Origin of the sequence: Streptomyces sp. TSRI0107, from assembly GCF_001905845.1 — a bacterium.
Classification (GTDB): domain Bacteria; phylum Actinomycetota; class Actinomycetes; order Streptomycetales; family Streptomycetaceae; genus Streptomyces.
In genome coordinates this window covers 56,882-286,081 of record NZ_LIVZ01000005.1, presented here as the reverse complement: position 1 = coordinate 286,081, position 229,200 = coordinate 56,882, and the positions used below count along the sequence as shown (strand labels likewise).

Here is a 229,200-nt window from a genome sequence, read left to right as displayed (position 1 = left end):
CGGCGCCAATTACCAGTTGGGCACCGGCGCCATCACCGTCAGGGACGGAGTGGTCTCCCACTCCGACCCGTGCGCGGGCACCGGGCCGGTCGAGGGCGACAAGGCCACGGTGTACTACTCCACCCAGGCGCTCGGCTGGTCCACCGCCAACATCCACTACCAGCCCGCCGGCGGCTCCTGGACCGCCGTCCCCGGCGTAGGCATGCAGACCGCCTGCGCCGGGTGGTGGAAGCAGACCGTCGACCTGGGCACGGCCGGCTCCATGAAGGCCGCGTTCAACAACGGCAACGGCGTCTGGGACAACAACAACGGCGCCGACTACACCGTCCCGGCCGGCACCAGCACGGTGAAGAACAACGTCGTCACCCAGAACGCGAAGGACCCCTGCGCGGCGACGGAGCCCGACACCCAGGCGCCCACCGCCCCGACCGGGGTGACGGCGCAGGCCACCGGCGTCTCCGTGGTGCTGACCTGGCAGCCGGCCACCGACGACACGGGCGTGGTCAAGTACCAGGTGACCCGCACCGGCGGCACCGGCGGCACGGTCGTCACCGACGTCGGCTCGACGGTGTTCACGGACGGCGGCCTGGCGGAGAGGACCGCCTACACGTACACGGTGAAGGCCGTCGACGCGGCCGGGAACGTCTCCCCCGCCTCGGCCGCGGCCACGGCCACCACCGGCGAGAAGCCCGCCACCCCGGCCACCGGCAAACCGCTGGGCACCGACCCGCGCAAGGACCCCATCTACTTCGTCCTCACCGCCCGCTTCAACGACGGCGACAGCTCCGACAACCGGGGCGGCAGCCAGCATGTGAAGTCCGGCAACGCGGCGAACGGCGATCCGATGTTCCGCGGCGACTTCCGCGGCCTGGTCGACAAGCTGGACTACATCAAGGGCCTCGGCTTCTCCGCCGTGTGGATCACCCCGGTGGTCCTCAACCGGTCGGACTACGACTACCACGGCTACCACGGCTGGGACTTCTACAAGGTCGACCCGCGCCTGGAGTCCGCCGGCGCCTCCTACCAGGACCTGATCGACGCCGCCCACGCCAAGGGCATGAAGATCTACCAGGACGTGGTCTACAACCACTCCTCCCGCTGGGGCGCCAAGGGCCTGTTCACGCCCACCGTGTACGGGGTGCGCGACTCCCAGTGGAGCTGGTACTACGACGAGAAGCAGCCCGGCTTCGAGTACGACGGCCTGACCGTCGACCCGAAGAGCGGCAAGTCGTACTACAACGGCGACCTGTGGTCCACGGCGGAGCCGACCGGCAACACCTGCGTCAACTGGGGCACGCCCACCGGCCGGACCTCCCCGGAGGGCTACCGCATCTACAACTGCCAGTGGCCGAGCCCGACCTCCGGCATGTTCCCGAAGGCGTACTACCACCAGTGCTGGATCGGCAACTGGGAGGGCGAGGACTCCCGGTCCTGCTGGCTGCACGAGGACCTCGCGGACTTCGACACCGAGAGCCCGGCGGTGCAGAACTACCTGATCGGCGCCTACAACAAGTACATCGACATGGGCGTCGACGGCTTCCGCGTGGACACCGCCGTGCACATCCCGCGGACCACCTGGAACCGCCGCTTCCTGCCCGCCATCACCGAGCGCGTCACCCAGCGGCACGGCGCCGAGGCGGCGCGGAACTTCTTCGTCTTCGGCGAGGTCGCGGCCTTCGTGAACGACAAGTGGAACCGCGGCTCGGTCAACCACTCCGCCCAGTTCTACACGTGGAAGGAGCGCAAGGAGTACTCGGCGGACGACGCCGAGGCGGCCCTGGAGATGTACGAGTACGAGCAGCAACAGGGCACCGGCAACCAGCCCACCAGCACCAACGCGTTCCTGAACGGGAACGGCTACCACACCCCGGACCACTCGAAGTTCTCCGGCATGAACATCATCGACATGCGGATGCACATGAACTTCGGGGACGCGCAGAACGCCTTCTCCAACGGCAAGGACTCCGACGACAGCGTCAACGACGCCACCTACAACGTCGTCTACGTCGACAGCCACGACTACGGCCCCAACAAGAGCAGCGAGCGGTACGCGGGCGGCACCGACGCCTGGGCCGAGAACATGTCGCTGATGTGGACCTTCCGCGGCATCCCGACCCTGTACTACGGCTCGGAGATCGAGTTCCAGGCCGGCAAGAAGATCGACTGCGGCCCGTCGTGTCCGCTGGCGACCACCGGCCGCGCCTACTACGGCGACCACGTGGCCGGCACGGTGACCGCGTCCGACTTCTCCAAGGTGGACTCGGCCACCGGGGCGGTCGCCACGACCCTGCAGAAGCCCCTGGTCAAGCACGTCCAGCGGCTCAACCAGATCCGGCGGGCGATCCCCGCCCTGCAGATGGGCCAGTACTCCACGGAGGGCATCAGCGGCGGCATGGCGTTCAAGCGCCGCTACACCGAGGGCGGCACGGACAGCTTCGCGCTGGTCACCGTCTCCGGGGGCGCCTCCTACACGGGCATCCCGAACGGCACCTACGTGGACGCCGTCACCGGTGACCGCAGGACCGTCACGAACGGCACCCTCAGCGTCGCCGCGCCCGGCAAGGGCAACCTGCGGGTGTACGTGCTGAACGGCACCGGCAAGATCGGCGCCGACGGTCCGTACCTGAAGTAGAGCGCATCGTTTCGGCCACCGTCGCCCGTCGCGCCGGACCCGCCGCTGGGTAACGTCCGGACCGGCACGCGGATCGGGAACGGGGGACGGTGGCCGATGATCGACGTGTACGAGGATCCGGGCCGGCCGGACGACCGGAGCGCGGGCCGGTATCTGTGGTGGCTGGTGCGCAGCCAGCCCGGCCGGTCCGCGGCGGGCGCGCTGCTGGGCTGTGTGTCGCTGGCGGTCCCCGCGCTGGTGCCGTACCTGCTCGCCCGGGCCATCGACGACGGGCTGGAGCCCGGCGACGGTGCCGCGCTGGCCGGCTGGTGCGGCGCGGTGCTGGCGGCCGGGGCGCTGCAGGCCTGGCTGAACATCATGCGGCACCGCACGATGACGCGGGTGCGGATGGACGCCAACTTCCGCACGGTGAAGGTGGTCGTCGGGCAGGCGGTCCGGCTCGGCGCCTCGCTGCCCCGGCAGGTCACGGCCGGGGAGGTGGTGACGATCGGCGTGGGCGACGTGCAGACGATCAGCCAGTCGCTGACGGTCGTCGGGCCGGGCGTCGGCGCGGTCGCGGCGTACGGGCTGGTGGCCGCGCTGCTGCTGGCCGTGTCGCCGCTGCTCGCGGCGGTGGTGCTGCTCGGGGTGCCGCTGACCGGGGTGCTCGTCGGGCCGCTGCTGGGGCGGCTGCAGGGCGTGGAGACCGCCTACCGGGAACGGCAGCAGGTGCTGACCGCGCGGATCGGCGATCTGGCGGGCGGGTTGCGGGTGCTGGGCGGGCTGGGCGGCAAGGAGCTGGTGGCGGAGGCCTTCCGGCGGGACTCGCGGCGGCTGCGCGCCGAGGGGTACCGGGTGGGCGCGGTGACCAGCTGGGTCCAGGCGCTGGGGCTGGGCCTGCCGACGGTGTTCCTGGCGGTGGTCACCTGGCTGGCGGCGCGGCTGGTCGCGCAGGGGGAGATCACCGTCGGCGAGCTGGTGTCCGTGTACGGCTATGTGGCGGTGCTGGTGGTGCCGGTGGCGTACCTGCTGGAATTCGGCCATCAGGTCAGCCGGGGACTGGTGGCGGCCCGCCGGGTGGTGCGGTTCCTGCGGCTGGAACCGCCGGCCGACGGGGGCGCGTACGACGCCCCGGCCGAGCCGTCCGCGCTGCACGACCCGGACTCCGGGGTGCGGGTGCCGCCGGGGCGGCTGACGGCGCTGGTCGCGGCCCGGCCCGCCGACGCGGCGGCCGTCGTGGACCGGCTCGGCAGGTACGAGCCGTCGGCGGCGACCTGGGGCGGGGTGCCGCTCGACGGCATCCCGGCGGACCAGGTGCGGGAGCGGATCCTGGTCGCCGACCACGAGGCCGACCTGTTCGCGGGCACCCTGCGCGAGGTGGTGTGCGGGCGCCGGGAGCGGGACGAGGCGGCGATCGGGCGGGCGGTGCGCGCGGCGGTGGCCGACGACATCGTGCGGGGCCTGCCGGACGGGCTGGACTCCCGTGTCGACGCGCAGGGCCGCAACCTGTCCGGCGGGCAGCGGCAGCGCGTCCGGCTGGCGCGGGCGCTGCTCGCCGATCCGGAGGTGCTGCTCGCGGTGGAACCGACGTCCGCGCTGGACGCGCACACCGAGGCGGTGGTCGCGCGGCGGCTGCGGGACGCGCGGGCGGGCCGTACGACCGTCGTGACGACCTCGTCGCCGCTGGTGCTGGACCGGGCGGACCTCGTGTACTTCCTGACCGACGGCAAGGTCGCCGCGAACGGCACCCACGCGGGACTGCTGGCCGAGGAGCCGGGCTACCGGGAGCTGGTGGCCCGGGACGCGGACCCGGACGCCGAGGAGGCACGCCGATGAGCGGCCGGACAGGCGGTGGGCTGCCCGTCGCCGCGCCCGACGAGGTGCGGCGTGCCATGGTGCGGCTGGTGCGCGCGGACGGGCGGGGGTTCGCGGGGGTTCTGGCGCTGAACGCGCTGGCCGCCGCGGCCGGGCTCGCCGGGCCGTGGCTGCTGGGGCGGATCGTCGACGAGGTGCGCGACGGCGCGGACGTCGGCGTCGTGGACCGGCTGGCGCTGGCCATCGTGGCGTGCGCGCTGGCGCAGTTGCTGCTGGCCCGCTGGGCGCGGTACGCGGGGCACCGGTTCGGCGAGCGCACGCTGGCCCGGATCCGGGAGGACTTCGTCGACCGGGCCCTCGCCCTGCCCGCCTCGGTCGTGGAGCGGGCCGGCACCGGCGACCTGACCGCGCGCGGCACCGCCGACGTCACCACGGTCGGCACGACGCTGCGCGACGCGGGTCCCGAGCTGCTCATCGCCTCCCTCCAGGCGCTGTTCCTGCTGGGCGCGGTCACCGTCCTCGACCCGCTGCTCGGGCTGTGCGCGGTGGCGGGCCTGGCGGGCATCTGGTTCCCGCTGCGCTGGTATCTGCGCCGGGCCCGCCCCGCGTATCTCGCCGAGGGCGCGGCCACCTCCGCCGTCGCGGAGATCCTGGCCGCCACCGCGTCGGGCGCCCGCACGGTGGAGGCGTTCGGGCTGGCGGGCCGCCGGATCGCCGCCTCCCGGGACGCGCTCGCCGAGGCCCGCCGCACCCGGCTGCGCACGCTGTCCCTGCGCACCGGTTTCTTCCTGCCGGTGGACTTCTCGTACGTCGTTCCGGTGGTCGCGGTGCTGCTGGCCGGCGGCGCGCTGCACTCGCGGGGCACGGTGAGCCTGGGGGCGGTGGTGGCGGCCGCGCTGTACCTGCGGCAGCTGACCGAGCCGCTGGACCAGATCCTGGTGCGGGTGGAGCAGTTGCAGAGCAGCAACGCCTCCTTCGCCCGGGTGGAGGGCCTGGCCACGGCGCCCAGGGCGGCCCCGGCCGACTGCCCCGACCCGACCGGTGACCGGATCGATGTCGTCGGCGCGCGCTATGCCTACGACCGCGGCGGCGAGGTGCTGCACGGTGTCGACCTGACGGTCCGGCCCGGGGAGCGGCTGGCGGTGGTCGGCCCGTCCGGTGCGGGCAAGTCCACGCTGAGCCGGCTGCTGGCGGGCGTCGACGCGCCGACCGCGGGGACGGTGACGGTGGGCGGGGTGCCGGTCGCCGGGCTGGGCCCGGAGCGGCTACGGCGGCAGGTCGTGCTCGTCACGCAGGAGCACCACGTCTTCCTGGGCACGGTCCGCGACAATCTCCGCATCGCCGAACCGGACGCCGGGGACGAGGAGTTGTGGGCGGCGCTGGCCGCCGTGGGCGCGGACGGCTGGGTGCGGGAGCTGCCGGACGGCCTGGACACCGGGCTGGGTACGACGGCCCACCGCACGGACGGCTCGCAGGCGCAGCAACTCGCCCTGGCGCGGGTGGTGCTGGCGGATCCGCACACGCTGATCCTGGACGAGGCGACGGCGCTGCTCGATCCGGCCACGGCCCGGCACACCGAGCGCGCGCTGGCCGCCGTACTGGAGGGCCGTACGGTCATCGCGATCGCGCACCGGCTGCACACCGCGCACGACGCGGACCGGGTGGCGGTGATGGAGGGCGGGCGGATCACCGAACTCGGCACGCACGAGCGGCTGGTGGCGGCGGACGGGGCGTACGCGCGGCTGTGGCGGACCTGGCACGGGGAGACCCGCTCCTGAGCGGAACCGCGAGAAGCGGCGGAAACCGGAACGAGCGGCGGGGCCGGAAAGGAGCGGCGGGGCCGGAAGGGCAGCGGGTCCGTATATCGAACGTGAACTCCCGGACAACGAACGATTTCCGGCCAACTTTCTGACGCGCTCCTGACAGAAGCGGCGCGGGCCTGCCACTCTTCCCACGGCCGCTCACAGCAACCCCACAGCTCAGTCCGGCGCTGTGACGCGGCGCAGCTCCACGCACGCCCGGTCGGCCCACCCGCCGCCCGGTCTCCCCTGGCCGCGCGACCCGCGGCCGCGCAGAAGGAGTCAGTGTTGAGCAGCAGCCCCTCTCACAGACGCACCTCCCACACCCCCCGTCGCCGGGCAGCGGCAGTGGCGCTGGTCGGCGTCGCCGCGCTCGTCGCCGCCGCCGTGCAGTCCGGTGCCGCGACCGCCGCCCCGGAGCGGGCCCCGGCGGCGTCGGCCAAGGCGGACCCGGGCGCCCTGCCGAAGAAGCTCACCCCCGCCCAGCGCGCCGAGCTGATACGCGAGGCCGACGCGGCCAAGGCGGAGACGGCCAAGGAGCTCGGCCTCGGCGCCAAGGAGAAGCTGGTGGTCCGGGACGTCGTCCAGGACCGTGACGGCACCGTGCACACCCGCTACGAGCGCACCTACGGCGGCCTGCCCGTCCTCGGCGGTGACCTGGTCGTCGAGACGGCGAAGGACGGCTCGACGGAGGGCGTCGCGCGGGCCACCCGCGCCGCGATCAAGCCGGCCACCCTCACCCCGGCGGTCGGCGCCGCGCGCGCCGAGCGGCAGGCGCTGTCCGCCGCGAAGGCGGAGGACGCCAAGAACCCGGACGTCGACAAGGCGCCGCGCAAGGTGATCTGGGCCGCGAAGGGCACTCCGACCCTCGCGTGGGAGACCGTGGTCGGCGGGCTCCAGCACGACGGCACCCCGCAGGAGCTGCACGTCGTCACCGACGCCGCCACCGGGGAGAAGCTCTTCGAGTGGGAGGCGATCCAGACCGGCACCGGGCACACGGTGTACAGCGGCACGGTCCCGCTGACCACCACCCAGTCCGGGTCGACGTACAACCTCACCGACGGCGCCCGCGGCGGCCACAAGACGTACAACCTGAACCGCGGCACCTCGGGCACCGGCACGCTGTTCTCCGGCCCCGACGACGTGTGGGGCAACGGCACCCCGTCCAACCTGGAGTCGGCAGGCGCCGACGCCCACTACGGGGCCGCGCTGACCTGGGACTACTACAAGAACGTGCACGGCCGCAGCGGCATCCGCGGCGACGGCGTCGGCGCCTACTCGCGGGTCCACTACGGCAACAACTACGTCAACGCGTTCTGGTCGGACAGCTGCTTCTGCATGACGTACGGCGACGGCTCCGGCAACGCCAACCCGCTCACGTCGATCGACGTGGCCGCGCACGAGATGACGCACGGTCTGACGTCGGCCACCGCGAAGCTGGTCTACAGCGGCGAGTCCGGCGGTCTGAACGAGGCGACCTCCGACATCCTCGGCGCGGCCGTCGAGTTCAACGCGAACAACGCCTCCGACGTCGGTGACTACCTCATCGGCGAGGAGATCGACATCAACGGCGACGGCACGCCGCTGCGCTACATGGACAAGCCGAGCAAGGACGGCGCGTCGAAGGACAACTGGTACTCCGGTATCGGCTCGATCGACGTGCACTACTCGTCCGGCCCCGCGAACCACTTCTTCTACCTGCTGAGCGAGGGCAGCGGCGCCAAGACCGTCAACGGCGTCAACTACGACTCGCCGACCGCGGACGGGCTGCCGGTCACCGGCATCGGCCGGGCCAAGGCGGAGCAGATCTGGTTCAAGGCGCTCACCACCAAGTTCACCTCGACGACCAACTACGCGGGCGCCCGCACCGGTACCCTCGCGGTCGCCGGTGAGCTGTACGGCACCACCAGCGCCGAGTACAAGGCGGTGCAGGACGCGTGGGCCGGCGTCGCGGTCGGGTCCCGCTCCGGCGGCGGTGGCGGCGGCACCTCCTTCGAGAACACCGCCGACGTGGCGATCCCGGACCGGGGCGCCGCGGTCACCTCGCCGATCACCGTGAGCGGCCGCACCGGCAACGCGCCGAGCAACCTCCAGGTCGCGGTGGACATCGTGCACACCTACATCGGTGACCTCCAGGTGCAGTTGGTCGCGCCCGACGGCACGGCCTACACGCTGAAGGGCTACGGCACCGGCGGCAGCGCGGACAACCTCAACACCACGTACACCGTGAACGCCTCCTCCGAGGCCGCCAACGGCACCTGGCTGCTGCGGGTCCAGGACAACGCGGCGGTCGACACCGGCTACATCAACAGCTGGAAGCTGACCTTCCCGTAAACCGGGTCGCACGGCACACGGCGCCGCTCCGGGGTCAACCACCCCGGGGCGGCGCCTTTTTCACTGCCGTCGCTTTACATTCCCGAAACGTTTTCTTGGGAGTTGATTTTCGGCCAACATCACTTGGGGGTCCTGACATGTACGCACCACTGATGCCAGGCTTCCCCCACCCGCCGCACAGCTTCCCGTTCGACCCCCCACTCAAGGAGTTTGTGTGACCCCCACGTCCCGCCCCCTCTACGCGCGTCACAAGCGCACCACCCTGGCGCTGGCCACCGCCGTCGCCGCCGGAGCCCTCCTCACCACCGGCCTCACCACCGGCTCCGCCACCGCCCAGGACTCCTCGGGCAGCACGGCCGCCCGCGCCGCCACCCCGCTGGCGCTCTCCCCCGCCACCCGCACGGCCCTGATCCGCCAGGCCGACGCGGCCACCGAGCGGACCGCCGACGAGATAGGCCTCGGCGCCAAGGAACAGCTCGTCGTCCGCGATGTCGTCAAGGACGCCGACGGCAGCCTCCACACCCGCTACGAGCGCACCTACGGCGGCCTGCCCGTCCTCGGCGGCGACCTCGTCGTCCACGAGAGCCCGACCGGGAAGAGCGAGGGCGTCACCAGAGCGACGAAGGCGAAGATAGCCGTCTCCGACCTCACCCCGGACGTCACCAAGTCGGCGGCCGAGACCCAGGCCGTCAAGCGCGCCAAGGCCCTCGGCGGCACCGAGTCGGACGCCTCCCGGGCCCCGCGCAAGGTGATCTGGGCGGCCACCGGCAAGCCCGCCCTCGCCTACGAGACGGTCGTCGGCGGCCTCCAGGAGGACGGCACCCCGAACGAGCTGCACGTCATCACCGACGCGGCCACCGGCAAGAAGCTCTACGAGTACCAGGGCATCGAGACCGGCACCGGCAAGGGCCTCTACTCCGGCACCGTCACCCTCGGCACCTCCCTGTCGGGCTCGACGTACCAGCTCAACGACACCACGCGCGGCGGCCACAAGACGTACAACAAGGCCCGCTCCACCAGCGGCTCGGCCGGCACGCTGTTCACCGACGCCGACGACACCTGGGGCACCGGCACCGCCTCCAGCTCCTCCGCCGACCAGACGGCCGCCGTCGACGCGGCCTACGGCGCACAGGTGACCTGGGACTACTACAAGAACACCTTCGGCCGCAACGGCATCAAGAACGACGGCAAGGCCGCGTACTCCCGCGTCCACTACGGCAACGCGTACGTCAACGCCTTCTGGTCCGACAGCTGCTTCTGCATGACGTACGGCGACGGCGAGGGCAACACCAACCCGCTCACCTCGCTGGACGTGGCGGCCCACGAGATGACCCACGGCGTCACCTCGAACACGGCCGGCCTGAACTACAGCGGCGAGTCCGGCGGCCTGAACGAGGCCACCTCCGACATCTTCGGCGCGGCGGTGGAGTTCTTCGCGAACAACGCCTCCGACCCCGGTGACTACCTCATCGGCGAGAAGATCGACATCAACGGCGACGGCACCCCGCTGCGCTACATGGACAAGCCGAGCAAGGACGGCGCGTCGAAGGACTACTGGTCGTCGTCGCTGGGCAGCCTGGACGTCCACTACTCCTCCGGCCCGGCGAACCACTTCTTCTACCTGCTCAGCGAGGGCAGCGGCGCCAAGACCGTCAACGGCGTCAGCTACAACTCGCCGACCTACAACGGCTCCACGGTCACCGGCATCGGCCGCACCAAGGCCGCGGCGATCTGGTACAAGGCGCTCACCACGTACATGACGTCGACCACCGACTACAAGGGCGCCCGCACGGCGACCCTGAACGCGGCGTCGGCGCTGTACGGGGCCTCCAGCACCGAGTACAAGGCGGTCGCGGCGGCCTGGACGGCGGTCAACGTCGGCTGAGCCCGCCTGATCGAACGGACGGCACCCGGCGGGAAGGCGACGCCGGGTGCCGCCCTAGGGGGTGTCTCGTCGATCAGGCCGGATCAGGGAGCGGCGTCTGGTGCCGTGCATCGCAAGGCGGAGGAGGGAGCCGATGCGATGGGGGTCCCCCCTGCTCGAGCGGAGCCGAGAGCTTGGGGGAATCGGGGACCGACGACAACGCGGCGAGGCGCGGTGCCAGACGCCGCGAGCCCGGCATGATCGACGAGACGCCCCCTAGTCTGGGGCGCATGTCTCAAGGGGATTTCACGTACGAGGACGTCGGCGGCACCCGCGAGCCGGGGTTCTGCCCGCCCGGCTTCCGTCCCCTCCACGTCCGCACCCGCCTCGGCGAGGGCGAGGACGTCTTCCGCCGCGCCGCCGAGGCGGTGTGCACCTGGGGGATGCACCGCGCGATGGGCGTCGGCATCGAAGCGAGCGCCGAGCGCGCCGCCCCCGGCGTCGACGTCACCGTCACCCTCGCCGGGGTGGTGAAGGCCCCCTGCCGGGTGGTGTGGACGGTGGACGAACCCCGCCGCGCCGGCTGGGCGTACGGCACCCTGCCCGGCCACCCCGAGTGCGGCGAGGAGTCCTTCGTCGTCGACCGCACCGGGGACGGCACGGTATGGCTCACCGTCTCCGCCTTCAGCCGCCCGGCCAGCTGGTACGCCAAGGCCGGCGGACCGGCCACGCGGGGGCTCCAGCACGCGTACGCGCGGCGCTGCGGGAAGGTGCTGCGGCAGCTGAGCGCCGGGGAGGCGTGAGGCCGGATCCCGTCGGCCTCACCTCATCAGTACGCCCGCTCCCTCCCCCAGCTCGTCCGACGGCACCGCGACCAGGCCGAGTTCCGTCCCCGAGGCCAGCAGCCGGTGGGCCGGGAGGATACGGACCGTGTATCCGAAGGGCCCGGTGCGGTCCAGGGAGAGCGGGCCCTCGTACACCCACCCGCCTTCCAGGTCGGGGCCGCCCGCCGGTTTCAGCGGGACGGCGGAGACGTCGGCGATCCGGTCCTCGGAGTCGACCCGGCCGGAGACCGCCTGGACCTCGACGTCGTCGGGGGCCAGTTCGCCGAGGCCGACGCGGACCCGCAGGGTGAGGGTGGTGCCCAGTTCCGCGGTGGCCGCCGTCGCGGAGGTCTCGACGTGGTCGACCGTCACCCCGTGCCAGGCGGCGCGGACGCGGGCCTTCCACTCGGCGAGTTCCCGCGCGGAGTCCGGGTCCATGGCGCGATGGGCGCGCGCGGCGGGCGCGTACAGCCGGTCGACGTACTCGCCCACCATCCGGCCCGCCAGCACCTTCGGGCCGAGCAGGGTGAGGGTCTGCCGGACCATCTCGATCCAGCGGTCGGGCAGCCCGCCCTGGCCGCGTTCGTAGAAGCGCGGGGTGATCCGCCGCTCCAGCAGGTCGTACAGGGCGGCCGCCTCGATGTCGTCGCGGCGGTCCACGTCGGTGGCGGAGCCGTCGGCGGTGGGGATCGCCCACCCGAAGTCCGGCTGGAACCACTCGTCCCACCAGCCGTCCAGCACGGAGAGGTTGAGACAGCCGTTGAGCGCGGCCTTCATCCCGCTGGTGCCGCACGCCTCCAGCGGGCGCAGCGGGTTGTTCAGCCAGATGTCGCAGCCGGGGTACAGCTTCTGCGCCATCGCCATGCCGTAGTCGGGGAGGAAGACGATCCGGTGCCGGACGCGCGGGTCGTCGGCGAACCGCACCAGCTCCTGGATCAGCCGCTTGCCGCCGTCGTCCGCCGGGTGCGCCTTGCCCGCCACCACGATCTGCACCGGCCGCTCCGGGTGCAGCAGCAGCTCCATCAGCCGGTCCCGGTCGCGCAGCATCAGCGTCAGCCGCTTGTACGAGGGGACGCGCCGCGCGAACCCGATGGTCAGCACGTCCGGGTCGAGGACCCCGTCGATCCAGCCCAGCTCCGCCGTCCCGGCCCCGCGCTGCCGCCAGGCCACCCGCAGCCGCTCCCGGACCTCCGTCACCAGTTGCTCGCGCAGACCGCGGCGCAGCTCCCAGATGTCCTGGTCGGGGATGTCGGCGACCGCGTCCCAGCGGTCCGAGCCGCCGATCGTCAGCGCGTCCTCGGTGCGCTGGGCGCCGATCTGCCGGGCGCCGAGCCGGAACACCTCCGGCGCCACCCAGGTCGGGGCGTGCACCCCGTTGGTGACGGAGGTGATCGGCACCTCCTCGGGGTCGAACCCCGGCCACAGCCCGGAGAACATCTCCCGGCTCACCCTGCCGTGCAGCAGGGACACGCCGTTGGCGCGCTGGGCCAGGCGCAGGCCCATCACGGCCATGTTGAACAGGTTGGGCTCGCCGCCGGGGTAGGTCTCCATGCCGAGCTGGAGAATCCGGTGCACGTCGATGGCGGGCAGCTCGGCGCCGGGGCCGAAGTGGCGGGCGACCAGCTCCCGGTCGAAGCGGTCGATGCCGGCCGGGACGGGTGTGTGGGTGGTGAACACGGTGCCCGCCCGGACCGCTTCCAGCGCCGCGTCGAACTCCAGCCCGGCCGAGCAGAGTTCGGCGATCCGCTCCAGTCCGAGGAAGCCCGCGTGGCCCTCGTTGGTGTGGAACACCTCGGGCTCGGGATGGCCGGTGAGCCGGCAGTACGTCCGCACCGCCCGCACTCCTCCTATGCCGAGCAGCATCTCCTGGAGCAGCCGGTGTTCGCTGCCGCCGCCGTAGAGCCGGTCGGTGACTCCGCGCTCGCCGAGGTCGTTCTCCTCGATGTCCGAGTCGAGCAGCAGCAGCGGCACCCGGCCCACCTGGGCCAGCCAGACGCGGGCGCGCAGCGAACGGCCGCCGGGCAGCGCGATCGTGACCTGGGCGGGGGTGCCGTCGGGCTCCTTGAGCAGGGCCAGCGGCAGCTCGTTGGGGTCGAGCACGGGGTAGTGCTCCTGCTGCCAGCCGTCCCGGGAGAGGGTCTGGCGGAAGTAGCCGTGCCGGTAGAGCAGGCCGACGCCGATCAGCGGGGCGCCGAGGTCGCTGGCCGCCTTGAGGTGGTCGCCGGCGAGGATGCCGAGGCCGCCGGAGTACTGCGGCAGGGCGGCGGTGATGCCGAACTCGGGGGAGAAGTAGGCGACGGCGGCCGGGAGTTCGCCGGGCCGGGTCTGGTACCAGCGGTCGCCGGTGACGTAGTCGTGCAGGTCGTCGGCGACCGTGGCGAGGCGGCGCAGGAAGCGGCGGTCCTCGGCCAGCTCGGCGAGCCGGGCGGGCGGCACGCTGCCCAGCAGCCGCACCGGGTCGCCACCGGAGGCGGCCCAGCGGTCGGGGTCCACGGACTGGAACAGGTCGCGTGTCTCCGCGTGCCAGGACCAGCGCAGGTTGCGCGCCAGGTCGCTCAGCGGCCGGAGGGGTTCGGGGAGAACGGGACGGACGGTGAATCGACGGATCGCCTTCACGGTTCCACCTTGTCGCTGCGCTTACGGACGCGGTGTGCGTTGTTGTCCTTCTCGACGGTGTTGTCCGTATCGACGGTAGTGGCTCCCCGGTGCCGCCGTGGGCGACTCGGGGCCCGCCGCACCCGAACGCCCCGGTGCACCGCTCCCCCGGCACCTCGGCCGATATGGCCGATTCCGCCCCCTCAGGCCACCTTGTGGGGCTTCACACCGCACGAGAGGCTGCCGGGGGGCGCACGGCCGGCAGGCCGTACGCCCGACTCGAGGGAGGGGAACTCGAAGCCATGGCACGGACGCGACCACCGCGTCTGCGCCGGGCGGGGGGTCTGCTCGCGGTGCTGTGCGCCGCGGCGTTTTCGGCCACGACCCTGCCCGCGCAGGCGGCACCGGAGGGGCACATAGCCGGCGCCGGTGAACCCGGCTCCGTCAACGGCAGTTACCTGGTGACGCTGAAGGGGGGAACGGGCGCTGCGTCGGCTGCGGGACGGGACGTCGCCGCACGTTACGGAGCCCGTGTCAGCCACACCTACGGCACGATCCTCAACGGGTACGCCGTACGGGCGAGCGAGAGACAGGCGCGCAGGCTCGCGGCCGATCCCCGGGTCGCCTCGGTCGCCCAGGACACCCGCGTGGCCGTCGACCGCACCCAGCGGAACCCGCCGTCGTGGGGCCTCGACCGGCTGGACCAGCCGGGCCTGCCGCTGGACCGCTCCTACACCTGGCCGGAGTCGGCGGGCGCGGGCGTCACCGTGTACGTCATCGACACCGGCATCCGCGTCACCCACCAGGACTTCGGCGGCCGGGCGCGCCACGGCTGGGACTTCGTCGGCGGCGACGCCACCGCCTCCGACGGCAACGGCCACGGCACCCATGTGGCGGCCATCATCGCCGGGAAGACCCACGGCGTCGCCAAGAAGGCGAAGGTCGTCGCCGTCCGGGTGCTGGACGACGCGGGCGCCGGCACCACCGCTCAGGTCATCGCGGGCATCGACTGGGTGACCCGGCACGCCCGCAAGCCGGCCGTCGCCAACGTGAGCCTCGGCGGCCGGCGCAACGCCCAACTGGACGCCGCCGTACGTCACTCCATCGCCGCCGGGGTCACGTACACCGTGGCGGCGGGCAACGATGGACTTCCGGCCAGTCTTTACTCGCCCGCGGGGGTCCGTCAGGCCATCACCGTCGGCGCCACCGGACAGCGGGACGCCCGCGCGCCCTTCTCCAACCACGGCGCCGCGCTGGACCTGTTCGCCCCCGGTGTCGCGATCACCTCGGCGTCCCGCGTGAGCGACTCCGCCAAGGCCACGATCTCCGGTACGTCCATGGCGTCTCCGCACGTCGCGGGCGCCGCGGCGCTGTATCTCGCGGACCGTCCGAAGGCCTCGCCCGCCCAGGTCTCCCGGGCGTTGGCGGCGGCTGCGGCACCCGGCAAGGTGTCCGGCCGGGGGGCCGGTTCACCGGACCGGCTTCTCCAGGTGCCACGGTCCTAGGGGGTGTCTCGTCGATCAGGCCGGATCAGGGAGCGGCGTCTGGTGCCGTGCATCGCAAGGCGGAGGAGGGAGCCGATGCGGCGCATCGGCGACCGACGACAACGCGGCGAGGCGCGGTGCCAGGCGTCGCGAGCCCGGCATGATCGGCGAGACACCCCCTAGCGGCACGGTTCGGCCACCGGCCCCGTTCGTCCCGGACGGGGCCGGACTTGTGTGTAGACATACGCGTGAGTAGTTAACAAAGTGCCGGATTGCCCACCCGAACAGTGTGGGAAGGCTCCAGCGGTACACCTCACAGGCACCTCACGCAGAACCCACCTCCCCACAGCAATCCGCCCACCCACGTTGACGCGGACAGGAGCGGTGATGCCCGCCACGCACCACTCGTCAGCACCCCCGACACCCCGTACCGAATCACCCCCCGTGCGCCCCTCCGACGCCGGGCCGCCGGCCCCGGAGCCATCCTCCGCGGGCGACGTCACCGCCGTGGGGCGCATACCGGTTCTCGACGTCCACCCGGTCGTCCAGCACGGCCGCCGGCCCGCGAAGGCGGTGACCGGCGAGTCCTTCGAGATCTCGGCCACCGTGTTCCGTGAGGGCCACGACGCGGTCGCCGCCAACGTCGTCCTGCGGGACCCCGAGGGCCGGCCCGGCCCGTGGACGCCGATGCGTGAACTCGCCCCCGGCACCGACCGCTGGGGCGCCACCGTCACCGCGGGCACGCCCGGCCGCTGGACCTACACGGTCGAGGCGTGGAGCGACCCGCTCGCCACCTGGCGGCACCACGCCCGCATCAAGATCCCCGCCGGGATCGACACCGGCCTCGTCCTGGAGGAGGGCGCCCGGCTGTACGAGCGGGCGGCGGCCGGCATGCCCGAACCCGTACGCGCGCCGGTCCTCGCCGCCGTCGACGCCCTCCGGGACGAACACCGGCCCGCGGCCGCCCGGTTGGCGGCGGCACTGACTCCGGAAGTGGAGTCCGCACTCGGCCGGTATCCGCTGCGGGAGCTGGTCACCGCGTCCGAGCCGCTGCCTCTGCTGGTGGAGCGGGAACGCGCCCTGTTCGGTTCGTGGTACGAGTTCTTCCCGCGCTCGGAGGGCACGGCGGAGCGTCCGCACGGCACGTTCCGCACGGCCGCCCGGCGGTTGCCCGCGATCGCGGAGATGGGGTTCGACGTCGTCTACCTGCCGCCCATCCACCCGATCGGCACGACGTTCCGCAAGGGCCCCAACAACACCCTCTCCGCCGGTCCGCAGGACGTGGGCGTGCCGTGGGCGATCGGCTCGCCGGAGGGCGGGCACGACGCGGTGCACCCGGACCTGGGGACCATCGAGGACTTCGACCGGTTCGTCGCGCGGGCCGGTGAGCTGGGCCTGGAGATCGCGCTGGACTTCGCGTTGCAGTGCTCCCCGGACCATCCGTGGGTGCACAAGCATCCCGAGTGGTTCCACCACCGCCCCGACGGGTCGATCGCCTATGCGGAGAACCCGCCGAAGAAGTACCAGGACATCTACCCGATCGCGTTCGACCGGGACATGGACGGCCTGGTCGCCGAGACCGTGCGCATCCTGCGGCACTGGATGGAGCACGGGGTGCGGATCTTCCGGGTCGACAACCCGCACACCAAGCCGGTGGTGTTCTGGGAGCGGGTGATCGGGCAGATCAACGGCACCGACCCGGACGTGATCTTCCTGGCGGAGGCGTTCACCCGCCCGGCGATGATGCACACCCTGGCCCAGATCGGCTTCCAGCAGTCGTACACGTACTTCACCTGGCGCAACACCAAGCAGGAGCTGACGGAGTACCTGACCGAGCTGTCGGGGCGGGCGGCGGCCTACATGCGGCCGAACTTCTTCGTCAACACCCCGGACATCCTGCACGCCTACCTCCAGCACGGCGGCCGCCCCGCCTTCGAGGTCCGCGCCGTCCTAGCCGCCACCCTCTCCCCCACCTGGGGCGTCTACTCCGGCTACGAACTGTGCGAGAACACCCCGCTGCGGGAGGGCAGCGAGGAGTACCTCGACTCCGAGAAGTACCAGCTGCGCCCCCGCGACTGGGACAGCCCGGACAGCATCGCCCCCCTCATCACCCGGCTGAACGAGATCAGGCGGGGCAGCCCGGCGCTGCGGCAGCTGCGCGACCTGCACTTCCACCACGCGGACAAGGACGAGGTGATCGCGTACTCGAAGCGGCAGGGTTCGAACACGGTTCTGGTGGTCGCGAACCTCGACCCGCACCACACCCAGGAGGCCACGGTCTCGTTGGACATGCCGCAACTCGGCCTGGAATGGCACGAGTCGGTGCCGGTGCGCGACGAGCTCACCGGCGAGACCTATCACTGGGGCAGGGCCAACTACGTGCGCCTGGAACCCGGCCACCGGCCGGCGCACGTCCTCACCGTCCTGCGACCGTCCAACCCGCAGATCGGAGGGTCACCCACACAATGATCGTCAACGAGCCCGTCCCGGACACCTTCGAGGACACACCCGCCCAGGACCGGGACCCGGACTGGTTCAAGCGTGCCGTCTTCTACGAGGTCCTGGTCCGCTCCTTCCAGGACAGCAACGGCGACGGCGTCGGCGACCTCAAGGGCCTGACCGCCAAACTGGACTACCTCCAGTGGCTCGGCGTGGACTGCCTGTGGCTGCCGCCGTTCTTCAAGTCACCGCTGCGCGACGGTGGTTACGACGTCTCCGACTACACGGCCGTGCTCCCGGAGTTCGGTGACCTGGCCGACTTCGTGGAGTTCGTCGACGCGGCCCACCAGCGCGGCATGCGGGTCATCATCGACTTCGTCATGAACCACACGAGTGACCAGCACCCGTGGTTCCAGGAGTCACGCCGCGACCCCGACGGCCCCTACGGGGACTACTACATGTGGGCCGACGACGACAAGCAGTACCAGGACGCCCGGATCATCTTCGTCGACACCGAGGTCTCCAACTGGACCTTCGACCCGGTGCGCAAGCAGTACTTCTTCCACCGGTTCTTCTCCCACCAGCCGGACCTCAACTACGAGAACCCGGCCGTGCAGGAGGAGATGATCTCCGCGCTGCGGTTCTGGCTGGACCTCGGCATCGACGGCTTCCGCCTCGACGCCGTGCCCTACCTGTACGCGCAGGAGGGCACCAACTGCGAGAACCTGCCCGCGACGCACGAGTTCCTGAAGCGGGTGCGCAAGGAGATCGACGCCCACTACCCGGACACCGTGCTGCTGGCCGAGGCCAACCAGTGGCCGGAGGACGTCGTCGACTACTTCGGCGACTACGCCAGCGGCGGCGACGAGTGCCACATGGCGTTCCACTTCCCGGTGATGCCGCGCATCTTCATGGCGGTCAGGCGGGAGTCCCGGTATCCGGTGTCGGAGATCCTGGCCAAGACCCCGGCCATCCCGTCCAGCTGCCAGTGGGGCATCTTCCTGCGCAACCACGACGAGCTCACGCTCGAGATGGTCACCGACGAAGAGCGCGACTACATGTACGCGGAGTACGCCAAGGACCCGCGGATGCGCGCCAACATCGGCATCCGCCGCCGACTGGCACCGCTCCTGGACAACGACCGCAACCAGATCGAGCTGTTCACCGCGCTGCTGCTGTCCCTGCCGGGCTCGCCGATCCTCTACTACGGCGACGAGATCGGCATGGGCGACAACATCTGGCTCGGCGACCGCGACGCCGTGCGCACCCCCATGCAGTGGACGCCCGACCGCAACGCGGGCTTCTCGTCGTGCGACCCGGGACGGCTGTTCCTGCCGACGATCATGGACCCGGTCTACGGCTACCAGGTCACCAACGTGGAGGCGGCGATGTCGTCGCCGTCGTCGCTGCTGCACTGGACCCGGCGGATGATCGAGATCCGCAAGCAGAACCCGGCCTTCGGCCTCGGCTCCTACACCGAACTCCAGTCCTCCAACCCGGCGGTCCTGGCGTTCCTGCGGGAGCACGGCGACGACCTGGTGCTGTGCGTGCACAACTTCTCCCGTTTCCCGCAGCCCACCGAGCTGGACCTGCGGTCCTTCGCCGGGTGCCACCCGGTCGAGCTGATCGGCGGGGTCCGTTTCCCGGCGATCGGTGACCTGCCGTACCTGCTGACCCTGGCGGGCCACGGCTTCTACTGGTTCCGGCTCCGCAAGGAAGCCGTCGTCTAGAACTCGCGGCGGGGCGGTTTTCACCGTCCCGCCCGGGGCACGCATGCCGTAACACCCCGACTACTCTCGGGAACCCCCGACCACTCCGGGGAAAGGACGCACCCTATGTCGGAAGCCGTCACCCGCCCCGTCGTCTCGGCCGGCCCCGGCCTCCTCGCGTCACTGGAGCCCCTGCTGAGAGAGTGGCTGCCGCGCCAGCGGTGGTTCGCGGGCAAGGGGCGCCCGGTGACCGGGTTCACCCTGGTGGCGGCCACCGAACTGCTGCCGCCCGGCGGCAAGCTGGGCCTGTACCACCTGCTGGTCCAGGTCCACCAGCCGCTCACACCGCTGCAGGGCGCGGGCTCCGCCCCCGGTGACTGCTACCAGCTGCTGATAGGCGTGCGCGAGGCGCTGCCGCCCCGGCTGGCGCCCGCGCTGATCGGCCATGTCACCGAGGGCCCGCTCGCCGGACGCACGGTCTACGAGGCCCTGTACGACCCCCGGCCCGCCGACCTCCTCCTGGAGGCGCTGCGCACCGGGGCCCGCATCGGCGGGCTGCGCTTCGAGCGCGACCCCGGCCGGCGGATCCGGACCGGTCTCGTCCCGCGCGCGGTGACCGCCGAGCAGTCCAACTCGTCCGTCGTCTACGGAGATACGTTCATCCTGAAGCTGCTCCGCCGGATCGTCCCCGGCGTCAACCCCGACCTGGAGCTGCCCCTCGCGCTGGCCCGCGAAGGCTGCCCCCGGGTGCCCGCGCCGACCGCGTGGCTGCGGGCCGAGCTGGGCGGGGAGCCGTACGTCCTGGGCGTGCTCCAGCCCTACGTGCAGGGCGCGACCGACGGCTGGGAACTGGCCCTGCGCGAACTGGCCAAGGGCGAGGACTTCGGCGCCGAGGCACGGGCGCTCGGGCGGGCCACCGCCGAGGTGCACACCGCGCTGGCCCGCGCCCTGCCGACGGTCACGCTCGGCCCGGCCCAGCTCCAGCCGCTGGTCGACGCCATGGTCGAACGCCTGGACGCCGCCGCGCAGGCGGTGCCCGCGCTGCGCCCGTACGCGCCGGACCTGCGCAGCGCCTTCGAGGCGGTCGCCCAGCTCGGCACGGAGGGCAGCACCTGGACCGCCCAGCGCATCCACGGCGACCTCCACCTCGGGCAGTGCCTGCGCTCCCCGGCCGGGGAGTGGACGCTGATCGACTTCGAGGGCGAACCGGCCAAGCCGCTGGCCGAGCGGCGGATGCCGCAGCCGACCGTGCGGGACGTCGCCGGGATGCTGCGCTCCTTCGACTACGCCGCGCACTCGGTACGGCCCGGGGTGCCGGGCTGGGCCGAGACCTGCCGGGCCGCGTACTGCTCCGGGTACGCCGAGGCCGGCGGCCGCGACCCGCGGCACGACCCGGTGCTGTTGCGCGCCTACGAGACGGACAAAGCGGTGTACGAAGTGGTCTACGAGGCCCGGCACCGCCCCGACTGGCTCCCGGTGCCGCTGTCGGCGATACGCCGTCTCGCCTCCGGCCAACCCACCTGACCCTCCCCTGATCCCTCCCAGGAGGCTCCCCCCGTGACTCCGCGCACCCCGTCCAGCGGTTCGGATCCGAAGCAGACGGCCGAGGACACGGCCGAGGAGACGAGCACCGCGAAGAAGGCCGCCGCCAAGAAGACGGTGCCCCGGCAGGCGACCGGCAAGAAGACCGCCGCGAAAGCGCCGGCCAGGAAGGCGGCCGCCAAGAAGACGGTGGCCGAGCAGACGGTGGTCAAGCAGGCCGCCGGTGAGCAGACGGCCGTGAGCGACACGACCGCCGAGGCCGCGACCGGGAAGACCGCGAAGGCGCCCGCGAAGAAGGCCGCGAAGGCCACGACCGCGAAAGCCTCGGCTGCCAAGGCCACGGCCGCCAAAGCCACAGCCGCCAAGGCCTCGGCCAAGAAGGCCCCGGCGAAGAAGGCGCCCGCCAGGAAGGCCCCGGCGAGGAAGGCGCCCGCCAGGAAGGCCGTCACCGCGCCCCCGGTCGCGCCCGCCCCCACCCCCGCCCTCGACGCCGCCGACCGCGAACGGCTGCTCTCCGGCACGCATCACGACCCGCACTCCGTGCTCGGCGCCCACCCGGTGCCCGGCGGGGTGGCGTTCCGGGCGTTCCGGCCGTACGCCCGGTCCGTGACCGTCGTCTCCGGGGAGCTGCGGGCCGAGCTGCACGACGACGGGCAAGGCTTCTTCTCCGCTCTGCTGCCGCTTGAGGAGGTGCCCGGGTACCGGCTGCTGGTGGCGTACGAGGAGACCGTCGTCGACACCGAGGACGCCTACCGCTTCCTGCCCACCCTCGGCGAGCTGGACCTCCACCTGATCGGCGAGGGCCGGCACGAGCAGCTGTGGAAGGCGCTGGGCGCCGAGCCGATGACGCATCAGGGGGTGACCGGCACCCGGTTCACGGTGTGGGCGCCGAACGCGCGGGGTGTGCGGCTGGCCGGCACCTTCAACTACTGGGACGGCGCCGGCCACCCGCTGCGCTCGCTGGGCTCCTCCGGGGTGTGGGAGCTGTTCGTGCCGGGGATCGGCGAGGGCGAGCTGTACAAGTTCGAGATCACCCGGCCCGACGGCTCCCGGACACTGCGCGCGGACCCGATGGCCCGCCGCACCGAGGCCCCGCCGAACACCTCGTCGATCGTCCACGCCTCGCACCACGAGTGGGGCGACGAGGCGTGGCTGGCCCGCCGCGCGGAGCGGCCCGCGCACGAGGCGCCGTTCTCCGTGTACGAGGTGCACCTGCCGTCCTGGCGGCCGGGGCTGTCGTACCGGCAGCTCGCCGAGGAGCTGCCCGCCTACGTCAAGGACCTCGGCTTCACGCACGTGGAGCTGATGCCGGTCGCCGAGCATCCCTTCGGCGGCTCCTGGGGCTACCAGGTCACCGGCTTCTACGCGCCGACCGCCCGGCTCGGCACACCGGACGACTTCAAGTACCTGGTCGACGCCCTGCACCGGGCGGGCATCGGCGTCCTCATGGACTGGGTGCCGGCGCACTTCCCGCGCGACGACTGGGCGCTGGCCGAGTTCGACGGGCGGCCGCTGTACGAGCACGCCGATCCGCTGCGGGCCGCGCACCCCGACTGGGGCACGCTGGAGTTCGACTACGGGCGCAACGAGGTACGCAACTTCCTGGTCGCCAACGCCGTGTACTGGTGCGAGGAGTTCCACATCGACGGGCTGCGGGTGGACGCGGTCGCCTCGATGCTCTACCTGGACTACTCGCGCGACTCGGGCCAGTGGACGCCGAACGTGCACGGCGGGCGGGAGAACCTGGACGCGGTGGCGTTCCTGCAGGAGATGAACGCGACCGTGTACCGCAGAGTGCCGGGGGTCGTGACCATCGCCGAGGAGTCCACCGCCTGGGACGGCGTCACCCGCGCCACCCACCACAAGGGCCCGAGCGGCTTCGGCGGGCTGGGGTTCGGGCTGAAGTGGAACATGGGCTGGATGCACGACTCGCTCCAGTACATGAGCAAGGAACCGGTGCACCGCAAGTACCACCACCACGAGATGACCTTCTCGATGGTCTACGCGTACAGCGAGAACTACGTGCTGCCCATCTCGCACGACGAGGTGGTGCACGGCAAGCGGGCCCTGGTCTCCAAGATGCCCGGCGACTGGTGGCAGCAGCGCGCCAACCACCGCGCCTACCTCGGCTTCATGTGGGCCCACCCGGGCAAGCAGCTCCTCTTCATGGGGCAGGAGTTCGCCCAGGGCGCCGAGTGGTCGGAGGCGCACGGCCCGGACTGGTGGCTGCTGGATCCCGGGTACGGCGCGGCGGCGGACCACCGCGGCGTCCGCGACCTGGTCCGCGACCTCAACACCGTCTACCGGGCGACGCCGGCGCTGTGGGAGCGGGACATCCACCCCGACGGCTTCCAGTGGATCGTCGGGGACGCCGCCGACGACAACGTCCTGGCGTTCCTGCGCCTGGACGCGGAGGGCTCGCCGCTGCTGGCGGTCAGCAACTTCTCCCCCGTCGTCCGTCACGACTACCGCCTCGGCGTCCCCGACGACACCCCCGCCTGGCACGAGGTCCTGAACACCGACGCCGCCCGCTACGGCGGCGGCGACGTCACCAACCCGGACCCCGTCAAGCCGGAGGCCCAGGGCCGGCACGGCCGCCCGGCGAGCATCCGGCTGACGCTGCCGCCGCTGGCTACGGTGTGGCTACGGCCTGCCTGAGCCCTTCGGGCAGGGCGCCGGTGTGCAGGACGCCGAGCCGCTGGGTGGCGCGGGTCAGGGCGACGTAGAGGTCGCTGGTGCCGTACCGGCCGGGTTCGACGACCAGCACGGAGTCGAACTCCAGGCCCTTGGCCTGGCGCGGATCGAGCAGTACGACGGTCCGCGTCAGGTCGGGTTCGGCGCCCGCGGTCACCCCGTCCAGCCGGGCCGCGAGCCGGCGGTGCAGGTCGCGCGGGGCGATGACGGCGAGGCGGCCCTCCGCCGGGGTGAGTTCGCCGACGGCCTTGGCGACCGCGCCGGGCAGGTCGTCGGTGGCGCGCACCCAGGGCCGTACGCCTGTCGAGCGCACCGAACTCGGCGGCTGGAAGCCGGGGTTCTCGGCGCGTACGACGGCCGCCGCGAGGTCCATGATCTCGGCGGGGGTGCGGTAGTTCACGCCGAGCCGGGTGTGCTCCCAGCGGTCCTCCACGTAGGGCTGAAGGATCCGCTCCCAGGAACCGACGCCGGCGGCCTCCGCGGTCTGCGCCGGGTCGCCGACCAGGGTCATCGAGCGGGTCGGGCTGCGCCGCATCAGCAGCCGCCACGCCATCGGCGACAGCTCCTGCGCCTCGTCGACGATGATGTGCCCGAACGCCCAGGTCCGGTCGGCCGCCGCCCGCTCTGCGGCGCTGCGGTGGTCGTCCTCCTCGTGCCGCTCGGCGAACCGTTCGGCGTCGATGATGTCGTGCGCGGACAGCACCTCCGAGCTCTCGGGGTCGTCCTCCTCCTTGTCCTCGAACTCGTAGGTCCGGGACGCGTACGACACGTCCAGCACGCCCTGCGCGTACGCGACCTGCTTCTCCCGTTCCCGCTCGGCGTGCGCGCGGGCCGCCCGGTCGTCCTCGCCCAGCAGCTCCGCGGCCTCGTCGAGCAGCGGCACGTCGGCGACCGTCCAGGCCCGGGTGACCGGGCGCCGGATCGCGGCGGCGTCCGCGTCGCAGACGTAGCCCTCCGGGTCGGCGAGGAAGTCGGCGACCAGCCGCTGCGGGGTGAGCACCGGCCACAGCTGGTCGATCGCGGACCACACCTCGGGGTTCTCCGCGAGGTCGTCGCGGATCTGGGTGATGTCGGACGGGTCGAGCAGGCTGGAGCCGTCGTAGGGGTCGGTGCCGATGCGTTCGGCGTACAGCTCGGTGAGGGTGTTGAGGATGTGCCCCTCGAAGTGCTCGCGGGCCGCGTTGTGCGGCAGCTTGGCGGCGCGGGTCCGCTCCCGGGCGACGCGCACCAGGCCGTCGTCGAGCATCAGCACCTCCCGGTCGTGCTCGATGGCGAGCACCGGGTCGGGCAGCGCCTGCCGGTCGCGTACGACGGCGGCGAGCACGTCGGCCATGTCCGCGCGGCCCTTCACCGCCGCCGCCTCCGGCGTGTCCGCGGCGGTCGCCTTCACGCCGGGGTACAGCTCGCCGACGGTGGCCAGCAGCACACCGGTCTCACCGAGGGAGGGCAGCACCTCGCCGATGTAGCCGAGGAAGGCCGGGTTGGGGCCGACGATCAGCACGGCCCGCTTGGCGAGCAGTTCGCGGTGTTCGTAGAGCAGGAAGGCGGCGCGGTGCAGCGCGACGGCCGTCTTCCCGGTGCCCGGACCTCCCTCGACGACCAGCACGCCGCGGTGCGGGGCCCGGATGATCTCGTCCTGCTCCGCCTGGATGGTCTGGACGATGTCGTTCATCCGGCCGGTGCGGGCGGAATTCAGCGCGGCCAGCAGCACGGCGTCGCCACTGGGGTCCTCGTGGCCGGTCCGCTCCCGGTCGCCGACGTCCAGGAACTCGTCGTGCAGCGCGGTGACCGTGCGGCCCTCGGTGGAGATGTGCCGGCGGCGGCGCAGGCCCATCGGGGTGTGGCCGGTGGCCAGGTAGAAGGGCCGGGCGACCTCGGCCCGCCAGTCGATGAGGACGGGAGTGCGCTCGGTGTCGTCGGCGCGCAGGCCGATACGGCCGATGTGGTGGCGGACGCCGGAGGTGAGGTCGATCCGGCCGAAGCAGAGCGAGCCGTCGACCGCGTTCAGCGCCGCGAGCAGCCCGGACCGCTCGGCGACCAGGATGTCCCGCTCCAGCCGGGCCTGCATGGGCTTGTCGCCCTGGGCGAGGGCGTCCGTGACGGAGGACTCGGCGTCGCCGCGCAGTACGTCCACGCGCGCGTAGAGCCCGTCGATGAATTCCTGCTCCTGACGCATTTCATCGTCTGGAAATTCGGAGTTTGACAATTCCACTCCCGCCCGGATATACTGTGCTCACTGAACTTCTCCGCGACTCGCTTATCGAAGTCGCGAACCATTGAATATACATAGAGAAATCCCCCGGGCGCAATTACCCGGGGGATTTCTCGTTCGGCGCGGCTCAGAGCACTTCGGAGATCTCCTCCAGCAGCCGCCGCTTCGGCCGCGCGCCCACCATCGACCGCACCGGCTCCCCGTCCCGGAACACCATGAACGTCGGCATGGAGAGCACCTTGTACGCGTTGGTGGTCTCCGGATTGGTGTCCACGTCCAGCTGGACCACCTTCAGCCGCTCGCCCTCCTCGGCGGCCAGCGCGCTGAGCACCGGCCCCATCTGCCGGCACGGCGGGCACCAGTCCGCGGTGAACTCCACCAGCACCGGCAGCTCCGCCCCGATCACCTCCGCCGCGAAGTCCGCGTCGGTCACCTCGGCCACACCCGCAGCCCTGATCACAACCCCTGCCCTCCCAGTTCGCACATCGGGTCCTCGGCCAGCGCCAGCCGCACGCCGATCTTCGCCCGCACCGCCTGCAACTCGCCGATCAGCGCGTCGAGCTCGTCCAGCTTGCGCCGGTAGACCGCGAGCGAGGCCGGGCACACATCGCCCTCCGGATGCCCCGCCCGCAGGCACTCCACGAACGGCCGCGTCTCCTCCAGGTCGAAGCCGAAGTCCTGCAGCGTCCTGATCTGCCGCAGCAGTCTCAGGTCGGCCTCGTCGTAGGTCCGGTGGCCGTGACCGTCACGCCGCGCGGGCAGCAGCCCCCGCGACTCGTAGTACCGAAGCGTCCGCGTCGTTGTCCCGGCCCGTGCGGCCAGCTCGCCGATTCGCATGCGTACGAACGTAAGCCTTGACGCCGACGTCAAGGCAACGGCAGCCGGCCTGACCGTGGCGGAGGAGGTACGGAACTTCCCGAACGCGGGGCCGTCAGACGCCGGCAAGGGGCGCGGGGAACCGCGCGATCGGCCACGGACGACCCGCGGCCGCGTCGCACGGTTCCCCGCCGGGGCGCTACGCCTTGGCCAGCTCCACCCGCTGCTCGGGAACCTCCACGTCGACCGGCGCGGAGCCGTGATCGTCGAGCAGCGTCTTCTCGTCGAAGGCCGCCCTCCCGCTGAGCACCTCCGCGACCCGCTCCTTGTCGATCTCCTTCGTCCAGGTACCGATCAGGACGGTCGCGACCGCGTTGCCCGCGAAGTTCGTCAGCGCCCGCGCCTCGCTCATGAACCGGTCGATACCGACGATGAGCCCGATACCGTCCACCAGCGCCGGCTTGTGCGACTGGAGACCGCCCGCGAGGGTGGCGAGACCGGCGCCGGTGACACCCGCCGCGCCCTTGGACGCGACCAGCAGGAACAGCAGCAGCGGGATCTGCTCGCCGACCGACATCGGCGTGCCCATCGCGTCGGCGATGAACAGGGACGCCATGGTCATGTAGATCATGGTGCCGTCGAGGTTGAAGGAGTAGCCGGTCGGGACGGTGATGCCGACGACCGGCTTGCTGACGCCCAGGTGCTCCATCTTGGCGATGAGCCGCGGCAGCGCGGACTCGGAGGAGGACGTGGACAGGATCAGCAGGAACTCCCGGCCGAGGTACTTGAACAGCGAGAAGATGTTCAGCCCGGAGACGACCCGCAGCAGCGCGCCGAGGACGATGAAGACGAACAGGAAGCAGGTCACGTAGAAGCCGAGCATCAGCACGGCGAGGCTCTTCAGCGCGTCCAGTCCGGCGGACCCGGTGACGGCGGCGATCGCGCCGAACGCACCGATCGGCGCGGCCCACATCACCATCGCGAGGATGCGGAAGACGAGGCGCTGGATGTGCTCGACACCGCGCAGGATCGGCGCGCCGGCCGGGCCCATGGCCTGCAGGGCGAACCCGGCGAGCAGGGCGATCAGCAGGGTCTGCAGCACCTCGCCGCCGGTGAACGCGGAGACGATCGTGGTCGGGATGATGCCGAGCAGGAACTCGGTGGTGTCCTTGGCCTCGCCGTCGATCTGGGCGTGCCCGGCGTCCTTCACGGCGTCGGTGACGGCGAGCCCGGTGCCGGGCTCCAGGATGTTGCCGACGACCAGGCCGATGGCCAGCGCGACCAGGGACATCGCCGTGAAGTAGACGAGCGCGATGCCGCCGACGGCACCGACCTTGGCCGCCTTCCGGACGGACCCGATACCGAGCACGATCGTGCAGAAGATGATCGGCGAGATCATCATCTTGATCAGGTTCACGAAGCCGGTACCGATGGGCTTCAGCTCCACCGCGAAATCGGGAGCGACCAGACCCACGGTGATACCGAGGGCGACCGCGATGATCACCGCGATGTAGAGGTAGTGGGTGCGGTCCCGCTTGCCCCGCTCGGCGGGGGTTGCGGCAGGTGCCGTTCCGGGTGTGCTGGTCACGGCTGCCCTCCTTGACGACGTCGTCGGCATCACCGGCGTGCGGCTCACGTCCGGGGGAAGACCGGGGATTCTTCGGGGGGAAGCACCGTCGAATCTCCGGGGAATGCCGTGACTATCTCCTGCCTTGTGAGGGCGGTCACCCTTCCGTTCATTTAGTTCACGCTCAGCCGGAGAGGCAGACTGAGGCCATGCGCGTCCCGTCCCTCCCCCGCCCCCGCAGCCTGGCCGGCCAGCTCTTCGCCATGCAGGCGGTGCTGATCGCGGTGGTCGTCGCCGGGTACGCGCTCTTCACCTACGTCAGCGACCGCCGGCAGGCCGAGGATGCGGCGGGCCGCCAGGCCGCGGCGGTGGCCCGCTCGGTCGCGGACTCCCCGTCCGTACGGGAGGCGATCCGCACCCCCGACCCGACGGCCGCGCTCCAGCCGTACGCGCTGCGGGTCATGCGGGACACGGAGGTCGACTTCGTCACGATCATGAACCCGGAGGGGATCCGCTGGACCCACCCGAACGAGGACGAGATAGGGGAACGCTTCCTCGGCCACACGGAGCGGGCGCTGCGGGGCGAGACCTTCACCGAGACGTACACGGGCACGCTGGGCCCGTCGGTCCGCGCGGTCACACCGGTCGAGGCCGGGAACGGAGACGGGGACGACGACGGGCGGGTCGTGGGCCTGGTCAGCGCCGGCATCCGGGTGGAGGCGATCAGCCGGCGGGTGCAGGGCCAGCTGACCGCGCTGCTCGGGGTCGCGGCGGGCGCACTGGTGCTGGGCGCGGTCGGCACGTACGTGATCAACGCCCGCCTCCGCCGGCACACCCACGGCATGAACGCCGCCGAGCTGAGCCGCATGCACGACTACCACCAGGCCGCGCTGCACGCCGTACGCGAGGGCCTGCTGATGCTCGACGGGCAGTACAGGGTGGCGCTGATCAACGACGGCGGCCGGGAGCTGCTGGGCGTCTCCGACGACGTCGTCGGCCGCTCGGTGGCGGAGCTGGGGCTGCCCGCGCCGCTGACCGGGGCGCTGCTGGCGTCGGAGCCGCGGGTGGACGAGGTGCACCTGACGGCGGACCGGGTGCTGGTGGTGAACACGTCCCCGGTCTCGGGCGGCGAGCGCCGCGGCACGGTGGTCACCTTGCGTGACGTGACGGAGCTGCAGTCCCTGATGGGCGAGCTGGATTCGGAGCGCGGCTTCACCCAGGCCCTGCGCTCCCAGGCGCACGAGGCGGCGAACCGCCTGCACACGGTGGTCTCCCTGATCGAGCTGGGCCGCGCGGAGGAGGCCGTGGCCTTCGCCACCGCCGAGCTGGAGCTGGCCCAGGCGCTGACCGACCAGGTGGTGGCGGCGGTCAGCGAGCCCGTGCTGGCCGCGCTGCTCCTGGGCAAGACGGCACAGGCGAACGAGCGGGGCGTGGAACTGGAGGTGTCCAAGGACAGCCGCCTGGACGACGGACTGCTGCCGGCCGACCTGCCCTCCCGCGACCTGGTTACCATCCTCGGCAACCTGATCGACAACGCGGTGGACGCGGCGCAGGGCGGAGTGCCGGCGCGGGTCACGGTCGCGGCGTACACGGAGGGAGGCGAGCTGGTGCTGCGAGTGTCGGACACCGGCGCGGGGGTGGACGAATCCCACGCGGACCTGGTCTTCCAGCGCGGCTTCTCGACCAAGCCGGCGGCCGGTCCCGGAGGCCGGGGGCTGGGCCTGGCCCTGGTCCGCCAGGCGGTGCACCGGCACGGCGGGGGTCTGACGGTGACGAAGGCGCCGGGGGGCGGCGCGCGCTTCGAGGTACGGCTGCCGCTGCGCACGGCGGCGGTACCCGGAGGTGACGCATGACGACCGGCGATCCGATCCGCGTCCTGGTCGTGGAGGACGACCCGGTCGCCGCGGACGCGCACGTCATGTACGTGGGCCGCGTCCCCGGCTTCGTCGCGGTGGGCACGGCCCACACCGGCGCGGAGGCACGGCGCGCGCTGGAACGCACGCCGGTGGACCTGCTCCTGCTGGACCTGCACCTGCCTGACGTACACGGCCTGCAACTGGCGCGCTCGCTCCGCGCGGCCGGCCATCACGCAGACGTGATCGCGGTGACGTCGGCGCGGGACCTGACGGTGGTCCGGGAGGGCGTGTCGCTGGGAGTCGTGCAGTACGTCCTGAAACCGTTCACCTTCGCGACGCTGCGGGACCGGCTGGTGCGCTACGCGGAATTCCGCGGCGCGGCCGGCGAGGCGAGCGGCCAGGACGAGGTCGACCGCGCCCTGGCCGCCCTGCGGGCCCCCGGCCCGGCAGAGCTGCCGAAGGGCCTCAGCGCCCCCACGCTGGAACGGGTGACGGTCGCGCTGCGGGATGCGGAGGAAGGCCTGACGGCAGCGGGGGTGGCCGAGGCGGTGGGCATCTCCCGAATCACGGCCCGGCGGTACCTGGAGCATCTGGTGGGTGCGGGGAGGGCTGGGCGGAGTCCGTTGTATGGGCAGGTGGGGAGGCCGGAGTTGGTTTATCGGTGGGGGCCGGGGACTCGCTGAGAGCGGCAGCCCAGGCGCGAGCTTGGTCGGCTTCAGCCGGGGCATTGGCGCGTATGAAGACGTCGGCGGCCTGTACGTAGTGGGTACGGGCTTCGGCAAGGCGATGGGCACCCCTATGGGCCAAGGCAAGGTTTTGAAGAGCTCGGCCTGCCCCATACCAGTCCTCGAACTCGCGGCAGACGTCCAAGTCCTTGCCGTACGCGTCCATCGCCTCCTCCACCCGGCCCGCCGCGTGCAGGGCAAGCCCGAGGTTGTTCCACGCCATGCCCTCGCCGCGGCGGTCCCCGACGGCCTGGCACGTGTCGCGAGCGCGGGTGTGGGCGTCGATCGCCTCCTCCACCCGGTCCGCTCTCCGCAGGGCGAGGCCGAGGTTGTTCCACGCCAAGGCCTCGCCGTGGTGGTCGCCGACAGCCTGGCACAATTCCCGGTCGCGAATGTGGGCGTCGATCGCCTCCTCCATCCGGCCCGCTTTCCGCAGCGCGAGGCCAAGGTTGTTCCATGCCTTGGACTCGCGATCGCGGGCCCCGGCTTCCTGAAACACGTCACGGGCGCGGATGTGGGCGTCGACGGCCTCCTCCATCCGGTCCATCTCTTGCAGGGCAAGGCCGAGGTTGTCCCACGCCATTCCCTCCTCGACACGGTTCCCGGAACGATGGGCGGCCTCCCGCGCCGCACTGGTGATGGTGAGCAGGTCGTCGAAATACCGTCGCCAGTCGAGATACTCGGCCAAGCACACGGCCAGTCCCACCGCCGTGTCCGCGAACCGGTCCTCCCGCGACCACAGTGCCGCCGCCACCAGACCCGCCCGCTCACCGTCCAGCCACGCCAGCGCCTGCTTCCGGTCCGCGAAACGGTCGGGCACCGGCCTCCCCGGCAGCCACCGCAACCGCTTGTCGGCTGCCGACGCCCACCGGAAATACATCCCCAGCACCCGCTCCCGCGCCGCGTCTCCCTCCTCACGGGCCACCACACCCGCCCCGAACACCCGCACCAGGTCATGCAACCGCCACCAGCCGCGCTTGCTCCCCCGCTCGACGAGATGGGCCCTGGCCAGAGCCTTCAACTCCCCTGACGGAGGCTTGTCCGCACCGACCAGCGCTGCAACGACCTCCTCACTGACCTCGGGCCCCGGCGCCAGCGCGAGCAACCGCAGCAGTCGCGCCTGCGCTGCCGGCAGCCGCCGATAGGACAGATCGAAAGCGGCCCGCACACTGCGCTCACCGTCATCCAGATACGACAGCCGATCACGAGACTCGGCGAGTTCACCGACCAGCTCGCCCACCGGCATCTCCCGGTCCTCCACCAACAGCGCGGCCGCGATCTGCAGGGCCAACGGCAGATGCCCACACAGCACCGCAAGCCGCTCGACGGCCACCGGATCGTCGCCCACACGACTGTCACCCGGATCCGCGATGCGCAAGGCGAGGTCCAGGACGTCGTACGCCTCCCGAGGCGTGAGCTCGTCCAACGGCACGAGCCGCGCCCCCAGCTGCGGCAGCCGGTCCCGCGACGTCACCAGCACCCGGTGCCGCGCACTCCCCGGTACGAGGGGCCGGACCTGCTCCGGCGACGACGCGTTGTCGGCCAGGATCAGCAGTGGTCCGCGCTCCCGCGCCCGCCCGGCGAGAACCGACCGGTAAAGCACCGCCTGCTCGTCGGCGGCCACCGGAATGTGCTCGGGCTCGACCCCAAGCGCCCGCAGCAGAGACTGCAGGGCCTGATCGGCCGTGACCGGGACGTCGTCGTACCCATGCAGGTCGACGAGGAGCACCCCACCCGGAAACCACCCCCGCTCCCGCGCCGTGTGCGCCGCCTCCACCGCCAGCGCCGTCTTCCCGATCCCGCCGAGCCCCGACACGGCGGTGACGAGCACGGCCTGCTTGGGCTCACCGGGCGCGTCCGGGTCGAGGGCGTCGAGCAAACGGGCCAGTTCCGAGTCCCGTCCGGTGAAGCCGGCGGCCTTGACGGGCAGGGAGTCGAGCGCGGTGGGCGCCGGTGCCTGGGCGAGCCCGGTGACCGGCCCGTAGAAGTTGCCGCCTCGGAAGTCGACGTGATCGGCGCTCATGCCGGGTCGCCCCTTCCCCGGAAGGGCAGGGCGTACGCGATGACCTGCACGGCCAGCCCCACCACGACCAGCGCCTCGACCACCGAGATGATGAGCAGCCCCCGCGTGACGTCCCCGCCGGCCCAGTAGACGGCGAGCGCGCTCAGCGGTACGACGCAGAAGGCGAGCAGGTCGACGACGAGCTGTGCGGCCTTCCGGGACACCCGCCGAGGGTCCCCGCGATGGAAGGTCTCCCACCGGAAGGCGGTGTCCTCCCCCGCGAGCCGCGCGAGCCGCGGGCCGAGATCGCCCCGCACGTACCGCCCGATGGCCGAGATCTTCTCGTCGTTGACCAGATAGGTCCACCCCAGCACCACACACACCGGCGGCAGCGCGAGCAGCATCGACGCCTGCTTGGCCTGCGCGGCGGCGGCGATGACGGCGGCGACCACCGCGAGGGTGACGTACAGCAGGTTGTCCCGGAATCCGATCCGGGCCTTCTGTTCGTCCTTGACGCTCTGGTACTCGGCGAGCAGCAGCTGCCCGGCGGTGACGTCACTGTCTTCCGGCACGTCGCCGTCCTTCCCCCGCGGACCAACAGCCCGCCCGTTCAGTCCACTTGGCAGTACTTTAGGGGTGTGCCGCAGACACATCCCAGGGTTCCCGCCGTTGTCGTCCTCACCGCGCTCGCGCTGGAGTACGCCGCCGTGCGCTCGCACATCGAGGACCGGGAGGAATTCGTCCACCGTGACGGAACCCGAGTCGAACAGGGTCGCCTCCGGGGCACCGACTGGTACGTCGCCATCGCCGAACTCGGGGAGGGTGTGAGGACGGCCGCGTCGCTCACGACCCAGCTCATCGAGTGGCTGCGGCCCCAGGCGGTGCTGTTCGTCGGCGTCGCCGGCAGCCTGAAGGACGACATCGCGATCGGTGACGTGGTCGTGGGCACCAAGGTGTACGGCATCCACGGCGGCAAATGGGCCCCCGGCGGCTTCCTGTCCCGCCCCGAGTCGTGGCCGGGGTCCAACGCGCTGGTGCAGGCGGCGCGTTCGGCGACACGGGACATGACCGGCGTTCGGGCGCACTTCAAGCCGATCGCCTCCGGGGACGTGGTCCTGGCCGACGCCGAGTCGGAGATCGCCAAGCATCTGCGCGAGCACTACAACGACGCCGCCGCGATCGAGATGGAGGGGTCGGGGGCGGCACACGCGGCGCATCTGAGCGGACAGCTGGACGCACTGGTGATCCGCGGCATCAGCGACCACGCCGACGCGGAGAAGTCCACGGCCGACGCGGGCGGATCACAGGAGCGGGCTGCCGCGCAGGCAGCGTCGGTGGCGGTGGAGGTACTGCGGAAGCACCGGCCGCGCGGGCGTTCCTCCGACTCCGAGGAGGGTCCCCATAGCGGCGGGGACCACATCGACTTCCGGGGCGGCACGTTCTACGGCCCCGTCATCGGCAGGCAGCAGTAGCAGTACGGGCACAGTCCACGGTCCGGTACCGGTCGCGACGACCACACTCCCGCCCCGCCCGCCGGGCTTCACCGGTCGCTCGGCGGAACTGGATCGCTTGCTTCCCCGCCTCGCACCTGCCTCGGACGAGGGCACCCCGCTACTCATTTCTGCCGTCACGGGCATGGGCGGCATCGGTAAGACGGCGCTTGCGGTAGAGGCTGCACACCGCGCCCGTGGGAATGGCTGGTTTCCCGGCGGAATCCTGTTCGTGGATCTGCGCGGCTACGACGACAACCCGGTGACGGCGGACCAGGGTGTCCTGGCCCTCCTCGACGCGATGGGGTTACAGGGGACGGATCTGCCACCGACCACGGCACGGCAGTACGATGCCTACCGCGCTCTGCTCGCCGAGCGGCAGGACCGGATGCTGCTGATCCTGGACAACGCGTCGGACCCGTCCCAGTACGTCCCGCTGCTGCCCGGCACGGACCACCACCGGGTGCTGATCACGTCACGGAACCGTCCGGACGCTCTCCCCGTGCGGGTCATCGACCTCGGGACACTGGATGCAGAGGAGGCCACCGCGCTGATCACGCGGGCCCTGCACGACGCCGACGAACGCGACGACCGCCCGTTTCGCGAACCGGACGCCCTCCGCGAACTAACCGCTCTCTGCGGTCATCTGCCTCTCGCGCTCCAGATCGCCGCGGCGATGCTGCGCAGGCGCCGGCACCGGGACATCGCCTCGTTGGTGGCCGAGATCAAAGAGGTCGGGGACCCCACGGTCGTCCTCGACGAGGGCAGCCCCGGTACGGATCTGTACGGCCGCTCGCTCGTGCTCCGCCCCGTACTGGAGACGTCATACCGCCGGCTTCCACCGGCCCAGGCTCGGCTGCTGCGCCTGTTGTCTCTCGCTCCTGGCGCGGAGACCGGCACGGAAGCGGTGGCTGCGCTGGCCGGCCTCAGCATGAATGCGGTGTTGTCGCTGCTCGAGGAATTGGCGGCAACATACCTGGTGACACCTGTGCGCAGAGCGGCCCATCCAGCCTTTGGCGTCCGGTGGCGGTTGCATGACTTGGTGCGGGCCTTCGGCGCAGGTGTAGTAGCCGGGGATCGGAGGTTGCAGAAGGAGGGGGATAAGGCACGGCACCGGGTGCTGAACTTCTACCACCGATGGGCGGATGCAGCCGATGAGCGGTTGCGGTGGCTTCCGGGCAAGCCCGAACCTGCGCGGTTCGCGGACCGGGGGCAAGCCCTGGCCTGGCTGGACGGAGAGCGGGCGGGGCTGGTGGCGGCAGTTTTGTGGGCGCGGGAGGCTCCGTACGCGAAGACGGCCGTGCTTATGGCTGAGTGCCTGGGGGTGTATCTCGACTGGCGGCGGTACTTCGACGACTGGATCACCGTCTGCCGCGCTGCGCAGAAGGCCGCCCACCGCGCCGGAGACCGCCACACCGAGGCCAACGCATGGAGCAGCCTCGGCAACGCCCTGCAGAAGGCGGGCCGGACGGAGGAGGCGATCCACGCCCACACCCGCGACCGGGACCTGTGCCGGGCAGCCGGGGACCACGACGGCGAGGCCGTGGCGTGGACCCACCTCGGCCTTTCCCTGCGAATGGCGGGCCTGACGGAGGACGCCATCGATGCCCACACCCGCGCCCGCGAACTGTTCCAAGCAGTCAAGAACCAGCACGGCGAGGCTGGGACGTGGAACAACCTCGGCCTTTCCCTACGGATGGCAGGCCTGACGGAGGACGCCATCGACGCCCACACCCGCGCCCGCGAACTGTTCCAGGAAACCAGAGACCGCCATCGCGAGGCCATGACGTTGAGCAACCTCAGCGGCGCCCTGCAGGACGTGGGCCGGGTGGAGGAGGCAATCGAGGCAGGCGGCGAGGCCGTGAAGATCTTTCAGGAGTTCGAGGACTGGTACCGGGCAGGTCAGATGCTCCACACCCTGGCCCTTGCCCTCGCCCACGAAGACGCCCAGCGGCTCACCGAGGCCCGCACCCTCTACCTCCGGGCCGCCGACGCCTATACCCGCGCCAGCGCTCCCACTGAAGCCGCCGAAGCCCGAGCAGCGGCCGATGATCTGGAGTAACCGCCTCATCCCGCCCACAAACCCGGGGCCCCCGCCAAGGCAACACCGCCCACATCCGCATCCCACCGAACCCCCACACCCCCCTCGCACGCCCGCACCACGCACCCCAGCACTCCAGCACTCCAGCACTCCAGCACCCGCAACGCCACCCTCCTCCGCGCATCGCAGGCCGCCAGCCGGGGATGGGTGTGCCGCGCATGGCCGTCGCAGGAATCCCGCGCAGCGCCCCGTCCCGGTGCCGCAGCCAGCCGACCACTTCGAGCCGCGCGTCCTCGCCATCGCAGCCAGCGTGTTCCCCGGCGCGGGGCACGCCGTGCTCTACGCCCACGGCCCGATTCCTCGGCTCGACACCGTGCAACTGGACTCCGCACACGGCGGCGAGTTCACTCACACCGAGGCCCAGCTCGCGATGTACCGGGAGGACTCGCGCGACCTCATCCACTCCATCGCCCGCCAGCTCTGACCACCCCGAGAAGACGCTGTGCCAAGGCAACAACTGCTTCCGCATCGGCACCGACACCCGCGAAGCCCTCCGCAGCCTCATCCGCGACATCAAGGCAGGCAAGGCCGACCACCTCCTGTGAGACCCCACTCAACCCGCAAAGAAATCACGCGGAGTCGTCAAGGGGTGACCGGCCAGTAGTCGTCGCACATGGCCAAAACCGTACGTTCCTACGATCTGTAATTGTGGCCGAACAGACCGTAGTCACCACCCCTTCCCCACCCCTACGTTGGTGCACCGTGCGCCGACCCTCACCTCAGTCGAACCAGCCCGCCCCGCCCTTCAACGCCCTCGCCGCCCGTCGGCTCAGGGCCGCCCTCGGGATGGGGCCCGAGCATGTCGCCTACGGCATGCGGGCGTCGTACGGGATGCCGTACGTGACCCCTGATCTCGTGATCGCCTGGGAACGCGGGGTCGCCAGCCCCACCAGCCCGGAGCTGACCGCGCTCGCGGGGGTGCTGTGGTGCTCCCCGGCGGAGCTGATAGGCAGCCCGCGGACGCTCAAGGAACACCGGATCGCGCGGGGGTTCGCCCCGGAGGACGTCGCCCGCGCGGTCGGCCTGGAGCTGCTCGCGTATCAGCGGATGGAGGAGCGCGACGAGTGGCGCGGCACCGACCGGCAGTCGGCGGCACTCGCCGATCTGCTCGACCTCGACCTGGCGGCCTTCGTCACCATCACCGGGCGGGAGGGAAAGCTGGCCGAAATGCTGCGCAGTGCCGTGACCACGCGCTGGCAGGCGTACGTCCGCCCGGTGGGCAAGATCGTGCCCCTGGACCGGCGCGTCCTGGAGGGCACCCTCCAGGAACTGCACCAGGACTACCAGGGGCACATGACGGCCACCCTCAGCTGGGGCGGCGGCGGCAAGGACTCCAGCGCGTCCGGCGAGGACTTCCTGGACCGGATCGTGGAGTACTTCTGGACGACCGTGCAGCGGTACACGGGCTAGAAGACCGACTCCGCCTCGTCCATCCGGTCCTTCGGAACCGTCTTCAGTTCCGTGACCGCCTGCGCCAGCGGCACCATCACGATGTCGGTGCCCCGCAGGGCCGTCATGTTGCCGAACTCGCCGCGGTGGGCGGCCTCCACCGCGTGCCAGCCGAAGCGGGTGGCGAGGACGCGGTCGTACGCGGTGGGGACGCCGCCGCGCTGGACGTGGCCGAGGATGACCGGCTTGGCCTCCTTGCCGAGGCGGCGCTCCAGTTCGTGGGCGAGGGCGGTGCCGATGCCCTGGAAGCGCTCGTGGCCGTACTGGTCGATCGCGCCCTTGCCGTAGTCCATGGTGCCGTCGGCGGGGTGGGCGCCCTCGGCGACGCAGACGACGGCGAACTTCTTGCCGCGGGCGAACCGCTCCTCGACCATCTTCACCAGGTCGGCGGGGTCGAAGGGGCGCTCCGGGAGGCAGATGCCGTGCGCGCCCGCCGCCATGCCGGACTCCAGCGCGATCCAGCCGGCGTGGCGGCCCATGACCTCCACCACCATCACGCGCTGGTGGGACTCCGCGGTCGTCTTCAGGCGGTCCATCGCCTCCGTCGCGACGCCGACCGCCGTGTCGAAGCCGAAGGTCCGGTCGGTCGACGAGATGTCGTTGTCGATCGTCTTCGGGACGCCGACCACCGGCAGGCCCGCGTCGGACAGCATGCGCGCGGCCGTCAGCGTGCCCTCGCCGCCGATCGGGATCAACGCGTCGATGCCGAAGTCGCTGACGATGTCGGCCGCGTTGTCGCAGGCCTCGCGCAGGCGGTCGCGCTCCAGGCGCGAGGAGCCGAGGATGGTGCCGCCGCGGGCGAGGATGCCGCTGACGGCGTTCAGGTCGAGGGTGCGGTAGCGGCCGTCGAGCAGGCCCGCGTATCCGTCCTCGAAGCCGATGACCTCGTCGCCGTAGTTGTCGACCGCTCGGTGCACGACCGACCGGATCACTGCGTTCAGGCCGGGGCAGTCGCCGCCTGCGGTGAGAACTCCGATACGCATCGTGCTGTGTCTCCTGCTCGCTGTTGATACCGGTGAGCCACTACCGATTGTTTCACGTCCCTCACCCCGTTGCCGCTCACCACTCTTGACGGGCGCCTTATCCAGCGGCGGGGGTATTGTCAAGAGGGTTCTGCTCACCTCGGTGGGCGATTTTTGTACCCCATCCGAGACGAAACCCACTCGAGACGAAACGGAGAGCACACGTGACGCGCAGCGTGTACGTGACCGGCATCGACCGCGGCGACGGCCGCCAGGTCGTGGAGCTGGGGGTCATGGAGCTCCTGACCCGGCAGGTCGACCGGGTGGGTGTCTTCCGTCCCCTCGTCCACGACGGGCCGGACCGCCTGTTCGAGCTGCTGCGTTCCCGCTACCGGCTGTCGCAGGACCCGGCGACCGTCTACGGCATGGACTACCACGAGGCGTCCGCGCTCCAGGCCGAACGCGGCACGGACGAGCTGGTCGCCTCCCTCGTCGACCGCTTCCACCTGGTGGCCCGTGACTACGACGTGGTCCTCGTCCTCGGCACCGACTTCGCCGACACCCAGCTCCCCGACGAGCTGTCCCTGAACGCCCGGCTCGCCAACGAGTTCGGCGCGTCCGTGATCCCCGTCGTCGGCGGCCGCAAGCAGCCCGCCGAGTCCGTGCTCGCCGAGACCCGCAACGCCTACCGCGCCTACGACGGCCTGGGCTGCGACGTCCTCGCCATGGTCACCAACCGGGTGGCCCGCGAGGACCGCGACGAGATCGCCGAGCGGCTGGCCGGCCGGCTCCCGGTGCCCTGCTACGTGGTGCCCGACGAGCCCGCGCTGTCCGCGCCGACCGTCTCCCAGATCGGCCACGCCCTGGGCGCGAAAGTGCTGCTCGGCGACGACTCCGGCCTCGCCCGGGACGCGCTGGGCTTCGTCTTCGGCGGGGCCATGCTGCCGAACTTCCTGAGCGCTCTGACCCCGGGCTGCCTGGTGGTCACACCGGGCGACCGCGCCGATCTGGTGGTCGGCTCGCTGGCCGCGCACAGCGCCGGCACCCCGCCGATAGCCGGCATGCTCCTCACCCTCGACGAGGTGCCGAGCGACGAGGTCCTCACCCTCGCCGCGCGCCTCGCCCCCGGCACCCCGGTGCTCTCGGTGTCCGGCAACAGCTTCCCCACCGCCGAGCAGCTGTTCTCCCTGGAGGGCAAGCTGAACGCGGCCACTCCGCGCAAGGCGGAGACCGCGCTCGGCCTGTTCGAGCGGTACGTCGACACCGCCGACCTGAACAAGCGGGTCTCCGCGCCGAGCAGCGACCGCGTCACCCCGATGATGTTCGAGCACAAGCTGCTGGAGCAGGCCCGCGCGAACCGTCGCCGGGTGGTGCTGCCGGAGGGCGACGAGGAGCGGGTGCTGCACGCCGCCGAGGTGCTGCTGCGCCGCGGCGTGTGCGATCTGACGCTGCTGGGCCCGGAGGACCGTATCCGCAAGAGGGCCGCCGATCTCGGCATCGACCTGGGCGACTGCCGGCTGATCGACCCGGCGACCTCGGAGCTGCGCGACGCGTTCGCCGAGAAGTACGCGGCGCTGCGCGCCCACAAGGGCGTCACCGTGGAGCTGGCCTACGACGTCGTCTCCGACGTGAACTACTTCGGCACCCTGATGGTGCAGGAGGGCCTGGCCGACGGCATGGTGTCGGGCTCGGTGCACTCCACGGCGGCCACCATCCGCCCGGCCTTCGAGATCATCAAGACCGACCCGGACGCCTCGATCGTCTCCTCGGTGTTCTTCATGTGTCTCGCCGACAAGGTGCTCGTCTACGGCGACTGCGCGGTCAACCCGGACCCGGACGCCGAGCAGCTGGCCGACATCGCCGTCCAGTCGGCGGCCACCGCCGCCCGGTTCGGCGTGGACCCGCGGATCGCGATGCTGTCGTACTCCACCGGTACGTCCGGCTCCGGCGCCGACGTCGACAAGGTGCGCGCGGCCACGGAGCTGGTGCGGGCGCGGCGCCCCGATCTGAAGATCGAGGGCCCGATCCAGTACGACGCCGCCGTCGAGCCGTCGGTCGCCGCGACCAAGCTGCCGGGATCCGAGGTCGCCGGGCAGGCAACGGTTCTGATCTTTCCGGACCTCAATACGGGTAACAACACCTACAAGGCCGTGCAGCGCTCGGCCGGCGCGATCGCCGTCGGCCCGGTGCTGCAGGGTCTGCGCAAGCCCGTCAACGACCTGTCCCGGGGCGCGCTCGTCCAGGACATCGTCAACACCGTCGCCATCACGGCCATCCAGGCCCAGTCCCCGATCGAGAAGGCTTCCGACCAGTGAGTCCGACCCGCGTCCTCGTCCTCAATTCCGGCTCGTCGTCGGTGAAGTACCAGCTGCTCGACATGCGCGACAGCAGCCGGCTGGCGGCGGGCCTCGTCGAGCGCATCGGTGAGCAGACCTCCCGGCTGACGCACACCCCGCTGCACGGCGGCGGCGACAGCCGCGAGTGGACGGGGCCGATCGCCGACCACGACGCCGCCCTGAAGGCGGTCTCCGCCGAGCTGGCCAAGGACGGCCTCGGTCTGGACTCGCCGGAGCTGGCCGCGATAGGCCACCGGGTGGTGCACGGCGGCAAGTACTTCACGCAGCCGACGGTCATCGACGAGACCGTGCTCGCGGAGATCGAGCGGCTGATCCCGGTCGCCCCGCTGCACAACCCGGCGAACCTCACCGGTATCCGCACCGCGCAGGCGCTGCGGCCGGACCTGCCGCAGGTCGCCGTGTTCGACACCGCGTTCCACACCACGATGCCGGAGTCGGCGGCGCGGTACGCGATCGACGTGAAGACCGCCGACCAGCACCGCATCCGCCGCTACGGCTTCCACGGCACCTCGCACGCGTATGTGTCCCGGGCGACGGCGAAGCTGCTGGGCAAGGCGCCGGAGGAGGTGAACGTGATCGTGCTGCACCTGGGCAACGGGGCGTCGGCCACGGCGGTGCGGGGCGGTCGCTGCGTGGACACCTCCATGGGGCTGACGCCTTTGGAGGGACTGGTGATGGGTACCCGCTCCGGCGACATGGACCCGGCCGTCATCTTCCATTTGATGCGTGTTGGCGGAATGTCCACGGATGAGATCGACACTCTTCTCAACAAGAAGAGCGGACTGATCGGTCTGTGCGGTGACAACGACATGCGCGAGATCCGCCGGCGGGTGGACGAGGGCGACGAACAGGCGCAACTCGCCTTCGACATCTACATTCACCGCTTGAAGAAGTACATCGGCGCTTATTACGCCGTGCTCGGCAAGGTGGACGCGGTCGCCTTCACCGCCGGCGTCGGCGAGAACGCGGCCGTGGTGCGGGAGGCCGCCGTGGCGGGCCTGGAGGAGCTGGGTCTGGCCGTCGACAGCGAGCTGAACGCCGTACGCGGCGGCGAACCGCGACTGATCTCGCCCGAGCACGCGCGGGTCGCGGTCGCCGTGGTCCCGACCGACGAGGAACTGGAGATTGCCACGCAGACCTACGCGCTGGTTAATGACTCAGCGAATCTCACCTGAGCGGCATCCCGCCCTTTTGTATTTTCCGCCAGCCGGAATATTCCGCAGCGAAACAAACCGATAGGATCGCCCCATGCGCCGTTCGAAAATCGTCTGTACTCTCGGCCCAGCGGTCGACTCCCATGAGCAACTGGTCGCGCTGATCGAAGCCGGCATGAACGTGGCCCGCTTCAACTTCAGCCACGGCACCCACGAGGAGCACCAGGGGCGGTACGACCGCGTCCGGGCCGCCGCCAAGGAGACCGGCAGGGCCATCGGTGTCCTCGCCGACCTCCAGGGCCCGAAGATCCGGCTCGCGACCTTCGCCGAGGGCCCGGTGGAGCTGGTGCGCGGTGACGAGTTCACCATCACCACCGACGACGTCCCGGGCGACAAGACGATCTGCGGCACGACCTACAAGGGTCTGACCGGCGACGTGGCCAAGGGCGACCAGATCCTGATCAACGACGGCAACGTCGAGCTGAAGGTCATCGAGGTCGCGGGCTCCCGGGTGAAGACGATCGTCATCGAGGGCGGCGTCATCTCCGACCACAAGGGCATCAACCTGCCCGGCGCGGCCGTCAACGTGCCCGCGCTGTCCGAGAAGGACGTCGAGGACCTGCGGTTCGCGCTGCGCATGGGCTGCGACCTGGTCGCCCTCTCCTTCGTCCGGGACGCCAACGACGTGCACGACGTCCGGAAGATCATGGAGGAGGAGGGCCGCCGGGTCCCGGTCATCGCCAAGGTGGAGAAGCCGCAGGCGGTGGCCAACATGGAGGACGTCGTGATGGCGTTCGACGGTGTGATGGTCGCGCGCGGCGACCTGGCCGTCGAGTACCCGCTCGAGAAGGTCCCGATGGTGCAGAAGCGGCTCATCGAGCTGTGCCGCCGCAACGCCAAGCCGGTGATCGTGGCGACCCAGATGATGGAGTCGATGATCACCAACTCGCGGCCGACCCGCGCCGAGGCCTCCGACGTGGCCAACGCGATCCTGGACGGCGCCGACGCGGTCATGCTCTCCGCCGAGTCCAGCGTGGGCGCGTACCCGATCGAGACCGTCAAGACGATGTCGAAGATCGTCCAGGCGGCCGAGGAGGAGCTGCTGGCCAAGGGCCTGCAGCCGCTGGTCCCGGGCAAGAAGCCGCGTACGCAGGGCGGTTCGGTGGCCCGTGCCGCCTGCGAGATCGCCGACTTCCTCGGCGGCAAGGGCCTGGTGGCCTTCACCAAGTCCGGTGACACCGCCCGCCGGCTGTCCCGCTACCGCGCGACCCAGCCGATCCTGGCCTTCACCACCGACGAGTCCACCCGCAACCAGCTGGCGCTCAGCTGGGGCGTGGAGCCCAACGTCGTGCCGTTCGTGAACAGCACCGACGAGATGGTCGACCTGGTGGACCAGGAGGTCATCAAGCTCAACCGCTTCAACCCGGGCGACATCATGGTCATCACCGCCGGCTCGCCCCCCGGCGTCCCCGGCACCACCAACATGGTCCGGGTGCACCACCTGGGCGAGGGCGACCGCGACTGACGCCGCCTCCCGTACGACACTGAGGGCGCCCCCTGCGGAAGGGGGCGCCCTCAGTGCTTTCGCGGCTCCCGAACGGGCTTGTGCGGGCGGTCAGTCGGTGACGTACTGATGCAGCCCGGGGACGTGCAGGGTGCCGCCGAACTGGCCGGCCTGGACCACCTTCACCTTCGTGAAGTAGATCAGCGGGATGTCCAGCGGCGGCGGGTTCTCCGGGTCGAAGGTGATCGGGATCAGCCCGAGCAGATTGCCCGAGATGCTCTCCGTGTACATCACCGTGTCGCCGTCGCGGATGGTCGACGTCGAGCCCTTGGCCGCCTCGACGTGGTACGTCTTGCCGGACTGCTCGTCCTTCACCGTCTGGTGCAGGTCGCCGATGTCGGTGCCGTTCGATATGACGTACTTCAGCACCTTCTTGGTGGTGCCGTTGGCGGTGCGCACCTCGACGATGCCCTTGTAGGAGGCGCCCTTCAGCGTCAGCGAGCTGGCGTTCAGGTACCAGGGGTCGTCGGGCAGCGGCACCGGGTTGTCGACACCGCCCTCCGCGTCGGTGGCGACCGGGCAGTCGTCCACGTCGGTGCTCGGGCTCGCCGAGGGGGACGGGGTGGCCGTCGCCTCGGGGTCCTCGGTCGGCTCCGCGGTCGGTTCGCCGGTCGCGTCCGACGCCGTGTCGCCGGCGCCCTCGGCCGTGTCCTCCACCGCGTCGGTGACCTTGTCGGTGGTCTCCTTCACCGGGTCCCCGGCGTCGCCGCTCCCGGAGTCCGCGCCCTGGCTCCCGTCCGGGCTCGGCGTCGCCGAGACGGACGGGGCCGGAGTGGCGCTCGGGCTCTCCTCGGCGCCGCCGCCGGTGATGCCGTCGACGACACCGCCGACCACACCGGTGACCGTGTCGCCGATGGTCTCCAGCACGCCCTGCTGCGTCTCGGACGGCGAGGGCGCGGCCTGCGGCTCCTTCGTCTCCGGTGCCTCGGCGGAGGCGGACGGCGTGGGCTCGGCCTCGTCGGCGGAACCTGAATCCGCCGAAGAACCCTCACCCGAGCCGGAACCGCCCGTGCCGGAGCCCGAGTCGCCGGAGCCGGAGCCCGAGCCCGAGCCGGACGTGGCCGACGGGGTCGGCTCGGCGCCGACGTCCGACGGGCTCTCGCTCGCCGAGGCGGACGGCGACGGCGTGGCCGTGGCGGTGTCGCCCTTCTCGGCGTCCTCCAGGGCCGCGACGCACGCCTTGTACTCGTCGGCCGTCAGGCTCCGTGACGCCGGCTGGTCCTCGGCGAGGGCGAGTTTCGGAGTGAACCCCATCCCCATCAGGACCGCGGTCGGCATCGCCGCCAGGGCTATCGCCTTGCCGGCCGGCATGTGGAACCTGGTGAACAGCGGCTTCTTGGGTGCCGCGTGGCGCGGCCCGGTTCTCACACGGGACTCGTCCACATCAGCCCCGTGGGTCACCTCGTCAGCCGGCACTGTGCCTCCCGTTCGCCTCGTTGCCGGGGCTCGTTCCTGACAGATCGTCGGATGCACCCACCGTGTCCGTGTCCGTGACCGGGGCCTGCGGGGCCTTGCCGAGGCCGGTGTCCCCGGGGGCCGTGCCCGTTCCCCCGACGTCCGCCCGCGCCGGAGCGGGCGGCGCGCCCTCGGCCCAGGACACCGCCATCGCGCCGCCGATGAGGGCGAACAGGAAGCCGATGAGGAAGCCGCCGAGGTTGGAGACGGGGATGGACACCAGCGCCAGCAGGATCGCCGCCACGCCCGCGAAGACCCGGACGTGCTTCTGGAACCAGAGGCTCAAGCCGAGGACGACGAGCAGTACGCCGATGATCAGGGACCCGGCACCCGCGGTGGTGGCCATCGCCAGCGTCAGATGGCCGAGCCGGAGATTTGCGTACGGGAAGTAGGCGATGGGGAGTCCGCCGAGCATGACGAACAGGCCGGCCCAGAACGGCCGGGTGCCCCGCCAGGCGCGGAAGTTCCGCCGAAAGACCCGGAGGTAGTGCTCGTCGTTGCCGGGCGCGGCAGGAGTCTCGGCGCTCATGGAAAACAGCTCCCTGGAACGGCGTTGCCGTGGTGAGTGGTACTGCGAATGCAGAGTTGGAGAGTGGACGGGCGGGGGTGCCACCGGCGCCCCCGCCCGTCAGCGAGTGCTTAGTAGCACTCCTTGACACCCGTCGACAGCGACATCTTCAGGCCGCTGAGCTTGAAGGTTCCGGCGGTGGTCGCCCACGCCGTCTGCTTCACGTCCTTGAGGGTGACCGAATCGGCCTGCTGAGCGAACCCGAACGGGTTGGCCTGCTCCTTGCCGCCCTTCATGCCGGGACCCTTGGAGGCGTCCTTGGCGGCCACACCGATGTCGATGCCGCGGAAGGTGGCGTCACCTTCCAGCTCGGCGACGTCGATGTACAGGTTCTCGGCCTTGACCGGGGTGTCACCCTGGCCGGCCCGCAGGATCAGGCTGACATTGCCGAGCACCGGGATGTTCGGCGTGACGACCGACTGACACATGTTCTTGATGGTCGCGGACTTGAACGCCGAGACGGCGACGGGGTGAACCGTCTTCTTGCCGTCGAGCGTGTAGCCCTCGTCAAGAGCGCCGTACTGCGCGAAGCCCGTGCCGTCGAGCTGCTCGGTCGTAACCTTGAAAGACTGTCCGGAAACGCTGAACGACGCGGCGAGAGCACCCTGCGCGAGCGCGACGCCTATCGCCGCCGTGGCGGCCACGCTGGGCACCATGACCACGGCGAACCGCTTCCATCTGGTCCCACCACGCACCTGGGACTCCATATTTCCTCCTTCTCGGACGTACATCTCCTGACCCTGACTGGCCCCCGGTTCGGCGGCTCAGCCGGGCAGGGATGGGAGAAGTGCTACGTCCTCGGGAAGGAGAGCGCCCGCGCTCGGCGGCGCGTAACGCGCCCGAATCACCGGCGATCACCCCCGAGCGACAACCACTGGTCGCGCCTGACACGCATCACGCACAACCCTGCCGGACAGGCTTCGCCCGCTGGCGAAGACCCCCCTGTCCAAGAGCCGGCGGCACCGCCGTCGGCTCTGCTCGGTGGGGACCCAGGAAACCTCGCGACCCGATTGGCTGTCGGGGTGCGGGAATGGACCGAGCGTCGCCGATCGTGGTGCATTCTCGCCGCCCGCACAAGGGGGTTCGTTACTCGCTAGTAACGGCCGGATAACCGAACCACGACCCCTTGATCTCGGTCGGCGACTCAGGGTGGCATCGGAGGGGGTGACAAAGAAGGAATGCCGGGACGGAACCCGACAGAACAGCGCCCCTGACTTACTGGCAGTAACAGCGGCCGCGATTACCAAGATTTGGCAAAGCGCGGCCGCATCGGTGCTGCGACGGCAGCCGTGTCACTCCTAGAACAGGGCGCGCGCCAGCGCCCGTCGGGCCGCGGTCACCCGCGGATCGTCGGCCCCGACGACCTCGAACAGCTCGAGCAGCCGCAGCCGTACGGCGTCCCGGTCGTCGCCGGCCGTGCGCGCCACGGTGTCGATGAGCCGCCCGAACGCGTCCTCGACATGCCCGCCGACCAGATCGAGGTCGGCGGCGGCGATCTGCGCCTGCGGGTCGGCCGGTTTCTCGGCGGCGTCCTTGCGTACCCGCTGCGGGTCGAGGCCCTGCACCCGCTGGAGCAACTCGGCCTGCGCCAGACCCAGTTTCGCCTCCGGGTTGGCCGGGTCATCGGACAGTACGTTCTGGTACGCCCGCACCGCGCCGCCCAGGTCGCCCGCGTCCAGCGCCTGCGCCGCCGCGTTCAGCGCGGCCTCGTGCGGGCCGGCCGGCTGGGCCGGCGGCTGGGCCACGCCCGGCTCCGCCTCCGGGTCGACGGTGAGACCGGTCAGACCGAAGCGCTGCTCGGCGACGGCCACCAACTGGTCGAGGGTCTCCCGGATCTGGGCCTCACCGGCCGCGCCCTGGAAGAGCGGCAGCGCCTGCCCCGCGACGACCGCGAAGACGGCCGGGATGCCCTGGATCCCGAACTGCTGCATCAGCATCTGGTTGGCGTCGACGTCGATCTTGGCGAGGAGGAAACGCCCGTTGTACTCGACGGCCAGCCGCTCCAGGACCGGGCTCAGCTGCTTGCAGGGCTGGCACCACTCGGCCCAGAAGTCGATGACGACCGGGACTTCGGTGGACCGCTGGAGGACGTCACTCTCGAAGGTGGCCTCGTCGACGTCGATGACGAGATCGGCCGGGGAGACGGCGCCGCCCCCGCCGTGGCGGGCCGCTTCGGCGCGCGCCTGCTCGGCCTTGGCCTTGGCCTCTTGGGCCGCCTTGACCGCGGCGAGGTCGACGACGCCGCTCATGGACATGTTCCGTGGCTGCATGCGTCTATCCTCCCCCGTTCCCGCGCGTGTGTGAAAAGCGATGTGCATGCCGGGCGCCGGGTCCCCACCCCACGCCCTGTGGTCGTCGCCCGCGTGTGCCGCTCACGAGCTTTCGCTACGAGTCGTAGCGTAATGGCAGACGGGGCCCGCGCGGCACCCCGCAGCGGTGATCTGCCTCACTGCGCGCGCGAACGGGCCGGCCCGGAAGGCGCCGGTTATGGTCGACGGCATGCACAGCCGCACCCACGCCGGCCGCGCGGGACGGCCGCGCAGCGCCACCGCCGACGCCGCCATCCTGGCCGCGACCCGGGCGGCCCTGGTCGACCTCGGCTGGTCGAAGCTCACCCTGGGGGACGTGGCGTCGCGCGCCGGGGTCGCGAAGACGACGCTCTACCGGCGCTGGGCGGGCAAGAACGAACTCGTCGTCGACGCGGTGGCGGAACTCTTCGACGAACTCCGCCTCCCCGACCGCGGCACCCTCGCCGCCGACATCGAGGGCGTGGTCTTCCAGTTCGCCGCGATCCTGGCACGGCCCGAGGCGAAGAGCGGCCTGATGGCGGTCCTGGCCGAGTCCACCCGCGACGACGCCCTGCGCGAACGCATCCGCACCTCCATCGTCGACCGGCAGAAGCGCCTGGTCCTGGAGGGCCGCGCCCGAGCCCAGGAACGCGGCGAGCTGCCCCCCGAGACGGATCCCGGAGAGGCAGCCCGTACGGCCGACCTCATCTTCGACGTGGTGGCGGGCGCGGTGGTCCACCGCGAACTGGTCAGCGCGGAACCGGTGGACGAGGAGTGGGTCCACAGCTTCACGCGGATACTGCTGCTGGGCCTCACGGCGGCCTAGGAAGTGCCCCGCGGCGCAGCCGCGGCGCTCAGAACCCGGCCGGCTCGGTGTACACCCCCCACTCGTCGCGCAGTACGCCGCAGATCTCGCCCAGCGTCGCCTCGGCCCGCACGGCCTGAAGCATCGGCTCGATCATGTTGGAGCCGTCCCGTGCCGCGGCCAGCATGCCGTCGAGCGCGGCGCGCACCGCCGCCTCGTCCCGCTCGCCGCGCCGGGCGCCCAGTGCCCGGACCTGCTCGCGCTCCACCTCGTGGCTGACCCGCAGGATCTCCAGGTCCCCGGTGACCGACCCGGTGTGGGCGTTGACGCCCACCACCCTCTTGTCACCCTTCTCCAAAGCCTGCTGGTAGCGGAAGGCGGACTCGGCGATCTCGCCGGTGAACCAGCCGTCCTCGATGCCCCGCAGGATGCCGGACGTGATCGGCCCGATCGGGTGCTGCCCGTCCGGGTGCGCCCGCAGCCCGCGCTCCTTGATCTGCTCGAAGATCTTCTCCGCGTCCGCCTCGATCCGGTCCGTCAGCTGCTCGACGTACCACGAACCGCCCAGCGGGTCGGCGACGTTGGCGACGCCGGTCTCCTCCATCAGCACCTGCTGCGTGCGCAGCGCGATCTCGGCCGCCTGCTCCGACGGCAGCGCCAGCGTCTCGTCCAGCGCGTTGGTGTGCAGCGAGTTGGTCCCGCCCAGCACCGCCGCCAGCGCCTCCACCGCCGTACGCACCACGTTGTTGTAGGGCTGCTGGGCGGTCAGCGAGACACCGGCGGTCTGCGTGTGGAAGCGCAGCCACTGCGCCTTCTCGCTCTTCGCGCCGTACACGTCCCGCATCCAGCGCGCCCAGATCCTGCGCGCGGCCCGGAACTTGGCGATCTCCTCGAAGAAGTCGACGTGCGCGTCGAAGAAGAAGGACAGGCCGGGCGCGAAGACGTCCACGTCGAGCCCGCGGCTGAGCCCCAGCTCGACGTACCCGAACCCGTCGGCCAGCGTGTACGCCAGCTCCTGCGCGGCCGTCGCGCCGGCCTCGCGGATGTGGTAGCCGGAGACGGAGAGCGGCTTGTAGGCGGGGATGCGTTCGGCGCAGTACTCCATGAGGTCGCCGATCAGCCGCAGATGGGGTTCCGGCTGGAACAGCCACTCCTTCTGCGCGATGTACTCCTTGAAGATGTCCGTCTGCAGGGTGCCGTTGAGCACGCCCGGGTCGACGCCCTGCCGTTCGGCGGCGACCAGGTACATGCAGAACACCGGCACGGCGGGCCCGCTGATGGTCATCGAGGTGGTGACGTCGCCGAGCGGGATGTCCTTGAACAGGACGTCCATGTCGGCCGCCGAGTCGATCGCCACCCCGCAGTGCCCGACCTCGCCCAGCGAGCGCGGGTCGTCGGAGTCGCGGCCCATGAGCGTCGGCATGTCGAAGGCGACGGACAGGCCCCCGCCACCGGCGGCGAGGATCATCTTGTACCGCTCGTTGGTCTGCTCGGCGTTCCCGAACCCGGCGAACTGCCGGATCGTCCAGGTCCGCCCCCGGTAGCCCGTCGGATACAGCCCCCGGGTGAACGGGAACTCCCCCGGCCACCCGATCCGCTCGAACCCGTCATAGCGGTCCCCGGGCCGCGGTCCGTACACCGGCTCCACGGGATCGCCGGAGAGCGTGGTGAAGTCCGCGTCGCGCTTGCGCGCGGCGTCGTACCGGGCCTGCCAGCGTCGGCGGCCCTCCTCGATGGCGTGAGCGTCCATACCTTCGAATTTACTAGGACGTCCAAGTAAATGTCGATGGCTGACAGCCGCACGCTGGTCCGTACGGCTGTATCGCCCGCGCGCCTAGGCCTTCGCGACGGCCGGCGAGGCGTCCGTGACCTGCGCTTCCAGCTCGCGGCTGATGCGGCGCTCCACGAAGAAGGCGGCGGTCGGGATGGTGCCGGCCAGCAGCACCCACACCTGCTTGGCGATCGGCCACTTCGCCTTGGAGCCGAGGTCGAAGGCGAGGACCAGGTACACCACGTACAGCCAGCCGTGCGCGATGCTGACGACCTGGGTGAAGTCATCCGCGCCGTCAAGCTTGAGCCCATACTTGGCGATCATGCCGAAGGTCAACAGGATCAGCAGCACGCCGGTGACGTACGCCATGACGCGGTAGCGGGTCAGCACGCTCTTTTTCATGCGTACGAGCGTAACCACCCGTTCCGGGTGATCTTGTTGCGGGTCGCCCCTCCACGCGCCCCGGGTCACCCCTTCGCGCGCCCCGGGCTCATTCCTCCTCGAAATCCCCCGCCGCCACCCGCAGCGGCCGCAGCATCGCGAAGAGTTCCCCGCACTCCTCGGCGTCGTACGCGCCCAGGCCGAAGTCCATGGCCATCAGGTCGCGGGTGGCGGCGTCGACGACCTCGCGGCCCTTGTCGGTGATGGTGGCGAGGGTGCCGCGGCCGTCGTTGGGGTTGGGGCGTTTGTCGACCAGGCCGGACTTCACCAGGCGGTCGACGGTGTTGGTGACGGACGTCGGGTGGACCATCAGGCGCTCGCCGATCTTGGACATCGGCAGTTCGCCGGCCTTGGAGAAGGTGAGCAGCACCAGCGCCTCGTAGCGCGCGAACGTCAGTCCGTACGGCTTGACCACCGCGTCGACCTCGGCGAGCAGGATCTGGTGCGCCCGCATGATCGAGGTGATGGCGGCCATGGACGGCACGTTCCCCCAGCGCTGCTTCCAGAGTTCGTCGGCGCGGGCGATGGGGTCGAAAGGAAGGCTGAGCGGCTTCGGCACGTCATCAGACCTTACCGGCCAGTCATATGCCGGTCAGCCCTGTCTCGCCTTTCGGTCGCAGGCGATCCGGGAATGCCGTCACCACTCCCCGGCCCACACCCTTTGAGCGATCGCTCAAATACGTGTACGGTCTCGTTCCAAGAGTTTGAGCGGTCGCTCAAATCTTTCGCGGAACGGGGGATTCGCCATGGGCCTCAAGGGGCTCTACATAGAGACACGGATCAGGGCCGACCTCGACGAGCTGTGGGCCCGCACCCAGGAGCCCTCCCAGCACCAGCGCTGGGACCTCCGCTTCACAGAGATCGACTACCTCCCGCGCGGGGAGGGCGAACCGCAGCGCATCCGGTACGCGACCCGCGTGCTGCCCTTCCTCACGGTCGCCGGCACCGGCGTCTCCGCCGGCGAGCGGGAACGCTCCGACGGCACCCGCACCTCCGCGCTGCGCTTCGCCTCCCCGCACCCGCTCTCCCTGCTCGCCGAAGGCAGCGGCTACTGGCGCTACGTCCCCGACGGCGACGGCGTCCGCTTCCTCACCGGCTACGACTACCGGCCCCGCTGGGGCGCCATCGGCGCGCTCGCCGACCGGCTCGTCTTCCGCCCCCTCATGGGCTGGGCGACGGCCTGGTCCTTCGACCGGCTCCGGCTGTGGCTGGAACGCGGGATCACCCCGGAGCGCGCGCTGCTGAACTGGCTCGCGGAGCTGACCGTGCGCGCGCTGGTGATCGCCTTCGCCTGCACCGGCCTCGGCCTGGACTCCGCCCTCCGCCTCCTCGGCCCGTTCGCCGCGTCCGCCGCCTACCTGTGCCCGCTGCTGCTGGCCGTCGCCATCTGCCTGGCCCTGTTCAAGGCGCCCCTGGCCCACACCCCGGCCGCCCGCCGCTGCCTGCGCGCCCCCGCCACGCGCGTACGCGCGCCCCGGCTGCTGCACACCCTGGAGAACCCCCGATGACGTCGATCTTCCGTACGGTGATGGGCTCCGACTTCGACCGTCTGCACCCGCAGCTGCGGCGCCGCTTCTCCGTGGGCCTGGCGAGCGGCGAAGCCTGCACGGGCCGCGGTGTCATGACCCGGATCTGGCACGGCGGGGCCTTCGTCAAGCCGTTCCTGGCGCTCGGCACCACCCGCAACATCCTCGTCCCGCGCACCGGCCGCGACGTCCCCTTCACCATCGAGAACGTGCCGTACACCGACACCTTCGGCCGTGAGACGGTGAGCTTCGTGCGCACCTTCCGACTGCCCGGCCGTCCCCGCCGCTTCGACGCCCAGATGGTGCTGAGCCCGAAGGGGGACCGCGTCCTCGACTACCTCGGCACCCACCAGCACCTCGCCAGCGAACTGCACTTCGCCGCCGAACCCGACGGCTCCCTGCTGATCCGCTCCGGCGAGCACCGCTTCCGCGAGGGCGTGGTGGACGTGCGCGTCCCCGAACTCGTCGGCGCGACGGCGGAGGTCCGCGAGTCGTACGACGACACCACCGGCCGTTTCCGCATCCAGGTCCAAGTCGTGAACCGCTACTTCGGCCCGCTCTTCGGCTACGCGGGCACCTTCGAGGCGACGTACACCGACATCCGCGGCTGCGGGGTACGGCCCGGTCTGCGTCCGGTCCGTGAGGAGTCGCGCGCATGAGCCCGGAGACGGCCAAGTCGCTGGAGACGAAGAACCGGCTCCTGGAGGGCGCGCTGCGCACGCTCACCGAGCAGGGCATCGCCAAGACCTCGGCCCGCACGGTCGCCGCGGCGGCCGGTGTGAACCAGGCGCTCGTCTTCTACCACTTCGGTTCGGTCGACGAGCTGCTCGCCGCCGCCTGCCGGTACGGCGCGGAACAGGCGGTCGCCCGCTACCGCGCCCGCCTCGCCGCGGTCACGTCGCTGTCCGAGCTGCTGGCGGTGGGCCGCGCCATCCACGAGGAGGAGCGGGCCGGCGGCCACGTCGCCCTCCTCGGCCAGCTCCTCGCCGGAGCCCAGACCCACGCCGCTCTCGGCCCCGCCACGGCGGGCGGCCTGCAGCTGTGGATCGACGAGATAGAGCAGGTCCTCGTACGGGTCCTGGCCGCCACCCCGTTCGGCGAGTTCACCGACCCGGCGGGCCTGGCACGCGCGGTCGCCGCGGCCTTCGTCGGCATCGAGCTGTACGAAGGGGTGGACGCGACCGGCGCGGCCTCGGCGCTGGACGCGCTGGAACAGCTCGGCGTGCTGGTCGCCGCGCTGGAGGAACTGGGCCCGGTGGCCCAGCGGGCCGTACGCCACCATCTGCGGCGCACGGCCAGGCGCTGAGCGGGCGGAACGCCCCGGGCTACTCGGCGACTACTCGGCGAGGTGCCGCTCGACGGTCTCCACCTTGGAGGTGAGCCCGTCCGTCACCCCGGGCCGGATGTCCGCCTTGAGCACCAGCGACACCCGGGGCGCCCGCGCCTCGACGGCGGCGACGGCGCGCCTGACGACGTCCATGACCTCGTCCCACTCGCCCTCGACGGAGGTGAACATCGCGTCGGTGCGGTTGGGCAGTCCGGACTCCCGCACCACCCGGACGGCGTCGGCGACGTACTCCCCCACGTCCTCGCCGACGCCCAGCGGCGTCACGGAGAAGGCGACGATCATGCGCCCACGACCCCTTCCTTGCGGGCGCGGGCCGCGATGACCGCGTCCTCGGCCTCGCGGCGGAGCTTGCGCTCGGCGATGAAGCCGCCGCCGGGGATGACCGAGTAGGCGAAGTAGAGGGCTCCCGTCCTCCCGTCCCACTTGGTGCGGTTCCAGGCGTCGAGCCAGAAGATCACGTACAGGACGAAGAGCACGCCGTGGATCGGGCCGAGCACGGGGGCGGCGTCGAAGTCCTCGGCGACCGTGTACTTGATGATCGTGCAGACCGCGAGGACGATCCAGGAGATGCCCTCGGGCACGGAGACCAGGCGGAGGCGGCGGAGGGCGGAGGCTGTCTTCAGGTCCACGGGTCACCTTCGGTGGGAGAGTCGCTTGGAACGCGGGTGCTCGCTTTGTGAATGGATGCACAAGCGTTCCCCCATTGTGGCAAACCTCGCCGGGACACCCGAGAGCGGGTCCCACGGACTCTGTCGGCGAGCCCCGCCGCCCGTTACCGTCGCAATCGTGGCGATGTTCCGACTTCAGGGCGGCAAGGTGCTGGCCGTCGACATGACCGGGGATGCCGTGCGGGCGAAGAACGGCTCGATGGTCGCGTACGACGGGCAGATGGCCTTCAAGAAGCTGAGCGGCGGCGGTGAGGGGATCCGGGGCATGGTGACCCGGCGGATCACCGGGGAGCAGATGACCGTGATGGAGGTGAAGGGGCACGGGACGTGCTGGTTCGCGGACCGGGCGTCCGAGATCAACCTGGTGGCTCTGAGCGGCGACAAGCTGTACGTGGAGTCGAGCAATCTGCTCGCGACCGACGGCGGCCTGCGGACCGGCACGAGCTTCACGGGGCTGCGTGGCGCCTCGCAGGGCAACGGGCTGTTCACGACCACCGTGGAGGGGCACGGGCAGGCGGCGATCACCTCGGACGGCCCGGCGGTGGTGCTCCGGGTCAGCCCGCAGTACCCGCTCACGGTGGACCCGGGGGCGTACATCGCGCACCAGGGGAACGTACGGCAGTCCTTCCAGTCCGGTGTGACGTTCCGCACGTTCATGGGTGAGGGCGGCGGCGAGGCGTTCCAGATCCGCTTCGAGGGCGACGGGCTGGTGTACGTCCAGCCCAGCGAGCGGAACACGATCGCGGGGGACGTGTGAGATGACCTTCCGGGAGATCAATCCGAAGATGGTCGAGGCGACGGTCGTGCCGGGCCGGCGGCTGTTCAGTCAGCGCGGCGCGATGCTGGCGTACCGGGGCGAGGTGTCCTTCACGCCCAACGTCGCAGGCGGCCGCGGCGGGGTCATGTCGATGATCGGCCGCCGGCTCGCCGACGAGGACACCCCCCTGATGACCGTGGAGGGCGACGGCACCGTGCTGTTCGGGCACGGCGGCCACCACGTGCACGTGATCGGCCTCACCGGCGACACGCTGTACGTGGAGGCGGACCGTCTCCTCGCCTTCGAGGGCACCCTCCAGCAGGGGACGATGTTCATGGGGTCGCAGGGCGGCGTCATGGGCATGGTGCGCGGGCAGGTCACGGGCCAGGGCCTGTTCACCACGACCCTGAAGGGGCACGGCGCCGTCGCCGTGATGGCCCATGGCGGTGTCTTCGAGATCCCGATCACGCCCCAGCGCCCGGTGCACGTCGACCCGCAGGCGTACGTCGCCCACCACGGCGACGTGCGCAACAAGCTGTCGACGGCGCTGAGCTGGCGGGACATGGTGGGCCGGGGTTCCGGCGAGGCGTTCCAGCTGGAGCTGAGCGGCAGCGGCGCGGTGTTCGTCCAGGCCTCGGAGGAGAAGCTGTGAGCACGTATGTGACGCCGGGCGGCGCCCCGGGCCCGACGGTGCACGACCCGGCCGCGCTCCCGGCCGACGACGACGTGAACCCGTACACCTTCTGCGTGGAGCTGAAGGGGACCCGGTGGTTCCTGCAGAAGGGGAAGATGATCGCCTACTACGGCTCGATCGACTTCAACGGGGTCGGGCACGGGCGGCTGGAGCGGCTGGTCCGCACGGCGTTCCACTCCCCGCTGCACGCCTCCGACTGGGTGGTGGCGGAGGGTTCGGGGAAGATGCTGCTCGCCGACCGGGCCTTCGATGTGAACTCGTTCGACCTGGAAGACGGCAATCTGACGATCCGCGCGGGCAATCTGCTCGCTTTTCAGCCAAGTCTCGCCCTCAAGCAGTCGATCGTGCCGGGGTTTCTGACGCTGATCGGAACCGGGAAGTTCGTGGCCGCATCTAACGGTCCGGTGGTGTTCATGGAACCCCCGATCCGGGTGGACCCGCAGGCGCTCGTCGGCTGGGCCGACTGCCCGTCCCCGTGCCATCACTACGACCACGGGTACATGGCGGGCGTGCTGGGCGGTCTACGTGCGCTGACGGGCCTCGGAGGGGCTTCCGGAGAGGAGCACCAGTTCGAGTTCGTGGGGGCGGGTACCGTCCTGCTCCAGTCGACCGAGACCCTGATGCCCGAGCAGGAGACGGGAGCGATCCCACCCGGCGCGGGCGTGCCCGGTGGCGCGATGGCCGGAGGGCACGGGGGATCGGCCGGGACACCGCGCCTTCCCGGACAGCTGGGAGACCTCCAGCGTCGCTTCGGGCTGTGAGCGGTAGTCTGCGGAGTGTGACATCGAACGCGTGCGCACTGTCACACCACCTAGACTAGTTCACCATTCAACTTTCTTAGGTAGACTTCATTCATGGAGACCGAGACGGCCACGCGCTGGCTGACCGATGCGGAGCAGTGTGCCTGGCGCACCCACCTGGAGGTCAACCGACTGTTGACGTACCAGCTCGAAAAGGACCTGCAGCCGTTCGGCCTGACGATGAACGACTACGAGATCCTGGTGAATCTCTCCGAGTCGGAGGATCTGCGGATGCGGATGAGCGACCTCGCCTCCGCCACCCTGCAGTCCAAGAGCCGGCTCTCCCACCAGATCACCCGCATGGAGAACGCCGACCTGGTACGCCGCGAGAACTGCGAGTCCGACCGGCGCGGCCTCTACGCGGTGCTCACCGACCACGGCATGGCGACCATGCAGAAGGTCGCCCCGCACCATGTGGCATCCGTCCGCAGGCACTTCATCGACCTCCTCTCCCCCGAGGCCCTGACCGAGCTGGACAAGGCCCTCAAGCCCATCGCCGAGCACCTGCGGGGGCACCGGGGACGCCCATGACCAGTTAATGCCAGAGGACTAGGCCAATGGCAGGCGGAGCTCGAACAGGGCTCCGCCCGCCGGCGCCGTGTGCGCCGTGAGCGTGCCGCCGTGGCGTACGGCGACATCCCGGGCGATGGCCAGGCCCAGCCCGGCGCCGCCCTCGTCCCGGCTGCGGGCGTCGTCCAGCCGTACGAACCGTTCGAAGATCCGCTCCCGGTCGGCCTCCGGCACGCCCGCCCCGTCGTCGGCGACCCGCACCACCGCCGCCCGGTCCCCGTCCCGGCCCACGGTCACGGTGACCGAGGACCGTGCGTGCCGCTCGGCGTTGTCCAGCAGATTGGCGAGCACCCGCCCCAGCTGACCGCGTGATCCGGCCACTTCCGGACCACCGCCCCCGTCGGCCTCGACCGTCACCCGGTCCCGCCCCGCCGCCTCCTCCCGGGCCAGCGCGACCAGGTCGACCCGTGTCCCGGCGGGCCGCTCCCCCGCGTCCAGCCGCGCGAGCAGCAGCAGGTCGGCGGCGAGCCGTTGCAGTCGTACGGTGTCCTCGACCGCCCCGTCGAGGTCCAGCAGCCCGGGATGGGCGGCGGCCACCTCCAGCTGGGTGCGCAGCGAGGCGATGGGGCTGCGCAGCTCGTGGGAGGCGTCGGCGACGAACCGGCGCTGGCGTTCCACCGAGGTCTCCAGCGCGGCCAGCGTCTCGTTGGTGGTGCGGGCCAGCCGGGCCACCTCGTCGTGGGTGCCGGGTTCGGGCACCCGGCGGGACAGGTCCTCGGAGGCGGTGATCTCCGCCATCTCGCGGCGGATGCCCTCGACCGGGCGCAGGGCGCGCCGGGTGACCAGCCAGGTCACGCCCGCGACGACGGCGAGCAGCACCGGGAAGCCGGTCAGCAGCACGGTGGCCGCGGTGCGCACCGCGTCCTGCTGGGCCTCCAGCGAGGCACCGGCGTGGACGACGACGGTCTCGCCGCGGCTGTCGGTCGCCTCCGCCTCGGCGAAGCGGTACTCGGCGCGTTCGCCGTCCACGGTGGCGGTGCCGTTCGCGTGCCCGTCGACGTCGCCGAGCTCGCCGCGCCGGCTGTCGCTCTCTTCGTCCCGGTCCTCCTCGTCGTCGTCCCGCCCGGGCGACGGGCCGCCGGCCGGGGTGACGGCGGACACCCCGGTGCCCGTGATGGCCTCCAGGCCCTCGCTCACCGCGAGCACCCGGCCGTCCTCGTCGACGACCTGGACCGGGTTGTCGTCGGCGTCCGGCAGGTCGAGGTCGGCGTACGGGGTGCCGGCCGCGATCTGGGAGGTGACCTGGCGGGCGGCGCCGTCCGCCTCGGAGTCCGCGCGGCTCTCCAGGTTGCCGCGCAGCGACAGCAGGACCGCCACCCCGGCGGCGACCAGGGCCACCGCCACCACGAGCGTCGCGGCCAGGGTGGCCCGCGCCCGCACCGACCCGAACACGCGTCTCATCGCGGCGCCTCCAGCCGGTAGCCCGCGCCCCGCACGGTGCGGATGAGCCCGGCGCCCAGCTTGCGGCGCAGGGCGCTGACGTACACCTCGACGATGTTCGGGTCGCCCTCGTAGGCGAAGTCCCAGACGTGTTCGAGGATCTCCGCCTTGGACACCACCTCGCCCGCCCGCAGCGCCAGCTGCTCCAGCACCGCGAACTCCTTCGCGGTGAGCGGCACCTCCGCGCCGTCGCGCAGCACCCGGCGGGCCCCGGTGTCCAGCCGCAGCTCCCCCACGGTGAGCACCGGGGTGCCGCCGCCCGTGTTCCGGCGGCGCAGCAGCGCCTTGATCCGGGCCACCAGGACGACGTACGAGAACGGCTTGGTCAGGTAGTCGTCGGCCCCGGTGTCCAGGCCCTCCGCCTCGTCGTACTCGCCGTCCTTGGCGGTGAGCATCAGGATCGGCACGTCGTTGCCGGCGGCGCGCAGGGCGGCGCAGACGCGGTAGCCGTTCATGCCGGGCAGCATGATGTCGAGCACGACCAGGTCGTACGGCGCCTCGCTCGCCCGGTGCAGTCCCTCCCGTCCGTCGTGGACGACGTCCACGGCGTAGCCCTCGGCGGTGAGGCCCTTGGCCAGGGACACGGCCAGGCGTTTCTCGTCCTCGACGATCAAGAGACGGAAGGGGCGGCGCGCAGCGCCTCGAGCAGGGCGGTGGTGGGTGACGGGCGGGCGCATGGGTACAGGGTGGCAAACCGAAGCTGAAGCGATCTTCAGGTGGCTTCAGCGTGGCTTCAGGTTCGGATCGGCAGGGTGGGTCACGTCGAACCAAGCGATCCGATCGTCGACCTTGGAGGGTCTTCATGAAGCGCAACATCGTCATCGCCGCCGTCACCGCGACCGCCCTGATCGGCGGCGGGGCCGCGGTCGCCTTCGCGGACGGTGGCGACGAGGCGAGGTCCGCACAGCGCACGACGGTCGTCGACACCGCGGCGGGTGTCGTCGCCGACGACGCCGACCGGGCGCCCGCGAGCAAGCTCACCGCCGCCCAGGCGATCGAGGCCGCGCTGAAGGCCCAGCCGGGCACGGTCTACTCCGCCGACCTCGACGACGACCGGGACGGCGACGACGACGGCGACGGCGACGACCGCGGCTGGGAGGTCGACATCCTGGGCTCCGGCAGCACCTCCTACACCGTCCACGTCGACCCGGCGACCGGCAAGGTCCTCGGCACCGACACCGACCGGGACGAGGACGACGCCGCCGAGGCCCGCCGCCTTCTGAAGGGCGCGGACATCGACGCCCGGGAGGCCGCCCAGGCCGCCGAGGCGAAGGGTGTGGTGACCTCGGTCGAGCTGGACGACGACAGCGGCGAGGGCTGGAGCGCGGAGACCGCCGGCTCCGACCGGGACTGGCACGTCGACCTGAGGACGGGCAAGGTCACGGCGGACCGGGGCGACGACTCGGTCTCCGAGGAGGACTGAGCGGCGCAGGTCCTGCCGGGCTCGGCTGCGTCGCCGGGTGCGGGCAGCAGGTGGCTGGTCGCGCAGTTCCCCGCGCCCCTGAACGCGGCTCCGCCGCGTTCAGGGGCGCGAGCGCCTCAGGCCTCCGTGAGCCCCGCCACCAGCTCGTCCGCCGCGCGATACGGGTCCAGCTCACCTGCGACGATCCTCTCCGCGAGAGCGGACAGGCGGCGGTCGCCGTGCAGGTCGCCGATGCGTTCGCGCAGGGCGGTGACCGCGATGGTCTCCACCTCGCGGGCGGCGCGGGCGCGGCGGCGTTCGGCGAGGACGCCGCGCTCCTCCATCCACGCCCGGTGCTTCTCCAGGGCCTCGACGACCTCGTCGACGCCCTCCGCGCGGGCGGCGACCGTCTTGACGATCGGGGGCCGCCAGTCGCCGGGGCCGCGGGCCTCGCCGAGGCCCAGCATGTGGTTCAGTTCGCGGGCGGTGGCGTCGGCGCCGTCCCGGTCGGCCTTGTTGACGACGTAGACGTCGCCGATCTCCAGGATCCCGGCCTTCGCCGCCTGGATGCCGTCGCCCATGCCGGGCGCCAGGAGGACGACGGAGGTGTCCGCCTGGGAGGCGATCTCGACCTCGGACTGGCCGACGCCGACCGTCTCGACCAGGATCACGTCGCAGCCCGCCGCGTCCAGGACCCGGATCGCCTGCGGGGCGGCCCAGGCGAGGCCGCCGAGGTGGCCGCGGGTCGCCATGGAGCGGATGTAGACGCCGGGGTCTGAGGCGTGGTCCGACATGCGCACGCGGTCGCCGAGCAGGGCGCCGCCCGAGAAGGGGGACGACGGGTCGACGGCGAGCACGCCGACCCGTTTGCCCTGTTTGCGATAGGCCGTGACGAGCGCCGACGTGGACGTGGACTTGCCGACGCCGGGCGAGCCGGTCAGGCCGACGACGTAGGCGTTCCCGGTCAGCGGGGCGAGCGCCGCCATGACCTCCCTGAGCTGCGGGGACGCCCCCTCCACCAGGGAGATCAGCCGGGCCACGGCCCGCGGCCGGCCTTCCCTGGCCTGGGCGACCAGCGAGGAGACGTCCTGCATCACAGCTCCGTTCACTAGATGTCCGCTATCGCAAAGGCTCAGGCCTTGGGCACCCGCACGATCAGTGCGTCGCCCTGGCCGCCGCCGCCGCACAGCGCGGCCGCGCCGACACCGCCGCCGCGCCGCTTCAGCTCCAGCGCGAGGTGCAGGACGAGGCGGGCGCCGGACATGCCGATCGGGTGTCCCAGAGCGATGGCACCACCGTTGACGTTCACCTTTTCGGTGGACACGCCGAGGTCCTTCATTGACTGCACGGCGACGGCGGCGAAGGCCTCGTTGATCTCGATCAGGTCGAGGTCGGAGACCTCCAGGCCCTCCTTCTTCAGGGCGTGCAGGATCGCGTTCGACGGCTGGGACTGCAGCGAGTTGTCCGGGCCCGCGACGTTGCCGTGCGCGCCGATCTCGGCGATCCAGTCCAGGCCCAGCTCCTGCGCCTTGGCCTTGCTCATGACCACGACGGCGGCGGCGCCGTCGGAGATCTGAGAGGAGGAGCCCGCGGTGATCGTGCCGTCCTTGCTGAACGCCGGGCGCAGCTTGCCCAGCGACTCGGCGGTGGTGTCGCCGCGGATGCCCTCGTCCTTGCTGAACAGGACCGGGTCGCCCTTGCGCTGCGGGATCTCGACCGGGGTGATCTCGGCCTCGAAGATGCCGTTCTTCTGGGCGGCGGCGGCCCGCTGGTGGGACAGCGCGGCGATCTCGTCCTGCTCGGGGCGGTTGATGCCGAGGCGCGTGTTGTGCTTCTCCGTCGACTCGCCCATGGCGACGCCCTCGAAGGAGTCGGTGAGACCGTCGTACGCCATGGCGTCGAGCATCTGCACCGCGCCGTACTTGAAGCCCTCGCGGGACTTCGGCAGCAGGTGGGGCGCGTTGGTCATGGACTCCTGGCCGCCGGCGACGACGATGTCGAACTCGCCGGCCCGGATCAGCTGGTCCGCGAGGGCGATGGCGTCGAGGCCGGACAGACACACCTTGTTGATGGTGAGCGCCGGGACGTTCATCGGGATGCCGGCCTTGACCGCGGCCTGGCGCGCCGGGATCTGGCCCGCCCCGGCCTGGAGCACCTGGCCCATGATCACGTACTGCACCTGGTCGCCGCCGATCCCCGCACGGTCGATGGCGGCCTTGATCGCGAAGCCGCCGAGGTCGGCTCCGGAGAAGGACTTCAGCGAGCCGAGCAGCCGCCCCATCGGGGTGCGGGCGCCCGCGACGATGACGGACGTCGTGCCGTTCGTAGCAGAAGACATGAGCTGCGATCCCCTTACCGGCCTGCACGACCGAGGAGTGAACGAGGGTTTACTCGAATGTACTGAGCGGTATCCCGCCCGTCATCGGGCTGTCGGTGTGATCGCGCGCACGTTGCGTAACCACCTCCGGAGCGCTGCACTGAGTCCATGCTGACGCGAATCGACCACATCGGGATCGCCTGTTTCGACCTCGACAAGACCGTCGAGTTCTACCGGGCCACCTACGGCTTCGAGGTGTTCCACTCCGAGGTCAACGAAGAGCAGGGCGTGCGCGAGGCCATGCTCAAGATCAACGATACGTCCGACGGCGGGGCTTCGTACCTGCAGCTCCTGGAACCGACCCGGGAGGACTCCACCGTCGCCAAGTGGCTCGCCAAGAACGGCGAGGGCGTCCACCACATCGCCTTCGGTACGGCGGACGTCGACGGGGACGCGGCCGCCATCAAGGACAAGGGCGTGCGTGTCCTGTACGAAGAGCCGCGACGCGGCTCCATGGGGTCACGTATCACCTTCCTGCACCCCAAGGATTGTCATGGCGTTCTGACAGAACTGGTCACTTCCGCGCCTGTTGAGTCACCTGAGCACTGACCCCCGTACATAGGGGCCGGTAGGGTTGGGGGCGGTCGCCCTGCTCCACCGGGGCGACCCGTGCCGGGGTCCGGGTTTCGGGGGACGAGCGTCGGGGCATCAGCCCATGCTCCGTCGTTGATCTGACACCATTCCCCGGGGGCCCCGTTCGGCGGATGGACGGAGCTCGTTTGGAGAGACTTGCGACCAGGGGACGGATGGGACCGCGCAGTGCGGGGCTACGAGAGCCAGGAGCGAGAGCCGGCGGCTGACGTCGACCACCTCTCTCGGTTCGAGGCCGAGATGAAGCGGCTGAGGACCGAGCGGGAAAAGGCCATCCAGCACGCCGAGGACCTCGGCTACCAGGTCGAGGTGCTGCGGGCCAAGCTGCACGAGGCGCGCCGTACCCTCATGACCCGGCCCGCCTATGACAGCGCCGACATCGGCTACCAGGCCGAACAGTTGCTGCGCAACGCGCAGATGCAGGCCGACCAGATCCGCGCCGACGCCGAGCGCGAGCTGAGCCAGGCCCGGGCGCAGACCCAGCGCATCCTGCAGGAGCACGCCGAGCAGGCCGCGCGGCTCCAGGCCGAGCTGCACCAGGAGGCCGTGACGCGGCGCCAGCAGCTCGACCAGGAGCTGGCCGAACGCCGGCAGACCGTCGAGTCGCACGTCAACGAGAACGTGGCGTGGGCCGAGCAGCTGCGCGCCCGTACCGAGCAGCAGGCCCGCCGGCTGCTGGAGGAGTCCCGCGCGGAGGCCGACCAGGCGATGGCCGCGGCCCGCGCGGAGGCCGAACGGCTCACCGCCGAGGCCCGCCAGCGCCTGCAGAGCGAGGCCGAGGCCGCCCGCGCGGAGGCCGAGCAGCTGCTGCGCCGCGCCCGCGCGGACGCCGAGCGGCTGCTGAACGCCGCCTCCACGCAGGCCCAGGAGGCCACCGACCACGCCGAGCAGCTGCGCAGCTCCACCGCCACCGAGTCGGAGGCCGCCCGCCGGCAGTCCGCCGAGCTGAGCCGGGCCGCCGAGCAGCGGATGGCCGAGGCCGAGGAGGCGCTGCGCAAGGCGCAGTCCGAGGCGGAGAAGCTGGTCACCGAGGCCAAGGAGGCCGCGGCCAAGACCCTCAGCAGCGCCGAGGCCGCCAACGAGACGCGCACCCGTACGGCGAAGGAGCAGGTCGCCCGGCTGGTCAGCGAGGCCACCAAGGAGGCCGAGACCACCAGGGCGGAGGCCGAGCAGCAGGTCGCGGACGCCCGCGCGGAGGCCGAGAAGATCCTCGCCGAGGCCGCCGAGAAGGCCCGCTCGATCACCGCCGAGGAGACGGCCACCCAGCTGTCGAAGGCGGCGCGGACCGCCGAGGAAGTCCTCACCAAGGCGTCCGAGGACGCCAAGAAGACCACCAAGGCCGCCGCCGAGGAGGCGGAGCGGATCCGCAAGGAGGCCGAGTCCGAGGCGGACCGGCTGCGCGCCGAGGCGCACGACATCGCCGAGCAGCTCAAGGGCGCGGCGAAGGACGACACCAAGGAGTACCGCGCCAAGACGGTCGAGCTGCAGGAGGAGGCCCGCCGGCTGCGCGGCGAGGCCGAGCAGCTGCGCTCCGACGCCGTCGAGGAGGGCGAGAAGATCCGCGCCGAGGCCCGCAGGGAGGCCGTGGCGCAGATCGAGGAGGCGGCGAAGTCCGCCGAGGAACTGCTGGCCAAGGCGAAGGCCGACGCGGACGAGCTGCGCCGCACCGCCACCGCGGACAGCGAGAAGGTCCGCACCGAGGCCATCGAGCGGGCGACCTCGCTGCGTCGGCAGGCCGAGGAGACCCTGGAGCGCACCCGCGCGGAGGCCGAACGCCATCGCGACGAGGTCGTCGAGCAGGCCGAGGGCATCAGGGCGGAGGCCGAGCGGGCCGCGCGCGAGCTGCGTGAGGACACCGAGCGGGCGGTCGCGGCCCGGCAGGCGGAGGCCGCCGAGGAGCTGGCCCGCCTCCAGACGGAGGCGGAAGCGCGGCTGGCCGCCGCCGAGCAGGCGCTGACGGAGGCCCGCGAGGAGGCCGCCCGGATGCGCCGGGAGGCCGCCGAGGAGACCGACCGGCTGCGCGCCGAGTCCGCCGAACGGATCCGTACGCTCCAGCAGCAGGCCGAGACGGAGGCCGAGCGGCTGCGCGACGAGGCCGCCGCCGACGCGTCCGCGTCCCGTGCGGAGGGCGAGGCCGTCGCCGTACGGCTGCGGTCGGAGGCCGCCGCCGAGGCCGAGCGGCTGCGGACGGAGGCGCAGGAGAGCGCCGACCGGATGCGGGCCGAGGCGCAGGCCGCCGCCGAGCGGCTGGCCGCGGAGGCGTCGGAGACGCTGGCCGCCGCGCAGGAGGAGGCCGACCGGCGGCGCCGCGCGGCCGAGGAGACGCTGGGCGCGGCCCGGCAGGAGGCCGACCAGGAGCGCGAGCGGGCCCGCGAGCAGAGCGAGGAGCTGCTGGCGTCGGCGCGCAAGCGTGTCGAGGAGGCGCAGGCCGAGGCGATCCGCCTGATCGAGGAGGCCGACCGGCGCGCCACCGAGATGGTGTCGGCCGCGGAGCAGCACGCCCAGCAGGTGCGGGACTCGGTCGCCGGGCTGCACGAGCAGGCGCAGGAGGAGATCGCCGGGCTGCGGTCGGCCGCCGAGCACGCGGCGGACCGTACCCGCCGGGAGGCCGAGGAGGAGGCGGACCGGGTCCGCACCGACGCCTACGCGGAGCGGGAGCGGGCCGGCGAGGACGCGGCCCGTGTCCGGCACGAGGCGCACGAGGAGGCGGAGGCCGCCAAGGCGCTCGCCGAGCGGACGATGGCGGAGGCGCTGGCCGAGTCGGAGCGGCTGCGGTCGGACGCGTCCGAGTACGCGCAGCGGGTGCGCACGGAAGCGTCGGACAACCTGGCGGAGGCCGACCAGGCCGCCGCGCGTACCCGGGCGGACGCCCGGGAGGACGCCAACCGGATCCGGTCGGACGCGGCGACGCAGGCCGACACCCTGATCACGGAGGCGCGTTCCGAGGCGGAGCGGCTCACCACCGAGACGGCCGCCGAGGCCGACCGGGTCCGTACCGAGGCGCTGGCCGAGGCGGAGCGGCTGACCACGGAGACCGCGGCGGAGGCCGAGCGGGTGCGCGGCGAGGCGCGCGCCGAGGCGGAGCGGCTGGCGTCGGAGGCGGCCCTGGAGGCCGAGCGGGTGCGCGCCGAGGCGGTCGCGCACGCCGATCAGCTGGTCGGGGACGCCACCGGCGAGGCGGAGCGGCTGCGGGCCGAGGCCGCGGAGACGGTCGGTTCGGCGCAGGCGCACGCGGAGCGGATCCGGGCGGAGTCGGAGCGGGTCAAGTCCGAGGCGGCCGAGGAGGCCGAGCGGCTGACCACGGCGGCGCGCGAGGAGGCCGAGCGGACCCTCGACGAGGCCCGCAAGGACGCCAACAAGCGGCGTTCGGAGGCGGCCGAGCAGGTCGACAAGCTCATCACGGAGACCACCGCCGAGGCCGACAAGCTGCTCACCGAGGCGCAGACGCAGGCCCTGAAGACCACCGCGGACGCCGAGTCGCAGGCCGACACGATGGTGGGCGCGGCCCGCAAGGAGGCCGAGCGGATCGTCGCCGAGGCGACGGTCGAGGGCAACGCGCTGGTGGAGAAGGCCCGTACGGACGCGGACGAGCTGCTGGTCGGCGCGCGCCGGGACGCGACGGCGATCAGGGAGCGCGCGGAGGAGCTGCGCGACCGGGTCACCACCGAGATCGAGGAGCTGCACGAGCGGGCCCGCCGTGAGGCCGCCGAGACGATGAAGTCGACCGGCGACCGCTGTGACGCGCTGATCAAGGCGGCCGAGGAGCAGCTGGCCAAGGCCGAGGCGAAGGCGAAGGAGCTGGTGTCGGAGGCGAACTCCGAGGCCGGCAAGGTGCGGATCGCCGCGGTGAAGAAGGCCGAGGGTCTGCTGAAGGAGGCCGAGCAGAAGAAGGCCACGCTGGTCAAGGAGGCCGAGGAGCTGAAGGCCGAGGCGATCCGCGAGGCCAAGCGCACGGTCGAGGAGGGCAAGCGCGAGCTGGAGATCCTGGTGCGTCGCCGCGAGGACATCAACGCGGAGATCTCCCGTGTCCAGGACGTGCTGGAGGCGTTGGAGTCCTTCGAGGCCCCGTCGGCCGGCAAGGACGGCGGCGTCAAGGCCGGTGCGACGGTGGGTGCGCCCCGATCGGGTGGCAAATCGTCGGACGGGTAGTCAGGAGGCGGGGCTCCGGTGTTTGCTGGAGCCTTTGGCCAACTCCTCGACGAGGCCTTTGGCCAAGCCTTTGACGGCGGGTTTGGCAAGCAGTCCGACGGTTAGCCACTCAAAAGGGGTGTCATTCTCCAGATCAAACACGCATCCGCTCGATGACACACCGTTCTGGCCCCTAGGATTCCACCTATCACCTCACCGGTCTCATTCGACAGGAACCCCATGAGCGACACTTCCCCCTACGGCTTCGAGCTTGTGCGGCGTGGATACGACCGCGCTCAGGTGGACGAACGTATCTCCAAGCTCGTCTCCGACCGTGACAGCGCTCTCGCCCGCATCACCGCTCTGGAAAAGCGCATCGAGGAGCTCCACCTCGAAACGCAGAACGCCCAGGCCCAGGTAAGCGACGCCGAGCCGTCGTACGCCGGTCTCGGTGCCCGCGTCGAGAAGATCCTGCGGCTCGCCGAGGAAGAGGCCAAGGACCTGCGCGAGGAGGCCCGCCGCGCGGCCGAGCAGCACCGTGAGCTGGCCGAGTCGGCGGCCCAGCAGGTACGCAACGACGCCGAGGCGTTCGCGGCCGAGCGCAAGGCGAAGGCCGAGGACGAGGGCGTCCGGATCGTCGAGAAGGCCAAGAGCGACGCCTCCCAGCTGCGCGCCGAGGCGCAGAAGGACGCGCAGTCCAAGCGCGAGGAGGCCGACGCGCTGTTCGAGGAGACCCGCGCCAAGGCCGCCCAGGCCGCCGCGGACTTCGAGACCAACCTGGCCAAGCGCCGCGAGCAGTCCGAGCGCGACCTGGCGTCCCGTCAGGCCAAGGCCGAGAAGCGCCTCGCCGAGATCGAGCACCGCGCCGAGCAGCTGCGCCTGGAGGCCGAGAAGCTGCGCACGGACGCCGAGCGCCGCGCCCGCCAGACGGTGGAGACCGCCCAGCGCCAGGCCGAGGACATCGTGGCCGACGCCAACGCCAAGGCCGACCGCATCCGTTCGGAATCCGAGCGCGAGCTGGCCGCCCTCACCAACCGCCGCGACTCCATCAACGCCCAGCTGACGAACGTGCGCGAGATGCTCGCCACGCTCACGGGCGCCGCGGTGGCCGCCGCCGGCACGCCGGCCGAGGACGAGCCGATCTCGCGTGGGGTGCCCGCTCAGCAGTCCCGGTAACCGGCGGGCGTACATCCGCTGAACACCCGCGAAGCCCTCTGCCGCTCCGGTGGCAGAGGGCTTTGTCCCGTTTTAGCGTGGCCGCATGATCGAGCTCGAGGGGCTGACGAAACGGTACGGCGAGAAGGTGGCGGTCAACAACCTCACGTTCACGGTCAGACCGGGCATCGTCACGGGGTTCCTCGGTCCGAACGGGGCGGGCAAGTCCACCACGATGCGGATGATGCTGGGCCTTGACCGGCCGACGGCCGGGGACGTCCGGATCGACGGCACGCACTACGACCGGCTCAAGGATCCCCTGAAGTACATCGGCGCGCTCCTCGACGCGAAGGCCGTGCACGGCGGGCGCAGCGCCTACAACCATCTGCTGTGCCTGGCGCAGAGCAACGGCATCCCGAAGAGCCGGGTGCACGAGGTGCTGGACACCGTGGGCCTCACCGCGGTCGCCCGCAAGAAGGCCAAGGGGTTCTCGCTGGGCATGGGCCAGCGGCTGGGCATCGCCGGCGCGCTGCTGGGCGATCCGCGGATCCTGATGTTCGACGAGCCGGTCAACGGGCTGGACCCCGAGGGCATCCACTGGATCCGCAATCTGATGAAGTCGCTGGCCGCGCAGGGCCGGACGGTGTTCGTGTCGAGTCATCTGATGAGCGAGATGGCGCTGACCGCCGACCATCTGGTGGTCATCGGGCAGGGCCGGCTGCTCGCCGACACCTCCATGGCGGACTTCATCGCGCGGAACTCGCGGTCGTACGTCAGGATCCGCTCCCCGCAGCGCGAGCGGCTGCTCGACGTGCTGCACGGCGCCGGGATCACGGCCGTGGAGACGGCGGGCGGGGCCTTCGAGGTGGACGGCGAGAAACCGGAGCGCATCGGTGAGCTGGCCGCGCAGCACCTGGTGGTGCTGCATGAGCTGAGCCCGCAGCAGGCCTCCCTGGAGGAGGCGTTCATGCGGCTGACCGCGGAGTCGGTCGAGTACCACGCACACTCCGACGCGCCCGCGCAGCCGCAGTGGGGCACCGGCTGGAAGAAGGGCTGACGGGTATGGCGGCCGCCCAGGTCATCCGGTCCGAATGGACGAAGATCCGCTCTGTCGCGTCCACGGTGTGGACGCTTTCGCTCGCCGTGACGGTCACGATCGCGCTCGGCATTCTCATTTCCGCGCTGTCGAAGAACGAGTTCGATCGCCTGGACGCCCGGGACCGGCTCGCCTTCGATCCGACGTTCATCAGTTTCGCGGGCATGAGCCTCGGCCAGCTGGCGATGATCGTGTTCGGGGTGCTCGTGGTCTCCAACGAGTACAGCACCGGCATGATCCGCACCTCGCTGGCCGCGGTCCCGCAGCGCGGCACCTTCCTGTTCGGCAAGCTCGCCGTCGCCACCGGGCTCGCGCTGGTCGTCGGCATGGCCACCAGCTTCGCCACGTTCTTCCTGGGGCAGGCGATGCTCGGCGACCTCAAGGCGTCGATCGGCGACCCGGGCGTGCTGCGGGCGGTCATCGGCGGCGGCCTCTACATGACCCTCATCGCGATGTTCTCGATGGGCGTCGCCGCGATGCTGCGCTCGCCGATGCTGTCGCTGGGCATCCTGATGCCGTTCTTCTTCCTGATCTCCAACATCCTGGGCAACGTCGACGCGACGAAGAGGCTCGGCCGCTTCCTGCCCGACCAGGCCGGCAGCAGGATCATGCAGGTGGTCCCCCCGATCGACGACGACATCCCGTACGGCCCCTGGGGCGGGCTCGGCATCATGGCGCTGTGGGTGGCGGCGGCGCTGGCCGGCGGTTACGTGCTGCTCAAGCGGAGAGACGCCTAGTAGCGGTCCGTCTTTACTCGCCCTTGGGTGGAACCGTCAGCTCCCCGATATCCTCCTAACCCTTACGGGGGCGTGTGCCCCGCTGTCCTGAACCTTTCGATGGGTGCGGAGCATGATCGAGGCAGTCGGCCTGACCAAGCGCTACGGCGACAAGACCGCTGTGTACAACCTTTCCTTCCAGGTGCGGCCCGGTGCCGTCACCGGCTTCCTGGGCCCCAACGGGTCCGGCAAGTCGACGACGATGCGGATGATCCTCGGCCTGGACAACCCCACCTCGGGCCAGGTGACGATCGGCGGCTTCCCTTACCGCAAGCTGCCGAACGCGCCCCGCCAGGTGGGCGCGCTGCTCGACGCCAAGGCGGTGCACGGCGGCCGCTCGGCCCGCAACCATCTGCTGTCCCTGGCCCAGCTGTCCGGCATCCCGGCCCGCCGGGTGGACGAGGTGCTCGGCGTGGTGGGCCTCCAGGACGTGGCCAAGCGGCGCTCCAAGGGCTTCTCGCTGGGCATGGGCCAGCGGCTCGGCATCGCCGCCGCGCTGCTCGGCGACCCGCAGGTGCTGCTGTTCGACGAGCCGGTCAACGGCCTCGACCCCGAGGGCATCCTCTGGGTGCGGAACCTGATGAAGTCGCTCGCGGCCGAGGGCCGTACCGTCTTCGTCTCCTCCCACCTGATGAGCGAGATGGCGCTGACCGCCGACCACCTCATCGTGATCGGGCGCGGGCAGCTGCTCGCCGACATGAGCGTGCGGGACTTCATCGCCGCGAACTCGGCCGGGTTCGCGCGGGTGCGCACCCCGGACACCGAGCCGCAGCTGCGCGAGAAGCTGTCGGCCGCGCTCACCGAGGCGGGCGGGCAGGTGCTGCCCGAGCAGGACGGGGCGCTGCGGATCACCGGGCTGCCGCTCCCCCGCATCAGCGACATCGCCCACGAGACGGACGTACGGCTGTGGGAGCTGTCGCCGCACCAGGCCTCCCTGGAGGAGGCGTACATGCGGATGACGCAGGCCGCCGTCGACTACCGCTCGACCGCCGACCAGAAGGCGGGCCTCCAGCAGCCGTTGCCGCCGGGCGCGCAGCCGCCCGTGCCGGTGCCCGGCCAGGGCCAGCCCGGCTGGTACGCCCCGCCGCCGCCCCAGCAGGGCGGGCAGCCGTTCGCGATGCCGCAGGCGCCGGGTCCGTACGGCGTCCAGCCCGGCGCGCCCGCGGCGGCGCCCGGCGCCGGTCAGCCGAACCCGTACGCCCAGCCGGCCCCGCAGGCCGGTACGCCCGGCGCGGTGGCCCCGCAGCCCGGCCAGGCCCCCGCCCCGGCGGACCCGGCGCAGGCCCCCGCCGCGGCCCCTGCCCCGGCGGCCCCGGCGGCCGAGTCGCCCGCGCCGCAGGACCAGCCCCCGGCGCCCACGCAGCCCCCGGCCGCGCCCGCCGCTCCGCCCGCCGCTCCGGCGGCCGCGCCGCAGCCCTCCGCCCCCGTCTCCGACCCGACCCAGTCCGAGGACGCCCGATGAGCACGCCCCAGACCCCGATGTCGCCGGCCGCGCCCGGCATGCCGTACCCCGGTTACACCTCGCCGATCCCCGTCGTCCGCACCAACCTCGGGCACGCGATCGCCTCGGAGTGGACGAAGATGAGGTCGGTGCGGTCGACGATGTGGACGCTGGGCGTGTTCGTCGCGCTCGTCGTCGGCATCGGCCTGCTGACCGGCACGGTGGTGGGCGGCAACGCCACGGAGGAGGACCTCGGCGGCGAGAGCGCGCTGGCCCTCGGCTTCTTCGGGCTGCTGCTCGGCACCATGTGCGTCATCACGCTCGGCGTGCTGACCACGGCCTCGGAGTACGGCACCGGGATGATCCGCACCACGATGACGGCCTGCCCCTCGCGGGGCCGGGTGCTGACGGCGAAGGCGATCGTCTTCTTCGCGGTGGCCTTCACCGTGACGCTGGTGTCGTCCGGCCTCGTCGCCGTCGCCCAGGTCGGCATGGTGGACGCCCGGGACCCCTCCGGCGGCGAGTGGCTGAAGGCCACGGTCGGCATCTCGCTCTACATCGCGCTGCTCGGCCTGCTGTCGCTGGTCATCGGCTCGATCATCCGGCACTCCGCGGGCGCCATCACCATCATGATCGGCGCGGTGCTCGCCCCGCTGGTGATCGCGCTGTTCATGTTCTCCTCGTCCCTGGAGGACGTGCGGACCTTCCTGCTGGAGTACTCGATCCCGAACCAGCTCGGCGTCTTCTACTCCAACTCCCTCAGCGACACCGGCCCGTCGGGCTGGGACCCGCTGTGGATCATGCTGGGCATCACCGCCGCCGCCTTCGCCGGCGCCTACGCGCTGCTGGAGCGGCGGGACGTGTAGGACCGCGGGCGGACCGCTCAGAACCTAGGCGCGTTACGGGACCGCTGCACCCGCGTGGTGCGGCGGTCTCGCGCGTTCCAGCAGGACTTGTGCCAGTGCCGGCGGTCGTCGACGCCCGCGTGCTCGGGCCAGGCGACGACGTGCGGGACGCCGTCGGGGATCAACTGGTCGCAGCCTGGGCAGCGATAGGCCTTGCCCTGCGCGCTCGCCCCCGCGACATGGCGCACGTTCCACTCCTCGCCCTGCCAGTCCTCGCTGGACTGCCATCCGCCGTAGCGGCCCTGCCGGTCGTCCTCGGCACTCCGGCCGGAGGAGACGGCATCCTTCGGGCCCTTGGGTCGGTTACGACGCGGGGACACGGAACACCTCACGGGGCTATACAGGAAGCGGATCGTGTCCAGCCTACGCGCCGTCGTGGGGGGTACGCGGAAGCGGCGAACGTCACAAGTCCCCCTCCGGACCGGCCATTCTGCAGACAATCGGCAAATTCGTCCGCCAGGCCGTGTCCTCGGCACGTGTCAGACGGTTATGCCGGGTGGGGGAGCTCCGTGTCGGGGCCAAGGAAGCAGGAAGAGCGATGCGCGTAGGAAGTTTTGTGTTGGCGGCCCAGTTCCCGGGTCAGGGCCAGGGGGAGGCGCTGCACCGCGCGGTCCGCTCGGCGCAGGTGTCCGAGGAGGCGGGTCTGGACTCGGTCTGGCTGGCCGAGCACCACTTCGTGCCGTACGGCACCTGCCCGTCGGCGATCACCCTGGCCGCCTACCTGCTCGGCCGCACCCACCGCATCCGGGTCGGCACAGCGGTCAGCGTGCTGCCCACCACCCACCCGGTGACCCTCGGCGAACAGGCCGCGCTGCTCCATGTGACCAGCGGCGGCCGCCTCTCCGTGGGCGTGGGCCGGGGCGGCCCCTGGGTGGACCTGGAGGTGTTCGGGACGGGCCTGGAGGCGTACGAGAAGGGGTTCCCTGAATCACTCGATCTGCTGGTGCGCTGGCTGCGCGAACCGCGGGTCGCAGCCACCGGGGAGCGGTACAGCTTCCGCGAGGTGCCCGTCGTCCCCCGGCCGTCGGAGTCCCTGACGGAGACCGAGGGTCCGGAGGTGCTGGTCGCCTGCACCTCCCCGGGCAGTGTGCGGATGGCCGCCGAACGCGGACTGCCGATGCTCCTCGGCATGCACATCGGGGACGAGGAAAAGGCCGAGATGGTCTCCCTGTGGCGGAGCTGTGCGCGGGCCGCCGGGCGGCCGGCCGAGCAGATCGCCGACCCGGGCCACGTGTCGGCCGGCGTGTGCCAGATCGCGGACCGGCGGGTCGACGCGGCCGAGACCCTGGCCAAGGCGATGCCGGGCTGGCTGAAACAGGGACTCGACGCGCATGTCACCGTGGACGGCCGGGAGCGCCGGATGCGCGACCCGATGGCCTACACGGAACTGCTCTGCGGACTGCACCCGGTGGGCACGCCGCGGCTGTGCGCCGACCGGCTCGCGGCGACCAGCGAGCGGACCGGGGTCAGCCGTTTCGCCCTGCTGGTCGAGGGCTCGGGAGACCTCGCGGCGACGGAGGAGAACGTACGGCGGCTGGGCGCGGACGTACTGCCTCAGCTGCGCTGACTCCCGGCCCCGGGCGGCCCGGTGGTGCGGGGTGCTTGCCGCCCCGGTACAGACATCGCACCTCCCGTGTACGGGAGCGGCAAGCGTGCGGCTCGCCGCGTCAGCAGTCCCGGAGTTCCGGGGACTGGTTGAGCAGCTGGCTGCGCACCGACGTGAAGCGGGCCAGCGTGTCGTCCACCGAAGCGTCCAGCGGGAACACCGCCACCCGGTGGCAGTTCTGGAAGGCCAGCCGTACACCGAAGTGCCGCTGCAGCGCACCGCGGATGGCGTCACTCGCGAGCGCGCGCAGGAGCTGACCGCGTGCCTGCTCGTCCGGCGGGGGCGTCTGGTTGTCGGCGAACTGGCCGCCGTCCACCTTCAGCTGGGCCACCAGGGAGCTGATCATCTCCCACGCGTAGGGCAGGGAGGTCCGGACGCAGTCGACGAATTCAGCTTCGTCGACCTCGCCTCGCTCGGCCTGTTCGAGTAGGGCCGGTGAGACGTCGAGCGACATGGGTACTCCTCTCGCACCCCCGAACAGCAGGGGTTGCCGGACAGATGTGGGAGCTCGCGATACCGGACACCCTGAGTACACGCGTCGCGACCTCCCGTTTACTACGGTAGGCAACAGGCCGTGACCGCACCAGGAGAATGCGGATACAGGCAGATCCCGGTGAGCACACAATCGGCCACGACCGAACAGGCGCCTTCTGGATAAACAGGACGCGAATCGCGTACGGCCCGGGGTGTCGAGTAGCGTTGCCGACCATGCGTCTCGTCATTGCCCGATGCTCGGTCGACTACGCCGGCCGGCTCACCGCCCATCTCCCCTCGGCACCCCGTCTGATCCTGGTGAAGGCGGACGGCAGTGTCTCCATCCACGCGGACGACCGCGCCTACAAGCCCCTCAACTGGATGTCGCCGCCCTGCACGCTGAAGGAGGGCACCGGCGAGGAGGAGGGCGTCTGGACCGTCGTCAACAAGGCGGGCGAGAAGCTCATCATCACCATGGAGGAAGTCCTCCACGACTCCTCGCACGAGCTGGGCGTCGACCCCGGCCTGATCAAGGACGGCGTGGAAGCGCACCTCCAGGAACTCCTCGCCGACCGCATCGAGACCCTCGGCGAGGGCTACACGCTGATCCGCCGCGAGTACATGACGGCGATCGGCCCGGTCGACATCCTCTGCCGTGACGCCGACGGGCAGACCGTCGCGGTCGAGATCAAGCGGCGCGGCGAGATCGACGGCGTGGAGCAACTGACGCGCTATCTGGAGCTGTTGAACCGCGATCCCCATCTGGCGCCGGTGCGGGGCATCTTCGCCGCACAGGAGATCAAGCCGCAGGCCCGCGTCCTCGCCACGGACCGGGGCATCGGCTGCCAGGTGCTGGACTACGACGCGCTGCGGGGCATCGAGGACGACAAGCTGCGGCTGTTCTGAGGGGTACGCCGCCCACAGGGTGCCGTACGACGGTGAGGGCCGGGTCCTGGACTAGGGGGTGTCTCGCCGATCAGGCCGGATCAGGGAGCGGCGTCTGGTGCCGTGCATCGCAAGGCGGAGGAGGGAGCCGATGCGATGGGGGTCCCCCCTGCTCGAGCGGAGCCGAGAGCTTGGGGGAATCGGGGACCGACGACAACGCGGCGAGGCGCGGTGCCAGGCGTCGCGAGCCCGGCCTGATCGGCGAGACGCCCCCTAGGACCCGGCCCTCTCGCGTTCACGGCCTCAGATCACCGACTCGGTGCTGCCGGGCGATCCGGCGTCGCCGGTCTCCGGGGCGCTCGCCGAGCTGCTGGTCTCGGTCGGGGCACTGGCGGAGTCCGACGTGGACGGGGTGTCCGTCGGGCTGTTGGTCGGCGTCTCCGTCGGAGTCTGTGTGGGCGTGCCGGTCGGCGACTCGGTGGGGGTGCCCGTCGGGGGCTTGGGAGACGTCGAGGGCCTGGGAGACGTCGGCGGCTTCGACGGGGACTGGGACGGCGAGCCGGACGGGTCGTCGTCGTCATCGGGGTCGCGGGTGCCGCTGGGGTCGTCCGACGGCTCCTCCGGCTCGGTGGCGGAGCCCGTCGGCGTCGGGTCGTCGGACGTGCCGAACGTGCCGTCGGGGCCCGGGTCGGTCGGGCGGCTGGTCGCGCTGCCGGTGCCGCTGTCCTCGCCGCTGTCCGCCTCGTCGGCGCCCAGACTGCCGTCGCCGCCGTCCTGGCTGGCCGACGGGTTGACGCCGACCCGGTCGGAGGGGCTGTCGGCGTCGTTGCCGGAGGTGGCGCCGAGCGTCACCACCGTGCCGAGCACGGCCACGAGCAGCGCGCCCGCGCCGGCCGCGGCCAGGTTGCGCCGGGCGAGGCCGCGCAGACCGCCCCGGGCGGCCCTGGACGGCGTACCGCCCGGCGTCGAGTGGTGGGTGACGAGCGTGGCGGGGGCGTCGGCGGGGCGGGCCAGGGACGGGAACTCCGGGCGGGACGCCGGGACGCCGCCCGGCGGGGACGCGGACTCCTCGTGCCGGGCGGCGGGCACCTCGTCGCCGACGGCGGCGCCGAGCACGGGCCCGGCGCTCACCGGGCCGACGCCGGGGGTGTTCCCGGAGCGGTCGTCGACCAGGGCCAGGGCGCGGCGGCCCGCGACGGTGCCGCGCTTGTCGGCGAGGGCGCCGCGCAGGCCGATGGAGGCCTCCAGTTCGGCGCGGGCCCGCTCCAGGCGGCCCTCGCACAGGGCGTGGATGCCGAGTTCGTGGTGGAAGTAGGCCTGGTCGGCGACCTCGCCGGCGAGCCGGGAGGCCTCCGCTCCGGCCCGCAGGGTGCGCTCCCAGGCGCCCCAGTGCAGCCCGGCGGCGAAGGCGGGCGCCGCGGTGCGGGCCAGCTGGACGGCGGTGCTCTCCTCGTCCTCGGCGGGCGGCGTGGTGACCGGGACGAGGACGGCGAGCGCGGCGAGCAGCGCGTCGGCCTCGGCGCTGACCCGCTCGGGGGTGACCGAGGGGTGCCCGGCCCACCAGGCGTAGTGCCGGGCGGCGGTGTGGGCGTGCTCCTGGAGGTCGTCGGCGTATCCGGCGGCCTCCAGCTGGGTCCGCACTCCGGCGGCGAGCCGGTAGTGGGCGCCGACCGGGGTGACCAGGGCGCAGTCGACCAGTTCGCCGAGGGCGGCGTCCGCGTGGGTGTCGCCGACCAGGGCGGGCAGGTGGGCCTGGTGCGGCACCTCGCCGCCGAGGGCGACGGCGAACCGCAGGGTGGCGCGCGCCGATTCGCTCAGCCGGGAGGCGAGCAGGGCGACGGGCGCGGCCCCCTCGGCGAGGGAGGGCAGCGGTGCGTCGTCGCCGAGGGCGGCGGGGACGGGGGCGTCGGCGGGCGGCTCCTGGAAGACGCCGAAGTCGTCGAAGGCGTCCGCCCCGGCGCGCAGCCGGTCGCGCTGCCTGAGCAGGGCGCCGGCCTGGACGAACCGCAGCGGCAGGCCCTCGGACTCGAACCACAGGTCGCCGGCCCAGTTGGACTCGTCCTCGGTGAGGGGGCGGCCGACGGCGTGCCCGAGCAGTTCCAGGCCGCCGGCCCGGTCGAGGCCTTCGAGGAGGACCTCCTCCAGGGCGGACTCGGCGGACGGCGCGGGCACGTCGGGGGTGGCGCTGATCAGGAAGGCGCACTCGGGGGTGGCGTCCAGCAGTTCGTCGAGGGCGGCGCCGCCGAACTCGATGTCGTCGAGGACGACGACGGCACCGATCTCCCGGACCGCTTCGCGCAGTTCGTCCCGTTCCGGCCGGTGCAGGGGTGCGTTGTGGACGGCGTAGAACAGGTCGTACAGCAACTCGTCGGCGGTGCGGTGGAAGCCGCTGAGGCGGATGACGCCGTCGGGGGCGAGGTCCGCGCAGTCCCGGGCGACGATGTCGAGCAGGGCGGTGCGGCCGGAGCCGCCGGGGCCGGTGAGGCGTACCGAGCGGCCGCGGGCGAGCAGCCGGACGAGGCGTTCGCGGTCTTCCTGGCGGCCGAGCAGGGGCAGTTCGGGCCGGGCGGGCCCGGGCGGCGCGGGCGGGCGGGCGGCGCGGGCGACCTCGGCGCGTTCGGCCGCGGTCAGCTTCCGGGGCCGTCCGGGCCGCTCGGCAGGCGGGCAGAGTTCGATCTCGCTGCCGTCGACGGGGTTGACGGTGAGCAGGTGGTCGCCGGAGACGAGCTGGACCGTGCGGGCGAGTGCCGGTGTGTGCTGGCCGAAATCCGGTGTGAGCGGGTCCCTGGGCGGACGCTGCCGCGGCGCGTGAGCGTCGCCGTCATGGCCGTGCTCCTCGGGTCCCCGGTTGTTCGGGTCCATAGGTTCAAGCCCCCCAAAAGCGTCGAGTGCGTGCGGCCCCTCCCGGCCGTGTCGCACACCGCGCTGTCGCTTCTGGTCCGGGCCCGCTCGAGGGTGGATCGGACAGCGGGCGACCGAACCCTAAACCTTCGCTCAGTATCTACGACAGCCCGGGGTACCGCGCAGTCCGAGACGTCACAGTCTCATGAGGATTGCCTGCGACGTGCGCTTCGAGACCGGAACGCCCGACTCCGGACGTCCGGGCCGGCGTCACACGCGCGGCAGGGACTCCACGCCGATACCGCCCTCGATCGCCAGGATCCGGTGCAGCCGGGTGGCCACCAGCAGGCGCTGCATCTGCGGCGGTACGCCGCGCAGCACCAGCCGGCGGCCGCAGCGGCCGGCCCGCCGGTGGGCCCCCATGATCACCCCGAGGCCGGTGGCGTCCCAGGAGGCCAGTTCGGACAGGTCGAGGACGAGATCGCCGACTCCGTCGTCGACGGCCGAGTGCAGAACCGCACGGGCGTCCGCCGCGGTGCGGACGTCGAGGCGGCCCTCGACGACCACCTCGGCGTGGTCGCCCCTGATGTGCATATGCGCTCCCCGTGCGTGTCGGTGCGTACTCCATGACGGTGGCTTGCAACGTCGGTAGGACGGTGGCTTGCACCGTCTGACTGCTTCCGTGGCGGTGCGGTTGCTGCTTGTAAGCGAACCGATACCGAATTCACCCCGAGGTGTGATGTCTCTGGGGCGAGTGCTGTTTCAGTGCTTGTAGAAGCCCTGCCCGCTCTTGCGGCCGATGTCACCGGCGTCAACCATCCGGCGCATCAGCTCCGGCGGGGCGAACTTCTCGTCCTGGGTCTCGGTGTAGATGTTGCTCGTGGCGTGCAGCAGGATGTCGACGCCCGTCAGGTCGGCGGTGGCGAGCGGGCCCATGGCGTGGCCGAAGCCCAGCTTGCAGGCGAGGTCGATGTCCTCGGCGCTGGCGACGCCCGACTCGTAGAGCTTGGTCGCCTCGACGACGAGGGCGGAGATGAGCCGGGTGGTGACGAAGCCGGCCACGTCCCGGTTCACGACGATGCAGGTCTTGCCGACGGACTCGGCGAACTCCCGCGCGGTGGCGAGGGCCTCGTCGCTGGTCTTGTAGCCGCGTACCAGCTCGACGAGCTGCATCATCGGCACCGGCGAGAAGAAGTGCACGCCGACGACGCGCTCGGGGCGCTCGGTGGCGGCCGCGATCTTGGTGATCGGGATGGCCGAGGTGTTGGAGGCGAGCACGGTCTCCGGGCGCACGATCTTGTCGAGCGCGCGGAAGATCTCGTGCTTGACCTCCAGCTTCTCGAAGACGGCCTCGACGACGACGTCGGCGTCGCCGGCGGCGTCCAGGTCGGTGGTCGCGGTGATGCGGCCGAGCGCGGCCTCGGCGTCGGCGGCGTCCAGCTTGCCCTTGCTCACGAACTTGTCGTACGACGCCTTGATGCCGTCGGTGCCGCGCTTGAGCGCCTCGTCGGTGACGTCGCGCAGGACGACGTCCCAGCCCGCCTGGGCGGAGACCTGGGCGATACCGGATCCCATGAGACCGGCCCCGATGACGGCGAGCTTCCGTGCCACTGTGCGACTCCCCTGATACGCGCTGTCCTTGTTCCTCTCGGGCGGACACTAGCGCTCGTGAGGGGCTGTGTGACCGGTAAGTAATGCGCGTCACGTCTCACATGACGGACATCACACCGCCAGGGGTCATTCCGCGCCACGTACGGCGTAGTTGAGCACCCTCTCGCTCAACAGCCCCTCCATCTCCTCGAGCAGCACCAGCACCTCGCGGGAGACCTCGGCGGGCCGGCCGCCCTCCATCATGCGCCGGCCGATGACCGCCATCACCGTCTGGTGGAGCCAGTTGACCTGACCGGCGATCAGGGCCGGCATGGGGTCGCCGGGCTCGGCGCCGGTCTCCTCGGCGAGGGTGCGTTCGAGGTCGTGGACGACTTCCTGGCTGATGGCCCAGAGCCGGGAGCGCAGGGCGGGCGAGTCGTGAATCACCGTCATGAACCGGGCATAGCCGTCCATCAGCCCCATGCGGGGTGAGACCGCCTCGACCTCGTCGCGCAGTTCGCGCAGCACCGCCGCGGCGGCGGACTCGCCGTCGCGGCGGCCGCGCACCCAGCGCGAGAGCCGGTCGACGACCTCCCTGGAGCGGTCGAGGAACAGGTCCTCCTTGGCCGGGAAGTAGTTGTAGACCGTGTTGACGGAGACGTTCGAGGCCTCGGCGATCTCCGCGACGGTGACGGCGTCGAAGCCGCGCTCCAGGAACAGGCCCGTGGCGACATCGGAGATGTACTGCCGGGTCTGCCGCTTCTTCCGCTCTCTGAGTCCCTCGGCCATGCCCGCATGCTACCGGCTTCGCTGGAGCCGATGAAAAGTTGGGGTCATTGCAAAATTTCAGAGACTCTGTTTTTCTCGTGCCATGGCAATCATCAGTACGGCCGGACTGGCCCGTACCTTCCAGACGAAACAGGGCGCCGTGGAGGCCGTCCGCGGCATCGACCTCACCGTGCGGCCGGGCGAGATCCTCGGCTTCCTGGGCCCCAACGGGGCGGGCAAGACCACCACCCTGCGGATGCTCACCACGCTGCTGAAGCCCACCGGCGGCGCCGCCACCGTCGCGGGCTGCGACCTGGCGACCGACCCCGTGGGAGTGCGCCGCGCGTGCGGTTACGTGGCCCAGTCGGGCGGCGTCGACGGACAGATCGGGGTGCGCGAGGAACTGGTCACCCAGGGCCGCCTGTACCGCCTGCCGAAGGCCCGGGCCCGCGAGCGCGCCGAGGAGCTGGCGCACGAGCTGGACCTCACCGGCCTCCTCGACCGCAGGACCGCGGAGCTGTCCGGCGGCCAGCGCCGCCGCCTCGACATCGCGATGGCGCTCACCCACCGCCCCCGGGTCCTCTTCCTCGACGAGCCGACGACCGGCCTCGACCCCGCCGCCCGCGCCGACCTGTGGGAGCTGGTCCGCCGGCTGCGCGACGAGCACGGCACGACCGTCTTCCTGACCACCCACTACCTCGACGAGGCCGACGCCCTCTCCGACCGGCTGGTCGTCGTCGACCGGGGAACGGTGGCGGCCGAGGGCACCCCGGCCGCGCTGAAGCTCCGGTACGGCGGCTCCGTCGACGCCACCCTCCAGGAGACGTTCCTCGCCATCACCGGCCGCGGGACGGTCCCGGCCGACGCCGCCCCCGTCGCCGTATAGGAGCCACCGGATGCTGCTGCACGACACCGCGCTGATCTACGGGCGGTACGCCCGCCAGACCCTGCGCTCCCGCTTCGCGATGCTCTTCGGCGCCTTCATGCCCCTGCTCTATCTGCTGTTCTTCGGTCCGCTGCTCACCGGTCTGCCGCTGGGCGGGCAGGGCAGTTCCTGGCAGGTGCTGGTGCCGGGGCTGCTGATGCAACTCGGACTCTTCGGAGCCCTGTTCGCCGGGTTCATGATCCTCGTCGAGAAGGGCGAGGGCGTCGTCGAGCGGATGCGCGTGACCCCCGTCAACCGGCTGGCGCTGCTGCTGGGCCGGGTCCTGCGGGACGCCACCGTGTTCGTCTTCCAGGCGGTGCTGCTGGTGCTGGCCGCGCTGCTGATGGGGCTGCGGGCACCGCTGGCCGGCGTGCTGATCGGCTTCGGCTTCGTCGCCCTGCTGACCGTCTCGCTCGCCTCGCTGTCGTACGCGCTGGCGATGAGGATGCGCAGTCCGCAGGAGTTCGGGCCGCTGATCAATGCCGTCAGCATGCCGTCCATGCTGCTGTCCGGCCTGATGCTGCCGATGAGTCTCGGACCGGCCTGGCTGGACGTCCTCTCCCACTGCGTGCCGTTCCGCTACCTGGTGGACGCCATGCGGGACGCGTACGTCGGCCACTACACGACCGCGGACATGCTCTACGGCACCCTGGTCGCCGTCGGCCTCGCCGTGCTCTCCGTGACGGTGGGCACACGGGTCTTCCGTACCGCCGGGGCCTAGCCGGTCACTACGCTGGCCACATGGTCAATCTAACGCGCATCTACACCAGGACCGGTGACCAGGGCACCACCGCCCTCGGCGACATGAGCCGGGTCGCCAAGACGGACCTGCGGATCTCCGCCTACGCCGACGCCAACGAGGCCAACGCGGTGATCGGCACGGCGATCGCGCTGGGCGGTCTGGACGAGGAGGTCGTCAAGGTCCTCACCCGCGTGCAGAACGACCTGTTCGACGTGGGCGCGGACCTGTCGACGCCGGTCGTGGAGAACCCCGAGTACCCGCCGCTGCGGGTGGAGCAGTTCTACATCGACCGGCTGGAGGAGGACTGCGACCGCTTCAACGAGCTGCTGGAGAAGCTGCGCTCCTTCATCCTGCCCGGCGGCACGCCCGGCGCGGCCCTGCTGCACCAGGCCTGCACGGTCGTCCGCCGGGCGGAGCGGTCCACGTGGGCGGCGATGGAGGTCCACGGCGAGACCATGAACCCCCTGACGGCCACCTACCTCAACCGCCTATCGGACCTGCTCTTCATCCTTGCGCGGATCGCGAACAAGGACGTCGGGGACGTGCTCTGGGTCCCGGGCGGTGAGCGCTGAGTCCTGCTCCCCCGCCGGCGCCTTGCGCGGCCAGACGGTGTACGACAGCGCGATCAGGCCGTAGATGCCGACCACCCGCAGCGCCACCCACTGGAACGAGCGCAGCGAACCGACGTCCCCGGAGTCGCCGACGTACCAGACCGCGAGCTGGAGCAGCCCCAGCGCGACCGCGCCGCCGAGCACCGCGCGCAGCCACAGCTTCGCCTCGTGCACGGCGCGGCCGCGGCCGTAGCGCGGGGGCTTCGGCGGGGGCGGGGCGCCGGCCAGGCGGTGCGCGGCGTGGCCGTCGAGCCAGCGGATGGTGTAGTGGCCGAACGCCACCGTGTAGCCGATGTACAGCGCCGCGACGCCGTGCTCCCAGCTCGGCTCGGCCCCGTTCTTCAGGTCGATCGCCGTCGCCACGAACAGCACCAGCTCCAGGACCGGCTCGCACAACAGCACGACGACGCTGGTGCGGCGCCACTTCAGCAGATAGCGGACGGCGAGGCCCAGCGCCAGCAGCACCCAGAAGCCGACCTCGCAGGCGATGATCAACGTGACGATCACGACATGCTCCCTTCGGTCACCCTTCCAGGCTCCCGGCGGAAGCGGCGGAGATCGTCGTCGGCGGTGACGAACTCGCGGTACATCGAAAGATGCAGTCGAGGACCGTCCGCGGGGATCAGGCGAGCGCGGCGCGCGCCGTGTTGGATGGGTTCATGGCCGCTCCGCGACTCCCCCGCCCGCACCGCTTCGACGCGTACGTCGCGCTGGCCGGGCTGCTCGGCGGGCTGCTGCTGTGGGGCATCGGCCTGGCCACCCGCCCGGCCGGTGAACCCATCGTGCTCTTCCCGGGACGCTGGCCGCTGCTGGTCCCGCTGGCGGTGATGGCGGGCTGCGAGCTGATGCGCCGGGCCGCCCCGCGCACCGCCCTGCTGACGGCCACGGCCGCGCTGACCCTGGACACCATGACCCAGGGCAACCTGGCCACCCTGGTGATGTTCACCGACGTGATGTACGCGGCCGTGCTGTACGGCACCCCGGCCTCGGCCCGGCGCATCCCCTGGATCACCGGACTGATGTCGGTGGCGGCGACGGGGGTGTCGTTCGCGGCGTGGCGCGTGCCCGAGGCGCTGCTGATCGGCGCGGGCGTCGCCATCGTCGCGTTCGCGCCCGCCTCCACCGGCCTGATCGTGCGCAACCACCGCGAGGCCGCCGAGGCCGCGCGGCTGCGCGCCGAGCAGACCGCGCTGCTGGCCGAGATGGACCGGGTGCAGGCGGTCGGGGCCGAGCGGGCGCGGATGGCGCGGGAGTTGCACGACCTGGTCGCCAACCATCTCTCGGCGATCGCCATCCACTCCACGGCCGCGCTGTCCCTGGACGACCCGGACACCACCCGCAGGGCCCTCGGCGTCATCCGGGAGAACAGCGTGGAGGGCCTGGCCGAGATGCGCCGCCTCATCGGCATCCTCCGGGACGCGGGCGCCGACACCGGGCCGTCCGCCGCACCCACCCTCGACGGCCTGGGCACGCTGGTCGACACCGCCCGCGCCAACGGCCTCGACGTCACCCTGCGCGCCGAGTACGACCGCGGCCTGCCCGCGCCGGTGGAACTGGCCGCCTACCGGATCGTCCAGGAGTGCCTGACCAACGCCCTCAAGCACGCCGGGCCCGGCCCCGTCGACGTGACCCTCGCCCAGCTCGACGGCTCGCTCACCATCGCCGTGACCAGCCCGTACGGCGACCGGGACGCCCCGCGCGCGCCCGGCTCCGGGGCGGGGCTGGTCGGGATGCGGGAGCGGGCCGGCCTGCTGCACGGCACGCTGGAGGCGGGCCCCGAGGACTCGGCGGACGGCAAGATCTGGGCCGTACGCGCGACACTTCCCACCGTCGAAGGAGACCCCGCATGATCCGCGTCCTCGTCGCCGAGGACCAGTCCGCCGTCCGCGCCGGGCTGGTGCTCATCCTGGGCAGCGCGCCCGACATCGAGGTGGTCGGCGAGGCGGCGGACGGCGAGCAGGCGGTGGCGCTGGCCCGCGAGCTGCGGCCGGACCTGGTGCTGATGGACGTTCAGATGCCCCGGCTCGACGGGGTGTCGGCGACTCGGCAGGTGGTCGCGGAGGGGCTGGCGGACGTGCTGGTGCTGACCACGTTCGACCTCGACGAGTACGTGTTCGGGGCACTGCGCGCGGGCGCGTCCGGGTTCCTGCTGAAGAACACCGAGGCGAGGGATCTGCTGGCGGCGGTGCGGACGGTGGCGGGCGGGGAGGGGCTGATCGCGCCGGCCGTGACGCGCCGGCTCATCGCCGAGTTCGCGGCCGGGCCGGCGCGGGAGCCGAAGGCGGAGCCGGCAGTGCTGGGACAGTTGACGCGGCGGGAGCGCGAGGTGCTGTCGTGTCTCGGGGAGGGGCTGTCGAACGCGGAGATCGCGGGGCGGCTGGACATGGCGGAGGCCACGGTGAAGACGCACGTCAGCCGGCTGCTGGGGAAGCTCGGGCTGCGCAGCCGGGTGCAAGCTGCCGTGCTGGCGCAGGAGTTGGGCATCTGAGGGGGGGCACCCGCGGCGACCTGGGGAGTGGTCCAGACCTATTGACCTATGGTCCAGACCTTTCTATTCTCGCGGCACCGTGGGCGTGAAGGCTCAGTCACGCCCCCAACATCCCCATAAGGAGGCGCGGAATGCGCTTCAGACACAGAGCCGCGGCAGGGTTCGCGACCCTGTTGCTCCCCTTCGCCGGACTGGTCGGACTCGCCAGCCCCGCGCAGGCCGCCACCGAGGCCACCGCCACCTACGTCAAGTCCCAGGACTGGGGCAACGGCTTCGAGGGCAAGTGGACCGTCAAGAACACCGGCACCACGGCCATCAGCTCCTGGACGGTCGAGTGGGACTTCCCCTCCGGAACGTCCGTCACCTCCGGCTGGGACGCCGACATCACCTCCTCCGGCAACCACTGGACCGCCAAGAACAAGTCCTGGAACGGCTCACTCGCCCCCGGCGCCTCGGTCACCTTCGGCTTCAACGGCACCGGCACCGGCGCCCCCGCCAACTGCAAGCTCAACGGCGGCAGTTGTGACGGCGGCCCGACCGTCCCCGGCGACAACCCGCCGAGCGCCCCCGGCACCCCGACGGCCTCCGGCATCACCGACACCTCGGTGAAGCTCAGCTGGAGCGCGGCCACCGACGACAAGGGCGTCAAGAACTACGACGTCCTGCGCGGCGGCGCCAAGGTCGCCACCGTCACCGGAACGAGCTACACGGACACCGGCCTGACCAAGGCCACCGACTACTCGTACACCGTCCAGGCGCGGGACACCGCCGACCAGACCGGCCCGGTCAGCGGCGCGGTCGCGGTCCGCACCACCGGCGACGACGGCGGCCCCGGCCCGCAGCCCGGCGCCAAGGTGAACCTCGGCTACTTCACCAACTGGGGCGTCTACGGGCGCAACTACCACGTGAAGAACCTGGTCACCTCCGGCTCCGCGGAGAAGATCACGCACATCAACTACGCCTTCGGCAACGTCCAGGGCGGCAAGTGCACCATCGGTGACGCCTACGCCGACTACGACAAGGCCTACACCGCCGACCAGTCCGTCGACGGCGTCGCCGACACCTGGGACCAGCCGCTGCGCGGCAACTTCAACCAGCTGCGCAAGCTGAAGGCCAAGTACCCGCACATCAAGGTGCTGTGGTCGTTCGGCGGCTGGACCTGGTCCGGCGGCTTCCCCGACGCCGTGAAGAACCCGGCCGCCTTCGCCAAGTCCTGCCACGACCTGGTGGAGGACCCGCGCTGGGCCGACGTCTTCGACGGCATCGACCTGGACTGGGAGTACCCGAACGCCTGCGGCCTCAGCTGCGACACCACCAGCGCCAAGAACGCCTTCAGCAGCATGATGAAGGCCATGCGCGCCGAGTTCGGCAACGACGCCCTGGTCACCGCGGCCGTCACCGCCGACGCCAGCGCCGGCGGCAAGATCGAGGCCGCCGACTACGGCACCGCCGCGCAGTACATCGACTGGTACAACGTGATGACGTACGACTTCTTCGGCGCCTGGGCGAAGAACGGGCCCACCGCCCCGCACTCGCCGCTGACCTCGTACTCCGGCATCCCGCAGCAGGGCTTCAACTCCGCCGAGGCGATCGCCAAGTTCAAGGCCACCGGTGTGCCCGCGACCAAGCTGCTGCTGGGCATCGGCTTCTACGGGCGCGGCTGGACCGGCGTCACCCAGTCCACCCCGGGCGGCACCGCGACCGGCCCGGCGGCCGGCACCTACGAGGCCGGCATCGAGGACTACAAGGTCCTGAAGAACAGCTGCCCGGCCACCGGCACCATCGCCGGCACCGCGTACGCGCACTGCGGCACCAACTGGTGGTCGTACGACACCCCGGCGACCATCGGCAGCAAGATGACGTGGGCCAAGAACCAGGGCCTGGGCGGTGCCTTCTTCTGGGAGTTCAGCGGCGACACCGGCAACGGTGAGCTGGTGGGAGCCATGGCCAACGGCCTGAAGTAAACCTCAAGCAGTACTAGGCGACATTGACGCGCTGACCGGGCGGGGCTGCCTCAAGCCACGCGAGGAAACCGGTCAGCGCGTCTTCGCTCATGGCGAGCTCCAGCCGCGTGCCCCGGTGCAGACAGGCGAGGATCACCGCGTCGGAGAGCAGCGCCAGCTCCTCCTCGCCCTCGGGCAGACGCCGGCCGGCCACCTCGATCGCCGAGCGCTCCAGGACCCGGCGCGGGCGCGGGGCGTAGGAGAAGACGCGATACCACTCGACGCGGTCGCCGTTGTAGCGGGCCACTCCGTAGGCCCAGCCCTTGCCGCTGGTGTCGTCCTGCTCCGGGGCGTCCCAGCGCAGGGAACAGTCGAAGGTGCCGCCGGAACGCTGGATGAGTCTGCGGCGCAGACCGAAGACGAACAGCCCCAGCACCACGAGGGCGACGACGATTCCGCACACAGTCAGAGCGAGGACCATCGACACCGACCTCCTCGTCTCCTAGGTAACGGAACGGAAAAAACCTCTATATCTGCCTCAGCCGCGGCCGGCTCCGGATTGCTCCGGTGCCGACCGCGGCTGAGTGACGTCAGTACTCGGCGCTCCCCCAGAGCCTAATCGGCCCGGGAGGGACCCTCGGGGTCAGCGCGCCGCCGCCGCACGCAGTCGGACGTCCGCGCGGCGCTCGGCGGTGGCGTCGCCCTCCGCCTTCGCGCGCTCGAGCTCCCGCTCCGCGCGCTGGACGTCGATCTCGTCCGACAGCTCGGCGATCTCGGCCAGCAGCGACAGCTTGTTGTCCGCGAACGAGACGAAACCGCCGTGCACCGCGGCGACGACCGTTCCACCATCACTCGTACGGATGGTCACCGGGCCCGACTCCAGCACACCGAGCAGCGGCTGGTGACCGGGCATGACGCCGATGTCGCCGGACGTGGTGCGCGCGACGACCAGGGTGGCCTCGCCGGACCAGACCTCTCGGTCGGCCGCGACCAGCGCGACGTGCAGCTCAGCAGCCAAGGTTGGCTCCTCGGGTCACCACCCGGCGGTTCTGCCGGGTGTTGGTTACAAGTCTAGTAGGCGTGCCGGAGGGGGCGGGACGCACCCGCCCCCTCCGGCCAGAGCACGAGGCTCAGGAGACGCCCAGCTCCTTGGCGTTGTTCTTCAGGTCCTCGAGACCACCGCACATGAAGAACGCCTGCTCCGGGAAGTGGTCGTACTCGCCGTCGCAGATCGCGTTGAACGCGGCGATCGACTCGTCCAGCGGCACGTCCGAACCGTCCACGCCGGTGAACTGCTTGGCGACGTGGGTGTTCTGGGACAGGAAGCGCTCCACGCGACGGGCACGGTGGACGACGAGCTTGTCCTCCTCGCCCAGCTCGTCGATACCGAGGATCGCGATGATGTCCTGGAGGTCCTTGTACTTCTGCAGGATGTTCTTCACGCGCATGGCCGCGTTGTAGTGGTCCTGCGCGATGTACCGCGGGTCCAGGATGCGGGACGTCGAGTCCAGCGGGTCCACGGCCGGGTAGATGCCCTTCTCGGAGATCGGACGGGAGAGAACCGTCGTCGCGTCGAGGTGGGCGAACGTGGTGGCCGGGGCCGGGTCGGTCAGGTCGTCCGCGGGGACGTAGATCGCCTGCATCGAGGTGATCGAGTGACCACGGGTCGAGGTGATGCGCTCCTGGAGGAGACCCATCTCGTCGGCCAGGTTCGGCTGGTAACCCACCGCGGAGGGCATACGGCCGAGCAGGGTCGACACCTCGGAACCGGCCTGGGTGAAGCGGAAGATGTTGTCGATGAAGAACAGCACGTCCTGCTTCTGCACATCGCGGAAGTACTCCGCCATGGTCAGACCGGCCAGGGCCACGCGCAGACGGGTGCCCGGGGGCTCGTCCATCTGGCCGAAGACCAGCGCGGTCTTGTCGATGACGCCCGAGTCGCTCATCTCGTCGATGAGGTCGTTGCCCTCACGGGTGCGCTCACCGACACCGGCGAACACCGACACACCGTCGTGGTTGTTGGCGACGCGGTAGATCATCTCCTGGATGAGCACCGTCTTGCCGACGCCGGCACCACCGAACAGACCGATCTTTCCACCCTTGACGTACGGGGTGAGAAGGTCGATGACCTTGACGCCGGTCTCGAACATCTCGGTCTTCGACTCGAGCTCGTCGAAGTTCGGGGCCTTGCGGTGGATGGACCAGCGCTCGCCCGAGTACTGCTCGTCGACGTTCAGGACCTCACCCAGGGTGTTGAACACCTTGCCCTTGGTGAAGTCACCGACCGGGACGGTGATGCCGTCGCCGGTGTCGGTGACCGGGGCCTGGCGGACCAGACCGTCGGTCGGCTGCATGGAGATGGTGCGGACCAGGCCGTCACCCAGGTGCTGGGCGACCTCCAGGGTCAGCGTCTTCTTCTCGCCGGCGTTGGCCGGGTCGGCCACCTCGACGTGAAGCGCGTTGTAGATGTCCGGCATCGCGTCGACGGGGAACTCCACGTCGACGACCGGGCCGATGACCCGCGCGACGCGGCCCGTCGCCGTGGCCGTCTGAGCAGTGGTGGTCATTACTTGTCACTCCCCGCGGTCGCGTCGGCCAGGGCGCTCGCGCCACCGACGATCTCGCTGATTTCCTGGGTGATTTCGGCCTGGCGGGCCGCGTTGGCAAGACGGGAGAGCGTGTTGATCAGCTCGCCCGCGTTGTCGGTGGCCGACTTCATCGCGCGCCGCGTGGCGGCGTGCTTCGAAGCGGCCGACTGGAGCAGCGCGTTGTAGATCCGGCTCTCGACGTACCGCGGCAGCAGCGCGTCGAGGACGTCCTCGGCCGACGGCTCGAAGTCGTACAGCGGGAGGATCTCGCCCTTGGTGGCGGTCTCCTGCGCGACCTCGTCGAGGCTGAGCGGCAGCATGCGCGCGTCGAGCGCGGTCTGCGTCATCATCGACACGAACTCGGTGTAGACGATGTGGAGCTCGTCCACGCCGCCGTCCGCCGTGTCCTTCTCGATGGCCTCGATCAGCGGCGCCGCGATCTTCTTGGCGTCCGCGTACGACGGCTCGTCGGTGAACCCGGTCCACGACTCCGCGATGGTGCGCTCACGGAAGTTGTAGTGGGCGACACCGCGCCGGCCGACGATGTACACGTCGACCTGCTTGCCCTCGCCTTCCAGCCGTGCGGTCAGCTGTTCCGCAGCCTTGATGGCGTTGGAGTTGAACGCGCCGGCCAGACCACGGTCGCTGGTCAGCAGCAGCACCGCGGACCGGGTGACCGTCTCGGCGGCCGTGGTCAGCGGGTGCTTGGTGTTCGAGCCGGTGCCGACCGCGGTGACCGCGCGCGTCAGTTCCTGCGCGTACGGCGTGGAGGCCGCCACCTTGCGCTGCGCCTTGACGACGCGCGAGGCGGCGATCATCTCCATCGCCTTCGTGATCTTCTTGGTCGCGGTGACGGATCGGATGCGACGCTTGTAGACCCGGAGCTGGGCTCCCATGAGTCAGGTCCCTTCCTTACGTCACTTGGAGGCGCTGGTCGCCTTCGGGGCGGCCGGAGCTTCCTCGCCGAGCAGCTTGCCGTCCGAGGTCTCGAACTGCTTCTTGAAGGCCGCGACGGCGTCGGCGATCGCCTGGATCGTGTCGTCGGACATCTTGGCGCCCTCCTTGATGGAGGTCATCAGACCCTGCTCCTGGCGGTGCAGGTAGTCGAGGAGCTCCTTCTCGAAGCGGCGGATGTCGGCGACCGGGACGTCGTCCATACGACCGGTGGTGCCGGCCCAGATCGAGACGACCTGGTCCTCGGTGGCCATCGGCTCGTACTGGTTCTGCTTCAGCAGCTCGACCATGCGCTGACCGCGCTCCAGCTGCGCCTTGGACGCGGCGTCCAGGTCGGAACCGAAGGCGGCGAACGCCTCCAGCTCACGGAACTGGGCGAGGTCCACGCGCAGACGGCCGGAGACCTGACGCATCGCCTTGTGCTGCGCGGAACCACCGACTCGGGAGACGGAGATACCGACGTTCAGCGCGGGGCGCTGACCGGCGTTGAACAGGTCCGACTCCAGGAAGCACTGGCCGTCGGTGATGGAGATGACGTTGGTCGGGATGAACGCCGAGACGTCGTTCGCCTTGGTCTCGACGATCGGCAGACCGGTCATCGAGCCGGCACCCATGTCGTCGGAGAGCTTCGCGCAGCGCTCCAGCAGGCGGGAGTGCAGGTAGAAGACGTCACCCGGGTAGGCCTCACGGCCCGGCGGGCGGCGCAGCAGCAGCGACACGGCGCGGTAGGCGTCGGCCTGCTTCGACAGGTCGTCGAAGATGATCAGGACGTGCTTGCCCTCGTACATCCACTGCTGGCCGATGGCCGAGCCGGTGTAGGGGGCGAGGTACTTGAAGCCGGCCGGGTCGGACGCCGGGGCGGCGACGATGGTCGTGTACTCCAGCGCACCGTTCTCCTCCAGCGCGCGGCGGACCGACGCGATGGTGGAGCCCTTCTGGCCGATGGCGACGTAGATGCAGCGGACCTGCTTCTTCGGGTCGCCGGAGCGCCAGTTGTCACGCTGGTTGATGATCGTGTCGACGGCCAGGGCGGTCTTGCCGGTCTGACGGTCACCGATGATCAGCTGACGCTGACCACGGCCGATCGGGGTCATGGCGTCGACGGCCTTGTAGCCGGTCTCCATCGGCTCGTGCACCGACTTGCGCTGCATGACCGTGGGGGCCTGCAGCTCGAGGGCGCGGCGGCCGGACGTCTCGATCTCGCCGAGGCCGTCGATCGGGTTGCCGAGCGGGTCGACGACGCGGCCGAGGTAGCCCTCGCCGACCGCGACGGAGAGGACCTCACCGGTGCGGGTGACCGGCTGACCCTCCTCGATGCCGCTGAACTCACCGAGGACGATGGCACCGATCTCGCGCTCCTCGAGGTTGAGGGCGAGGCCGAGGGTGCCGTCCTCGAACTTCAGCAGTTCGTTGGCCATGGCCGAGGGCAGACCCTCGACCTTCGCGATGCCGTCGCCGGCAAGGGTGACCGTACCGACCTCCTCGCGCGAGGCCGCGTCCGGCTTGTACGACTGGACGAAGTTCTCCAGCGCGTCCCGGATCTCCTCCGGCCGGATCGTGAGCTCCGCCATCTGGGTTCCCTGCTCTCCTTGTTGGGCCCGAAGTTTCACTTTGGGGGTCTGGGGGCGACCCCCAGGAATCCTCTGCACGGCCCAACCAGGGCCGTAAGTACGTACTGCGTGTTCAGTTGCCGCGGCCGTCGCGTCGCGTCAGCCGGCGAGCCGGCGCTCAGCGTCGCCGATGCGGTCCGCGACGGAGCCGTTGATGACCTCGTCGCCGACCTGCACCCGGATCCCGCCGAGGACCTCGGGGTCCACGTCGAGGTTGAGGTGCATCTTGCGGCCGTAGAGCTTCGCGAGGGCGGCGCCCAGGCGCTGCTTCTGCGGGTCGCTCAGCGGCACCGCCGAGGTGACGACGGCGACCATGCGGTCCCGGCGGTCGGCGGCGAGCTTGGACAGGGACTCCAGTCCCGCTTCCAGGCTACGTCCCCGCGGCGCGGTCACAAGGCGCGTCACCAGACGCACGGTGGTGGCGTCGGCACGGCCGCCGAGCAGGCTGCGCAGCAGCTCGCCCTTGGCCGAGACGGTGGCCTTGCGGTCGGTCAGCGCGGCGCGCAGCTCGGTGTTCGAGGAGACGATCCGGGCGAACCGGAACAGCTCGTCCTCGACGTTGTCGAGCGTGCCCGCCTTCTGAGCGGCGGTGAGGTCGGCGGTGTCCGCCAGCTCCTCCAGGGCGTCCACCAGGTCGCGGGACTGCGACCAGCGGGAGCGCACCATGCCGGACAGCAGGTCCGCGGTCTCGCCGCCGACCTGGCCGCCGAGCAGCCGCTGGACCAGCTCGGCCTTGGCCTCACCGGCCTGCGCCGGGTCGGTGAAGACCCGACGCAGCGACACCTCGCGGTCGAGCAGCGCGGTGACGGCGGCCAGCTCGTCGGCGAGCCGCGCCGCGTCGACGGACGTGGCGTCCGTCAGCGCGTCGAGACGCTCTCGGGTGGCTGCCAGGGCCTCGCGGCTCGCTCCGTTCATCGCCCGGCCTCGGCCTTCTCCTCGAGCTCGTCGAGGAACCGGTCGATGACACGGCTCTGGCGGGCGTGGTCCTCGAGGGACTCGCCGACGAGCTTGCCGGCCAGCTCGGTGGCCAGCTTGCCGACGTCCTGGCGCAGCGCGGACGCGGCGGCCTTGCGGTCGGCCTCGATCTGGGCGTGACCGGCGGCGACGATCTCCTCGCGCTGCCGCTGGCCCTCGGCCCGCATCTCGGCGATGAGCGTGGCACCCTGCTCCTGCGCCTCCTGGCGCAGGCGCGCGGCCTCGTGCCGGGCCTCGGCGAGCTGGGCCTTGTACTGCTCGAGGACGCTCTGGGCCTCGGTCTGCGCGGCCTCGGCCTTCTCGATACCGCCCTCGATGGCCTCGCGGCGCTCTTCCAGAACCTTGTTGATGTTCGGGAGGAGCTTCTTGGCGAGGAAGCCGAAGACGATGACGAAGGCGAGCAGGCCGATGACAAGCTCAGGGATCGGCGGGACGAGGGGGTTCTCTCCCTCGCTCGCCGCGATGAGCAGCTGGCTCATGTGAGTGCCTTTCGTCTAGTCGGCTGGACTGGTGTCGCTGATCAGTAGCCGTAGACGAACGGCATGACCAGACCGATCAGGGCCAGCGCCTCACAGAAGGCGAAGCCGAGGATCTGGTTGGCGCGGATCAGGCCGGCCGCCTCGGGCTGGCGGGCGAGAGCCTGGGTGCCGTTACCGAAGATGATGCCGACGCCGACGCCCGGGCCGATCGCGGCGAGGCCGTAACCGATGGAGCCGAGGGAGCCTTCGACAGCAGCAAGGGTCTGGGACATGCCAGTTCTTCCTTTTCTTTACGGACCGGTGGGGGTTGGCCACCGGACGAATTGGGGGGTCGGGAAAGCGTCTGATCAGTGGTGCTCGGCGAGAGCGCCCTGAATGTAGGTGCAGGTCAGCAGGACGAAGACGTACGCCTGCAGGGCCTGGACGAACAGCTCGAAGGCGGTCATGACGAGGACCATGACGAACGAGACGCCCGCGTAGGCGATGCCGACGCCGTTCAGCAGGTACCAGCTGGCGATCGTGAAGAGCAGCAGCAGGGTGTGACCGGCGAACATGTTCGCGAAGAGTCGCACCGCGTGGGTGAACGGCCGGATCAGGATGTTCGAGAAGAACTCGATGGCCATCGACAGCGGCAGCACCGGGCCGAGCGACTTGTCGTAGCCGGTGACGTTCTTGAAGAAGCCGACGAAGCCGTGCCGCTTGAAGGTGAGGGACACCCACGTGATGTAGACGATCAGCGCCAGCACTGCCGGGTACGCGATGATCGACGTGACCGGGAACTGGGCGACCGGGATGATCGACCAGAGGTTCATCATCCAGATGAAGAAGAACAGCGAGACGACGAGCGGGACGTACTTCTCGCCCTCCTTCTTGCCGATCGTCTCGTAGACGACGCCGCGCCGGATGAAGTCGTAGCCCGCTTCGGCGACCATCTGGAGCTTGCCGGGGACGACCTTCGGGCGACGGAAAGCGGCCCAGAAGAAGCCGATGATGATGACCGAGCCGAGCAGCGCGAGCAGCATCGTCTTGTTGAAGTACAGATTGCTGTCGCCATCGCCCCAGAGAGGCTGGAACAGGAACGAGTGCAGGCCGGGAGATACCTCGGCGAAGCCACAACCGTCGAAGATGTGGCAGTCGGTCTCGAAAGCGAGCACCTGCGTCGGGTCAGCACTCACCGCGGGCTCCTTCAGCGTGGCGCATAGGTACGGCAACCTCGTTGTGTCGGCGCGGCGCGCAGCCGCTGTTCGGCACTGGACTGGTGTTTCTGATGTGGGGGCGGCGGTTCGGCTTCGAGCCTCGCGATGGAACAGGCGTCAGCTCGGATGCCCGCGCCCGCAGTGCCGCAGTTGGCACCGGACGATAGCAGCTTGTCGAACGCGTCTTTATCCCGGCCCTACCCCTCACGACGACGGGCCCGTCTTCGTGGGCTTGCTGCCCTCGGAGGACTCGGGTTCGACGTAAAGGATCTTGGACTTCATGTGCGCGACCGTCTGCGAGCCGATCCACACGAGGGTGGTCGCGATGAGCGTGAACGCGAATGCCCGCGGGTGGAACAGCGATGTGTGCCTGAATGCGGCGAGGAAGATGAACAGCAGCAGAATTTGAGCCGCGTAGAGCATCAGGCCCATCGCCTGGAACAGGTGCGGAAGCGATTTGGCAGTGCGCTGGAGCACGTACAGGCCGAGGCCCATGAAGAGGATCGTCACCAGGGCGGCCACGACGGAGCCGACGGCCCCCTTGCCGCCGGCCACCACTCCGCTGACGACGGCGGCTGCAGCGCCGACGGCGGCTGTGGGCACAGCGGCCTGGGCCAGGATCCGGACGTCGTTGGACGGCATGGCGGCAACTCCGCTTTCAAAGGGGGCAGGGGTGTCGTCATGGACGAGCGTAGTCCCGGGGTGAGAGGGAACCTCACGCCAATGAACCGTCGCACTACGGTCCTTCGGCTCCATCCGGGGTTCTCGTGAACGGTATCACAAACTATTTGATGAGGTCTTTACCTGGTGGGTGTGCTGGCTGTCACACATGAGAGTGACGCTGCACGTCTGTGCAAAAACCGCGCCCACTTGTCTGGTATTGGGGTGCTTCGTTCCCCCACGGCTTGGCAATGCTTTAGTCAGATTCTTACCTTGAGAGCCGCGAACGGGGGCCTACGGCGGTCGCCCCGTTGACACCGGACACCCCGGCGGCCACCGGAGTGCGCGGCTCCTCGTCCGCCGGGACCTCCTCGACGGCCGGCTGTGCGGCGTCCGGCACGGCCTTGCGGCGCCGGTAGCGCGGCGGCACGAACCGCTCGGCCCAGACCGGGGCGCGCGGCGTGAACCGCGGCAGCAACAGCAGCACGAGGCCGATCGCGCTCAGTACCACGACACCCAGCACGATCCACATGGACGCACTGTTCACGGAGTACGTCAGCGCGCCGAAGGCGATCAGCGCCGACCAGAAGTACATGATCAGCACCGAGCGGCTGTGCGAGTGGCCGATCTCCAGCAGCCGGTGGTGCAGGTGCCCGCGGTCCGCGGCGAACGGCGACTGGCCGCGCCAGGTGCGGCGCACGATCGCCAGGATCAGGTCGGCGGCCGGGATCGCGATGATGGTCAGCGGCAGCAGCAGCGGGATGTAGACGGGCACCGTCTGGTGCACGGTGTTGCGCTCGGACCCGGAGAACAGGTTCATCACGTCCGGGTCGACCTGCCCGGTGACGGAGATCGCGCCGGCCGCCAGCACCAGGCCGATCAGCATCGAGCCGGAGTCGCCCATGAAGATCCGCGCGGGGTGCATGTTGTGCGGCAGGAAGCCCAGGCACATGCCCATCAGGATCGCCGAGAACAGGGTGGCCGGGGCGGCGGCCTCGATGCCGTACGAGTACCAGATGCGGTAGGCGTACATGAAGAACGCGGCGGACGCGATGCACACCATGCCGGCCGCGAGGCCGTCCAGACCGTCGACGAAGTTGACCGCGTTGATGGTGATGACGACCAGGGCGACGGTCAGGAGCGTGCCCTGCCACTGGGTGAGCGCGACCGTGCCGACGCCCGGCACCGGCAGCCACAGGATCGTCAGACCCTGCATGACCATCACACCGGCGGCGATCATCTGGCCGCCCAGCTTGATCAGGGCGTCGATCTCGAACTTGTCGTCGAGCACGCCGATGAGCCAGATCAGCGCGGCGCCGGAGAGCAGCGCGCGGGGCTCGTTGGACTTCTCGAAGACCTGGTTGAGGTTCGTCAGGTGGTCGGCGACCAGCAGACCCGCGCACAGCCCGAAGAACATCGCGATACCGCCGAGCCGCGGAGTCGGTTCCCGGTGCACGTCCCGGGCCCGGATCTCCGGCATCGCCCCCGCCACGATCGCGAACTTGCGTACCGGCCCTGTCAGCAGATACGTCACCGCGGCCGTGATGCAGAGCGTCAGCAGGTATTCACGCACGGGCTTCCCCACAGGTCTCGCTGGCCATCACAGCCCCACACCCTAGCGAGGCACGCATATGTGTGAGGACTTACGGGTAGCGACGATGGTTGCACGAGTGGCTGTGCACCGAAGTGCGCCTACCCCCGCTCAGCCGGGATACGGCGGAAATCCGCCGGTGAGCTCCCGCACCTCGGCACGCACCGCCTTCGTCCGCGCCGGCTCCCGCAGCACGGTCGCGAGCAGGACGCCGATCCGCCGCATCTCCGCCTGCCCCATCCCCTGCGTGGTCACCGCGGCCGTGCCCAGGCGCAGCCCGCGCACATCGCCGTGCGGCAAGGCGCAGCAGTCGAGGATCAGCCCGGCGGCGGCGAGCAGGCCCCGGGCGGCGCGGCCGTCGACGCCGAGCGGGGACGGGTCGGCGGTGATCAGATGGGTGTCGGTGCCGCCGGTGGTGACCGCCAGGCCCTCGGCGGCCAGCACATCCGTGAGAACCCTCGCATTGGCGACCACCTGATGGGCGTACAAGGTGAACGCGTCCGTTGCCGCCTCACCGAACGCGACCGCCTTCGCGGCGATCGTGTGCATCTGGGCGCCGCCCTGGGTGAACGGGAAGACGGCCCGGTCGACGCGCTCCGCCAGCTCGGCGCCGCACAGGATCATCCCGCCGCGCGGACCGCGCAGCACCTTGTGGGTGGTGGCGCACACGACGTCGGCGTACGGCACCGGATTCGGCGCCGCTCCCCCGGCGACCAGTCCGATGGGGTGCGCGGCGTCGGCGATGAGGTAGGCGCCGACCTCGTCGGCGATCTCGCGGAAGAGCGCGTAGTCGAGATGGCGCGGGTAGGCGATGGAGCCGCACACGATCGCCTTGGGGCGATGGCTGCGGGCCAGCGTCCGCACCTGCTCGTAGTCGACGAGCCCGGTCTCCCCGTCGACGCCGTACCCGACGAAGTCGAACCAGCGGCCGGAGAAGTTCGCGGGCGAGCCGTGCGTGAGGTGGCCGCCGTACGGCAGGCCGAGGGCGAGCACGGTGTCGCCGGGCCGCAGCAGGGCCGCGTACGCGGCGAGCACGGCGGAGGAACCGGAATGCGACTGCACGTTGGCGTGCTCGGCCCCGAACAGGGCCTTGGCCCGGTCCACCGCGATCCGCTCGGCGACGTCGACGATCTCGCAGCCGCCGTGGTGGCGGGCTCCCGGATACCCCTCCGCGTACTTGTTGGCGAGCGGTGAGCCGAGCGCGGCCAGCACGGCGGGCGACGTGAAGTTCTCGGCGGCGATCAGCTGGAGGGTCGTCGACTGCCTCTCCAGCTCCCCCAGCAGCAGTTCGGCCAGCTCGGGGTCCTGGGCGCGCAGGACATCGGTCTCGGGGACGTGGGCGACCGTCATGGTGGGCTCCGGGCGACGCGATTTCGGCTCGGTCCGCCTCCGGGGCGCCGTAGCCGGTGCGCGCCCCTTCGGCTCACTCGCCGTGCTGACGTACGTCCAATGTAGGCCCGGGGCCCCTGGGCCGCCCCGCGACTACATCCGCGCGGGTACTCCGGTCAGCGCCGTCACCACCGGATCCAGCGCCTCGTGTATCTCGTCCCCGATCGAACGGAAGAACGTCAGGGGCGCCCCGTACGGGTCGTACACCTCGTCCGCCTCCGCCGTCGGCGCCAGCAGCCAGCCCCGCAGGGCGGCGGCCGCCCGGACCAGGGCACGGGCCCGCATGACCACACCGTCCTCCAGCGGGGGCAGGGTCGCGGGGTCTATGGCGCGGACCAGGCGGGTGAACTCCTTGAGGGTGAAGGTACGCAGGCCCGCCGAGTGGCCCATGGAGATGACCTGGGCGCGGTGGTCGCGGGTGGCCGTCAGGACCAGGTCGGCCCGGATGACGTGCTCGTCCAGCAGCTCCCGGCCGACGAAGCCGGAGGCGTCCGCGCCGAAGTCGGCCAGCACGGTCTCCGCGTTCGCCTCCATCGGCGCGCCCTCGTGGCCCCAGGTGCCCGCGCTCTCCACGATCAGCCCGCCGCCCAGCACACCGAGCCGCTGCGACACGAAATGCCGGGTCAGCCGCTCGGTGATCGGCGAGCGGCAGACGTTGCCGGTGCTGACGTGGAGGATGCGGAAGGTGTCCCTCGGGAAGCCGAAGGTCGTCGTCTCCTCCGCGCTGCCTATGCCACGCATGGGGGTCCCCCCTGCGCGAGCGCCGCCGGGAGCCCGGGGGATTCGGGGGCTGTCAATTCGCCACCTCGAGGTCGGGTACGACCTTCCGCAGCTCGTCCGCCGACAGCGCTCCCTCGCGCAGCAGCAGCGGCACCTCGCGGGTGACGTCGACGATCGAGGACGGCACGTTGCCGGGCGTCGGACCGCCGTCCAGGTAGACGGAGACGGAGTCGCCGAGCATCTGCTGGGCGGCGTCGCAGTCCTCCGGCGCAGGGTGGCCGGTGAGGTTCGCCGACGACACGGCCATCGGGCCGACCTCGGTCAGCAGCTCGATGGCGACCGGGTGCAGCGGCATGCGCACGGCGACGGTGCCACGGGTGTCGCCCAGGTCCCACTGCAGGGACGGCTGGTGCTTGGCGACCAGCGTGAGCGCGCCCGGCCAGAACGCGTCGACCAGCTCCCAGGCGAGCTCGGAGAAGTCCGTGACGAGGCCGTGCAGGGTGTTCGGGGAGCCGATGAGCACGGGGGTGGGCATGTTGCGGCCCCGGCCCTTGGCCTCCAGCAGATCGCCGACCGCCTCCTTGGCGAAGGCGTCGGCGCCGATGCCGTACACGGTGTCGGTGGGGAGGACCACCAGCTCGCCACGGCGGACGGCGGACGCGGCCTCACGCAGACCGGTCACGCGGTCGGTCGCGTCGTTGGTGTCGTATCGCCGTGCCATATCTAGCGGGCCTCCTCGTACACGTGCCTGAGAGAAAGAGTGGGGGTGGTGCTCACGGCAGCGCCTTGCGGGCGGTGGCGAAGCGTGGGCGTTTGTTGAGGTCGGGGTGGTCGGCCGCGTCGGCCCACCCGCGTTCCTCGGTGAAGATCCACGGCACCTGGCCGCCCTGGGTGTCGGCGTGCTCGATCACGACGACACCGCCCGGGCGCAGCAGCCGGTGCGCGGTGCGTTCCAGGCCGCGGATCAGGTCGAGGCCGTCCTCACCGGAGAACAGGGCGAGCTCCGGGTCGTAGTCGCGGGCCTCCGGGGCGACGTACTCCCACTCGGTGAGCGGGATGTACGGCGGGTTGGAGATGACCAGGTCGACCTGGCCGTCCAGGTCGGGGAAGGCGGTCAGCGCGTCGCCCTGCCGCAGGTCGACGCGGGAGCCCTCCATGTTCTTGCGGGTCCACACCAGGGCGTCCTCGGACAGCTCCACGGCGTGCACCCTGGAGCGCGGCACCTCCTGGGCGAGGGCGAGCGCGATGGCGCCGGAGCCGGTGCACAGGTCGACGATGCAGGGCTCCACGACGTCCATGGCGCGCACCGCGTCTATGGCCCACCCGACGACCGACTCGGTCTCGGGCCGCGGCACGAACACGCCGGGCCCGACCTGGAGTTCCAGGTAGCGGAAGAAGGCGCGGCCGGTGATGTGCTGGAGCGGCTCACGCTGTTCCCGGCGCGCGACGACCTCCCAGTAGCGGGCGTCGAAGTCGGCGTCCTCCACGGAGTGCAACTCGCCCCGCTTCACGCCGTGCACGAACGCGGCGAGCTCCTCCGCGTCGGTGCGCGGCGAGGGCACGCCGGCGTCGGCCAGCCGCTGGGTGGCCTGGGCCACCTCCGCGAGCAGCAGGTTCACGCTCGTCCTCCGTGTGGGTACTCGTACGTGCCTTACGCGGCTGCGAGCTTGGCGGCCGAGTCCGCGTCGACGCAGGCCTGGATCACCGCGTCCAGTTCGCCGTCCAGGACCTGGTCAAGGTTGTACGCCTTGAAGCCGACGCGGTGGTCCGAGATCCGATTCTCCGGGAAGTTGTACGTACGGATCTTCTCGGAGCGGTCGACGGTGCGGACCTGGCTGCGGCGGGCGTCGGCGGCCTCCCTCTCCGCCTCCTCCTGCGCCATGGCGAGCAGCCTGGAGCGCAGGATACGCAGTGCCTGCTCCTTGTTCTGCAGCTGGCTCTTCTCGTTCTGGCAGGAGGCGACGACTCCGGTCGGAATGTGCGTGATGCGCACCGCGGAGTCGGTGGTGTTGACGGACTGGCCGCCGGGGCCGGAGGACCGGTAGACGTCGATCCGCAGGTCGTTCGGGTTGATCTCGACGTCGACCTCCTCGGCCTCGGGCGTGACCAGCACACCGGCCGCGGAGGTGTGGATACGGCCCTGCGACTCGGTCGCCGGCACGCGCTGCACGCGGTGCACGCCGCCCTCGTACTTCAGCCGGGCCCAGACGCCCTGGCCGGGCTCGATCTGGCCGCGCGCCTTCACGGCGACCTGGACGTCCTTGTAGCCGCCCAGCTCGGACTCGGTGGCGTCGATGATCTCGGTCTTCCAGCCGACGCGCTCGGCGTAGCGCAGGTACATGCGCAGCAGATCGCCGGCGAACAGGGCGGACTCGTCGCCGCCCGCGCCCGCCTTGATCTCCAGGATCACGTCCTTGTCGTCGCTGGGGTCGCGCGGGACGAGCAGGAAGCGGAGCTTCTCGGTCAGCTCCTCGCGCTGCTGCTCCAGCTCCTTGACCTCGGCGGCGAAGTCGGGGTCGTCGGCGGCGAGCTCACGGGCGGTCTCGATGTCGTCGCCGGTCTGCTTCCAGGAGCGGTACGTGGCGACGATCGGGGTCAGCTCGGCGTACCGCTTGTTGAGCTTGCGCGCGTTGGCCTGGTCGGCGTGGACCGACGGGTCCGCGAGCTTCTTCTCCAGGTCGGCGTGCTCGACGACGAGCTCCTCGACGGCCTCGAACATCTCTGGCTCCTGTGTGCTGAACGGGGGTGAAGTGGGCGGCGACCAAAAACGCCGGTCCCGGCACGCCCGGGAAAGGGACGTGACCGTGGACCGGCGAAAAGGGGCTCGCTACTTCTTGGAGCCGGCGGCAGCCTTGCCGAAGCGGGCCTCGAAGCGGGCCACACGGCCACCGGTGTCGAGGATCTTCTGCTTGCCCGTGTAGAACGGGTGGCACTCGGAGCAGACCTCGGCCCGGATGGTGCCGGACGCGATGGTGCTACGGGTGGTGAACGACGCGCCGCAGGTGCAGCTGACCTGCGTCTCGACGTACTCGGGGTGGATGTCGCGCTTCAAGGTGTCTCCTAGTTTCGGGAGGGCGCCGGGTCGCCGCCGCGGGATGCGGAAGCGTGAACCGGGGCCGACGTACCAGTTTGCCAGGACTGGCGCCTTCTCCCAAAACCGGGGGTACCGGTCGTGTATTCCCCGTGGGCCGCCCGCGGGTTGTGGCGCCCCCCGGCTAGGCTCTGTCGTTTGGATCAGCCCGGCTGTGAGGGACGGTGCGTCCTGGCCGAGTCGAGCGGGGTCTGGTGCGTGCAGCTGCAAGGCGGAGGAGGGAGTCGACGCGGCGCGTCGGCGACTGACGACAACGCGGCAGATGTGCGTGCCAGACCCTGCGACGCCGGGATGATCCAAACGACAGGGCCTAGCTCACCACGCCCTTGGCTTCGCCTGTCGCCGTGCCCTTCGTGGCCGACTTGGGGATCGGTCTGTCGTTCTTCAGGGCCGTCCAGACCTGCTGGGCCTTGGCCTCCGCCAGCAGGACCCGGTTGGGGTCGGCGGGGTCGTAGACGACCGGCATGGTGATCATGGTCATGTCGGAGGCGCCGATGCCCTTGAGGCCGCTCGCGAAGGACAGCAGGGAGTTCACCGAGCCCAGGTCGGAGTCGGTGGTCACGGTGTCGGTCGCGGTGTCGGCGAGGTCGTAGAGCCTCTTCGGGTTGCCGAAGAGGTCGATGTCCTTGACCTGGTCGAGCAGGGCCTTGAGGAACGCCTGCTGGAGCTGGATGCGGCCGAGGTCGGAGCCGTCGCCGACGCCGTGCCGGGTGCGGACCAGGCCGAGGGCCTGCTCGCCGGTGAGCCGGTGGGTGCCGGCCGTCAGGTCGAGGTGGCTGTCGGGGTCCTCGATGTCCTGGGTGGTGGTGACCTCGACGCCGCCCAGCTCGTCGATGAGCTCCTGGAAGCCGCTGAAGTCGACCTCCAGGTAGTGGTCCATGCGGATGCCGGTCAGCGATTCGACGGTCTTCACCGCGCAGGCCGCGCCGCCGGTGGAGTACGCGGAGTTGAACATCACGCCGGAGGCCGCGGGGTGGCTGCCGCCGTCGGTGTCGGTGCAGGCGGGGCGGTCGATGAGGGTGTCGCGCGGGACGGAGACCACGCTCGCCTTTTGATGGCCCTCGTAGACGTGCACGATCATCGCCGTGTCGGAGCGGGCGGTGCCGTCGTCGGCGCCGCCGCCGAGCTCCTTGTTGCTGCCGGAGCGGGTGTCCGAGCCGAGGACCAGGATGTTCTGCGAGCCGTTGTCGACCTTCTCGGGGCGGTCGGTGCCGAGGGCCTGGTCGATGTCGACGCTCTTGAGGTTGCCGTTGAGCTTGAAGTAGACGTACCCGACGCCGGTGCCGCCGAGGACGACGATGCCCGCCGCGGTCCAGGCCGTGATCATCAGCCCCTTGCGGTGTGCGGCCCGGGGCTTGCGGCGCCGGCCCTTGCCTCGCCGGCTCGGGCCGCTCGTGCGGGGCTCGCCCGGTATGCCGGGCTCCGGCGTGCTCTCGGCAGACATGTGCTCCTCGGCTCTCGTCCGGTCGGTTACCCCCTGCGGTGGCGGTCGGACGCGGTCGTGCCCGACGTCCCGGCACCGCTCCATCGTCGTCCCGTGGGGTCAGACGGGGGAAGTCGGCACAGGGTTGCATGACGCACTGTGCCCGCCCGGGGCTCGGGCGGGCACGGTGCGTAGCGGTCGTGAGCGGCGGGTCACCGCGCTCACCTGCGATTTCGGGGTGACTCAGCCAAAGATGTCGTACTGCTTGAAGTCGGTCCCGACGGAGATCCTTGTGGCGAAGATCTCGCTCGTGGCCTTCCCGGTGCCCTTGTAGAGGTAGAGCGTGCCGCCGGGCGTACGGGCCAGGAAGTCGGCCTTGCCGTCGCCGCTGATGTCGCCGACCGCGTCGAAGGCGTTGTAGTCGCTCCAGGTGCGCACCTTGGTCCGAGTGGAGAAGGCGCCTGTGCCGGCCTTGCCGGTGCCCTTGTAGAGGTACACGTGGCTGCCGGTCTTGCTGCGGGCGATCAGGTCGGTCCTGCCGTCGCCGGTGAAGTCGCCGTGGCCGCGCACGGAGTTGTACTGGTTCCAGCCCGAGCCGGCCTGCACGCGGGTCGCGAAGGAGCCGTCGCCCTTGCCGGGGTAGATCCACAGCACGCCGGCCGAGTCGACCGAGAGCAGATCGGGGAGGTAGTCGCCGGTGACGTCGCCCGGGGTGACGATGCGGGTGCGGGTCTTCCAGTTGTCGGCGAGCCGCGTGGTGGTCCAGGAGTTGCTGCTGCGCACGTAGTGGGACCAGAAGACGTCGCCGTCGCTGCTGCGGCGGTACACGAGGTCCTGGTAGCCGTCACGGTCCAGGTCGGTCTGCAGGACGAGGTTCACACCGGACCAGTCGCCCCACGACTCGCGGGCCGCGAAGGAACTCCCCTTGGAGTCCTTGGAGTAGCCGGTCGCGGTGGACGCGTTGCGCACCCACAGGTCGGCCTTGTGGTCGCCGCTGATGTTGGTGTCGTCGAGGCGCGGGTAGGCGGCGCCGACGTACGAGCCGACCTTGGTGAAGACGCTGTAGGCACCCCGGGCGACGCAGTCCTGCACGCCCCACGAGACGATGCCGACGATCCGGTTGTTCACGACCAGCGGGCCGCCGGAGTCGCCGTTGCAGGCGCTGGTGGTGCCGCTGTCGCTGCCGGAGGCGGGCTTGCCCGCGCAGACCATGTGGCCCTTGACGAAGTCCGAGCCGTAGGCGGCCGCGCAGGTGGTGTCGGACTGCACGGGCAGCGTGGCCGTCTTCAGCGTCTCGGAGACGTCGTCGTTCGTGGAACTGGTCCGGCCCCAGCCGTAGACCTTGGCGCTGGTCCCGGCGGCGTACGAGGCGGTGTCCCCGGACGTCGTCATCCGGATCGGCGTCGCCTTGACCGCGTACGGCAGGGTCAGGACCGCGATGTCGCCGTCGATGGTCGCCGAGTCGTACGACGGCAGGTGCCACTGCCGCCAGACGCCGCTGAGGCTGCCGCCGTGCAGGTCGGTGATGTAGCCCTGGTCGTCGACGGCCGGCAGCTGCGCGGTGCCCGTGATGACCGAGCCGTGGCCGTTCCAGTCGTACCCGGCGACGCAGTGCGCGGCTGTGAGGATCTTCGTCGGCGCGACGACCGCGCCACCGCAGAAGAAGCCGACGTCGTCGCTCTTGTCGGCGGTGCCCTTGTCGTCGCCGTACCAGAGCTGGGCCATCCACGGGGCCGAGGTGATGGTCGTGGTACTGCCGCCGATGATCTTCGCGTCGACGGTCCCCTCGCTGGTCCCGGCGCTGTACGACGACTTGCTCAGCCCCTTGCCGGCCGCTTCGTCCCCGGCGATCGCGGTGACGAGCCGCCGCTCCAGCTCCGCGGCGGAAGCCGAACTCACGGCGGGCTCGAAGGCGGGCTTCGGCAACGAGGTGGCCGCGTCCGCGGACCCGGTCAGCAGCGCCGCGGCGACAGCGACGGCGACACCGGCCGCGGAGACGGGCAGGGCGAGACGTATGCGGCGTCTGTGACGACCGGACCGGGACGAGGTCGTGGACAAGAAAGTCCCCCCAGAGGTGCAGGAGTGAGAAGGGGCGCATGGATACGCCCGTTCTCCTCAGCGCCAAAAGGCCGGTCCTCGTCACTGACGTGACGAGGACCGGCCTTCGGGGGGCGCGGGGAACTGCGCGACAAGCCACAGCGCACCCGCAGCCGACAACGACCTGGACGGTCGACGGCGACTAGTCGCCGTTCCCCGGCGCGGGCGTCGTCTTCTGGATCTGCATAAGGAACTCGACGTTCGACTTCGTCTGCTTCATCTTGTCGAGCAGCAGCTCGATCGCCTGCTGCTGGTCGAGCGCGTGCAGCACCCGCCGCAGCTTCCAGACGATGCCCAGCTCCTCGGCCCCGAGCAGGATCTCCTCCTTACGGGTACCGGACGCGTCCACGTCCACCGCCGGGAAGATCCGCTTGTCCGCGAGCTTGCGGTCGAGCTTGAGCTCCATGTTGCCGGTGCCCTTGAACTCCTCGAAGATCACCTCGTCCATGCGGGACCCGGTGTCCACCAGAGCGGTGGCGAGGATGGTCAGCGAGCCGCCGTCCTCGATGTTGCGGGCCGCGCCGAAGAAGCGCTTCGGCGGGTACAGGGCGGTCGAGTCGACACCACCGGACAGGATGCGGCCGGAGGCGGGCGCGGCGAGGTTGTACGCACGGCCCAGACGCGTGATCGAGTCGAGCAGCACGACCACGTCGTGACCCAGCTCCACCAGGCGCTTGGCGCGCTCGATGGCCAGCTCGGCGACCGTGGTGTGGTCCTCGGCCGGGCGGTCGAAGGTCGAGGAGATGACCTCGCCCTTCACCGACCGCTGCATGTCGGTGACCTCTTCCGGACGCTCGTCGACGAGGACGACCATCAGGTGGCACTCGGGGTTGTTGTGCGTGATCGCGTTGGCGATCGCCTGCATGATCATGGTCTTGCCGGTCTTCGGCGGGGCCACGATCAGACCGCGCTGGCCCTTGCCGATCGGCGACACGAGGTCGATGATCCGCGTGGTCAGCACGCCCGGGTCGGTCTCCAGACGGAGCCGGTCCTGCGGGTACAGCGGCGTCAGCTTGTTGAACTCCGGCCGCCCACGGCCGTGTTCGGGCGCCATGCCGTTGACGGAGTCCAGGCGGACCAGCGCGTTGAACTTCTCGCGCCGCTCGCCTTCCTTCGGCTGGCGGACCGCGCCGGTGATGTGGTCACCCTTGCGCAGGCCGTTCTTGCGGACCTGGGCGAGGGAGACGTACACGTCGTTCGGGCCCGGCAGGTAGCCCGACGTACGGATGAAGGCGTAGTTGTCGAGGATGTCCAGGATGCCCGCGACCGGGATCAGGACGTCGTCCTCGGCGATCTGCGGCTCCTGCACGTCGTCGCGCCCGCGACGGCCCCGGCGGTCGCGGTAGCGTCCGCGACGGCCACGGCGGCCGCCGTCGAAGTCGTCGTCGTCCTGTTGCTGCCGGTCGCGCTCCTGGCGGCCCTGCTGCTGGCTCTGCTGCTGCCGCTGGCCGCCCTGGCCCTGCTGGTCGTCGCCCTTGCGGCGGTCACGGTCACGGTCCCGGTCCCGGCCGCGCTCACGGCGGTCGCGACGGCGGCCCTCGGCGCCGTCACCGGCGTCACCCTTGGCCTCGCCCTGCTGCGGCTGCTGCTGCGCGGGCGTCTCGGCCTTCGGCTCGCTCTTCGCCTCGGCGGCGACCGTCTCGGGCGCGGCGGCCGCGGGCGCGCCGGCCTCGGCGGTGGCGCGGCGACGACGGCGCTCGGCGGGAGCGTCCTCGCTCGCAGGCTGACCGGGAATCTCGATCTGCTGCTGGGCCACGGCCTTCTCGGCCGGGGCCTCGGACTTGTCCGCCTTCTTCGCGGCGGCGGATTCCTCACCCGTACGGGCCTTGGAGGTGGCGCGGCGCTTGGGCTTGGTCTCGGTGGCGGTCTCGGCCTTGGCGGGGGCTCCCCCGGCGGCCTGCGCCTCCTTGATGACCTCGATCAGCTGGCTCTTGCGCATCCGCGCGGTGCCCCTGATGCCGAGGCCGGATGCGACCTGCTGCAGCTCGGCCAGCACCATGCCCTCGAGGCCGGTACCGCGGCGCCGCCGGGAGCCGGCACCGGTGGCAGGCGCGGAGGCGTCCGTGGCGGGCGCGGCAGCGGTCTCCTCGACACGTGCGCCCATCAGATCGGTGGTGTCGCTCACGAAGGGTCCTTCCCTGGAGCGGACGTCGGCCTGTCTGGCTCGGCGACCGGTTGTGCTGTCCGGCTTCGGTCCTTGCTGTGTGAACCGTGCCGGGGCGGTGGTCCGCCTAATCGGCGGGAGAGATATCTGGTGATGGCGCTTCCTCGAGCCGTGGCACCTGGTGTCACGTGGCGTGGTCGCACCGGTTCCGGAGCGTGCCCGGCGGGCCGCTCAGTGTCGGCGTACGACGTACTGCCCGCATACGAGGTACGAGACACAGTGCGACTTGGGGGGCTCCCGGAAGAATCTCTGTCCCGGACGGGGACACGAGGCACCTCGCCATGGTGGGGTCGGGTGCAGACTTGAGATTAACACTACCGGATCCAACAAACATTCCCCCTCTCCACATCCGGCAATCGCCCGCTCTTTCAATCCGCGCCGGGCGCGGCGCCGGTCGCGAGCGGCAGAACGCTCGCTCCCTGCGCGTCCAGGGCCAGCCGGTTCGCGGCCCAGTCCGATCCGGCCAGCGCCTCCACCTTGTCGGCCGTACCGGCGTCGGCCAGGGCCATCACCGTGGGGCCCGCGCCGGAGATCACCGCGGGGATCCCGTCGGCGCGCAGCCGCTCCACCAGCGCCGCGCTCTCCGGCATGGCGGGGGCGCGGTACTCCTGGTGGAGACGGTCCTCGGTGGCGGGCAGCAGCAGCTCGGGGCGCCTGGTCAGGGCCTCGACGAGCAGGGCGGCACGGCCCGCGTTGACGGCGGCGTCGACGTGCGGAACGGTGCGCGGGAGCAGGCCGCGCGCGGTCTCGGTCAGGACCGGCTTTCCGGGCACGAAAACCACCGGAACGATGGAATCCGCGGGGTCCATCCTGATCGCCCGCGCGGCGCCGTTCTCCATCCAGGAGAGGGTGAAGCCGCCCAGCAGACAGGCCGCGACGTTGTCCGGGTGACCCTCGATCTCGGTGGCGAGTTCCAGCAGGGCCGCGTCGTCGAGCCGGGCCTCGCCGCCTATGGTCACGGCGCGCGCCGCGACGATGCCGGCGCAGATGGCGGCGGAGGAGGAGCCCAGGCCGCGGCCGTGCGGAATCCGGTTCGCGCAGACGATCTCCAGGCCGCGCGGCTGTCCGCCCAGCAGATCGAAGGCGGTGCGCAGGGAGCGGACGAGGAGGTGCTTCTCGTCGCGGGGAAGCGTCTCGCTTCCCTCACCCGCGATGTCGATGTGCAGCCCGGAGTCGGCCACCCGGACGACCACGTCGTCGTACAGCCCCAGCGCGAGGCCGAGGGCGTCGAAGCCCGGGCCGAGGTTGGCGCTGGTGGCGGGGACGCGCACCCGGACGGCGGCGGCGCGGAAGGCTGGACCGGCCATCGCTCGATGACTCTCCTTGAGCTGCGTGATTGTCGAAGACATTCGATGACATTCGATGACGTACGAGAACCCAGGGGCCGCTGAGGGGCCGCTGATCACGAAGACCGCGCGGCACCGCGGCATATGCGGCGGGCGGGTTCAGTACAGCCTATCGAAGGAAGGTTCTGTGGCGACATAGGGCGCACAGGAGGCGCACGATGCGTGTCGTAAGCCCCCTGTGCACCCCCCGTAAGGGAAGTTCCCCAGGCAAGCGCCGTCTTACGCCTGACGTGGCGCTCGTTACACCAGGCCGAGCCGCTCGGCCGCCGTCGCCGCGTCGACCGGGACGGTGACCGGCTGCGGGGCGCCGGCGACGGCCCAGTCCGGGTCCTTCAGGCCGTTGCCGGTGACAGTGCAGACGATCCGCTGGCCCGGATCGACCTTGCCCTGCTCGGCGGCCTTCAGCAGACCGGCCACCGACGCCGCGGAGGCGGGCTCCACGAAGACGCCCTCCTGCGCGGCCAACAGCCGGTAGGCGCGCAGAATTTCACGGTCCGTCACCTCGTCGATGAACCCGCCGGACTCGTCGCGGGCGTTCAGCGCGTGCTGCCAGGAGGCGGGGTTGCCGATCCGGATCGCGGTGGCAATGGTCGACGGGTCCTTGACCACCTCGCCGCGCACGATGGGCGCGGAGCCGGAGGCCTGGAAGCCCCACATGCGGGGCGTCTTGGCGGACACGCCGTCGGCGGCGTACTCCTTGTAGCCCCGCCAGTAGGCGGTGATGTTGCCGGCGTTGCCGACCGGGAGGACGTGGACGTCGGGCGCGTCGCCGAGCATGTCGACGATTTCGAACGCGGCCGTCTTCTGGCCCTCGATACGCACCGGGTTGACCGAATTGACCAGCGCGACCGGGTAGTTGTCGCTGAGCGCGCGGGCCAGCGTGAGGCAGTCGTCGAAGTTTCCGTCGACCTGGAGGATCTTCGCGCCGTGCACCAGGGCCTGGCCCATCTTGCCGAGCGCGATCTTGCCCTGCGGGACGAGAACGGCCGAAACCATACCGGCCCGCACGGCGTACGCGGCGGCACTCGCCGACGTGTTGCCGGTGGAGGCGCAGATGACCGCCTTCGCGCCCTCCTCCTTGGCCTTGGAGATGGCCATGGTCATGCCGCGGTCCTTGAAGGACCCGGTGGGGTTCGCGCCCTCCACCTTGAGGTGGACCTCGCAGCCCGTGCGCTCGGAGAGCACCTGCGCGGGCACGAGGGGCGTGCCGCCCTCGCGGAGCGTCACGACCGGCGTGGTGTCGGATACCGGCAGCCGGTCCCGGTACTCCTCGATGATTCCGCGCCACTGGTGGGTCATTGCTGGTTACTCTCCTTCAACCCGCATGATGCTGGCGACACCGCGCACGGTGTCGAGCTTGCGCAGCGCCTCGACGGTCCCGTTCAGGGCGGCGTCGGACGCGCGGTGGGTGACGACGACGAGGGAGGCCTCGCCGTCCTTCCCCTGCTGGCGAACCGTATCGATCGAGACTCCGTGCTCGGCGAAGACGGTCGCGACCTGGGCGAGAACGCCCGGTTTGTCAGCCACGTCGAGGCTGATGTGGTAGCGCGTGACGACCTCGCCCATGGGCGAGACGGGCAGCGCGGCGTAGGCGGACTCGCCGGGGCCGGTGGTGCCGCTGAGCCGGTTGCGGCAGACGGCGACGAGGTCGCCGAGGACGGCGGAGGCGGTGGGCGAGCCGCCGGCGCCGGGGCCGTAGAACATCAGCTGGCCGGAGGCGTCCGATTCGACGAAGACCGCGTTGTACGCGCCGCGCACGGAGGCGAGCGGGTGGGTCAGCGGGATCATCGCCGGGTGCACGCGCGCGGTGACGGACTCCCCGTCGGCGGCCCGCTCGCAGATGGCGAGCAGCTTGATGGTGCAGCCCATCTCCTTGGCGGAGGCGAAGTCCGCCGCCGTCACCTCGGTCATGCCCTCGCGGTAGACGTCGTCGAGGCGCACCCGGGTGTGGAAGGCGATGCCGGCCAGGATCGCGGCCTTGGCGGCGGCGTCGAAGCCCTCGACGTCGGCGGTCGGGTCGGCCTCGGCGTATCCGAGCGCGGTGGCCTCGTCGAGGGCCTCCTGGTAGCCGGCGCCGGTGGAGTCCATCTTGTCGAGGATGAAGTTCGTCGTCCCGTTGACGATGCCGAGCACCCGGTTGACCTTGTCGCCGGCGAGCGACTCGCGCAGCGGCCGGATCAGCGGGATGGCGCCGGCGACGGCGGCCTCGTAGTAGAGGTCCTTGCCGTGCTCCTCGGCCGCCGCGTGCAGGGCGGCGCCGTCCTGGGCGAGGAGGGCCTTGTTGGCGGAGACGACGGAGGCGCCGTGCGCGAAGGCGGTGGTGATGAGGGTCCGCGCGGGCTCGATCCCGCCGATGACCTCGACCACGACGTCGATGTCGCCGCGTTTGACGAGGGCGGTGGCGTCGGTGGTGACGAGGGAGGGGTCGATGCCCTCACGGACCTTGTCGGGCCGCCGTACGGCCACACCGGCCAGCTCCACCGGGGCCCCGATCCGGGCGGCGAGGTCGTCGGCGTGCGTCGTCATGATGCGCGCCACCTCTGAGCCGACCACTCCACAGCCCAGCAGCGCCACCTTCAGCGGACGCGTACGCATCATCCGACCTCGTTTCCTCTTACCGTCTTCGGTTTCACCAGTCTCACTCACCGGACCGGAGTTTCTGCCACCGGTCCGGATCGTGAGACATCTATTTCATTTCCGCAGAGTGGTCGACAGAAGATCTTCCAGATCCTCCACCCCGGCGGCTCGCGGCGGGCTTCAGCCCACGTCGAGCCTCAGCAGATCGTCCTCCGTCTCCCGGCGGACGATCACCCGCGCCTCGCCGTCCTTCACGGCGACGACCGGCGGGCGGAGCACATGGTTGTAGTTGCTGGCCATGGACCGGCAGTACGCCCCGGTGGCCGGTACGGCGATCAGGTCGCCCGGTGCCAGGTCGGCGGGCAGGAACGCGTCCCGGACCACGATGTCGCCGCTCTCACAGTGCTTGCCGACGACCCGGGCCAGCATCGGCTCGGCGTCGGAGGCGCGGGAGACCAGGGCGACGCTGTACTCGGCGTCGTAGAGCGCGGTACGGATGTTGTCCGACATGCCGCCGTCGACGGAGACGTACGTCCGCAGCCCGTCGAGCGGCTTGACGGTGCCGACCTCGTACAGGGTGAACGCGGTCGGGCCGACGATGGCGCGCCCGGGCTCGACGGAGATCCGCGGGGTGCGCAGCCTGGCGGCCTCGCACTCCCGGGTGACGATCTCGGTGAGCGCCTTGGCGATCTCGTGCGGCTCGCGCGGGTCGTCGTCACTCGTGTACGCGATGCCGAGCCCGCCGCCGAGGTCGATCTCGGGCAGCTCGACGCCGTGTTCGTCCCGGATGTCCTTCAGCAGCCCGACCACGCGGTGGGCGGCGACCTCGAACCCGGACATGTCGAAGATCTGCGACCCGATGTGCGAGTGGATCCCGATCAGCTCCAGCCCGTCCAGCTGCAGCGCCCGCCGCACGGCCTCGGCGGCCTGCCCGCCCGCGAGCGGGATGCCGAACTTCTGGTCCTCGTGGGCGGTCGCGATGAACTCGTGCGTGTGCGCCTCGACCCCGACAGTGATACGAATCTGCACCCGCTGCCGCTTGCCGAGCTCCCGGGCGATGTGCGCGACCCGCACGATCTCCTGGAAGGAGTCGAGCACGATCCGCCCGACTCCGGCACGCACGGCCCGCTCGATCTCCGCCGGGGACTTGTTGTTGCCGTGGAAGGCGATCCGGTCGGCGGGCATCCCGGCGGACAGCGCGGTCGCCAGCTCGCCACCGGAGCAGACGTCGAGGTTCAGCCCCTCCTCGTGCAGCCACCGCACCACCGCGCGGGACAGGAACGCCTTGCCGGCGTAGAAGACGTCGGCGTCGTGACCGAAGGCGGTGCGCCAGGCCCGCGCCCGCGCCCGGAAGTCGGTCTCGTCGAGGATGTACGCCGGGGTGCCGAACTCCTCGGCGAGGCGCTTGACGTCGATACCGCCGACGGTGAGGACCCCGTCCTCGTCCCGGCTGACGGTCTGCGCCCACACCTTGGCGTCGAGGGCGTTGAGATCGGCGGGCGGCGCGGAGTAGTGGCCCTCGGGCAGGACGTCGGCGTAGCGGGGCCCGGCGGGATGTGCGGAACGGCTCATGACGTGTCGTGGCTCTCTCAGAGATGTTCGGGTGCGTCGATGCCGAGCAGGGACAGGCCGCCGGCCAGCACCGTCCCGGCGGCTTCGGCGAGGGCGAGCCGGGCACGGTGGGCGGCCGAGGGTTTCTCCTCACCACGCGGCAGCACGGCGGGCAGGATGGGGAGAACGGCATCGGCGACGGTGACGAGGTGCCGGGCGAGACGATCCGGGGCGCGATGGGTGGCGGCCGCGGCGAGAACCCGGGGGTGATCGGCGAGGGAGGCGAGCAGAGGGTCGACGTGGCCGCCGGCGCGGCCGTCGGCGCGGTCGTCGATGTGGTCGTCGGCGTGGTCTTCGATGTGGTCGAGGTCGCCGAGCGGGCCGGGCTCGGAGGTGAAGCCGAGATCGGCGGCGTTGCGCCCGAGAGCCCGGGTGCGGGCATGGGCGTAGCGAACGCGGAAGAGGGGATTGCTCTCCCGCTGGACGAGATGGTCGGCGGAGATCCGGGGCCGGTCGTGCGGCGCCGGATGCAGCAGCGCCCAGCGGGCGGCGTCGGGCCCGAGCGGGGCGGGATCCTCCGGCGCGGGCACCGGCCGCAGCGTCACGGGCTCCCCGTGCGCCACCTCGGCCCGCCCGCCCTGGCTGGAGACGATCCGCACGATGGCGTCGGCGACGACCTCGGCACGCGCGTCGTACGGGATACGAAGGGAGACGACCTGCCCGGCGAGACCGTCACCGTGCCCGTACGCGAGCCCCTCACCGAGGATCCGCCGCACGAGCCCCTCGGCCGCGGAGGCCGTCAGCCGGATATTGAGAAACCCGGGCCCGGTGATCTCGACACCGGTGACTCCGCTCGCCGCCGCCAGATAGGGCCGGATCACCTCGGCGACCCGCAGCGCCGGCTGCCCGGCGGGCCGCGCCAGCTGCAGCGCGACGTTGGTCGCGTAGTCCCCCCAGCCCCCCGGCCCCGGCGGCGCCACCACGACCCGCGCAGGAACGGTCACCCTCAGCTCCCCCGCGTCGACAGCACAACGCACCGCGTGCAGCACGGTGCGCGAGAGCTCGACGGGGGTCACGGGACAAGCGTAGGGGAGGAGGGGGGTGGGTATGCGAGCCGGTTTGGGGAGGGTTCCGGCATGTGGACGAGGGGTGGTGGGCTGGTGGGGGGAGGAGAGGGCGCTGCGTCGGGCAGTTGCCGGCGTGGGGTTGGCTCGCCACGGGGAGGCACAGGGCGCTGGGCGCTGAGCGTGCTCGGCGTGCGCGGTGCCCTCGGCGTGCACGGTGTGCTCGACAAACACACCCCACCACCGCACGACCTCACCGCACCACTCATCGACCTTCACGCCCGTACCGGCAGATCAATGACCAGCGCGTCCGCGCCCGGCGATCTCCCCTTCCTCCGCGCCGAGCAGCCCGCAGCCGGGCCCGCTCGGCCCGTCCCCCCGCCCCTCGATCAACCGCCGAACGATGCGCACGAGCTCCGTCGGCTCGAAAGGCTTGGCGAGGAAGGCATCGACGCCGAGGTCCAGACCGCTCTCCACCTCGTACTGCGTACAGGCACTGACGATGGCGAGCGGAAGATCACACGTCCGCGGGTCGGCCCGCAGCCGCGCGGCGGTCCGCAGCCCGTCCAGCCGCGGCATCACCACATCGAGGGTCACGACATCCGGCCGCACCTCATGCACCACTTCCAGACACTCGGCACCATCGGCCGCGGTCACGACCTCGAGGCCCTCCAGCTCGAGATTGACCCTGATCAGCTGCCGGATGACCTTGTTGTCGTCCACCACAAGCACCCGGCCCGACGCGCCTGACACAACTTGAGAGTAGGTCCGGACCGGCCACCGCGTCCCGGTTTTCCCCACTTCCACCCCCTGCGGGCGCCCCCACCCTCCCCCCGAAGACGCCCCGCCCCGCAAAACCCGTTCATGAACACCCCTGCGGAGCTGGTAGTGTTCTACCCGTCGCCGCGAGACACCGCGAACGACGAAGCCCCCGTAGCTCAGGGGATAGAGCAACGGCCTCCGGAGCCGTGTGCGCAGGTTCGAATCCTGCCGGGGGCACCCTGTATGAGGTGCCCAAAGACCCCGTCACCAGCGGAAACGCTGAGGCCGGGGTCTTCGCGTATGTGCAGCCGTATGCGGCCCGGAGCGGCCGTATGTCGGGGGCTGTGGACGAGGCGTGGACGGGATCTTGGAGCGTCGCCGCAGGTGAGGTCCGGGAAAGAGCGAGGACCCGCACCGCGGCCAGATGGCCCAGCCCCAACGATGGTCATGCCTTGGAGGCCACCCACAGCTCTCGCGAGGGGGCTGCTCACCGGGCACACACAGCTCAAGCCTGAAGCCAGGCCTGGCGGTGGCGAGCGACGCTGTACACCTGCTCGACCTGCTCGGGAGTCAGCACCCCTGAGAGCGGCGCCAGTGCCGCTACCTGACGCTCCTGATACACGCGCACGCTGAGCTGTGTGGCGACCACCTTCAGATCGGTGACGCCGACGAAGACGAGCACCGGCTCCACCGGTACGGGAAAGCCGCAGTAGTGCTCAAGCACTCGGGCCACTCGCTTGGCCTCCGCCCGGCTCTTGCGTGCGTAGGGCGCCGGCTTTCCGTGGTCGACCTTCACGGAATCGTCGCCGACCCATACGGCCCTTTTGTGGTGGTGCTTTGTGTTGATGCTGAACACCCCGCCGGGACCGATCAACAAGTGATCGACATCCACCTTGTTGGCCAGGGGGATGGAGTGCAGGACACGCCAACCGTGGCGCGCTAAGCGGTTCAGCTCGGCCCCCACTCTCTTCTCCCCCGCCAGCCCCTTCCGCCAGGAGTCCCAGTCCGTGGGACGCCGCAGGAGCTGTGAGACGACCCGTTCGATCAGACCTACGCCGGACTTATCGAGCAGGTCGCGGAGGGACTCACCAGGACGGTTGGCAGACAGGTCGTCGGTCGGCGTCAAAGGCGGCAGCATCGGGCGGGTTTCAGCCTCAGGTGCCCCCTGTGGCAGGACCGGCTCGGGGTTGTCCCGTAAGTGGTGTGTCAGCACGGCGATCACGTCGTCGCGATACTCAGCGACCAGGACGGTGATATCCCCCGTCCTCACGTCTGCCCAGCCGACCGCAGTGCCATCGGGCAGATTCGCGTACAAACGATCATGCCCGTACCGCTTCCAGCGCGTGACCTTCAGCTCCACGAGCCCCCCTCGTCCGCTCTCAACTCGAAGCATCGCAGCAGGTAGGGCTCAGAACGAGAGAGGCCCCGGACAATGTGCCGGGGCCTCGCACGTCAACTCACTCATCACACTTGGATCTCGCGAACCAGGGTGTCGTCTCCCTCGTAGAGCTCCAGTGAGTAGCTCAAACCGAGGCGATGGAGTACGCCGCCGAGCTCGTCAAAACACTGAGGGTCTACGACTCCGTTCAGCAGAATGTCCGGACCCTCGATCGGCTCGACCTCAAGCCGGCACCAGCTGGTTTCGACCTCGTAGCCGCGCCAGGAAGACGACCTAGAACTCCACCCCGTCCGCACGAAGTGCTGGGCCACCGCAGAGGCGTCCCGGCAACCACGCAGAACACCGCATACGTTGTTGCCAACCTCCACCCACTCAAGATCGAGCCTTTGGCCATCGTCGGATATGTCCACGCCGGAAGTATGAGGCCCAGGTTCCGTGCGATCACTCGTATTCACGCAAGAGGTCCTCGATACGCCGGTTGGCGACGTCCTGCCGGCCGTCGAGGCACTTCGCGTAGCGGGTCAGCAGGACCTCCACGCTGTTGCCGGCACGCTCGGCCACCTCGGTCGGGTCGACACCCGCGTTCAGCCACGTCGACAGCGCCGAGTGGCGGAGGTCGTACGGCCGACTCGCGAGCGGCGAGGCTGCGACGGCCGGCGGGAGCGCGAGGAGCCGGGCTTCCTGCCACACGCGGTAGTAGGTCGAGGACGGGACGACCGAACCCTTCTCGCTGAAAAAGAGCCGTCCGTCGTCCGCCGTACCGAAGGTGGCCAGGTGCTCGCGGAGCACGGCGACGAGGTGAGGCGGGATCGGCACCCGCCTCACGTCCTCGGTCGGTCGGTTCTTCAGCCCGCGGTCGTCGTGGGTCTCCCCCGAGTCGGTCCACTGCTTGCCGACCGACGGGCGAGTCCGATGGAGCAGTGCCGAGCCCCAGCCCCGTTCGGGAAGGGTCAGGTCCGTCTCGACGAGGCCTACCGCTTCCGTCGGCCGGAGACCGCCGAAGTACATGGCGGCGAACAGGCCCACGAGGCGACGGCCTCGGGCACGCCGGTATCCGCCCACATAGGAGACGGCCGCCAAGAGGCTGCGAGCCTGCTCAGGGTTGGCGACGACGCGCGGGTCCACCTGGTTGGACACCTTCGGTTTCTGCCAGCGGACCGCCGTGATGGGGTTCTCCCGCAGTTCCCCCAGGTCGACCGCATAGTTCGCGGCGTTGACGAGCGTCCGACGCTTACGCCGCACGGTTTCCGCCGCGGCTGCCGTGCCGTCGAGCTTGAGCTTCAGTGAGTCGAGAACCGCGCGGGCCGTGGCGGGCTCAGCGAGATCGGCGAGCGGTCGAGAGGCTTTGGACACCCAGTGGAGAACGTTCCGCACGTCGTCCGGGACTTCCCGATCGTCAGGCCCCGGCAAGACGAAGGCCCAGTTACGAAGTGCCTTACGAAGCGCCTCATCGGACGGACGTCCGGCGCGGTCGTCGAGGAGTTCCACCGTCACGCTGGTAAGTGATTCGTTGATGCCGTCCCGTGTGTTGGGGGCGGCGTGGGGCCACTTCATGGCGAGGTACCTGAGGGCGAAGGCGTACCACGACACGGCCGACTTCTTCTCTTCCATAGAGGCCGGAAGGCCCGACTCCGTGTCGAACTCCTCACCGTCGCGCATCGCCCGCATCAGCTTCGCGCGGTAGTGGTCGGCGAGCGCCTTGGTGCGGAAGGAGTCTGAGAAGACATTGCCGGCCACGGACCAGCGGACGCCGTATGAGGGCGTTTTGGTGTTCCGCTTTCGGACGCCCCAGACCTTCACGTCGAGAGACTTCACGCCGCCGCCTCCAGCTGTCGCAGCCACGTGGCGAAGTCGCTTCGCCAGATTCGGAGCTCTCCATTGGGGAGCTTGAACGCCTCAGGCCCCAGCCCCAGCTCCCGCCAGCGGTAGAAGGTCCGTCGAGAGACACCGCCCAGTTCGTCGAGCACCTGGCGGACAGTCATCAGCTCGTCGTGACGGTGGTCCATGTCGGTTCTCCTTCCGTTCCGATGGCAGGTTCGAGAGACGCGGCGAGCCAGGTCTCGGCGGCGCTGAGGCCGGTTCCGGCGAACACCCAGTGGGCGAGGACGAGCGTGGTGTCGCCGTCCTGAGGGGCGGGCGGAGCCGTCTGGGCCCGTCGCCAGGCGGCACGGGCGGTGCGGAGGGCGCCGAGGGTGGTGGAGTAGCGGCGGGACTTGGTGGAGAAGTGGCCGCGGAAACCGAGCGTGTGGGCCCAGGCGCGCAGGCGGAGGTGTTCGAGATCCTTGCGGGCGCCAAGGGCCCAGGCGGTGCGGATCATGCGGCGGGCATGGTCGCTGATGCGGGCCTGTGCCAGTTCGGCCAGGAAGCGGATCGGCCGGTCCAGGGTGCCGGTTGCCGTCTCGGCGCCTTTGGTCGCGTACTTGGCGATGTAGGCGGCGACGGCCCGCTCAGTCAGTTCCTGGCCGCCGTCGAAGTCCGCAGAGCGGATCGGGCGGACGTCGAGCTGACGCCCGAAGGCGAAGGCATAGGCGCGGCCATCGATGACTGGGCCGTCGATACGTGCGGTGGTCGCGGCCGCGCGGATGGAGTCGGTAAGCAGCTCGGCGGTGGCCCAGGGCGGAGGTGAGGTATCCCCGCCTTCTGGGCCGTCGATGCGGATGACCGCGTGGAAGTGGACGGCCCCGCGCTTCTGGTACTCGGCGACCTTGGCGAAGGAGATACGGGCGTGGTCGCGGAAAGTGCGCTGAGTGAGCCCGGCCCGCTTGGCGACCTTCCGGCCGAGGTAGATCGAGAAGCGTCGCCACAGGGCCCCGGCGTGCGCGTTCCAGAGAACCGCCGCCTCGTAGTCGTAGCTGTCCGGGTTGAGCGGGGTGCCGAGCGCGGCGTCCTCCTGGTCGTGGTGGGTGCCGCAGCGGCAGGGACGTCCGTCGGTGCGGCGGTTGTGGACCGGACCAAAACCGGGGGCGGTGAAGGTGGCGAAGACACGCGGGTGGGTGGCGACCTGGTCGGAGGTGCCCTTGCCGCCGCGGAGTCCGGCGGTGATCAGGTGGTAGGTGTCGCGGCGGTAGACCTCGGCGCAGGCCGGACAACGGGTGGCCCGGCGGTTGTTGCAGCGGACGAGGAGTTGGCCGGCGGGGAGGGATGCGGAGTCGAGGTGGTGCAGGACGCTGCCGATCTCACCCGTGCGGGTGTCGACGTCGTATTCGGTGCGGTGACCGTCGAGGCGGACCGGGTGGGTGCAGCCACCCAGGCCGGAGAGTTGGCGGGCCAGCTCGGGCAGGTTACCGAGAGAGGCCAGCATGGAGAGTTCCGCCAGCGGGGGCGGAGTCTGCCGGGTGATGATGGGACTTCCTTTCGACTGTTTCGGCGGTGGAAGGGACGGCCCCGGGGCGGCGGGATGCTTGGCGGCTTGTTGCCGCCCCGGTGGCCCGTCAGCGCTTGTTCGCGCCGTTGACGAGGGAGCGCAGAACCACAGCGGCGATGGCCACGGACACGGCCGTGACGGCGAGGGCCGCCAGGAGCGCGGTGAGGACGATGCCGACGACGACCACGGCGGCGACCGCACCCGCATAGGGGGTGAGCGGACGGCCGGCGGACAGCACCGGAGCCTGCACTTGGTGCTGCGCGGTGAGGGGCGTGGGCGAGTGGGGGGATTCGGGGAGCTGGGGACGGAACAGCACAGCGGGCCTCCTGGTCACTTGTCGGTGCCGTCGACGACGTCGACGCCGGTGCGGGTGCCGGTCTCGATGGCGGGGGCGAGGAAGGTCTGGGAAAGCCAGAAGCCGAACAGGGCGATCACGACGGCGACCCAGAGGCGGACGCCGAGGAACTTGATCGCAGCCCAGGCGATGACGCCCAGGACGAAGACGAGCGGGAGCGAGACGGTCATCAGGTCTCCTCAGCGGACGCGGCAGCGGTGGGTGCGGGCGGCCAGCTCGGCGGCGGCGCGGCTGTCGTAGTCCGCGGAGAAGCCGCAGCGCGGAGCCGTGCACACGGCGGCGTGCTTCTCGCGGCCCCGGCCGTCGTAGTGCGTGCCGACCTGGACGGGGCCGATCCGGACGACCCGGCGGAAACGCGGGTTGGCGGGCATCAGGGCAGCTCCTTCGAGTCGGGATGGTTCTCGCCGGTGAAGTCGGCGACGTGGTGAAGCAGCCTCCGCCGGATCTCTTCGCCCTCGTACTCGTCGGCGGTGAGGATCACGGGTTCGGCGATAAGCACTGCTTCGGTGAGGCGGTTCTGGCGGGTCAGCTCGGCGGCGCGGTCGAGGGCGCGGAGCGTGGACGGGCGCATGTGTGGAAGTGCTCCTGTCTTCAGGTGAGTTGGGCGGCGATGGCTTCGGCGAGCGGTAGGGGGACGCCGAGCCGGGCGCGGAGGGTCGGGGTATCGATGGGGGTTCCGGTCCGGGCGCGGTGGTCGTCGGCGACCTTGCGGGCGTGTGTGACGAGGGCCGGCGGAACGGGGGTGGCAGGTGACGGGGCCGGTTCGGGCGCCGCTTCGACAGCGGGCCGCTCAGGCGTCGGGGCCGGGGCCGCTTCAGGCTCTGCGGTCGAGCCGTGGGCGAGGAGCGTGCCGCCGAGGAAGGCGACCGCGGGCCATCCGGCGACGAGGATCCGTAGCCAGGCCGGTACGGCGTCCAGGTCGAGCAGACCCGCCGTGGCGACGTTGGCGCCGAGCGACGCGGTCAGCGCGATGAGGAACCAGCACCACCCGGCCGCTTTCGACCCGCCGGAACGCAGTCGCCGCCAGGCCGCCACCAACAGCAGGTCGACGGAGACCGGATAGGCCCACGCCTTCCAGCCGTCCTGTCCGGCGGCTGCGGCCAGGTCGTGCAGGTGGGCGAAGGACAGCGCGGCAGGGATCAGGGCTTGGACGAGTACGGCGTCGAGGCGGACGGGCAGGGAACGCACGGCGCCACTCCTTCCGGTTCCGGGCATGGTGGGGTAGGGACTTGGCGCGGTACGGCCACGCCGGCCGATGGGTTGCGTACGGCTACTCGGTCACCGGGCAGGGAACGGTCGCGGTCCCGGAGGCCACTGCAGGCACGGGCGGGACGTACGGCCGGAAGGGCGCGAGCGCCGGTACGTCCGGGGCGAGGTGCGCCGATTCCCGGCAGGTGGCCGCAGCGTCGGCGAGGGACAGGTACGGGGTGCGGATGCGGGACCAGCCGCCGGAGGTGTCGCCGACGACGGCCAGGCCGGGCAGTTCGGGGGCGATGGAGCAGGCCGCATCGACCGCTTCGGGCGCGATGTCGCCGAGCGCCATCTTGGCGGAGGCTTCGTCGTTGACGCGGTGGCAGACACGGCCGGTCAGCTGGGCCCGCAGCATGGTCGCGCCCTTGCCCAGTTCGGCGCCGAAGCGCTGCCCGCACACTTCGAGGTAGATGCCGGCCGCGCGGCCGAGCTGGGCGAGCCGGATGAGGTGAGTGACCATCTCATCCCGCCGTTCCTCATCCTTGCGGGTGGCGACGAGGAAGAGTTCCGCAACCTCGTCGACGAACAGGACGATGGGGGCCGGACGTTCACTCTCCGGCAGGCCCCAGACGTCCGAGGTGATCTCCTCTTCCGGGGTGCCGGGGGCGATGCCCTGCCGAGCTTTGATCAGGTCGTATCGGTCCTCCATTTCCTTGACCAGGACAGGCAGCAGCTCGGCCGCTTCGTCCGGCTCGGTCGCCAGCGCGGAGAGCCGCGATGCGAAGGGCGCCAGCTCGACGCCGCGCTTGCAGTCGATGCCGGCCAGGGCGACGGGTTGGGCCGCGAGGCCGGAGATGAGGTGTCGGAGGTACATGGACTTGCCGGACAGCGTGGCGCCGAGGACGAGTTCATGCGGTACGGCGCGGTAGTCGCGGACGAACGCGGTCGCGTCCTCCCGGAGGGCCACCGGCACCCGCAGAAGCCCTCTGTCGATGCGGCGCGGCATGCGCACCTTGCGTAAGACGTCGTAGCCGACGAGCCGGAGTTCGACGACACCAGGCTTGACGTCCCGCACGTACACGGCGTGGACGCCCCAGGCGTGCCGCAGCCGTTCGGCCGAGGCGGCCACGTCCGCCGGTTCCTGTCCGGGAGCGAGCCGCAGCCGCACCCGGAGCCCGGTCGAAGTGGGCCGGATCATTCCCCGACGCGGAGGGACCGGCCGCACCTCACGGCGCGTCGTGGCGCGAACGGCCAGGGCCCGCCAGCGGGACGGCTCGACGGTCAGCCCGCAGGCGTCCATGGTCGAGGAGTACGAGGCCAGCAGCCGGGCCACCGAGAGCGGCAGCCCGACCGTGGACCAGTACGCCGCCGGGTGGGCGTGCCGGGCGTAGGCCGCGCCGCCTATCACGGCGAGCGGTCCGCCCAGCTCGGCCAACGTCACCAGGTCGGTCACGTCGATCAGCCCGCCTGAGCCATCTGGAAGGTGCCGGGCATGACGGCCGTGGCGCGGTAGGCGATGCCGTGCCGCTGCTGGCCGTTGAACACGCTCTGCCAAGGCCGGGCGACGAGGCCGGGGAGGGAGACCGGGGCGCCGACGGCCAAGCCGTCCGTCACACCGCTCTCCGGGATGGTGACCTGGATCAGCGACGACTCACCCTCGTCGATGTAGACGACGCCGATGGTCATCAGCGCCTCACCGCTCACGGCGTCCTTGGCGATCTCACCTGTCTGCCGGTCGCGCACCTTCGGCGCCGGCGCTTCGGTGAGCAGGATCGTCGCGGTCGAGGCGTCAACACGGATCACACGCACAGAGATTTCTCCTTCTGAGTCGATCAACTCGCCGCCTGACAAGTTGACTTAGCAAGTTCGAAGCTAGGGATGCCAAGTTGACTTGTCAAGCTGGAACGGTTGGGCCATCGGGTCGATCCACAAACTCGGTTTGCCGGAGGAGCACGACCGGCCAAGCTGGGACCATGCCTCGCCGAATCATGTTCGTGCAGCTCAAGACGGGCCACGACACCGACCGCGGACCCTCGTGGATCGGGTGGGTGGACTTCTCCAAGACCTGGAAGACCGCCTACTTCCAAGGTCGGACCCTGCGGCGCGCCACGGGTCTGGCTTGTTCGACGCGAACTTCTACGACGTCGAGACTGATGAGGCTTTCTGGATTTCCGGGCCGAAACGCGACGGGAGCGACACCCGGTATGGACCGGAAGGGCCGACCGTGGAGGATGACGCCGCGGACGCTTACCGAGCGTTTCTCCAGGGCGCACCACTTCCCGGCCGGGAGGATGGCTAGCCCTGGACCGGGCTCAGTGCAGGCGGTAGGTGTCTTCCAGCTCCTGCCGATCGGCAGGAAGCAGCACGTCAGAGACTTGCAGCGCTTGCCCGGAGGCGTCGCACGCAACGACGAGGACACTCAGCACCGGAACACCGTCCGGGACGTCAAGAAGTTCGGCTTCGGCGGGTGCAGGTAGCCGGGCTGATACCCGTTCCGTCACGTGGTCGAAGCGGACCTTCTTGCGTGCTTCCAGGTGCGCGCGGGTGCTGCCGCTCAGAGCGTCGGCACTCTCCAGTTCGGTGCCCTCGACCAGGCCGGCGGGAAAGTACGACGAGACCAGCTCGACGGGTTCGCCGTCCTCCATGACGAGGAACCGGCGCATGAGGACCTTGGCCCGCTTCGGCAGCCCGAGTACGGAGGCGACGCGCGCCGGAACGGGGACGCGACCGACCTCAACGAGCCGCCCGGGGGACTGCGACTCGTCACGTGCGAGCGCTTCACTCCCCCGGCGGTCCTTTTGCTCGACTACCGCCGGACGCCCCCGCACGATCGTGCCGTACCCCTGCCGTGACTCCAGCCAGCCGTCACGCTTCAGCAGCTCAAGCGCCCGGACGACGGTCGGGCGGGACATCCCGAAGGCCTGCACCAGTTGGTTCTCACTGGGCACGCGGGTGCCGGGCGGATACGTGCCGTCCTCGATGCGTTGCTGAATGGTCTGAGCGAGGCGGACGTACTTCGGTGCCTCCACTTCATACGCCATGAACGCCGCCGCCTGTCGAGATTGGCCAAGTCAACTGGTCAACCAGACTAGCGACGAATCCGCCGGCGCAGTACCAAGGGAGGGTATTGCCCTTACGACGGCCAGGCATCGGCCACCACGAAGGAGACCACCGTCCCGCCGAAGCGACTGGGCCCGGAGTGCCACGACTCGGCGATCGAGTCGACCAGCAGCAGTCCCCGCCCGTGGGCGTCGTTGGCATCGGGGCGCCGGAGCCGTACGTTCGCCGGGAAACCGGGGTTGTGTACCTCGACCCGCAGCGAGGTCTCCTCCCGGAACCACTCCACCCGCACCTGCCACGGCTCGTCCGCCTGCCCGTAGCGGATGGCGTTGGTCACCAGCTCCGAGATCATCAGCACGCAGTCCTCGACCGAGCAGGCCGGGTTGTATGGGGCGATGAACTTCCGGAACCAGCGTCGAGCCCGGGGGACGGACTCCGGGGTCGGATGCAAGGTCATCGCTCCGAGTCGCGGGGAGTCTTCACAGGGGTAGCGGTCGATCGTGTAAGCCATCCGCGCTCACTCCTTGCCGCTGCCGTCGCAGTCGAGGCAGCGCCGCTTCGATGTGGCACGAGTGCGGTCGGCGACAGCGGCGAGCGCCAGGGACGTACGCGAGCTGACACGCTTCCAGCCACGCCCCCGGCAACCCCGGCAAGGTAAGTGAGCTCCCCGGTCCGGCCGCTGACTCGTCACTCCGTGCCCCCTTCCGGTCAAGTGGCCTTAGCCACTTACTGGATGGTGGCATTAGCCACTCGCGGCGCGCAAGCGGTACTGTCGAAGTGCCGAGCCATCAGGTGAGCGGATATCCCTGCTCGAACGCCCAGCGGTGCGGCGGGTAAGTGGCTTCGGCGAACTCCAACGGCCGGTCCTGGAGGTCGAAGACGACGTGATGCACGATCAACACCGCAGAGCCGGGATCGAGCTGGAGGTCTGACGCTTCCTCATCGGTCGCCTGCCTGGCACACATGCGGTCCTCGGCGTAACTCCCCTGCCGTCCCGTCATGTTCTCGACGTACATCAGGGTGCCTTCTTGGATCCGCTCCGGCTCCAGAAGCTTGGGCGCCCGCTGCCCGACGTCCGGCGCGAACCAGGAAGTGGACAGCGTGATGGGCCCGTCCTGGTTGTTGGTCACACGCCGGCGATGCACGGCCCGCCGATCCTTCACCAGGCCCAACGCTTCAGCAACGTGATCCGGCGCCTCAAGCCACCCAGCCGACGTGATCACGGCGTACTCACCGGGCGTGTAGATCTTCCCGGTCTGCCTGGCCCGCCCGTACAACTCACGTGCCCGCCGGTTCACTTCAAGGCTCCGCACGTACGTGCCGGAACCCTGCCGCTTCTCGACGAGCCCCTGATGGCTCAGCGCTTCCAGCGACCGCGCCGCCGTTGGCCGGGACACCTTCCAGTCCGCCGCCAGTTGCCGCTCCGAAGGGACCTCGTCCCCGGGCCGCAGGTCGCCCCGAAGAATTTGATCACGGATGAAGTGCGCGATCTGGAGATACTTCGGCTGCGCCTCCTCAATCTGAGGCATGTCCCCTCCTCGTCCAGGTGGCTATAGCCTCTGGCCACTATAGGGTGAGCAGTCAAGGGTCCACCCCGTAGTCTTGAGCCCATGACGCGGTTGATCGTCGCAGCAGGAGGAGGGGGCGACGCAGTCGCCGCCGCAATGCTTCACGCCGCCCTCTACGGCGACGACGACCAGGCGGTGATCCTCACGTACGCGTGGGACCGCTTGCTGATCGACCCGGTACCAGGCCCCCGAGGACCAGAGAACTTCACTGGTCTCCAACCCCTCACCCCAGCGGTCTGGGCCGTGCCGGCCGAAGCGCGCCCGATCGCACCGGCAGGCTCTACCCTCCCCCGACTCGCAGCAGAGCTCCCGCACACCTTCGCGCTGATCGATCCGCACCATGGAGTCGAGGGGATCACCCGCCAACTCGAAGAGCTCCTAAGCCACTTCTCACCGGAGTCGATCGATCTTCTTGACGTAGGTGGCGACATCCTCGCCCGAGGCGATGAACCGACGTTGAAAAGCCCGCTTGCCGACGCCGTCACGCTCGCCGCGTGCTGCGAGGTGAACGCACCGATCCGCCTCCTGGTGGCAGGCCCCGGTCTAGACGGTGAGCTGCCTCCCGATGAACTGCGCGACCTGCTCGGCCCACTGATCCACACCTTCACAGCCGAGGATGTTGAGCCGATCAGCTCAGTAATGGAGTGGCACCCCTCCGAGGCAACCGGGATGCTCGCGGCGACAGCCCAAGGCGTACGCGGTACGTGCGAGATGCGGGACGCCGGACTCCCCGTCCCCCTCACCGACGAAGGACCGACCGTCCATGAGGTCGATCTGGACGAAGCGCTGAGCCGCAACCAGTTGGCCCGCGCCATCATGGCGACCGCCACACTGGACGAGGTAGAAGCACACAGCCGCGAGATCTGCGGCTACTCGGAGATCGACTACGAGCGCAACAAGGCTGCATGGCTCAGAGAGCAGCCACCGGTGAAGCTCGACCCCGAGACCGTGCTGGCCCAACTCGACCAGTTCGAGGCCGAGGCCCGGAACCGCGGAGTCACCCACACGACGTTCCGCCGCATCACCGAGGCGCTGAGCCTCAACGGCTCCCTCCGCGAGGACCTGCGCCAACTGCTCATCAGTAGCCGTCCAGAGCAGTACGACGCTCCCTTGTGGCGCATCACATCCACTGCTGAGTAACAACCTTCTTTACGGGTTCAAGGCGGCTCGCTCCGCTCACCGCGCGCGGCCCGGCCCCCGGCCGGGCCTGCGCTCCTGTCTCCGCCCCGCTCCAGCCCGGCCGGCGCCCGTGCCGCGCACGCAGCAATCAGCCGCCTGACGTCAGAGAAGGGTACGTGGTAGCTGGGGGCTCCACGGCTTTAGCCACCTCCCCGGTCCGGGTCCCGCGTCGAGCAAGACCAGGGGGCCACTCGTGCACATTGCGGTCAGGCCCAAAGCCTGCCCGAGTTGCCAACCAGCGTACGGCCCCCTGATCATGCTCGACCCCAGACCAGGCAGGCCACCGGCCAAACCCGCTACGCCTTAAGTAGGCTTACGCGCACCACAACTGTGGCAGCATCAGAACCTGGATGCGCATGACAGCGCGCGTCGCATCGGGCAGGGGGGACTGGGATGTCGGATGTTGGACAAAAAATGCTGGCAGTAGTTTGTGAGATAGATGCGGCGCTCACTAAAGATGCCGCATCCCAAGAGGCCGATGGCCGGGTTACCGCGCATGGAGTGGACGTATCACTTCTCACCCTCCTTGCATCGGAACCGTTCGGTCCTCACTTGGTTCTCGAAAGGTTGATCACTGATGCATATCAGGATTGAAGCAGAGACCCGTCGCGGTCTTCGGATCATCGGCGAGATTCCTCACATTCCACTTTGCCGCATTGAGGGCTACAACGGAATCGGTAAAACAAATGCCATCAAGCTGCTTCGCCTGTGCACGGGCGACCAGCCCTTCAGCGGGTTTGACCACTCTTGGAAAACTTTCCGCAACCAGTTGAAGAGCGCGCATGTAGAAGTAACAGGATTGTATGGCGCTCAGAAGCTTGAATGGCTCATCGACACAAGCCGCTGGCCCGATTCCGCAGAGCCCCTTGGGGAGCTGATCGGCACCATTCGGATTGACGGCCGAGCAGCCAGCCAACGCGATGTCTCGCCACTCTTGAGTGTGCATCACGTAATGGCTGCTGACACCCCCGTGAGCGTCCTGACGGAAAGGATCACCACCGCACAAAAAAGAATTCACGACTGGGACACAGAGGTTGGAAGCCACCGCCAGGAAGAAGTCGAGTTGGCGCTAGGCGAGCTTCAGCAGAGGATCTCGGAATCCAATCCATCTCAGCTGGGGCGCGATCTTTCGATTACCAGCGAGGCAGAGAAGCTTGCGAAGAGCCTAGCGGATCAGCTGACCGAAGCGCGCAAGCACGTCATGCTACTGGATAGAGCTGTCGAGACGCACACACAGCTCACTCAGGTCCGAGGACGCGGTCCCGAAATGGATCAAAAGATCCATGAACTTATTGAGCGCTTGCAAAGCCTCGACGCGCGGCGACAAGAACTGGACGCTCAGATAGCGAACGCGAGTGCTCAAAAACATTTGAATGAAAAGGCCGAGAAAGAGTTCGAGAACGCTCAAAAATACCTCATTCGGCATGATAAAACTGTGCGGGCCGTACGAAGCAAACTTGGCCGCCTAGCAGCAGCCGCCGGCGTAGAGCCGTCCGAAAGTGCTCTTACCGCTGCCAGAAGGGAACTCAGCCAGCAGTTGAATAGCTTGCTGGAGCAGCAGCCCCGTGTCCATGCGACGCCTATGCTGGTCAACCTTCTCGAAAGCCTGATCATCAACTTGGAGAGCGCCGAGCTTGAGGATCTGGGTGACACAGTACTCATCAGCGGCGATGAGGAAGGCGAAGCTTGGACAGTCACTGGGTTGAGGAAAGCATTCCGGCGTCGAGTAGAAACTCTGAGCGAGGAAACCCCTTCAGCAGACGCCGAACAGCTGACTCAGCAGATTGAGAGGACCCGGAACCGCTTGGGCGATATCGCCCAAGTTCAAAGGGCAGTGGGAGAGCTAGAAGCCGCTCAGACAACTCTCGCCAAGGCTGAAGAGCGCCTCCTCAAGGCCACCAAAGGACTACCCGAGCAAACTGCACGAACTCTCGAAGATTTGATGCAGGCTCGCACTTCTTTGGACAAGGAGACGCGGGCAGTACAAGGAGATCACGCAAGGCTATCCCATGCTCGGGAAATTCTCGGTGGCGGAAAAACTGAGGACACCCTGGCAGCAGAACTGGTGCAGCTGTGCCGGGAAGCCGATGTCGAGGTTGCGCGGCTGAGGGGCCAGCGTGACAAAAGACAAAACGAGCTGGAGGAACTGACTCGTCGAGAAGCGCAAGCCTCTCAGCAAGCAGCACTTGCGCGCCGGACATCCGAGGATCGCGTATCCAAGGTAAAGGAGACTGCCCACTTCTTGACTGAGTCATCCGAGGTCGCCTGGCTCAGGCGTGCTGTACCAGCGATTACCTCTCTGCCTGGGCTAAGTGCGTCCGATCAGGCCGAAGTACTGATGGAAGTAGCTGCTGTAATCGACAAGGCTCGCGACTCCTTGCTATCCACCTACTCTTCACTTCGTGGTATGGAAACCGCATTGAGTCGGCTCGGTTCCCGTATTCGGCAGCCTGATGGACTAGCAGGTACAGAAACAGCATCGGACAAGGTTGCCAAGCTGTGGCTCGCAGAAGAAGTCCGTCAGTGGTTCGACAGCGATGTGGTGAGAGAGGCGCTTTTCGACGGGGCTCAAGACGTTGAGCTCGACGCTGACAGCCTGCAGCTATCGTGGACTGGTGCCGACGGAGAGTTGAACGAACGCCCGCTTGCATCATTCTCAAGTGGACAGCAGGCGTTCGCCTATACACAGGCTCAGGTCGCGCGCCTTGACAGGGATAAGAATTCAGCGAACAGACTTATTGCCCTCGATGAATTCGGTTCGTTCATTGACTCCAAGAACATGTCGGCCTTGGCCTCCTACCTACAGGCACGTCAGGCACAGGCACCTCACGACCAGGTTCTCGTAATCCTGCCACTGGAAATATCTCCCGAATTGGCGTCACTAAATGGGGAGACAAATGAACGGGTCAACGCGCTAAGGCAACGCGGATACTTCGCAGAGGCGTTCCAACTATGAGCACGACGGTTCAAAGAGTGTTCGGTGTTCCTACCGTCTTGACGGGTGGCGAGTGTGCGCAAGTGGTCAGCGACCTCACTCTGCTCTGGCGTCTTACGTACGGAAGTGCACCTGCCAAGCTGGAGGCAGACCTAGCGCTCTGTAAACAATTCTTCGACCCCCTTGCACGCGGACATTCGCTGCGCGATCGTTTGGGCAAATTGCCTGAAACTCCGTCCGACTTGCTTCGCCGCATTAGTCAGTACGGAGAACCACTTGCTGTACAGGCTGGCGATAAAGTCTTGCTTGTCGGCCTTGAGGCGCGTCTCATCCTGGACCTATTGGAAAAGCATCCCGTCGACGACGATCATCTCGTTCTAGTGCCTTCTGATGTTGCATCAGCGGAACACACGGCAATGGAGATCTACAGAACGTGGTCGACGGCAAGGCTCCACCAGGTAGTTGCCCTAAGACGAGGCCAAGGACGCGAAGTAATGCAGGCGATCGCTGTGGGTGTAGTGATCGCGCTCCTCGTCAACAGGTCTGATACCGAAGAGAGGGCTGTAGTCAGGTGGCATCACTCGACAGCAGACGGGCAGCAGGTCGATAGCGCCATCTTTGCCGGCGCCGAGGCATTTGCCGCTGAAGTCTCCAGAAATCGAAGCAGTCGAGCAGTGGGAGAACAACGACTGAAGGGCGGATACGCTCTTAGTGAGGCTCGCAGGCGCTTGGCTGATCAGCTAGTAGTAACCCCCGATGACAAGAATGGTGGGGAACGACTGTATATCCCTGCTGAGCACAGGCAGGCAGTGATCGCATTCCTGGGGCGTGATCTAGGCAGACGGCCCCGCCTGACGCCGTCCATCCTGAGTTCAGCATTTGACCTTTTGGTGGGCGCCTATCGTCGGGCTGCCGGCGAGCTAGCTCATCGTGGAATGGTGTTTGAGCGTTCCACAGACACTCGTTCCCTCAAGGACGAACTACTCCGCGAATTCTCGAAGGCCCAACGTTCATCCGGCCAAAGCCGCTAAGCCAACAGCAGAACGGCGCCTTCTTCGGAACGTCGAGCAGACGCAGATCGAGGTAGGCGCCGTTCCCCTCCTAATTACGGCGTAGTAGCACGAAACGCTCCGAAAGCTGCACATCATGCCGCGTCGTGTTACCCGCCCACCGCTGTCCTCGATGGCGGAGGATGACATCCTGCTCCAGAACAAACCCTTGTTCTGCACCTAGCTTTGCTATCAAGCCAGGTGTGTCCACGTAAACTCCGTACGGTGCACTATCGCCAACGAGCAGTACCGCTGGCGCACCCGAGGACAATACTGAGGCAAGGTTGCGCAAAATTTGCGCGATCGCTACAAAGTAGTCGGGGATTACGCGATCATATTCCTTTCCTCGCGGGCGATTCCCTCTTTCCTTTTGCAGCTGATCGGCGATCTCGCTGATTTGCACCCCGACTTCACCGTAATCCTGCAACAAAATCCGTGCGTCACGTGCAGAACCAACGCTGCTTTGCTGGGTTGTAGCCGTCAACATATCTGAACGCACTTCGGAGCACATCTCGGACCAACTGGTTACGTCGCCCCAGAAATAAAGTTCGAGCCGCGTCGCGTCAGCGTAGTCAAAGTTATTTAGATACGGTGGCGAAGTTACGCAGCCGTGTGCCATGCCTTTTCCTACTTCAGCCCAGTTAGCATCATCGCGGGAATCTCCCTGCTGAACTCGACTTCTCAAAAAGCGCGATTCGCGTTCTTCGATCTCTCGAAGGTCTTCCGCCATCCACGTGACTCGTTGGAGGAAACGAGAAATCGGGTCAGCGAACGTCGGCTGTCGCTGAGTACCAGGCCTTTGATAGGGCCAGCCGACTCGCACGGAGGCCACATCTCGTAGCGTAGCCAACAACGCCCACTTCAGATACGAGTGCCACGCATGGTCTGCTTGAGCGCGAATCACATTGCGCAAGCTGACGAGGCGGTGGAGAGTGGCTGGGTCAAAGCTACGGAGCGTCAGGCTGGCTTCGCTACTTAGGTCAACATGCCTCTTGGTGGTGGCAGACCGCTCCGCGAACTCGCGAGCGGCTGACAGGAGTCCACTGGGGTCCCCCGGGGGGGCAGCAAGCTTGAGGGCCGCCAGCTCGGCTATCAGCGGATGGGCTTCCACCCCGAAGAAGGAATGGCCGGCTCGCCTTGCCGCTGTGCCTGTGACTCCCGACCCAGTAAAGGGATCGACCACGAGACCGGCGGTCGGCAACCGCAACTGGTGCAGGAGCAAGGAAGCATAGTCAGACGCGAAGCCCGCGGGGTAGCGGAACCATCGGTCAAACGGCTCACTTCGACTTGTGCCATGCCGACGTCCGCGTCCTGAGCTGGGTACATGCACTTGTGGCTCTTCCTTGGGGCTCGTGTCTCCTGGCATTGGCCCGCGGTTATCTCTCATCAACACTTGCTTATTGCACCACGGCGATGGGCCTCACCACCACGGTGATGCATAGCAAGTTCACGCACCAGCAAGGATGGTACTGAGAACTACACTACGTGCCTGCCATCCCGGCTCCCTGTAGTACTCCACGACATCCGGCCGTGCGCCCAGCACCGGCGCCAGCGCACGGTCAGCTGGCGCTTGAAGGTCGGCCAACCACTCCAGACTGCGTCGTCGTTGCTCTGGGTCTCGCCACCGGACGTCCGCAGCAAAGAAGTCTCCAGCGAGGTCCTGCGCAGGCCCGAGGTGATTTTCACGCACCAAGGACTGCAGGACCGTTTGTAGAAACCCCAACGGCGTGCTGACGTACTCCCTGTCGCGACCACCCCAGGAGTCCTTGGTGAGGTGTCTTGCTAGGACACCAGCCAGCAATGCCGCGCGCTCCGGGTCCGAGGCACACCACGTGCGGGTCGGACCGGTTGGTATTTGCGCAAAGTAGTCAAAAAAGAGGTCGGTATCGTCCTGGTGGGCGTCAACCAGACGAACGAACGCCTCCATGCTTCCCTCTTGACCTAGCACAACGCCTTCCAACAACCTGCGGGCCTTGATCAAAACTGGCTCGTCACGGTCGTCGAGGACCGCCCGAAGCATCTCGCGTAGCTCGGACATGCTCTGCGCCCTAAGTTGCACATCAGGTTGTGTGCACCTGTGGACAAACGGCCGCCAGTGCAGTTCTTCGGGCAGCAGCCTCACCCCGCTGGTGGGCATCGTTCCAGTCAAGTACCAAGCAGCTACCCGGCCGAGGCTGTACACATCGGCTGCCGGCGTGGCGTTACGCGGGTCAACGCTCAACTCAGGGGCGTCGAATCCCGGGGTTCCGATCCCTTGGCCAGTGCGGGTGAGAGGTCGGGACGCCTCACCTGGTGGGCGACGGACCATGCCCCAGTCCGCCACGACCCACCGGTATTTGGCGCCGCTGTTACCGGGTAGCGCAAGTATGTTCGGCGGGGAGATATCACGGTGTACCAAGCCGAGATGATGGGCCACCTCAAGTGCCTCGGCGAGGGTGAGGAGAATTGAGGCCAATTCCTCCTCATCCGACCCTTGTCGAAGTTCCTTGAGGCTACCAAGGGCGAGAGGCATCGTGTACCACGCAAATCCCGGATCGTGATCCAAAATTGGCATGATATTCGGATGTGCCAGGCGTTTTTGGTCTTGAATCTCTCGCTTCGTTCTGTCTTTGGCCTCTTGGCGAACGTAGGCACGCTTCAATGCCACCTCTTCGCCCGTTTCTTTGTGCACGGCGTGAAATACTTCGGCGTAGCTGCCGCGCCCCAGAGGCCGAGCGCTGAGACGATACCGTTCCTGCGCCTTGATGCTGATACTAGCCGCGCCTTCCACGACGACCCATCACCCCTCCCGGGTCAACTAGGCGCATGCTACTGGACCTTGGTGAGGAAAGTAGCCGCCTCGATCAGCGGGGCGGCGGGGTTAGCAGAGTGAGCACGTGCCGAAGCACTGTCCCCCTCATGTCAGTTGTCCCGCGGTAGCGCACGCCGTCCTCCTGGCGCTCCTGGTGGCGAACTGTCATACCCACTCAATCTGCATGGAACCGAATGGCTGTCCGGAACCGATCACCAGTTAAGCCGTCCCAACCACAGCGCTTCGCGCTCGCGGGCTCGTCAGCAGCAGGCCGATGACCAACAGTAGGTCCGTACCAATGGCGTTGAACTCCTCGTCCAGCGTGCGCTCAGAGAAGAGAGCCGACAGCGGGCCGGCCGTTTGGGCTTCGAGCGTTGGGCGGAGTTCCGCGTACTCACGCTTGGACCGAAGGTGCAGCGTCTTGGCTCGTTCAAGGAGCTCTTCTGTCATGCAGTTGTCTCGGAGCACTCTTATCGCTTCGACTACGGCAGACGTTTTCGTGAGCAGGGCTTCCACAGTAAACGGCATCGCCGACGGGCCAACCGCTCGGACCAGCCCAGTGGACCCGAAGACGCTCTGCGGCTCGAACACCGAACGTGCCGCTGTCTCAAGTTCCTCACGATCCACGGCAGTCATCCTGCCCCGATAGCTGATCGCTTCGAAGAGACGAACCAACCGGGCACGCGCGGTTTCCGAGGCCAGGGGGTGATCAAGCTGTTCCAGCACGCGTAGGGCTGCGTCATGGCATACCTGCTTGCGGCGGGCACCGTCCCCGAACCAGGTTGCGAGTGCCTTAAGAGCTTGACGAGTCGGCACCCAGTTAACGCCCCACCACAACCAGATACTCAGTGGGATGAGGGCGAGCATGGGCAGCTTCGGCATCTCATCACGCTTGGTCAGCAAGAGCAGGAAAAGCTTCCGCTGGTTCTCCGAGTGAAGGCCAGGACGCGAGCCGCGGCCAGCTCCACGGCGAAGAGGCTGGTCGAGGAGCCCACGGGCAATCCAGTCATGGATCGTGCGTTTCTGCAGGTCGAAGCCCGCCGCGCGAGCGTCTTCGATCATGTCCTCAAGGGTGCCTGGAGCGGTCACCTTGTCCCACGGCTGGTCCACGCTCAGAAGTTACATCGGATCCGCGCCGACGGCAGCCCGCCAGGCGCAGACGCCGACGTCCGCTTCTCACTAACGTCTAGGACATGAAGCAACCCCGCAGGCCAGAAGCTTGCCGGCCAGGTCTGCGGGGTGCCCACACAGGTACCAACCCTCGTTGAAAGGTGGATCCATGCAGCTCGACTCTAAGGCTGTCAGCGCCGATCGGTCACGAGCCCTTGCACGCTATCGCCGCTTCTGCACTGTCAAGATCATCGGTGGGGCCTGTAGCGCGCTGGGGGTTCTCCTCATCCAAGCCTTGTTGTACGCAGCCGAGCAGCACTTCTGAGCTGGAGCGAGCATCCCAGTGCAGTACAGCAGCGAAGTACAGCAACCACCGCAACCGCAGCTGACCGCCAACGCCCCTCAACGGCCGACTGACCAGCCCACCAGCCCTCAGTAACCGCCCAGCCGAGAGTTCGGGACGAAGCGGTCATGCACCCGGGCCAACCGTAGGGTGAGGGCGTGCGAAACGACCGACACGACGAACCTCTCTCCGACGAGGAACTGGAACTCTTCTTGCAGTACCTCCATCGCTTCGCCAACCACGACGTCGATCAGTTCGTACTCATGGAGGTAGGTGACCCCGACTACCCGTGCTACCTGGACCTGTCCCGGGCCCCGGCACCCGGAACCGACCCTGCCGCCTACCGTCGCCCGTAACCGAACAGGGCGGGGCACCTGACATCCACGGCTGACATCAACAGCACCGGACGCCAGCAACTCCCGGCGGCCGTAGGCATCAGCCCAAGCCTCGCGGCAGCCGCCTGCTGAGGACGTCGGACCGAACTCCTAAAGCGGTGGTCAGGCGTGGCTGTTCATGGGGTGCGTAGCCACCGGGCCGGCTCGGTGAAGTCGTGATCTGTTATTTGTAGACGACAACAACTCCCACTGTTGTCGGTAATGTTGGCGCGGCATCAGTTCCGGCTCCTGCCGGACCGATAGGAAGGCTGGCCGCGTGACGAACATCGACATGCCGGTACCGACGATCCCGGGAGCGTCCACGATCGAAGAGGCGTGGGCCAAGCTGCCGGGCTACCTCGCCGCCATCGGCGGCTACGACCTGTGGAGCGTCGAGATGCTGGTGCGCTTCGATGGAGCGCAGCGAGCCGGATCGCGGATCATCGAGCGGATTGAACGACAGTTGGCCGCGAACAACGTCGGCCACCTTCCCGCCCGGCTTCCAACGGACAGCAACTGTCGAGTGCTCCTCTACAGCAGGGACCAGCCGAACCTCGGCTTCGTCCTCCGCCTGGTCCACGAACTGGCCACTCAGGATGTCGACGACAACACGAACGCGTCGGTCCACCAGTTGAAGATGCTGCTGGACGGCCACGCGCAGTTGCAGCGGTCCATCGGACGGGGCGAGGGTCGTTGAGGAGCGACGATCAGACGCTTGAGGTGACTGAGGACCGGTCCGCTCCATCTACTCGGCTTAACCCTCGTCCTGACCTGGATTTCACCCCCGTCCGCAACGGCATGGACTACCTGGACCGCGCGGTCGCCGGCCTCACCGAGGGAACTACGCCTCCGAGTGATCGAGAGCTGAAGTACGCCGTGCTCCACCTTCAGGCGGCAACCGAGGTCCTACTCAAAACCCGTCTCATCGGAGAACACTGGAGCCTGGTATTCAAGAGGATCGCGGATGCGGACTTTGAGAAGTTCAAGGATGGCGATTTCGAGAGCTGCGGCACCGATGATGCGATTGACAGGCTCTCCAAGATCGCACGAGTCAAGATACCGGAGAAGGCTCGTCAAGCCATCACTAAGCTCGCGAAAGACCGCAATGCTCTGATGCATTACGGACTCACGGGATCCGCTTACGTCGTTGAGGCCAGAACCGCGCAGGTTCTTGACTTTCTTCTGGAATTCATCAACCGTGAGCTGCGGCCCACGCTGGACCGTAAGTTCGAGCAGACATTCCATGAGGGTGGCTTCAAGGCGCCCGTGACACCGCAGATGGTCAACGACTGGCTCGAATCTCCCCAGATGCTGAGCGCCCAGCGAGAACTGCAGGCAGTTGACCACACGATGGCTGAGCTGCGGTTGAAGCTGGGCCGCATCGAGAAGCTGGTCGACAAGCGCATGAAGGACCTGGCTGGTGAGCTAGGCCCTGTGAAGGACCTCACGGTTCATTGCCCGGATTGCCGACAAATGGCGTTGGTCGTGCACGATGACGCAGCGGACCTAGAACCGGTTGTCTGTCGATTCTGTCTACGTGAATTCATCGACCCCGAGACCGCGGCCAGTGAATACATCTGGCGCGTCGCTGGTGAGGACAATGGCCAGCTGGAAGAATGCCCTGTCTGCAAGAATGACTGCCTGGTGTTGGGTGTCGTCACAGTAGCGAATAAGACCGAGGAAATCGGCCTCTGCTTCAGCTGTAGCGCGAGCTTCGAGGTCCATAGTGCAACGGAGGACCAGTGATGAGCACTGACCCGGGACCGCTTTCCGCGGACCTGGCATACGTGAGCGTCGACGAGCGGACAAACTACCTGGAGTTCGTCAACGCGTTGCACCGCGGCGACCAGGAGCAGGCGGCAGACCTGCTCTAAGGGCTGAGAACAAGGCGTCCCGGTGGAAGGCGCACCCCGAGTACCCCGAGCCGATCTCCGACGGCACCATGCCGTGCCCCGTCCGTGCCCCGACGACGGGGCACCCCTGCGTGAAGCGGATCCCCAACGGCTGGGCCGCGGCCGAGGGGCACGGAGGCGGGCATTTCTGGCAGGCCCCTGCGGTTGCCGAACTCGAGGCCCGCGGCGCACACCAGTCGCCGACCGCAGTCGAAGTGGCACGGGACGAATACCTTAAGCGGTGCTCAGTCGGTCGTGGCCCATCTGTGGACTCGCCCCGCCTGATCTGCCATGTGCAGGGCCGTGACCTGCTGCGTTGCCCGAGACTCAAGGGGCCTCCGGAGCCGTGTGCGCAGGTTCGAATCCTGCCGGGGGCACCCTTTATGAGGTGCCTAAAAGACCCCGTCATCAGCGAAAGCGCTGAGTGCGGGGTCTTCTTCTTGTATGGGCAGGCGGGGCTCGGGATGCGCTCCGCGCTCAGGTCTCGTCCGCGAATGCGCCCTCCTGGGTCACGCACAGGGCCCAGATGACGAAGCCCGACATGGTGATCATGACGACTGACCAGACCGGGTAGTACGGCAGGGACAGGAAGTTGGCGACGATGACGAGGCCGGCTATGGCTATGCCGGCGACGCGGGCCCACATCGCTGTCTGGAAGAGTCCGAAGCTGACGATCACCGCGAGGACGCCGAGGGCGAGGTGGATCCAGCCCCAGCCGGTGAGGTCGAACTCGAAGATGTAGTTCTGCGTCGTGACGAAGATGTCATCCTCGACTATCGCCGCGATGCCTCTCATGATGTCGAGAACGCCGGCGATCATGAGCATGACGGCTGCGAAGGCGGTCAGGCCGGTGGCCCACTCCTGCCTGGCCTCGTGGGTGCGAGCGTGGTGTGTGGCGGTCATCCTGGCTACCTCATTTCGTGACGTCGGTCGGGCGCCCGGAAGGGCCCGTGCCGGTCAGGATCAGTTCCTTCGCCCTGCGGAACTCCTCGTCCGTGATGTCGCCGCGGGCGCGCATCTCGGACAGCCTGGCGAGTTCGTCGGTGCTGCTGGGCCGGCTCTCGGCCCCCTTGGCGGTGTCCCGGATGTACTGGTCGAACGCCTCCTGCTGGGCGCGCGCCTGTTCGATCTCCCGGCGTCCCATGTTCTTGCCTCGGGCGATCACGTAGACGAACACGCCCAGGAACGGCAGGACACAGACGAACACCAGCCAGCTGGCCTTCGCCCAGCCGCCGATGGAGTCGTCGCGGAAGATGTCGGTGATGATCCGGAAGAGCAGGACGAACCACAGGATCCACAGGAAGAAGATGAACATCGTCCAGAAGACGCTCAGCAGGGGAAAGTCGTACGCGAGGTACGTCTGCGCGTTCATGCCGCTCCTCCATCCCGGGCGTCTGCCCGGCTGGCGCCGGGTGCGGTTTTCAGCGTGCCCACAGCAACGCTCCGACGGCCTCACCCGGGGCGGGTGAAGCGCGCGCCCGCCGCTCAGGCCGACGCGTCGGGTCCGCGCGCCTCCGGGGGGCTCGACTTGCGGAGTGCGGCCCGCCATGCGAACGCGACCACTGCCTCGAAGAGGCCGAGCAGGACCAGCCACAGCCCCAGCAGCCGGGTGAGCGCGCGGGCCGACTCGGTCGGCAGGGCCAGTACGACGATCCCCGCGACTATGCCGAGCACCGCGGCGCCCAGGACGAAGCCCCGGTGGGGCAGGTCCTTGGCCGCCAGTGCGGTGTGCAGGGTGATCACGCCGGACACCAGCCAGACGATCCCGACGATCAGGGAGAGCGCGGTGATCGTCTGCAGGGGGTGGCGCAGGCACAGAACTCCTGCCAGGACGAACAGCACCGCGAGCAGCAGGCCCGCCAGGCGCTCGCCGGCTCCTTCGCGGGCGAAGGACGCGACGAACCGGAAGGCCCCGGCCACGAGCAGGTACAGGCCGATGAGGACGGCCAGCACATGCAGGGTCTCGTCCGGCCAGACCAGTATCAGGACGCCCGGTACGAGCGTCGCGATCGCGGACGCCAGGATCCAGGTCCACGAACGGCCAAGCGTCGCGAGCGCCCGCGCGGGGTCGTCGCCCGCCGGGGCGGGGGCCCCTCCACCGGACGTCGACGTCGATGTCGATGTCGACTCCGGGCCGGGAAACGGTGCTGGACCACGCGGCACGGTCATGGCTCCTCCTCCACCTCGCTTGCTTGATCGGGTATCGGGTTGATCGGTTGATCGGGTGCTCGCTGCCGGGCCTCCGGCTGGGCGGTGTGCGAGGATGCCCGGCCTCGGCACCTGCCAGCCTCCTCCGCGCCGTCGGGCACGGGCTCACCCTCCGCGGGTGATCCACCGGTGGTGTTCATCGCTGCCGCCCTCGTCCCGAAGCGCTCACTCCGGTACCTGCCGCATCTCCACGACCCGCAGCCCCAGCGACCGGCAGCGGGCCAGCAGCCCGTACAGGTGTGCCTCGTCGACGACGCGTCCGAACAGGACGGTCTGACCGGAGATCGCCACATGGTCCAGCTCCGGGAATGCCTTGGACTGCGTCTCCGACAGGTGTCCGTCGACGCGGATCTCATAGCGCATGAGCTGCTCTCCAGCGGACCGTCCGGGGCCGACGGAACGACGCTTCCCTGCGATCGTCCGTCCGGATGCGGCGCCTGCCCTCACCCGGTACAGGTGATCCGGCGGCGGCGCGGGGACGCGATGGGGGGACAGCCGCTCCTCCTGCACGCGGTCGCTGCCGCTACGCGTCGCCGCCCCCGCCGAAGTTCAGCGCTTCGGGCGTGCCCCGGTGGCGGGGCCACCCGCCTCGTCGGGTCGTGTTCGGCCGGTCTGGCCGCTCTGGCCGGTCGGCAAGTGGGAGGTGACCAGGAAGCTGGCGAGGGTGATCCCGCCGGTGGCGAGGATCGCCGCCTTCAGCCCGTCCAGCTGCGCCGACGCGTAGGAGTCCGTGATGGCGTCGACCTCGGCGGGTGGCAGGCCGGCGCGCTGTGCCGCCGAGCGCACCTGCTCGGTGGGGACGAAGGTGACGCCGGCTTCGAGGGCGACGCCGGTCTGCCGGCGGGCCTCCTCCGAGACGCGCGGGTCGCTCTCCACCTGGGTGGTGAAGGCGTGGGCCAGGGCGCCGATGAGCAGGGACCCGATGAGGGCGGTGCCCAGCGCGGAGCCCAGGTTCTGGGCGGTGAACTGCAGCCCGCCGACCTCACTGCGCTCCGCCTCCCCCACGCTGGACTGGACTACGTTGCCCAGCTGCGAGGCGAGCAGGCCCATGCCCACGCCGAGCAGGGCCATGGCCCCGGCGAACTGCGCGTCGTCGATGACCGGGTCGATGGTGGCCAGCAGCCACAGCACGGCTGCCGCCAGGGTCAGCAGCGCCAGGCGGACCAGCCTCCGGGGTCCCGCCGCCCGCCCCAGACGGGAGCCGACCGTGGAGGCGACCAGCATGGTGACGGACACCGGAAGCAGCCGCAGACCTGTCTCGAAGGCGTCGAAGCCCTGCACCACCTGCAGATACAGCGGGATGGTGAAGAACAGGCCGAGGAGGATCAAGTTCTGGCTGACCAGCGTCAGCAGGCCGGAGCGCAGCACCGGTTGGCGCAGCAGCGCCAGGTGCACCAAGGGGTCGGTGCCCTGGGCGTCCCGCCGTCGTTCCCAGTGTGCGAACAGGGCCAGTACGGCCGCTCCGGCGGCGATGACGAACAGCGTCGGGGCGAAGCCCAGGACGGTGAAGGGCGGGTTGCGGGGCTGCACCCATCCCCAGGTGCCGCTCTGCAGCACGCCGAGCACGCCCAGCGCCAGCCCCGCCGCCGACAGTGCGGCGCCGACACCGTCCAGGCGGGGGCGGGGGCCGGTCCTGGGGGATTCCGTGATCACGCGGTGGCAGAACAGGACGGCCACGACGACGACCACCTCACCGGCGAAGACCAGCCGCCAGGTGAGGTACGTCGTCACCCAGCCGCCCAGCAGCGGGCCGACCGCGATTCCCGCGCCGGCCAGTCCGCCGATGACGCCGTAGGCGACGGCCCGTTCCCGTCCCCGGTAGTTCTCGGCGACGAGTGCCGCCATGGCCGGCAGCACCATCGCTGCCCCGAGTCCTTCGATGACCGACCAGCCCAGCGCGAGCACCCACAGGGTGGGAGCGACGGCGGTCAGGGTCGAACCCGTGGCGTAGACGGCGAGTCCCAGGAAGAACATGCGCCGCCGTCCGAGGATGTCTCCCAGCCGACCGCCGACGATCATGAACGCCGCCATGACCAGCGCGTACAGCGTGATGACGGCCTGGATGGCGGTGACCTCGGTGTCGAAGTCCTCGACCAGTTGGCTGATGGAGACGTTCATGACGGAGGTGTCCAGGACCATCAGGAACTGGGCCGTGCCGAGCACGATCAGAGCACGTCGATGGGTCATGGTCTCCCCTTGGGCCCTGCCGTCTGGATCATCCCGGCGTCGCGGGCCTTGGCACACGCGCTGCCGCCATGTCCATTGACACCGGCCGAACACCGTCGGCGCCTCACCCTCATGGGGGGAGGTCGGCCGCACCGGCGCCGCTGGCGTCCATCAGCCGCAGTCCGGATCCGTCTGTGTCAGTCCCCGTCCGTTCACGCCGGGCGCTTGCGGGACGTCGTGGACTTCTTCGCCGCCGGCTTCTTCGCCGCGGTGCTCTTCTCCGCCGTGCTCTTCGCGGTGCTCTTGGAGGCCGCCGTCTTCTTCGTGCTGCCCTGGGTCGACTTCGCCGTCGACTTCCTGGCGGAGGAGGCGGTGGTCTTCTTCGCGGCCGCCTTCTTCGCCGCCGCGGACGTGGTCGCCGTGGACGTCGACTTCTTGCCGCCGGTCTGCTTGGGCGCGGCCCTGGCGGTCTTCCGTTCCGGCAGGGGTCTTACCTCGGCGTGCTCCCCGCGGGACTCCTTGGCCGCGCGGACGCTGCTCTCCAGGGCGGCCATGAGGTCGAGCACCTTGCCGCCCGCCGCGGGCTCGGGCGCCTCGGGGGGTGCCTCGCCGGCCGCCTTCGCGGCGATGACCTCCTCGACGGCCTCGCGGTACTCGTCGTGCAGGTCCTCCAGGTCGACCTCGCCGAGGGTGTCCATGAGGGCGTCCGCGAGGTCGAGTTCCTTGTCGCGGACGGTGACGCCGGTGTCGGGGGCGACACCCTCGGGGGCGCGTACCTCGTCGGGCCAGAGCAGGCCGTGCATGGCGATGGCGTCGCCGACGACGCGGAGCATGCCGAGGCGTTCCCGGCCACGCAGGGCGAACTTGGCGATCGCCACCTTGTTGCTGCGCTTCAGCGCCTCCCGCAGCAGGGTGTACGGCTTGGCGGCGGGGGCGCCGCTCGCGGCGAGGTAGTACGCCGCGTCCATCTGGAGCGGGTCGATCCGGTCGGCCGGGACGAAGGCGACGATCTCGATGGTCTTGGCGGTCGGGATCGGCAGCTGGGCCAGGTCCTCGTCGGTGATCGGGATGATGGTGCCGTCGGCGTCCTCGTATCCCTTGCCGATCTCCGACTGGGTGACCTCGCGGTCCTCCAGTTCGCAGACCTTGCGGTAGCGGATGCGGCCGCCGTCCTCGTTGTGGATCTGGCGGAAGGAGATCGAGTGGCTCTCGGTGGCGTTCACCAGCTTGATGGGGATGCTGACCAGGCCGAACGAGATGGCTCCGTTCCAAATGGATCGCACTGCGGCACCTTTCGGTCATTCGATCCAGCGAGCGTCCTTGATCAGGGGATATGCGATATCACCCTGTTTCACCCGGTTTCGTGTGATTCTCATCGTATGACGCCGATCACAGAGGTGGAGGGCCGGAGGCTCGCGCTGAGCAACCTGGAGAAGGTGCTGTACCCGGCGTCCGGCTTCACCAAGGCCGAGGTGCTGCACTACTACGCCACCACCGCCGAGGTCCTGCTGCCCCATCTGCGCGATCGGCCGGTGTCCTTCCTGCGCTACCCGGACGGGCCGGACGGACAGGTGTTCTTCACCAAGAACGTGCCGCCCGGTACGCCCGACTGGGTCATGACCGCCGAGGTGCCGCGCTCGGAGGGGCCCGCGCGGATGGTGCTGGTGCAGGATCTGCCGAGCCTGATGTGGGCGGCGAACCTGGTCGCCGAGTTCCACACCCACCAGTGGCTGGCGAGCACGCCGGACGAGGCGGACCGGCTGGTCTTCGACCTGGATCCGGGCGCTCCCGCGACCGTCGTGGACTGCTGCGAGGTCGCCCTGTGGCTGCGGGAGCGACTGGCCGGGGACGGGATCGAGGCCTACGCCAAGACGTCCGGGTCGAAGGGGCTGCATCTGCTGGCGGCGGTGCGGGGGGCATCGTCCGAACGGACGTCCGAGTACGCGAAGGCGCTGGCCGTCGAGGCGGAGCGGACGATGCCCCGGCTGGTCGTCCACCGGATGACGCGGAGCCTGCGGCCGGGCAAGGTGTTCGTCGACTGGAGCCAGAACGCCGGCCGCAAGACCACGGCGACGCCGTACACCCTGCGGGCGCGCGCCGAGCCATGGGTGTCCGCGCCGGTGACCTGGGAGGAGGTCGAGGCGTGCGGAGACCCGGCCCAGCTGGCGTTCCGGGCGCCGGACATCGCCCCGCGCGTACAGGACTACGGCGATCTGCTGGCCCCGCTGCTCGATCCGGAGCGCGCGGGTCCGCTGCCGTGAACCGGCCGGCCTGGGAAACCGGCCTCACCGACCTGACCGACCTCAGACCCGGTTCCACAACTGCCGGTCCCGCGCCATCGCGTGCAGCGCCTCCACGTCCGCCGGTTTGAGTACGCCACCCAGGCCGCCCAGCGTGGCGACGGTGGTGTCGGTGAGGACGCGGACCTCTCGGACCGGGCCGGGCAGGCTCACCCGGGCGGGGCCGACCAGGGCGAGCACGGGGCGGACCTCGGCCGTGAGGGCGTACGAGGCGCGGGAGGCGTCGGCGCGGACGCGGCGCAGCAGCGGGACCGGCTCACGCCGGCCCAGCGCGACCATGGGGTCGGTGACGACGACCCGCTGTCTGCGGGCGTACAGGGTGTGGACGGCGAACAGTCCGCCGGGGCCGATCAGCAGGTGGTGGACGCGGTGGCCGCCGGGCAGCGGCACGGAGTGCAGGGTGTGCCAGCCCGCGCCGTCCAGGGCGTCCAGCGCCTCCCCCACCGCCTGCTCGGCCTCCAGGGCCCGGCGCCTGGGGTCGGGGCGCAGCCGGTGGCCGGGGCCGGGGTCGCGGTCGAGGGCGACGAGGAGGGCCTCGCCGGGGCGGTTGGGGGCGAGGTCGTCGTCGGGGTGGAGGCTGAGCCGGGCCAGTTCGGCGGGGGTGGGGACGGGCGGCGGGCCGACGGTGACGGGGCCGGTGACGAAGGGGCGCAGGGCGGCCAGGACGTCCTCTCCGCGGTCCTCGCTCAGCAGGTTGACGCGGGCCGTGTCACGGTCGTACCAGGCGACGTTCGTACCGTCCGGGAGGCAGACGTAGAGCCGGTCCCGGCCGTGTCGCCGGGTCGGTATGACGCGTAGTCTGCTCATGCACCATCACCCCCCGACCATGGGAACAGGAGGGGTGCTGTGCGGGCAAGAACCCGGTTACCTTGGAGAGGAGTTGGGAGGGCGGTTGGGGAGGCACCGTTGCGTACCCAGGGGAGGCGACCCGACGTACCGGCTCCGGACGGCCCGTGGAGCGAGGTCGTGCCCGGTCTGTGGATGGGCGGGCACGAGTTCAAGGGCTCCTCGGGGCAACTGGAGTTCGCGGTGGTGCGGGACGAGTTCGATCTCGTCCAGACGCTGCTGAGGCTGCCCGGACACGGTCCCGGGCCCGGTGTGGCGCACCAGGTCTGGCCCATCCCGGACGGCCCGCTGGACGGCACGCAGCTGGCGGGCGTGATCCGGCTGGCGGAGGCCGCGGGCGAGGCGGTGGACTCGGGGCGACGGGTGCTGGTGCGCTGCTATCACGGGTACAACCGGTCCGGGCTGGTGGTGGCGCACGCCCTGGTCCGGCAGGGCCGCTCCGCCGACGAGGCGATCCGGCTGATCCGGGCCCGCCGCTCGCCGTGGGCGCTGCACAACGAGCTGTTCGTGGAGTACCTGCGGGCGGGTCTGCCGACGGCGCGGCTGCTGGAGGAGCTCACGGAGTGATCCGCGCCCACCGGCGCCCGCATCGAGGGCGGAGTGATCCACCCGCATCCACCGAATCGCAAAAAGGGACTACCGCGCGAATAAGGTGTACGCGTCCTGCCCGTCCCCGCTCACCGGAGTGCCGTGTCCGTCCGTGCCCGTGTCCGCGCCTGCGTCGCCCTGGCCCTGCTGCTGGTCACCGGTGCGGCCGCGACGGCCTGCGGTGACGCCGGCGGGTTGCGGAGCGCGGGTCCCACGCCGACCGCCGAGGGGCCCGTCCTGCTGTGGCCGACGCTGCGGCCGGCGTCGAGCCCCGCCTACGAGATCGGCGAGGTGGAGCGGGAGGTCGTCAAGGGGCTGCGGGTGCCCGCCGGGGACGTCCGCGCGGTGGACCCGGTGGCGGTCGTACGGGCCGAGATCGACGCGCATCCGGACGAGTACGAGGGCGCCGACGCCTCGTACCGTGAGACGGGGGCGCGCATGGCGGACTGCGGGGCGGGCGCGGGGCGCGGCAGGTGCCCCGTCCTCACGCCGTACTACCGGGATCTGACCGGCGACGGGCACGACGACCTGACGCTGGGCTTCCGGCAGCTGCCCGGCGAGCTGACCGCCGTACGGGTGTACACCGCGGAGAAGAACCGGCTGGTGCGGGTCATGGCCTGGGACGACGCCGTCAGCGGGGTCGAGCTGGCCGGGCGGTCGGTGATCATCCGCTCGCCGTCGGAGCTGGACGGCTACGAGTACCGGCTCCAGTGGAGCTGGGACCGGGACCAGCGGACGATGCTGCTCACCCACGACGAGATGCTGCGCAAGCCCGCATCCTCGGCCGCGAAGCCGTCGCCCTCGGCCGCGAAGCCGTCGCCCTCGGCCGCGAAGCCGTCGCCCTCGGCGGCGAAGCCGTCACCTTCCAAGTCGCCTTCGGCCGCGCAGCCCTCCCCCTCGGCGGCGCCGCGATGAGGCTTCCGCGGTGGGCCGGCGCCCTGGCCGTGAAGACGGCGCTGTTCATCACCGTGATGTGCTGCGCGCTCGCCGCGATGCTCGGTGCCCTCGTCCATGTCTCGGTGACCCACCAGACCGCCGGTGAGGCCCGCGACCTCGCGCTGTCCCGGCTGGCGGACGCCACGGCCGCGTACGAGGCGGGTGACCCCCTGCGTCCGGGTGCCGGCCTGGATCCGGCGGAGCTGCCGGAGCCGCTGCGGGAGCTGGCGGTGTCCGGGCGGCGCGGCACGATGGTCGCCGACGACCGGGGCCGTCCGACGATGTGGGCGGCGGGGCCGGCCGACGGCGGGCGCGCGCTCGCGGTGGCCGTCGACTACTCGCAGCAGGCCCGCACCATCGACGGCCTGGACCGGGCGATCGTCTGGTCGTCGGCGCCGGCGATCGGGGCGACGGTGCTGGTCGGCGCGTTCGCGGTGACCCGGGTGACGCGGCGGCTGCACGCCACGGCGCGGGTGGCGCGGCGGATCAGCGCCGGTGATCTGGACGCGCGGGTGCACGACCGGCGGGCGGAGGACGTACGCCGTCCGCAGGACGAGGTGGCCGTGGTGGCGGCCGCGCTGGACTCCATGGCGGCGTCGTTGCAGGGCAAGCTGCTGGCCGAGCAGCGGTTCACCGCGGACGTGGCGCACGAGCTGCGCACCCCGCTGACCGGGCTGCACGCGGCGGCCGAGCTGCTGCCGCCGGGCCGGCCGACGGAGCTGGTGCGTGACCGGGTGGCGGCGCTGCGCACGCTGACCGAGGACCTGCTGGAGATCTCCCGCCTGGACACCGGGCGGGAGCGGCTGGAGCTGGACGGCGAGGAGCTGGGGGCGCTGGCCCGGCGGGTGGTGCGGGCGTCCGGCACCGACACCGAGGTGCGGGTGGTGCGGGACGTGCGGGTGGAGACCGACCGGCGGCGGCTGGAGCGGGTGCTGGGCAACCTGGTCGCGAACGCGCACCGGCACGGGCGGGCGCCGGTGGTGCTGACGGTGGACGGGCCGGTCGTCACCGTGCGGGACCACGGGGACGGCTATCCGGAGTACCTGGTGGCGCACGGCCCGCAGCGGTTCCGCACGGAGGGCGGGGCGCGCGGCCACGGGCTGGGCCTGACCATCGCGCTGGGGCAGGCGGAGGTGCTGGGTGCCCGGCTGGGGTTCGGCAACGCGGCGGACGGCGGGGCGGTGGCGACGCTGACGCTGCCTCAGGCGCCGTCCGCGGCGGGCGTGCTCCCCGATGGCGCAGTGTGACGGGCGGCCCGTCCGTTCCGCTCCTAATGTGGCGATCAGTCAGCTTCGCCCTTCCGGGAGGTCATCCGTGTCCCGCGCCACGCTGGTGCTGACGGAACACAACGAGCAAGACGCCCTGTTTGGGTAGGTTCCGGACATGACGAAGGCCGGAACCGGAACCGCCGTGGCGGCGGACGCGCCCGCGCCCGCGGTACGCCTGCCCCGGCGCCGCGGCGTCGAACTGTCCCTCATGGTCGTGGCCGTGCTGCTCCCGGTGTACGGCTACTGCGCCGTCGGCCTGGCCAAGCACGGCACGGTCCCGCCCGGGGCCGCCGGCTACGGCGCCGGGCTCGGCGTGCTGGCGCTCATCGCCCATCTGGCGGTCCGGCTGCGCGCCCCGTACGCCGATCCGCTGCTGCTGCCCATCGGTGTGCTGCTCAACGGCCTCGGCCTGGTGCTGATCTACCGTCTCGACCTGGAAACCCCGGCCGACCGGGCCGCCCCCGCCCAGCTGATCTGGTCCACGCTGGGCGTCGGCCTGTTCATCCTGGTCGTCCTCGCCCTGCGCGACCACCGCGTCCTCCAGCGGTACGCGTACGTCTGTGTCGCCGCCGCCCTCGCGCTGCTCACCCTGCCGATCTTCTTCCCCGCCGTGAACGGCGCCCGCATCTGGATCCGGATCGCCGGGTTCTCCATCCAGCCGGGCGAGTTCGCGAAGGTGCTGCTGGCCGTGTTCTTCGCCGCCTACCTGGCCGCCAACCGCAACGCCCTGGCGTACGCGGGCCGCACGATCTGGAAGCTCCAGCTGCCCACCGGCCGGGTGCTCGGCCCGATCGTGGCGATCTGGCTGGTGAGCGTCGGGGTCCTGGTCCTGGAACGCGACCTCGGCACCTCGCTGCTCTTCTTCGGCCTGTTCGTCGTGATGCTCTACGTCGCCACCGGCCGCACCGGCTGGATCGCCGTCGGGCTGCTGCTGGCGGTGCTCGGCGCGGTCGCGGTGGCCCGGATGGAACCGCATGTGCACGGCCGGATCGAGGACTGGCTGCACCCGTTCGCCAGCATCGACGCCGGTCAGGGCCCCAACCAGCTCGCCCAGTCGCTGTTCGCCTTCGCGGCCGGCGGTGTGCTGGGCACCGGCCTCGGTCTCGGCCACTCCACCCTCATCGGCTTCGCCGCCAAGTCGGACTTCATCCTGGCCACCGCGGGCGAGGAACTGGGCCTCGCCGGACTCTCCGCGATCTTCCTGCTCTACGGCCTGCTGGTGGAACGCGGCTACCGCGCGGGCCTCGCCCTGCGCGACCCGTTCGGGCGGCTGCTCGCGGTCGGCCTCGCCTCGATCGTCGCGCTCCAGGTGTTCGTGATCGCGGGCGGGGTGACCGGGCTGATCCCGCTGACCGGCATGGCGATGCCGTTCCTCGCCCAGGGCGGCTCCTCCGTCGTCACCAACTGGGCGATCGTGGCCCTGCTGATCAGGGTGAGCCACGCGGCCCGGCGGCAGTACGACGGGAAGGTGGCCCCATGACCCGGTACATCCGGCACGCGGCCGCCTTCTGCGGCCTGCTGCTGATGGCGCTGCTGCTCAACGCCGGCCGCATCCAGATCCTCCAGGCCCCCGCCTACGACGACAACCCCGCCAACCGCCGCCAGAGCATCGCCCGGTACGGCCAGCCGCGCGGCGACATCCTGGTCGGCGGGGAGCCGATCACCGGCTCCAAGGACACCGGGGGCCGGCTCCGCTACGAACGCACCTACCTGGACGGCCCGCTGTACGCGCCGGTCACCGGCTTCGCCTCCCAGGTGTACGGCTCGACGCTGCTGGAGCACGCCGAGGACGGGATCCTCTCCGGCACCGACCCGATGCTCTCGCCGTTCCCGCTGATCAACGACCTCACCCGGGCGCGGAACTCCGGCGGGAACGTGGCCACCACCCTCAACGCGGCCGCCCAGGAGGCGGCGTATGGGGGGCTGGGCACCCGCAAGGGCGCGGTGGCGGCGCTGGAACCGGCCACCGGGCGCGTCCTGGCACTGGTGTCGACGCCGTCGTACGACCCCGAGTCGCTGTCCGGCAACGCCACCACCGTGGGACGGTCCTGGGCGCAGCTCAACGAGGACCCGAGCAAGCCGATGCTGAACCGGGCGGCCCGGCAGACGTACCCGCCGGGCTCCACCTTCAAGGTGGTCACCGCGGCGGCGGCGCTCGACGCGGGTGTCGTCACCGACCTGGACGAGCCGACCGACTCCCCCGCGCCCTACACCCTTCCGGGTACCCGGACGCGCCTGGCCAACGAGAGCGACAGCTGCGAGGACGCCTCGCTGCGGGTGGCGTTCGAGTGGTCGTGCAACACGGTGTTCGCCAAGCTGGGCGTGGACGTCGGGGCCGAGGACATGGCGGCCACGGCGGAGGCGTTCGGCTTCAACGACACCGGTCTGCGGATCCCCTACGCGGTCTCCCGGAGCACCTTCGACAGCACGGTCGACCGGGCGCAGCTGGCGCTGTCGTCGATCGGCCAGTACAACACCCGCGCGACACCGCTGCAGATGGCGATGGTGGCGGCGGCCGTGGCCAACGGCGGGCAGGTGCGGGAGCCGTACCTGGTGGAGCGCACCACGACGGCGGCCGGCGCGACCGTGGCCGCGTTCGGGCCCCGCCCGGTCCGTCAGGCGATGCACCCCGCGACCGCCGTCCGGATGCGGGAGCTGATGCGGAACGTGGTCGAGGAGGGCACCGGCACCAACGCGGCGATCCCCGGCGCGATGGTCGGCGGCAAGACGGGCACCGCCCAGCACGGCATCGGCAACTCCGGCACCCCGTACGCCTGGTTCGTCTCCTGGGCGCAGGGCGACCGCGACCTGGAGCCGCGGGTCGCGGTCGCCGTGGTGGTGGAGGACGCGAACGCCAACCGGGGCGAGATCACCGGGGGCGGGGTGGCGGCGCCGATCGCGAGGGCGGTGATGGAGGCGGTGCTCGATTCCTGAGACACCGCCTCCGGGGCGGGTCCGTCAGCTCTCGGCGCCCCGCTCGATCGCTTCCGTCACCTCCGCCACCCGCTCCCGCTCCTCCGCCGCGAACCGTTCCGCGTCCAGCTTCTCGGCGATCTCCTCGTCCTGGGACATGAGGAGGTCGAGGTTGGAGTCGCCCAGTTCGAGCACGCCCATGTCGACGTAGGCCTGCTGGAGGCGTTTGCCCCACAGGCCGATGTCCTTGACGCAGGGGACGATGCGGCTGAAGAGGAGTTTGCGGAACACGGCGAGGAACTCGGTGTGCTCGCTGTACTCCGCCGCCTCCGCCGCCGGGACGCCGAAGTTCTCCAGGACCTCGACGCCGCGCAGGCGGTCGCGCATGAGGTAGCAGCCCTCGATGACGAACTCCTCGCGTTCGCGCAGTTCGGCGTCGGTGAGCTGCTTGTAGTAGTCGCGCAGGGCCATGCGGCCGAAGGCCACGTGCCGGGCCTCGTCCTGCATGACGTACGCGAGGATCTGCTTGGGCAGCGGCTTGTTCGTGGAGTCCCTGATCATGCCGAAGGCCGCCAGTGCCAGGCCCTCGATCAGCACCTGCATGCCGAGGTAGGGCATGTCCCAGCGGCTGTCGCGCAGGGTGTCGCCGAGGAGGGACTGGAGGTTGTCGTTGATCGGGTAGAGCAGGCCTATCTTCTCGTGCAGGAAGCGGCCGTAGATCTCGGCGTGCCTGGCCTCGTCCATGGTCTGGGTCGCCGAGTAGAACTTGGCGTCGAGGTCGGGGACGGACTCGACGATCCGCGCGGCGCAGATCATCGCGCCCTGTTCGCCGTGCAGGAACTGGCTGAACTGCCAGGAGGCGTAGTGCCTGCGTAACTCCGCCCGGTCCTTGTCGGTGAGTTTCGCCCAGTACTTGGTGCCGTACAGGGCGAGTGCCTCGTCGGGGGTGCCGAGGGGGTCGTGGGGGTCGACCTCCAGGTCCCAGTCGATGCGTTTGGCGCCGTCCCACTGCTTGTCCTTGCCCTTCTGGTAGAGGGCGAGCAGACGGTCCCGTCCGTCGTCGTACTCCCAGTCGAAGCGGGCGGCACCGGTGGCGGGGACCGGCCAGTGGGGGTCTTCCGGTGGGGTGACGTACACGTCGAAGGTCGGCATGCTCCGCAGGCTCTCGCGTAGTAGACGCGGGGTCAACAAGTAGTGCGCGGACTATTGACGGGCTTGCTGACAGCCAGTCTCATAAGCAGTGACTCACGGGTAACCGGAAACAGCTCCGTACGACGAGATGGGACTGCCATGACGACCCTGACGGAAGCCGACGCGGTCGAGGGACTGCGCGACGCGCTCGGCCTGCTCAAGGACCGGGAGCAGGTGGCCGAGCGGCTGCTCGACTCTTCCGCCAAGCACTCCTTCGACCCGGACAAGGAACTCGACTGGGACGCGCCCTTCGAGGAGGGCAAGTGGTTCTGGCCACCCGAGCTGGTGTCGCTCTACGACACCCCGCTGTGGAAGCGGATGGGCGAGGAGCAGCGGATCCTGCTCTCCCAGCACGAGGCGGCGGCGCTCGCCTCGCTGGGCATCTGGTTCGAGATCATCCTGATGCAGCTGCTGGTCCGGCACATCTACGACAAGGCGGCGACGAGCGCGCACGTCCGCTACGCGCTGACCGAGATCGAGGACGAGTGCCGGCACTCGAAGATGTTCGCCCGGCTGATATCCCGCGGTGAGACCCCGTGGTATCCGGTCAGCCGCACCCACCAGCACCTCGGCCGGCTGTTCAAGACCATCTCCACCACACCGGGCTCGTTCACCGCGACCCTGCTCGGCGAGGAGGTTCTGGACTGGATGCAGCGGCTGACCTTCCCCGACGAGCGGGTGCAGACGCTGATCCGCGGCGTGACGCGGATCCACGTCGTGGAGGAGGCCCGCCATGTGCGGTACGCGCGGGAGGAACTGCGCCGTCAGATGGTGACGGCGCCGAAGTGGTCGCAGGAGTTCACCCGCGTCACCTCGGGCGAGTTCGCCCGCGTCTTCTCCGTCGCCTTCGTCAACCCCGAGGTGTACACCAACGTCGGCCTCGACAAGCGGGAGGCCATGGCCCAGGTGAAGGCGAGCGGCCACCGGCGCGAGATCATGCAGACCGGCGCCAAGCGGCTCACCGACTTCCTGGACGACATCGGCGTCCTGCGCGGCGTGGGCCGGCGGTTGTGGAAGTCGTCCGGGTTGCTGGCTTGAGGGTCCTGAGGGCCTGAGGGTCCGAGGGTCCGAGGGGTTCTGAGGATCCTGAGAGTCCTGAGGGTCCGGTTCCGCGAGGGGCGACGCGCGGCCGGCCGCGTATACCGCATGGGGTGGCGGCCGGGGAAGTCGTCGGGGTTGCTGTCTTGGAAGGGCTCGCCGTCAGGGCACGTGGTGGGGGGCGCCGGTTACGCTGCCGGTCATGACCCCCCAGGCCCCCGCCCGCACCTACCGCCGGCTCAGTGTCGAGGAACGGCGCAGCCAGCTGCTCGACGCCGCGCTGTCCCTGTTCGCGCACCGGGCCCCCGAGGACGTCTCGCTGGACGACGTGGCGGAGGCCGCCGGGGTCTCCCGGCCGCTGGTGTACCGCTACTTCCCCGGCGGCAAGCAGCAGCTGTACGAGGCCGCCCTGCGCACCGCCGCCGAGGCGCTGCGGGGCTGCTTCGACGAGCCGCGCGAGGGCCCGCTGCTGCCCCGCCTGGCCCGCGCCCTGGACCGCTATCTGACCTTCGTCGACGAGCACGACGCCGGTTTCGCCGCCCTCCTCCAGGGCGGCAGCGTGGTGGAGACCTCCCGGACGAACGCCATAGTGGACGGCGTACGACGGGCCGCGGCGGAGCACATCTACCGCCACCTCGGCGTGCCGGACCCCGGCCCCCGGCTGCGGATGACCGTCCGGATGTGGATCACGGCGGTGGAGGCCGCCTCCCTGATGTGGCTCGACGAGGACAAGCAGCCCCCCGTCGGCGAGCTGCGGGACTGGCTGGTGGACCAGTTCGTCGCGGTGCTGTCGGTGACGGCCGCGCGGGACGGGCAGACCGCGGCGGTGGTGGCCGCGCTAGGGGGTGTCTCGTCGATCAGGCCGGATCAGGGAGCGGCGTCTGGTGCCGTGCATCGCAAGGCGTAGGAGGGAGCCGATGCGATGGGGGTCCCCCCTGCTCGAGCGGAGCCGAGAGCTTGGGGGAATCGGGGACCGACGACAACGCGGCGAGGCGCGGTGCCAGACGCCGCGAGCCCGGCCTGATCGGCGAGACGCCCCCTAGCCGCGAGCCCGGCATGATCGACGAGAGACCCCCTGGCGCCGGCGGATGGCTGACACTGGTGCCGTGAAGAGCGAAGACACCCCCTTCGAGGGCGGGCCGATGGACGGCCGGACGCTGCCCGTGCTGCTGGGGCTCACCGGGCACCCGCCCAAGACGTACCGCATCCCCGTCCCCGACCCCGCGGGCGGTCCGCCGACGGTTCTGGTCTACCGCCGGGTGTCGCGCGGCCAGGGCCGGCTGACCCAGCGCTGGAAGTACGTCCACGACCCGGCGGGCGACCAGGGCGGCGGCCCGAGGTGGCCGTGGTCCAAGCCGAAGCCGCCGTCCGGTCCCGGTGCCACGCCGGGCGGCAACCGGGACGACGCGGACGGGTGACGCGCTTACGCCATCCCGAGCACAACCGGCGCGCGGTCCACGCGATACCGCGGAAAACCTCTCGGTGCGGCGCGGAGACTCCGCCCCGCACCGGAGGTGATGATGTGTCAGGAAGGCTACTGCGTCTGGTCGGTACGGCGGCCGTGGCGGCCCACGCCGCACTCACGCCCAGCGCGGCGGCGGCCGTGCCCGAACCCGAGCCGCCCCACGACCGCTCCGTCGCCGAGTTGCTGACGGACCTTCAGCGGCTGTACCGGGAGGCCGAGGAGGCGACGGAGGCGTACAACGCCACCGAGGAGAAGCTGAGGGAACAGCGCGCCGAGGTCGCCCGCCTCGACCGGGCGCTGGCCCGCGCCCGGCTCTCCCTGCACGACAGCCGGGTCGCCGCCGGCCGGCTGGCCCGCCAGCAGTACCAGAACACCAGCGCCGACATCTCCCCCTACGTACGCCTCCTCCTGGCCCGCGATCCGCAGCGCGCCCTCGACCAGGGCCATGTCATCAGCCAGTTGGCGCGGGAGCGCGCCGAGACGGTCGGGCGGCTGACCGGCACCGAGCATCGGGCCGACGAGCTGGCCCGCCGGGCCCGCGAGGCCCTGGACGACCAACTCGTCCTCGCCGAGCGGAAGAAGAAGGAGCGGGACGGCGTACGGGAACGCCTGGACGAGGTGGAGGAGCTGCTGGCCTCCCTCACCGCCGAGCAGCTGACCGACCTCGCCGACGTCGAGGACAAGGGGATCGAGAAGGCGCAGCGGGACCTGCTGACGTCCGGTGCGCTCGGCGACGACGCCGAGCCGTCCGAGCAGGGCGACCGGGCCGTGCACTACGCCCTGCGGCAGCTGGGGAAGCCGTACGAGTGGGGCGCGGAGGGCCCGGGGACGTACGACTGCTCGGGCCTGACCTCCGAGGCCTGGGCCCACGCCGGGACGCCCATCCCCCGCACCAGCCAGGAGCAGTGGGAGCGGCTGCCGAAGGTGCCGCTGAAGGACCTGCGCCCCGGGGACCTGGTGATCTACTTCCCCCAGGCCACGCACGTGGCGATGTACGTGGGCGAGGGCGAGGTCGTCCACGCCCCCAGAACGGGCGAACGGATCGAGGTCGCCCCGCTGGCGAGCAACCCGATCCTGGGGGCGGTACGCCCGGACGAGCTCCCTTAGGGGTCCGGCCGCCGGTCTACTCCCCCGGCAGCGCTGCCCGGATCTTCTCGGCGGTGGTGGCCGGTTCGTAACCCTCGGGGACGCCCTCGATCAGGATGATGTCGCCCTTGATGTGCCGCGAGCGCAGCGGGGCGATCTCCTGGTACTCGGGGGAGTCCCACCAGGCCCGCGCCTCGGCGGTCCCCGGGAAGCCGATCATCACGACGTCCCCCGGCCAGCCGCCCTCCAGCACCTGGGGCGGCGTGCCGCCGTGCACCAGGAACCGGCCACCGTACGGCTCGAAGGTGCCGGTGATGCGCTCGATGTACTCGGCGACCTCCGGGTGCGGGGTGGCCTCGCGCAGATGAGCGATGACGTAGGCGGTCATGGCGTCCTTCCGGTCGGTCGGGCTCCTTACGCCGACGATCGTGGCATGCCGACGGGGCCCGGGCGATTACCTGACGGGTAAGCGCCTGGGCATCCGGACGAAGGGCGGCAGCACCATTCGCGGGCCGCCGGCAGCAGAGCTAATGTGGGCTCATAGGCATTGCGACGCTCCGCTGTCCGTTGAGCGGCCACTGGCCCGCACCCTATTGATCCGATTTCACGCCTCCCAAGTTCACCATGCTCAGCGCTCGACCGAGGAGACGAAATGGGCGAATTCAGGGACATCATGGGAAACAAGGACTTCACGTTCCAAGAAAGCGCCGAAACGAAGGAGCTGGCTATCCGCGGCCATTCGGAAGTAAGTCTGCGGATGTTCGTGAGGTCCTCCCCGGATCCGGCCGGGGATATCACCGTGACGCTGAACGGCCTGGGTACGACAAAGCCTCCCGTGACACTCGCGGCGGACTCGGAATTCCATATGGCTCTCTGGACCGGACTGCGCCCAGGCCACTACAAGGCGACCCTGAGGTGCACTCAGCCACTCAACGGCCGCCAAAAGACCGGCACCTACGCGTTCGCCACCGACGCGTCGGAATTCGAAGCGGACCAGTAGCGGCCACAGGACGGCATTCCAGGCAGTGAGGCATCACCCCTGGATTGCCGTCCTCACGCGGCGGCTGCCGGTCAGGCTCCGGTGACCGAGGTCAGGTACGCGGCCGTCTTCTCCGGCTCGTAGAAGAAGTTCTCGAAGTCGGACGGGTCGTTGAACGCGTTGGCGAAGCGGTCGGCCACCGGCTGGAGCCGGCCTGCCGCGCCGATCAGGTTCAGGACGTGCTCCGGCGGCGGGGCCAGCATCGCGTTGGTCCACTTGGTGACGTGCTGGGCGGTGGCCCAGTAGCGGTCGAAGGTGGCCTGCATCCACTCCTCGTCGAACGGCTTGTCGCCCTGTTCGAGGATGGACGCGAGGTAGGCGGCCGCGCACTTGGACGCCGAGTTGGAGCCCTGGCCGGTGATCGGGTCGTTGGCGACGACCACGTCGGCCACGCCGAGGACCAGACCGCCGCCGGGGAGGCGGCCGATGGGGTTGCGGACGGTCGGGGCGTAGCGCCCGGCCAGCGTGCCGCCCGCGTCGGTCAGCTCGACCTTGGTGGCCCGCGCGTACTCCCAGGGCGTGAACTTCTCCATGAGTTCCAGGGTCAGGGAGAGGTGTTCCGCCGGGTCCTTGACGCCCTTGAAGGCGTCCAGCGGGCCGCCGGGTATGCCCTCCCAGAACAGGATGTCGGCGCGGCCGGAGGTGGTGAGCGTCGGCATCACGAACAGCTCGCCGACGCCGGGCACCAGGTTGCAGCGGACCGCGTCGAACTCCGGGTGCTCCGGGCGCGGGCCCAGGCCGTGGACGTACGCCACCGCGAGGGCGCGCTGCGGCTCGCTGTACGGGGAGCGCTCGGCGTCACGGCCGAACATCTGCACGAGCTCGCCCTTGCCGGCCGCGACCAGCACCAGGTCGTACGCGCGGGAGAAGTAGTCGAGGTCGCCGACGGCCGCGCCGTGGATGACCAGCTGGCCGCCGCGCTGGGCGAAGGTCTCCATCCAGCCGGCCATCTTCACCCGCTGGTCGACCGACTGCGCGAACCCGTCGAGCCTGCCCACCCAGTCGATCGCCCGCTGCGTCGGTCCCGGGTCGTGCGAGCCGGGCGCCGCCACCGAGACGCCGAGTCCTTCGATCTTCGGGGCCTGGGACTCCCAGAAGTTCAGCTGGAGCTCGCGCTCGTGCTGGAGTGCCGTGTGGAACATGCACTGCGTCGACATGACCCGGCCGGAACGGATCTCGTCCGCCGTCCGGTTGGACATCAGGGTGACCTCGTACCCGTGCGACTGGAGGCCGAGGGCGAGCTGGAGTCCGGACTGGCCGGCTCCGACGACGAGTATCTTCCGCATGCGGTTGCTGTCTCCTAGTCGGGACTACTCGGGGGTTTCGTCGAGCGCGTGGCCGACGAGGGCCAGGAGGGTCTCTATCGCCGAGATCCGGCGCCGCGCGTCCATGATCATGACAGGTATGTGCGCGGGAATCGTGAGGGCTTCGCGGACGTCCTCGGGATCGAACAGCTCGCTGCCGTCGAAGTGGTTCACCGCCACCACGTACGGCAGCCCGCAGCTCTCGAAGTAGTCGAGCGCCGGGAAACAGTCCTTCAGACGGCGGGTGTCCGCCATCACGACCGCCCCGATCGCGCCGCGCACCAGGTCGTCCCACATGAACCAGAACCGCTGCTGGCCCGGCGTGCCGAACAGGTAGAGCACCAGGTCGTCGTCGAGCGTGATGCGGCCGAAGTCCATGGCCACGGTGGTGGTCAGCTTGCCGGGCGTGGCGGTGAGGTCGTCGGTCTCCTCGCTCGCCTCGGTCATCAGGGCCTCGGTCTGCAGCGGAGTGATCTCCGAGACGGAGGTGACCAGCGTGGTCTTGCCGACGCCGAAGCCGCCCGCCACCACGATCTTCGTGGCGATGGGCGCACGGGTGCGGTCCGTCTGCCAGGGTTGTTCGGGCCCCTCTTCGTCGAGGAGCGGGGAGACGCCATGAGCGGCGTCAGAGACGACGGAGTCCACTCAGCACCCTTTCCAGCAGCGCTCGGTTCGGGCGGCCCGTGCCGTGCCCGGTACCGGTTCCGTACACCCGGATCTTTCCCTGGTCCGCGAGGTCGCTGAGGAGCACGCGGACCACGCCGAGCGGCATCTTCAGCAGCGCGGCGATCTCGGCCACCGTGCGCATCCGGCGGCACAGTTCGACGATGGCCCGCATCTCCGGCATGACCCGGGTGGTGAGGGAACCGTTCGTCAGTTCCCTGCGCTCCTCGGCGGCCTCCAGCGCGGCCGTGGAGGCCACGAACGTCTCGACCAGCAGGACGTGCCCGAAGCGGGTACGGCCGCCGGTGAGCGAGTAGGGGCGGACGCGGGCGGGCTTGCGGTCGCCGCCGCGGACCGGCAGATGCGGCTTGGAGTTGGCACTCATCGGGTACTCCCCGTCGACTCGGACTCCAGGGATTTCCGTAGCTCGCTGCGCAGTTCGGGCGTCAGGACATGGCCGGCGCGGCCGACGAAGAGCGCCATGTGGTACGCCACCACGCTCATGTCGCAGTCCGCGGAGCCGTGCACGCCCAGCAGCGAGCCGTCGCTGATCGACATCACGAACAGGCTGCCCTCGTCCATCGCGACCATGGTGTGCTTCACCCCGCCGAAGTCCAGCAGGCGGGAGGCGCCGACGGTGAGGCTGCCGATGCCGGAGACGATGGTGGCCAGGTCGGCGGCGGAGCCGCGCGGACCGGCGGGGCGGCCGTCGCGGGGGGTGCGGGCGGCCTCGTTGCGACCGGGGTCGGAGGAGAGCAGCAGCAGTCCGTCGGAGGAGACCACCGCGACGGAGAGGATGCCGGGCACCTCCTCGACGAGGTTGGTCAGCAGCCAGTGCAGATTGCGGGCCTCACTGCTCAGTCCGAAGGTACTGGGCGCGGTCAACTGCTTGCCTCCTCGACTGTGCCCCCCGTTGCTTCTTCGGCTTGTACGTGTCCTGCGCTCGTGCGGTCGTGCGGTGCGGGTACGTCCGTCGTCCTGGTCTGGGCGGTCTGCTCGGCGATCTCCGCCTGTACGTCGCGATGACCGGCCTCCGCCCCCCGGCGGAAGCCGCCCAGCCGGCGGCGCAGCGCCTCGGCGTCGACGCCACCGGAACGCTGCCGGGGCGCCGCCGCGGGCGCGGTGATCTTCGGTGTGCGCTTGGGCAGCCCCTTGTCGGTCAGGGGCTCCTCACCCTCGTCGGGGGTGCGGTCGTGGGCGTCGGGGCCGATGGCGTACGGGTCGGCGGCGGCCTCCGACTCCTGCTCCGGCTCCGGCTCCGGCTCCGGCTCCGGGCGTGCGGGAGCGGACTCCTCGTCCGCGGGTTCCGCCTGCGCGGGCAGCTTCGACACCGGCTCCGCGTCCGGCTCCGGCCGCGTGGGCTCCGGGATCAGCAGCTCGAGCGTCGTCTCGGAGGGGGTCTCCGACGGGGACGGCAGGTCGGAGACGGGGGCGGGGTCGGTGCCGGGGTCGGCGGTGACCTCGGAGTCGGCCACAGGCTCCGCGTCGGCCGTGGGCTCGGGCTTCGGGGTCGGCCGTACGTCCGGGTCCGGCCGTACGTCGGAGTCGGGCCGGGCGTGGGATTCGGTCCCGGCGTCGGACTCCGGCCGCGCCTGCGAGTCGGACCGTGCGTCGGACTCCGGCCGCGCCTCCGAGTCGGACCGTGCGTCGGACTCCGCGTCCCGCTCCGCCCGCTCGGCGTCCGGTGCGGTCTCGTGCTCCCGTACGGTCTGCTCGGCGAGGGCGACGAGCGGGTCGCCGGTCTTCGGGCGGCCGCGCAGGACGTTGGAGTTGGCCTCGGCGTCGGCGCCGGGGAGCGAGAAGGCGTGGGTGCCGTCCGGGGACGGCGAGGCACCCGGCACGGCGGCCGGCGCGGCGTCGGCGAGCAGCGACTGCGGCAGCACCACGACCGCCGCGACGCCGCCCTGCTTCTGCTCGCGCAGCTGCACCCGCACCCCGAGCCGGTGGGCGAGCCGGGCCACGACGTACAGGCCGAGCCCGAGGCCCTCCTCGCCCTCCTGGTCGTAGGCGGCGTCGGCGTCGAAGTCGGCGAGGCGGGCGTTGAGCCGCTCCATCCGCTCCTCGGTCATGCCGATGCCCTCGTCCTGGACGGAGAGCATGACCTCGCCGCTCTCCAGGAGCCAGCCGGAGACCTCGACGGGCAGGTCGGGCGGGGTGAACGAGGTGGCGTTCTCCATCAGCTCGGCGAGCAGGTGGGAGAGGTCGTCCGCGGCGAACCCGGCGATGTGCGCGTGCGGCGGCAGCGCGGAGATCCGCATCCGCTCGTAGCGCTCGATCTCGCTGACCGCCGCCCGGACGACGTCGACCAGCGGGACGGGGCCGGGGTGCTGCTGGACGTGCTCGGTGCCGGCGAGGACCAGCAGGTTCTCGCTGTGCCGGCGCATCACGGTGGCGAAGTGGTCGAGCTTGAAGAGGGTGGCGAGCCGGTCCGGGTCCTGCTCGCGGTCCTCCAGCTGTTCGATGACGGCGAGCTGCCGTTCGACCAGGCCGAGCGTGCGCAGGGCCAGGTTGACGAACGTGCCGCCGATGCTGGTGCGCACCCGCTCCAGCTGGGCGGTGGACTCCTCCAGTTCCGCGCGCAGCTGCTCCCGGGCGTCGGCCATCTTCTGCCGCTGCCCGACCAGGTGCTTGCGGTCGGTCTCCAGGGTGGCGAGCCGCTCGTGCAGGGCGACCGCCTGCGCGTGCAGGGTGTTGACGGAGCGTACGACGCGGGCGAACTCGTCGTTGCGGCCGGTGAACTTGACCGGCTCCTCGGCGGAGGGGTCGGCGGCCTCGGCGAGGCGGGCGGAGCCGATGCGCAGCACGGCGAGCGGGCGGGTGAGGCTGCGCGCCATGGCGGTGGCGATGCCGACGGCGAGCAGCATGAGCGCGCCGAGGATCGCGATGCGGATCTCCAGCTCGGTGACGTCGTCGTCGCGCAGCCGCTCCAGGTCCTTGGTGCGGCGGTCGTAGAGCGCGGACTCGATGCCGCGCATCGCCTCGACACGGGCGGAGAGCGCGGCGTTCAGCTTCTTCGGGTCGGTGGTGAGTTCACCGTCGGCGAGGGTGGGCTGGTCGGTGAGGCTCGCGAGGTACTTCTCGGCGGAGTTGACCTCGGGGCCGGTGACCGTGGAGTCGTAGGAGCCGCGGGCGGTCTTGGTGGCGGTGTCCCGGAAGTCCTCCAGGGCCGCGTCGGAGCGCAGCCGGGCCTGCTGGGCGGCGGCGGTGAGGGCGGCGCGCTGCCGGGTGTCGGACTCGGAGGAGGTGGGCTTGGTGGTGGGCAGGCCGGTGACGGGGTCGATGACCGTCTGGGTGCTGCTCGGGACGCTGAGCGCGGCGAGCAGCAGGCCGCGGGTGGCGGCGGCCTGCTGGACCGCGGAGTCGAGTTCGGCGAGGGCGTACGCGCCGGAGCCCGCGCGGGGCGGGAGCTGCTCGGCCAGCTCCTCGGCGAGCCGGTGGAGTTCGTTGATGGCGTCGGAGTACGCCCGGTGCGCCTCGAGAGCGGTGCTCTTCCCGGTGAGCGCCGCTCTGCGGACGGCCGCGATGCCGTCGAGGTCCTTCAGCAGGGACGCCGGGGTGTCGGTGTCGCCGCGCAGCTCCTCGACCTGCCGGTCGACCCGGGCGCTGTGCTGTTCCGAGGGCGCCTTGGACTTGGGGCGGCCGGCCGCGATGTACGGCGTCACCTCGTCGCGTTCGTCGGCGAGCGCGTGCGCGAGGGCGAGGGCGTCCTGGGTCTGCCCGGCGAGGGTCACCAGGTCCTGGGTGTCGCTCGCCTGCCCGGCGGCGGCGAGCACGGACGGGGCTCCCGCGCCGGCGATCGCGGCGGCCACCACGGCGACGGCCACGATGAGGCGGTTGCGTACGTGGGTGGGGCGGCCCTTTCCGACGGGGGTTTGCTCCGCTGCCCCCTCGGGGGCCGTCTGCCTGCCTGTGCGCCGAGGCCGCTTCTTCTGCACCGGTGCTCGCATTCCTGACTCGTGTACCCGTGGACCCGGGTGACGCACCGTCAACTGGTGCGTACTCCCGGTACAGTTCCCGACCCTCCCAGTGCCGGTGGGCAGGGGTCGTGCATCGCCTGACCCGCCACCCGAAGGAGTGAACCTCGGACCGGAGTTGGCGGGCAAGTTACTCCGGTCCGTGCGACGGCCTTGCACGGCGGGCCGGTTGGACGTCTGCGGCAGGCTTTGACAGTATTCGCCGCCACGTCTTCCCGGACCGCGCCAATCCACCCCAAACCCGGCTCCTGACCTGCGACGGTTCGGTGATCGGGCAACCGATGCCGGTCTTTCGCGCAGCTTGTGAAGGGGTCGTGCAGACTGACTGGATGCGTACGGAACTTGTGTCGGTGCCCGGCGATCACGCCCGCCCCAACGAGGACTTCGCCAGTGTCGGAGTTCCCGCTTCCGGACAGGGCGGTTGTCTGGTCGTCCTGGATGGGGTGACGCCGCCGAGAGGCGGAACCGGATGCCTGCATTCCGTCCCTTGGTACACAACGCGACTGGGCGGGGCGCTGACCGAACTGACCGTTTCACTACCGGATGTTCCGCTGCCGGACGCGCTGTCCCTCGCGATCGCGCGTACCTCCGAGACCCACGCCGAAACCTGTGACCTTTCTCACCCGCGTACCCCACAGGCAACCGTGGTTCTCGTCCGCTGGACCGAGGAGACCGTCGACTACCTGGTCCTGTCCGACTCCGCCCTGCTCCTGGAGTCCCCCGGCGGCGCGATCACCCCCGTTCTCGACGACCGCCTCGCCCGCCTCCCCCGCGAGGCCCTCACCTCCGACGCCGTCGTCGACGCCACCCTGCGGAACAGGGAGGGCGGTTTCTTCACCGCCGCGGCGGACCCCGCGGTCGCCGCCCGCGCGGTCACCGGGTCCGTGCCCCGCGATCGGGTCGCCTCCCTCACCGCCCTCACCGACGGCGCCACCCGCTGGACGGAGAAGTTCCGGGAAGGCGACTGGGCCGACCTGCACACCGCCGTCCGCAAGAACGGTCCCCGGTGGCTGATCGACCGCGTACGCGCCCTGGAGGAGGCGGACCGGGAGCGGCGGACCCACCTGGGCCGCGGCAAGACGCACGACGACGCGACGGTGGTGTTGGTGGAGTTCTGAGGCGACGCCAAAGCAGCGCTCCCGGGCTCAGAACGGAGGCTCGTAGCCCTCGCGGGGGCGGGCGGCCTCCCGTCGCCGTATCGCCTCCTCGCGCTGGGCGGAGACGGCGGGCATCGCGGCGATGGCCTCGGCGGGCCGGCCCTGCCCGATCAGGAGTTCCGCCAGCTGCCAGGGCGACCCGGGCTCCGCGGTGCGGAGCAGGTCGGCGGCCTCGTCCACCCGGCCGTCCCGCTCCAGCAGCCAGGCGACGGCCGTCGCCAGGCCGGCGTACTCGTCCGCCGGCAGCGCGGCGGCTTCCGCCAGGGCCTCCCGGAGCCGTCCCGCCTCCCCGAGCAGGCGCAGCCGGGTGGGCCGGACCCACCAGGAGTGCTCCTCGACGTACTTCTCACCGAGCCCGTCGAGGAGTTCCAGCGCCCGTTCGGGCCGTCCGTCCTCGATCAGCAGGTCCACGATCCATTCGAGGTGGTTGCCGCAGTCGAAGTACTCGAAGGTGGGCCGTCCCACCTCGACGGCGTCGTCGATCCGGCCCTGCCGGCCGAGCAGGTCCACGAGGGCACCGCGATGGCCGGGGTGGTCGGTGGCGTCGATGAACTCGCGCAGGACGGCCTCGGCCTCGTCCGCCCGCCCGAGGTCTTCCAGCGCCTTCGCGTAGTGACCGAGGGCGGTGGTCGCGTGCTCGCCGGTGCCGAGGGCGCGCAGTTCCTCGATCCGGCCCTGCCGGGCGAGCAGTTCGGCGTACGCGGTGAGGGTGTTCTGGACGAGGTAGCGCCGCGCGGCGACATCCGCCCCGAGGATCCGGATCGCCTCGTCGGCGCGGCCGGCGCGTTCCAGCACCCGGGCCTGGAGCGCTTGCGCCTCCCAGGCGGGATCGTGGCACCGCCCTTCGGCCCGCGCCCGCCTCACCCGCTCCGCCAGCGGGGCGATCAGTTCCAGGATGCGCTCGTCGCGCCCTTGTCCCTCGGTCATCTCGACCAGTGACGACAGCAGCCACGACTCCTCGACGTGCGGCGCGAGCACGTCGATCGCCTCGTCCACCCGCCCGGCCCTGACCAGCAGTTCGGCGAAGTCCCGGCAGACCCGCCCCGACCGCCGCCCCTCCTCGTCCGGGCGCACCAGCTCCAGCGCCTCGTCCGCCCGCCCCCACTGGAGCAGGACCTCGGCGCGCAGCCACACCGCCTCCCGCCAGCCCACCGCGACGAACGGCTCCAGGACGGCCCAGGCCCGCTCGAACTCCCCCGCCCGGCACAGTTCCCGCACCGCGGCGTCGGCGCAGAACCACTCGCCACGGTCCCGCGCGGCCTCGATCACCAGATCGAGATGCCCGCCTTCGAGCAGCAGTCTCACCGTCCTCGGGGGGAGGCCGCCGTAGTTGGAGAACTGCCATTCGAGGTCGTCCAGCTTCATGTCCGGATCATAGGGACGCCCACTGACAACGCCTCTTTCCGTTGATCGCTCAGAGCGAACAGCGGCCGGGGAACAATCAAGCCCTCCCAAGCATTGAGTCGGCATAGCTCAACTCATTGAGTCCTCATAACTCAACTTGACTGCCGAAGGGGAGATCATGGCTGCTGAGTCCACGGCGTTCACACCGCTCACCCTGCCTGTGCTGCCGCTCGACGACGAGGTCGTGCTGCCCGGGATGGTGGTACCGCTGGACCTCAATGACACCGATGTACGGGCCGCGGTGGAGGCCGCCCAGGCCGCCGCACGGGCGGAACCGGGCAAGCCCAAGGTGCTCCTCGTGCCCCGCGTCGACGGGACCTACGCGAGCACCGGCGTCCTCGGCACCGTCGAGCAGGTCGGCCGGCTGGCCGACGGCGACCCGGGCGCCCTGATCCGCGGGCGCGGGCGGGTGCGGATCGGCGCCGGGACGACCGGGCCGGGCGCCGCGCTGTGGGTCGAGGGGACGCGGATCGACGAGAGCGTGCCCGAGCCGCTGCCGGGGCACGTCACCGACCTGGTCAAGGAGTACAAGGCCCTCGCCACCGCCTGGCTGAAGAAGCGCGGCGCCTGGCAGGTGGTCGACCGGGTGCAGGCCATCGACGACGTCTCCGCGCTCGCCGACAACTCCGGCTACTCCCCGTTCCTCACCACCGAGCAGAAGGTCGAGCTGCTGGAGACCGCCGACCCGGTCACCCGTCTGAAGCTCGCCACCCAGCAGCTGCGCGACCACCTCGCCGAGCAGGACGTCGCCGAGACCATCGCCAAGGACGTCCAGGAAGGCGTCGACAAGCAGCAGCGCGAGTTCCTGCTGCGCCGTCAGCTGGAGGCCGTCCGCAAGGAGCTGCGCGAGCTGAACGGCGAGAAGGAGGGTGAGGAGTCCGACGACTACCGCGCCCGCGTCGAGGCCGCCGACCTGCCGGAGAAGGTGCGCGAGGCCGCCCTCAAGGAGGTCGACAAGCTGGAACGGGCGAGCGACCAGTCGCCCGAGGGCTCCTGGATCCGCACCTGGCTGGACACCGTCCTCGAACTGCCGTGGAACGAACGGACCGAGGACGCCTACGACATCCAGGGCGCCAAGGCCGTCCTCGACGCCGAACACGCCGGCCTGGAGGACGTCAAGGAGCGCATCACCGAGTACCTCGCGGTGCGCAAGCGCCGCAGCGACCGCGGCCTCGGCGTCGTCGGCGGGCGGCGCGGCGGTGCCGTGCTGGCCCTGGTCGGCCCGCCCGGCGTGGGCAAGACCAGCCTCGGCGAGTCCGTCGCCCACGCCATGGGCCGCAAGTTCGTCCGGGTCGCCCTCGGCGGCGTCCGCGACGAGGCGGAGATCCGCGGCCACCGCCGTACGTACGTCGGCGCCCTGCCCGGCCGGATCGTGCGGGCCGTCAAGGAAGCAGGGTCGATGAACCCGGTGGTGCTCCTGGACGAGATCGACAAGGTGGGCTCCGACTTCCGCGGCGACCCGGCCGCGGCGCTCCTCGAAGTCCTCGACCCCGCGCAGAACCACACCTTCCGCGACCACTACCTGGAGGTCGAACTCGACCTGTCGGACGTCGTCTTCCTGGCCACGGCCAACGTCCTGGAGGCCATCCCGGAGGCGCTGCTCGACCGCATGGAGCTGGTCCGGCTCGACGGCTACACCGAGGACGAGAAGGTCGTCATCGCCCGCGACCACCTGGTCCCGCGCCAGCTGGAGCGCACCGGGCTCGGCGCGGACGAGGTGACCATCGACGAGAGCGCGCTGCGCAAGCTCGCCGGCGAGTACACGCGCGAGGCGGGCGTGCGCACCCTGGAGCGGTCGGTCGCGCGACTGCTGCGCAAGGTCGCCGCCCAGCACGAACTGGGCGAGCGGGAGCTGCCGTTCACCATCACGGACGCGGACCTGCGCGATCTGATCGGCCGCCCGCACCACGTGCCCGAGTCCGCGCAGGACCCGGCGGAGCGGCGCACCTCCGTGCCGGGCGTGGCCACCGGCCTGGCGGTGACGGGCGCCGGCGGCGACGTGCTCTACGTGGAGGCGTCGCTGGCCGACCCGGAGACGGGCGCGGCGGGCCTGACCCTCACCGGCCAGCTGGGCGACGTGATGAAGGAGAGCGCGCAGATCGCCCTGTCCTTCCTGCGCTCCCACGGCGCCGAGCTGGAACTCCCGGTCGCCGACCTGAAGGACCGCGGCGTGCACATCCACTTCCCCGCGGGCGCGGTCCCGAAGGACGGCCCCAGCGCCGGCATCACGATGACGACCGCCCTGGCGTCCCTCCTGTCGGGCCGCCTGGTCCGCACGGACGTGGCCATGACCGGCGAGGTCTCCCTGACCGGCCGCGTCCTGCCCATCGGCGGCGTGAAGCAGAAGCTGCTCGCCGCGCACCGCGCGGGCGTCACCACGGTGATCATCCCGAAGCGCAACGAGCCCGACCTCGACGACGTGCCCGCCGAGGTCCTGGACAAGCTCGACGTCCACACCGTCACCGACGTCCGCCAGGTCCTGGAGCTGGCCCTCACCCCCGCGACGAACACCGCGGAGCCCAGGGTCCCGGCGGCGGCGTGACGGACGCCTCCGGATGAACGAAGGCCCGGGTCCCGTGAGGGAGGCCCGGGCCTTCGCCGTACGACGGGATCAGCCGTTGGCCAGGGCCTGCACCCGGTCCAGCCCCCCGTTGAACCAGTTGTGGTCACCCACGGTCGGGCCGGTGGAGGTGTACTGCCACATCGTGTGGTACGCCCATCCTGCCGGCAGCTCCCCCACCGTCGACGCGTACCGCGCGATCCACAGCGGGTTGTACTGGGCGAAGCCGGCGTAGTTGCCGGTGCACTGCTTCCACCAGCTGGTGGCGGTGTAGATGACGGCGTCGCGGCCCGTGCGGGCCTTGTAGGTGTTCAGGAAGTCGCGGATCCAGGAGACCATCGCGGTCTGGGACTTGCCGTAGCAGGCGGCGCCGTAGGGGTTCCACTCGATGTCGAGGGCGCCGGGGAGGGTCCTGCCGTCGCGGGACCAGCCGCCGCCGTTGTCGACGAAGTAGTTGGCCTGGGCGGCGCCGCTGGTGGTGTCCGGGGTGGCGAAGTGGTACGAGCCGCGGATCATGCCCACGTTGTACGAGCCGTTGTACTGCTGCGCGAAGTACGGGTTCTTGTAGTACGTGCCTTCCGTGGCCTTCACGTAGGCCCACTTCACGCCGCTGTTCCAGAGCGTCGTCCAGGCGACGTTGCCCTGGTGGCTGCTGACGTCCACGCCCTCGGTCTGGGTGGCGTCACCGGGCGTGGGAGTGCCGTGCACGCCGTCGTGGGCCGGTACTCCCATGCCCATGTAGGCGGTGCCCCGGGTGGGCACGTCGGCGGCGGACGCGGGGAGGGTGAGGAGGAGGGAGAAGGCGGCGAGCAGGGTCCCTGCGACGGTCAGGCGGCGTCGGCGTCGGGTCGTTCGGGATCTGTGCACGGGCATGACGTGCCTCCGAAGACTGAAGACTCGATGGTGCTCGGTGGGGGGAACACGGTGAGCGGGTGCCGGCGGATTCCTACTGGCGTGAGCATGCCAGTAGTTGCCTGGTAAAGAAGCTACGCACGTAGAAGTGCGGGAGGGAAGAGGGGCCGGTTGCCGCCGTTGGTCTAAGCCTGCGAAATACTGGCGGAGCTGCGGCGATGACGGTCTTTGGCAGGAACTTTCACGAGCGGGAAACCGGATCAGGGGTGCTGACGTGCACGAGGACGCAAACGGCGGCGGACACAGAGGCGAATCCGAGGCGTCGCCGAGTGGTGTGGACCAGGAGTATCTCGCGCTGGAACGCGAGTTGACGGTGCTGCTGCGCCGGGCCCGCGCCAACCAGGGCGAGATGGCCCGCCAGGTGCACCCCGATCTGGAGTCGGCGGCGTACGGCCTGCTGGTCCGGCTGGACGAGTGCGGCCGGCAGCGGGCCACCGAACTGGCCGCCTACATCGGCGTCGGCAAGGCCACCATGTCGCGCCAGCTGCGCGCGCTGGAGGACCTGGGCCTGGTGGCCCGCGAGCCGGACCCCGCCGACGGCCGCGCCTGGCTCGTCCAGCTCACGGAGGAGGGCCGCGGCCGGGTGCAGCGGGTCCGCGAGGCCCGGCGCGGCCGGTACGTCAGCCAGCTGGCCCACTGGGACCGCCGCGAGGTGGCGGAACTGGCCCGGCTGCTGCACCAGCTCAACCGGCAGATGGAGAAGTAGTCCAGCGCTCACCTCGCCGGGGCGAGACCTCGGTAATTCGGGGCGCGGCCCGGTGGACAGGTGCCAGGATGGTCGGATGCCCACCGCTTACGACATTCCCGAAGTCCTGGACCGTCGCGAGGGCCCCTACGGCGAGGTCGTGCTGCGCCGGCACGGCGATTTGCTGCAGATCATCGCCAACGGCTGCTTCCTGATGGACACCTCCGACGGCCGTTCGGAGCGGCGGCTCGTGGACGCGGCGCTCGCCGCGCTCGACGGGCGTCCGGCGCCGCGCGTGCTGATCGGCGGCCTGGGAGTCGGCTTCTCGCTCGCACACGCCGCCGCGAACGCCCGCTGGGGACGCATCACGGTGGTGGAGCGCGAGCCCGCCGTCATCGACTGGCACCGCCGCGGCCCCCTCGCCGAGCTGTCCCGCGAGGCGCTGGCCGATCCCCGCGCCGAGGTCGTCGAGGCCGACCTGGTCCGCTTCGTCAATGAGACATCCGCCACGTACGACGCCCTGTGCCTGGACATCGACAACGGGCCCGGCTGGACCGTCACCGAGGGCAACGACGGGCTGTACGGGCCGGCCGGACTGGCAAGCTGCGCAAGGGTGTTGAGCCCCGGCGGGGTGCTGGCGGTGTGGTCCGCGCAGCCGTCCCCGGATTTCGAAGAAACCTTGTGGAATGCCGGATTCCAGCATGTGCGTACCGAAGAGATCCCCGTTGCCCGGGGCGTTCCGGACGTCGTGCACCTCGGCGTCCGACCTGGATAGCAAAGGCGCGGTGACTCCCCGTACTCTGCTTCCCTGACGCGGATCATTCAAGCGTCAATCGCAGTCATGCGCAGACAAGGGATCACCCCACTGATTCCGGAAAGCACACTCTTGGGGCGGGCGATGGAGCAGACACAGACCTCCCACAACGGCACGGCGACGACCACCCCGGGTGCACAGCGCCGGGTCCTGGTGGTCGAGGACGACGCGACGATCGTCGACGCCATCGCGGCCCGCCTGCGCGCCGAGGGATTCCTGGTGCAAACGGCCGGCGACGGTCCGGCGGCGGTCGACACGGCGGAGGCCTGGCAGCCCGACCTGCTGATCCTCGACATCATGCTGCCGGGCTTCGACGGTCTGGAGGTGTGCCGCCGGGTGCAGGCCCAGCGGCCCGTCCCGGTCCTGATGCTCACCGCGCGCGACGACGAGACCGACATGCTGGTCGGGCTCGGCGTGGGCGCCGACGACTACATGACCAAGCCGTTCTCCATGCGGGAGCTGGCGGCCCGGGTGCACGTGCTGCTGCGCCGGGTCGAGCGGGCCGCGCTGGCCGCCTCCACGCCGCGCAGCGGCATCCTGCGGCTCGGCGAGCTGGAGATCGACCACGCGCAGCGCCGGGTGCGGGTGAAGTCGGAGGACGTCCATCTGACGCCCACCGAGTTCGACCTGCTGGTGTGCCTGGCGAACACCCCGCGCGCGGTGCTCTCCCGTGAGCAGCTGCTCGCCGAGGTGTGGGACTGGGCGGACGCCTCCGGCACCCGCACGGTCGACAGCCACATCAAGGCGCTGCGCCGGAAGATCGGCGCCGAGCGGATCCGCACGGTGCACGGCGTGGGCTACGCCCTGGAGACGCCGACGCCATGAGCGACGGGCGGAGAGCCGCACGGAGGAGCCCCGGCGAGCCCTGGGGCGGCGTACGCCCGTTCTCGATCAAGACCAAGCTGGGCGCGCTGGTCGTCATCTCGGTGCTGATCACGACGGGCCTGTCGGTGATAGCGGTGCACACGAAGACCGAGCTCCGCTTCATCACGGTCTTCTCGATGATCGCCACGCTGCTGATCACCCAGTTCGTGGCGCACTCGCTGACCGCCCCGCTGGACGAGATGAACCTGGTCGCCCGCTCGATCTCGCAGGGCGACTACACCCGCCGGGTGCGCGAGAACCGGCGGGACGAGCTGGGCGACCTGGCCGGGACGATCAACGTCATGGCCGACGAGCTGGAGGCGCAGGACCGCCAGCGCAAGGAGCTGGTCGCCAACGTCTCGCACGAGCTGCGCACCCCCATCGCGGGCCTGCGCGCGGTGCTGGAGAACATCGTCGACGGCGTCACCGAGGCCGACCCCGAGACCATGCGCACGGCGCTGAAGCAGACCGAGCGGCTGGGGCGGCTGGTGGAGACGCTGCTGGACCTGTCCCGGCTGGACAACGGCGTCGTACCGCTGAAGAAGCGGCGGTTCGAGGTGTGGCCGTACCTCTCGGGCGTGCTGAAGGAGGCCAACATGGTCGCCTCGGCGCGCGCGGGCATCGCCTCCGGCTCCGGCAGCCACACCCGCACCGACGTCCATCTGCACCTCGACGTCTCCCCGCCGGAGCTGACCGCGCACGCCGACCCGGAGCGCATCCACCAGGTGGTCGCCAACCTGATCGACAACGCGGTCAAGCACAGCCCGGCGCACGGCCGGGTGACGGTGAGGGCGCGGCGCGGGGCGCAGCCGGAGTCGCTGGAGCTGGAGGTGCTGGACGAGGGGCCGGGCATTCCGCGCTCGGAGTGGCACCGGGTCTTCGAGCGGTTCAACCGGGGCGCGGTCAGCCGGCCGCACGGCCCGGGCAGCGACGGCGGCACCGGCCTGGGTCTGGCGATCGCGCGCTGGGCCGTGGATCTGCACGGCGGGCGGATCGGGGTGGCCGAATCCGAGCGAGGTTGCCGGATTCTTATCACTCTTCCGGGACTGCCTTCCGTGCCAAGTTGACGTAAAGTTCGAACCGGAGCCGCAAGATCCACGGGCGTCCGCGCTGGCGGACACGTGTGATCAGGCAAGGGCCCGCGCGTGGTGCGCGCCGGGCCCGCGTCGGCGTACCCGTTGCGCCCCGTCACAAACCGAAACCTCGCTAGTTTCCCGCCATTATCAGGCCCGAAACACGGATTCCGATGTGACTTACACGACGATGAACGGGGCGGGCCTGACCTTCGCGGTCTTGGAGGCGTAGCCTTTATTCCCGCTGTCCATCACCTTGTGAAGCGGAAGAGGGCGGTTGCCGCCGTGTCGCCACAGTCCCCCAGTAACGCATCGAGCATCTCCACCGACGCAGACCAAGCGGGCAAGAACCCCGCTGCCGCGTTCGGTGCCAACGAGTGGCTCGTCGACGAGATCTATCAGCAGTACCTCCAGGACCCGAACTCAGTAGACCGCGCCTGGTGGGACTTCTTCGCCGATTACAAGCCGGGAGCCGCAGGCGCCTCGGCTCCGGCGGGTACCGCGGCCGCGGGGGCCGCGGAGACCACCCCCACGACTCAGACGCCGGCCGCGCCCGCGGCCCCGGCCGCTTCCGCCCCGGCCGTTCCGGCCCCGGCTCCGGCGGCCCCGAAGCCCGCCGCCGCGCCCGCTCCCGCCGCCCCGGCGGCTCCGGCCCCCAAGGCCGCTGCCCCGGCCCCGGCCAAGCCCGCCGCCGCCGCGAAGCCGAAGACCGCTCCGGCCGCCGCCGCGGCCGCGCCCGCGGAGGGTCCCGAGCTGATCACGCTGCGCGGCCCGGCCGCCGCGGTCGCGAAGAACATGAACGCCTCGCTGGAGCTGCCGACCGCCACCTCGGTCCGCGCGGTGCCGGTGAAGCTGCTCTTCGACAACCGCATCGTCATCAACAACCACCTGAAGCGCGCCCGGGGCGGGAAGATCTCCTTCACCCACCTCATCGGCTTCGCGATGGTGCAGGCCATCAAGGCCATGCCGTCGATGAACTGGTCGTTCGGCGAGAAGGACGGCAAGCCGACCCTGGTCAAGCCGCCGCACGTCAACCTCGGTCTCGCCATCGACCTGGTCAAGCCGAACGGTGACCGCCAGCTGGTCGTCGCGGCGATCAAGAAGGCCGAGACGCTGAACTTCTTCGAGTTCTGGCAGGCCTACGAGGACATCGTCCGCCGCGCCCGCGACGGCAAGCTGACGATGGACGACTTCACCGGCGTCACGGTCTCCCTGACCAACCCCGGCGGCCTCGGCACCGTCCACTCCGTGCCGCGTCTGATGCCGGGCCAGTCGGTGATCATGGGCGTCGGCTCCATGGACTACCCGGCGGAGTTCCAGGGCACCTCCCAGGACACCCTGAACAAGCTCGGCATCTCGAAGGTCATGACGCTCACGTCGACCTACGACCACCGGGTCATCCAGGGCGCCGCCTCCGGCGAGTTCCTCCGCCAGGTCGCCAACCTGCTGCTCGGCGAGAACGGCTTCTACGACGACATCTTCGAGGCGCTGCGCATCCCCTACGAGCCGGTCCGCTGGCTCAAGGACATCGACGCGTCCCACGACGACGACGTCACCAAGGCCGCCCGCGTCTTCGAACTGATCCACTCCTACCGGGTCCGCGGCCACGTCATGGCCGACACCGACCCGCTGGAGTACCAGCAGCGCAAGCACCCCGACCTGGACATCACCGAGCACGGGCTCACCCTGTGGGACCTGGAGCGCGAGTTCGCCGTCGGCGGCTTCGCCGGCAAGTCGATGATGAAGCTCCGCGACATCCTCGGCGTGCTCCGCGACTCGTACTGCCGCACCACCGGCATCGAGTTCATGCACATCCAGGACCCCAAGCAGCGCAAGTGGATCCAGGACCGCGTGGAGCGCCCGCACGCCAAGCCGGAGCGCGAGGAGCAGCTGCGCATCCTGCGCCGCCTGAACGCGGCGGAGGCCTTCGAGACCTTCCTGCAGACGAAGTACGTCGGCCAGAAGCGGTTCTCCCTGGAGGGCGGCGAGTCCGTCATCCCGCTGCTGGACGCGGTCCTGGACTCGGCCGCCGAGTCCCGCCTGGACGAGGTCGTCATCGGCATGGCCCACCGCGGCCGCCTGAACGTCCTCGCCAACATCGTCGGCAAGTCGTACGCCCAGATCTTCCGCGAGTTCGAGGGCAACCTCGACCCGAAGTCGATGCACGGCTCCGGCGACGTGAAGTACCACCTGGGCGCCGAGGGCACCTTCACCGGCCTCGACGGCGAGCAGATCAAGGTCTCCCTGGTCGCGAACCCCTCCCACCTGGAGGCCGTCGACCCGGTCCTGGAGGGCGTCGCCCGCGCCAAGCAGGACATCATCAACAAGGGCGGCACGGACTTCACCGTCCTGCCGGTGGCGATCCACGGCGACGCGGCCTTCGCGGGCCAGGGCGTGGTGGCCGAGACCCTGAACATGTCGCAGCTGCGCGGCTACCGCACCGGCGGCACGGTCCACATCGTCATCAACAACCAGGTCGGCTTCACCGCGGCCCCCGAGTCCTCGCGTTCCTCCATGTACGCGACGGACGTGGCCCGCATGATCGAGGCCCCGATCTTCCACGTGAACGGCGACGACCCCGAGGCCGTCGTCCGCGTGGCGCGACTCGCCTTCGAGTTCCGCCAGGCGTTCAACAAGGACGTGGTGATCGACCTCATCTGCTACCGCCGCCGCGGTCACAACGAGTCGGACAACCCGGCCTTCACCCAGCCGCTGATGTACGACCTGATCGACAAGAAGCGCTCGGTGCGCAAGCTGTACACCGAGTCCCTGATCGGTCGCGGCGACATCACCCTGGAAGAGGCCGAGCAGGCGCTGCAGGACTACCAGGGCCAGCTGGAGAAGGTCTTCACCGAGGTCCGCGAGGCCACCTCGCAGCCGGCCTCGGTCGAGACCCCGGACCCGCAGGCCGAGTTCCCGGTCGCCGTCAACACCGCGGTCACCACCGAGGTCGTCAAGCGGATCGCCGAGTCCCAGGTCAACATCCCCGACCACATCACCGTCCACCCGCGTCTGCTGCCGCAGCTGCAGCGCCGGGCGACGATGGTCGAGGACGGCACCATCGACTGGGGCATGGGCGAGACCCTCGCCGTCGGCTCCCTCCTGCTGGAGGGCGTCCCGGTCCGGCTCGCCGGCCAGGACTCGCAGCGCGGCACCTTCGGCCAGCGTCACGCGGTCATCATCGACCGCGAGACGGGCGAGGAGTACACGCCGCTGCAGTACCTCGCCGAGGAGCAGGCGCGCCTCAACGTCTACAACTCCCTGCTGTCCGAGTACGCGGCCATGGGCTTCGAGTACGGCTACTCGCTGGCCCGCCCGGACGCGCTCGTGATGTGGGAGGCGCAGTTCGGCGACTTCGTCAACGGCGCCCAGACGGTCGTGGACGAGTTCATCTCGTCGGCGGAGCAGAAGTGGGCCCAGACCTCCGGTGTGGTCCTGCTCCTCCCGCACGGCTACGAGGGCCAGGGCCCGGACCACTCGTCCGCCCGCCCGGAGCGCTTCCTCCAGCTGTGCGCGCAGAACAACATGACGGTCGCCATGCCGACCTCGCCGTCGAACTACTTCCACCTCCTGCGGTGGCAGGTGCACAACCCGCACCACAAGCCGCTGGTCGTCTTCACGCCGAAGTCGATGCTGCGCCTCAAGGCCGCCGCGTCGAAGGCGGAGGAGTTCACCACGGGCCAGTTCCGCCCGGTCATCGGTGACGCCTCGGTCGACCCGGCCGCGGTGAAGAAGGTCGTCTTCTGCGCCGGCAAGGTCTACTACGACCTCGAGGCCGAGCGGGTCAAGCGCGGCGTGACGGACACCGCGATCATCCGCATCGAGCGCCTGTACCCGCTGCCGGGTGCCGAGCTCCAGGCGGAGATCAAGAAGTACCCGAACGCCGAGAAGTACCTGTGGGCGCAGGAGGAGCCGGCGAACCAGGGTGCGTGGCCGTTCATCGCGCTCAACCTGATCGACCACCTGGACCTGGCGGTCGGCGCGGACGTCCCGCACGGCGAGCGCCTGCGCCGCATCTCGCGTCCGCACTCCTCGTCCCCGGCCGTGGGTTCCGCGAAGCGGCACCAGGCGGAGCAGGAGCAGCTGGTGCGTGAGGTGTTCGAGGCGTAGGTCTCAGCGCCGCGGAAGGGCCCGGCCCCGAGTTCTCGTGACTCGGGGCCGGGCCCTTCCGTCATCCGCGGCATCCGGTCATCCGAGATCGGGTTCGAAGTCCCAGTAGGGACGCATCCGCTCGCGGACGGAGACGGTGTGGGAGTGCCGGGCGCCGAGGGTACGGGTCAGGCCGGCCACAGCGGCTTCCTCCAGCTTCGTGGCCTCCGTCTGCTCCCGGGCGGAACGCAGGTCCGCGGCGAGCGCCGCCATGCAGGACAGGGTGAGCGGATGGCTTTCACCGACGGTGCTCCGGGCCCGGTACAGGGTGTCCCGGCCCAGTTCCACCGCCTCCGTGACACGACCCGCCAGGTTGCGCCCGCCTGTGGTGTTCAGAGCACAGCCCAGCACCCACGGGTGATCCGGGCCGAGGGCGCTGGTGAGGCCGGCCAGCGCCTCCTCGAACATCGACAGGGCCTCGGCGGTGGCGCCCACCACCCGCATGACCAGCCCGACGTTGCTCAGCATGCCGGCGGCCACGGGGTGAGCGGGCCCGAGCAGGGCGCGGTAGCCGGTCTCGGCCTCGCCGACGAGGTCACGAGCCTGGCCGAGGTCGCCGTACACGCGCAGGTAGTTGGCGTAGAGGGTGATGCCGGCGAGGGTGCGGTGGTGCTCACGGCCGTGGACCCGGGCCAGCTCGTCGACCAGGGCGGCCATCGTGCCGCCCACCTGCCCGGCCTCCCCGCCCTCCCGGCGCCGGCACAGCAGGAGCTCGCCGAGGGCCGCGAGTGTCTGCGGATGCCGGGGGCCGAGCACCTGCTGGTGCAGGCGGACGAGCGGCTCCTGCCGGGCGAGCGCTTCCCGGTAGTCGCCCAGCAGACGCAGGTCGTGGCTCAGGGCGTTGCCGCTGCCGAGCGTGTCGATGTGCCGGGGGCGCAGGACGCGCTCCCGGCGCCGGAGTGTTTCGAGGTCGAGTTCCCTCGCCTCGTTGTACCGGCCCAGGAGTCGCAGACCGGCAGCGGCCTCGTGACGGGCCGCGAGCGTGCCGCGGGCGTCCGGGGCGAGCAGCAGTTCGGCGCTCTCCAGGACCTCCCTGTGGACGTCGTAGGCCGCTTGGTACCTCCCGAGATGATGCATGCTCTTGGCCATCTCGCCCTTGACGCCGACCTCGCTCAGCGGGTTGCGGGACGCGGTGGCCGGGATCCTCTTCAGGACGCGGCGGGTCCGGTCGTACGCCTCCTGGAAGCGGCCGGTCAGTCTCAGCAGCACGCTCTCCTCGATGGTCAGGGCGAGCATGAACCGGTCCAGTGGGTCCATGGTCCGGGACCAGTGGTCACGGATGCGCGCGGCGAGTTCCAGACCGCTGTCGTACTTCCCGCTGCTCCGGCAGTAGTTCAGGCAGTTGAGCGCCGTCTCCCTGTCCCCTGACCGGTCGCCGCCGAGGATCCCGGAGGGCTCCAGGTGGGGCAGCAGGCAGGCGTATCGGGGCCAGCTCCTGCTGTCCTGCGGGCTGCCGGGGTCGGCGTGCGTGAGAAGAGCACGTACGGCCGGGCGATGAGTGGCGTCGAGGCTGTACCCGTCGGCCAGCCTGGACACGATGTCGTGCACGAGCCGGGGCATGGTCACCGACTCCTCGTGCTCGGGGGACTCACGGGTGACCACCGAGTAGTCGATCAGCGTCTGAAGTGCGCGCTCCCAGGCCGGCCGGTCGGTGACCATCCAGCGCAGCTCCCTGGGAAGGACATCCGGCGGACACTCACGGACGAGGCCGAGAGGGATGCGGCCGGGTGCGAAGGACACGCACAGGCTGAGGAGGTCGAGGGCCTGGGGCTGAGTCCGGCGGAGGCGGTTGAGCAGGATCGACCAGGACGTCAGAGAGGAAGTCTCGAACGGCTCTCCGGTGGCGGGGTCCGCCGAGGCGGGCAACCCGCCCTCGCGGACCGTCCGCAGATACTCGGAGGCCTCCATGCCGGACTCCCCCAGCCAGGAGGCGGCGTGCGCCACGGGCAGCGGTACGTCGTCGAAGAGCGCGGCGATGTCGTTCGCCTGGTCCGCGGTGATGTGCGGCGCCCCGCGCATCAGGTGGGCGACGGACTCGGCGCGCTGGAAGGGCGGCACCTCCAGAAGGTCGGTATAGCGGTCCCAGCCCCGGGTTCGTGAGGTGACCAGGACATGGCCCGGGCCGTGCGGGAGCAGGGCCTGGACCGCATCGGCGTCGTCGCAGCCGTCGAAGATCACCAACCAGTCGGCGTACGGCTCGCCCCGCCGCAGTGCCTCCAGCACCGCGCTGACGCGCTCGCCGGGCCCCCCGCCCCCGACGCGTACGCCGAGGTGCGCGGCGACTTCGCCGAGCCGGTCGCGCAGGAGACCGGTGTTCTCCGAGTCGACCCACCACACCAGGTCGTACTCGGGGCCGAAACGGTGGGCGTACTCGACGGCGAGCTGTGTCTTGCCGATGCCGGGCATGCCGACCAGGGTGCAGGGGGCGGCTCGGCGCCGGTCGGAGAGGCGCTGGTGCATTTCCCCGAGGAGTGCGTCGCGGCCGGTGAAGCGCGGGTTGCGGCGCGGCACCTCACCCCAGACCTCGCCGGGAGTGGCCGGGTAGCGGACCAGGCTGGGACGCCGGCGTGAGACGGACGGGCGGTCGAGGCCGAGGCGGCGGCGCAGACGCTCCTCGGCGTCCGCCTCGCTCAGTCCCCACAGGCTCACCGGTTCCAGGACGGCGGTTGCCGGGGGGAGGGGCCGACGGGTGAGGGTGACGGCGGCGAAGCGTTCGGCGTGCTCGGCGACCAGCCCGCGCAGCACCCGGTCCCACTCCCCTTCCGGACGCGGGCCGCGGTCGAAGAACGACTCGTCGAGGACCAGCAGCACCTGCGCGTCGGACAGCAGCAGGTCGCGGAACGCGTCCTCCAGGGGAACGTCCCGTGGCGAGTCCCAGCGCCGGAGAACAGCCCGTCGGCCGTACCGCTCGACGGTCTGGGCGAGCCACGCCGCCCAGGCGCGTTGATGGCCGGCATGGACGACCAGGAACTCTCCACCGCGGGCCCGCGGGTCCGTGCCGGTCCGCAGGGGTTCGACCGCTAGCCGCTCCCGCGGAGGGGAGGGCCTCGGTCCGGGGAACTCGGGCGCGCTCCCGCTGGGCGTGTAGGTCTCGTGGGGCACACCGAGGCCGGTCAGCAAGAGCTGCCGGGCCGCCGTCTCGTCCTCGGCGCCGAAGAGGGGCAGGTCGCGCCCGAGACGGGTCCAGAGCGGGGGCTTGGCGACCCACACACGGACGGACCCGTTCGGGACGGCCCCTTTGGAACGGAGCTCGCCGCCCATCAGGACGATCACTCGTTCCCACGGACCTGCCTCCCGTGCGGCCACGCCGAGTTGTTCGTCGGTGGTGCACTCCAGCGTCGTCGCGTGATGCCCGCAGGACGTCAGGACGTGTGCGATCCATGGAGCCCATCGGCGGCCGGCCACGCCCCGGTGCAGGATCCGGAAGCCCTCCCTCACCGACGGCGGCGGGACCGGGGCGACGGTCTCTGTGACCGGCTGTGCGGTGGCCCGCGTGACCGTCTGTGCGGCGGTCCGCGTGCCCGTCTGCGCGGCGGTCTTCGCGCGGAACCTGCCCAGCACCAGCGCCGACACCTCGGCGAACGCGTCGGGCAGCGGTCCTTCTTCCCCTTCCGCTTCGGGTGGGGCTCCGTCGCCCGTCAGCTCCGCCAGTGCCAGCGCGGGGAAGTTCCGTACCTGCCGCCCGAAGCGCCGCTCGACGTACTCCCCGCAGTGCCGGAGCAGGAGCAGTGCCTCCCCACGGGGCAGCAGCCGCAGCAGTTCCTCGCGCACGCCCGGCGCGAACGTGTACCACCCTTCCTCCTCGGCCCGGACGATCAGCCCGCTGAGCAGGGTTTCGGCCAGCACTGACGGCCCGCTGCGCGGCTGCGTGGCGCGCTGGACGAGCTGCATCACGGGCAAGGTCAGCGGTACGGCGGAGAGGGAGACTGCGAGGGAGACCGCCTGCCGGGACGCTGTGCGGCGGAAGGCGCCGACCAGCTCCGCCCCCGTGCCGGCCGAGGAGCGCGCGAGGCGCGGCGGGGCCGCCGGGTGGTCGGCGTGCACCCACGCCGCGGCGGCCGGCAGGGAGAGGCCGGTGCCCCCGGACAGGAGGCGGGCCCAGGTGCCGAGCGCGGTGCGGGTGGGGGCGAGGACCGGGACCGGCAGCGCGTCCTCGCGCGACGGCCCCTCGACGGCCCGGAAGTCGAGGCGCGCGCCGAGCCCTTCGAGCCGTCTGAGGGTGCCGGGGCGCGGGGGCAGATGGGTGCGCCGCCACAGCCGCTGGGGCAGCGGCTGCACGACCGCGACGGGGGCGGCGAGCGCCCAGTGGTGCAGCAGTTCCTGCATCGCGCCCGACCTCCACAGCGGTCCCGCGCAGTCGCTGAGCACGAGGGTCAGCTGCCGTCCGGTCGGGTCGCGGAGTTGCTCGGCGGCCCGCACCGCTCCGGCCGCCGGGTCGCGGGAGAGGGACGTGACCAGGCGGGCGCCGGCGCCCTCGTGGACGTAGCGCACCGACACCTCGCGGAAGGCGCCGAGGCCGGCGGCGATCTGCCGCAGCTCGTCCAGGAGTCCGTCCCAGACGGCCGTCGACGAGGACCCGTCCATCAGGAGCCGCAGCCGGGCCTCACGCCGGGCCGTGGCGCGCAGCACGGGCAGCAGCAGACCGGTCTCCGCGGCCTGTTCGGCGGTGGCCTGCTCGTCGATGCGGTCCGCGGGCATGCGCACCGGCGGACGGTAGCGCTGGAGGGGGCGCAGAGCGCGCTGGATGCGGAGCGGTTCCGGGAGCGCGGTCGCCATCGGTACCCGGACGCGCACGAAGGCCGGGCCGCCCCCGCCGGGGCCGGCCGCCTGTGTGTGCGACCGGTCGGCGTACAGGCGGGTGCGGTCGTCGGCGGCGGAGGGCGGGCGCGGGGGCTCGGGGTCCGGTGGCACCGGCGGCGACTCCGGGTCCGGGAGGTCGGTGGCGGGCTCGGCCGCGTCGTCCGAGGGCGGTCCCGGGGCCTCGTCCCCGGTGGCGTCCGGTGCCGGCCGGGGCCCCTCGACATGACCGGCCAGCCACAGCGCCTCCGCCAGTTCGCGCGCGCTCGGCTCGGCCCCGGTCCGCACGCTCAGCCGTTCGGCCAGCTCGGCGATCGGTCCGAGGGCGGTGTGGCGTGCGGACGCCTCGGCCATCAGCGCGGCCTCTGCTCACCCTGGTCGAGGGGACGCATCAGCAGCTCGGCGAGACGCTGCCGGTCCGGTGCGCTGTCGCGTGCCGCCTCCTGGGTCAGGTAGATGGCGTTGAGGAGCTGGTCGGCGGCGCGCAGCGCACCTGGGCTGGACCGGAGGAAGTCACGGATCAGCGCGTCGTGGGCGGCTGACGGGGCGTCTCCGAAGTGGGCGCGGACCATGGCCTCCAGGCGGGCGGCACCCCACTCGTCGTCGCGTGGCGAGGGCAGGTCGAGGTGGAGGCAGCGGCGCAGCAGCGGGGCGGGGAAGTCGCGTTCGCCGTTGCTGGTCATCACCACGACCGGGAAGGCCCGGCAGCGCACCCGGCCCTCCTCGACGAGGGCTCGCCCCCCGTCGTCGGTGAGGACCCGGACCTTGGGCTGCCTGCGGGCGACGCGCTGGAGCTCGGGGATGCGGAACTCGCCCTCCTCCAAGGCGTTGAGCAGGTCGTTGGGCAGGTCGATGTCGCTCTTGTCCAGCTCGTCCACCAGCAGCACGCGTGGGCGGGCGTACGGCAGCAGGGCCGTACCCAGCGGGCCCAGCCGCAGGTACTCGCCGATGTCCTCGGTGGCCTGCCCGCCTTGCTCCCTGGCCAGCTGCATGTCCTGGAGCCGGGCGATCGCGTCGTAGGCGTACAGGCCGTCACGCAGCGTCGTACGGCTGACGACCGGCCAGTGCAGCACCCTGCCGAGGCCGAGCTCGTGCGCCAGGGCATGGGCGAGCGTGGACTTGCCCGAGCCGGGGTCGCCGGTCACCAGCAGGGGGCGGCGCAGGTAGAGGGCCGCGTTGATCAGTTCCAGGTCCTCGGGGCGCCAGGCGATCGCGCCCAGTCCCCGGGTGCCCAGCCGCCGGGTCGACTCGGTCCCCAGGGGCGGCGTCTTCTTGATGACGGGCCCGCCGTCGAAGGCGCGCCACGGCGGCGGGTCCGGCAGCCGCGCGATGCCGTCGTGCGGCTCACCGGATCCCCGGTAGACGAGCCAGTCGGGGAGGGGCACGGAAGACTCCTTCGGACGCGAGGGCGGCGGAAGCTCAGCGTGTTCGCACGAGCCGACCGCTCAGGGGCATCGGTCATGGGCGCCGCTCACGGGGAATCGAGGGGGGCCTCGCACAGCGGCAGCGGGCGGTCGGGGTCGTCGTACAGGAGTGCCAGGTGGTGCGCCCAGTCCGTGTCGCCGTACTGCTCGCGGCGCATGTACAGCTGCTCCGGCAGGGACGTGGCGCGTCCGGCGGACCCGAGCAGGTTGGCGGCGGTGCCGAACAGGTCGCCGCAGTCCGTCCCGCACGCGCGCGCGTGGTCGTTCCGCAGGCTCCACAGAGCGACGCCGTACCCCGCGCGGACGGCTTCCGCGAAGGGCCCCGTGTTCTGCTGCGGCGGGCGGCACAGCACCGGCACGGCGCCGGGCGGTGCCCCTTCCAGGGCCTCCTTGGCGTGTTCGGGCCACTGCACGGGAAGCGACTTGAGCCCGCCCTCGGCCATGCCGGTCCAGCGTTCCTTCCACACGGACGTGGGCTCGCCGCGGCGTTTGAGGCAGCGCAGCACGACCGGCCGACGGGCGCCCAGCGGCCATCGGTGGGCGTGCAGACCGAAGTGCTCGACGGGCACGGCGAGTTCGAGCCGGGTCCGGCGAGCCTCCGTGTCGAGTTGCCCGAAGGCCTGGCCGAGCGGTCCGTCCAGGACGTCGGGCAGTGTGCTGAGCGGGGCGCCCTCGTCGGCGCCGTCCTCGTCGAGGACCCGCGCGCTGCCGGGGCCGGCGGGCCAGGACCAGACCCGCCAGTGGAAACGGTCACCGGGCCGGTAGAGGTCCGGTTCCAGCTCCACGGCGACGACGGGCCCCGGATCGTCGTCCGGGGCCCACCCGGCGAGGGCCGCGGCCGCGTCCGTGCGGTCTCTCAGCAGTGCCTTGAGGTAAGGGGGCAGTTTCCGGACGCGCTTCTTCACCCAGTGCTCCACCTCCGCGGCGGCATCCGGGGCCCGGCCCCGGCAGGTGTGGGCGACGGCCTTGAGATAGTGCAACGCGATGATCTCGGCGCCGTCCGGCTGGTCGTGGAACCAGCCCTGCCCGTCGCGCCAGTCGACCGGGGCCAGATCGTCCTCCCAGAGCGGCTCGATGCCGAGCACCAGGGCGACGGTCCGCTGGACCTGCCCCGGGGAGGCGGGGCGAGGCAGAGCGGCCAGCAGTGCCGCCGCCTCGGCGCTGTCCCGCGGACCCCAGGAGCGCTCGCCTCCGCGGCAGACGTCGGTCTGCGTCCGGACCCAGGACAGGCCGCCCGGGGCGGTTCGGTGCCAGCGGTCGTGGGCGCGGATCAGCTCGGCGTACGGATCGGCTCGCAGGCCGGTCTCGCCGCCCACGGCGCGTGCCTCGCGGAAACCGCGCAGGGCGGTCACGGCGACGGCCAGCCCCCCGTCCTTGTGGGCCCTGCGCGCCTTGACGACGCCGGCGACGACCCCGTTGTCCCGGTCCAGCAGCGGGCCGCCGGAGGCGCCGTGCGGGATCTCCACCTGGGCTGCGACCGTCAGCCCGTACGACCCGTCCCTGCCGTTGCACTCGCTGTACCCGGTCCACCGCTGGGGGCGCCCGCCCTGCGGGGTGCGCCAGCCGAGGGCCGTGACCCGGTGGGGGGTGTCGTAGCGGTCGGTGAGCCGCACGCACGCGTGCACCGGTACCGGATCCAGGAGGCGGACGAGGACGAGGTCCTCGTCGGGGTCGGTGCCGCCCCCGAGCCAGTAGGCGAGCCGTGCGGGGGCGTCCAGCTGGTGGCCCTGCACACGCAGCGGGCCGACCGCTTCGGCGCCGCTCGCGAGGGGCAGGACGTGCGCGCAGGTCAGCACCCACCCGGGGGCCACGAAGAAGCCGCTGCCCCAGAGGTCGTCCGGCCTGTCGTACGGGCCGATCCGCACGGTGGCCCGGGTCGCCAGCTGCTCCAGTCTCACGGTCATGCGGGGGTGGGGTCCCCGGCATCCGCGACGGCGTCCGCGACGGTGTCGCGGTTCCAGGTGAGGGTGATCGACAGAGCCGCCTTGGCCTCGCCGTCGGCGAGCAGGGCGACGGCCTTGCCCGGCTTCATCGCCAGCTCGACGCCGAAGGTGGCGCTGACCTCGTCGGGGCGTACGGCACGGGCGGCGCGCAGCACGGCCCCGCCGACGCCGCCGACCAGTTCGTTCAGCTGATCGATCCTGGCGGCCAGGTGATCGAGGGCTCCGACGTCCTCGTACGCGAACTCGTCGTCGCCCGGCGGCAGTTCCTCCGGCGTGAGCACACTGACCCGGGCGAGCACCTTCTCGCCGCCGGGAAGTTCGATCTCCTGGATCCTGCGTTCCACTCGTCCCGCCCCCCGTACGCTCCCGGCAGGCTCCCATTGTGCCCGCGCACGCCCGCGCGGGGAGGGGTTTCGGGGCAGTGGGAGGCAGGTTCCCCGGCCGCATAACCTGGAGGGGTACGACCCAGGCCACAGGCCCAGCCCCAGGAGAGCACCCGTGTACTTCACCGACCGAGGCATCGAGGAACTCGAGAAGCGGCGCGGCGAGGAGGAGGTCACCTTCGAGTGGCTCGCCGAGCAGTTGCGGACGTTCGTCGATCTGAACCCCGACTTCGAGGTGCCGGTGGAACGGCTGGCGACGTGGCTGGCGCGGCTGGACGACGAGGACGACGAGTAGATCGTCGGTGTGACATGCGAGAAGGGGCGCCCCCGGGGCGCCCCTTCTCGCATGTCCGGGTCCCCCGGACGAGTGTCTTGACTTTCCGTAGCCGCGATATATCGTGAATCGGGTAAGACGCGATATGGCGTGTCACGGTGCGCCCGGGGTGGCGTCGAGGAGGTCTGCACCATGTCCGAGTGGTCCGTCGCGGAGCCGGGGAAGCTCACCTTCGACGAGCCCGTGAGCGAGCTCCAGGTCCGCATCGTCAATGGAACGGTGAACGTGGTCGGGACGGACGAGGGTTCCGCCCGCCTGGAGGTCTCCGAGATCGACGGCCCGCCCCTGGTGGTGACCCAGCGGGACGGCACACTGACCGTGGCCTACGAGGACCTGCCCTGGAAGGGCTTCACGACGTGGCTCGACCCCAAGGGCTGGCGGCGCAGCGCCGTGGTCTCCCTGGCCGTTCCGGCGGGGACACGCGTCGAGGTGGGCGCGGTCACCGCCGCCGCCGTGGTCTCCGGCGTCGACGGACAGGTCGAGGTGAAGGGCGTCTCCGGGGACACGACCCTGGTCGGGCTCGCGGGGCCGGTCCGCGCGGACACCGTCTCGGGCCATCTGGAGGCCCAGGCCCTCACCGGCGATCTGCGCTTCAACTCCGTCTCCGGGGACCTGACCGTCGTCGAGACGGGGTCCTCCGTACGGGCCGACTCGGTCAGCGGCTCGATGATCGTCGACCTCGACCCGGCGAGCCGCCCCACCGACATCAGCCTCACCAGCGTCTCCGGCGAGATCGCCATCCGCCTGCCGCAGCCGGCGGACGCGCGGGTGGAGGCCAACACGGCCAGCGGGACCGTCTCCAACGCCTTCGAGGATCTGAGGGTCACCGGGCGGTGGGGCGCCAAGCGCATCACCGGCCGCCTCGGCGCGGGCAACGGCCGCCTGAAAGCGACCACCGTCTCCGGCTCCATCGCCCTGCTGCGCAGGCCCCCCGGGGAGACGGAGCCCTGGGACGCGCCGGAGCGGGACGCCCGGACCGGGACCGGGGCAGGGGGCGGCCCGGGGGACAATGCCGCTTCCGGCCCGGGCGAGGACACATCCCCGACCAGCGCGCCGACCAGCGCCCCGGCCGACGGCACGACCGACAAGAAGGTGCTCTGACATGCCCCCCGTCTTCGCCCATGGCCGCCTCCGCCTCTATCTGCTGAAGCTGCTCGACGAGGCCCCGCGCCACGGCTACGAGGTGATCCGCCTCCTGGAGGAACGCTTCCAGGGGCTGTACGCGCCGTCGGCCGGCACGGTGTACCCGCGCCTGGCCAAGCTGGAGAGCGAGGGCCTGGTCACCCACACCACCGAGGGCGGCCGCAAGGTATACGCCATCACCGACGCGGGCCGCGCCGAGCTGGCCGAGCGCAGCGGTGAACTGGCCGACCTGGAGATGGAGATCCGGGAGTCGGTCGCCGAGCTCGCGGCGGAGATCCGGGCCGACGTGCGGGGCGCGGCCGGTGATCTGCGGCGCGAGATGCGGGCCGCCGCGGCCGGCCAGGCCCAGCGGGGCGCCGGGACCGCCGAGGGCGGTCCCGGGGACTTCGGGGAGGCCGTCGACAAGGAGGCCTGGCGCGCGGCCAAGGAGGAGATGCGGCGCGTCAAGCAGGAGTGGAAGGAGCAGGCCCGGCGGGCGAAGGACGAGAGCCGCAGGGCCCGCGAGGAGGCCCAGCGCGCGCGGCGCCAGGCGAAGGAGGCGCAGGAGCGGGCGCGGGCGCAGGCCCAGGAGGAGATGCAGCGCATCGCGCAGCGGGTCCAGGACCGGGTGCAGGACCACTTCTCGCGGGGCGACTGGCCGACGGGGCTGCGGGAAGGGCTGACGGAACTGGCCAAGGAGTTCGGCGAGTTCGGGAAGGACTTCGGCAAGGAGTTCGGCAAGGACCTGGGCTTCGGCCGGGCCAACGGGACGAAGACGGCTCCGGAACGGGAGCACCCCGGGGCTCCGGAGCGGGAGTACCCCGCGCCCCCGGAGCGGGACCACCCCCCGGCCACGGAGCGGGCGTACTCCACGCAGCCGGAGTACTCCCCGACGCCGGAGGAGTTCCCGGCCGGCTACGAGCCGTCCTGGGCCCATGAGCCCCCCACCGGTGACCCCGCCCGCGACCTGGACCGTCTCCTGGACCGCTTCCGTGACGACATCCGCGACACGGCCCGCGACCACGGTGTCAGCCCGGATCAACTCCGCGACGCCCGCCGTCACTTGTCCGCGGCGGCGGCACACATCGGCGCGTTGCTGCGGGCTCCCGAAGCACCCAGGACACCCAAGGCGCCCTAGGCGCCCTATACGCCCTATACGCCCTATGCGCCCTATGCGCCCTATGCGCCCAACGCCTAGGGGGCGGCTGGGTGGCTGTCACCCCGCGCTGTCACCCCGCCTTCGCCTCTCCCCCGCCGTCCAGCACCCGGGTCACCGATTCATAGGTGACGCCATGGCCGGCCAGCACCTCCGCGGCGACGCCCGGGCGCGCGGTCAGGGCGAGCAGGAGGTGCTGGTCGCCGATGGAGCGGTCACGGCGGGCGAGGGCGACGCGGAGGGACTTCTCCAGTACGTCCTTCGCATCTCGCCCGAAGGCGGGGCGACCGCCGCCCCACCACGCCTTGTCCTTCGCCGACCCGGACATCGCGCCGACGCCGTGCGCCTCCTCCACCCGGGCCACGATCTCCGCCACGTCGATCCCCAGCCCGGCGAGCGCCTCGGTCTCGGCCTGGGACAGCCCGGCCCGGCGCCGGGCCTCGGCCAGCGCCCGGACCACCGACTCCCGGCGGTCCGCCGCTCCCAGCACCGTCAGCACGAAGGAGCCCCGGCTCGCCTCCCGGTCGAGCAGCGCGAGCAGCAGATGCCCGGCGTCGACGGTCCCCGCCCGCTCGCGCTCGGCGTGGACGAAGGCTCCCTTCACCACCTCGCGGGCGTCCTTGGTGAACCGCTCGAACATCGTTCATCGCCTCCCGTACTTCTTGTGCACGGCCTGCTTGCTGACTCCGAGTTCCGCGGCGATCTCCTGCCACGACCAGTCCTGGTTGCGCGCGTTGCGCACCTGGACTGCCTCCAACTGCTCCAGCAGCCGGCGCAGGGCGGCGACGGCCCGCAGTCCGATCCGCGGATCGCGGTCGCCCGCGCGCTCGGCCAGATCCGTTGCTTCGGTCATGGCGTCAACGTAGGTTGACGCGAGGCGTCCGTCAACCCCAGTTGACGAGACCGGTGCGAAAAACGGCCGGCCCGGGAACCGGACCGGCCGTCAGTCGCGGGCCGTCCGCCCGCGCCGCACTCAGGAGTTGGTCAGCACGATCTTGCCGAACTGATCGCCCGCCGCCAGCCGCTCGAACCCCTCGCGGGCCCGGTCCATCGGCAGCACCTCGTCGATCACCGGCCGCACACCCGTGGCCGCGCAGAACGCCAGCAGGTCCTCCAGCTCGTCCTTGGTGCCCATGGTCGAACCGACCACCTTCAGCTCCAGGAAGAAGATCCGCGTCAGCTCGGCGTGCGAGGGCCGGTCGCCGCTGGTGGCACCGGAGATGACCAGCGTGCCGCCGGGGCGCAGCGACTTCACCGAGTGCGACCAGGTCGCGGCGCCCACCGTCTCGATCACCGCGTCCACCCGCTGCGGCAGCCGCGCCCCCGACTCCAGCGCCTCCACCGCGCCGAGTTCCAGCGCCCGCTTCCGCTTGGCCTCGTCCCGGCTGGTCGCGAAGACCCGCAGCCCGGCCGCCTTGCCGAGCACGATGGCGGCCGTGGCGACCCCGCCGCCCGCGCCCTGCACCAGCACCGAGTCACCGGGACGCACCCCGGCGTTGGTGAACAGCATCCGGTACGCCGTCAGCCAGGCGGTCGGCAGGCAGGCGGCCTCCTCGAAGGACAGTTCCTTCGGCTTGGGCAGGATGTTCCAGGTCGGCACGGCGACCTGCTCGGCGAACGTGCCCTGGTAGCGCTCGGTGAGGATGGAGCGCGGCTCCTTCGGGCCGACGCCGTGGCCGGTCTGGCCGATGACGGAGTGCAGGACGACCTCGTTGCCGTCCTCGTCGACGCCGGCGGCGTCACAGCCGAGGATCATCGGCAGCCGGTCCTCGGGGAGGCCGACCCCGCGCAGGGACCAGAGGTCGTGGTGGTTGAGGGAGGCGGCCTTGACATTGACGACACTCCAGCCGGGACGGGCCTCGGGGGCGGGTCGCTCCCCCAACTCCAGGCCGGTGAGCGGCTGGTCGCGGTCGATTCGGGCGGCGTAGACAGCGAACATGGGGGCGACGATAGGCGGCGGGCCCGGCCGACGGAACAACACCGCGCTGTGAGACACACCCTCTTGCGCGCCGGACGCACCTGCGCAGAGCCGCACGACCACCCCCGCCCGCCCAGGCGCCGCGGCCACACCCGCGGCCGCACCCACGGCCGCACCCCCACCCGCACGCACTCGAACAGTCGAACGTCAGGGCAGCAAAATGGCCCCGCCCGTTCGGGCAGGGCCATTCGGCTCAACGCGGCTCGCTCAGCGGGCCGTGTTCATCTCGGCGTCACCGCCGGGCCACACCCTCCGCCCGAGCCGCCGCGGCCACCGCAGCCGTCACGGCCGGGGCGACCCGCTCGTCGAACGGGGAGGGGATGACGTAGTCGGGGGCGAGGTCGTCCCCGACGACCGCGGCCAGCGCCTCGGCCGCCGCGATCTTCATGCCCTCGGTGATCCGGGAGGCCCGCACCTGGAGCGCACCGGCGAAGATGCCGGGGAACGCCAGCACGTTGTTGATCTGGTTCGGGAAGTCCGACCGGCCGGTGGCCACGACCGCCGCGTACTTGTGCGCGACGTCCGGGTGCACCTCGGGGTTCGGGTTCGCCATGGCGAACACGAAGGCACCCTCGGCCATGGAGGCGACCGCCTCCTCCGGGACCGTACCGCCGGAGACACCGATGAAGACGTCGGCGCCCGCCAGCGCCTGCTCCAGCGACCCGCTCAGCCCGGCCTTGTTGGTGATCTCGGCCAGCTCGCGCTTGACGTCCGTCAGGTCCGCGCGGTCGCGGGAGACGACGCCCTTGCGGTCGGTCACCGAGACGTCCCCGATGCCCGCCTCGATCAGCATCTTGGCGATCGCGACACCGGCCGCACCGGCGCCCGAGATGACCGCGCGCAGGTCGCCGAGCTCACGCCCGGAGAGCTTCGCCGCGTTGCGCAGCGCCGCGAGGGTCACGACCGCCGTGCCGTGCTGGTCGTCGTGGAAGATCGGGATGTCGAGCTGCTCCTGGAGCCGGCGCTCGATCTCGAAACACCGGGGGGCCGAGATGTCCTCCAGGTTCACACCGCCGAAGGACGGCGCGAGCCGCACCACGGTCTCGACGATCTCGTCGACGTCGGTGCAGGCCAGAGCGATCGGCACCGCGTCGACGCCGCCGAACTGCTTGAAGAGGATGGCCTTGCCTTCCATGACCGGAAGGGAGGCCTCGGGTCCGATGTCGCCGAGCCCGAGCACGGCCGTACCGTCCGTCACGACGGCCACGACCGACGACTTCCAGGTGTAGTCGTGGACGAGCTCGGGCTGCTCGGCGATCGCGGTGCACACTTTCGCGACGCCGGGCGTGTAAGCCAGGGACAGGTCGTCCTTGTCGCGGACCGGCACGGTGGCCTGCACAGCCATCTTGCCGCCGCGGTGCAGCGCGAAAGCCGGATCGAAGGAGTCGAGGGGCTCCGCACCGCCCTCCTGGTCCGTATGGGTCTCGCTGCGAGGATTGACGATCTCCGCTGCCACTTCGTTTTACCCCTTAAGTGTTCATGGTTTGAGGGTTGTCCACTCCTGGTGAGGAATGGGCGGGCACCGCGCATGACCCATTCGTGATGCCGTACGGGCACATACGCGACGGGCGCGCCGCACACGCGCCCTGCCCCGGATGAGGGGTGTAAAGAACCTTCTTACCGGACAGAGGGCGTCGCCGACGAGTCCATAACGCGAAGGTCACATGCCGGTGACATGACTCATAGCTGAATATGGGGACAAGGGCCCGGCAAACCCTTGACAAGCGCTCAAGCGCTAACAAAAGCCAGGTATCGAGCATCCGCATGGTGAGACGCACCGAAGATCTTCCGGCCGGAAGGAAGGATTCCCGCAGAAGGTGCGGCCGTGTTGTCCGGAGTGATGCGGTTCGGGGGTCGCCCGTTATCCGATTTTGACATGGCGAGCCGCCTGAATGGCTCAGTCCGAATGGCAAGATGCCGTAATCACACGAGGTCGCGACACCCGAAGGTGTGTGTTCTCGTCGACCCATCGGCAACTCCACCCATCCGCCGGAGGAACCCACCATGACCGCAAGCTCCACCCGTCGTCCGACCGCCGCGCGTTCCCGGCTAGCCGCGGTCGGTGCGATCGCGGTCGCCGGCGCCCTGATGCTCACCGGCTGCGGTGACCAGACGGAGAACGGCGGCGGCTCGGACAGCACGGACGCCGCGACGAAGACCGTCGAGGCTCCGCTGGCCGACCGGCTGCCCAAGGAGATCCGCGACAAGGGCATCATCAAGGTCGGTTCGGACATCGCGTACGCACCGGTCGAGTTCAAGGACGACTCCGGCAAGACGGTCGGTATCGACCCGGACATAGCCGCCGCCATGGGCAAGCAGCTCGGCGTCGAGTTCCAGTTCGAGAACGGCACCTTCGACACCCTGATCACCGGTCTGCGCTCGGGGCGCTACGACATCGCCATGTCCGCGATGACCGACACCAAGGACCGCCAGGAGGGCATCGACTCCGAGAGCGGCAAGAAGGTCGGCGAGGGCGTCGACTTCGTCGACTACCTGACGGCCGGTGTCTCGATCTACACCAAGAAGGGCGACGACCAGGGCATCGAGACCTGGGCCGACCTGTGCGGCAAGAAGCTCGTGGTGCAGCGCGGCACGGTCTCCGAGGACCTGGCCAAGGCCGAGGCCGAGAAGTGCCCGAAGAACAAGAAGCTCTCCATCGAGGCCTTCGACAACGACCAGCAGGCCCAGACCCGCCTGCGCGGCGGCGGCGCCGACGCCGGCTCCTCCGACTTCCCGGTCGCCGCGTACGCCGTGACGACGTCCGGCGGCGGCAAGGACTTCCAGCTGGTCGGCGAGCAGGTCGAGGCCGCGCCGTACGGCATCGCGGTCGCCAAGAACGACACGCAGCTGCGTGACGCCCTCAAGGCTGCGCTGGACGCGATCATCGCGAACGGTGAGTACGAGAAGATCCTCAAGGAATGGGGCGTCGAGGACGGCGCCGTCAAGGAAGCCGTCGTCAACGGCGGCAAGTGACCGCGCGGCCACCGCACTGCGGGCACTGAAAGGCAACACCCGTGACTGTTGACATCGACAAGACGACGGGTCCGGCCGGCACTCCGCCGGCCGGTCCGGAGGCCATCAAGGCCATCCCGGTCCGTCACTACGGGCGGTACGTCTCCGCCGTCGTCGCGCTCGCGCTGTTCGGCGCGGTCGTGTACGCGTTCTCCCAGGGCAGGATCAACTGGGGCGCGATCCCCGACTACTTCTTCGACGACCGTGTTCTCAGCGGCGTCGGCAAAACGCTTCTGCTGACCGTCCTGTCCATGGCGATCGGCATCGTCGGCGGCATCCTGCTCGCCGTCATGCGCCTGTCGAAGAACCCGGTGACCTCCACCATCGCGTGGTTCTACATCTGGTTCTTCCGCGGTACGCCGGTCCTGGTGCAGCTCGTGGTCTGGTTCAACCTGGGCCTGGTCTTCGAGTACATCAACCTGGGTCCGGTCTACAAGGACGAGTGGTCGGACTTCATGACCCCGTTCCTGACCGCGCTGCTCGGCCTCGGCCTGAACGAGGCCGCGTACATGGCCGAGATCTGCCGCGCCGGTCTGCTCGCGGTCGACGAGGGCCAGACCGAGGCCGCGCACGCCCTGGGCATGAGCCACTCCAAGACCCTGCGCCGGATCGTGATCCCGCAGGCGATGCGGGTGATCGTGCCGCCGACGGGCAACGAGGTCATCAACATGCTGAAGACGACCTCGCTGGTCTCGGTCGTCCAGTACTCCGAGTTGTTCCGCGTCGCCCAGGACATCGGCCAGACCTCCGGTGCCCCGGCCGAGATGCTGTTCCTCGCCGCGGCCTGGTACCTGCTGCTGACCTCGGTCTTCAGCGTCGGCCAGTACTACCTTGAGCGTTACTACGCCAAGGGAGCCACCCGCCAGCTGCCGCCCACGCCGTGGCAGAAGGTCAAGGCCAACCTGCTGTCCCTGTCCCGTCCGAAGGGAGGCGCGGCCGCATGACCGACAAGACGAGCAAGACGGACGAGCCCTCGAAGCACTCCACCGTCCCGATGGTCAAGGCCGAGGGCGTCCACAAGAGCTACGGCCCGGTCGAGGTCCTGAAGGGCATCGACCTGGAGGTCAAGCAGGGTGAGGTGTTCTGCCTCATCGGCCCCTCCGGCTCCGGCAAGTCGACCTTCCTGCGGTGCATCAACCACCTGGAGAAGATCAACGCCGGGCGGCTGTACGTCGACGGGGAGCTGGTCGGCTACCGCCAGAAGGGCGACAAGCTGTACGAGCTCAAGGACAGCGAGGTCGCGCTGAAGCGCCGGGACATCGGCATGGTCTTCCAGCGCTTCAACCTGTTCCCGCACATGACGGCCGCCGAGAACGTCATCGAGGCGCCGGTGCAGGTCAAGGGCGTGAGCCGGGGCCAGGCCAAGGAGCGCGCGATGCAGCTCCTGGAGCGCGTGGGCCTGGCCGACAAGGCCGGGAACTACCCCTCGCAGCTCTCCGGCGGCCAGCAGCAGCGGGTGGCCATCGCCCGGGCGCTGGCGATGGAACCGAAGCTGATGCTGTTCGACGAGCCGACGTCGGCGCTGGACCCGGAGCTGGTCGGTGACGTCCTCGACGTCATGCGCGACCTGGCCGAGTCCGGTATGACGATGGTGGTCGTCACCCACGAGATGGGCTTCGCCCGCGAGGTCGGCGACAGCCTGGTCTTCATGGACGGCGGTGTGGTGGTCGAGTCCGGCAACCCGCGCGACGTCCTGACCGACCCGCAGCACGAGCGGACGAAGGCGTTCCTGTCCAAGGTGCTGTAAGCGGTAAGTGCTGTAAGCGGTACACACGACGGCGAGGGGCGGTACGGGATCTTCCGTACCGCCCCTCGGCGCGTGTGCCCTACTTGAGCGCGAGCAGCAGCGTGTCGGACGGCGAGCACCACACCGGGCGGGCCTCGCCGAAGCCCTTCTCGCGCAGGACGCTCGCGTGCCACGCGGCGGACGGCGCGTCGCCCTCGGCGTGCTCGCCGTAGATCTCGAAGCGGCGGGCGGTGGGTTCGGCGAGCACCGGGTCCTTCGCGGCGACCTGCCACCACTCGGCCCAGTCGAGGGCGCCGCCCTCCTTCGCCGCGTCCATGCGGGCGTGGCGCTGGGCGCGCTCGGCGGCGTTGATCCTGGGCGTGCTGTCGTCGATCATGTGGTCCGCGTTCATGAAGACACCGCCGTCGCGGACCAGCTCCGCGACCTGACCGTAGAGGGCCGCGAGGGGTTCGCTGTGCAGCCAGTGCAGGGCGGTCGCGGTGAGGACGGCGTCGTAGGAGTCGTGCGGCAGCTTCGCCGGCCAGTCCGGGTCCTTGAGGTCGGCCCTGACCAGGGTGACCCGGTCGTCGCCGGCGAAGGTGCCCTCGGCGATGGCGAGGAGGGCCGGGTCGAGGTCGACGCCGGTGCTGGTGGCCTCGGGGAAGCGGGCGAGGAGCCGCGCGGTGATGGTGCCGGTGCCGCAGGCGAGGTCGAGCACGCGAGGGGCCCGGCCGACCAGTGCCTCGACCATGTCGAGCATGATCCGGAAGCGGTCCTCGCGGTCGGGCATGTACCACTCCTGCTGGCGGTCCCAGCTGTCCTGCCAGGCCTGCCAGTCGGTGCCCGTGCCCGTGATGCCCGTGTCCGTCATCGTCGTCGCCCTCCCTGACGTACGCATGCGTAATACCCTGGAAGCACGATCGTCTGTTACCCGACCGCACCACGACCATAGAGCGCCCCCGTAAGGACTACAAGTGGAACTGGCCTATTACTCGGATTACGCCGTACGTCTCGTCAACAGCGAGGAACCGGCCCGGGGCAAGGACTCGCTGACCTCCGTCGAGGCCGTCCGCGACCTGTTCGGCGGCAACCAGTCGGCGGCCCGGCGCGCCACCGAGGCCGACGTCACCCGCTTCCGCTCGGTACGGTCCCGGCTGCGCGCGGTCTTCGAGGCGGCCGACGGGGGCGACGAGACCCTGGCGGTGGACCTGCTGAACTCACTGCTGCTGGAGTTCCCGGTCAGCCCGCAGATCTCCGGGCACGACTACCGCGACGACGACGGCCGCCCGCTGTGGCACATGCACCTCGCCGACCACCCGTCCAACGTCACCGCCGGCTACGCGGCCATCGCCGCGATGGGCCTGGCCTTCCACCTCACCGAGTACGGCGTGGACCGCCTGGGCCTGTGCGAGGCCGCGCCCTGCCGCAACGCCTACCTCGACACCTCCACCAACCGCTCCCGGCGCTACTGCTCCGACCGCTGCGCCACCCGGGCGAACGTGGCCGCCTACCGCGCGCGCAAGCGCCTGGAGGCCGACCGGTCGCAGAAGACGGGCCTGGCCGCCGACACCGCCCAGCGCAGCACCGCCAGCGGCGAACGCTGATCCGGCTTGCGCGGCCGGTACCGGAAGCGCACCCGGCCCAGCACCAGCTCGTGCGGGACGGTGCCGTAGTCGGTGCTGTCGCCGCCCGCGTACGCGTTGTCCCCGAGCACCCACCAGCCGCCCTCGCGGCGCTCCGCGGCCCGCTTCACCACCAGCAGGTCCTGCTGGAACGGATGGCGCAGGACGACCACGTCACCGGGCCGGATCCGGGCGCCGTAGTGCACCACGAGCCGGTCCCCGTGGAGGAGGGTGGGCACCATCGACGGCCCGGTCACCTCCGCCAGCCCGAAGGGGGCCACCGCCCCCCTCCGCTCGGTCTCCTGCGACAGCTCCCGCATCCCGGCACCTCCCCGGTTCGATCCTCCACCAGTCTCAGTCTGACCCCGGACTTTTGTCCTAAGCCCAAGGGGGCACTCGCGAAAACCGGTCCCTCAGGGAGTAATGTCCCCCCTGAGAAGACGATCACGAGGAAGGAATGCTCCATGCTTTCCCGCCTGTTTGCCCCCAAGGTCAAGGTCAGCGCGCACTGCGACCTGCCCTGCGGTGTGTACGACCCGGCCCAGGCCCGCATCGAGGCGGAGTCGGTGAAGGCCGTCCAGGAGAAGATGGCCGCCAACGACGACCCGCACTTCCAGGCGCGTGCCACGGTCATCAAGGAGCAGCGCGCGGAGCTCGCGAAGCACCACGTCTCCGTGCTCTGGAGCGACTACTTCAAGCCCCCGCACTTCGAGAAGTACCCCGAGCTGCACCAGCTGGTCAACGACACCCTGAAGGCCCTCTCGGCCGCCAAGGCGTCGACCGACCCGGCGACCGGCCAGAAGGCGCTGGACTACATCGCCCAGATCGACAAGATCTTCTGGGAGACCAAGAAGGCCTGACCCAGGCTCTGCCCCCACGACCCGCGATCGGTGCACCATCGCAGGTCACCGGGCCACCCGAGGGGGCCGGTCGGGACACCGACCGGCCCCCTCGGCGTTCGCTAGCATCGAACGGCGGGGGCGAACCGGCGCCCGGGACGGGGGACTTCACACGTGACCGCCTTGAACGACGGTGTCGGCACCGGCCGGGAACCGCTGGACGCCGACCGGGTCAAGCACCTGGAGTTCATCCAGGCGACCATCGCCCGGCTGGGCACCAACTCGTTCCTCGTCAAGGGCTGGGCACTCACACTGGGCGCGGGCTTTCTCGCCCTGTCGGCCAGTCAGAAGAGCTGGACGGTGGCCGGCGCCGGGGTGGTGCCGCTGCTCTGCTTCTGGTTCCTCGACGCGCACTTCCTGCGTCAGGAACGGCTCTACCGGCGGCTGTACGACGCCGCGCGCCGCGCGGACAGCACGGTCGAGGTGCTGTCCATGGACGTGCGCCCGTTCCGCCCGGACGCGCCGCTGCGCCGCGCCGTCCTGTCCGACACCCTCTCCCTGTTCTACGGCGCGCTGCTCGTCGCCGACCTGGGGCTCGCCGTCATCCTGAGATGAGGCCGGCGGTTCTCAGCCGCCCCGCCAGCACGTCCAGGGCCGACTCGTCGCGGGGGGCCTCGCGCGGTGGCCAGAAGTCGCCCATCGGGTCGCCGGAGTGACGCGGCACCAGATGGACATGGGTGTGGAAGACCGTCTGGGTGGCGGCCCGTCCGGCCGAATTGATGACGTTCATGCCCTCGGGGGCGAGCACCGAGCGCAGGATCCCGCCGACCGTCAGCACGGCATCCATCAGCCGCGCCACCTCCTCTTCGGCCATCTCCCACAGGTCCGCCGAGTGGACCCGGGGCACCACCAGGGTGTGCCCCCAGGTGGCCGGGGTCACCGGGAAGAACGCGAGCGTATGGGCGTCCTCGTGGACGACACGTGCCCGGGTGGGGTCGGCGACGATGGCGCAGAAGGGGCAGGGTTCCATCGGGTGCTCTCTCTCGTCTGAAAAAACGTGCGGGGCCGCGCGAGGGTTCCTTCTACGATCACGCGCATGACCATCCGCTGGACGTACGCCTTCATCGACCGCCCCGCCGCCGTCCTCGGCCGGGCCCAGGAGTTCTGGACGGCCGTCACGGACACCCGGCTCTCCGCGCCGCGCGGCGACAAGGACGAGTTCGCCACGCTGCTGCCGGGTGGCGGCGCCGACGCCTGTGTGAAGGTACAGGGCGTGGACTCGGGGGACGGCGGCGCCCATCTCGATTTCGCCGTGGACGACGTGGCGGAGTTCGTCGCGGACGCGCTGCGGCTGGGGGCGCGGACCGTCGCGGAGCACGACGGGTGGGCCGTCCTGCGGTCACCGGCCGGACAGCTGTTCTGCGCCGTGCCCTGGCAGGGCGAGTCGGTCCGGCCGCCCGTGGTGCGGGGCAGCCGCCTCGACCAGGTGTGCGTCGACATCCCGCCGTCGCGCTACGACGCCGAGGTCGCCTTCTGGAGCGGACTGCTGGCCGGCTGGTCGTCCCGCCCGGGGTCGCTGCCGGAGTTCCACGTGGTGGTGCCGCCGGCCGGCCTGCCCGTGCGGGTGCTGCTCCAGCGCCTGGGCACCGAGCGGCCGGCCTCCGCCCACCTCGACCTGGCCTGCGCCGACCTCGGGAAGACGGCCGCGGAACACGAACGCCTCGGCGCGGTCCACCTGTCCGGCGGCTCGCACTGGACGGTGCTGCGGGACCCGGCGGGCGGCACGTACTGCCTCACCGGCCGGGACCCGGAGACGGGCGGACTGCCGGGTAAGGCCTAGGGGGTGTCGGTCGAGGTCTCGTCCGTGTCCTCCATGACGGGCCGGATCACCACCGGCAGGTCGGCGACTCCGTCCGGGCCGGGGCAGCGGGTGACGCGTTCGGCGATCTCGGTGACCCGTTCCAGGCTCGCGCAGTCCAGAAGCCAGTAGCCGGCCGGCAGCACCTCGACCAGGTCGTACGGATCGTCCTTGATCACCGTACGGCCCCCCGCGCCCCGGGTGACCAGCCGGATCCGGGCGGGTTCGGCCAGCCCCTGCGCGTCGACCAGCTCCCCGGTCTCGGCCAGCTCGGCGTTGATCGCGCCCATGTAGGCGTACATCGCCTTCAGCTCGTCCTCGGACCACACCGGGGCATACTCGGACGCCTGGCCGCGCATGCCCTCGTAGTCCGCCTGGGTGCCCTGCACGACGACCAGGTACTTCATACGTCCGCTCCTCGCTTCAGGGTTTCTTGGCGTGTCCGGTGTGCTGCGTCCGCTCGGCGGCGCGTCCGTGCCGCTCCTCGGCGGCGTCGGAGCCTTCCGCGGCGTACGCCTGACACCTCGGGTTCCGGCATGGACCCGCCACCCAGGTCGGTACCCACGCGCCCAGCGTCTTGTGGCGCCGGACCAACGTTTCGACGGGCTGTCCACAGGCGGGACAGGCGCGTTTGTCGCTGTCCATGTCCTCAGGGTAGGACGGCCGACGCCTCCGCGCCCCTCGCCGTACGCCCGCCCCTCACCGCTTCCTGGTGTACGTCCGCACCAGCGTTCCGTTGCCGAAGGCGCGCACGGAATCCAGGGCGAAGTCGGTGACGGCGAAGCCGGAGCCGAACATCGGCATGCCGGAGCCGAGCACGAGGGGGTAGGTCTTGACGACGATCTCGTCGATCTCGTCGATCAGCTCACCGGCGATCCGCGAGCCGCCGCAGAGGTAGATGCCGAGCGGGCCGTCCTCCGCCTTCAGCTCGCGGACCTTGCCGACCAGGTCGTCGGAGACGATCTCGACGTTCGGGTCCGGGGACTCGGCGAGGGTGCGGGAGGCGACGTACTCCCGCAGGTGGGCGTACGGGCTGGTGATGCCCTCCTTCAGGGCCAGCTCGTAGCTGGCGCGGCCCTGGATCAGGGTGTCGAACCGCTTGTTCGGCAGGTCGTCCATGCCGAGGAGACGGCGGCCGTGGGTGGGCAGGGTCTCCGGATACTCCTCCTTCAGGAACGCCAGGAACTCCTCGTCGACGAAACGGAACATGGACGAGGCGTCGCCTGCCGGGTCGCCGATGAAACCGTCGATGGAGCAGGCGATGAAGTAGGTGAGCTTTCGCAAGTCGGCCTCTGTTTCGTAGGCTGCGATGACCGTGTTACCACTCCAGTTGTAGTACTTTGCTTGTAGTGGTTGCAAGGGTGTTTCGGGAACGGACGCAAGACGGACGCAAGTGAGAGAAGAGGTTCCGACATGGCCAGCAACCCGGAGCGCCGCGCCGCCCTGGTGGACGCCGGTGTCGAGGTGCTCGCCCGCGAGGGCGCGCGCGGGCTCACGTTCCGCGCGGTGGACGCCGAGGCCGGGGTGCCGGTGGGCACCGCCTCCAACTACTTCGCCGGACGCGACGACCTGCTGCGGCAGATCGACGCCCGGGTGCATACCCGGCTGGCGCCGGACCCGCGGGTCCTGAGCGGGCTGATGCGGGCGCCGAAGGACCGCGCGCTGGTCACGGCCCTCATGCACGACCTGATGGCCCGGGCCGTGCGCGACCGCACGGGCTGGCTGGCCCTGCTGGAACTGCGCCTCGAAGCCACCCGGCGCCCGGAACTGCGGGAGTCCTACACGAAGTCGGTCCGGGAGCAACTGCTGTACGGCATGGAGTTCCACCGGGACGCGGGACTGCCGGGCGGCGACGAGACGGTCGTCGTGCTCTACCTGGCCATGCTCGGGCTGATTCTGGAGCACGTCACGCTGCCGGGCGTGCTCGACGGCGTCCTGTCCGGAACGGAGGTCCCGGACGGGCTGGTCGAGCGGATCGTGGCAGCCGTCGTGCCCGCCCGGTAGTCGGCGTCCGGCAACGCCCCGGGGATGTGCGGGACCCCGCCTTCCCGCCTTCCCGCCTTCCCGCCTTCCGGGCCGAAGCCCCCGGCGGCCGTGCGGCGTCAGGAGCCGCACGGCGCCGGGGGCTTCGGGGTCCTGCCCGGGTGCCGGCGTGGCCGGTCGCCGGCGTGACGGGAGCGGTTCAGGTCGTACGGCGGGTGACGAACTCGGCGAGGGCCAGGAGGCCGCCGGCCGCCTCCGGCTCCGGGACGGCACGGGCCAGTTCCTGCATCGCCCGGGCCATGTGGTCCGCCGCCTGGACCTGGGCCCAGTCCCGGCCGCCGGCCCGCTCCACCGCGAGCACGGTCGGGTCCAGGTCACCGCCGTCGTACGGCACCTCGTACAGCGCGGCGAGCTCCGCCGCCGCCGGGGTGCCGGAGGCCAGCGCGGCCACCACCGGCAGGGACTTCTTGCGGGCCGCGAGATCCGCGCCGGCCGGCTTCCCGGTGTGGCTCGGATCGCCCCATATGCCGATGACGTCGTCGATCAGCTGGAAGGCGAGCCCGGCCTCCCGGCCGAACGCGTCCAGCGCCTCGACGTCCCCGGCGGGTGCTCCCGCGTACAGCGCGCCCAGCGCACAGGCGCAGCCCAGCAGCGCCCCGGTCTTGGCCTCGGCCATGACCAGCACCTCGTCCAGGCCGACATCGGCGGGTCCGCGTCGCTCCATCGCGGTGTCGGCGTGCTGGCCCTCGCAGAGCTCGATCACGCAATCCGCCAGCCTGGCCGCGGCGGGCGCCGACGCGGGGTGCGGATCCTTGGCGAGCAGCCGCAGGGCCAGCGCCTGAAGGGCGTCGCCCGCCAGGATGGCGTCGGCGTCACCGAACACCGTCCACGCGGTGGGGCGGTGCCGGCGGGTGGTGTCCCGGTCCATCACGTCGTCGTGCAGCAGCGTGAAGTTGTGCACCAGCTCCACCGCCGCGGCCGCCCGAACCGCCGCCGCCTGGGCGCCGGGGCCGCCGAGCGCGGCAGCCGCGGCCAGCACCAGCGCCGGCCGGATCGCCTTGCCCGCGTTGCCCGCCGCCGGAGTGCCGTCCGCGTGCTCCCAGCCGAAGTGGTAGCGCGCGACCCTGCGCATCGCACCCGGCAACGACTCGACCGCCGCGCGCAGTTCGGGGTCGACGCAGGCCCGGGTGCGTTCCAGGATCACCGCCGCCTCGTGGCCGTCCGGCCGGCCCGGCCGGCCGTCGGTGCCGGTGTCCGTGCGGGCGTCGCCGTCCGCGCCGGTGTCCGTGCCGGTCGCGACGGGACTCCGTCCAGCTCGTCGCGGGCCGGCGAGGGGCTGTTCGGCCCGTGTCAGGGACTCGGTCACGGCATCCCCCTCGCCGCCTCCGCGGCCGGTGGGGTCACCGCCAGCGGCCGATCTCGACGTTCTCCAGGACACCGAGGGCGTCCGGGACGAGGACCGCCGCCGAGTAGTAGGCCGTCACCAGGTACTTGATGATCGCCTGCTCGTTGATGCCCATGAACCGGACCGACAGGCTCGGCTCGATCTCGTCCGGGATGCCGGACTGCCTGAGGCCGATGACGCCCTGGTCGGCCTCGCCGAGACGCATCGCGATGATGGACGTGGTCCGCGCCTCGGTGACCGGGATCTTGTTGCACGGGTAGATCGGCACCCCGCGCCAGGTCGGGATGCGGTTGCCGGCGACGTCGATCGTCTCGGGCACCAGGCCCCGCTTGTTCAGCTCGCGGCCGAACGCGGCGATCGCGCGCGGGTGGGCCAGGAGCATCTTGGTGCCGCGCCGGCGGCTCAGCAGCTCGTCCAGGTCGTCCGGGCTGGGGACGCCGTCGTGCGGCTGGATCCGCTGGTCGTACTCGCAGTTGTGGAGCAGGCCGAACTCGCGGTTGTTGACCAGCTCGTGCTCCTGGCGCTCCTTCAGCGCCTCCACGGTGAGCCGGATCTGCTGCTCGGTCTGGTTCATCGGCTGGTTGTACAGGTCCGCCACGCGGGTGTGGATGCGCAGCACGGTCTGGGCGATGCTCAGTTCGTACTCGCGGGGGCGGGCCTCGTAGTCGACGAAGGTGTGCGGGATGTCCGGCTCACCGGTGTGGCCGGCCTCGAGGTCGATCTCCTTCTCGCCGTACTTGTTGGTGCGCTGCCGGGGCAGCGAGCGCCGCTGGTCCAGGTGGCCGCGCAGCTCCTCCGAGCGCTCGGCGACCTGCTCGAAGTGCTGCCGGGACAGGACCAGGACGGTGCACGCGGTGATAGCGCGGGCCGTGTACTCCCAGATGGCGTCCGGGTCGAGCAGCGCCTGCTCGCCGAGGTAGGAGCCGTCGGCGAGGACCCCGAGGCTCTCGTCGTCGCCGTAGGGGCCGGTGCCGATCTTCTCCACCCTGCCGTGCGCGATGAGATAGACCTCGTCGGTCCGGCTGCCGAACGAGGCGATCACCTCGCCCGCGGCGATCTCACGCTGATCGCAGCGCCGGGCCAGCTCGGTCAGCACCTCCTCGTCCTCGAACGACCGCAGCGCGGGGAGTTCTCCGAGTTCCGCCGGGATGACCTCGACGCGATCGCCGGTCTTCACGAAGGTGATGCGTCCGTCACCCACCGCGAAGGTCAGCCGCCGGTTCACTCGGTACGTACCGCCCTGTACGTCCACCCAGGGAAGGTTGCGGAGCAGCCAGCGGGAGCTGATCTCCTGCATCTGGGGAACGGACTTGGTGGTGGTGGCCAGGTTCCGCGCGGCCGCCGTGCCGAGACTCTGCTGCGGCTTGCCCTGCTCCGTGCGGACCTCTTCGCCTACCGACATAAGGAATTGCCCTCCCGGTCATGCCCCTGCGGCCATCTGCCGCCGGCACCGATCTCGGGACCAGCCTTCCATCACGCAACGTGCTCGTGCTATTACCCGAAAGAGCGGGAATGGATCACCGTGCCCTGGGCACACATAGGGCCTCGCGCACGCCCCGCCCTGGGATTTCACGCGGGCGCGCGCCGCCGGAAGCGCGCTGTCCGGATCGACTCGCACGCTGTGCGAACGGATGATTTCGCACCGTCACGATTCGGTACAAGCAGCGATATGGGCGGTCGCGACGGGCGGCCGTCACGCAGCACGAAGGGGGCTCGCATGGCCTCACCGATGTCCGCGGACCGGTTCCTGGAAGTCCTGCGGGCGGAAGGCGTCACGGTCGTCGAAGTGGGCGACTGGCGGCACCACAACCGCAATCACAAGGGGCCGTGGGGCCCCGTCCACGGCGTGATGATCCACCACACCGTGACCGAGGGCAGCGCGCACACCGTGGAGGTGTGCCGGAACGGTTACGAGGACCTGCCCGGTCCGCTGTGCCACGGCGTCATCACCAAGGACGGCACCGTCCACCTCGTCGGCTACGGCCGGGCCAACCACGCCGGCATCGGCGACGACGACGTGCTGCGCGCGGTGATCGCGGAGAAGGCGCTGCCGCACGACAACGAGACGAACACCGACGGGAACCGCCACTTCTACGGCTTCGAGTGCGAGAACCTCGGCGACGGCGAGGACCCCTGGCCCGCGGCCCAGCTGGAGGCCATCGAGCGGGCCGCCGCGGCGGTCTGCCGCCACCACGGGTGGACGGAGCGGTCGGTCATCGGGCACAAGGAGTGGCAGCCCGGAAAGGTGGACCCGCGCGGCTTCACCATGACGTCGATGCGGGAGCGCGTCCGGGACCGGCTGAAGTGAGACGGCGCGGTGCGGGCGGCCGGTGGCGGGGCCGCCCGGCAGGGTGACAATGGTGCCGTGACCAGCAACGACGCCCTCGCCGCACTGAAACCGAGGCTCCCCTCTCCCCTACGGGAGGTACGGGACGACCGGTTCGCCCGCCATGGCGTTCGTCTGCTCCTCAAGCGCGACGACCTCATCCATCCCGACCTCGTCGGCAACAAGTGGCGCAAACTCGCACCCAACCTCGCGGCGGCGGGCGGCCGGCCGATCGTCACCTTCGGCGGCGCGTACTCCAACCATCTGCGCGCCACCGCCGCCGCGGGCCGACTGCTCGGCGTGCCCACGGTCGGCGTGGTCCGCGGCGAGGAACTGGCCGGCCGTCCCCTCAATCCGTCGCTGGCCCACTGTGCGGCGGACGGCATGCGGCTGCACTTCGTCGACAGATCGACGTATCGCCGGAAGAAGGATCCGGCCACCCTCGCGCGCGTCCTGCGCGCGGCCGGCGCCGAGGACGCCTACGTCGTCCCCGAGGGCGGCAGCAACGCCCTCGCCGTCCACGGCTGCCAGGCCCTCGGCGAGGAGCTGCGCGGTCGGGCGAACGTGGTGGCGGTGGCCTGCGGGACCGGGGGCACGCTGGCGGGAATGGCCGCCGGGGTGGCGCCTGAGCAGCGGGTACTCGGGATACCGGTGCTCAAAGGGGGCTTTCTCGGCGACGAGATACGGGCTTTGCAGGAGCGGGCGTTCGGCGGGCCGCGGGGCGACTGGTGGCTTGACGAGCGGTTCCACTTCGGGGGGTACGCCCGCACCACACCCGAACTTCACGCGTTCGCAGAGGAGTTCGAGGAGCGGCACGGGATGGGTGTGGAACGTCTTTATGTCGCCAAGATGCTGTACGGACTCGTCGCCCTGGCGGACGAGGGCGCGTTCGCGCCGGGGACGGCGGTGGCGGCTGTGATCACGGGTTCCCGCTAGCGGGACTTCCGTCGGCCAGGGCGTCGGCCTGTGACTCGGGGATGCCGGGGACGCGCTTGTCCAGGTGGGCGAGGGAGTCCTCGCGGGTGAAGACGTCCAGGGCGAGCGGGTGGGCGATGTCGCGCCAGTCGGGGTTGCGGGAGGTGATCAGGACGTGGCCGGGCCCCTCGGGGAGCCAGTTCTCGATCTGCCGGGGGTTCTCGGCGTTGTCGAGGACGATCAGCCAGCGTGACCGGTCGCGCAGATACCGCAGCAGCATACGGGCGTTGTGCTCCGCGCCGGCCCCGGGGTCGGCGATGCCGATCCGGTCCGCCAGCTCGGTGTAGTGGACGGGGAGCCGGTCGGCCTGTTCGGCGTCGATCCACCACACCAGGTCGTACTGGTCGGCGAAGCGATGGGCGTACTCCAGGGCGATCTGGCTCTTGCCGATGCCGCCGGGGCCGTGCAGCGCGTACACGGCGGTGTCGCGGCCGGCGAGCAGTCCCTCCCGCAGTTCGACGAGCACTGCCTCCCGGCCGGAGAAGTCGGCGTTCCTCCGGCGTACGTTCCACACGTCGGCGCGCTTGGTGCTGTCCGGCAGCCGGGGTCTGGCCCCTTCGGCCGTGCCCGTCTCCCCCGGACCGGGCGGGACCGGCGCGGCGGCGCCCGGGAACGGGGGCGGCCCGCTCGGTCGTCCGCCCCCATTGACCGCGGCCAGCAGCGCCGCGAGCGCGCCTTCCTCGTCGAGTCCGTGCAGGTCCTTGCGGACCCGGGTGGCGAGCATCGAGGGGACGTCGTGGTTGGTGAGGGGTTCGACGGCGAGCGGGATGATGCGGTCGCGGCGGGCGACGACGGCGGTCCACTCCTCGTTGGTCCAGCGGCCCGCCTCGAAGTACGACTTGGAGAAGAGCGCCACGACCGCGTCGGCCTGTCGCAGCCCTTCCTCCATGCGCCGCACGAAGTCGTCGCCGGTGCGCCAGTCCCACACGTCGAGCATGACCTGGTGGCCGTTCCGCTCCAGGTGGTAGCCCACCCACTCGGCCCAGGTGCGGTCCACGCCCGCGTAACTGATGAAGTACCGCTGTGTGGTGCCGGCCATCGAGCCCCCCGAGTCACCGTGGTCGTCGCCGCGTCCCGCGTCCGCGGTCGGTGCGTGTGCGGTCAATGATCCCCCCTCGCACTGACAGCGCCCGGTGGCATCTCATCACGTCGTCTCGCGGTACGCCGCCGCTTCCTCCAGGTCCAGTCGGCGCAGCAGCGTCCGCAGCATCTCGTCGTCGATGTAGCGCAGGTCGCGGAGCTTCACGAAGACCTCGCGCTCGGCGCTGATCATCTCCCGCGCGAGCCGGCGGTAGGTGTCGTCGACGGTCTCGCCGGTGATCGGGTTGGGCTGGCCGAGGCGTTCCCACACGGCGTTGCGGCGGCGCTCCAGGACGGTGCGCAGCCGGTCGGCGAGCGGTTCGGGGAGGGCGTTGCGTTCGTCGGTGAGGAGTTCGTCGAGGCGCTGTTCGGCCGCGCGGGAGGCCTGCGCCTGGGCGTTGGCCTCGGCCAGGGTCTCGGCCTGCGCGTCGCGGCCGGGCAGGCGCAGCAGGCCGATCAGGGGCGGCAGGGTGAGGCCCTGGACGACGAGGGTGCCGATGACGGTGGTGAAGGTCAGGAAGAGGATCAGGTTGCGGCCGGGGAAGTCCTCGCCGCCGTGGATGGTCTGCGGGATGGAGAAGGCGATGGCCAGGGAGACCACGCCGCGCATCCCGGCCCAGGAGATGATGAACGCCCCCTTCCACGTGGGGTTGTCCTCGCGTTCGCGGATCCGCGCGGACAGCAGGCGGGGCAGGAAGGTCGCCGGGTAGACCCAGACGAACCTGGTGACGACGACGACGAGGAAGACGGCGACCGCGTACCAGGCGGCGTCGGCGCCTTCGTACTCCCCGAGCCCCCGCAGGACCACCGGCAGCTGGAGTCCGATCAGCGCGAAGACCGAGGATTCCAGGACGAAGGCGACCATCTTCCACACCGCGTCCTCCTGGAGGCGGGTGGCGAAATCGACCTCCCACGCGCGGTGGCCGAGATAGAGGGCGACGACCACGACCGCCAGGACTCCGGAGGCGTGCACCTGCTCGGCGACGCCGTACGCCACGAACGGGATCAGCAGGGAGAGCGTGTTCTGCAGCAGTGCTTCCTTGAGGTGGGTGCGCAGCCAGTGGATCGGCACCATCAGCACCAGTCCGATGCCGATGCCGCCGACCGCCGCGATCAGGAACTCACCGATTCCGCCGACCCAGGAGGTCGCCTCGCCGACGGCCGCGGCGACGGCCACGCGGTAGGCGGTGATCGCGGTGGCGTCGTTCACCAGGGACTCGCCCTGGAGGATGGTGGTGATCCTCGACGGCAGCCCCACGCGGCGGGCGATCGCGGTGGCGGCGACGGCGTCCGGGGGCGCCACGACCGCGCCCAGCACCAGGGCGGCCGTGAGCGGCAGCCCGGGGACGAGCAGATAGGCGGCCCAGCCGACGGCGACGGTCGCGAAGAGCACGTACCCGACGGAGAGCAGGGCGACCGGCCGCAGTTGGGCGCGCAGATCCAGGTAGGAGCTGTCGGTGGCCGCGGTGTACAGCAGCGGGGGCAGCAGGAGCGGCAGGACGACGTGCGGGTCGAGGGTGTAGTCGGGGACGCCGGGGATGTACGACACAGCCAGTCCGGCCGCGACCAGCAGCAGTGGAGCCGGTACCAGGGTGCGGCGTCCGGCCGCGGCTACAGCGGCACTGCCGGCCACCAGCAACAGCAGTGGCATCACGTTCATGGTTCTCGCCAGCCCTCGTATTCCGCGCGGTCACCCGCACACCCGTCGTAATCTGGCAATCATGAGACAGTGCACGCACGCCGACGCGCTGCCGCACCCGGAACCGTCCGCGCTGAGCGAGACGTGTACGGAGTGTCTGGCGGCGGGTACGCACCCGGTACAGCTGCGGCTGTGCCTCACCTGCGGTCACGTCGGCTGCTGCGACTCCTCGCCGGGGCGGCACGCGACCGATCACCATGAGAAGTCGGGGCATCCGGTGATGCGCACGTACGAACCGGGTGAGAATTGGCGTTGGTGCTTCGTCGACCACGTGCTCGTGTGACCTGCTCGTGACGCCGGATCCGGAGGGTCGGATCCGGACGGTTCGAGCGTCTGACGCCGGGGTACGTCAACCCGGCGCCCCCTGTTCCGAATTGGGACCGCCCACCCTCTAGCCACTGTGCGTGTTCATGTGTTTACTATGAGTGACAGCAGGGGGTTGGGGTCCCGGGGACAGGAAAATCGAGAGCGCGGTAGCGTCACCGCTGAACCACACATCGCGTTACCCCGGGGGGCGACCCTCGGCCCCGTAGAGCTTGTACCACCTTGGAGGTGAGGGTGTCCCAGATCGCAGGCGAGCCCGCGACCCAGGACTTCGTCGAAGTCCGGCTGCCGGCTGCGGGTGCCTACCTGTCGGTGCTGCGGACGGCCACGGCCGGCCTCGCGGCCCGTTTGGACTTCACCCTGGACGAGATCGAGGACCTGCGCATCGCGGTGGACGAGGCCTGCGCGATCCTGCTTCAGCAGGCCGTGCCCGGCTCGGTGCTCAGTTGCGTCTTCCGGCTCGTCGACGACTCGCTGGAGGTCACCGTCTCCGCGCCGACCACGGACGGTCACGCCCCTTCGCGCGACACCTTCGCCTGGACCGTCCTGTCCGCGCTCGCGGGCAAGGTCTCCTCCGCCGTGGACGACGACAAGACCGTTTCGATCAGCCTCTACAAACAGCGCGGCGCGGGACCCGGGCCGGCGTGAGGAACGGGGACGGGCCGGTGCGGGACGAAGAGCGCGGCACACGGGAGCTGCCGGCCGAGGGCACGGGCGGACCGGGCGGTCCGGCGGGTCCGGGCGGCCAGGGCGGTTCCCGACGCATGGCGGACGGCGTCGACGGCATCCCCGAGCAGGCCCGGCCGCACCCGGAGGAGGACTCCCCGTCGGCGGACTTCCCCGGTGACGGCCGGCGGGATCGGGACGATGCCGTGCAGGGCGCGCCTCCGGAGCGGCGGAACGGGGGCTTCCCTGTCCGGGCCGAGGCGAGGGCTCGGGGAAGGGCGACGGGCGGGACGATGAGCGAGCACGAGCGAAATTCCGAGGACGACGCGGCGAGCGCCCGGCACACGCCTGCCGCGCCCCACGACCCTCAGGACCGCAGCGGGGCGCGCGCCCTGTTCGTCGAGCTGCGCGGCCTGAGCCAGGGCAGCCCGGAGTACGCGGAGCTGCGCAACCGGCTGGTCCGGATGCACCTGCCGCTCGTCGAGCACCTCGCGCGCCGCTTCCGCAACCGGGGCGAGCCGCTGGACGACCTGACGCAGGTCGCCACCATCGGGCTGATCAAGTCGGTCGACCGGTTCGACCCGGACCGCGGCGTGGAGTTCTCGACGTACGCCACCCCGACGGTCGTCGGCGAGATCAAGCGGCACTTCCGGGACAAGGGCTGGGCGGTGCGGGTGCCGCGCCGGCTGCAGGAACTGCGGCTCTCGCTGACCACGGCGACGGCCGAGCTGTCGCAGCTGCACGGCCGCTCCCCCACGGTCCACGAGCTGGCCGAGAAGCTGTCGATCTCGGAGGAGGAGGTCCTGGAGGGCCTGGAGTCCGCCAACGCGTACTCCACGCTGTCCCTGGACGTCCCCGACACCGACGACGAGTCCCCGGCGGTCGCGGACACGCTGGGCGCGGAGGACGAGGCGCTGGAGGGCGTCGAGTACCGCGAGTCGCTCAAGCCGCTGCTGGAGGATCTGCCTCCGCGTGAGAAGCGGATCCTGCTGCTGCGGTTCTTCGGGAACATGACCCAGTCGCAGATCGCGCAGGAGGTCGGCATCTCGCAGATGCACGTCTCGCGGCTGCTGGCGCGCACGCTGGCGCAGCTGCGGGAGAAGCTGCTCGTGGAGGAGTGAGACTCGTGGAGGAGTGAGAGGAGTGGCCGAGAGCGGCTACTTCTCGGCGTTGCCGGGCCCGCGGATGCCGAGGGCCCGGGTCGTCTCGGCGTTGATCAGCAGGACCAGCGCGGCGACGGCGACGACGGCCAGCGCGATGCCCGCGGGGATGGCCATGCTGTCGGCCTGGAGCAGGTTGTAGGCCACGGGCAGCGCCATCAGCTGCGTGATCACGGCGGGGCCGCGGCTCCAGCTGCGCCGGGCCAGCAGGCCCCGGGCGGCGAGCAGCGGCAGCAGCGCGAGCACGATCAGGGTGACGCCTCCGGTGACGGCCTGCTGCCGGTCGTCCGGCTCGCCGGTCAGCCCGAGGACGAGGATCCAGACACCGCCGACCACCAGGGCCAGGCCTTCCAGCGCGGCCAGCGCCGCGGCGGCGATCAGCCGGACAGGGCGGGGGCCCGCCTCTTCGGCGGCTTCGGGGCTGGGGTTCTGCGCAGAGCTCACCCCTGCAGGGTAGCGGCCGGGGCGGGACGGCCTCGGGTGCGGGGCGGGAGCCGACGGGCGCGCGCCCGACTTACCACGCCCGCGCCCGTGTCGAGGTTCACGCCTGGAACTCGGCCCGATCTTCGGTCCGGTCTGGGCCCGGTACCCCCCAGTAGGTACGCTGCCATCCATGCGTGCACTTCTCGTGGTCAATCCGGCGGCAACCACCACAAGCGCACGTACGCGCGATGTGCTGATCCACGCGCTCGCGAGCGAGATGAAGCTGGAGGCGGTCACCACCGAGTACCGCGGTCACGCCCGTGACCTCGGCCGGCAGGCGGCGCAGAGCGAGGACATCGAACTGGTCGTGGCCCTCGGCGGCGACGGCACGGTCAACGAGGTGGTCAACGGACTGCTGCACGACGGCCCGGACCCGGATCACCTGCCCGGTCTGGCCGTGGTGCCCGGCGGCTCCACCAATGTCTTCGCCCGCGCCCTGGGTCTGCCCAACGACGCCGTGGAGGCGACCGGCGCTCTGCTGGACGCCCTGCGCGAGGGCAGCGAGCGGACCGTCGGACTGGGCCTCACCTCGGGGACCCCCGGCACCGACGACGAGGCCGTCCCGTCCCGCTGGTTCACCTTCAACGCGGGGCTGGGCTTCGACGCGGGCGTGGTCGGCCGGGTCGAGCAGCAGCGGGAGCTCGGCAAGAAGTCCACGCACGCGCTGTACGTCCGCCAGGTGGTGCGCCAGCTGCTCGGCGAGCCTCACCGTCGGCACGGGACGATCACGCTGGAGCAGGACGGCGAGGAACTGGCGACGGATCTTGTGCTGTCCATAGTCTCGAACACCGCCCCGTGGACGTTCCTCGGCAATCGCCCCATGTATGCGTCTCCTAAGGCGTCGTTCGACACCGGCCTCGACGTATTCGGTCTCAGCCGTCTGTCCACGGCCGCGGTTGCCCGGTATGGCACCCAGTTGCTCACTTCGTCCCCCGAGCGTGGCCCCAAGGGAAAGCACGCCGTCTCACTGCACGACCTGACCCGGTTCACCTTGCATTCGAAGGTCCCCCTCCCCCTTCAGATGGACGGTGACCACCTGGGGCTGCGTACGAGCGTGACGTTCACAGGCGTACGCCGTGCACTGCGTGTGATTGTGTGAGCAGAAAGGGCTGAAGTCCTTTCACTCGAACGTTTAGGCCAGGATCCACCCCATGGAAGTACGGCTGTGACCTAGTCGACACCGAGGAATCAAAAAAAACTTTCCGGAAGGGGTTGTATCCGCCGCTGAGGTTTGCGAGTCTCTACGTGGCGATCGGGACGGCCCGCAAGACCGGCCTCCACAGATCACCGGAACCCCTCTCCAAACCAAGGACCACGCCAGGGAACCTGGCGGTCGGCCCTTCACTTGTTGAGGGATTCGTGAAAGCGTTCACATTCACAAGCAACCTGCACGTAATACCAAGGAGAGGTAGCAGCCATGGACTGGCGTCACAACGCCGTTTGCCGCGAGGAAGACCCCGAGCTCTTCTTCCCCATCGGCAACACCGGTCCTGCGCTGCTGCAGATCGAGGAAGCCAAGGCCGTCTGCCGTCGCTGCCCGGTGATCGAGCAGTGTCTGCAGTGGGCGCTCGAGTCCGGTCAGGACTCCGGCGTCTGGGGTGGTCTCAGCGAGGACGAGCGCCGCGCGATGAAGCGCCGTGCCGCCCGCAACCGGGCTCGTCAGGCTTCCGCCTGACATCACCCACCCCGCTGACAGCCTGAGCTTGGCGGCGCGTACAGCGAGTACGCAACTCCCGCCCCCGAGCACGCAGCGCGCAGTACCCCGATGCGCTTAGCAAACGAGCAGAGCAGCAGCGAGCACTAGCCTCGGACCGACCAAGGTCCGGGGCTCTTTGCTTTTCCGAGGCGGACTGTTTCCGCGGGGCGGACCATCTCGCGGGGCGGACTGCTTCTGCGGGACGGACTATTTCTGCGCCCGCACCGGGATGTCGAGGATCACCTGGGTGCCGCGCTCCGGTGCCGGGACCATGTCGAAGCTGCCGCCCAACTCGCCCTCCACCAGCGTCCGTACGATCTGCAGGCCGAGGTTGCCGGAGGTGTGCGGGTCGAAGCCCTCGGGCAGCCCCACCCCGTCGTCCTGGACGGTGACCAGGAGGCGCGCCTCCTTCGTCGTACCGCCGCGGACCGCCGACACCTCGACGGTGCCGGTGTCGCCCTCGCGGAAGCCGTGCTCCAGGGCGTTCTGCAGCACCTCGGTCAGCACCATGGACAGCGGGGTCGCGACCTCGGCGTCGAGGATGCCGAAGCGGCCGGTGCGCCGGCCGGTGACCTTGCCGGGCGAGATCTCGGCGACCATGGCGAGCACCCGGTCGGCGATCTCGTCGAACTCCACGCGCTCGTCCAGGTTCTGGGACAGCGTCTCGTGCACGATGGCGATCGACCCGACCCGGCGCACCGCCTCCTCGAGCGCCGCGCGGCCGCGTTCGGACTCAATCCGCCGGGCCTGGAGGCGCAGCAGCGCGGCCACCGTCTGGAGGTTGTTCTTCACCCGGTGGTGGATCTCCCGGATGGTGGCGTCCTTGGTGATCAACTCGCGCTCGCGGCGGCGCAGTTCCGTGACGTCCCGCAGGAGGACCAGCGAACCGATGCGGGTGCCCTTGGGCTTGAGCGGGATCGCCCGGAACTGGATGACGCCGTCGTTGGCCTCGATCTCGAACTCGCGGGGCGCCCAGCCGCTGGCGACCTTGGCGAGCGCCTCGTCCACCGGTCCGCGGGTGGGGGCGAGTTCGGCGGTGGTGCGGCCGAGGTGATGGCCGACGAGGTCGGCGGCGAGCCCCATGCGGTGGTAGGCGGAGAGTGCGTTCGGCGAGGCGTACTGGACGATGCCGTCCGCGTCGAGCCGGATCAGACCGTCGCCCACGCGCGGCGAGGCGTCCATGTCGACCTGCTGGTTGGCGAAGGGGAACGCGCCGGCCGCGATCATCTGGGCGAGGTCCGAGGCGGACTGGAGGTAGGTCAGCTCCAGGCGGCTCGGGGTGCGCACGGTGAGCAGGTTGGTGTTGCGGGCGATGACGCCGAGGACGCGGCCGTCCCGTCGTACGGGGATCGACTCCACCCGTACGGGGACCTCCTCGCGCCACTCCGGGTCGCCCTCGCGCACGATGCGGCCCTCGTCGAGCGCGGCGTCCAGCATGGGGCGGCGGCCGCGCGGGACCAGGTGGCCGACCATGTCGTCCTGGTAGGAGGTCGGGCCGGTGTTGGGCCGCATCTGGGCGACGGAGACATAGCGGGTGCCGTCGCGGGTGGGGACCCAGAGGACGAGGTCGGCGAAGGACAGGTCGGAGAGCAGCTGCCACTCCGAGACCAGCAGATGCAGCCACTCGAGGTCGGAGTCGTCGAGGGCGGTGTGCTGGCGGACCAGTTCGTTCATGGAGGGCACGTGTGCGAGCGTACCTGGGGCTTCGTACGGCCCTGAAATACGTGCCTCCCGGTGCGGTCCCCGCACGTCCGGAGGGCCGGCGCGGGCCCGGAAAACACCCGCGGGCCGCGGCGCCTGGGAGGGACCCTCAACCCTCCCGGCACCGCAGCCCGGAGCAACAACGGCCGTGGGGTGTGCGGTCCCGGTCGGCCGAAGGATGAGGAGCCGGGGCAGTCAGGGCAGAGAGCTCCGGTTCCTCGGTCCGTCTTCCTGTGCGGGGAAGACGGAGGCTTGTTCCCCTCGCATGGAGGCTACGGATGCACAGCGAGGCGCCTACGATTGTGGACTAGACCACTCCGCGTGTCCATGCGTCGGAGACTGTTTTTGTCGAAAGACCGTGCGGCGCGAGGCCGCTGTACGTTATCGGCGCTTCGCAGCCTAACCCGCCCCGGTCACCTACGGGGCCAGATGGCCATGGCAATTTCGGCGAGCGCTTCGAGTTCCGCCCGGTTCGCGCCGTCGCGCGCCTGCTGGGACATGCCCTGGATCATGGCTCCGGTGTGCCTGGCGAGCGTCGCCGCGTCCGTGTCCGGTGGCAGCTCGCCCGAGGCGATGTCCGCCTTTATACGGCTTTCGAAGGCCGCGATGCCGGCGTTGCGCCGGTCCCGCAGGAACTGCTCCACCTCAGGGCTGGTGCAGTTGGTCGCCGCGTGGACGACGAGGCAGCCCTGCGGGCGGCCGGGGACCGTGTACTCGACGGCGGCCTCGCGCAGCACGCGCTCCACGGCGGCCCGGGCCGTGGGCTCCTCGGCGAGGGCGCGCCCGGTGAAGGAGCCGTACCGCACGCCGTACACCTCCACGGCCTCCTCGAACAGCGCCCGCTTGTCGCCGAAGGCCGAGTAGAGGCTGGGGGCGCCGATGCCCATGACGCGGGTGAGGTCGGAGACGGAGGTGGCCTCGTAGCCGTGCTCCCAGAAGGCCATGATCGCCTTCTCCAGGGCGGTCTCCCGGTCGAAGGAGCGAGGCCGGCCACGGCCGCGCTGCCGGGCGGCGGGCGCCGCGGCCCGCACTCCCGCCCGCGTCTCGGAGTCCTGCTCGGTCACCATGGAGTTCATTTTATAGCGGGCACTAGACAAACAACAGAGTCGTGCTCTACGGTCATTTGTGTAACGACCGCTAGTTAATTGCGAAGGGGGCGTCGGCATGGGCGCGCTGAGCGGCAGGACGGCACTCGTCACGGGGGCGAGCAGGGGGATCGGGCGCGGGATCGCCGAGCGGCTGGGGCGCGACGGGGCCCGGGTCGCCGTGCACTACGGCAGCAGCGAGGCGGCGGCGAGGGAGACGGTCGCGGCGATCGAGGCGGCGGGCGGCTCGGCCTTCACGGTCGGCGTCGAGCTGGGCCGGCCCGGGGACGCCGAGGCGCTGTGGGCCGAGTTCGACCGGCATGCCGACGGGGTGGACATCATCGTGAACAACGCCGGGATCGGCACGGCGTCCCCGCTGGAGAAGATCGACGAGGAGGAGTACGACCGGGTCTTCGCGGTGAACGTGAAGGCACCCCACTTCATCGTCCGGCACGGCCTCGGCCGGCTCCGCGACGGCGGCCGGGTCATCAACATCTCCTCGGGCCTGGCTCGGACCGCCGTGATGCCGGACAAGATGGCCTACGCGATGACGAAGGGCGCGCTGGACGTCTTCACCCGGGATCTGTCCAAGGTGCTCGGACCCCGGGGCATCACGGTGAACTCGGTGGCGCCGGGCATCATCGACACCGACAACACGGCCGAGTTCCTGAGCACGGAGGACGGCCGGGCGCAGGCCTCGGCGATATCCGCGCTGGGGCGGGTGGGAGTACCGGCGGACGTGGCCGACGTGGTGGCCTTCCTGGCCTCCGACGAGGGCCGGTGGATCACGGGGAGCTGGGTGGACGCGACGGGCGGCTCGCTGAGCTGAGGCGGGGGCTTCCCGCCGGGCCGGGGCTCAGGGCGACCCCGCCGCTCCCGCCGGGCCGGGGGCCGACGGCGACCACACCATCCCCGCCGCGTGTGCCTCACCGCGTCTCCGTCACCTTGGCCAGGGCGCGAGGCGCGTCCGGGTCCTGGCCACGGGCGATGGTGACCTCGTAGGCGAGCAGCTGGAGCGGGATGATCTCCAGGATGGGCTGGACCTCCTCCGCGATGCCCTCGGTGGGCAGGACGAAGCCCGCCGAGGCCTGCTCCACCTGGCGCCCGGGCCCGAAGACGACCAGATCGGCGCCGCGGCCGCGCAGGCGGTCCAGGACGGGCTGGAGCGCCTCCCCTCCCCTGCCGTCGGTGACGACCGCGATGACCGGGGAGACGTTGTCGACCATGGCGAGGGGGCCGTGCAGCAGATCGGCGCCGGAGTAGGAGAGGGCGGGGATGTAGCTGGTCTCCATCAGTTTGAGGGCGGCCTCCTTGGCCGTCGGGTAGCCGTAGCCGCGTGAGGTGATCACCATGCGTTCGGCGAACCGGTAGCGGCCGGCGAGGGCGCGCACCTCGTCCTTGCGGGAGAGCAGCTGACCGGCGAGGTCGGGGAGCGGCTCCGCGGGGGCGCCGTCGCCGCCGCGCAGGCCCTCGACGAAGAGGTAGAGCGCGAGGAGGGAGGCCGTGTAGGTCTTGGTCGCGGGCAGGGCCTTCTCCGGGCCCGCCAGGATGTCGAGGTGGTGTTCGGCGACGCCGGCCAGCGGTGAGTCCGGGTTGTTGGTGACGGCGAGGGTGATCGCGCCGGCCTGGCGGGCGGCCCGGGTGGAGGCGACCAGGTCGGGGGAGCCGCCGGACTGGCTGACGGTGACGACGAGGACATCGGTGAGGTCGGGGGCGGCGCCGTAGGCCGTGATGGTCGACATCGAGGTGAGGCCGCAGGGCAGGCCGAGGCGGATCTCCATGAGGTACTTGGCGTAGAGCGCGGCGTTGTCGGAGGTGCCGCGGGCGGTGAGCAGGACGAAGCGGGGCTTGCGGGCGGCGATCTCCTGCGCGACCCGGCGGATGTCCGGGGCGCCGTCCTGAAGGATCCGCCGCAGCACGGCGGGCTGCTCGTCCATCTCACGAGCCATGATCCGGCCGGGGACGTCTGTGTGGGGGTCCGGTGGGGTGGCGGTCATGGGATCTCCGGGGGCCTGGAGGGGCATGCGGTGCGTCTCCCATTCCACTCCCCCGGGCGTCGGCGCGCCCGCTCAGGGCAGGCCTGTGGGGGGAGCTGCCGGGGGCCTGTTTCTGCCCTACGGCGCCTGGGAGGCCGGCCCCCACTCTGTTAGATTGGTCTAAACCACATGGACCCTTTCGGGTGCCCTCGAGTCCCCTCTTCAGATCGGCAGGCCAGCGTGGAAGTTGTCATCGTTCCGGACGCCGAGGCCGGCGGCGAACTGATCGCCGAGGCCATGGCCCAGCTGCTCCGACGCAAGCCCGACGCCCTGCTCGGTGTGGCCACCGGCTCGACGCCGCTGCCCATCTACCAGGCGCTGACGGCCAAGGTGCGATCCGGTGCCGTGGACGCCTCCCGGGCGCGGATCGCCCAGCTCGACGAGTACGTGGGGCTGCCCGCGACGCATCCCGAGTCGTACCGTTCCGTGCTGCGCCGCGAGGTGCTCGAGCCGCTGGGGCTCGGGATGGAGGCGTTCATGGGGCCCGACGGCGAGGCCGCGGACGTGCAGGCGGCCTGCGAGGCGTACGACCGGGCCCTCGCCGAGGCGGGCGGGGTGGATCTGCAGCTGCTCGGGATAGGCACCGACGGGCACATCGGGTTCAACGAGCCGTGCTCCTCGCTCGCCTCCCGCACCCGGATCAAGACGCTGACCGAGCAGACCCGGATAGACAACGCCCGCTTCTTCGACGGTGACATCGACCAGGTCCCGCACCACGTCATCACCCAGGGCATCGGGACGATCCTGGAGGCGCGGCACCTGGTGCTGCTGGCCACCGGTGAGGGCAAGGCCGACGCGGTCGCCGCGACAGTGGAGGGGCCGGTCGCCGCGGTGTGTCCGGCGTCGGCGCTGCAGCTGCACCCGCATGCGACGGTCGTGGTCGACGAGGCCGCCGCTTCCAAGCTGAAGCTGGCGGACTACTTCCGGCACACCTACGCGAACAAGCCGGAGTGGCAGGGCATCTAGCGAACCACGTGTGCGGAAGGCGCCGGGTTCTGGATGAACCCGGCGCCTTTCGCGTCGTACCGAGAGCGTCGTGGGCGCGCTACCCGCCCGCGATGACCTCCGCCGCCGCCCTTCCGCACACCCGGGCCGCGCCGTGGGTGGCGATGTGGAGGGGGGCCCGGGCGGGGGTCTGGGGGACGCCCATCTCCACCACGATCGTGTCGGGGCGGGACGCGAGAAGGGTGTCGACGGCGGCCGCCATCCAGGGATGGCGGTGTTCGTCGCGGACGACGGCCACGACGCGGCGGGAGCCCGCCGCCGCCAGGGCCGCCCGGCCCGCTTCCTCGCCCGAGAAGCTGCCCGTTTCCGTGCCCGGGAGCAGGGCGGCGAGTTCCACGCCCACGCCCCAGGGGGTCTCGTCGCCGACGGCGATGTTGGCGACGGGGGTGAACGCGGCGACGTAGGGCGCCTCGGTGAGCGGGGTGAAGCCGTCCGCGACGGTGACCTTCAGGGCCCGCCGGGCGGCCCGCAGTCCGACGTCGCCGGCCTCGCCGCCGCGGGCGGAGGACTGGGCGTCCGCCGTCCAGCGCGCCAGGGCGCGGACCCGTTCCGCCGCGTCCGCCAGCCGTTCCTCGGGCAGTTCGCCGGAGCGTACGGCCGTGACGAGGGCGTCGCGCAGGCGGCGTACCGTCTCGTCGTCGGCCAGTCCGCCGCCCACGCAGATCGCGTCGGCGCCCGCGGCGACGGCGAGGACGCTGCCCCGTTCGATGCCGTACGTGGCGGCGATGGCCTGCATCTCCATGCCGTCGGTGACGATCAGGCCGTCGTAGCCGAGTTCGCCGCGCAGCAGGTCGGTGAGGATGCGGCCGGACAACGTTGCCGGGCGGTCCGGGTCCAGGGCGGGGACCAGGATGTGGGCGCTCATCACGGCGCGGGTGCCGGCCGCGATGGCGGCCCGGAACGGGGCCAGTTCGCGGTCGCCGAGCACCGCCGGGTCCGCGTCGATGCGGGGCAGCGCGTGGTGGGAGTCGACGGCGGTGTCGCCGTGCCCGGGAAAGTGCTTGGTGCAGGCGGCGACGCCCGCCGCCTGGAGGCCCGTCACATAGGCCGCCGTGTGCCGGGCGACCAGGTCCGGGTCGGCGCCGAAGGAGCGGACGCCGATGACGGGGTTGCCGGGGTTGGAGTTGACGTCGGCGGACGGGGCCCAGTTGAAGTTGACGCCGCAGGCGGCGAGGCGGCGGCCGAGTTCGTGGGCGACCTCGCGGGTCAGCTCCACGTCGTCGACCGCGCCCAGCGCGTGGTTGCCGGGGAAGGAGGAGCCGGTCCGCACCTCCAGGCGGGTGACGTCGCCGCCCTCCTCGTCGATGGCGACCAGCACGTCGTCGCGTTCGGCGCGCAGCTGGGCGGTGAGTGCCGCCAGCTGTTCGGGCGTGGCGATGTTGCGGCCGAACAGGCCGACCGAGGCAAGACCCTCGCCGAGGCGGCGCAGCAGCCAGTCGGGGGCGGTGGTGCCGGTGAAGCCGGGCTGGAGGACCGTCAGCGCGTCACGGGTGAGCGTGTCGGTGTCGCTGGCGAATGTCGTCATCGAGGGGGCTATCCCTTCACGGCGCCGGCGGTCAGGCCGTTGACGGCCTTGCGCTGGAGGAAGACGAAGAGGATCAGGATCGGGATCGCGAAGAGGGAGGAGGCGGCCATGGTCGCGCCCCAGTCGTCGCCGAAGGCGGTGCGGAAGCTGGAGAGCCACAGGGGCAGGGTCTGCGCCTCGGCCTCCTTGTTGAGCACCAGGACCAGCGCGAACTCGTTCCACGCGGTGATGAAGCCGAAGAGGGACGTCGACATCAGGCCGGGCGCCAGCAGCGGCAGGATGACGCGGCGGAAGGCCTGGGCGCGGGTGCAGCCGTCGACCATGGCCGCCTCCTCCAGTTCCATCGGCACGGCGGCGACGAAGCCGCGCAGCGTGAGGATGGTGAAGGGGAGGATCATCATCATGTAGAAGAGCGTCAGCGGGACGAGGCTGTTCAGCATCGACGCATCCCGGACGATCATGTACATCGCGATGATCATGACTTCCCAGGGCGCCATCTGCGCCAGCATGAAGCCGATGATGAAGCCGCGCCGTCCCTTGAACCGCATACGGGCCAGGGCGAACGACCCGGCCAGCGCGATGACGAGGGAGAGGACCACCGCGAGGACGGTCACGATCAGCGAGTTGGTGACATACGTCCAGAAGTGGTCGACGCCGGTCGCGGTCTTGAAGTGCTCGAACGTGAAGTTGGTCGGGAACCAGACCGGGTCCTCGGAGATGATGTCGCCGGTCGGCTTGAAGGCCGTGGCGAACATCCAGTACACGGGGAAGACGAAGCCGATGAACAGGACGACGGCCGTGACGTTGGGCCACAGGCGGCCGAAGAGCGAGCGCTTCACGACTTGGCCTCCTCTTCTCCTTCTTGCTTGAGCACGATCCGCAGGTAGTAGGCGGTGAGGCCGAGCAGGATCAGGATGGTCAGGACGGCGATCGCCGCACCCATGCCGTAGTGCTGGTTGCCGACGCCCTCGATGTAGGCGTAGACGGGCAGGATCTCGGTGAGCCGGTCGGGGCCGCCGCCGTTGATGGTGAAGACCTGCACGAACGCCTTGAAGATCCAGATGATCTCCAGGAAGGTCGTCGCGTAGAGGAAGGGGCGCAGGAACGGCAGGGTGACCGTGGTGAAGCTGCGCCAGGCGCCCGCGCCGTCCAGGGCGGCGGCCTCGTACAGCTCGTCGGGGATGGTCGTGGTCGCGGCATACAGGTTGATCGCGACGAACGGGATGGACATCCAGACGATCAGCACGGTGACGACGAAGAACGTCGACATCTGGCTGCTGGTCCAGCTGTAGTCGGCCATGGAGTGCCAGCCGAGCTTGTCCAGGACCCAGTTGACGACGCCGAAGCGCTGGGCGAACAGCCACTGGTAGACGGTGGTCGCGGCGACCACGGGCATCGCCCAGGCGAGCACCAGTCCGACCAGGAGCGTGAACCGCATCCGCTTGCCGAGGCGGGCGAGGAGCAGGCCGACCAGGGAGCCCAGGACCATGGTCAGGACGACGTTGACCGCCGTGAACAGGATCGAGCGGAGGGTGACCCGCCAGAAGTCCTCGCCGGTGAGGACCTCGGTGTAGTTGTCGACGCCGTTCCACTCGGTGACGTGCTGGATCAGCTGCGCCATGTTGAGGTTCTGGAACGACAGCAGGACGTCCTTGAGCAGCGGCCAGCCGAGCAGCAGCACGGTGGCCGCGCAGGCCGGCAGCAGCAGGAGGTAGGGGCCGAGCGCGCCGGCGCGGGACGCTCTCGGTGTGGGCCGGCCCGGTCCTCCGACGTCCGCCCCCTTGCGGACGTCCGCCGGGCCGGAGGGCGGCCGTTCGGTCTGCACGGTCATGCTCGCCATCTCTTCTCTAGACCTACGACTGTCGCGGGGCGGGGGCCGCACGGCGGTGCGGCGCGTGCGGCCCCCGTCCCCGGCGAGCGCTGTTACTGCTGCTGCGCCAGGCGCTTGTTGAACTCGCCCTCGACCTGCTTGGCGGCCTCGGCCGGGGACTTACCGTTCAGCACCGCGGTCATGTAGGTCTTGACCGGGTTGGGGGCGTTCTCCACCGCGGCCCACTCGGGGATCAGCGGCGTGGTGCCACCGCCCGCGGCGGCCGGTGCCATGGCCTCGGCGGCGGCGTTGCCCTTGACGTTGCCCTGCAGCGACTCCTTGTTCGGGATGACGCCGTTGAGCTTGGCCAGCTGGCCCTCGTACTTGTCGGACAGGGCGATCTTCAGGAACTCCTTGGCGAGGTCCTGCTTCTGGCTGCCCGCGGCGACGGCGAGGTTGGAGCCGCCGAGGAAGACACCCTCGGGCTTGTCGGCCGTGGCACCGGGGATGGTGAAGTAGCCGATCTCCTTCTCGATCTCCGGGTTGGCCTCGATGGCGATGCCGGCTTCCCAGCCCATGCCGATGAAGGCGCCGGTCTTGCCCTTGCCGAAGACCTCACCCTGCTGCGGGGTGGCCTCGTCCTTGTCCTTGGGGGCCTTGGAGAGGGCCTGGAACTTCTTGTAGGTCTCCATGGCGGCGGCGACCTTCGGGTCGTCCAGGTTGGAGACGTACTTGTCGCCGTCCTTCTTGACCAGCTCGCCGCCCTCGCCGACGACCAGGCCGACGAAGTGGTACCAGTTCTGGCCGGGCAGGTAGATCGGCTCGGCGTCGGTCTTCTCGCCGATCTGCTTGAGGTCGGCGTAGAACTCGTCGCGGGTCTTCGGCAGGTCCTTGATGCCGGCGTCGGCCCAGACCTTCTTGTTGTAGACGACGACGCGGTTGGCGAAGTACCAGGGGGCCGCGTACTGCTTGCCCTCGAAGACCGAGGAGTTGTTCAGGGACTCGGTCCAGTCGCCGCCGATCGCGGTCTTGAGGTCGGCGAGGTCGGCGAGGCCGCCGGTCTTGGCGTAGGCCGGGGTCTGGGTGTTGCCGATCTCGAAGACGTCCGGCGGGTTCTCCTCGGACAGGGCGGTGGTCAGCTTCTGCTGGATGCCGTTCCACTGCTGGATCTCGAACTTGACCTTGGCCTTGGTCTTCTTCTCGAAGGCCGCGGCGACGTCCTTCTGCCACTGGTCCGGCGAGGAGCCGTCCATCACCCACACCGTCAGGGTCTGGCCCGCGTAGCCGTCCGCCCCGCCCTTGCCCTCGCCGCTGCCGTCGTCGCCACCGCACGCCGCGAGCGAGATCATCATGCCCGCGACACCGATCGCGGATATCAGCTTGCGCTTCACGCCACCCTCCTCAGGGATGCCACAAACCCCCCTGCTCCCCGCGGTGAACTGACGTACCGCCCATGGGGCCGGGACCTGGACCAATGGTGTAGACCAGTACCGGGGAGCTTGGCCCAGACCAAAAGGCGTGTCAAGGGCCTGAAGTACGGCCCGACCAGCCGTTATGGGACCTACATATGCAGGAACCTTTAAGTAAGAACCCCGCGAAAACAGCGGCTACACCCGTCATACTCGGGTAGACCACTTCAGGCATGGTGGACTAGACCAACAAGGCCCGCGACGGTATACAGAGGGGATCACGGAGCGTGCCGACGACACCTCTACGGAGCCGGGAAGGCGGAGCATGAGCACCGACGTCAGCAGTGCGGAGAACGAGGGTGGGACGACCGTCCGTACCGCGCGTGTGCCCAAGTACTACCGCCTGAAGAAGCATCTGCTCGACATGACGGAGACGCAGGCGCCGGGCACCCCGGTCCCGCCCGAGCGGACCCTGGCCGCCGAGTTCGACACCTCCCGCACCACCGTGCGCCAGGCCCTCCAGGAGCTGGTGGTCGAAGGGCGGCTGGAGCGCATCCAGGGCAAGGGCACCTTCGTCGCCAAGCCGAAGGTCTCCCAGGCGCTGCAGCTGACCTCCTACACGGAGGACATGCGCGCCCAGGGCCTGGAGCCGACCTCGCAGCTGCTGGACATCGGCTACATCACCGCCGACGACCGGCTCGCCGGCCTGCTCGACATCACCGCCGGCGGCCGGGTGCTGCGCATCGAGCGGCTGCGCATGGCCAACGGGGAGCCGATGGCGATCGAGACGACCCATCTCTCCGCCAAGCGCTTCCCGGCACTGCGCCGCTCCCTGGCCAAGTACACGTCCCTCTACACCGCCCTCGCGGAGGTCTACGACGTCCACCTCGCGGAGGCCGAGGAGACCATCGAGACCTCGCTGGCGACCCCGCGCGAGGCCGGCCTGCTCGGCACCGACGTGGGCCTGCCGATGCTGATGCTGTCCCGGCACTCCCTGGACCGGGAGGGCAAGCCGGTGGAGTGGGTGCGGTCGGTCTACCGGGGCGACCGGTACAAGTTCGTGGCCCGCCTGAAGCGCCCCGCCGAGTAGCGACTTTGTAAAGCCGGTACCGATATACGGACGAGGGGTTCCTCTGGCCGACACCGTGACCTAGATTGCCAGCCCATTACGCAGGTGATCAGTGAGGGGACGGAGTCGCGAGATGTCTCAAGCGCCAGAAGTGAACAGAGGGCCGGTGGTGACGCCCGTTCGCGTCGTCATCGCCCTCTGTCTTGTCGCACCGTTCGTGGCCATGCTGTGGGTCGGCTCGTACGCCAAGACCGACCCGGCTCTGATCGGCATCCCGTTCTTCTACTGGTACCAGATGGCGTGGGTGCTCATCTCCACCGCGCTCACGATGATCGCGTTCAAGCTGTGGCAGCGTGACCAGCGCGCCCGCCGGGGCGGTGAGCAGCGATGAAGGACGGCGTGAACGGCGTCGCACTCGCCGTCTTCATCTTCTTCTTCCTGGCCGTCACGGTCATGGGCTTCCTGGCCGCGCGCTGGCGCAAGGCCGAGAACGAGCACAGCCTCGACGAATGGGGCCTGGGCGGCCGGTCGTTCGGCACCTGGATCACCTGGTTCCTGCTCGGCGGCGACCTCTACACGGCCTACACCTTCGTCGCCGTACCGGCGGCGATCTACGCAGCGGGCGCGGCCGGCTTCTTCGCCGTGCCGTACACCATCCTCGTGTACCCGCTGATCTTCACGTTCCTGCCGCGTCTGTGGTCGGTCTCGCACAAGCACGGCTATGTGACGACGTCGGACTTCGTGCGCGGCCGGTTCGGCTCGAAGGGCCTGTCCCTGGCGGTGGCCCTCACCGGCATCCTCGCCACCATGCCGTACATCGCGCTCCAGCTCGTCGGCATACAGGCCGTGCTGGACGTGATGGGCGTCGGTGGCGGCGAGGACACCAACTGGTTCATCAAGGACCTGCCGCTGCTGATCGCCTTCGGTGTGCTGGCCGCGTACACCTACTCCTCGGGCCTGCGGGCCCCGGCGCTGATCGCGTTCGTGAAGGACACGCTGATCTACATCGTCATCGCCGTGGCGATCATCTACATCCCGATCAAGCTGGGCGGCTTCGACGAGATCTTCGCCAAGGCGGACGAGAAGTTCACCAGCGCCGGGGCGGGCGGCCTCGTCCCGCCGGAGGCGGGGCAGTGGACGTACGCCACGCTGGCGTTGGGCTCCGCGCTCGCGTTGTTCATGTACCCGCACTCGATCACCGCGACGCTCTCCTCGAAGAGCCGTGAGGTGATCCGCCGCAACACCACGATCCTGCCGCTGTACTCCCTCATGCTGGGACTGCTGGCCCTGCTGGGCTTCATGGCGATCGCGGCCGGCATCAAGGTGCAGAACGGCCAGCTGGCCATCCCGCAGCTGTTCGAGACCATGTTCCCGGACTGGTTCGCGGGTGTGGCGTTCGCGGCGATCGGCATCGGCGCGCTGGTGCCGGCGGCCATCATGTCCATCGCGGCGGCCAACCTCTTCACCCGCAACATCTACAAGGACTTCATCCGCAAGGACGCCACGCCCGAACAGGAGACGAAGGTCTCCAAGCTGGTGTCGCTGCTGGTGAAGGTGGGCGCGCTGGCCTTCGTCCTGACCATGGACAAGACCGTCGCCATCAACTTCCAGCTCCTCGGCGGCATCTGGATCCTGCAGACCTTCCCGGCCCTGGTCGGCGGCCTGTTCACGCGCTGGTTCCACCGCTGGGCGCTGCTCGCCGGCTGGGCGGTCGGCATGCTCTACGGCACGATCGCCGCGTACGGGGTGGCCTCGCCGACGCAGAAGCACTTCGGCGGCTCCTCGAAGGAGATCCCGGGCATCGGGGAGATCGGCTACATCGGCCTCACGGCGTTCGTGCTCAACGTCGTGGTGACCGTGGTCCTGACCTTCGTCCTGAGGGCCGCCAAGGCGCCCGACGGCGTCGACGAGACCAAGCCGGAGGACTACACGGCCGACGCGGGCGACCCGGGCGTCCAGGTGGAGCTGCCGCCGGCGACGGCGGGATCGGCCCACTGAGCGCGCCCTGATCCCGGCAGCCGGCGGCGATCCGCGAAGCGCGGGTCGCCGCCGGCTGCGTTCAGTTGACACTGTGAAACCACCCGGACACAACATCTGGGGGTGTCACCGCCACCCGGCACAACATGTATGCTCATGCTCGCTGTCGCCGCAGGGGAATCCGGTGCGAATCCGGAACTGTCCCGCAACGGTGTACTCATGCGCGTATGCCCGCATACACGCATGAGCGTCAGTCCGAGGACCTGCCGACAGTGCGCCCGGCCGTCCGGTCCGGGTGCCTGACGTCCGGGCCTCGTGGAATGGGCCGGTGGACGCGACGCCGCGTGCGCTCGTGAGCTGCCCCCTGCCCTCGACCGAGGCCCCCGTGCCCAGCGAGGGAGAGCCTCCACGTGACCATCGCGCCCGCAGATCCGGCCTCAGCAGCGACCCGGTCGAACGACGACGGTCCCGGTGCCGCGCTGCTGCGGACCCTGACCGAGCTGACCGCCGACCTCCCCGACGCCGACCCCGGCCGGGTCGCCGCCGCCGCGCTGCGCGGCCGGTCCGCGCACGCGGACGACGCGGAGCTGCGCGAGCTGGCCACGGAGGCGGCCGCCGGCCTGATCTCCGAGGACCCCGCGTACAGCAGGCTGGCCGCCCGCCTGCTGGCGATCGGCATCGCCGCCGAGGCCGCCTCACAGGGTGTCACGTCCTTCACCGAGTCCGTCGCCGTCGGCCACCGCGAGGGCCTGATCGCCGACCGCACCGCCGAGTTCGTGCGGCTGCACGCCGACCGCCTGGACGCCCTCGTCGACCGCACCGCCGACGACCGCTTCGGCTACTTCGGCCTGCGCACCCTGCACAGCCGCTATCTGCTGCGCCACCCGATCACCCGCAAGGTCGTCGAGACGCCCCAGCACTTCCTGCTGCGGGTCGCCGCCGGTCTCGCCGAGGACGACACCACGCACTCCCTGGACGAGGTCGCGGCGCTCTACGCGCTCATGAGCCGCCTCGACTACCTGCCCTCCTCCCCCACGCTGTTCAACTCGGGCACCCGGCACCCCCAGATGTCGTCCTGCTACCTCCTGGACTCCCCCAAGGACGAGCTGGACTCCATCTACGACCGCTACCACCAGGTCGCCCGGCTCTCGAAGCACGCCGGCGGCATCGGTCTGTCGTACAGCCGCATCCGCTCGCGCGGTTCGCTGATCCGCGGCACCAACGGCCACTCCAACGGCATCGTCCCGTTCCTGAAGACCCTCGACGCCTCGGTCGCCGCGGTGAACCAGGGCGGCCGGCGCAAGGGGGCCGCCGCGGTCTACCTGGAGACCTGGCACTCCGACATCGAGGAGTTCCTGGAGCTGCGCGACAACACCGGTGAGGACGCCCGCCGCACCCACAACCTGAACCTGGCCCACTGGATCCCGGACGAGTTCATGCGCCGCGTGAACGCCGACGGGCAGTGGTCCCTGTTCTCCCCCGCCGACGTGCCGGAACTGGTCGACCTGTGGGGCGAGGAGTTCGACGCGGCCTACCGCAGGGCCGAGGCGGCGGGCCTCGCCCGCAAGACCATCCCCGCCCGCGACCTGTACGGCCGGATGATGCGCACCCTGGCGCAGACCGGCAACGGCTGGATGACCTTCAAGGACGCCGCCAACCGCACCGCCAACCAGACCGCCGAGCCGGGCCACGTCGTCCACTCCTCCAACCTCTGCACGGAGATCCTGGAGGTCACCGACGACGGCGAGACGGCGGTCTGCAACCTGGGCTCCGTCAATCTCGGCGCGTTCGTCGCCGACGGCGGCATCGACTGGGAGCGGCTGGACGCCACGGTCCGCACGGCCGTCACCTTCCTCGACCGCGTGGTCGACATCAACTTCTACCCGACCGAGCAGGCGGGCCGCTCCAACGCCAAGTGGCGCCCCGTCGGCCTCGGCGCGATGGGCCTGCAGGACGTGTTCTTCAAGCTGCGCCTGCCGTTCGACTCGCCGGAGGCGAGGGCCCTGTCCACGCGGATCGCCGAGCGGATCATGCTCGCCGCGTACGAGGCCTCCGCCGACCTGGCCGAGCGCAACGGCCCGCTGCCGGCCTGGGAGAAGACCCGTACCGCCCGGGGTGTGCTGCACCCCGACCACTACGGCGTGGAGCCGACCTGGCCGGAGCGCTGGGCGGCGCTGCGGGCCCGGATCGCGCGGGTCGGCATGCGCAACTCGCTGCTCCTGGCGATCGCGCCGACCGCGACCATCGCCTCGATCGCGGGCGCGTACGAATGCATCGAGCCGCAGGTGTCCAACCTGTTCAA

The 229,200-nt window shown here is 70.5% G+C and carries 204 protein-coding genes, 1 tRNA gene, 2 pseudogenes and 1 riboswitch (2 of these 208 only partly in view); of the genes and pseudogenes, 94 read left to right on the top strand and 113 right to left on the bottom strand.

Going from position 1 to position 229,200, the window contains the following annotated elements:
• From AMK31_RS15070 to AMK31_RS15045, 6 genes are all read left to right on the top strand, one after another.
• A protein-coding gene (locus AMK31_RS15070) for a carbohydrate binding domain-containing protein (RefSeq protein WP_073941025.1) crosses the window boundary here: on the top strand, positions 1–2,632 show its 3' portion. The gene continues 344 nt to the left of window position 1, outside the view; the window shows 2,632 of its 2,976 coding nt (coding positions 345–2,976); the start codon falls outside the window, past its left edge; it ends in the stop codon at positions 2,630–2,632.
• Between the two features lie 96 nt (positions 2,633–2,728).
• Entirely contained in the window at positions 2,729–4,447 is a 1,719-nt protein-coding gene (locus AMK31_RS15065; protein WP_073941024.1) for an ABC transporter ATP-binding protein, read from the top strand.
• On the top strand, positions 4,444–6,204 hold the full coding sequence (locus tag AMK31_RS15060; protein ID WP_073941023.1) for an ABC transporter ATP-binding protein: 1,761 nt from the start codon (positions 4,444–4,446) through the stop codon (positions 6,202–6,204). The genes AMK31_RS15065 and AMK31_RS15060 overlap by 4 nt, the downstream gene beginning before the upstream one ends.
• Before the next feature lie 309 nt (positions 6,205–6,513).
• Positions 6,514–8,559: a M4 family metallopeptidase gene (locus tag AMK31_RS15055; protein ID WP_073941022.1), complete on the top strand. Its 2,046-nt coding sequence runs from the start codon at positions 6,514–6,516 to the stop codon at positions 8,557–8,559.
• Between the two features lie 214 nt (positions 8,560–8,773).
• Positions 8,774–10,444: a M4 family metallopeptidase gene (locus tag AMK31_RS15050; RefSeq protein WP_073941021.1), complete on the top strand. Its 1,671-nt coding sequence runs from the start codon at positions 8,774–8,776 to the stop codon at positions 10,442–10,444.
• A gap of 269 nt (positions 10,445–10,713) precedes the next feature.
• Positions 10,714–11,226 carry a DUF1990 family protein gene (locus tag AMK31_RS15045; protein ID WP_073941020.1) on the top strand — a complete coding sequence of 171 codons (513 nt, stop codon included), beginning with the start codon at positions 10,714–10,716 and terminating at the stop codon, positions 11,224–11,226.
• 18 nt (positions 11,227–11,244) lie between these two features.
• Here the strand turns inward: AMK31_RS15045 and AMK31_RS15040 are convergent, their stop codons facing one another.
• Positions 11,245–13,863, bottom strand: coding sequence for a glycosyltransferase family 1 protein (locus AMK31_RS15040; RefSeq protein ID WP_073941019.1), 2,619 nt, complete (start codon positions 13,861–13,863; stop codon positions 11,245–11,247).
• Between the two features lie 281 nt (positions 13,864–14,144).
• On the opposite strand from AMK31_RS15040, the gene AMK31_RS15035 reads away from it, so the two are divergent.
• The 5 genes from AMK31_RS15035 (at position 14,145) to glgB (ending at position 23,674) form a co-directional block, all read left to right on the top strand.
• On the top strand, positions 14,145–15,347 hold the full coding sequence (locus AMK31_RS15035; RefSeq protein WP_073941018.1) for a S8 family peptidase: 1,203 nt from the start codon (positions 14,145–14,147) through the stop codon (positions 15,345–15,347).
• A 366-nt stretch (positions 15,348–15,713) separates the two neighbouring features.
• On the top strand, positions 15,714–17,795 hold the full coding sequence (locus AMK31_RS15030; protein WP_073941017.1) for an alpha-1,4-glucan--maltose-1-phosphate maltosyltransferase: 2,082 nt from the start codon (positions 15,714–15,716) through the stop codon (positions 17,793–17,795).
• Positions 17,792–19,495 carry a maltose alpha-D-glucosyltransferase gene (gene treS, locus AMK31_RS15025; protein ID WP_073941016.1) on the top strand — a complete coding sequence of 568 codons (1,704 nt, stop codon included), beginning with the start codon at positions 17,792–17,794 and terminating at the stop codon, positions 19,493–19,495. The genes AMK31_RS15030 and treS overlap by 4 nt, the downstream gene beginning before the upstream one ends.
• A gap of 105 nt (positions 19,496–19,600) precedes the next feature.
• Positions 19,601–20,998 (top strand): maltokinase N-terminal cap-like domain-containing protein, encoded by a 1,398-nt coding sequence (locus AMK31_RS15020; RefSeq protein WP_073941015.1) that lies wholly within the window; start codon positions 19,601–19,603, stop codon positions 20,996–20,998.
• A gap of 33 nt (positions 20,999–21,031) precedes the next feature.
• On the top strand, positions 21,032–23,674 hold the full coding sequence (gene glgB, locus AMK31_RS15015) for a 1,4-alpha-glucan branching enzyme (RefSeq protein ID WP_073941014.1): 2,643 nt from the start codon (positions 21,032–21,034) through the stop codon (positions 23,672–23,674).
• On the opposite strand, the gene AMK31_RS15010 is transcribed toward glgB, so the two are convergent.
• The 4 genes from AMK31_RS15010 to AMK31_RS14995 form a co-directional block, all read right to left on the bottom strand.
• The gene (locus AMK31_RS15010) at positions 23,649–25,886 is read right to left on the bottom strand and encodes a HelD family protein (RefSeq protein WP_073941013.1); all 2,238 of its coding nucleotides are present in this window, start codon (positions 25,884–25,886) and stop codon (positions 23,649–23,651) included. The genes glgB and AMK31_RS15010 overlap by 26 nt on opposite strands.
• Positions 25,887–26,049: 163 nt before the next feature.
• Positions 26,050–26,382: a thioredoxin family protein gene (locus AMK31_RS15005; RefSeq protein ID WP_073941012.1), complete on the bottom strand. Its 333-nt coding sequence runs from the start codon at positions 26,380–26,382 to the stop codon at positions 26,050–26,052.
• On the bottom strand, positions 26,379–26,759 hold the full coding sequence (locus tag AMK31_RS15000) for a MerR family transcriptional regulator (protein ID WP_073941011.1): 381 nt from the start codon (positions 26,757–26,759) through the stop codon (positions 26,379–26,381). Before AMK31_RS15000 ends, AMK31_RS15005 begins: the two co-directional genes overlap by 4 nt.
• A 178-nt stretch (positions 26,760–26,937) precedes the next feature.
• Complete coding sequence (locus AMK31_RS14995) at positions 26,938–28,326, bottom strand: cation:dicarboxylate symporter family transporter (RefSeq protein WP_073941010.1); 1,389 nt, start codon at positions 28,324–28,326, stop codon at positions 26,938–26,940.
• Between the two features lie 188 nt (positions 28,327–28,514).
• On the opposite strand from AMK31_RS14995, the gene AMK31_RS14990 reads away from it, so the two are divergent.
• Together AMK31_RS14990 and AMK31_RS14985 are read left to right on the top strand one after the other, a co-directional pair.
• Positions 28,515–30,158: a sensor histidine kinase gene (locus AMK31_RS14990; protein WP_073941009.1), complete on the top strand. Its 1,644-nt coding sequence runs from the start codon at positions 28,515–28,517 to the stop codon at positions 30,156–30,158.
• Positions 30,155–30,844 carry a response regulator gene (locus tag AMK31_RS14985; RefSeq protein ID WP_073941008.1) on the top strand — a complete coding sequence of 230 codons (690 nt, stop codon included), beginning with the start codon at positions 30,155–30,157 and terminating at the stop codon, positions 30,842–30,844. Before AMK31_RS14990 ends, AMK31_RS14985 begins: the two co-directional genes overlap by 4 nt.
• Here AMK31_RS14985 and AMK31_RS14980 read toward each other — a convergent pair.
• Both AMK31_RS14980 and AMK31_RS14975 read right to left on the bottom strand, forming a co-directional pair.
• Positions 30,726–32,909, bottom strand: a complete 2,184-nt coding sequence (locus AMK31_RS14980; protein ID WP_073941007.1) for a tetratricopeptide repeat protein — start codon at positions 32,907–32,909, stop codon at positions 30,726–30,728. The genes AMK31_RS14985 and AMK31_RS14980 overlap by 119 nt on opposite strands.
• Entirely contained in the window at positions 32,906–33,460 is a 555-nt protein-coding gene (locus AMK31_RS14975) for a hypothetical protein (protein WP_073941006.1), read from the bottom strand. Before AMK31_RS14975 ends, AMK31_RS14980 begins: the two co-directional genes overlap by 4 nt.
• A gap of 66 nt (positions 33,461–33,526) precedes the next feature.
• On the opposite strand from AMK31_RS14975, the gene AMK31_RS14970 reads away from it, so the two are divergent.
• The 4 genes from AMK31_RS14970 (at position 33,527) to AMK31_RS14955 (ending at position 37,889) form a co-directional block, all read left to right on the top strand.
• Positions 33,527–34,360 (top strand): 5'-methylthioadenosine/S-adenosylhomocysteine nucleosidase, encoded by an 834-nt coding sequence (locus AMK31_RS14970; protein WP_073941005.1) that lies wholly within the window; start codon positions 33,527–33,529, stop codon positions 34,358–34,360.
• A gap of 145 nt (positions 34,361–34,505) precedes the next feature.
• Complete coding sequence (locus tag AMK31_RS14965; RefSeq protein WP_241842653.1) at positions 34,506–36,440, top strand: tetratricopeptide repeat protein; 1,935 nt, start codon at positions 34,506–34,508, stop codon at positions 36,438–36,440.
• A 235-nt stretch (positions 36,441–36,675) separates the two neighbouring features.
• On the top strand, positions 36,676–36,903 hold the full coding sequence (locus AMK31_RS14960) for a hypothetical protein (RefSeq protein ID WP_073941003.1): 228 nt from the start codon (positions 36,676–36,678) through the stop codon (positions 36,901–36,903).
• A gap of 278 nt (positions 36,904–37,181) precedes the next feature.
• On the top strand, positions 37,182–37,889 hold the full coding sequence (locus AMK31_RS14955; protein WP_073941002.1) for a transcriptional regulator: 708 nt from the start codon (positions 37,182–37,184) through the stop codon (positions 37,887–37,889).
• On the opposite strand, the gene AMK31_RS14950 is transcribed toward AMK31_RS14955, so the two are convergent.
• A complete protein-coding gene (locus tag AMK31_RS14950) occupies positions 37,886–38,911 on the bottom strand; it encodes an ATP-dependent 6-phosphofructokinase (protein WP_073941001.1) in 1,026 nt (341 codons plus the stop codon). The two genes, AMK31_RS14955 and AMK31_RS14950, sit on opposite strands and share 4 nt — an antisense overlap.
• 203 nt (positions 38,912–39,114) lie before the next feature.
• Between AMK31_RS14950 and pta the strand changes: the two genes are divergently transcribed.
• The 3 genes from pta (at position 39,115) to pyk (ending at position 43,926) form a co-directional block, all read left to right on the top strand.
• Positions 39,115–41,205 (top strand): phosphate acetyltransferase, encoded by a 2,091-nt coding sequence (gene pta / locus AMK31_RS14945; protein ID WP_073941000.1) that lies wholly within the window; start codon positions 39,115–39,117, stop codon positions 41,203–41,205.
• Positions 41,202–42,422 carry an acetate kinase gene (locus AMK31_RS14940; protein ID WP_073940999.1) on the top strand — a complete coding sequence of 407 codons (1,221 nt, stop codon included), beginning with the start codon at positions 41,202–41,204 and terminating at the stop codon, positions 42,420–42,422. Before pta ends, AMK31_RS14940 begins: the two co-directional genes overlap by 4 nt.
• A gap of 73 nt (positions 42,423–42,495) precedes the next feature.
• A complete protein-coding gene (gene pyk / locus AMK31_RS14935) occupies positions 42,496–43,926 on the top strand; it encodes a pyruvate kinase (protein ID WP_073940998.1) in 1,431 nt (476 codons plus the stop codon).
• A 90-nt stretch (positions 43,927–44,016) separates the two neighbouring features.
• On the opposite strand, the gene AMK31_RS14930 is transcribed toward pyk, so the two are convergent.
• The 4 genes from AMK31_RS14930 to AMK31_RS14910 form a co-directional block, all read right to left on the bottom strand.
• The gene (locus tag AMK31_RS14930; protein WP_073940997.1) at positions 44,017–45,381 is read right to left on the bottom strand and encodes a hypothetical protein; all 1,365 of its coding nucleotides are present in this window, start codon (positions 45,379–45,381) and stop codon (positions 44,017–44,019) included.
• Entirely contained in the window at positions 45,371–45,949 is a 579-nt protein-coding gene (locus tag AMK31_RS14925; RefSeq protein ID WP_073940996.1) for a DUF6114 domain-containing protein, read from the bottom strand. Before AMK31_RS14925 ends, AMK31_RS14930 begins: the two co-directional genes overlap by 11 nt.
• A gap of 110 nt (positions 45,950–46,059) precedes the next feature.
• Positions 46,060–46,695, bottom strand: coding sequence for a DUF6230 family protein (locus AMK31_RS14920; RefSeq protein WP_073940995.1), 636 nt, complete (start codon positions 46,693–46,695; stop codon positions 46,060–46,062).
• A gap of 591 nt (positions 46,696–47,286) precedes the next feature.
• Positions 47,287–48,258: a tetratricopeptide repeat protein gene (locus tag AMK31_RS14910; protein ID WP_073940994.1), complete on the bottom strand. Its 972-nt coding sequence runs from the start codon at positions 48,256–48,258 to the stop codon at positions 47,287–47,289.
• Positions 48,259–48,487: 229 nt separating this feature from the next.
• Here AMK31_RS14910 and AMK31_RS14905 point away from each other — a divergent pair, with 229 nt between their 5' ends.
• Positions 48,488–49,102, top strand: coding sequence for a TetR/AcrR family transcriptional regulator (locus AMK31_RS14905; protein ID WP_073941285.1), 615 nt, complete (start codon positions 48,488–48,490; stop codon positions 49,100–49,102).
• Between the two features lie 28 nt (positions 49,103–49,130).
• Here AMK31_RS14905 and AMK31_RS14900 read toward each other — a convergent pair whose 3' ends face one another.
• The 3 genes from AMK31_RS14900 to AMK31_RS14890 all read right to left on the bottom strand — a co-directional run bounded on the left by AMK31_RS14900 (position 49,131) and on the right by AMK31_RS14890 (position 51,852).
• Positions 49,131–50,831 carry an acyl-CoA mutase large subunit family protein gene (locus AMK31_RS14900; protein WP_073940993.1) on the bottom strand — a complete coding sequence of 567 codons (1,701 nt, stop codon included), beginning with the start codon at positions 50,829–50,831 and terminating at the stop codon, positions 49,131–49,133.
• Positions 50,832–50,915: 84 nt separating this feature from the next.
• Complete coding sequence (locus AMK31_RS14895) at positions 50,916–51,254, bottom strand: DUF3817 domain-containing protein (protein WP_073940992.1); 339 nt, start codon at positions 51,252–51,254, stop codon at positions 50,916–50,918.
• 88 nt (positions 51,255–51,342) lie between these two features.
• The gene (locus tag AMK31_RS14890; RefSeq protein ID WP_073940991.1) at positions 51,343–51,852 is read right to left on the bottom strand and encodes a MarR family winged helix-turn-helix transcriptional regulator; all 510 of its coding nucleotides are present in this window, start codon (positions 51,850–51,852) and stop codon (positions 51,343–51,345) included.
• A gap of 187 nt (positions 51,853–52,039) precedes the next feature.
• Here AMK31_RS14890 and AMK31_RS14885 point away from each other — a divergent pair, with 187 nt between their 5' ends.
• The 3 genes from AMK31_RS14885 to AMK31_RS14875 are packed head-to-tail and all read left to right on the top strand — an operon-like array spanning position 52,040 to position 54,125.
• Positions 52,040–52,801, top strand: coding sequence for a hypothetical protein (locus AMK31_RS14885; protein ID WP_073940990.1), 762 nt, complete (start codon positions 52,040–52,042; stop codon positions 52,799–52,801).
• Positions 52,798–53,478: a DUF4166 domain-containing protein gene (locus AMK31_RS14880; protein WP_073940989.1), complete on the top strand. Its 681-nt coding sequence runs from the start codon at positions 52,798–52,800 to the stop codon at positions 53,476–53,478. Before AMK31_RS14885 ends, AMK31_RS14880 begins: the two co-directional genes overlap by 4 nt.
• Entirely contained in the window at positions 53,475–54,125 is a 651-nt protein-coding gene (locus AMK31_RS14875) for a TetR/AcrR family transcriptional regulator (RefSeq protein WP_073940988.1), read from the top strand. The genes AMK31_RS14880 and AMK31_RS14875 overlap by 4 nt, the downstream gene beginning before the upstream one ends.
• A 30-nt stretch (positions 54,126–54,155) precedes the next feature.
• Here AMK31_RS14875 and AMK31_RS14870 read toward each other — a convergent pair whose 3' ends face one another.
• The gene (locus AMK31_RS14870; protein ID WP_043383196.1) at positions 54,156–54,449 is read right to left on the bottom strand and encodes an MTH1187 family thiamine-binding protein; all 294 of its coding nucleotides are present in this window, start codon (positions 54,447–54,449) and stop codon (positions 54,156–54,158) included.
• Positions 54,446–54,796 carry a DUF3817 domain-containing protein gene (locus AMK31_RS14865; RefSeq protein ID WP_073940987.1) on the bottom strand — a complete coding sequence of 117 codons (351 nt, stop codon included), beginning with the start codon at positions 54,794–54,796 and terminating at the stop codon, positions 54,446–54,448. The genes AMK31_RS14870 and AMK31_RS14865 overlap by 4 nt, the downstream gene beginning before the upstream one ends.
• A 163-nt stretch (positions 54,797–54,959) precedes the next feature.
• Between AMK31_RS14865 and AMK31_RS14860 the strand changes: the two genes are divergently transcribed.
• From AMK31_RS14860 to AMK31_RS14845, 4 genes are all read left to right on the top strand, one after another.
• A complete protein-coding gene (locus AMK31_RS14860; RefSeq protein ID WP_073940986.1) occupies positions 54,960–55,592 on the top strand; it encodes an AIM24 family protein in 633 nt (210 codons plus the stop codon).
• A gap of 1 nt (position 55,593) precedes the next feature.
• Entirely contained in the window at positions 55,594–56,244 is a 651-nt protein-coding gene (locus tag AMK31_RS14855; RefSeq protein WP_073940985.1) for an AIM24 family protein, read from the top strand.
• Positions 56,241–57,047: an AIM24 family protein gene (locus AMK31_RS14850; RefSeq protein WP_073940984.1), complete on the top strand. Its 807-nt coding sequence runs from the start codon at positions 56,241–56,243 to the stop codon at positions 57,045–57,047. The genes AMK31_RS14855 and AMK31_RS14850 overlap by 4 nt, the downstream gene beginning before the upstream one ends.
• Before the next feature lie 93 nt (positions 57,048–57,140).
• Positions 57,141–57,617, top strand: a complete 477-nt coding sequence (locus tag AMK31_RS14845; protein WP_073940983.1) for a MarR family winged helix-turn-helix transcriptional regulator — start codon at positions 57,141–57,143, stop codon at positions 57,615–57,617.
• Between the two features lie 18 nt (positions 57,618–57,635).
• On the opposite strand, the gene AMK31_RS14840 is transcribed toward AMK31_RS14845, so the two are convergent.
• Both AMK31_RS14840 and AMK31_RS14835 read right to left on the bottom strand, forming a co-directional pair.
• Positions 57,636–59,057 (bottom strand): sensor histidine kinase, encoded by a 1,422-nt coding sequence (locus AMK31_RS14840; protein WP_073940982.1) that lies wholly within the window; start codon positions 59,055–59,057, stop codon positions 57,636–57,638.
• On the bottom strand, positions 59,054–59,773 hold the full coding sequence (locus tag AMK31_RS14835) for a response regulator transcription factor (RefSeq protein WP_073940981.1): 720 nt from the start codon (positions 59,771–59,773) through the stop codon (positions 59,054–59,056). The genes AMK31_RS14840 and AMK31_RS14835 overlap by 4 nt, the downstream gene beginning before the upstream one ends.
• Before the next feature lie 125 nt (positions 59,774–59,898).
• On the opposite strand from AMK31_RS14835, the gene AMK31_RS14830 reads away from it, so the two are divergent.
• On the top strand, positions 59,899–60,519 hold the full coding sequence (locus AMK31_RS14830; RefSeq protein WP_073940980.1) for a PepSY domain-containing protein: 621 nt from the start codon (positions 59,899–59,901) through the stop codon (positions 60,517–60,519).
• A gap of 116 nt (positions 60,520–60,635) precedes the next feature.
• Here the strand turns inward: AMK31_RS14830 and meaB are convergent, their stop codons facing one another.
• Both meaB and AMK31_RS14820 read right to left on the bottom strand, forming a co-directional pair.
• Positions 60,636–61,592 (bottom strand): methylmalonyl Co-A mutase-associated GTPase MeaB, encoded by a 957-nt coding sequence (meaB, locus tag AMK31_RS14825; protein WP_073940979.1) that lies wholly within the window; start codon positions 61,590–61,592, stop codon positions 60,636–60,638.
• Between the two features lie 38 nt (positions 61,593–61,630).
• The gene (locus tag AMK31_RS14820) at positions 61,631–62,836 is read right to left on the bottom strand and encodes an acetyl-CoA C-acetyltransferase (RefSeq protein WP_073940978.1); all 1,206 of its coding nucleotides are present in this window, start codon (positions 62,834–62,836) and stop codon (positions 61,631–61,633) included.
• A gap of 147 nt (positions 62,837–62,983) precedes the next feature.
• Between AMK31_RS14820 and mce the strand changes: the two genes are divergently transcribed.
• The 7 genes from mce to AMK31_RS14785 all read left to right on the top strand — a co-directional run bounded on the left by mce (position 62,984) and on the right by AMK31_RS14785 (position 72,928).
• Positions 62,984–63,424 (top strand): methylmalonyl-CoA epimerase, encoded by a 441-nt coding sequence (gene mce / locus AMK31_RS14815; RefSeq protein ID WP_073940977.1) that lies wholly within the window; start codon positions 62,984–62,986, stop codon positions 63,422–63,424.
• A gap of 210 nt (positions 63,425–63,634) precedes the next feature.
• Entirely contained in the window at positions 63,635–67,615 is a 3,981-nt protein-coding gene (scy, locus tag AMK31_RS14810; protein WP_073940976.1) for a polarized growth protein Scy, read from the top strand.
• A gap of 219 nt (positions 67,616–67,834) precedes the next feature.
• Positions 67,835–68,770: a cellulose-binding protein gene (locus AMK31_RS14805; protein WP_073940975.1), complete on the top strand. Its 936-nt coding sequence runs from the start codon at positions 67,835–67,837 to the stop codon at positions 68,768–68,770.
• An 85-nt stretch (positions 68,771–68,855) separates the two neighbouring features.
• Complete coding sequence (locus AMK31_RS14800) at positions 68,856–69,806, top strand: ABC transporter ATP-binding protein (protein WP_073940974.1); 951 nt, start codon at positions 68,856–68,858, stop codon at positions 69,804–69,806.
• Positions 69,807–69,811: 5 nt separating this feature from the next.
• On the top strand, positions 69,812–70,582 hold the full coding sequence (locus tag AMK31_RS14795; protein ID WP_073940973.1) for an ABC transporter permease: 771 nt from the start codon (positions 69,812–69,814) through the stop codon (positions 70,580–70,582).
• A gap of 112 nt (positions 70,583–70,694) precedes the next feature.
• A complete protein-coding gene (locus tag AMK31_RS14790) occupies positions 70,695–72,083 on the top strand; it encodes an ABC transporter ATP-binding protein (RefSeq protein WP_073940972.1) in 1,389 nt (462 codons plus the stop codon).
• Positions 72,080–72,928, top strand: coding sequence for an ABC transporter permease (locus AMK31_RS14785; protein ID WP_073940971.1), 849 nt, complete (start codon positions 72,080–72,082; stop codon positions 72,926–72,928). The genes AMK31_RS14790 and AMK31_RS14785 overlap by 4 nt, the downstream gene beginning before the upstream one ends.
• Before the next feature lie 17 nt (positions 72,929–72,945).
• Here AMK31_RS14785 and AMK31_RS14780 read toward each other — a convergent pair whose 3' ends face one another.
• Positions 72,946–73,287, bottom strand: a complete 342-nt coding sequence (locus AMK31_RS14780; protein ID WP_073940970.1) for an ATP/GTP-binding protein — start codon at positions 73,285–73,287, stop codon at positions 72,946–72,948.
• A gap of 218 nt (positions 73,288–73,505) precedes the next feature.
• On the opposite strand from AMK31_RS14780, the gene AMK31_RS14775 reads away from it, so the two are divergent.
• Positions 73,506–74,534, top strand: a complete 1,029-nt coding sequence (locus AMK31_RS14775; RefSeq protein WP_073940969.1) for an LLM class flavin-dependent oxidoreductase — start codon at positions 73,506–73,508, stop codon at positions 74,532–74,534.
• Between the two features lie 100 nt (positions 74,535–74,634).
• Here the strand turns inward: AMK31_RS14775 and AMK31_RS14770 are convergent, their stop codons facing one another.
• On the bottom strand, positions 74,635–75,027 hold the full coding sequence (locus AMK31_RS14770; protein WP_073940968.1) for an SCO5389 family protein: 393 nt from the start codon (positions 75,025–75,027) through the stop codon (positions 74,635–74,637).
• A gap of 254 nt (positions 75,028–75,281) precedes the next feature.
• Here AMK31_RS14770 and nucS point away from each other — a divergent pair, with 254 nt between their 5' ends.
• The gene (gene nucS / locus AMK31_RS14765; RefSeq protein WP_073940967.1) at positions 75,282–75,953 is read left to right on the top strand and encodes an endonuclease NucS; all 672 of its coding nucleotides are present in this window, start codon (positions 75,282–75,284) and stop codon (positions 75,951–75,953) included.
• Positions 75,954–76,235: 282 nt separating this feature from the next.
• On the opposite strand, the gene AMK31_RS14760 is transcribed toward nucS, so the two are convergent.
• From AMK31_RS14760 to AMK31_RS14745, 4 genes are all read right to left on the bottom strand, one after another.
• Positions 76,236–78,794, bottom strand: a complete 2,559-nt coding sequence (locus tag AMK31_RS14760; RefSeq protein ID WP_073940966.1) for an AAA family ATPase — start codon at positions 78,792–78,794, stop codon at positions 76,236–76,238.
• Between the two features lie 249 nt (positions 78,795–79,043).
• Positions 79,044–79,367, bottom strand: coding sequence for an STAS domain-containing protein (locus AMK31_RS14755; protein ID WP_073940965.1), 324 nt, complete (start codon positions 79,365–79,367; stop codon positions 79,044–79,046).
• Positions 79,368–79,535: 168 nt separating this feature from the next.
• Positions 79,536–80,384, bottom strand: a complete 849-nt coding sequence (locus tag AMK31_RS14750; protein ID WP_073940964.1) for a 3-hydroxyacyl-CoA dehydrogenase family protein — start codon at positions 80,382–80,384, stop codon at positions 79,536–79,538.
• A gap of 126 nt (positions 80,385–80,510) precedes the next feature.
• Positions 80,511–81,152 (bottom strand): TetR/AcrR family transcriptional regulator, encoded by a 642-nt coding sequence (locus AMK31_RS14745; RefSeq protein WP_073940963.1) that lies wholly within the window; start codon positions 81,150–81,152, stop codon positions 80,511–80,513.
• Between the two features lie 163 nt (positions 81,153–81,315).
• On the opposite strand from AMK31_RS14745, the pseudogene AMK31_RS14740 reads away from it, so the two are divergent.
• From AMK31_RS14740 to AMK31_RS14730, 3 genes and pseudogenes are all read left to right on the top strand, one after another.
• Positions 81,316–82,017 (top strand): annotated as a pseudogene (locus tag AMK31_RS14740) (ABC transporter ATP-binding protein); the annotation flags it as partial.
• Between the two features lie 10 nt (positions 82,018–82,027).
• Positions 82,028–82,777: an ABC transporter permease gene (locus AMK31_RS14735; protein WP_073940961.1), complete on the top strand. Its 750-nt coding sequence runs from the start codon at positions 82,028–82,030 to the stop codon at positions 82,775–82,777.
• Positions 82,778–82,797: 20 nt separating this feature from the next.
• Positions 82,798–83,370 carry a cob(I)yrinic acid a,c-diamide adenosyltransferase gene (locus AMK31_RS14730; protein WP_073940960.1) on the top strand — a complete coding sequence of 191 codons (573 nt, stop codon included), beginning with the start codon at positions 82,798–82,800 and terminating at the stop codon, positions 83,368–83,370.
• On the opposite strand, the gene AMK31_RS14725 is transcribed toward AMK31_RS14730, so the two are convergent.
• Positions 83,287–83,916: a hypothetical protein gene (locus AMK31_RS14725; RefSeq protein ID WP_073940959.1), complete on the bottom strand. Its 630-nt coding sequence runs from the start codon at positions 83,914–83,916 to the stop codon at positions 83,287–83,289. The two genes, AMK31_RS14730 and AMK31_RS14725, sit on opposite strands and share 84 nt — an antisense overlap.
• Before the next feature lie 152 nt (positions 83,917–84,068).
• Between AMK31_RS14725 and AMK31_RS14720 the strand changes: the two genes are divergently transcribed.
• From AMK31_RS14720 to AMK31_RS14710, 3 genes are all read left to right on the top strand, one after another.
• On the top strand, positions 84,069–85,259 hold the full coding sequence (locus AMK31_RS14720; RefSeq protein WP_073940958.1) for a sensor histidine kinase: 1,191 nt from the start codon (positions 84,069–84,071) through the stop codon (positions 85,257–85,259).
• The gene (locus AMK31_RS14715) at positions 85,256–85,897 is read left to right on the top strand and encodes a response regulator (protein ID WP_073940957.1); all 642 of its coding nucleotides are present in this window, start codon (positions 85,256–85,258) and stop codon (positions 85,895–85,897) included. Before AMK31_RS14720 ends, AMK31_RS14715 begins: the two co-directional genes overlap by 4 nt.
• Before the next feature lie 131 nt (positions 85,898–86,028).
• On the top strand, positions 86,029–87,861 hold the full coding sequence (locus AMK31_RS14710) for a glycoside hydrolase family 18 chitinase (RefSeq protein ID WP_073940956.1): 1,833 nt from the start codon (positions 86,029–86,031) through the stop codon (positions 87,859–87,861).
• Between the two features lie 13 nt (positions 87,862–87,874).
• Here the strand turns inward: AMK31_RS14710 and AMK31_RS14705 are convergent, their stop codons facing one another.
• From AMK31_RS14705 to AMK31_RS14580, 26 genes are all read right to left on the bottom strand, one after another.
• Entirely contained in the window at positions 87,875–88,321 is a 447-nt protein-coding gene (locus AMK31_RS14705; RefSeq protein ID WP_073940955.1) for a DUF2550 domain-containing protein, read from the bottom strand.
• A gap of 162 nt (positions 88,322–88,483) precedes the next feature.
• Positions 88,484–88,858, bottom strand: a complete 375-nt coding sequence (locus AMK31_RS14700) for a F0F1 ATP synthase subunit epsilon (RefSeq protein WP_073940954.1) — start codon at positions 88,856–88,858, stop codon at positions 88,484–88,486.
• A gap of 112 nt (positions 88,859–88,970) precedes the next feature.
• Positions 88,971–90,407: a F0F1 ATP synthase subunit beta gene (atpD, locus tag AMK31_RS14695; RefSeq protein ID WP_073940953.1), complete on the bottom strand. Its 1,437-nt coding sequence runs from the start codon at positions 90,405–90,407 to the stop codon at positions 88,971–88,973.
• Positions 90,407–91,324 carry a F0F1 ATP synthase subunit gamma gene (locus AMK31_RS14690; RefSeq protein ID WP_073940952.1) on the bottom strand — a complete coding sequence of 306 codons (918 nt, stop codon included), beginning with the start codon at positions 91,322–91,324 and terminating at the stop codon, positions 90,407–90,409. The genes atpD and AMK31_RS14690 overlap by 1 nt, the downstream gene beginning before the upstream one ends.
• 21 nt (positions 91,325–91,345) lie before the next feature.
• Positions 91,346–92,953: a F0F1 ATP synthase subunit alpha gene (gene atpA / locus AMK31_RS14685; protein ID WP_073940951.1), complete on the bottom strand. Its 1,608-nt coding sequence runs from the start codon at positions 92,951–92,953 to the stop codon at positions 91,346–91,348.
• Positions 92,954–93,091: 138 nt separating this feature from the next.
• Entirely contained in the window at positions 93,092–93,907 is an 816-nt protein-coding gene (locus AMK31_RS14680) for a F0F1 ATP synthase subunit delta (protein ID WP_073940950.1), read from the bottom strand.
• Positions 93,904–94,446 carry a F0F1 ATP synthase subunit B gene (locus AMK31_RS14675; RefSeq protein WP_073940949.1) on the bottom strand — a complete coding sequence of 181 codons (543 nt, stop codon included), beginning with the start codon at positions 94,444–94,446 and terminating at the stop codon, positions 93,904–93,906. The genes AMK31_RS14680 and AMK31_RS14675 overlap by 4 nt, the downstream gene beginning before the upstream one ends.
• A 41-nt stretch (positions 94,447–94,487) precedes the next feature.
• A complete protein-coding gene (atpE, locus tag AMK31_RS14670) occupies positions 94,488–94,718 on the bottom strand; it encodes an ATP synthase F0 subunit C (protein WP_009321656.1) in 231 nt (76 codons plus the stop codon).
• Positions 94,719–94,793: 75 nt separating this feature from the next.
• Positions 94,794–95,621, bottom strand: coding sequence for a F0F1 ATP synthase subunit A (gene atpB, locus AMK31_RS14665; RefSeq protein WP_073940948.1), 828 nt, complete (start codon positions 95,619–95,621; stop codon positions 94,794–94,796).
• 225 nt (positions 95,622–95,846) lie between these two features.
• Complete coding sequence (locus tag AMK31_RS14660) at positions 95,847–96,284, bottom strand: hypothetical protein (protein ID WP_073940947.1); 438 nt, start codon at positions 96,282–96,284, stop codon at positions 95,847–95,849.
• Between the two features lie 286 nt (positions 96,285–96,570).
• Positions 96,571–97,875: an MraY family glycosyltransferase gene (locus AMK31_RS14655; protein ID WP_073940946.1), complete on the bottom strand. Its 1,305-nt coding sequence runs from the start codon at positions 97,873–97,875 to the stop codon at positions 96,571–96,573.
• Positions 97,876–98,004: 129 nt separating this feature from the next.
• Entirely contained in the window at positions 98,005–99,243 is a 1,239-nt protein-coding gene (gene glyA, locus AMK31_RS14650; RefSeq protein ID WP_073940945.1) for a serine hydroxymethyltransferase, read from the bottom strand.
• A 132-nt stretch (positions 99,244–99,375) separates the two neighbouring features.
• Positions 99,376–100,023, bottom strand: a complete 648-nt coding sequence (locus AMK31_RS14645) for an arsenate reductase/protein-tyrosine-phosphatase family protein (RefSeq protein ID WP_073940944.1) — start codon at positions 100,021–100,023, stop codon at positions 99,376–99,378.
• Positions 100,024–100,075: 52 nt separating this feature from the next.
• Positions 100,076–100,723, bottom strand: coding sequence for an L-threonylcarbamoyladenylate synthase (locus tag AMK31_RS14640; protein WP_073940943.1), 648 nt, complete (start codon positions 100,721–100,723; stop codon positions 100,076–100,078).
• A 52-nt stretch (positions 100,724–100,775) separates the two neighbouring features.
• Positions 100,776–101,621 carry a peptide chain release factor N(5)-glutamine methyltransferase gene (gene prmC, locus AMK31_RS14635; RefSeq protein WP_073940942.1) on the bottom strand — a complete coding sequence of 282 codons (846 nt, stop codon included), beginning with the start codon at positions 101,619–101,621 and terminating at the stop codon, positions 100,776–100,778.
• A 32-nt stretch (positions 101,622–101,653) separates the two neighbouring features.
• Positions 101,654–102,721, bottom strand: coding sequence for a peptide chain release factor 1 (gene prfA, locus AMK31_RS14630; protein WP_073940941.1), 1,068 nt, complete (start codon positions 102,719–102,721; stop codon positions 101,654–101,656).
• Positions 102,722–102,829: 108 nt separating this feature from the next.
• Positions 102,830–103,054 carry a 50S ribosomal protein L31 gene (gene rpmE, locus AMK31_RS14625; protein WP_030944953.1) on the bottom strand — a complete coding sequence of 75 codons (225 nt, stop codon included), beginning with the start codon at positions 103,052–103,054 and terminating at the stop codon, positions 102,830–102,832.
• Between the two features lie 349 nt (positions 103,055–103,403).
• Complete coding sequence (locus tag AMK31_RS14620) at positions 103,404–104,537, bottom strand: LCP family protein (protein ID WP_073940940.1); 1,134 nt, start codon at positions 104,535–104,537, stop codon at positions 103,404–103,406.
• Positions 104,538–104,759: 222 nt separating this feature from the next.
• Positions 104,760–106,574, bottom strand: a complete 1,815-nt coding sequence (locus tag AMK31_RS14615; protein ID WP_385312389.1) for a trypsin-like serine protease — start codon at positions 106,572–106,574, stop codon at positions 104,760–104,762.
• Between the two features lie 181 nt (positions 106,575–106,755).
• Positions 106,756–108,738 carry a transcription termination factor Rho gene (gene rho / locus AMK31_RS14610; protein ID WP_073940939.1) on the bottom strand — a complete coding sequence of 661 codons (1,983 nt, stop codon included), beginning with the start codon at positions 108,736–108,738 and terminating at the stop codon, positions 106,756–106,758.
• 407 nt (positions 108,739–109,145) lie between these two features.
• Entirely contained in the window at positions 109,146–110,084 is a 939-nt protein-coding gene (gene thrB, locus AMK31_RS14605) for a homoserine kinase (protein ID WP_073940938.1), read from the bottom strand.
• A gap of 279 nt (positions 110,085–110,363) precedes the next feature.
• The gene (thrC, locus tag AMK31_RS14600; protein ID WP_073940937.1) at positions 110,364–111,422 is read right to left on the bottom strand and encodes a threonine synthase; all 1,059 of its coding nucleotides are present in this window, start codon (positions 111,420–111,422) and stop codon (positions 110,364–110,366) included.
• Between the two features lie 6 nt (positions 111,423–111,428).
• A complete protein-coding gene (locus AMK31_RS14595) occupies positions 111,429–112,718 on the bottom strand; it encodes a homoserine dehydrogenase (RefSeq protein ID WP_073941283.1) in 1,290 nt (429 codons plus the stop codon).
• Between the two features lie 162 nt (positions 112,719–112,880).
• Complete coding sequence (lysA, locus tag AMK31_RS14590) at positions 112,881–114,272, bottom strand: diaminopimelate decarboxylase (RefSeq protein WP_073940936.1); 1,392 nt, start codon at positions 114,270–114,272, stop codon at positions 112,881–112,883.
• A gap of 17 nt (positions 114,273–114,289) precedes the next feature.
• Positions 114,290–115,327: an ArgS-related anticodon-binding protein NrtL gene (gene nrtL / locus AMK31_RS14585; RefSeq protein ID WP_073940935.1), complete on the bottom strand. Its 1,038-nt coding sequence runs from the start codon at positions 115,325–115,327 to the stop codon at positions 114,290–114,292.
• Positions 115,328–115,609: 282 nt separating this feature from the next.
• Entirely contained in the window at positions 115,610–116,122 is a 513-nt protein-coding gene (locus tag AMK31_RS14580; RefSeq protein WP_073940934.1) for a response regulator, read from the bottom strand.
• A 120-nt stretch (positions 116,123–116,242) separates the two neighbouring features.
• Between AMK31_RS14580 and AMK31_RS14575 the strand changes: the two genes are divergently transcribed.
• Positions 116,243–116,314 (top strand) — tRNA-Arg (locus AMK31_RS14575).
• Positions 116,315–116,582: 268 nt separating this feature from the next.
• Here the strand turns inward: AMK31_RS14575 and AMK31_RS14570 are convergent.
• The 15 genes from AMK31_RS14570 to AMK31_RS14495 form a co-directional block, all read right to left on the bottom strand.
• Positions 116,583–117,470 carry a nuclease-related domain-containing protein gene (locus tag AMK31_RS14570; RefSeq protein WP_079186834.1) on the bottom strand — a complete coding sequence of 296 codons (888 nt, stop codon included), beginning with the start codon at positions 117,468–117,470 and terminating at the stop codon, positions 116,583–116,585.
• 71 nt (positions 117,471–117,541) lie between these two features.
• Positions 117,542–117,886, bottom strand: coding sequence for a hypothetical protein (locus AMK31_RS14565; protein ID WP_073940932.1), 345 nt, complete (start codon positions 117,884–117,886; stop codon positions 117,542–117,544).
• Between the two features lie 31 nt (positions 117,887–117,917).
• A complete protein-coding gene (locus tag AMK31_RS14560) occupies positions 117,918–119,291 on the bottom strand; it encodes a tyrosine-type recombinase/integrase (RefSeq protein ID WP_073940931.1) in 1,374 nt (457 codons plus the stop codon).
• Positions 119,288–119,482: a helix-turn-helix transcriptional regulator gene (locus AMK31_RS14555; protein WP_069926930.1), complete on the bottom strand. Its 195-nt coding sequence runs from the start codon at positions 119,480–119,482 to the stop codon at positions 119,288–119,290. The genes AMK31_RS14560 and AMK31_RS14555 overlap by 4 nt, the downstream gene beginning before the upstream one ends.
• Positions 119,458–120,777: a replication initiator gene (locus AMK31_RS14550; protein WP_073940930.1), complete on the bottom strand. Its 1,320-nt coding sequence runs from the start codon at positions 120,775–120,777 to the stop codon at positions 119,458–119,460. The genes AMK31_RS14555 and AMK31_RS14550 overlap by 25 nt, the downstream gene beginning before the upstream one ends.
• Positions 120,778–120,907: 130 nt before the next feature.
• Complete coding sequence (locus AMK31_RS14545; RefSeq protein ID WP_073941282.1) at positions 120,908–121,153, bottom strand: SpdD protein; 246 nt, start codon at positions 121,151–121,153, stop codon at positions 120,908–120,910.
• 17 nt (positions 121,154–121,170) lie between these two features.
• The gene (locus AMK31_RS14540; protein WP_073940929.1) at positions 121,171–121,365 is read right to left on the bottom strand and encodes a hypothetical protein; all 195 of its coding nucleotides are present in this window, start codon (positions 121,363–121,365) and stop codon (positions 121,171–121,173) included.
• A gap of 9 nt (positions 121,366–121,374) precedes the next feature.
• Entirely contained in the window at positions 121,375–121,566 is a 192-nt protein-coding gene (locus AMK31_RS14535) for a mobile element transfer protein (protein WP_073940928.1), read from the bottom strand.
• Positions 121,566–121,766 carry a hypothetical protein gene (locus AMK31_RS14530; protein ID WP_073940927.1) on the bottom strand — a complete coding sequence of 67 codons (201 nt, stop codon included), beginning with the start codon at positions 121,764–121,766 and terminating at the stop codon, positions 121,566–121,568. The genes AMK31_RS14535 and AMK31_RS14530 overlap by 1 nt, the downstream gene beginning before the upstream one ends.
• Positions 121,767–121,786: 20 nt before the next feature.
• Complete coding sequence (locus AMK31_RS14525) at positions 121,787–122,383, bottom strand: DUF2637 domain-containing protein (RefSeq protein WP_073940926.1); 597 nt, start codon at positions 122,381–122,383, stop codon at positions 121,787–121,789.
• 82 nt (positions 122,384–122,465) lie between these two features.
• A complete protein-coding gene (locus tag AMK31_RS14520; RefSeq protein ID WP_073940925.1) occupies positions 122,466–123,839 on the bottom strand; it encodes an FtsK/SpoIIIE domain-containing protein in 1,374 nt (457 codons plus the stop codon).
• A gap of 5 nt (positions 123,840–123,844) precedes the next feature.
• Positions 123,845–124,195 (bottom strand): SCO3933 family regulatory protein, encoded by a 351-nt coding sequence (locus tag AMK31_RS14515; protein WP_073940924.1) that lies wholly within the window; start codon positions 124,193–124,195, stop codon positions 123,845–123,847.
• 503 nt (positions 124,196–124,698) lie between these two features.
• The gene (locus AMK31_RS14505; protein ID WP_073940923.1) at positions 124,699–125,427 is read right to left on the bottom strand and encodes a GntR family transcriptional regulator; all 729 of its coding nucleotides are present in this window, start codon (positions 125,425–125,427) and stop codon (positions 124,699–124,701) included.
• A gap of 92 nt (positions 125,428–125,519) precedes the next feature.
• Entirely contained in the window at positions 125,520–125,957 is a 438-nt protein-coding gene (locus AMK31_RS14500; protein WP_073940922.1) for an ATP-binding protein, read from the bottom strand.
• Positions 125,958–126,234: 277 nt separating this feature from the next.
• Entirely contained in the window at positions 126,235–126,975 is a 741-nt protein-coding gene (locus AMK31_RS14495; protein ID WP_073940921.1) for a GntR family transcriptional regulator, read from the bottom strand.
• Positions 126,976–127,056: 81 nt separating this feature from the next.
• Here AMK31_RS14495 and AMK31_RS14490 point away from each other — a divergent pair, with 81 nt between their 5' ends.
• The 3 genes from AMK31_RS14490 to AMK31_RS40410 all read left to right on the top strand — a co-directional run bounded on the left by AMK31_RS14490 (position 127,057) and on the right by AMK31_RS40410 (position 132,159).
• Positions 127,057–128,154, top strand: a complete 1,098-nt coding sequence (locus tag AMK31_RS14490) for a DUF1152 domain-containing protein (RefSeq protein ID WP_073940920.1) — start codon at positions 127,057–127,059, stop codon at positions 128,152–128,154.
• A gap of 616 nt (positions 128,155–128,770) precedes the next feature.
• Positions 128,771–131,149 (top strand): hypothetical protein, encoded by a 2,379-nt coding sequence (locus AMK31_RS40415; RefSeq protein WP_143204237.1) that lies wholly within the window; start codon positions 128,771–128,773, stop codon positions 131,147–131,149.
• Positions 131,146–132,159, top strand: coding sequence for a hypothetical protein (locus tag AMK31_RS40410; RefSeq protein WP_143204236.1), 1,014 nt, complete (start codon positions 131,146–131,148; stop codon positions 132,157–132,159). Before AMK31_RS40415 ends, AMK31_RS40410 begins: the two co-directional genes overlap by 4 nt.
• A gap of 70 nt (positions 132,160–132,229) precedes the next feature.
• On the opposite strand, the gene AMK31_RS41525 is transcribed toward AMK31_RS40410, so the two are convergent.
• From AMK31_RS41525 to AMK31_RS14465, 3 genes are all read right to left on the bottom strand, one after another.
• Positions 132,230–132,907, bottom strand: a complete 678-nt coding sequence (locus tag AMK31_RS41525) for a hypothetical protein (protein WP_241842658.1) — start codon at positions 132,905–132,907, stop codon at positions 132,230–132,232.
• A 717-nt stretch (positions 132,908–133,624) separates the two neighbouring features.
• Complete coding sequence (locus AMK31_RS14470; RefSeq protein ID WP_073940916.1) at positions 133,625–134,947, bottom strand: serine/threonine-protein kinase; 1,323 nt, start codon at positions 134,945–134,947, stop codon at positions 133,625–133,627.
• A 240-nt stretch (positions 134,948–135,187) separates the two neighbouring features.
• A complete protein-coding gene (locus AMK31_RS14465; RefSeq protein WP_073940915.1) occupies positions 135,188–136,078 on the bottom strand; it encodes a hypothetical protein in 891 nt (296 codons plus the stop codon).
• Positions 136,079–136,579: 501 nt separating this feature from the next.
• Between AMK31_RS14465 and AMK31_RS14460 the strand changes: the two genes are divergently transcribed.
• The 4 genes from AMK31_RS14460 (at position 136,580) to AMK31_RS42105 (ending at position 138,669) form a co-directional block, all read left to right on the top strand.
• Positions 136,580–136,777, top strand: coding sequence for a hypothetical protein (locus AMK31_RS14460; RefSeq protein WP_073940914.1), 198 nt, complete (start codon positions 136,580–136,582; stop codon positions 136,775–136,777).
• 295 nt (positions 136,778–137,072) lie between these two features.
• Positions 137,073–137,492: a hypothetical protein gene (locus AMK31_RS14455; RefSeq protein WP_073940913.1), complete on the top strand. Its 420-nt coding sequence runs from the start codon at positions 137,073–137,075 to the stop codon at positions 137,490–137,492.
• A 101-nt stretch (positions 137,493–137,593) separates the two neighbouring features.
• Positions 137,594–138,541 (top strand): hypothetical protein, encoded by a 948-nt coding sequence (locus AMK31_RS14450; RefSeq protein WP_073940912.1) that lies wholly within the window; start codon positions 137,594–137,596, stop codon positions 138,539–138,541.
• On the top strand, positions 138,541–138,669 hold the full coding sequence (locus AMK31_RS42105) for a hypothetical protein (RefSeq protein ID WP_274535964.1): 129 nt from the start codon (positions 138,541–138,543) through the stop codon (positions 138,667–138,669). The genes AMK31_RS14450 and AMK31_RS42105 overlap by 1 nt, the downstream gene beginning before the upstream one ends.
• A 495-nt stretch (positions 138,670–139,164) precedes the next feature.
• On the opposite strand, the gene AMK31_RS14445 is transcribed toward AMK31_RS42105, so the two are convergent.
• The 6 genes from AMK31_RS14445 to ku all read right to left on the bottom strand — a co-directional run bounded on the left by AMK31_RS14445 (position 139,165) and on the right by ku (position 144,344).
• A complete protein-coding gene (locus AMK31_RS14445) occupies positions 139,165–139,590 on the bottom strand; it encodes a DUF7144 family membrane protein (protein ID WP_073940911.1) in 426 nt (141 codons plus the stop codon).
• A gap of 10 nt (positions 139,591–139,600) precedes the next feature.
• Complete coding sequence (locus tag AMK31_RS14440) at positions 139,601–140,059, bottom strand: SHOCT domain-containing protein (protein WP_073940910.1); 459 nt, start codon at positions 140,057–140,059, stop codon at positions 139,601–139,603.
• 113 nt (positions 140,060–140,172) lie between these two features.
• Complete coding sequence (locus AMK31_RS14435; protein ID WP_073940909.1) at positions 140,173–140,856, bottom strand: HdeD family acid-resistance protein; 684 nt, start codon at positions 140,854–140,856, stop codon at positions 140,173–140,175.
• Positions 140,857–141,060: 204 nt separating this feature from the next.
• Positions 141,061–141,258: a hypothetical protein gene (locus AMK31_RS14430; RefSeq protein ID WP_073940908.1), complete on the bottom strand. Its 198-nt coding sequence runs from the start codon at positions 141,256–141,258 to the stop codon at positions 141,061–141,063.
• Between the two features lie 186 nt (positions 141,259–141,444).
• Positions 141,445–143,082: an MFS transporter gene (locus AMK31_RS14425; RefSeq protein ID WP_073940907.1), complete on the bottom strand. Its 1,638-nt coding sequence runs from the start codon at positions 143,080–143,082 to the stop codon at positions 141,445–141,447.
• 191 nt (positions 143,083–143,273) lie between these two features.
• Positions 143,274–144,344: a non-homologous end joining protein Ku gene (ku, locus tag AMK31_RS14420; protein ID WP_073940906.1), complete on the bottom strand. Its 1,071-nt coding sequence runs from the start codon at positions 144,342–144,344 to the stop codon at positions 143,274–143,276.
• 96 nt (positions 144,345–144,440) lie between these two features.
• Here ku and ligD point away from each other — a divergent pair, with 96 nt between their 5' ends.
• Positions 144,441–145,322 carry a non-homologous end-joining DNA ligase gene (gene ligD / locus AMK31_RS14415; protein ID WP_073940905.1) on the top strand — a complete coding sequence of 294 codons (882 nt, stop codon included), beginning with the start codon at positions 144,441–144,443 and terminating at the stop codon, positions 145,320–145,322.
• A 42-nt stretch (positions 145,323–145,364) separates the two neighbouring features.
• Here ligD and AMK31_RS14410 read toward each other — a convergent pair whose 3' ends face one another.
• Entirely contained in the window at positions 145,365–146,168 is an 804-nt protein-coding gene (locus AMK31_RS14410) for a nuclease-related domain-containing protein (protein ID WP_073940904.1), read from the bottom strand.
• 99 nt (positions 146,169–146,267) lie between these two features.
• On the opposite strand from AMK31_RS14410, the gene AMK31_RS14405 reads away from it, so the two are divergent.
• The 5 genes from AMK31_RS14405 to AMK31_RS14385 all read left to right on the top strand — a co-directional run bounded on the left by AMK31_RS14405 (position 146,268) and on the right by AMK31_RS14385 (position 151,933).
• Positions 146,268–146,774, top strand: coding sequence for a protein-tyrosine phosphatase family protein (locus AMK31_RS14405; protein WP_073940903.1), 507 nt, complete (start codon positions 146,268–146,270; stop codon positions 146,772–146,774).
• A 123-nt stretch (positions 146,775–146,897) separates the two neighbouring features.
• Positions 146,898–147,710 carry a hypothetical protein gene (locus AMK31_RS14400; RefSeq protein WP_073940902.1) on the top strand — a complete coding sequence of 271 codons (813 nt, stop codon included), beginning with the start codon at positions 146,898–146,900 and terminating at the stop codon, positions 147,708–147,710.
• Positions 147,707–148,978, top strand: a complete 1,272-nt coding sequence (locus AMK31_RS14395) for a sensor histidine kinase (RefSeq protein WP_073940901.1) — start codon at positions 147,707–147,709, stop codon at positions 148,976–148,978. The genes AMK31_RS14400 and AMK31_RS14395 overlap by 4 nt, the downstream gene beginning before the upstream one ends.
• A gap of 136 nt (positions 148,979–149,114) precedes the next feature.
• Positions 149,115–150,479, top strand: coding sequence for an FtsW/RodA/SpoVE family cell cycle protein (locus AMK31_RS14390; RefSeq protein WP_073940900.1), 1,365 nt, complete (start codon positions 149,115–149,117; stop codon positions 150,477–150,479).
• Positions 150,476–151,933 (top strand): penicillin-binding transpeptidase domain-containing protein, encoded by a 1,458-nt coding sequence (locus AMK31_RS14385; protein WP_073940899.1) that lies wholly within the window; start codon positions 150,476–150,478, stop codon positions 151,931–151,933. Before AMK31_RS14390 ends, AMK31_RS14385 begins: the two co-directional genes overlap by 4 nt.
• Before the next feature lie 24 nt (positions 151,934–151,957).
• Here the strand turns inward: AMK31_RS14385 and AMK31_RS14380 are convergent, their stop codons facing one another.
• Complete coding sequence (locus tag AMK31_RS14380) at positions 151,958–153,064, bottom strand: ferritin-like domain-containing protein (RefSeq protein WP_073940898.1); 1,107 nt, start codon at positions 153,062–153,064, stop codon at positions 151,958–151,960.
• Between the two features lie 138 nt (positions 153,065–153,202).
• Between AMK31_RS14380 and AMK31_RS14375 the strand changes: the two genes are divergently transcribed.
• The 4 genes from AMK31_RS14375 to AMK31_RS14360 all read left to right on the top strand — a co-directional run bounded on the left by AMK31_RS14375 (position 153,203) and on the right by AMK31_RS14360 (position 156,713).
• Complete coding sequence (locus AMK31_RS14375; RefSeq protein WP_073940897.1) at positions 153,203–154,141, top strand: AurF N-oxygenase family protein; 939 nt, start codon at positions 153,203–153,205, stop codon at positions 154,139–154,141.
• Positions 154,142–154,343: 202 nt separating this feature from the next.
• Complete coding sequence (locus AMK31_RS14370) at positions 154,344–155,048, top strand: TetR/AcrR family transcriptional regulator (RefSeq protein WP_079186832.1); 705 nt, start codon at positions 154,344–154,346, stop codon at positions 155,046–155,048.
• Between the two features lie 199 nt (positions 155,049–155,247).
• Positions 155,248–155,559 carry a hypothetical protein gene (locus AMK31_RS14365; protein WP_073940896.1) on the top strand — a complete coding sequence of 104 codons (312 nt, stop codon included), beginning with the start codon at positions 155,248–155,250 and terminating at the stop codon, positions 155,557–155,559.
• Between the two features lie 104 nt (positions 155,560–155,663).
• Positions 155,664–156,713 carry a C40 family peptidase gene (locus AMK31_RS14360; RefSeq protein WP_073940895.1) on the top strand — a complete coding sequence of 350 codons (1,050 nt, stop codon included), beginning with the start codon at positions 155,664–155,666 and terminating at the stop codon, positions 156,711–156,713.
• Positions 156,714–156,729: 16 nt separating this feature from the next.
• On the opposite strand, the gene AMK31_RS14355 is transcribed toward AMK31_RS14360, so the two are convergent.
• Positions 156,730–157,080, bottom strand: coding sequence for a DUF1330 domain-containing protein (locus AMK31_RS14355; RefSeq protein ID WP_073940894.1), 351 nt, complete (start codon positions 157,078–157,080; stop codon positions 156,730–156,732).
• A 264-nt stretch (positions 157,081–157,344) separates the two neighbouring features.
• On the opposite strand from AMK31_RS14355, the gene AMK31_RS14350 reads away from it, so the two are divergent.
• Entirely contained in the window at positions 157,345–157,692 is a 348-nt protein-coding gene (locus AMK31_RS14350) for a hypothetical protein (protein ID WP_073940893.1), read from the top strand.
• A gap of 71 nt (positions 157,693–157,763) precedes the next feature.
• Here AMK31_RS14350 and AMK31_RS14345 read toward each other — a convergent pair whose 3' ends face one another.
• The 5 genes from AMK31_RS14345 to AMK31_RS14325 are packed head-to-tail and all read right to left on the bottom strand — an operon-like array spanning position 157,764 to position 163,645.
• The gene (locus AMK31_RS14345; RefSeq protein WP_073940892.1) at positions 157,764–159,017 is read right to left on the bottom strand and encodes a styrene monooxygenase/indole monooxygenase family protein; all 1,254 of its coding nucleotides are present in this window, start codon (positions 159,015–159,017) and stop codon (positions 157,764–157,766) included.
• Between the two features lie 24 nt (positions 159,018–159,041).
• Positions 159,042–159,680 (bottom strand): GTP-binding protein, encoded by a 639-nt coding sequence (locus tag AMK31_RS14340; RefSeq protein WP_073940891.1) that lies wholly within the window; start codon positions 159,678–159,680, stop codon positions 159,042–159,044.
• On the bottom strand, positions 159,661–160,083 hold the full coding sequence (locus tag AMK31_RS14335; protein WP_073940890.1) for a DUF742 domain-containing protein: 423 nt from the start codon (positions 160,081–160,083) through the stop codon (positions 159,661–159,663). Before AMK31_RS14335 ends, AMK31_RS14340 begins: the two co-directional genes overlap by 20 nt.
• Positions 160,080–160,583, bottom strand: a complete 504-nt coding sequence (locus tag AMK31_RS14330) for a roadblock/LC7 domain-containing protein (RefSeq protein WP_073940889.1) — start codon at positions 160,581–160,583, stop codon at positions 160,080–160,082. Before AMK31_RS14330 ends, AMK31_RS14335 begins: the two co-directional genes overlap by 4 nt.
• Positions 160,580–163,645, bottom strand: coding sequence for a nitrate- and nitrite sensing domain-containing protein (locus tag AMK31_RS14325; protein ID WP_079186831.1), 3,066 nt, complete (start codon positions 163,643–163,645; stop codon positions 160,580–160,582). Before AMK31_RS14325 ends, AMK31_RS14330 begins: the two co-directional genes overlap by 4 nt.
• Before the next feature lie 356 nt (positions 163,646–164,001).
• Between AMK31_RS14325 and AMK31_RS14320 the strand changes: the two genes are divergently transcribed.
• The gene (locus tag AMK31_RS14320; protein WP_073940887.1) at positions 164,002–164,790 is read left to right on the top strand and encodes a protein phosphatase 2C domain-containing protein; all 789 of its coding nucleotides are present in this window, start codon (positions 164,002–164,004) and stop codon (positions 164,788–164,790) included.
• Positions 164,791–164,817: 27 nt separating this feature from the next.
• Here the strand turns inward: AMK31_RS14320 and AMK31_RS42100 are convergent, their stop codons facing one another.
• A complete protein-coding gene (locus AMK31_RS42100) occupies positions 164,818–166,194 on the bottom strand; it encodes a tetratricopeptide repeat protein (protein WP_073940886.1) in 1,377 nt (458 codons plus the stop codon).
• A 157-nt stretch (positions 166,195–166,351) separates the two neighbouring features.
• Between AMK31_RS42100 and lon the strand changes: the two genes are divergently transcribed.
• Positions 166,352–168,775, top strand: a complete 2,424-nt coding sequence (gene lon / locus AMK31_RS14310; RefSeq protein ID WP_073940885.1) for an endopeptidase La — start codon at positions 166,352–166,354, stop codon at positions 168,773–168,775.
• A 69-nt stretch (positions 168,776–168,844) separates the two neighbouring features.
• Here the strand turns inward: lon and AMK31_RS14305 are convergent, their stop codons facing one another.
• Positions 168,845–169,666, bottom strand: a complete 822-nt coding sequence (locus AMK31_RS14305) for a lysozyme (protein WP_073940884.1) — start codon at positions 169,664–169,666, stop codon at positions 168,845–168,847.
• A gap of 253 nt (positions 169,667–169,919) precedes the next feature.
• Here AMK31_RS14305 and AMK31_RS14300 point away from each other — a divergent pair, with 253 nt between their 5' ends.
• From AMK31_RS14300 to AMK31_RS14280, 5 genes are all read left to right on the top strand, one after another.
• A complete protein-coding gene (locus tag AMK31_RS14300; protein WP_073940883.1) occupies positions 169,920–170,411 on the top strand; it encodes a MarR family winged helix-turn-helix transcriptional regulator in 492 nt (163 codons plus the stop codon).
• Positions 170,412–170,487: 76 nt separating this feature from the next.
• Positions 170,488–171,165 carry a spermidine synthase gene (locus AMK31_RS14295; RefSeq protein WP_073940882.1) on the top strand — a complete coding sequence of 226 codons (678 nt, stop codon included), beginning with the start codon at positions 170,488–170,490 and terminating at the stop codon, positions 171,163–171,165.
• Between the two features lie 123 nt (positions 171,166–171,288).
• Positions 171,289–172,029, top strand: coding sequence for a response regulator transcription factor (locus AMK31_RS14290; protein ID WP_073940881.1), 741 nt, complete (start codon positions 171,289–171,291; stop codon positions 172,027–172,029).
• Positions 172,026–173,135: a sensor histidine kinase gene (locus AMK31_RS14285; RefSeq protein WP_073940880.1), complete on the top strand. Its 1,110-nt coding sequence runs from the start codon at positions 172,026–172,028 to the stop codon at positions 173,133–173,135. The genes AMK31_RS14290 and AMK31_RS14285 overlap by 4 nt, the downstream gene beginning before the upstream one ends.
• Before the next feature lie 291 nt (positions 173,136–173,426).
• Positions 173,427–177,251 carry a multifunctional oxoglutarate decarboxylase/oxoglutarate dehydrogenase thiamine pyrophosphate-binding subunit/dihydrolipoyllysine-residue succinyltransferase subunit gene (locus tag AMK31_RS14280; protein WP_073940879.1) on the top strand — a complete coding sequence of 1,275 codons (3,825 nt, stop codon included), beginning with the start codon at positions 173,427–173,429 and terminating at the stop codon, positions 177,249–177,251.
• 78 nt (positions 177,252–177,329) lie between these two features.
• Here AMK31_RS14280 and fxsT read toward each other — a convergent pair whose 3' ends face one another.
• The 4 genes from fxsT to AMK31_RS14260 form a co-directional block, all read right to left on the bottom strand.
• Positions 177,330–182,441 (bottom strand): FxSxx-COOH system tetratricopeptide repeat protein, encoded by a 5,112-nt coding sequence (gene fxsT, locus AMK31_RS41510; RefSeq protein WP_241842650.1) that lies wholly within the window; start codon positions 182,439–182,441, stop codon positions 177,330–177,332.
• Positions 182,441–183,472, bottom strand: a complete 1,032-nt coding sequence (locus AMK31_RS14270) for an AAA family ATPase (RefSeq protein WP_073940878.1) — start codon at positions 183,470–183,472, stop codon at positions 182,441–182,443. Before AMK31_RS14270 ends, fxsT begins: the two co-directional genes overlap by 1 nt.
• An 86-nt stretch (positions 183,473–183,558) precedes the next feature.
• The gene (locus AMK31_RS14265) at positions 183,559–185,415 is read right to left on the bottom strand and encodes a VMAP-C domain-containing protein (RefSeq protein ID WP_073940877.1); all 1,857 of its coding nucleotides are present in this window, start codon (positions 185,413–185,415) and stop codon (positions 183,559–183,561) included.
• Positions 185,412–185,798 (bottom strand): CU044_2847 family protein, encoded by a 387-nt coding sequence (locus AMK31_RS14260; RefSeq protein WP_073940876.1) that lies wholly within the window; start codon positions 185,796–185,798, stop codon positions 185,412–185,414. The genes AMK31_RS14265 and AMK31_RS14260 overlap by 4 nt, the downstream gene beginning before the upstream one ends.
• Before the next feature lie 154 nt (positions 185,799–185,952).
• Between AMK31_RS14260 and AMK31_RS14255 the strand changes: the two genes are divergently transcribed.
• The 3 genes from AMK31_RS14255 (at position 185,953) to AMK31_RS14245 (ending at position 188,431) form a co-directional block, all read left to right on the top strand.
• The gene (locus tag AMK31_RS14255; protein WP_003992906.1) at positions 185,953–186,132 is read left to right on the top strand and encodes a DUF6104 family protein; all 180 of its coding nucleotides are present in this window, start codon (positions 185,953–185,955) and stop codon (positions 186,130–186,132) included.
• Between the two features lie 171 nt (positions 186,133–186,303).
• Entirely contained in the window at positions 186,304–187,272 is a 969-nt protein-coding gene (locus tag AMK31_RS14250; RefSeq protein ID WP_073940875.1) for a DUF4097 family beta strand repeat-containing protein, read from the top strand.
• Between the two features lies 1 nt (position 187,273).
• Entirely contained in the window at positions 187,274–188,431 is a 1,158-nt protein-coding gene (locus tag AMK31_RS14245) for a helix-turn-helix transcriptional regulator (RefSeq protein WP_073940874.1), read from the top strand.
• Positions 188,432–188,522: 91 nt separating this feature from the next.
• Here AMK31_RS14245 and AMK31_RS14240 read toward each other — a convergent pair whose 3' ends face one another.
• The 4 genes from AMK31_RS14240 to AMK31_RS14225 form a co-directional block, all read right to left on the bottom strand.
• Positions 188,523–189,089, bottom strand: coding sequence for a Clp protease N-terminal domain-containing protein (locus AMK31_RS14240; RefSeq protein WP_073940873.1), 567 nt, complete (start codon positions 189,087–189,089; stop codon positions 188,523–188,525).
• Between the two features lie 3 nt (positions 189,090–189,092).
• On the bottom strand, positions 189,093–189,302 hold the full coding sequence (locus AMK31_RS14235) for an HTH domain-containing protein (RefSeq protein WP_073940872.1): 210 nt from the start codon (positions 189,300–189,302) through the stop codon (positions 189,093–189,095).
• Between the two features lie 120 nt (positions 189,303–189,422).
• Positions 189,423–190,388, bottom strand: a complete 966-nt coding sequence (locus tag AMK31_RS14230) for a zinc-binding dehydrogenase (RefSeq protein WP_073940871.1) — start codon at positions 190,386–190,388, stop codon at positions 189,423–189,425.
• A gap of 271 nt (positions 190,389–190,659) precedes the next feature.
• Entirely contained in the window at positions 190,660–191,883 is a 1,224-nt protein-coding gene (locus tag AMK31_RS14225) for an NAD(P)-dependent malic enzyme (RefSeq protein WP_073940870.1), read from the bottom strand.
• A gap of 548 nt (positions 191,884–192,431) precedes the next feature.
• Here AMK31_RS14225 and AMK31_RS14220 point away from each other — a divergent pair.
• From AMK31_RS14220 to AMK31_RS14210, 3 genes are read left to right on the top strand one after another with little or no spacing between them, the layout of a single operon-like run.
• Positions 192,432–193,400, top strand: coding sequence for an ABC transporter substrate-binding protein (locus tag AMK31_RS14220; protein WP_073940869.1), 969 nt, complete (start codon positions 192,432–192,434; stop codon positions 193,398–193,400).
• 41 nt (positions 193,401–193,441) lie between these two features.
• A complete protein-coding gene (locus tag AMK31_RS14215) occupies positions 193,442–194,383 on the top strand; it encodes an amino acid ABC transporter permease (protein ID WP_073940868.1) in 942 nt (313 codons plus the stop codon).
• Positions 194,380–195,186, top strand: a complete 807-nt coding sequence (locus tag AMK31_RS14210; RefSeq protein ID WP_073940867.1) for an amino acid ABC transporter ATP-binding protein — start codon at positions 194,380–194,382, stop codon at positions 195,184–195,186. Before AMK31_RS14215 ends, AMK31_RS14210 begins: the two co-directional genes overlap by 4 nt.
• A gap of 79 nt (positions 195,187–195,265) precedes the next feature.
• On the opposite strand, the gene AMK31_RS14205 is transcribed toward AMK31_RS14210, so the two are convergent.
• The gene (locus AMK31_RS14205; protein ID WP_073940866.1) at positions 195,266–196,036 is read right to left on the bottom strand and encodes a class I SAM-dependent methyltransferase; all 771 of its coding nucleotides are present in this window, start codon (positions 196,034–196,036) and stop codon (positions 195,266–195,268) included.
• 103 nt (positions 196,037–196,139) lie between these two features.
• On the opposite strand from AMK31_RS14205, the gene AMK31_RS14200 reads away from it, so the two are divergent.
• On the top strand, positions 196,140–196,769 hold the full coding sequence (locus tag AMK31_RS14200; protein WP_073940865.1) for a CGNR zinc finger domain-containing protein: 630 nt from the start codon (positions 196,140–196,142) through the stop codon (positions 196,767–196,769).
• Here the strand turns inward: AMK31_RS14200 and sodX are convergent.
• Complete coding sequence (gene sodX, locus AMK31_RS14195) at positions 196,673–197,107, bottom strand: nickel-type superoxide dismutase maturation protease (protein WP_073940864.1); 435 nt, start codon at positions 197,105–197,107, stop codon at positions 196,673–196,675. The genes AMK31_RS14200 and sodX overlap by 97 nt on opposite strands.
• Positions 197,108–197,251: 144 nt before the next feature.
• On the opposite strand from sodX, the gene sodN reads away from it, so the two are divergent.
• Complete coding sequence (gene sodN / locus AMK31_RS14190; RefSeq protein ID WP_020136639.1) at positions 197,252–197,647, top strand: superoxide dismutase, Ni; 396 nt, start codon at positions 197,252–197,254, stop codon at positions 197,645–197,647.
• A gap of 153 nt (positions 197,648–197,800) precedes the next feature.
• Positions 197,801–198,241, top strand: coding sequence for a hypothetical protein (locus AMK31_RS14185; RefSeq protein ID WP_073940863.1), 441 nt, complete (start codon positions 197,801–197,803; stop codon positions 198,239–198,241).
• Here the strand turns inward: AMK31_RS14185 and AMK31_RS14180 are convergent.
• Positions 198,228–198,656 (bottom strand): HIT family protein, encoded by a 429-nt coding sequence (locus tag AMK31_RS14180; RefSeq protein ID WP_073940862.1) that lies wholly within the window; start codon positions 198,654–198,656, stop codon positions 198,228–198,230. The genes AMK31_RS14185 and AMK31_RS14180 overlap by 14 nt on opposite strands.
• Positions 198,657–198,722: 66 nt before the next feature.
• Here AMK31_RS14180 and AMK31_RS14175 point away from each other — a divergent pair, with 66 nt between their 5' ends.
• The gene (locus AMK31_RS14175; RefSeq protein WP_073940861.1) at positions 198,723–199,466 is read left to right on the top strand and encodes a VOC family protein; all 744 of its coding nucleotides are present in this window, start codon (positions 198,723–198,725) and stop codon (positions 199,464–199,466) included.
• On the opposite strand, the gene AMK31_RS14170 is transcribed toward AMK31_RS14175, so the two are convergent.
• A complete protein-coding gene (locus tag AMK31_RS14170; RefSeq protein ID WP_073940860.1) occupies positions 199,463–199,891 on the bottom strand; it encodes a YciI family protein in 429 nt (142 codons plus the stop codon). The genes AMK31_RS14175 and AMK31_RS14170 overlap by 4 nt on opposite strands.
• 292 nt (positions 199,892–200,183) lie before the next feature.
• Positions 200,184–200,768, bottom strand: coding sequence for a dihydrofolate reductase family protein (locus tag AMK31_RS14160; RefSeq protein ID WP_073940858.1), 585 nt, complete (start codon positions 200,766–200,768; stop codon positions 200,184–200,186).
• Between the two features lie 129 nt (positions 200,769–200,897).
• On the opposite strand from AMK31_RS14160, the gene AMK31_RS14155 reads away from it, so the two are divergent.
• Positions 200,898–201,488, top strand: coding sequence for a TetR/AcrR family transcriptional regulator (locus tag AMK31_RS14155; RefSeq protein ID WP_073940857.1), 591 nt, complete (start codon positions 200,898–200,900; stop codon positions 201,486–201,488).
• Positions 201,489–201,666: 178 nt separating this feature from the next.
• Here the strand turns inward: AMK31_RS14155 and AMK31_RS14150 are convergent, their stop codons facing one another.
• Positions 201,667–202,833, bottom strand: a complete 1,167-nt coding sequence (locus tag AMK31_RS14150) for a family 2 encapsulin nanocompartment cargo protein polyprenyl transferase (RefSeq protein WP_241842649.1) — start codon at positions 202,831–202,833, stop codon at positions 201,667–201,669.
• A gap of 34 nt (positions 202,834–202,867) precedes the next feature.
• Entirely contained in the window at positions 202,868–204,274 is a 1,407-nt protein-coding gene (locus AMK31_RS14145; RefSeq protein ID WP_073940856.1) for a family 2B encapsulin nanocompartment shell protein, read from the bottom strand.
• Positions 204,275–204,589: 315 nt separating this feature from the next.
• Here AMK31_RS14145 and AMK31_RS14140 point away from each other — a divergent pair, with 315 nt between their 5' ends.
• Positions 204,590–205,180: an N-acetylmuramoyl-L-alanine amidase gene (locus tag AMK31_RS14140; RefSeq protein WP_073940855.1), complete on the top strand. Its 591-nt coding sequence runs from the start codon at positions 204,590–204,592 to the stop codon at positions 205,178–205,180.
• 57 nt (positions 205,181–205,237) lie between these two features.
• Positions 205,238–206,134, top strand: coding sequence for a 1-aminocyclopropane-1-carboxylate deaminase/D-cysteine desulfhydrase (locus AMK31_RS14135; RefSeq protein ID WP_073940854.1), 897 nt, complete (start codon positions 205,238–205,240; stop codon positions 206,132–206,134).
• 13 nt (positions 206,135–206,147) lie between these two features.
• On the opposite strand, the pseudogene AMK31_RS14130 reads toward AMK31_RS14135, so the two are convergent.
• Positions 206,148–207,212: pseudogene (locus AMK31_RS14130) on the bottom strand (TIR domain-containing protein); the annotation flags it as partial.
• Positions 207,213–207,317: 105 nt separating this feature from the next.
• Positions 207,318–208,913 (bottom strand): Na+/H+ antiporter, encoded by a 1,596-nt coding sequence (locus AMK31_RS14125; RefSeq protein WP_073940852.1) that lies wholly within the window; start codon positions 208,911–208,913, stop codon positions 207,318–207,320.
• Between the two features lie 61 nt (positions 208,914–208,974).
• Here AMK31_RS14125 and AMK31_RS14120 point away from each other — a divergent pair, with 61 nt between their 5' ends.
• The 3 genes from AMK31_RS14120 (at position 208,975) to AMK31_RS14110 (ending at position 211,063) form a co-directional block, all read left to right on the top strand.
• Entirely contained in the window at positions 208,975–209,235 is a 261-nt protein-coding gene (locus AMK31_RS14120) for a UBP-type zinc finger domain-containing protein (RefSeq protein WP_073940851.1), read from the top strand.
• Between the two features lie 275 nt (positions 209,236–209,510).
• A complete protein-coding gene (locus AMK31_RS14115; protein WP_015657891.1) occupies positions 209,511–209,924 on the top strand; it encodes an anti-sigma factor in 414 nt (137 codons plus the stop codon).
• 17 nt (positions 209,925–209,941) lie between these two features.
• Positions 209,942–211,063 carry an RNA polymerase sigma factor SigF gene (locus AMK31_RS14110; protein WP_073940850.1) on the top strand — a complete coding sequence of 374 codons (1,122 nt, stop codon included), beginning with the start codon at positions 209,942–209,944 and terminating at the stop codon, positions 211,061–211,063.
• A gap of 36 nt (positions 211,064–211,099) precedes the next feature.
• Here AMK31_RS14110 and AMK31_RS14105 read toward each other — a convergent pair whose 3' ends face one another.
• Positions 211,100–211,546 carry a hypothetical protein gene (locus AMK31_RS14105; protein WP_073940849.1) on the bottom strand — a complete coding sequence of 149 codons (447 nt, stop codon included), beginning with the start codon at positions 211,544–211,546 and terminating at the stop codon, positions 211,100–211,102.
• 169 nt (positions 211,547–211,715) lie between these two features.
• Here AMK31_RS14105 and AMK31_RS14100 point away from each other — a divergent pair, with 169 nt between their 5' ends.
• Positions 211,716–212,684 (top strand): diacylglycerol/lipid kinase family protein, encoded by a 969-nt coding sequence (locus AMK31_RS14100; protein ID WP_073940848.1) that lies wholly within the window; start codon positions 211,716–211,718, stop codon positions 212,682–212,684.
• Between the two features lie 318 nt (positions 212,685–213,002).
• Positions 213,003–213,260 carry a WhiB family transcriptional regulator gene (locus AMK31_RS14095; protein WP_003992873.1) on the top strand — a complete coding sequence of 86 codons (258 nt, stop codon included), beginning with the start codon at positions 213,003–213,005 and terminating at the stop codon, positions 213,258–213,260.
• A gap of 228 nt (positions 213,261–213,488) precedes the next feature.
• On the opposite strand, the gene AMK31_RS14090 is transcribed toward AMK31_RS14095, so the two are convergent.
• Both AMK31_RS14090 and AMK31_RS14085 read right to left on the bottom strand, forming a co-directional pair.
• Positions 213,489–214,955, bottom strand: a complete 1,467-nt coding sequence (locus AMK31_RS14090) for a sensor histidine kinase (RefSeq protein ID WP_073940847.1) — start codon at positions 214,953–214,955, stop codon at positions 213,489–213,491.
• A 440-nt stretch (positions 214,956–215,395) separates the two neighbouring features.
• Positions 215,396–216,049, bottom strand: a complete 654-nt coding sequence (locus AMK31_RS14085) for a TetR/AcrR family transcriptional regulator (protein ID WP_073940846.1) — start codon at positions 216,047–216,049, stop codon at positions 215,396–215,398.
• A gap of 97 nt (positions 216,050–216,146) precedes the next feature.
• On the opposite strand from AMK31_RS14085, the gene AMK31_RS14080 reads away from it, so the two are divergent.
• Complete coding sequence (locus tag AMK31_RS14080; RefSeq protein ID WP_073940845.1) at positions 216,147–216,896, top strand: SDR family oxidoreductase; 750 nt, start codon at positions 216,147–216,149, stop codon at positions 216,894–216,896.
• Between the two features lie 97 nt (positions 216,897–216,993).
• Here the strand turns inward: AMK31_RS14080 and AMK31_RS14075 are convergent, their stop codons facing one another.
• Complete coding sequence (locus AMK31_RS14075; RefSeq protein ID WP_073940844.1) at positions 216,994–218,064, bottom strand: SIS domain-containing protein; 1,071 nt, start codon at positions 218,062–218,064, stop codon at positions 216,994–216,996.
• A gap of 219 nt (positions 218,065–218,283) precedes the next feature.
• On the opposite strand from AMK31_RS14075, the gene nagB reads away from it, so the two are divergent.
• The gene (nagB, locus tag AMK31_RS14070; RefSeq protein ID WP_073940843.1) at positions 218,284–219,069 is read left to right on the top strand and encodes a glucosamine-6-phosphate deaminase; all 786 of its coding nucleotides are present in this window, start codon (positions 218,284–218,286) and stop codon (positions 219,067–219,069) included.
• A gap of 79 nt (positions 219,070–219,148) precedes the next feature.
• On the opposite strand, the gene AMK31_RS14065 is transcribed toward nagB, so the two are convergent.
• The 4 genes from AMK31_RS14065 to AMK31_RS14050 all read right to left on the bottom strand — a co-directional run bounded on the left by AMK31_RS14065 (position 219,149) and on the right by AMK31_RS14050 (position 223,834).
• Positions 219,149–220,633, bottom strand: a complete 1,485-nt coding sequence (locus tag AMK31_RS14065) for a glycoside hydrolase family 3 protein (protein WP_073940842.1) — start codon at positions 220,631–220,633, stop codon at positions 219,149–219,151.
• A gap of 8 nt (positions 220,634–220,641) precedes the next feature.
• Complete coding sequence (locus tag AMK31_RS14060; protein WP_073940841.1) at positions 220,642–221,472, bottom strand: carbohydrate ABC transporter permease; 831 nt, start codon at positions 221,470–221,472, stop codon at positions 220,642–220,644.
• A complete protein-coding gene (locus AMK31_RS14055) occupies positions 221,469–222,464 on the bottom strand; it encodes a carbohydrate ABC transporter permease (protein ID WP_073941279.1) in 996 nt (331 codons plus the stop codon). The genes AMK31_RS14060 and AMK31_RS14055 overlap by 4 nt, the downstream gene beginning before the upstream one ends.
• A gap of 92 nt (positions 222,465–222,556) precedes the next feature.
• On the bottom strand, positions 222,557–223,834 hold the full coding sequence (locus AMK31_RS14050; RefSeq protein ID WP_073940840.1) for an extracellular solute-binding protein: 1,278 nt from the start codon (positions 223,832–223,834) through the stop codon (positions 222,557–222,559).
• Between the two features lie 343 nt (positions 223,835–224,177).
• Between AMK31_RS14050 and AMK31_RS14045 the strand changes: the two genes are divergently transcribed.
• From AMK31_RS14045 to AMK31_RS14030, 4 genes are all read left to right on the top strand, one after another.
• Complete coding sequence (locus tag AMK31_RS14045; RefSeq protein ID WP_073940839.1) at positions 224,178–224,942, top strand: GntR family transcriptional regulator; 765 nt, start codon at positions 224,178–224,180, stop codon at positions 224,940–224,942.
• A gap of 112 nt (positions 224,943–225,054) precedes the next feature.
• Positions 225,055–225,312: a DUF3311 domain-containing protein gene (locus tag AMK31_RS14040; protein ID WP_073940838.1), complete on the top strand. Its 258-nt coding sequence runs from the start codon at positions 225,055–225,057 to the stop codon at positions 225,310–225,312.
• The gene (gene mctP, locus AMK31_RS14035; protein WP_073940837.1) at positions 225,309–226,919 is read left to right on the top strand and encodes a monocarboxylate uptake permease MctP; all 1,611 of its coding nucleotides are present in this window, start codon (positions 225,309–225,311) and stop codon (positions 226,917–226,919) included. Before AMK31_RS14040 ends, mctP begins: the two co-directional genes overlap by 4 nt.
• A gap of 129 nt (positions 226,920–227,048) precedes the next feature.
• A riboswitch (cobalamin riboswitch) is annotated at positions 227,049–227,183 on the top strand.
• Between the two features lie 125 nt (positions 227,184–227,308).
• A protein-coding gene (locus tag AMK31_RS14030) for a ribonucleoside-diphosphate reductase subunit alpha (protein ID WP_073940836.1) crosses the window boundary here: on the top strand, positions 227,309–229,200 show its 5' portion. Its footprint extends 469 nt past the window's final position; the window shows 1,892 of its 2,361 coding nt (coding positions 1–1,892); its start codon is at positions 227,309–227,311; its stop codon lies beyond the right edge, outside the window.

Excerpts from the sequence above, each read along its gene's own strand:
- AMK31_RS14370 (WP_079186832.1), top strand. The coding sequence starts at position 154,344 with ATGACCCCCCAGGCCCCCGCCCGCACCTACCGCCGGCTCAGTGTCGAG.
- atpD (WP_073940953.1), bottom strand. The coding sequence starts at position 90,407 with ATGACCACCACTGCTCAGACGGCCACGGCGACGGGCCGCGTCGCGCGG.
- AMK31_RS14045 (WP_073940839.1), top strand. The coding sequence starts at position 224,178 with ATGAGCACCGACGTCAGCAGTGCGGAGAACGAGGGTGGGACGACCGTC.
- prfA (WP_073940941.1), bottom strand. The coding sequence starts at position 102,721 with ATGTTCGAGGCCGTCGAGGAGCTCGTCGTCGAGCACGCCGACCTGGAG.
- AMK31_RS14550 (WP_073940930.1), bottom strand. The coding sequence starts at position 120,777 with ATGCTGGCCTCTCTCGGTAACCTGCCCGAGCTGGCCCGCCAACTCTCC.
- AMK31_RS14820 (WP_073940978.1), bottom strand. The coding sequence starts at position 62,836 with ATGTCTTCTGCTACGAACGGCACGACGTCCGTCATCGTCGCGGGCGCC.
- AMK31_RS15030 (WP_073941017.1), top strand. The coding sequence starts at position 15,714 with ATGCCCGCCACGCACCACTCGTCAGCACCCCCGACACCCCGTACCGAA.
- AMK31_RS14325 (WP_079186831.1), bottom strand. The coding sequence starts at position 163,645 with ATGCGAGCACCGGTGCAGAAGAAGCGGCCTCGGCGCACAGGCAGGCAG.
- AMK31_RS14395 (WP_073940901.1), top strand. The coding sequence starts at position 147,707 with ATGAGGCTTCCGCGGTGGGCCGGCGCCCTGGCCGTGAAGACGGCGCTG.
- AMK31_RS14870 (WP_043383196.1), bottom strand. The coding sequence starts at position 54,449 with ATGATCGTCGCCTTCTCCGTGACGCCGCTGGGCGTCGGCGAGGACGTG.
- AMK31_RS15045 (WP_073941020.1), top strand. The coding sequence starts at position 10,714 with ATGTCTCAAGGGGATTTCACGTACGAGGACGTCGGCGGCACCCGCGAG.
- AMK31_RS14040 (WP_073940838.1), top strand. The coding sequence starts at position 225,055 with ATGTCTCAAGCGCCAGAAGTGAACAGAGGGCCGGTGGTGACGCCCGTT.
- AMK31_RS42105 (WP_274535964.1), top strand. The coding sequence starts at position 138,541 with ATGAGCACTGACCCGGGACCGCTTTCCGCGGACCTGGCATACGTGAGC.
- AMK31_RS14735 (WP_073940961.1), top strand. The coding sequence starts at position 82,028 with ATGCTGCTGCACGACACCGCGCTGATCTACGGGCGGTACGCCCGCCAG.
- AMK31_RS14445 (WP_073940911.1), bottom strand. The coding sequence starts at position 139,590 with ATGACCGCCACACACCACGCTCGCACCCACGAGGCCAGGCAGGAGTGG.
- AMK31_RS14800 (WP_073940974.1), top strand. The coding sequence starts at position 68,856 with ATGATCGAGCTCGAGGGGCTGACGAAACGGTACGGCGAGAAGGTGGCG.
- AMK31_RS14860 (WP_073940986.1), top strand. The coding sequence starts at position 54,960 with ATGTTCCGACTTCAGGGCGGCAAGGTGCTGGCCGTCGACATGACCGGG.
- AMK31_RS14985 (WP_073941008.1), top strand. The coding sequence starts at position 30,155 with ATGACGACCGGCGATCCGATCCGCGTCCTGGTCGTGGAGGACGACCCG.
- thrC (WP_073940937.1), bottom strand. The coding sequence starts at position 111,422 with ATGACCCACCAGTGGCGCGGAATCATCGAGGAGTACCGGGACCGGCTG.
- AMK31_RS14675 (WP_073940949.1), bottom strand. The coding sequence starts at position 94,446 with ATGAGCCAGCTGCTCATCGCGGCGAGCGAGGGAGAGAACCCCCTCGTC.
- AMK31_RS14355 (WP_073940894.1), bottom strand. The coding sequence starts at position 157,080 with ATGACCGCCTACGTCATCGCTCATCTGCGCGAGGCCACCCCGCACCCG.
- AMK31_RS14880 (WP_073940989.1), top strand. The coding sequence starts at position 52,798 with ATGACGTCGATCTTCCGTACGGTGATGGGCTCCGACTTCGACCGTCTG.
- AMK31_RS14320 (WP_073940887.1), top strand. The coding sequence starts at position 164,002 with ATGCGTACGGAACTTGTGTCGGTGCCCGGCGATCACGCCCGCCCCAAC.
- AMK31_RS14640 (WP_073940943.1), bottom strand. The coding sequence starts at position 100,723 with ATGGCACGGCGATACGACACCAACGACGCGACCGACCGCGTGACCGGT.
- AMK31_RS14840 (WP_073940982.1), bottom strand. The coding sequence starts at position 59,057 with ATGAGACGCGTGTTCGGGTCGGTGCGGGCGCGGGCCACCCTGGCCGCG.
- AMK31_RS14145 (WP_073940856.1), bottom strand. The coding sequence starts at position 204,274 with ATGTCGGTAGGCGAAGAGGTCCGCACGGAGCAGGGCAAGCCGCAGCAG.
- nucS (WP_073940967.1), top strand. The coding sequence starts at position 75,282 with ATGCGTCTCGTCATTGCCCGATGCTCGGTCGACTACGCCGGCCGGCTC.
- fxsT (WP_241842650.1), bottom strand. The coding sequence starts at position 182,441 with ATGGCCGAGGCGTCCGCACGCCACACCGCCCTCGGACCGATCGCCGAG.
- AMK31_RS14250 (WP_073940875.1), top strand. The coding sequence starts at position 186,304 with ATGTCCGAGTGGTCCGTCGCGGAGCCGGGGAAGCTCACCTTCGACGAG.
- AMK31_RS14220 (WP_073940869.1), top strand. The coding sequence starts at position 192,432 with ATGACCGCAAGCTCCACCCGTCGTCCGACCGCCGCGCGTTCCCGGCTA.
- atpE (WP_009321656.1), bottom strand. The coding sequence starts at position 94,718 with ATGTCCCAGACCCTTGCTGCTGTCGAAGGCTCCCTCGGCTCCATCGGT.
- AMK31_RS14125 (WP_073940852.1), bottom strand. The coding sequence starts at position 208,913 with ATGAACGTGATGCCACTGCTGTTGCTGGTGGCCGGCAGTGCCGCTGTA.
- sodN (WP_020136639.1), top strand. The coding sequence starts at position 197,252 with ATGCTTTCCCGCCTGTTTGCCCCCAAGGTCAAGGTCAGCGCGCACTGC.
- AMK31_RS14430 (WP_073940908.1), bottom strand. The coding sequence starts at position 141,258 with ATGCGCTATGAGATCCGCGTCGACGGACACCTGTCGGAGACGCAGTCC.
- AMK31_RS14235 (WP_073940872.1), bottom strand. The coding sequence starts at position 189,302 with ATGACCGAAGCAACGGATCTGGCCGAGCGCGCGGGCGACCGCGATCCG.
- AMK31_RS14205 (WP_073940866.1), bottom strand. The coding sequence starts at position 196,036 with ATGACGGACACGGGCATCACGGGCACGGGCACCGACTGGCAGGCCTGG.
- AMK31_RS14335 (WP_073940890.1), bottom strand. The coding sequence starts at position 160,083 with ATGAGTGCCAACTCCAAGCCGCATCTGCCGGTCCGCGGCGGCGACCGC.
- AMK31_RS14920 (WP_073940995.1), bottom strand. The coding sequence starts at position 46,695 with ATGGAGTCCCAGGTGCGTGGTGGGACCAGATGGAAGCGGTTCGCCGTG.
- AMK31_RS14295 (WP_073940882.1), top strand. The coding sequence starts at position 170,488 with ATGCCCACCGCTTACGACATTCCCGAAGTCCTGGACCGTCGCGAGGGC.
- lysA (WP_073940936.1), bottom strand. The coding sequence starts at position 114,272 with ATGAGCCGTTCCGCACATCCCGCCGGGCCCCGCTACGCCGACGTCCTG.
- AMK31_RS14075 (WP_073940844.1), bottom strand. The coding sequence starts at position 218,064 with ATGACCGCCACCCCACCGGACCCCCACACAGACGTCCCCGGCCGGATC.
- AMK31_RS14100 (WP_073940848.1), top strand. The coding sequence starts at position 211,716 with ATGCGTGCACTTCTCGTGGTCAATCCGGCGGCAACCACCACAAGCGCA.
- AMK31_RS14155 (WP_073940857.1), top strand. The coding sequence starts at position 200,898 with ATGGCCAGCAACCCGGAGCGCCGCGCCGCCCTGGTGGACGCCGGTGTC.
- AMK31_RS14180 (WP_073940862.1), bottom strand. The coding sequence starts at position 198,656 with ATGGAACCCTGCCCCTTCTGCGCCATCGTCGCCGACCCCACCCGGGCA.
- AMK31_RS14680 (WP_073940950.1), bottom strand. The coding sequence starts at position 93,907 with ATGAACGGAGCGAGCCGCGAGGCCCTGGCAGCCACCCGAGAGCGTCTC.
- sodX (WP_073940864.1), bottom strand. The coding sequence starts at position 197,107 with ATGCGGGAGCTGTCGCAGGAGACCGAGCGGAGGGGGGCGGTGGCCCCC.
- AMK31_RS14770 (WP_073940968.1), bottom strand. The coding sequence starts at position 75,027 with ATGTCGCTCGACGTCTCACCGGCCCTACTCGAACAGGCCGAGCGAGGC.
- AMK31_RS14900 (WP_073940993.1), bottom strand. The coding sequence starts at position 50,831 with ATGGACGCTCACGCCATCGAGGAGGGCCGCCGACGCTGGCAGGCCCGG.
- AMK31_RS41525 (WP_241842658.1), bottom strand. The coding sequence starts at position 132,907 with ATGGCGGAAGACCTTCGAGAGATCGAAGAACGCGAATCGCGCTTTTTG.
- AMK31_RS14170 (WP_073940860.1), bottom strand. The coding sequence starts at position 199,891 with ATGAAGTACCTGGTCGTCGTGCAGGGCACCCAGGCGGACTACGAGGGC.
- AMK31_RS14875 (WP_073940988.1), top strand. The coding sequence starts at position 53,475 with ATGAGCCCGGAGACGGCCAAGTCGCTGGAGACGAAGAACCGGCTCCTG.
- AMK31_RS14540 (WP_073940929.1), bottom strand. The coding sequence starts at position 121,365 with ATGACCGTCTCGCTCCCGCTCGTCTTCGTCCTGGGCGTCATCGCCTGG.
- AMK31_RS14500 (WP_073940922.1), bottom strand. The coding sequence starts at position 125,957 with ATGGCTTACACGATCGACCGCTACCCCTGTGAAGACTCCCCGCGACTC.
- AMK31_RS15000 (WP_073941011.1), bottom strand. The coding sequence starts at position 26,759 with ATGCGAATCGGCGAGCTGGCCGCACGGGCCGGGACAACGACGCGGACG.
- AMK31_RS14795 (WP_073940973.1), top strand. The coding sequence starts at position 69,812 with ATGGCGGCCGCCCAGGTCATCCGGTCCGAATGGACGAAGATCCGCTCT.
- thrB (WP_073940938.1), bottom strand. The coding sequence starts at position 110,084 with ATGGCCGGTCCAGCCTTCCGCGCCGCCGCCGTCCGGGTGCGCGTCCCC.
- AMK31_RS14175 (WP_073940861.1), top strand. The coding sequence starts at position 198,723 with ATGACCATCCGCTGGACGTACGCCTTCATCGACCGCCCCGCCGCCGTC.
- AMK31_RS15060 (WP_073941023.1), top strand. The coding sequence starts at position 4,444 with ATGAGCGGCCGGACAGGCGGTGGGCTGCCCGTCGCCGCGCCCGACGAG.
- AMK31_RS14790 (WP_073940972.1), top strand. The coding sequence starts at position 70,695 with ATGATCGAGGCAGTCGGCCTGACCAAGCGCTACGGCGACAAGACCGCT.
- AMK31_RS14645 (WP_073940944.1), bottom strand. The coding sequence starts at position 100,023 with ATGCGTGGCATAGGCAGCGCGGAGGAGACGACGACCTTCGGCTTCCCG.
- AMK31_RS14705 (WP_073940955.1), bottom strand. The coding sequence starts at position 88,321 with ATGGTCCTCGCTCTGACTGTGTGCGGAATCGTCGTCGCCCTCGTGGTG.
- AMK31_RS14210 (WP_073940867.1), top strand. The coding sequence starts at position 194,380 with ATGACCGACAAGACGAGCAAGACGGACGAGCCCTCGAAGCACTCCACC.
- AMK31_RS14080 (WP_073940845.1), top strand. The coding sequence starts at position 216,147 with ATGGGCGCGCTGAGCGGCAGGACGGCACTCGTCACGGGGGCGAGCAGG.
- pyk (WP_073940998.1), top strand. The coding sequence starts at position 42,496 with ATGCGCCGTTCGAAAATCGTCTGTACTCTCGGCCCAGCGGTCGACTCC.
- AMK31_RS42100 (WP_073940886.1), bottom strand. The coding sequence starts at position 166,194 with ATGAAGCTGGACGACCTCGAATGGCAGTTCTCCAACTACGGCGGCCTC.
- AMK31_RS14745 (WP_073940963.1), bottom strand. The coding sequence starts at position 81,152 with ATGGCCGAGGGACTCAGAGAGCGGAAGAAGCGGCAGACCCGGCAGTAC.
- AMK31_RS14240 (WP_073940873.1), bottom strand. The coding sequence starts at position 189,089 with ATGTTCGAGCGGTTCACCAAGGACGCCCGCGAGGTGGTGAAGGGAGCC.
- AMK31_RS14285 (WP_073940880.1), top strand. The coding sequence starts at position 172,026 with ATGAGCGACGGGCGGAGAGCCGCACGGAGGAGCCCCGGCGAGCCCTGG.
- AMK31_RS14345 (WP_073940892.1), bottom strand. The coding sequence starts at position 159,017 with ATGCGGAAGATACTCGTCGTCGGAGCCGGCCAGTCCGGACTCCAGCTC.
- AMK31_RS14390 (WP_073940900.1), top strand. The coding sequence starts at position 149,115 with ATGACGAAGGCCGGAACCGGAACCGCCGTGGCGGCGGACGCGCCCGCG.
- AMK31_RS14440 (WP_073940910.1), bottom strand. The coding sequence starts at position 140,059 with ATGAACGCGCAGACGTACCTCGCGTACGACTTTCCCCTGCTGAGCGTC.
- AMK31_RS14495 (WP_073940921.1), bottom strand. The coding sequence starts at position 126,975 with ATGCCTCAGATTGAGGAGGCGCAGCCGAAGTATCTCCAGATCGCGCAC.
- atpA (WP_073940951.1), bottom strand. The coding sequence starts at position 92,953 with ATGGCGGAGCTCACGATCCGGCCGGAGGAGATCCGGGACGCGCTGGAG.
- mce (WP_073940977.1), top strand. The coding sequence starts at position 62,984 with ATGCTGACGCGAATCGACCACATCGGGATCGCCTGTTTCGACCTCGAC.
- AMK31_RS14265 (WP_073940877.1), bottom strand. The coding sequence starts at position 185,415 with ATGACCGTGAGACTGGAGCAGCTGGCGACCCGGGCCACCGTGCGGATC.
- AMK31_RS14835 (WP_073940981.1), bottom strand. The coding sequence starts at position 59,773 with ATGCGCCCGCCCGTCACCCACCACCGCCCTGCTCGAGGCGCTGCGCGC.
- AMK31_RS14055 (WP_073941279.1), bottom strand. The coding sequence starts at position 222,464 with ATGACCGTGCAGACCGAACGGCCGCCCTCCGGCCCGGCGGACGTCCGC.
- AMK31_RS15010 (WP_073941013.1), bottom strand. The coding sequence starts at position 25,886 with ATGCGTCAGGAGCAGGAATTCATCGACGGGCTCTACGCGCGCGTGGAC.
- AMK31_RS14710 (WP_073940956.1), top strand. The coding sequence starts at position 86,029 with ATGCGCTTCAGACACAGAGCCGCGGCAGGGTTCGCGACCCTGTTGCTC.
- AMK31_RS14450 (WP_073940912.1), top strand. The coding sequence starts at position 137,594 with ATGGACTACCTGGACCGCGCGGTCGCCGGCCTCACCGAGGGAACTACG.
- AMK31_RS14720 (WP_073940958.1), top strand. The coding sequence starts at position 84,069 with ATGGCCGCTCCGCGACTCCCCCGCCCGCACCGCTTCGACGCGTACGTC.
- AMK31_RS14690 (WP_073940952.1), bottom strand. The coding sequence starts at position 91,324 with ATGGGAGCCCAGCTCCGGGTCTACAAGCGTCGCATCCGATCCGTCACC.
- AMK31_RS14905 (WP_073941285.1), top strand. The coding sequence starts at position 48,488 with ATGCACAGCCGCACCCACGCCGGCCGCGCGGGACGGCCGCGCAGCGCC.
- AMK31_RS14570 (WP_079186834.1), bottom strand. The coding sequence starts at position 117,470 with ATGCTTCGAGTTGAGAGCGGACGAGGGGGGCTCGTGGAGCTGAAGGTC.
- AMK31_RS14830 (WP_073940980.1), top strand. The coding sequence starts at position 59,899 with ATGAAGCGCAACATCGTCATCGCCGCCGTCACCGCGACCGCCCTGATC.
- AMK31_RS14490 (WP_073940920.1), top strand. The coding sequence starts at position 127,057 with ATGACGCGGTTGATCGTCGCAGCAGGAGGAGGGGGCGACGCAGTCGCC.
- AMK31_RS14095 (WP_003992873.1), top strand. The coding sequence starts at position 213,003 with ATGGACTGGCGTCACAACGCCGTTTGCCGCGAGGAAGACCCCGAGCTC.
- AMK31_RS14385 (WP_073940899.1), top strand. The coding sequence starts at position 150,476 with ATGACCCGGTACATCCGGCACGCGGCCGCCTTCTGCGGCCTGCTGCTG.
- AMK31_RS14855 (WP_073940985.1), top strand. The coding sequence starts at position 55,594 with ATGACCTTCCGGGAGATCAATCCGAAGATGGTCGAGGCGACGGTCGTG.
- AMK31_RS14350 (WP_073940893.1), top strand. The coding sequence starts at position 157,345 with ATGGGCGAATTCAGGGACATCATGGGAAACAAGGACTTCACGTTCCAA.
- AMK31_RS15020 (WP_073941015.1), top strand. The coding sequence starts at position 19,601 with ATGTCGGAAGCCGTCACCCGCCCCGTCGTCTCGGCCGGCCCCGGCCTC.
- AMK31_RS14785 (WP_073940971.1), top strand. The coding sequence starts at position 72,080 with ATGAGCACGCCCCAGACCCCGATGTCGCCGGCCGCGCCCGGCATGCCG.
- AMK31_RS14245 (WP_073940874.1), top strand. The coding sequence starts at position 187,274 with ATGCCCCCCGTCTTCGCCCATGGCCGCCTCCGCCTCTATCTGCTGAAG.
- AMK31_RS14505 (WP_073940923.1), bottom strand. The coding sequence starts at position 125,427 with ATGGCGTATGAAGTGGAGGCACCGAAGTACGTCCGCCTCGCTCAGACC.
- mctP (WP_073940837.1), top strand. The coding sequence starts at position 225,309 with ATGAAGGACGGCGTGAACGGCGTCGCACTCGCCGTCTTCATCTTCTTC.
- AMK31_RS14925 (WP_073940996.1), bottom strand. The coding sequence starts at position 45,949 with ATGAGCGCCGAGACTCCTGCCGCGCCCGGCAACGACGAGCACTACCTC.
- AMK31_RS15065 (WP_073941024.1), top strand. The coding sequence starts at position 2,729 with ATGATCGACGTGTACGAGGATCCGGGCCGGCCGGACGACCGGAGCGCG.
- AMK31_RS14895 (WP_073940992.1), bottom strand. The coding sequence starts at position 51,254 with ATGAAAAAGAGCGTGCTGACCCGCTACCGCGTCATGGCGTACGTCACC.
- AMK31_RS14885 (WP_073940990.1), top strand. The coding sequence starts at position 52,040 with ATGGGCCTCAAGGGGCTCTACATAGAGACACGGATCAGGGCCGACCTC.
- AMK31_RS40415 (WP_143204237.1), top strand. The coding sequence starts at position 128,771 with ATGCATATCAGGATTGAAGCAGAGACCCGTCGCGGTCTTCGGATCATC.
- AMK31_RS15035 (WP_073941018.1), top strand. The coding sequence starts at position 14,145 with ATGGCACGGACGCGACCACCGCGTCTGCGCCGGGCGGGGGGTCTGCTC.
- treS (WP_073941016.1), top strand. The coding sequence starts at position 17,792 with ATGATCGTCAACGAGCCCGTCCCGGACACCTTCGAGGACACACCCGCC.
- AMK31_RS14065 (WP_073940842.1), bottom strand. The coding sequence starts at position 220,633 with ATGACGACATTCGCCAGCGACACCGACACGCTCACCCGTGACGCGCTG.
- AMK31_RS14760 (WP_073940966.1), bottom strand. The coding sequence starts at position 78,794 with ATGGACCCGAACAACCGGGGACCCGAGGAGCACGGCCATGACGGCGAC.
- AMK31_RS14620 (WP_073940940.1), bottom strand. The coding sequence starts at position 104,537 with ATGTCTGCCGAGAGCACGCCGGAGCCCGGCATACCGGGCGAGCCCCGC.
- AMK31_RS14425 (WP_073940907.1), bottom strand. The coding sequence starts at position 143,082 with ATGACCCATCGACGTGCTCTGATCGTGCTCGGCACGGCCCAGTTCCTG.
- AMK31_RS14595 (WP_073941283.1), bottom strand. The coding sequence starts at position 112,718 with ATGCGTACGCGTCCGCTGAAGGTGGCGCTGCTGGGCTGTGGAGTGGTC.
- AMK31_RS14845 (WP_073940983.1), top strand. The coding sequence starts at position 57,141 with ATGGAGACCGAGACGGCCACGCGCTGGCTGACCGATGCGGAGCAGTGT.
- AMK31_RS14660 (WP_073940947.1), bottom strand. The coding sequence starts at position 96,284 with ATGCCGTCCAACGACGTCCGGATCCTGGCCCAGGCCGCTGTGCCCACA.
- AMK31_RS14410 (WP_073940904.1), bottom strand. The coding sequence starts at position 146,168 with ATGAGCAGACTACGCGTCATACCGACCCGGCGACACGGCCGGGACCGG.
- AMK31_RS14950 (WP_073941001.1), bottom strand. The coding sequence starts at position 38,911 with ATGCGTATCGGAGTTCTCACCGCAGGCGGCGACTGCCCCGGCCTGAAC.
- AMK31_RS14380 (WP_073940898.1), bottom strand. The coding sequence starts at position 153,064 with ATGCCGACCTTCGACGTGTACGTCACCCCACCGGAAGACCCCCACTGG.
- AMK31_RS14085 (WP_073940846.1), bottom strand. The coding sequence starts at position 216,049 with ATGGTGACCGAGCAGGACTCCGAGACGCGGGCGGGAGTGCGGGCCGCG.
- meaB (WP_073940979.1), bottom strand. The coding sequence starts at position 61,592 with ATGCAGGACGTCTCCTCGCTGGTCGCCCAGGCCAGGGAAGGCCGGCCG.
- AMK31_RS14530 (WP_073940927.1), bottom strand. The coding sequence starts at position 121,766 with ATGCGCCCGTCCACGCTCCGCGCCCTCGACCGCGCCGCCGAGCTGACC.
- AMK31_RS14910 (WP_073940994.1), bottom strand. The coding sequence starts at position 48,258 with ATGCAGCCACGGAACATGTCCATGAGCGGCGTCGTCGACCTCGCCGCG.
- AMK31_RS14305 (WP_073940884.1), bottom strand. The coding sequence starts at position 169,666 with ATGCCCGTGCACAGATCCCGAACGACCCGACGCCGACGCCGCCTGACC.
- AMK31_RS14805 (WP_073940975.1), top strand. The coding sequence starts at position 67,835 with ATGAGCGACACTTCCCCCTACGGCTTCGAGCTTGTGCGGCGTGGATAC.
- AMK31_RS14755 (WP_073940965.1), bottom strand. The coding sequence starts at position 79,367 with ATGCACATCAGGGGCGACCACGCCGAGGTGGTCGTCGAGGGCCGCCTC.
- AMK31_RS14990 (WP_073941009.1), top strand. The coding sequence starts at position 28,515 with ATGCGCGTCCCGTCCCTCCCCCGCCCCCGCAGCCTGGCCGGCCAGCTC.
- AMK31_RS14375 (WP_073940897.1), top strand. The coding sequence starts at position 153,203 with ATGACGACCCTGACGGAAGCCGACGCGGTCGAGGGACTGCGCGACGCG.
- AMK31_RS14775 (WP_073940969.1), top strand. The coding sequence starts at position 73,506 with ATGCGCGTAGGAAGTTTTGTGTTGGCGGCCCAGTTCCCGGGTCAGGGC.
- AMK31_RS14435 (WP_073940909.1), bottom strand. The coding sequence starts at position 140,856 with ATGACCGTGCCGCGTGGTCCAGCACCGTTTCCCGGCCCGGAGTCGACA.
- AMK31_RS14140 (WP_073940855.1), top strand. The coding sequence starts at position 204,590 with ATGGCCTCACCGATGTCCGCGGACCGGTTCCTGGAAGTCCTGCGGGCG.
- AMK31_RS14715 (WP_073940957.1), top strand. The coding sequence starts at position 85,256 with ATGATCCGCGTCCTCGTCGCCGAGGACCAGTCCGCCGTCCGCGCCGGG.
- AMK31_RS14090 (WP_073940847.1), bottom strand. The coding sequence starts at position 214,955 with ATGAACGAACTGGTCCGCCAGCACACCGCCCTCGACGACTCCGACCTC.
- ligD (WP_073940905.1), top strand. The coding sequence starts at position 144,441 with ATGACGCCGATCACAGAGGTGGAGGGCCGGAGGCTCGCGCTGAGCAAC.
- AMK31_RS14120 (WP_073940851.1), top strand. The coding sequence starts at position 208,975 with ATGAGACAGTGCACGCACGCCGACGCGCTGCCGCACCCGGAACCGTCC.
- AMK31_RS14290 (WP_073940881.1), top strand. The coding sequence starts at position 171,289 with ATGGAGCAGACACAGACCTCCCACAACGGCACGGCGACGACCACCCCG.
- glyA (WP_073940945.1), bottom strand. The coding sequence starts at position 99,243 with ATGACGGTCGCCCACGTCCCCGAGACCGATGTCCTGCGCGCCCAGGAC.
- lon (WP_073940885.1), top strand. The coding sequence starts at position 166,352 with ATGGCTGCTGAGTCCACGGCGTTCACACCGCTCACCCTGCCTGTGCTG.
- AMK31_RS40410 (WP_143204236.1), top strand. The coding sequence starts at position 131,146 with ATGAGCACGACGGTTCAAAGAGTGTTCGGTGTTCCTACCGTCTTGACG.
- AMK31_RS14555 (WP_069926930.1), bottom strand. The coding sequence starts at position 119,482 with ATGGACCACCGTCACGACGAGCTGATGACTGTCCGCCAGGTGCTCGAC.
- AMK31_RS14535 (WP_073940928.1), bottom strand. The coding sequence starts at position 121,566 with ATGCCCGCCAACCCGCGTTTCCGCCGGGTCGTCCGGATCGGCCCCGTC.
- AMK31_RS14730 (WP_073940960.1), top strand. The coding sequence starts at position 82,798 with ATGGTCAATCTAACGCGCATCTACACCAGGACCGGTGACCAGGGCACC.
- AMK31_RS14230 (WP_073940871.1), bottom strand. The coding sequence starts at position 190,388 with ATGTTCGCTGTCTACGCCGCCCGAATCGACCGCGACCAGCCGCTCACC.
- AMK31_RS14980 (WP_073941007.1), bottom strand. The coding sequence starts at position 32,909 with ATGAGCGCCGATCACGTCGACTTCCGAGGCGGCAACTTCTACGGGCCG.